162 protein-coding genes, 3 tRNA genes, 4 pseudogenes and 1 riboswitch (1 of these 170 running past the window's edge) are annotated in these 194,243 nt (G+C 71.6%); of the genes and pseudogenes, 106 read left to right on the forward strand and 63 right to left on the reverse strand.

The features are described 5' to 3' along the window. A protein-coding gene (locus IE142_RS17045) for an MFS transporter (RefSeq protein ID WP_191886566.1) crosses the window boundary here: on the reverse strand, positions 1-1,291 show its 5' portion. The gene continues 26 nt to the left of window position 1, outside the view; 1,291 of the gene's 1,317 nt are visible here — the first part of the coding sequence; it begins with the start codon at positions 1,289-1,291; its stop codon lies beyond the left edge, outside the window. Positions 1,292-1,672: 381 nt separating this feature from the next. Continuing rightward, complete coding sequence (locus tag IE142_RS17050) at positions 1,673-3,205, reverse strand: potassium/proton antiporter (protein WP_229830599.1); 1,533 nt, start codon at positions 3,203-3,205, stop codon at positions 1,673-1,675. 365 nt (positions 3,206-3,570) lie between these two features. Here IE142_RS17050 and IE142_RS17055 point away from each other — a divergent pair, with 365 nt between their 5' ends. Further along, entirely contained in the window at positions 3,571-6,396 is a 2,826-nt protein-coding gene (locus IE142_RS17055) for a penicillin acylase family protein (RefSeq protein WP_191886568.1), read from the forward strand. A gap of 85 nt (positions 6,397-6,481) precedes the next feature. Here IE142_RS17055 and IE142_RS17060 read toward each other — a convergent pair whose 3' ends face one another. Then, positions 6,482-7,096, reverse strand: coding sequence for a 5-formyltetrahydrofolate cyclo-ligase (locus IE142_RS17060; RefSeq protein ID WP_191886569.1), 615 nt, complete (start codon positions 7,094-7,096; stop codon positions 6,482-6,484). Between the two features lie 92 nt (positions 7,097-7,188). On the opposite strand from IE142_RS17060, the gene galU reads away from it, so the two are divergent. The 7 genes from galU to IE142_RS17095 all read left to right on the forward strand — a co-directional run bounded on the left by galU (position 7,189) and on the right by IE142_RS17095 (position 12,857). Then, positions 7,189-8,091 (forward strand): UTP--glucose-1-phosphate uridylyltransferase GalU, encoded by a 903-nt coding sequence (galU, locus tag IE142_RS17065; RefSeq protein ID WP_043376962.1) that lies wholly within the window; start codon positions 7,189-7,191, stop codon positions 8,089-8,091. Between the two features lie 5 nt (positions 8,092-8,096). Continuing rightward, positions 8,097-9,446 (forward strand): molybdotransferase-like divisome protein Glp, encoded by a 1,350-nt coding sequence (glp, locus tag IE142_RS17070; RefSeq protein WP_370466364.1) that lies wholly within the window; start codon positions 8,097-8,099, stop codon positions 9,444-9,446. Between the two features lie 86 nt (positions 9,447-9,532). Then, entirely contained in the window at positions 9,533-10,072 is a 540-nt protein-coding gene (gene moaC / locus IE142_RS17075; protein WP_306432563.1) for a cyclic pyranopterin monophosphate synthase MoaC, read from the forward strand. Further along, on the forward strand, positions 10,069-10,608 hold the full coding sequence (locus IE142_RS17080) for a MogA/MoaB family molybdenum cofactor biosynthesis protein (RefSeq protein ID WP_191886570.1): 540 nt from the start codon (positions 10,069-10,071) through the stop codon (positions 10,606-10,608). Before moaC ends, IE142_RS17080 begins: the two co-directional genes overlap by 4 nt. A 26-nt stretch (positions 10,609-10,634) precedes the next feature. Beyond that, positions 10,635-11,237 (forward strand): GNAT family N-acetyltransferase, encoded by a 603-nt coding sequence (locus tag IE142_RS17085; protein WP_043376971.1) that lies wholly within the window; start codon positions 10,635-10,637, stop codon positions 11,235-11,237. A gap of 177 nt (positions 11,238-11,414) precedes the next feature. After that, entirely contained in the window at positions 11,415-12,698 is a 1,284-nt protein-coding gene (gene sepX / locus IE142_RS17090) for a divisome protein SepX/GlpR (RefSeq protein WP_191886571.1), read from the forward strand. Between the two features lie 85 nt (positions 12,699-12,783). Then, a tRNA-Ala gene (locus IE142_RS17095) sits at positions 12,784-12,857 on the forward strand. A gap of 121 nt (positions 12,858-12,978) precedes the next feature. Here the strand turns inward: IE142_RS17095 and IE142_RS17100 are convergent. Then, complete coding sequence (locus IE142_RS17100; protein WP_191886572.1) at positions 12,979-13,464, reverse strand: GNAT family N-acetyltransferase; 486 nt, start codon at positions 13,462-13,464, stop codon at positions 12,979-12,981. Between the two features lie 69 nt (positions 13,465-13,533). Here IE142_RS17100 and IE142_RS17105 point away from each other — a divergent pair, with 69 nt between their 5' ends. Beyond that, positions 13,534-14,337, forward strand: coding sequence for an exodeoxyribonuclease III (locus tag IE142_RS17105; RefSeq protein ID WP_191886573.1), 804 nt, complete (start codon positions 13,534-13,536; stop codon positions 14,335-14,337). An 85-nt stretch (positions 14,338-14,422) separates the two neighbouring features. On the opposite strand, the gene IE142_RS17110 is transcribed toward IE142_RS17105, so the two are convergent. Beyond that, positions 14,423-15,079 (reverse strand): MerR family transcriptional regulator, encoded by a 657-nt coding sequence (locus tag IE142_RS17110; RefSeq protein ID WP_191886574.1) that lies wholly within the window; start codon positions 15,077-15,079, stop codon positions 14,423-14,425. 132 nt (positions 15,080-15,211) lie between these two features. On the opposite strand from IE142_RS17110, the gene IE142_RS17115 reads away from it, so the two are divergent. From IE142_RS17115 to IE142_RS17130, 4 genes are all read left to right on the forward strand, one after another. Continuing rightward, positions 15,212-16,750, forward strand: coding sequence for a flavin-containing monooxygenase (locus tag IE142_RS17115; protein ID WP_191886575.1), 1,539 nt, complete (start codon positions 15,212-15,214; stop codon positions 16,748-16,750). Next, complete coding sequence (locus tag IE142_RS17120) at positions 16,747-17,691, forward strand: alpha/beta fold hydrolase (protein ID WP_191886576.1); 945 nt, start codon at positions 16,747-16,749, stop codon at positions 17,689-17,691. The genes IE142_RS17115 and IE142_RS17120 overlap by 4 nt, the downstream gene beginning before the upstream one ends. Further along, positions 17,688-18,581, forward strand: a complete 894-nt coding sequence (locus IE142_RS17125; RefSeq protein WP_191886577.1) for an SDR family oxidoreductase — start codon at positions 17,688-17,690, stop codon at positions 18,579-18,581. Before IE142_RS17120 ends, IE142_RS17125 begins: the two co-directional genes overlap by 4 nt. An 88-nt stretch (positions 18,582-18,669) precedes the next feature. After that, complete coding sequence (locus IE142_RS17130; RefSeq protein WP_100045047.1) at positions 18,670-18,870, forward strand: hypothetical protein; 201 nt, start codon at positions 18,670-18,672, stop codon at positions 18,868-18,870. A gap of 70 nt (positions 18,871-18,940) precedes the next feature. On the opposite strand, the gene IE142_RS17135 is transcribed toward IE142_RS17130, so the two are convergent. Then, positions 18,941-22,303 (reverse strand): S41 family peptidase, encoded by a 3,363-nt coding sequence (locus IE142_RS17135; protein ID WP_191886578.1) that lies wholly within the window; start codon positions 22,301-22,303, stop codon positions 18,941-18,943. A gap of 164 nt (positions 22,304-22,467) precedes the next feature. On the opposite strand from IE142_RS17135, the gene IE142_RS17140 reads away from it, so the two are divergent. From IE142_RS17140 to IE142_RS17160, 5 genes are all read left to right on the forward strand, one after another. Continuing rightward, a complete protein-coding gene (locus IE142_RS17140) occupies positions 22,468-23,070 on the forward strand; it encodes a TetR/AcrR family transcriptional regulator (RefSeq protein WP_191886700.1) in 603 nt (200 codons plus the stop codon). 104 nt (positions 23,071-23,174) lie between these two features. Beyond that, positions 23,175-25,412 (forward strand): MMPL family transporter, encoded by a 2,238-nt coding sequence (locus tag IE142_RS17145; RefSeq protein WP_191886579.1) that lies wholly within the window; start codon positions 23,175-23,177, stop codon positions 25,410-25,412. Positions 25,413-25,560: 148 nt separating this feature from the next. Then, on the forward strand, positions 25,561-26,073 hold the full coding sequence (locus IE142_RS17150) for a YbaK/EbsC family protein (protein WP_191886580.1): 513 nt from the start codon (positions 25,561-25,563) through the stop codon (positions 26,071-26,073). Then, complete coding sequence (locus IE142_RS17155; protein ID WP_191886581.1) at positions 26,070-26,915, forward strand: EamA family transporter; 846 nt, start codon at positions 26,070-26,072, stop codon at positions 26,913-26,915. Before IE142_RS17150 ends, IE142_RS17155 begins: the two co-directional genes overlap by 4 nt. Before the next feature lie 74 nt (positions 26,916-26,989). Further along, a complete protein-coding gene (locus IE142_RS17160; RefSeq protein WP_191886582.1) occupies positions 26,990-27,265 on the forward strand; it encodes a DUF1876 domain-containing protein in 276 nt (91 codons plus the stop codon). Positions 27,266-27,280: 15 nt separating this feature from the next. Here IE142_RS17160 and IE142_RS17165 read toward each other — a convergent pair whose 3' ends face one another. Beyond that, positions 27,281-28,471 carry a serine hydrolase domain-containing protein gene (locus tag IE142_RS17165; protein WP_191886701.1) on the reverse strand — a complete coding sequence of 397 codons (1,191 nt, stop codon included), beginning with the start codon at positions 28,469-28,471 and terminating at the stop codon, positions 27,281-27,283. Positions 28,472-28,690: 219 nt separating this feature from the next. On the opposite strand from IE142_RS17165, the gene IE142_RS17170 reads away from it, so the two are divergent. Then, positions 28,691-29,068, forward strand: coding sequence for an SsgA family sporulation/cell division regulator (locus IE142_RS17170; RefSeq protein WP_191886583.1), 378 nt, complete (start codon positions 28,691-28,693; stop codon positions 29,066-29,068). Positions 29,069-29,089: 21 nt separating this feature from the next. Here the strand turns inward: IE142_RS17170 and IE142_RS17175 are convergent, their stop codons facing one another. The 3 genes from IE142_RS17175 to IE142_RS17185 form a co-directional block, all read right to left on the reverse strand. After that, positions 29,090-30,757 (reverse strand): penicillin-binding transpeptidase domain-containing protein, encoded by a 1,668-nt coding sequence (locus IE142_RS17175; protein WP_191886584.1) that lies wholly within the window; start codon positions 30,755-30,757, stop codon positions 29,090-29,092. A 198-nt stretch (positions 30,758-30,955) separates the two neighbouring features. After that, the gene (locus tag IE142_RS17180) at positions 30,956-32,587 is read right to left on the reverse strand and encodes a penicillin-binding transpeptidase domain-containing protein (protein WP_191886585.1); all 1,632 of its coding nucleotides are present in this window, start codon (positions 32,585-32,587) and stop codon (positions 30,956-30,958) included. Positions 32,588-33,045: 458 nt separating this feature from the next. Continuing rightward, on the reverse strand, positions 33,046-34,791 hold the full coding sequence (locus tag IE142_RS17185; protein WP_191886586.1) for a dolichyl-phosphate-mannose--protein mannosyltransferase: 1,746 nt from the start codon (positions 34,789-34,791) through the stop codon (positions 33,046-33,048). An 82-nt stretch (positions 34,792-34,873) separates the two neighbouring features. Here IE142_RS17185 and rsmI point away from each other — a divergent pair, with 82 nt between their 5' ends. From rsmI to IE142_RS17235, 10 genes are all read left to right on the forward strand, one after another. Then, positions 34,874-35,719: a 16S rRNA (cytidine(1402)-2'-O)-methyltransferase gene (gene rsmI, locus IE142_RS17190; RefSeq protein WP_043372157.1), complete on the forward strand. Its 846-nt coding sequence runs from the start codon at positions 34,874-34,876 to the stop codon at positions 35,717-35,719. A 171-nt stretch (positions 35,720-35,890) separates the two neighbouring features. Continuing rightward, positions 35,891-36,346, forward strand: a complete 456-nt coding sequence (locus IE142_RS17195; RefSeq protein WP_191886587.1) for a hypothetical protein — start codon at positions 35,891-35,893, stop codon at positions 36,344-36,346. A 49-nt stretch (positions 36,347-36,395) separates the two neighbouring features. Then, a complete protein-coding gene (locus IE142_RS17200; protein ID WP_191886588.1) occupies positions 36,396-37,265 on the forward strand; it encodes a TatD family hydrolase in 870 nt (289 codons plus the stop codon). 108 nt (positions 37,266-37,373) lie between these two features. Then, complete coding sequence (locus IE142_RS17205) at positions 37,374-38,705, forward strand: resuscitation-promoting factor (protein ID WP_229830602.1); 1,332 nt, start codon at positions 37,374-37,376, stop codon at positions 38,703-38,705. An 81-nt stretch (positions 38,706-38,786) separates the two neighbouring features. Beyond that, on the forward strand, positions 38,787-39,647 hold the full coding sequence (gene rsmA, locus IE142_RS17210; RefSeq protein WP_191886589.1) for a 16S rRNA (adenine(1518)-N(6)/adenine(1519)-N(6))-dimethyltransferase RsmA: 861 nt from the start codon (positions 38,787-38,789) through the stop codon (positions 39,645-39,647). Between the two features lie 7 nt (positions 39,648-39,654). Next, positions 39,655-40,551 carry a 4-(cytidine 5'-diphospho)-2-C-methyl-D-erythritol kinase gene (locus tag IE142_RS17215; RefSeq protein WP_191886590.1) on the forward strand — a complete coding sequence of 299 codons (897 nt, stop codon included), beginning with the start codon at positions 39,655-39,657 and terminating at the stop codon, positions 40,549-40,551. A gap of 360 nt (positions 40,552-40,911) precedes the next feature. Beyond that, the gene (locus tag IE142_RS17220; RefSeq protein WP_191886591.1) at positions 40,912-42,726 is read left to right on the forward strand and encodes an ABC-F family ATP-binding cassette domain-containing protein; all 1,815 of its coding nucleotides are present in this window, start codon (positions 40,912-40,914) and stop codon (positions 42,724-42,726) included. 243 nt (positions 42,727-42,969) lie between these two features. Next, positions 42,970-44,790, forward strand: coding sequence for an outer membrane protein assembly factor BamB family protein (locus IE142_RS17225; RefSeq protein WP_191886592.1), 1,821 nt, complete (start codon positions 42,970-42,972; stop codon positions 44,788-44,790). Positions 44,791-44,857: 67 nt separating this feature from the next. Further along, positions 44,858-46,720, forward strand: coding sequence for an outer membrane protein assembly factor BamB family protein (locus IE142_RS17230; RefSeq protein WP_191886593.1), 1,863 nt, complete (start codon positions 44,858-44,860; stop codon positions 46,718-46,720). A 152-nt stretch (positions 46,721-46,872) separates the two neighbouring features. Further along, positions 46,873-47,547: a helix-turn-helix transcriptional regulator gene (locus tag IE142_RS17235; protein ID WP_191886594.1), complete on the forward strand. Its 675-nt coding sequence runs from the start codon at positions 46,873-46,875 to the stop codon at positions 47,545-47,547. A gap of 243 nt (positions 47,548-47,790) precedes the next feature. Here IE142_RS17235 and IE142_RS17240 read toward each other — a convergent pair whose 3' ends face one another. Both IE142_RS17240 and IE142_RS17245 read right to left on the reverse strand, forming a co-directional pair. Then, the gene (locus IE142_RS17240) at positions 47,791-48,099 is read right to left on the reverse strand and encodes a hypothetical protein (protein WP_191886595.1); all 309 of its coding nucleotides are present in this window, start codon (positions 48,097-48,099) and stop codon (positions 47,791-47,793) included. A 21-nt stretch (positions 48,100-48,120) separates the two neighbouring features. Beyond that, positions 48,121-49,800, reverse strand: a complete 1,680-nt coding sequence (locus IE142_RS17245; protein WP_191886596.1) for a sodium:solute symporter family protein — start codon at positions 49,798-49,800, stop codon at positions 48,121-48,123. Positions 49,801-49,978: 178 nt separating this feature from the next. On the opposite strand from IE142_RS17245, the gene galT reads away from it, so the two are divergent. From galT to IE142_RS17290, 9 genes are all read left to right on the forward strand, one after another. Beyond that, positions 49,979-51,040, forward strand: a complete 1,062-nt coding sequence (galT, locus tag IE142_RS17250; RefSeq protein ID WP_191886597.1) for a galactose-1-phosphate uridylyltransferase — start codon at positions 49,979-49,981, stop codon at positions 51,038-51,040. Continuing rightward, positions 51,037-51,999, forward strand: coding sequence for a UDP-glucose 4-epimerase GalE (gene galE / locus IE142_RS17255; protein WP_191886598.1), 963 nt, complete (start codon positions 51,037-51,039; stop codon positions 51,997-51,999). Before galT ends, galE begins: the two co-directional genes overlap by 4 nt. Positions 52,000-52,029: 30 nt before the next feature. Then, the gene (galK, locus tag IE142_RS17260; protein WP_191886599.1) at positions 52,030-53,193 is read left to right on the forward strand and encodes a galactokinase; all 1,164 of its coding nucleotides are present in this window, start codon (positions 52,030-52,032) and stop codon (positions 53,191-53,193) included. A 118-nt stretch (positions 53,194-53,311) separates the two neighbouring features. Then, positions 53,312-53,974 (forward strand): hypothetical protein, encoded by a 663-nt coding sequence (locus IE142_RS17265; RefSeq protein WP_229830605.1) that lies wholly within the window; start codon positions 53,312-53,314, stop codon positions 53,972-53,974. A gap of 95 nt (positions 53,975-54,069) precedes the next feature. Next, a complete protein-coding gene (locus IE142_RS17270; protein WP_229830637.1) occupies positions 54,070-55,002 on the forward strand; it encodes a hypothetical protein in 933 nt (310 codons plus the stop codon). A 19-nt stretch (positions 55,003-55,021) separates the two neighbouring features. Further along, a complete protein-coding gene (locus tag IE142_RS17275; protein WP_306432566.1) occupies positions 55,022-55,327 on the forward strand; it encodes a hypothetical protein in 306 nt (101 codons plus the stop codon). Next, positions 55,324-56,598 (forward strand): putative T7SS-secreted protein, encoded by a 1,275-nt coding sequence (locus tag IE142_RS17280; protein ID WP_191886600.1) that lies wholly within the window; start codon positions 55,324-55,326, stop codon positions 56,596-56,598. The genes IE142_RS17275 and IE142_RS17280 overlap by 4 nt, the downstream gene beginning before the upstream one ends. A gap of 8 nt (positions 56,599-56,606) precedes the next feature. Continuing rightward, positions 56,607-57,251: a hypothetical protein gene (locus tag IE142_RS17285; protein WP_191886601.1), complete on the forward strand. Its 645-nt coding sequence runs from the start codon at positions 56,607-56,609 to the stop codon at positions 57,249-57,251. Further along, a complete protein-coding gene (locus IE142_RS17290; RefSeq protein WP_191886602.1) occupies positions 57,248-57,895 on the forward strand; it encodes a hypothetical protein in 648 nt (215 codons plus the stop codon). Before IE142_RS17285 ends, IE142_RS17290 begins: the two co-directional genes overlap by 4 nt. Before the next feature lie 41 nt (positions 57,896-57,936). On the opposite strand, the gene IE142_RS17295 is transcribed toward IE142_RS17290, so the two are convergent. The 4 genes from IE142_RS17295 to IE142_RS17305 form a co-directional block, all read right to left on the reverse strand. Further along, entirely contained in the window at positions 57,937-58,143 is a 207-nt protein-coding gene (locus IE142_RS17295; protein WP_191886706.1) for a DUF397 domain-containing protein, read from the reverse strand. Between the two features lie 5 nt (positions 58,144-58,148). Then, positions 58,149-58,514: a Scr1 family TA system antitoxin-like transcriptional regulator gene (locus IE142_RS36725; RefSeq protein ID WP_229830608.1), complete on the reverse strand. Its 366-nt coding sequence runs from the start codon at positions 58,512-58,514 to the stop codon at positions 58,149-58,151. A gap of 11 nt (positions 58,515-58,525) precedes the next feature. Next, positions 58,526-58,756 carry a Scr1 family TA system antitoxin-like transcriptional regulator gene (locus tag IE142_RS36730; protein WP_229830612.1) on the reverse strand — a complete coding sequence of 77 codons (231 nt, stop codon included), beginning with the start codon at positions 58,754-58,756 and terminating at the stop codon, positions 58,526-58,528. 516 nt (positions 58,757-59,272) lie between these two features. After that, the gene (locus IE142_RS17305) at positions 59,273-60,301 is read right to left on the reverse strand and encodes an alpha/beta hydrolase (protein WP_268252965.1); all 1,029 of its coding nucleotides are present in this window, start codon (positions 60,299-60,301) and stop codon (positions 59,273-59,275) included. Positions 60,302-60,383: 82 nt separating this feature from the next. Between IE142_RS17305 and IE142_RS17310 the strand changes: the two genes are divergently transcribed. Continuing rightward, entirely contained in the window at positions 60,384-60,818 is a 435-nt protein-coding gene (locus tag IE142_RS17310) for a MarR family winged helix-turn-helix transcriptional regulator (protein ID WP_124278523.1), read from the forward strand. Positions 60,819-60,893: 75 nt separating this feature from the next. Here the strand turns inward: IE142_RS17310 and IE142_RS17315 are convergent. Beyond that, positions 60,894-62,000 (reverse strand): annotated as a pseudogene (locus IE142_RS17315) (IS630 family transposase); the annotation flags it as partial. Between the two features lie 179 nt (positions 62,001-62,179). Between IE142_RS17315 and IE142_RS17320 the strand changes: the two are divergent. The 3 genes from IE142_RS17320 to IE142_RS17330 all read left to right on the forward strand — a co-directional run bounded on the left by IE142_RS17320 (position 62,180) and on the right by IE142_RS17330 (position 63,656). Further along, positions 62,180-62,473, forward strand: a complete 294-nt coding sequence (locus tag IE142_RS17320) for a hypothetical protein (protein WP_229830616.1) — start codon at positions 62,180-62,182, stop codon at positions 62,471-62,473. 27 nt (positions 62,474-62,500) lie between these two features. Then, the gene (locus IE142_RS17325) at positions 62,501-62,866 is read left to right on the forward strand and encodes an ATP-binding protein (protein WP_191886708.1); all 366 of its coding nucleotides are present in this window, start codon (positions 62,501-62,503) and stop codon (positions 62,864-62,866) included. Between the two features lie 112 nt (positions 62,867-62,978). After that, complete coding sequence (locus IE142_RS17330) at positions 62,979-63,656, forward strand: Uma2 family endonuclease (RefSeq protein ID WP_191886604.1); 678 nt, start codon at positions 62,979-62,981, stop codon at positions 63,654-63,656. Here the strand turns inward: IE142_RS17330 and IE142_RS17335 are convergent. Further along, positions 63,608-64,063, reverse strand: coding sequence for a GNAT family N-acetyltransferase (locus IE142_RS17335; protein ID WP_191886605.1), 456 nt, complete (start codon positions 64,061-64,063; stop codon positions 63,608-63,610). The genes IE142_RS17330 and IE142_RS17335 overlap by 49 nt on opposite strands. A 309-nt stretch (positions 64,064-64,372) precedes the next feature. Between IE142_RS17335 and IE142_RS17340 the strand changes: the two genes are divergently transcribed. Beyond that, complete coding sequence (locus IE142_RS17340; protein WP_191886606.1) at positions 64,373-65,140, forward strand: LuxR C-terminal-related transcriptional regulator; 768 nt, start codon at positions 64,373-64,375, stop codon at positions 65,138-65,140. Here the strand turns inward: IE142_RS17340 and tamR are convergent. Beyond that, on the reverse strand, positions 65,099-65,596 hold the full coding sequence (gene tamR / locus IE142_RS17345; protein WP_043372181.1) for a MarR family transcriptional regulator TamR: 498 nt from the start codon (positions 65,594-65,596) through the stop codon (positions 65,099-65,101). The two genes, IE142_RS17340 and tamR, sit on opposite strands and share 42 nt — an antisense overlap. A 117-nt stretch (positions 65,597-65,713) precedes the next feature. Between tamR and IE142_RS17350 the strand changes: the two genes are divergently transcribed. Both IE142_RS17350 and IE142_RS17355 read left to right on the forward strand, forming a co-directional pair. Beyond that, complete coding sequence (locus IE142_RS17350; protein ID WP_191886607.1) at positions 65,714-66,535, forward strand: trans-aconitate 2-methyltransferase; 822 nt, start codon at positions 65,714-65,716, stop codon at positions 66,533-66,535. Then, a pseudogene (locus IE142_RS17355) lies at positions 66,532-66,894 on the forward strand (VOC family protein). Before IE142_RS17350 ends, IE142_RS17355 begins: the two are co-directional and overlap by 4 nt. A 16-nt stretch (positions 66,895-66,910) precedes the next feature. Here the strand turns inward: IE142_RS17355 and IE142_RS17360 are convergent. Genes IE142_RS17360 through IE142_RS17370 form a run of 3 tightly spaced genes read right to left on the reverse strand, consistent with a single transcriptional unit; the run spans position 66,911 to position 69,793 of the window. Next, on the reverse strand, positions 66,911-68,086 hold the full coding sequence (locus tag IE142_RS17360; protein ID WP_191886608.1) for a CaiB/BaiF CoA transferase family protein: 1,176 nt from the start codon (positions 68,084-68,086) through the stop codon (positions 66,911-66,913). A gap of 23 nt (positions 68,087-68,109) precedes the next feature. Further along, positions 68,110-68,802, reverse strand: coding sequence for a TetR/AcrR family transcriptional regulator (locus IE142_RS17365; RefSeq protein ID WP_043372185.1), 693 nt, complete (start codon positions 68,800-68,802; stop codon positions 68,110-68,112). Next, positions 68,783-69,793, reverse strand: coding sequence for an acyl-CoA desaturase (locus IE142_RS17370; protein ID WP_191886609.1), 1,011 nt, complete (start codon positions 69,791-69,793; stop codon positions 68,783-68,785). Before IE142_RS17370 ends, IE142_RS17365 begins: the two co-directional genes overlap by 20 nt. Before the next feature lie 291 nt (positions 69,794-70,084). Between IE142_RS17370 and ppc the strand changes: the two genes are divergently transcribed. Beyond that, positions 70,085-72,820 carry a phosphoenolpyruvate carboxylase gene (gene ppc, locus IE142_RS17375; protein WP_191886610.1) on the forward strand — a complete coding sequence of 912 codons (2,736 nt, stop codon included), beginning with the start codon at positions 70,085-70,087 and terminating at the stop codon, positions 72,818-72,820. A gap of 80 nt (positions 72,821-72,900) precedes the next feature. Here ppc and IE142_RS17380 read toward each other — a convergent pair whose 3' ends face one another. From IE142_RS17380 to IE142_RS38770, 7 genes and pseudogenes are all read right to left on the reverse strand, one after another. Continuing rightward, positions 72,901-73,425: a hypothetical protein gene (locus tag IE142_RS17380; RefSeq protein ID WP_191886611.1), complete on the reverse strand. Its 525-nt coding sequence runs from the start codon at positions 73,423-73,425 to the stop codon at positions 72,901-72,903. Positions 73,426-73,468: 43 nt separating this feature from the next. Beyond that, on the reverse strand, positions 73,469-74,065 hold the full coding sequence (pth, locus tag IE142_RS17385; protein WP_191886612.1) for an aminoacyl-tRNA hydrolase: 597 nt from the start codon (positions 74,063-74,065) through the stop codon (positions 73,469-73,471). A 130-nt stretch (positions 74,066-74,195) separates the two neighbouring features. After that, positions 74,196-74,792, reverse strand: a complete 597-nt coding sequence (locus tag IE142_RS17390) for a 50S ribosomal protein L25/general stress protein Ctc (RefSeq protein WP_191886613.1) — start codon at positions 74,790-74,792, stop codon at positions 74,196-74,198. Positions 74,793-75,005: 213 nt separating this feature from the next. After that, positions 75,006-75,980, reverse strand: a complete 975-nt coding sequence (locus IE142_RS17395) for a ribose-phosphate diphosphokinase (RefSeq protein ID WP_043372194.1) — start codon at positions 75,978-75,980, stop codon at positions 75,006-75,008. Positions 75,981-76,111: 131 nt separating this feature from the next. Further along, positions 76,112-77,560, reverse strand: coding sequence for a bifunctional UDP-N-acetylglucosamine diphosphorylase/glucosamine-1-phosphate N-acetyltransferase GlmU (gene glmU / locus IE142_RS17400; RefSeq protein ID WP_191886614.1), 1,449 nt, complete (start codon positions 77,558-77,560; stop codon positions 76,112-76,114). A gap of 124 nt (positions 77,561-77,684) precedes the next feature. Beyond that, a tRNA-Gln gene (locus tag IE142_RS17405) sits at positions 77,685-77,756 on the reverse strand. 12 nt (positions 77,757-77,768) lie between these two features. Then, a pseudogene (locus IE142_RS38770) lies at positions 77,769-77,948 on the reverse strand (hypothetical protein); the annotation flags it as partial. Between the two features lie 304 nt (positions 77,949-78,252). On the opposite strand from IE142_RS38770, the gene IE142_RS17410 reads away from it, so the two are divergent. Continuing rightward, positions 78,253-79,575, forward strand: a complete 1,323-nt coding sequence (locus tag IE142_RS17410) for a sensor histidine kinase (RefSeq protein ID WP_191886615.1) — start codon at positions 78,253-78,255, stop codon at positions 79,573-79,575. A gap of 21 nt (positions 79,576-79,596) precedes the next feature. Here IE142_RS17410 and IE142_RS17415 read toward each other — a convergent pair whose 3' ends face one another. Next, a complete protein-coding gene (locus IE142_RS17415) occupies positions 79,597-80,091 on the reverse strand; it encodes an SUKH-3 domain-containing protein (RefSeq protein ID WP_191886616.1) in 495 nt (164 codons plus the stop codon). Between the two features lie 61 nt (positions 80,092-80,152). Next, complete coding sequence (locus IE142_RS17420) at positions 80,153-80,680, reverse strand: YwqJ-related putative deaminase (protein ID WP_191886617.1); 528 nt, start codon at positions 80,678-80,680, stop codon at positions 80,153-80,155. A 288-nt stretch (positions 80,681-80,968) separates the two neighbouring features. Here IE142_RS17420 and IE142_RS17425 point away from each other — a divergent pair, with 288 nt between their 5' ends. The 3 genes from IE142_RS17425 (at position 80,969) to IE142_RS17435 (ending at position 85,922) form a co-directional block, all read left to right on the forward strand. Next, entirely contained in the window at positions 80,969-81,961 is a 993-nt protein-coding gene (locus IE142_RS17425; RefSeq protein WP_100045089.1) for an SMI1/KNR4 family protein, read from the forward strand. A 7-nt stretch (positions 81,962-81,968) separates the two neighbouring features. Next, positions 81,969-84,794 carry an SUKH-4 family immunity protein gene (locus IE142_RS17430; RefSeq protein ID WP_191886618.1) on the forward strand — a complete coding sequence of 942 codons (2,826 nt, stop codon included), beginning with the start codon at positions 81,969-81,971 and terminating at the stop codon, positions 84,792-84,794. Positions 84,795-85,031: 237 nt separating this feature from the next. Then, complete coding sequence (locus IE142_RS17435; protein ID WP_191886619.1) at positions 85,032-85,922, forward strand: cellulose-binding protein; 891 nt, start codon at positions 85,032-85,034, stop codon at positions 85,920-85,922. 165 nt (positions 85,923-86,087) lie between these two features. Here the strand turns inward: IE142_RS17435 and IE142_RS17440 are convergent, their stop codons facing one another. Beyond that, complete coding sequence (locus IE142_RS17440; protein ID WP_191886709.1) at positions 86,088-87,599, reverse strand: MFS transporter; 1,512 nt, start codon at positions 87,597-87,599, stop codon at positions 86,088-86,090. Between the two features lie 516 nt (positions 87,600-88,115). Between IE142_RS17440 and IE142_RS17445 the strand changes: the two genes are divergently transcribed. From IE142_RS17445 to mfd, 3 genes are all read left to right on the forward strand, one after another. After that, positions 88,116-88,904: an ABC transporter ATP-binding protein gene (locus tag IE142_RS17445; RefSeq protein ID WP_043372205.1), complete on the forward strand. Its 789-nt coding sequence runs from the start codon at positions 88,116-88,118 to the stop codon at positions 88,902-88,904. Next, complete coding sequence (locus IE142_RS17450; protein ID WP_191886620.1) at positions 88,901-91,468, forward strand: ABC transporter permease; 2,568 nt, start codon at positions 88,901-88,903, stop codon at positions 91,466-91,468. The genes IE142_RS17445 and IE142_RS17450 overlap by 4 nt, the downstream gene beginning before the upstream one ends. A 373-nt stretch (positions 91,469-91,841) precedes the next feature. Continuing rightward, on the forward strand, positions 91,842-95,375 hold the full coding sequence (gene mfd / locus IE142_RS17455) for a transcription-repair coupling factor (RefSeq protein ID WP_191886621.1): 3,534 nt from the start codon (positions 91,842-91,844) through the stop codon (positions 95,373-95,375). 85 nt (positions 95,376-95,460) lie between these two features. Here mfd and IE142_RS17460 read toward each other — a convergent pair whose 3' ends face one another. Further along, a complete protein-coding gene (locus IE142_RS17460) occupies positions 95,461-95,661 on the reverse strand; it encodes an antitoxin (protein WP_043372210.1) in 201 nt (66 codons plus the stop codon). 135 nt (positions 95,662-95,796) lie between these two features. Here IE142_RS17460 and IE142_RS17465 point away from each other — a divergent pair, with 135 nt between their 5' ends. Continuing rightward, a complete protein-coding gene (locus IE142_RS17465; protein WP_191886622.1) occupies positions 95,797-96,567 on the forward strand; it encodes an HNH endonuclease family protein in 771 nt (256 codons plus the stop codon). Positions 96,568-96,634: 67 nt separating this feature from the next. Beyond that, positions 96,635-97,334 (forward strand): annotated as a pseudogene (locus tag IE142_RS17470) (N-acetyltransferase). An 81-nt stretch (positions 97,335-97,415) separates the two neighbouring features. Here the strand turns inward: IE142_RS17470 and IE142_RS17475 are convergent. Both IE142_RS17475 and IE142_RS17480 read right to left on the reverse strand, forming a co-directional pair. Continuing rightward, the gene (locus IE142_RS17475) at positions 97,416-98,231 is read right to left on the reverse strand and encodes a hypothetical protein (protein WP_191886623.1); all 816 of its coding nucleotides are present in this window, start codon (positions 98,229-98,231) and stop codon (positions 97,416-97,418) included. A 199-nt stretch (positions 98,232-98,430) separates the two neighbouring features. Continuing rightward, positions 98,431-98,913: a hypothetical protein gene (locus IE142_RS17480; protein ID WP_191886624.1), complete on the reverse strand. Its 483-nt coding sequence runs from the start codon at positions 98,911-98,913 to the stop codon at positions 98,431-98,433. A 191-nt stretch (positions 98,914-99,104) separates the two neighbouring features. Between IE142_RS17480 and IE142_RS17485 the strand changes: the two genes are divergently transcribed. The 14 genes from IE142_RS17485 to IE142_RS17550 all read left to right on the forward strand — a co-directional run bounded on the left by IE142_RS17485 (position 99,105) and on the right by IE142_RS17550 (position 116,465). Next, positions 99,105-101,294, forward strand: a complete 2,190-nt coding sequence (locus IE142_RS17485; RefSeq protein WP_191886625.1) for an N-6 DNA methylase — start codon at positions 99,105-99,107, stop codon at positions 101,292-101,294. A 154-nt stretch (positions 101,295-101,448) separates the two neighbouring features. Then, the gene (locus IE142_RS17490) at positions 101,449-102,123 is read left to right on the forward strand and encodes a hypothetical protein (protein WP_191886626.1); all 675 of its coding nucleotides are present in this window, start codon (positions 101,449-101,451) and stop codon (positions 102,121-102,123) included. A 38-nt stretch (positions 102,124-102,161) separates the two neighbouring features. Further along, the gene (gene pkaE, locus IE142_RS17495) at positions 102,162-103,652 is read left to right on the forward strand and encodes a serine/threonine protein kinase PkaE (protein WP_268252966.1); all 1,491 of its coding nucleotides are present in this window, start codon (positions 102,162-102,164) and stop codon (positions 103,650-103,652) included. Positions 103,653-103,802: 150 nt separating this feature from the next. Continuing rightward, complete coding sequence (locus tag IE142_RS17500; RefSeq protein ID WP_191886627.1) at positions 103,803-104,450, forward strand: SurA N-terminal domain-containing protein; 648 nt, start codon at positions 103,803-103,805, stop codon at positions 104,448-104,450. Between the two features lie 120 nt (positions 104,451-104,570). Next, a complete protein-coding gene (locus IE142_RS17505; protein ID WP_191886628.1) occupies positions 104,571-105,557 on the forward strand; it encodes a nucleoside triphosphate pyrophosphohydrolase in 987 nt (328 codons plus the stop codon). Continuing rightward, entirely contained in the window at positions 105,554-106,909 is a 1,356-nt protein-coding gene (locus IE142_RS17510) for a cytochrome P450 family protein (RefSeq protein ID WP_229830619.1), read from the forward strand. The genes IE142_RS17505 and IE142_RS17510 overlap by 4 nt, the downstream gene beginning before the upstream one ends. A gap of 147 nt (positions 106,910-107,056) precedes the next feature. Then, entirely contained in the window at positions 107,057-108,118 is a 1,062-nt protein-coding gene (locus IE142_RS17515; protein ID WP_191886629.1) for a LysM peptidoglycan-binding domain-containing protein, read from the forward strand. Between the two features lie 216 nt (positions 108,119-108,334). Then, positions 108,335-108,468, forward strand: a riboswitch (cyclic di-AMP (ydaO/yuaA leader). Between the two features lie 3 nt (positions 108,469-108,471). Then, positions 108,472-109,191 (forward strand): LysM peptidoglycan-binding domain-containing protein, encoded by a 720-nt coding sequence (locus tag IE142_RS17520; protein WP_191886630.1) that lies wholly within the window; start codon positions 108,472-108,474, stop codon positions 109,189-109,191. Positions 109,192-109,452: 261 nt separating this feature from the next. Next, positions 109,453-110,733, forward strand: a complete 1,281-nt coding sequence (gene eno / locus IE142_RS17525; protein WP_191886631.1) for a phosphopyruvate hydratase — start codon at positions 109,453-109,455, stop codon at positions 110,731-110,733. Between the two features lie 98 nt (positions 110,734-110,831). Then, positions 110,832-111,314 carry an FtsB family cell division protein gene (locus IE142_RS17530; protein ID WP_100048362.1) on the forward strand — a complete coding sequence of 161 codons (483 nt, stop codon included), beginning with the start codon at positions 110,832-110,834 and terminating at the stop codon, positions 111,312-111,314. 68 nt (positions 111,315-111,382) lie between these two features. Further along, a complete protein-coding gene (locus IE142_RS17535; protein WP_191886710.1) occupies positions 111,383-111,922 on the forward strand; it encodes a DUF501 domain-containing protein in 540 nt (179 codons plus the stop codon). Further along, a complete protein-coding gene (locus IE142_RS17540; protein ID WP_191886632.1) occupies positions 111,919-112,872 on the forward strand; it encodes a Ppx/GppA phosphatase family protein in 954 nt (317 codons plus the stop codon). The genes IE142_RS17535 and IE142_RS17540 overlap by 4 nt, the downstream gene beginning before the upstream one ends. 595 nt (positions 112,873-113,467) lie before the next feature. Next, a complete protein-coding gene (locus IE142_RS17545; protein WP_191886633.1) occupies positions 113,468-114,868 on the forward strand; it encodes an NAD(P)/FAD-dependent oxidoreductase in 1,401 nt (466 codons plus the stop codon). A 295-nt stretch (positions 114,869-115,163) separates the two neighbouring features. Beyond that, positions 115,164-116,465 (forward strand): SAM-dependent methyltransferase, encoded by a 1,302-nt coding sequence (locus IE142_RS17550; RefSeq protein ID WP_191886634.1) that lies wholly within the window; start codon positions 115,164-115,166, stop codon positions 116,463-116,465. 88 nt (positions 116,466-116,553) lie between these two features. On the opposite strand, the gene IE142_RS17555 is transcribed toward IE142_RS17550, so the two are convergent. Further along, positions 116,554-119,082, reverse strand: coding sequence for an ABC transporter permease (locus tag IE142_RS17555; protein WP_191886635.1), 2,529 nt, complete (start codon positions 119,080-119,082; stop codon positions 116,554-116,556). Positions 119,083-119,126: 44 nt separating this feature from the next. Next, entirely contained in the window at positions 119,127-119,924 is a 798-nt protein-coding gene (locus IE142_RS17560) for an ABC transporter ATP-binding protein (RefSeq protein ID WP_043372245.1), read from the reverse strand. 404 nt (positions 119,925-120,328) lie between these two features. Between IE142_RS17560 and IE142_RS17565 the strand changes: the two genes are divergently transcribed. The 3 genes from IE142_RS17565 to IE142_RS17575 all read left to right on the forward strand — a co-directional run bounded on the left by IE142_RS17565 (position 120,329) and on the right by IE142_RS17575 (position 123,165). Further along, a tRNA-Leu gene (locus IE142_RS17565) sits at positions 120,329-120,412 on the forward strand. A gap of 515 nt (positions 120,413-120,927) precedes the next feature. Further along, the gene (locus tag IE142_RS17570; protein WP_191886636.1) at positions 120,928-122,100 is read left to right on the forward strand and encodes a 4-hydroxybenzoate 3-monooxygenase; all 1,173 of its coding nucleotides are present in this window, start codon (positions 120,928-120,930) and stop codon (positions 122,098-122,100) included. A 168-nt stretch (positions 122,101-122,268) separates the two neighbouring features. Then, a complete protein-coding gene (locus IE142_RS17575) occupies positions 122,269-123,165 on the forward strand; it encodes a Bax inhibitor-1/YccA family protein (protein WP_191886637.1) in 897 nt (298 codons plus the stop codon). Between the two features lie 85 nt (positions 123,166-123,250). Here IE142_RS17575 and IE142_RS17580 read toward each other — a convergent pair whose 3' ends face one another. After that, positions 123,251-123,481, reverse strand: a complete 231-nt coding sequence (locus IE142_RS17580) for a DUF4287 domain-containing protein (RefSeq protein WP_100048370.1) — start codon at positions 123,479-123,481, stop codon at positions 123,251-123,253. A 133-nt stretch (positions 123,482-123,614) separates the two neighbouring features. Here IE142_RS17580 and IE142_RS17585 point away from each other — a divergent pair, with 133 nt between their 5' ends. Then, positions 123,615-123,896, forward strand: coding sequence for a hypothetical protein (locus IE142_RS17585; protein ID WP_043377008.1), 282 nt, complete (start codon positions 123,615-123,617; stop codon positions 123,894-123,896). Positions 123,897-123,916: 20 nt separating this feature from the next. Here IE142_RS17585 and IE142_RS17590 read toward each other — a convergent pair whose 3' ends face one another. The 3 genes from IE142_RS17590 to IE142_RS17600 form a co-directional block, all read right to left on the reverse strand. Beyond that, complete coding sequence (locus tag IE142_RS17590) at positions 123,917-124,717, reverse strand: hypothetical protein (protein ID WP_191886638.1); 801 nt, start codon at positions 124,715-124,717, stop codon at positions 123,917-123,919. A 294-nt stretch (positions 124,718-125,011) separates the two neighbouring features. After that, the gene (locus IE142_RS17595; RefSeq protein WP_191886639.1) at positions 125,012-126,232 is read right to left on the reverse strand and encodes an acetyl-CoA C-acetyltransferase; all 1,221 of its coding nucleotides are present in this window, start codon (positions 126,230-126,232) and stop codon (positions 125,012-125,014) included. 233 nt (positions 126,233-126,465) lie between these two features. Then, complete coding sequence (locus IE142_RS17600; RefSeq protein WP_191886640.1) at positions 126,466-127,491, reverse strand: SGNH/GDSL hydrolase family protein; 1,026 nt, start codon at positions 127,489-127,491, stop codon at positions 126,466-126,468. Between the two features lie 181 nt (positions 127,492-127,672). Between IE142_RS17600 and IE142_RS17605 the strand changes: the two genes are divergently transcribed. After that, positions 127,673-129,058 carry a cystathionine beta-synthase gene (locus tag IE142_RS17605; protein ID WP_191886641.1) on the forward strand — a complete coding sequence of 462 codons (1,386 nt, stop codon included), beginning with the start codon at positions 127,673-127,675 and terminating at the stop codon, positions 129,056-129,058. Positions 129,059-129,751: 693 nt separating this feature from the next. Here IE142_RS17605 and IE142_RS17610 read toward each other — a convergent pair. Then, positions 129,752-130,189, reverse strand: a complete 438-nt coding sequence (locus tag IE142_RS17610) for a hypothetical protein (protein ID WP_191886642.1) — start codon at positions 130,187-130,189, stop codon at positions 129,752-129,754. Between the two features lie 181 nt (positions 130,190-130,370). On the opposite strand from IE142_RS17610, the gene IE142_RS17615 reads away from it, so the two are divergent. Both IE142_RS17615 and IE142_RS17620 read left to right on the forward strand, forming a co-directional pair. Beyond that, entirely contained in the window at positions 130,371-131,237 is an 867-nt protein-coding gene (locus tag IE142_RS17615) for a MurR/RpiR family transcriptional regulator (RefSeq protein ID WP_191886643.1), read from the forward strand. 154 nt (positions 131,238-131,391) lie between these two features. Next, positions 131,392-131,976 (forward strand): hypothetical protein, encoded by a 585-nt coding sequence (locus IE142_RS17620; RefSeq protein WP_191886644.1) that lies wholly within the window; start codon positions 131,392-131,394, stop codon positions 131,974-131,976. A gap of 97 nt (positions 131,977-132,073) precedes the next feature. On the opposite strand, the gene IE142_RS17625 is transcribed toward IE142_RS17620, so the two are convergent. After that, positions 132,074-133,462 (reverse strand): type III PLP-dependent enzyme domain-containing protein, encoded by a 1,389-nt coding sequence (locus IE142_RS17625; RefSeq protein ID WP_191886645.1) that lies wholly within the window; start codon positions 133,460-133,462, stop codon positions 132,074-132,076. A gap of 169 nt (positions 133,463-133,631) precedes the next feature. Between IE142_RS17625 and hutU the strand changes: the two genes are divergently transcribed. The 4 genes from hutU to hutI are packed head-to-tail and all read left to right on the forward strand — an operon-like array spanning position 133,632 to position 139,076. Continuing rightward, entirely contained in the window at positions 133,632-135,296 is a 1,665-nt protein-coding gene (gene hutU / locus IE142_RS17630; RefSeq protein ID WP_191886646.1) for a urocanate hydratase, read from the forward strand. After that, positions 135,293-136,510 carry an allantoate amidohydrolase gene (locus IE142_RS17635; protein ID WP_191886647.1) on the forward strand — a complete coding sequence of 406 codons (1,218 nt, stop codon included), beginning with the start codon at positions 135,293-135,295 and terminating at the stop codon, positions 136,508-136,510. The genes hutU and IE142_RS17635 overlap by 4 nt, the downstream gene beginning before the upstream one ends. Continuing rightward, positions 136,507-137,859 carry a formimidoylglutamate deiminase gene (locus IE142_RS17640; protein WP_191886648.1) on the forward strand — a complete coding sequence of 451 codons (1,353 nt, stop codon included), beginning with the start codon at positions 136,507-136,509 and terminating at the stop codon, positions 137,857-137,859. The genes IE142_RS17635 and IE142_RS17640 overlap by 4 nt, the downstream gene beginning before the upstream one ends. Positions 137,860-137,900: 41 nt before the next feature. Then, on the forward strand, positions 137,901-139,076 hold the full coding sequence (gene hutI, locus IE142_RS17645) for an imidazolonepropionase (RefSeq protein WP_191886649.1): 1,176 nt from the start codon (positions 137,901-137,903) through the stop codon (positions 139,074-139,076). A gap of 226 nt (positions 139,077-139,302) precedes the next feature. Here the strand turns inward: hutI and IE142_RS17650 are convergent, their stop codons facing one another. Then, positions 139,303-140,232 (reverse strand): RNA polymerase sigma factor SigF, encoded by a 930-nt coding sequence (locus IE142_RS17650; RefSeq protein WP_229830623.1) that lies wholly within the window; start codon positions 140,230-140,232, stop codon positions 139,303-139,305. A gap of 240 nt (positions 140,233-140,472) precedes the next feature. Between IE142_RS17650 and IE142_RS17655 the strand changes: the two genes are divergently transcribed. Further along, positions 140,473-140,850: an STAS domain-containing protein gene (locus IE142_RS17655; RefSeq protein WP_191886650.1), complete on the forward strand. Its 378-nt coding sequence runs from the start codon at positions 140,473-140,475 to the stop codon at positions 140,848-140,850. 199 nt (positions 140,851-141,049) lie between these two features. After that, positions 141,050-141,664 carry an ATP-binding protein gene (locus tag IE142_RS17660; protein WP_191886651.1) on the forward strand — a complete coding sequence of 205 codons (615 nt, stop codon included), beginning with the start codon at positions 141,050-141,052 and terminating at the stop codon, positions 141,662-141,664. A gap of 741 nt (positions 141,665-142,405) precedes the next feature. Here the strand turns inward: IE142_RS17660 and IE142_RS17665 are convergent. Further along, positions 142,406-143,902, reverse strand: a complete 1,497-nt coding sequence (locus tag IE142_RS17665; protein WP_191886652.1) for an oligopeptide:H+ symporter — start codon at positions 143,900-143,902, stop codon at positions 142,406-142,408. 539 nt (positions 143,903-144,441) lie between these two features. On the opposite strand from IE142_RS17665, the gene IE142_RS17670 reads away from it, so the two are divergent. Both IE142_RS17670 and draK read left to right on the forward strand, forming a co-directional pair. Beyond that, a complete protein-coding gene (locus IE142_RS17670; protein WP_043372281.1) occupies positions 144,442-145,119 on the forward strand; it encodes a response regulator transcription factor in 678 nt (225 codons plus the stop codon). Positions 145,120-145,159: 40 nt separating this feature from the next. Next, positions 145,160-146,437, forward strand: coding sequence for a two-component system sensor histidine kinase DraK (gene draK / locus IE142_RS17675; RefSeq protein WP_191886653.1), 1,278 nt, complete (start codon positions 145,160-145,162; stop codon positions 146,435-146,437). A gap of 27 nt (positions 146,438-146,464) precedes the next feature. Here the strand turns inward: draK and IE142_RS17680 are convergent, their stop codons facing one another. Then, positions 146,465-147,037 (reverse strand): GtrA family protein, encoded by a 573-nt coding sequence (locus IE142_RS17680; RefSeq protein ID WP_191886654.1) that lies wholly within the window; start codon positions 147,035-147,037, stop codon positions 146,465-146,467. Positions 147,038-147,203: 166 nt separating this feature from the next. On the opposite strand from IE142_RS17680, the gene IE142_RS17685 reads away from it, so the two are divergent. From IE142_RS17685 to IE142_RS17695, 3 genes are read left to right on the forward strand one after another with little or no spacing between them, the layout of a single operon-like run. Then, positions 147,204-148,343 (forward strand): 5-(carboxyamino)imidazole ribonucleotide synthase, encoded by a 1,140-nt coding sequence (locus IE142_RS17685; RefSeq protein WP_191886655.1) that lies wholly within the window; start codon positions 147,204-147,206, stop codon positions 148,341-148,343. Beyond that, a complete protein-coding gene (gene purE, locus IE142_RS17690; protein WP_043372289.1) occupies positions 148,340-148,882 on the forward strand; it encodes a 5-(carboxyamino)imidazole ribonucleotide mutase in 543 nt (180 codons plus the stop codon). The genes IE142_RS17685 and purE overlap by 4 nt, the downstream gene beginning before the upstream one ends. Before the next feature lie 5 nt (positions 148,883-148,887). After that, positions 148,888-150,066, forward strand: coding sequence for a dipeptidase (locus IE142_RS17695; RefSeq protein WP_191886656.1), 1,179 nt, complete (start codon positions 148,888-148,890; stop codon positions 150,064-150,066). Here IE142_RS17695 and IE142_RS17700 read toward each other — a convergent pair. After that, the gene (locus tag IE142_RS17700; protein WP_191886657.1) at positions 150,015-151,166 is read right to left on the reverse strand and encodes an alkene reductase; all 1,152 of its coding nucleotides are present in this window, start codon (positions 151,164-151,166) and stop codon (positions 150,015-150,017) included. The genes IE142_RS17695 and IE142_RS17700 overlap by 52 nt on opposite strands. 67 nt (positions 151,167-151,233) lie before the next feature. Between IE142_RS17700 and IE142_RS17705 the strand changes: the two genes are divergently transcribed. After that, positions 151,234-151,590 (forward strand): MerR family transcriptional regulator, encoded by a 357-nt coding sequence (locus IE142_RS17705; RefSeq protein WP_191886658.1) that lies wholly within the window; start codon positions 151,234-151,236, stop codon positions 151,588-151,590. Between the two features lie 92 nt (positions 151,591-151,682). Beyond that, the gene (locus IE142_RS17710) at positions 151,683-152,813 is read left to right on the forward strand and encodes a dipeptidase (protein ID WP_191886659.1); all 1,131 of its coding nucleotides are present in this window, start codon (positions 151,683-151,685) and stop codon (positions 152,811-152,813) included. Between the two features lie 68 nt (positions 152,814-152,881). On the opposite strand, the gene IE142_RS17715 is transcribed toward IE142_RS17710, so the two are convergent. Beyond that, positions 152,882-153,274, reverse strand: a complete 393-nt coding sequence (locus IE142_RS17715; protein ID WP_043372298.1) for a VOC family protein — start codon at positions 153,272-153,274, stop codon at positions 152,882-152,884. Between the two features lie 29 nt (positions 153,275-153,303). After that, positions 153,304-153,675 (reverse strand): VOC family protein, encoded by a 372-nt coding sequence (locus tag IE142_RS17720; RefSeq protein ID WP_191886660.1) that lies wholly within the window; start codon positions 153,673-153,675, stop codon positions 153,304-153,306. 111 nt (positions 153,676-153,786) lie between these two features. Between IE142_RS17720 and IE142_RS17725 the strand changes: the two genes are divergently transcribed. Continuing rightward, on the forward strand, positions 153,787-154,293 hold the full coding sequence (locus IE142_RS17725; RefSeq protein WP_191886661.1) for a CGNR zinc finger domain-containing protein: 507 nt from the start codon (positions 153,787-153,789) through the stop codon (positions 154,291-154,293). 114 nt (positions 154,294-154,407) lie between these two features. Here IE142_RS17725 and IE142_RS17730 read toward each other — a convergent pair whose 3' ends face one another. Beyond that, complete coding sequence (locus IE142_RS17730) at positions 154,408-155,751, reverse strand: UDP-glucose dehydrogenase family protein (RefSeq protein WP_191886662.1); 1,344 nt, start codon at positions 155,749-155,751, stop codon at positions 154,408-154,410. Between the two features lie 180 nt (positions 155,752-155,931). Here IE142_RS17730 and IE142_RS17735 point away from each other — a divergent pair, with 180 nt between their 5' ends. Continuing rightward, complete coding sequence (locus IE142_RS17735; protein WP_191886663.1) at positions 155,932-157,089, forward strand: acyl-CoA dehydrogenase; 1,158 nt, start codon at positions 155,932-155,934, stop codon at positions 157,087-157,089. A 25-nt stretch (positions 157,090-157,114) separates the two neighbouring features. On the opposite strand, the gene IE142_RS17740 is transcribed toward IE142_RS17735, so the two are convergent. Beyond that, positions 157,115-157,681 (reverse strand): acyl-CoA thioesterase, encoded by a 567-nt coding sequence (locus IE142_RS17740; protein ID WP_043372306.1) that lies wholly within the window; start codon positions 157,679-157,681, stop codon positions 157,115-157,117. A 119-nt stretch (positions 157,682-157,800) separates the two neighbouring features. Between IE142_RS17740 and IE142_RS17745 the strand changes: the two genes are divergently transcribed. Beyond that, positions 157,801-159,084, forward strand: coding sequence for an LCP family protein (locus tag IE142_RS17745; RefSeq protein WP_191886664.1), 1,284 nt, complete (start codon positions 157,801-157,803; stop codon positions 159,082-159,084). A gap of 12 nt (positions 159,085-159,096) precedes the next feature. On the opposite strand, the gene IE142_RS17750 is transcribed toward IE142_RS17745, so the two are convergent. Continuing rightward, entirely contained in the window at positions 159,097-160,599 is a 1,503-nt protein-coding gene (locus IE142_RS17750; protein WP_440862271.1) for an LCP family protein, read from the reverse strand. 139 nt (positions 160,600-160,738) lie between these two features. Between IE142_RS17750 and IE142_RS17755 the strand changes: the two genes are divergently transcribed. Next, positions 160,739-161,779 carry a glycosyltransferase family 2 protein gene (locus IE142_RS17755; protein ID WP_191886665.1) on the forward strand — a complete coding sequence of 347 codons (1,041 nt, stop codon included), beginning with the start codon at positions 160,739-160,741 and terminating at the stop codon, positions 161,777-161,779. A gap of 6 nt (positions 161,780-161,785) precedes the next feature. Here the strand turns inward: IE142_RS17755 and IE142_RS17760 are convergent, their stop codons facing one another. From IE142_RS17760 to IE142_RS17785, 6 genes are all read right to left on the reverse strand, one after another. Then, entirely contained in the window at positions 161,786-163,405 is a 1,620-nt protein-coding gene (locus tag IE142_RS17760) for an LCP family protein (protein ID WP_191886666.1), read from the reverse strand. A gap of 72 nt (positions 163,406-163,477) precedes the next feature. Beyond that, entirely contained in the window at positions 163,478-165,232 is a 1,755-nt protein-coding gene (locus tag IE142_RS17765) for an LCP family protein (protein WP_191886713.1), read from the reverse strand. Positions 165,233-165,438: 206 nt separating this feature from the next. Then, positions 165,439-167,139 carry an LCP family protein gene (locus tag IE142_RS17770; protein ID WP_191886667.1) on the reverse strand — a complete coding sequence of 567 codons (1,701 nt, stop codon included), beginning with the start codon at positions 167,137-167,139 and terminating at the stop codon, positions 165,439-165,441. 200 nt (positions 167,140-167,339) lie between these two features. Next, a complete protein-coding gene (locus IE142_RS17775; protein ID WP_191886668.1) occupies positions 167,340-169,049 on the reverse strand; it encodes an LCP family protein in 1,710 nt (569 codons plus the stop codon). Positions 169,050-169,311: 262 nt separating this feature from the next. Further along, a complete protein-coding gene (locus IE142_RS17780) occupies positions 169,312-170,574 on the reverse strand; it encodes an LCP family protein (protein ID WP_191886669.1) in 1,263 nt (420 codons plus the stop codon). Positions 170,575-170,901: 327 nt separating this feature from the next. Then, positions 170,902-171,666: a TIGR03089 family protein gene (locus IE142_RS17785; protein ID WP_191886670.1), complete on the reverse strand. Its 765-nt coding sequence runs from the start codon at positions 171,664-171,666 to the stop codon at positions 170,902-170,904. A gap of 137 nt (positions 171,667-171,803) precedes the next feature. Between IE142_RS17785 and IE142_RS17790 the strand changes: the two genes are divergently transcribed. Continuing rightward, complete coding sequence (locus IE142_RS17790) at positions 171,804-173,174, forward strand: peptidoglycan recognition protein family protein (protein WP_191886671.1); 1,371 nt, start codon at positions 171,804-171,806, stop codon at positions 173,172-173,174. 113 nt (positions 173,175-173,287) lie between these two features. Then, entirely contained in the window at positions 173,288-174,370 is a 1,083-nt protein-coding gene (manB, locus tag IE142_RS17795) for a mannose-1-phosphate guanylyltransferase (RefSeq protein ID WP_191886672.1), read from the forward strand. A 200-nt stretch (positions 174,371-174,570) separates the two neighbouring features. Here the strand turns inward: manB and IE142_RS17800 are convergent, their stop codons facing one another. From IE142_RS17800 to IE142_RS17815, 4 genes are all read right to left on the reverse strand, one after another. Further along, positions 174,571-175,560: a DNA-3-methyladenine glycosylase family protein gene (locus IE142_RS17800; RefSeq protein ID WP_191886673.1), complete on the reverse strand. Its 990-nt coding sequence runs from the start codon at positions 175,558-175,560 to the stop codon at positions 174,571-174,573. 64 nt (positions 175,561-175,624) lie between these two features. Next, positions 175,625-176,932: a coenzyme F420-0:L-glutamate ligase gene (locus IE142_RS17805; RefSeq protein ID WP_191886674.1), complete on the reverse strand. Its 1,308-nt coding sequence runs from the start codon at positions 176,930-176,932 to the stop codon at positions 175,625-175,627. Further along, a complete protein-coding gene (cofD, locus tag IE142_RS17810) occupies positions 176,929-177,888 on the reverse strand; it encodes a 2-phospho-L-lactate transferase (RefSeq protein ID WP_191886675.1) in 960 nt (319 codons plus the stop codon). Before cofD ends, IE142_RS17805 begins: the two co-directional genes overlap by 4 nt. 33 nt (positions 177,889-177,921) lie before the next feature. Next, on the reverse strand, positions 177,922-178,440 hold the full coding sequence (locus tag IE142_RS17815) for a cysteine dioxygenase (RefSeq protein ID WP_191886676.1): 519 nt from the start codon (positions 178,438-178,440) through the stop codon (positions 177,922-177,924). Between the two features lie 690 nt (positions 178,441-179,130). On the opposite strand from IE142_RS17815, the gene IE142_RS17820 reads away from it, so the two are divergent. From IE142_RS17820 to IE142_RS17830, 3 genes are all read left to right on the forward strand, one after another. Next, a complete protein-coding gene (locus IE142_RS17820; RefSeq protein ID WP_003975777.1) occupies positions 179,131-179,394 on the forward strand; it encodes a WhiB family transcriptional regulator in 264 nt (87 codons plus the stop codon). A 228-nt stretch (positions 179,395-179,622) separates the two neighbouring features. Beyond that, complete coding sequence (locus IE142_RS17825; RefSeq protein WP_191886677.1) at positions 179,623-183,381, forward strand: glycosyltransferase family 2 protein; 3,759 nt, start codon at positions 179,623-179,625, stop codon at positions 183,379-183,381. Next, entirely contained in the window at positions 183,378-184,901 is a 1,524-nt protein-coding gene (locus IE142_RS17830; RefSeq protein ID WP_191886678.1) for a DUF5719 family protein, read from the forward strand. Before IE142_RS17825 ends, IE142_RS17830 begins: the two co-directional genes overlap by 4 nt. 284 nt (positions 184,902-185,185) lie before the next feature. Here the strand turns inward: IE142_RS17830 and IE142_RS17835 are convergent, their stop codons facing one another. After that, entirely contained in the window at positions 185,186-185,572 is a 387-nt protein-coding gene (locus IE142_RS17835; RefSeq protein ID WP_191886714.1) for a metallopeptidase family protein, read from the reverse strand. A 377-nt stretch (positions 185,573-185,949) separates the two neighbouring features. Between IE142_RS17835 and IE142_RS17840 the strand changes: the two genes are divergently transcribed. From IE142_RS17840 to IE142_RS17875, 8 genes are all read left to right on the forward strand, one after another. After that, positions 185,950-186,372: a DUF3499 domain-containing protein gene (locus tag IE142_RS17840; RefSeq protein ID WP_043372338.1), complete on the forward strand. Its 423-nt coding sequence runs from the start codon at positions 185,950-185,952 to the stop codon at positions 186,370-186,372. Positions 186,373-186,512: 140 nt separating this feature from the next. Next, positions 186,513-188,129: an L-lactate permease gene (locus tag IE142_RS17845; RefSeq protein WP_191886715.1), complete on the forward strand. Its 1,617-nt coding sequence runs from the start codon at positions 186,513-186,515 to the stop codon at positions 188,127-188,129. 141 nt (positions 188,130-188,270) lie between these two features. Continuing rightward, positions 188,271-189,635, forward strand: coding sequence for a phosphomannomutase/phosphoglucomutase (locus IE142_RS17850; RefSeq protein WP_191886679.1), 1,365 nt, complete (start codon positions 188,271-188,273; stop codon positions 189,633-189,635). 318 nt (positions 189,636-189,953) lie between these two features. Beyond that, positions 189,954-190,124: a Trm112 family protein gene (locus tag IE142_RS17855; RefSeq protein ID WP_191886680.1), complete on the forward strand. Its 171-nt coding sequence runs from the start codon at positions 189,954-189,956 to the stop codon at positions 190,122-190,124. Positions 190,125-190,190: 66 nt separating this feature from the next. Continuing rightward, positions 190,191-191,318, forward strand: coding sequence for an SIS domain-containing protein (locus IE142_RS17860; protein ID WP_191886681.1), 1,128 nt, complete (start codon positions 190,191-190,193; stop codon positions 191,316-191,318). A 62-nt stretch (positions 191,319-191,380) separates the two neighbouring features. Continuing rightward, on the forward strand, positions 191,381-192,532 hold the full coding sequence (gene manA, locus IE142_RS17865; RefSeq protein ID WP_191886682.1) for a mannose-6-phosphate isomerase, class I: 1,152 nt from the start codon (positions 191,381-191,383) through the stop codon (positions 192,530-192,532). A gap of 174 nt (positions 192,533-192,706) precedes the next feature. Further along, positions 192,707-193,687, forward strand: coding sequence for a cation diffusion facilitator family transporter (locus IE142_RS17870; protein WP_191886683.1), 981 nt, complete (start codon positions 192,707-192,709; stop codon positions 193,685-193,687). Between the two features lie 337 nt (positions 193,688-194,024). Next, positions 194,025-194,243 (forward strand): adenosylhomocysteinase (locus IE142_RS17875; protein ID WP_191886684.1); only part of this gene is annotated, 219 nt, incomplete at its 3' end.

A 194,243-nucleotide genomic window follows, 5' to 3' on the forward strand; every position in this document is an offset into this window, starting at 1 on the left:
GATCCACGCCACGCAGGACCGTACGCCCGCGGGGCGGGGTCGCCAGCCGCGAACGCAGTGCCAGCAGCGTCGCAAGCGCGAGCACTGTGCCACCCATCGGCACCAGGAACCCGGCGCCGCCCCAGAGCCGGTCCTCCAGCTGGCCGGAGACGGTGACGGCCGCCGCCTGGCCGAGCGCGACCGCGCCGGTCAGCCAGGTGAACGCCTCGGTGCGGGCGCCCGCCGGAACCAGGTCCTCGACCAGCGTGTAGCCGGTGACGAGAGCGGGTGCGATGCACATGCCGACCAGGAGGCCGAGACCGGCCAGTACGAGCACGGAGTGAGCGGCCCACAGGCCGGACGCGGTCACGGCGAGGGCGGTGTAGCCGACCAGGAGGCGCCGCTGCGGGGCCACCTTCCAGGCGATCGCGCCGCAGGCCAGGCCCGAGAGCATGTTGCCCGCGGCGAAGACGCCGTACAGGACGCCGTTCAGCCCGGGCTCGCCGATCGACTCGGTGAAGGCGGCCAGCGAGACCTGCATGCCGCCGAACACGGAACCGATGCCCAGGAAGACCACGATGAGAACGCGCACCCCGGGGACACGCAGTGCCGAAACGTGCTGCACGCGTGCGTGCCCGTCGGCGGCGCGGCCGACCGCCGGTTGGGTGCTTCTCTGCGCGGCGAACAGCAGACCGCCCACCAGGGTGAGCGCGGCCTCGGTGACCAGGCCCGCGGCCGGGTCCACGGCCGTGCACAGGGCGGTCGCCAAAAGCGGGCCGAGGACGAAGGTCAGCTCGTCGGTGACGGACTCGAAGGCGGCCGCCGTGCTCATCAGCGGGGAGTCCTTGAGCTTCACGCCCCAGCGGGCCCGCACCATGGGTCCGATCTGCGGCACCGAGGCGCCGGTGGGCACCGCGGCCGCGAACAGTGCCCACAAGGGCGCGTTCGCGAGCGCGAGAACGGTCAGGGTCGCACCGGATGTCGCGTGCACGAGCACGCCGGGGAGCAGGACGGCACGCTGCCCGTAGCGGTCGGCGAGCCGCCCGCTGTAGGGGGCGAACACGGCCATGGAGACGCCGGTGACGGCCGCCGCGGCGCCCGCGACGCCGTAGGAACCGGTGGTGTGCTGCACCAACAGCACGATGGAGAGCGTCAGCATGGCGAACGGCTGGCGTGCCGCGAAGCCGGGCAGCAGGAACGTCCAGGCGCCGCGGGTGCGCAGCAGTCGGCCGTATCCCGGGCGGGCGGAGCGGGACTCGGCGTGCCGCGTCTCCTCCGGCGACTTCTTCGACGAGGTGACCGTGGATGCCACGGCCCGTGCCTTTCTGCCGCCTGGTAGCGCGGTCCGCCTCGCGGCTGTCGCCGTGCGGGAGCGCCGAGAGCTGTCCTCTTGCGCGGACTGCGGTAGATGCCGGAGCCCGCGCGGAAGAGGGGCGATCCGGCCGCCATACGGTCGCGCCAGCTCTGCTTCAGGCAGAGTTGGTTCGATCAGGTGCCGCATTCATCCTACAGGGGGGAAGACGGGCGCAACCTGTGAAAGCGCGCACCCTCCCCACGTTCACCTGCGATCTCGGCACCCGCCGTCCACCTGCGGTTGCCGCATCCGATCACCTGCGATCCCGCGCTCGTCCATGCGATTGCGCACTCGTCCACCCGCGATCCCGCACCATCCAGCTGCGGCTGCCGCACTCGCTCACCCGCGGTTGCCGTTCGCCTCACCCGTGCCCAGCCATCCGGCCAGCTTGCCGCCGTGGCCGACCGCGCGCAGCCGCGCCTCGGCGGTGTCCCGGACGGGGTCGGTGGCGACCACGAGGAGTTCGTCCCCGCGCCGCAGTCCCGTCGTGGGCAGCGGCACGAACGACTTGCCGTCGCGGACGACCAGCGTCACGGCGGACCCGGCCGGCAGCCGCAGCTCGCTGACCTCCACGCCGTGCATCCTCGACCCCTCGGGGATCGTCACGGACAGCAGGTGCCCGCGCAGCCGCTCCAGGGGCGCCGACTCGATGCCGAGGTCGGCGGCCTCGTCCTCCTTGCCCAGGTGCAGCTTGCGGGCCAGCCAGGGCAGCGTCGGCCCCTGGACCAGGGTGTAGACGACGACCAGGACGAAGACGATGTTGAAGATGCGGCGGCTGCCCTCGACGCCCTCCACCATGGGGATCGTGGCCAGGACGATGGGCACGGCGCCGCGCAGCCCGGCCCAGGACATCAGTGCCTTCTCCTGCCAGGGCACCCGGAACGGCAGCAGGCACAGTACGACGCTCAGCGGACGCGCCACCATGGTCAGCACCAGCCCGATGATCAGGGCGGGCAGGATGTCGTCCCCGAGCTCGTGCGGGGTGACCAGCAGGCCGAGCAGCACGAACATGCCGATCTGGGCGAGCCAGCCGAGCCCGTCGGCGAAGCCCCGCGTGGCGGGCCAGTGCGGTAGCCGGGCGTTGCCCATGACCATCGACGCGAGGTAGACGGCCAGGAAGCCGCTGCCGTGGACCATGGCGCCGGCCGCGTAGGCGGTGACGGCGATCGACATGACGGCGATGGGGTAGAGGCCGGAGGCGGGCAGCGCCACGTGCCTGAGTCCGAGGGACCCGAGCCAGCCGACCGCGAGCCCGATGGCGGCGCCGATGGCCAGCTCCAGCGCGATCTCGCCCAGCAGCACGTACCAGTGCTCGATCGGGCCGGCCGTGGAGAAGGCGACCACCAGGATGACCACCGGTGCGTCGTTGAAGCCGGACTCGGCCTCCAGGGTGCCCGTTATGCGTGCGGGCAACGGGATTGTGCGCAGCACCGAGAACACGGCCGCCGCGTCCGTGGAGGAGACCACCGCTCCGACGATCAGTGCCTGCCGCCACTCCAGCCCGGTCAGGTAGTGCGCGCCCGCCGCGGTCACGCCGACGCTCACCGCGACCCCGGCCAGTGCCAGTGCGGAGGCGGCCGGCAGGGCCGGTTTCGCCTCCTTCCACTTCGTACCGAGACCGCCTTCGGCCAGGATCACGACCAGGGCCGCGTATCCGATGACCTGAACCAGTTCGGCGTTGTCGAAGTGGATGTCGCCGATGCCGTCCTGGCCCATGGCGACGCCGATCGCCAGGTAGACGAGCAGGCTGGGGAGCCCGCTGCGTGAGGAGATCCGGACCGCCGCCACGGCGATGAGGAGGACGAGCGAGCAGACGAGCAGGAGCTGGTTGAGGTGGTGGACAGTCAGCGGCCGTTCCCTTCCTTGACGCACAGCACGGACCACACGCGGACCCCACGGGGCACGTACGGGTACGCACGGTTACGTACCAGCGCATACGCCCGCACACGGACCACATGCCGCCCGTGGCGCGGACGAGCGCGCCGCGCGGCGCGCGAACACACACCCCCATGGCACACGAAACCGCAGTGCTCTGCGGGCAACTACTTCGTTACCTTACCTAACTCTTGACGATTTCTTGACCCTCGGCTTGGCAGGATCGAACGCCCGTGCGTGCCAGTACCCGACTCCGCGTCAAGGCGGAGCCGGGCCTGCGCCTACAGTTGCTCCAGCGCTCGGTCGCTCAGTACGAAGCACAGCCCGCCCCTGCCGCTCGTGTTAGGACAGCAAGGACAGCGATGCCCCCCACCACCACCGCCTCCACGGGTCAGCAGCCCGGCACGTCCGGCAGGAAGAAGGGGAAGAAGGGGCGCAAAGGCCGCCTGCTCGTCCTCGTGCTGGTCCTGGCCGTCATCGGCGGCCTCGTCTACGGCGGGTACTGGTCCGTCAGCACGGTCCGCGCGTCCTTCCCGCAGACCGCCGGCTCGCTCACGCTGAAGGGCCTGTCCGGCCCGGTCGACGTCAAGCGCGACGGCTACGGCATCCCGCAGATCTACGCGTCCTCCGAGGAGGACCTGTTCATGGCGCAGGGCTACGTCCAGGCGCAGGACCGGTTCTACGAGATGGACGTGCGCCGTCACATGACCGCAGGGCGCCTGTCGGAGATGTTCGGCAAGAGCCAGGTGGACAACGACGAGTTCCTGCGCACCCTGGGCTGGCACCGGGTGGCGAAGAAGGAGTACGACGAGAAGCTGTCGGACTCCACCAAGAAGTACCTCCAGGCGTACGCGAAGGGCGTCAACGCCTACCTGGAGGGCAAGGACGGCGCGGACATCTCCCTGGAGTACGCCGCCCTCGGCTTCACCAACGACTACAAGCCCCAGGAGTGGACCCCGGTCGACTCGGTGGCCTGGCTGAAGGCGATGGCCTGGGACCTGCGCGGGAACATGCAGGACGAGGTCGACCGCGCCCTGATGACCAGCCGCCTCGGTCCGAAGCAGATCGCCGACCTGTACCCGGCCTACCCCTACGACCGGAACAAGGCGATCGTTCAGGAGGGCCAGTACGACGAGCTCACCGAGACGTTCGAGGGGGGCGGCACGTCCGGCGGCGACGAGGGCACCGGAACCGGCACGGGCACCGGAACCGGTACAGGCGTCGGGGCCGGTACCGGTACCGGAACCGGTACAGGCGTCGGGACCGGGACCGGCACGGGCACCGGCAACGCCTTGCAGAGCCAGCTCTCGGGCCTCCAGAACGTCCTGGACGACCTGCCCACCGCCGTCGGCGTGAACGGCAACGGCATCGGCTCCAACTCCTGGGTCGTCTCCGGCGAGCACACCATCACCGGCAAGCCGCTGCTGGCCAACGACCCGCACCTGTCTCCGTCGCTGCCGTCCGTCTGGTACCAGATGGGCCTGCACTGCCGCACCGTCTCCGACAAGTGCCGCTACGACGTCGCCGGTTACACCTTCGCGGGCATGCCCGGCGTGGTCATCGGCCACAACCAGGAGATCGCCTGGGGCCTGACCAACTCCGGCGTCGACGTCACCGACCTCTACCTGGAGAAGATCACCGCCGACGGCTACCAGTACGACGGCAAGGTGGTCCCCTTCGAGACCCGCGAGGAGACCATCAAGGTCGCCGGCGGCGAGTCCAAGAAGATCGTGGTCCGTGAGACCAACAACGGCCCCCTGCTCTCCGACCGCGACGACGAGCTGGTGAAGGTCGGCAAGAAGGCCACCGTCGAGACCGCCGCCCCCGACCGCGGCGACGGCTACGGCGTCGCACTGCGCTGGACGGCGCTGGAGGCGGGCACCACCATGGACGCCGTCTTCGCTATGGACCGGGCGCAGAACTGGAGCGACTTCAGGGAGGCAGCCGCCCTGTTCGACGTCCCCTCGCAGAACCTGGTCTACGCCGACAGCGAGCACATCGGCTACACGCTGCCCGGCAGGATCCCGGTGCGCGCCAAGGGCCACGACGGCTCGGTCCCGGCGCCGGGCTGGGACCCCGACTACCACTGGACCGGCGAGTACATCGACGACGACGAGCTGCCGTACGAGTACGACCCGGAGCGCGGCTACATCGTGACCGCCAACCAGGCGGTCGTCGACGAGGACTACCCCTACACGCTCACCACGGACTGGGGTTACGGCACCCGCAGCCAGCGCATCACCTCCCTGATCGAGCAGAAGATCAAGGACGGCGGCAAGATCTCCACCGACGACATGCGCCAGATGCAGCTGGACAACAGCAGCGAGATCGCCAAGCTGCTCGTGCCCCAACTGCTGAAGATCGACGTCGAGGACAAGGACGTCCGCGAGGCGCAGAAGCTTCTTGAAGGCTGGGACTACACCCAGGACGCCGACTCGGCGGCCGCCGCCTACTTCAACGCCGTGTGGCGCAACATCCTCAAGCTCGCCTTCGGCAACAAGCTGCCCAAGGAACTGCGCGTCAAGGGCCAGTGCCTGTGGGTCGACCCGGTCAACACCACCGGCCCGGCGGACGAGACGAACAAGGTCCGCGAGTGCGGTCAGCGTGACACCGACCAGGCGCAGCCGGACGGCGGCGACCGCTGGTTCGAGGTCGTGCGGCAGCTGATGGACAAGCCGAAGAGCGACTGGTGGACGACGCCGGCCAACGGCACCCGCAAGGGCGCCGACCACAACCGCGACGACCTGTTCAAGCGCGCCATGGTCGACGCCCGCTGGGAGCTGACCGCCAAGCTCGGCAAGGACATCGACACCTGGAACTGGGGTCGGCTGCACCGCCTGTTCCTGAAGAACCAGACCCTGGGCACCGAGGGCCCCGGCTTCCTGAAGTACGCCCTCAACCGCGGCCCGTGGAAGCTCAGCGGCGGCGAGGCGGCGGTCAACGCCTCCGGCTGGAACGCGGCCGGCGGTTACGGGGTGGTGTGGGTGCCGTCCATGCGGATGGTGGTCAACCTCGGTGACCTCGACAAGTCGCGCTGGATCAACCTCACCGGCGCCTCCGGCCACGCCTACAGCGCCCACTACACCGACCAGACCGACAAGTGGGCCGACGGTGAACTGCTGCCGTGGGCCTTCACGAAGAAGGCGGTCGACGAGAGCACGAGCGACACGCTGGTGCTCAAGCCGTAGCCGGGCCGTACCGGCAGTCGAGAACGGCCTCCACGCGCGCGTGGAGGCCGTTCTCGCGCAGTCGGCACTCGCGTCCCCCGCGCGGTCAGCGGAACCGGCGTACCCCCGACGGCGTCACCACCGCGTCCACCGGCCGGTCGTGCGGCTCCTCGGGGACGTGCGCGACGACCTCCGCGTCGTAGAGCAGCACCAGCAGGGCGGGACGCGCGCCCGCCCGCTCCAGACGCGCCAGGACCCGGTCGTACGATCCGCCGCCGCGTCCCAGCCGCATGCCGCGCCCGTCGACCGCCAGCCCCGGCAGCAGCACCACGTCCGCCTCCGTGACCGCGTCCGGCCCCAGGCGCTCGCCGGCGGGCTCGGACAGGGTCATCCGCCCGTCGTGCCGCACGTGCGTGAGGGATCCCTCACCGGTGTACTCGCCCCAGTCCAGGTCGTTGTCGGGCAGCAGGGCGGGCAGCAGGACGCGCACGCCTCGCGCGCGCAGCGCGTCCAGTAGCGCGCGGGTCCCGGGCTCGGCGCCCACCGAGACGTACGCCGCCACGGCGTGCGCCCCCGCGACCTCCGGCATACCGAGCGCCCGCCCGGCCAGCGCGTGCGCCGCTTTCCGCACGGCATCCGTGGTCAGCGCGTTCCGCGCCGCGAGGAACCCCCGCCGCAGCCTTCGCTTGTCGGGCTCCGCCGCGGGTGCGTTGTGACTCATGGACCGCTCCTGTAACGTCTAGCATGCTCATATGAGCATCCGGGATCCGGAGTCACAGATTCTCCCTATAGGTACCGGATATGGTGGCGCGCATGACTCAGTCCCACCCCAGGATCAGCAAGGCTGTCATCCCAGCAGCCGGACTCGGCACCCGGTTCCTGCCGGCCACCAAAGCCACTCCCAAGGAGATGCTGCCGGTCGTCGACAAGCCGGCGATCCAGTACGTGGTCGAAGAGGCCGTGTCCGCCGGCCTCGGTGACGTCCTCATGGTCACGGGCCGCAACAAGCGCCCCCTGGAGGACCACTTCGACCGCAACTACGAGCTCGAGTCGGCCCTCCAGAAGAAGGGCGACGCGAGCCGGCTGGCCAAGGTCCAGGAATCCAGCGACCTCGCCATGATCCACTACGTCCGCCAGGGCGACCCCAGGGGCCTCGGCCACGCCGTGCTGTGCGCCGCGCCGCACGTCGGCGACGAGCCCTTCGCGGTCCTGCTCGGCGACGACCTGATCGACCCGCGCGACCCCCTGCTCCAGCGGATGATCGACGTCCAGGAGCAGCACGGCGGCAGCGTCATCGCCCTCATGGAGGTCGCCCCCGAGCAGATCCACCTCTACGGCTGCGCGGCCGTGGAGGCCACCGGGGACGACGACGTCGTCAAGGTGAGCGGACTGGTCGAGAAGCCGGACCCGGCCGACGCCCCCTCCAACTACGCCATCATCGGCCGCTACGTCCTCGACCCGCACGTCTTCGACATACTCCGCAAGACCGAGCCCGGCCGCGGCGGCGAGATCCAGCTCACCGACGCCCTCCAGCAGCTCGCCGAGGACGAGAAGGTCGGCGGCCCGGTGCACGGCGTCGTCTTCAAGGGCCGCCGCTATGACACCGGCGACCGCGGCGACTACCTGCGTGCCATTGTCCGACTCGCGTGCGAACGTGAGGACCTGGGCCCGGACTTCCGGACCTGGCTTCGCAGTTACGTAGCCGAGGAGATGTAACGACGTTGAGCAGCGCCGCGCACCGTGACACCGGCCACGAGCACGCCACCGCGGACTTCGGTCCGGACCGGCTGTGGTCGGTGCAGGACCACCTGGACGACATCCTCGCGACCGTCCGCCCCCTGGAACCCATCGAGCTGAACCTGCTCGACGCCCAGGGCTGTGTCCTGGTCGACGACATCACGGTGCCGCTCTCCCTGCCGCCGTTCGACAACAGCTCCATGGACGGGTACGCGGTGCGCGTCGCCGACGTCGCGGGCGCGAGCGAGGAGTTCCCCGCCGTCCTGGAGGTCGTAGGGGACGTCGCCGCAGGCCAGGCCGACCCGCTGTCGGTGGGACCGGGTCAGGCCGCCCGCATCATGACCGGCGCCCCGCTCCCGCCCGGCGCCGAGACGGTCGTCCCCGTCGAGTGGACCGACGGAGGGCTCGGCGCGGGCCCGGTGGCCGGCATGTCCGCCCGCAGCCTGGCCCCCGAGGGCGCCGAGGGGCAGGTGCACGTGTACCGCCCCGCCGAGGCCCGCGCCCACGTCCGCGCGAAGGGCAGCGACGTCGCCGCCGGCGACCGCGCCCTACAGGCCGGTACGGTCCTCGGCCCGCCGCAGATCGCCCTGCTCGCCGCGATCGGCCGCGGCAGGGTCCGGGTGCGCCCGCGCCCGCGCGTGGTGGTGCTCTCCACCGGCAGCGAACTCGTCCAGCCCGACGAGGAACTGGCCGCCGGTCAGATCTACGACTCCAACAGCTTCGCCCTCACCGCCGCCGCCCGCGACGCGGGCGCCATCGCCTACCGCGTGGGCGCCGTCGCCGACGACGCCGAGACCCTGCGGTCCACCATCGAGGACCAGTTGGTGCGCGCCGACCTCATGGTCACCACCGGCGGCGTGAGCGTCGGGGCGTACGACGTGGTCAAGGAGGCGCTGGCGCACGTCGCCGACGAGGACGAGCCGGGCAGCGGCGTCGACTTCCGCAAGCTCGCCATGCAGCCGGGCAAGCCCCAGGGCTTCGGCTCCATCGGCCCCGACCACACCCCGCTCCTCGCCCTGCCGGGCAACCCGGTGTCGTCGTACGTCTCCTTCGAGCTGTTCGTCCGCCCCGCGATCCGCACCCTCATGGGGCTCGCCGACCTCCACCGCCCGACGACCACCGCGTCCCTGACCGCGGACAAGGCGCTGACCTCGCCCAAGGGCCGCCGCCAGTTCCTGCGCGGCACCTACGCCGACGGCACGGTCACCCCGGTCGGCGGCGCGGGCTCCCACCTCGTGGCCGCCCTCGCACACGCCGACGCGCTGATCGTCGTCCCCGAGGACGCCGAGTCCGTGGAGCCCGGCGCCGAGGTCGAGGTGGTCCTGCTCGGCTGACCCCGGCCTGTTGGCGGTACCGTGTCGCGCACAGCAGGCCCGCGCGCCGCACCGCGCCGGGCCCGGACCGGGAGCGCCACACGAGCATGAGTACGCAGGACCGACCCCCGCACGACGGCCAGCCCCCGCACGACGACCCGAGCGCGCAGGGCCCGCAGGACCGGCTGACGCACATCGACGAGGCGGGCGCCGCCCGCATGGTCGACGTCTCCGCCAAGGACGTGACCGCGCGCACCGCCCGCGCCAGCGGACGCGTCCTCGTCGCGCCCCGCGTGATCGAGCTGCTGCGCGGCGAGGGGGTCCCCAAGGGCGACGCCCTGGCCACCGCGCGGATCGCGGGCATCATGGGCGCCAAACGCACCCCCGACCTGATCCCGCTGTGCCACCCGTTGTCGGTCTCCGGTGTGAAACTGGACCTGTCGGTCGCGGACGACGCCGTGGAGATCACCGCCACGGTGAGGACGACGGATCGCACGGGCGTCGAGATGGAGGCGCTCACCGCGGTCTCCGTCGCCGCGCTCACCGTGATCGACATGGTGAAGGCGGTCGACAAGGGAGCGGTCATCACGGACGTGCGGGTGGAGGAGAAGACGGGCGGCAAGTCGGGCGACTGGAGCCGGGCATGACGCTGGACGGGCCGACCGGGAGCACGTTCCCCGCGCCGTACAGCGCCCTGGTGGTCACGGCCTCCAACCGGGCCGCCGCCGGGGTCTACGAGGACAAGGGCGGCCCGCTGATCGCCGAGGGCCTGCGCCGCTTCGGCTTCGCGGTGGACGGCCCGCGGGTCGTGCCCGACGGGGATCCCGTCGAGGCGGCCCTGCGCGCCGGCGCCGAGGCGGGCTACGACGTGATCGTGACCACCGGCGGCACCGGCATCTCGCCCACCGACCGCACCCCCGAGGCGACCCGGGCGGTGATCGACCACGAGGTCCCCGGCATCGCGGAGGCGATCCGGGCGTACGGCCGGGACAAGGTGCCGACCGCGGCGCTCTCCCGGGGCCTGGCCGGAGTGGCGGGCGGCACGCTGATCGTCAACCTGCCGGGCTCCTCCGGTGGGGTGAAGGACGGCCTCGCCGTACTGGAGCCGCTGCTGACCCACGCCGTGGACCAGCTTCGCGGCGGCGACCACCCCAGACCCGCCAGTGGTGGGGGTGCGAGCTGAACAGCCCATCCTGGCCCGTGGAACTGGTGGACGGCGACATCGTCCTCAGGCCGATAAGACTGCGCGACCAGCGGGCCTGGCGCGAGGTCAACCGGCGCAACCGCGACTGGCTGCGGCCCTGGGAGGCGACCATCCCGCCGCCCACGCCCGCCGGCCCGCTCGCGCACCGGCCGACCTACCGCCAGATGGTGCGGCACCTGCGCTCCGAGGCCAACGCGGGCCGGATGATGCCGTTCGTCATCGAGTACCAGGGACGGCTGGCCGGGCAGTTGACGGTGGCCGGCATCACTTGGGGCTCGATGTGCTCCGGGCACGTCGGCTACTGGGTGGACGAGGCGGTGGCGGGCCGGGGGGTGATGCCGACGGCCGTGGCGATGGCGGTGGACCACAGTTTCCGCACCGTCGGACTGCACCGCGTCGAGGTCTGCATTCGCCCCGAGAACGCGCCCAGTCGCCGGGTCGTGGAGAAACTCGGATTCCGCGAGGAGGGTCTCAGGCCGCGTTATCTCCACATCGACGGAGCATGGCGCGACCACCTCGTCTTCGCTCTCACCGCGGAAGAGGTACCCGAGGGCCTGCTGCGACGCTGGCACCGGTCACGGGACCGGAGCCCGCGAAACAACCGGTAATTGAATAAATGTTCGAAATTGGGCGGGCTGCGACCGTGCCGGAACGGTCAAATGCGCAACTCTGGCAGTCAGTTGATCGCATCGATCACAAGAAAAGTTCGAAATATCCGCCAGATCGTGCGACACACCGGCCCAATTGGCGGATGGCCCCACGCAAACCCCTCTACCGTGTGAGGCGTGAGCAGCAGCGGCCTCATCTACGCAGTCATTGTCGGGGCCTGGGCCGCCTACTTGGTGCCGATGTGGCTCCGTAGGCAGGACGAGCTGAACGAGGCCCGTCCGACGGAACGCTTCAGCACCGCCATCCGGCTCCTGTCCGGACGGGCGGGCATGGAGCGCCGGTACGCCAAGGACCTGCGGTCGCGCTCCGCCGACGAGGCGGGGCCCGACACCGACGACCCGGACGCCGTCACCGATTCGGTGGACGTCCGGGCCTTCGCCGTGTCCAGAACCCGCCGGCACACCCGCCCGGCGGCCGACGGGCACGCACCCGGCACCAGACGCGGACAGGCCGCGGAACCCGGACAGTACCCCGAACCCGCGCAGGCCCAGCAAGCGGAGCGGTCCTCGGAACCGGGGCGGAACCCGGATGCCGGGCGGCCCGGCGGGGCCGGCGCGGCAGCCGCGCGCGCGCGAGTTCCGCAGGCTCGGCGCGCCCCCGCCTCGGCCAGCGCAGCGGCTCGCGCCCGGCGCAGCAAGGTACTCGCGCGCCGCCGGCGTACGACCGTGCTCCTCTTCCTGGCCTTCACGCTCGGTTCGGTCGTCGCCGCCGTCGGCGGACTCGCGTTCCTGTGGGCGCCCGGGGTTCCCGCGGTGCTGCTCAGCGCCTACATCGCCTACCTGCGCGCGCAGGAGCGCCGCCGGTTCGCCTTCCAGATGGACCGCCGCCAGGCCGAGGCCGCCGCGCAGCGGCTGCGAAACCGCGACCGCCGCCCGCGCCGGCGCACCCCCGCCGACCCCGCCGACACCGTCGGCGACCCCGACGCGGAGGAGCCGGACGAGGGGCCCGAGTCGGAGCCGGACTCCGGCCTGTCGGCCCTCGCCGCGGACCGGCGAGCCCTGGTCGAGCAGACCGACCACGCCGAGTGGGTCGACCAGCAGCGCGAACGCCGGCGCCGGCCGCAGGGCGACAGCTGGGACCCGGTGCCGGTCCCGCTGCCGACCTACGTCACCGCACCCGTCGCCCCCCGCGCCACCCCCGACGTGGACCTCGGGTCGCCGGACGCGTGGAGCTCGGCACGATCCAGCGCCGTCGACCCCCACCGGGAGGAAGCGGCGGCCGACCCGGCCCCGGACCGCTCCGCCGACCGCGCGGAGGGCCGCGCCGAGGACCGCCCGGAGACCCCCGGCCGTAGTGACGCCCGCCGTGCCGCCTCCGCCCGACGCGCCCGCGAGCGCGGCCGGACACCGCTCTTCGACCAGTACGAGGACGGCGACCGCCCCCGAGCGGCCAACGAGTAGTCCTCGTCGCGGCCGGCCTGCCCGGGTGCCTCGGAAGCGATTTTTGAGCAGGCCGGTCGGGGTGCTAAAGTTTCACTCGTTGCAAGGGCCTGTGGCGCAGTCCGGTAGCGCACCTCGTTCGCATCGAGGGGGCCAGGGGTTCAAATCCCCTCAGGTCCACGCACATTGGCGAAGGTTCCGTTCGATCATCACGATCGAACGGGACCTTCGTCGTTCTCGGAGGCAAGTCCACCCGGCCGCCGCTGTGCCATCGCCGCGGCGGCGGCCGGGTGGCCCGTGTCTACGGCACCCGGAGCGCCTTGGCATAGCAGAGGCTTTCCTCGTGGAACCGGTAGTAGCCGAACTTCTCGCACGGCTCGTAGCCGCTGGACGTGTACAGGGCCACGGCCTCGGGCTGCTTGGTGCCGGTCTCCAGCACCATGCGCGTCCGGCCGGCCGCACGGGCGTCCTCCTCCAGGGCCGCCAGGATGCGGCGGGCCAGCCCCCGGCCACGCATCTGCTCGATGACGAACATCCGCTTGAGCTCGGCGTCCCCGTCGAGGTTGCCCTCGTCGTTGGCGTCCTGGCTGCGCCAGCCGCCGGAGGCGACCGGGACGTCGTTCTCGTCGTACGCGATCAGGTACAGGCCGCTCGGCGGCGCGAAGTCCGACGCGGCCAGCTCCGTGGCGTCACCGCCGTCGCCGTAGCGGACGTCGTACTCCGCCTGGACCTCGTCGTTGAGCTTCACGGCGTCGGGGTGGTCGAAGGGGACCCGGCGAATGTTCATGCTACCTACCGTAATGTGATGCGAGATCCGGGATCGGGGCACCGTCCAGTGTGCCGGTATCGTGCCCTGGTGCTCACCGTGACCTCCGTGAATGTGAACGGTCTGCGCGCCGCCGCGAAGAAGGGCTTCGTGGAATGGCTCGCGGACACCTCCGCCGACGTGCTCTGCCTCCAGGAGGTGCGGGCCGAGCCCCAGCAACTGCCCGAACACGTCCGCACCCCCGACGGCTGGCACGTCACGCACGCCCCCGCCGCCGCCAAGGGCCGCGCCGGCGTCTCCCTCTACACCCGCCGCGAGCCCGACCGCGTCCGGGTCGGCTTCGGTTCGACGGAGTTCGACACCAGCGGCCGCTACGTCGAGGCCGACCTGCCCGGTGTGACGATCGCCTCCCTCTACCTCCCCTCCGGCGAGGTCGGCACCGAGCGCCAGGACGAGAAGGTCCGCTTCATGGGCGAGTTCCTCGCCTACCTCAAGGAACTGCGCGAGCGGGCCGCCGCCTACGGCCGCGAGGTCGTCGTCTGCGGCGACTGGAACATCGCCCACCGCGAGGCCGACCTCAAGAACTGGCGTGCCAACAAGAAGAACTCCGGGTTCCTGCCGGAGGAGCGGGAGTGGCTGAGCAGGGTCCTCGACCCGGCCGAGGGCGGCTACGTCGATGTCGTGCGCGCCCTGCATCCCGACTCGGAGGGGCCGTACTCGTGGTGGTCCTACCGGGGGCGGGCTTTCGACAACGACAGCGGATGGAGGATCGACTACCACCTGTCGACCCCGGGGCTGGCGGCCAAGGCGGTCAAGGGGTACGTCGAGCGGGCCGCCACGCACGCCGAGCGGTGGTCGGACCACGCGCCGGTGACGGTCGTCTACGACCGTTAGCCGGGCCGGCGTCCTTCGCCCGCCGGCCCGGAGCCGGCGTTCTCCGTCCGCTCGTCCTCAGCCGGCGTCCTCCGTCCGCTCGTCCTCAGCCGGCGTTCTCCGTCCGCTTCCGTATCCGCCGGTCCATCGCCAGCGACAGTTCCGCCTCCACCACGCTGCGGGCCAGCGGGCGCAGGCGGTGGAGGTCCCCTTCGGGGGCGTGGCGGAGGATCAGGTCGGCGAAGAGGTCGGCGAGGGCGTCGGCGTGTTCGCGGACGCGGGCGCCGGCCTGGAGGACCTCGCCGAGGGGAATGCCCTCGCGGACCAGGGCGGAGGAGACCTCCAGCAGGCGGTGGCTGATGTGGACGATCTGGTCGCCGTCGGTGCCGACGTATCCGAGGTCCATGGCGGCGGCCAGGTTCTCGGGGGTGACCTGGCCCTCGAAGCGGGCGGCGAGTTCCTCGGGGGTGAGGCGGACCGGGGTCTCCTCGGTGGGTTCGCCGTAGCCGAGCAGGTCGCCGACGTCGCGGCCGTGGTCGAAGGCGTCGGCGAGTTCCGCGATGCCGCTGAGGGTGTGCCCGCGCTCCAGGAGGGCGGCGATGGTGCGCAGGCGGGCCAGGTGGTGGTCGTCGTACCAGGCGATGCGGCCCTCGCGGCGGGGCGGTGGGATCAGTTTGCGTTCGCGGTAGAAGCGCAGGGTGCGCACCGTGATGCCGGCCAGCCGGGCCAGTTCCTCCATGCGGTATTCGCGCTTCTCGGTCACGTCGTCGACCCTACGGCGTACCGTCGGTAACTTTCCTCGCCCGACCCCTACCCATGAGTACGGTGCTGCTCTACTCTCCCATTGCGCCAGTGTTCACTGGCAGAGTTCTAGGCGATGCGTGGAGGCTTCGGGATGGCCGAGCACGAGCAGGTTCAAGAACACGTGCGGGTGGCGGTGATCGGGTCCGGCTTCGGCGGGCTGGGGGCCGCCGTGCGGCTGCGGCGCGAGGGGATCACCGACTTCGTGGTCCTGGAGCGGGCGGGGAGCGTCGGAGGGACCTGGCGTGACAACAGTTACCCAGGGTGCGCCTGTGACGTGCCGTCCCACCTCTACTCGTTCTCCTTCGCACCCAATCCCGACTGGCCCCGCACCTTCTCGGGCCAGGAGCACATCCGCGCCTACCTGGAGCACGTGACCGACACCTTCGGGCTGCGCCCCCACATCCGCTTCGACTCGGAGGTGAAGCGGATGGCGTGGGACACCGAGCGACTGCTGTGGGAGATCGAGACGGTGAGCGGGAACCTCACCGCCGACGTCGTCGTGTCCGCGAGCGGGCCGCTGTCCGACCCGAAGGTGCCGGACATCCCGGGGCTGGATTCCTTCCCCGGCAAGGTCTTCCACTCCGCCCGCTGGGACCACGAGTACGACCTCACCGGCAAGCGCGTCGCCATGATCGGCACCGGCGCCTCCGCGATCCAGATCGTGCCGTCCATCCAGCCGAAGGCCGGGCATCTGACCCTGTTCCAGCGCACCCCGGCCTGGGTGATGCCCCGCATGGACCGGGCGATCAGCGGCGCCGAGCGCGCCCTGCACCGGGCGTTGCCCGTCACCACCAAGCTGCGGCGCGGGCTGCTGTGGGGCATCCGCGAGCTCCAGGTGCAGGCCTTCACCAAGCACCCGAACGAGCTGGGCTTCGTCGAGCAGATCGCCAAGCGCAACATGGCCTCCGCCGTCAAGGACCCGGCCCTGCGCGCCAAGCTGACCCCGGACTACCGCATCGGCTGCAAGCGCATCCTGCTGTCGAGCTCGTACTATCCGGCGCTCGCCCAGCCGAACGTCGACGTGGTCGCCAGCGGGTTGAGCGAGGTGCGCGGCTCGACCCTCGTCGCCGCAGACGGCACCGAGACCGAGGCCGACGTGATCATCTTCGGCACCGGTTTCCACGTCACCGACATGCCCATCGCGGAGCGGGTCGTGGGCGTGGACGGGCGGACCCTCGCCGAGACCTGGAAGGGCGGCATGGAGGCCCTGCGCGGTGCCTCGGCGACCGGCTTCCCCAACTGGATGACGATCATCGGCCCCAACACCGGCCTCGGGAACTCCTCGATGATCCTGATGATCGAGTCGCAGCTGAACTACATGGCGGACTACCTGCGCCAGCTGAAGGTGCTCGGCGGCCGGGTCGCTCTCGACGCCCGCCCCGCAGCCGTCCGCAACTGGAACCACCGGGTGCAGGAGCGCATGAAGCGCACGGTGTGGAACACCGGCGGCTGCACCAGCTGGTACCTGGACGCGAGCGGCCGCAACACCACGGTGTGGCCCGGCACGACCGCCGAGTTCCGGCGGGTGACCCGGCGCGTGGACCTGGCGGAGTACGAGGTGCTGCGCACGGCCGTCGCCGGGGCGGCCCCCGTCGCGGACGCGGACGCGAACGTCGAGGTGAGCGCGTGAGCCGCCTGATGCACGTCGCCGCCGGGCCGTACGCCCCGCCCGTCCCCGCCCGTGAGCTGACCGTCGTCTCCGCGGACGGCGCCCGCATCCACGTCGAGGTGCACGGTCCCGAGGACGCGCCCGCGGTGGTCCTCGCCCACGGCTGGTGCTGCTCGACCGCCTTCTGGGCGGCGCAGGTCCGCGCGCTGGCCGCCGATCACCGGGTCATCGCCTACGACCAGCGCGGCCACGGCCGCAGCCCGGCCAACCCGGTCTGCGGTACCGAGCCCCTCGCCGACGACCTCGAAGCCGTCCTCGCGGCCACGCTCGCGCCGGGCGAACGGGCCGTGATCGCCGGGCACTCCATGGGCGGCATGACGGTGATGGCCGCCGCGTCCCGGCCCGGCGTGCGCGAACACGCCGCGGCGGTCCTGCTGTGCAGCACGGGCAGTTCGCGGCTGGTGGAATCCGCGACGGTGCTGCCGTTCGGCCAGGGCCGGCTGCGGACCTGGCTGACCCGGCGCGTCCTCGGCTCCCGGGCACCGCTCGGGCCGGTCACGCCGCTCGCGCGCAGGATCCTCAAGTACGGGACGATGGGCCCGGGTTCGGCGCCGGACATGGTCGAGGCGTGCGCCCGTATCGTGCACGCCTGCCCGAGCCGGGTGCGGCACGCCTGGTCCGGGGTGCTGGACGCGCTCGACCTCGACCACGGGGTGCGGGAGTTGAGGATGCCGGTCGAGATAGTGGTCGGCACCGCCGACCGGCTGACCCCGCCCGTGCACGCCCGCTCGCTGGCCGCCGCGCTGCCGAACTGCGTGGGCGTGACGGAACTTCCGGGCCTCGGCCACATGACGCCGGTCGAGGCGCCCGATCTGGTCACCGGCAGGATACGCGCCCTGGTCGCCGCCCACGTGTCCACCGACCGCACCGAACCCGCCGTACCCGCCGAGGAGATCGCATGAGCAGGGTGAGCCTGGAAGGGCGCGTCGCCGTCGTCACCGGGGCCGCGCGGGGCGTCGGGGAGCTGCTGGCCCGCAAGCTGTCCGCCCGCGGGGTCAAGGTCGCCCTGGTCGGCCTGGAGCCGGACGCGCTCAAGCAGGTCTCCGCCCGGCTGCACAGCGAGAGCGACCACTGGCACGCCGACGTCACCGACCACGAGGCGATGGCGGAGGTGGCGGCACAGGTCAAGGAGCGGTTCGGCCGGATCGACATCGTGGTCGCCAACGCCGGTGTCGCCACCGGCGGTCCCTTCGTCGAGTCCGACCCGGAGTCCTGGCGCCGGGTGATCGAGGTCAACCTGGTCGGGTCGGCGGTGACGGCCCGCGCCTTCCTGCCCGCCCTGCTGGAGAGCCGCGGCTACCTGCTCCAGATCGCGTCCCTCGCGGCCATCACGCCCGCGCCGATGATGTCGGCCTACTGTGCCTCCAAGTCCGGTGTGGAGGCGTACGCGCACAGTCTGCGCGGCGAGGTCGGCCACCGGGGTGTGAAGGTCGGCGTCGGCTACCTGTCGTGGACCGACACGGACATGGTGCGCGGCGCGGACCAGGAGGACGTGATGCGCGAGCTGCGGCAGCGGCTGCCCTGGCCGGCGAACAAGACCTACCCGCTGGGCCCGGCGGTCGACCGGCTCGTGGAGGGCATCGAGCGTCGCTCGGCCCACGTCTACGGGCAGTGGTGGCTGCGCGGCATGCAGGGCGTGCGCGGATACCTGCCGGCCCTCATCGGCACCGTCGGGCAGCGCGAGATGCGGCGCTTCGGGGACCGGCTGGACGGGGTGCGCGTCGGCCTGGTCGGCGCGGGCGGAGCCGCCGACGAACAGCGGCGATCCAACTCGGCTACGGTCCGTGATTGATCGACATGCGCAGGGTCACCGCCCGTGTGAATCTGATCGAGCGCCCGGCTGATCCGGTCGGGCCCGATCACCACAGGAGTGAACCCACATGGGTATCAAGGACCAGTTCCAGGACAAGGCCGAGCGCATGCAGCAGCAGGGCAAGCAGCGTGCCGACCAGGCCAGGGAGCAGATGCCGAACCGCGACGACCGCGACCGCGACCGCCGCCGCGACGAGGACGAGATGGACCCCTCCTCGCGCCGCCGCCGCGACGAGGACGAGCGCTTCGAGAGCAGCTACGACGCCTGACGCGCTGCCGCTGAGCTGAAGGGGCGCCCCCCTGCCGGGAGGGCGCCCCTTTCGCGTGGCTGGCGGGGCCTCAGGTCCTGGGCGGCAGCGGTGGACGGGACCGGTCGGGTACGGCGTCGTAACCGGGCGGCGTGGCGGGCGGGTTGGTCTCCAGCAGCTCCACTGCCAGCCGGACCGCCTCGTCCAGCACCGGGTACCGGCCCTCGGCCCAGTCCAGCGGGGTGCGCAGCGCCTCGACGTCGGGGGTGACGCCGTAGTTCTCCACGGACCAGCCGTAGGCGTCGAACCAGGCCGCGTTCATCGGCACGGTGATCACCGTGCCGTCGCCGAGGCGGTGCCGGCCGGTCATGCCGACCACGCCGCCCCAGGTGCGCTGCCCGACGACCGGACCGAGCCGCAGCAGTCTGAACGCGGCCGTGATCATGTCGCCGTCGGAGGACGTCGCCTCGTCCGCGACCGCCACCACCGGCCCGCGCGGGGCGTTGGAGGTGTACGACACCGGCTGGGCGTCGCGCGTCAGGTCCCAGCCCAGGATGGTGCGGGTCAGCTTCTCGATGACCAGCTCGCTGATGTGACCGCCCGCGTTGCCGCGCACGTCCACGATCAGCGCGGGCCGGGACACCTCCATGCGCAGGTCCCGGTTGAACTGCGCCCAGCCGGAACCGCCCATGTCGGGGATGTGCAGGTAGCCGCAGCGCCCGCCGCTCAACTCCCGCACCACCTCGCGCCGTTTGGCCACCCAGTCCTGGTAGCGCAGGGGGCGCTCGTCGATCAGCGGCACGACGGCGACCCGGCGGGACGGTCCCGGGCCGCCCACGGCCGGCGTGAAGGTCAGCTCCACCGTCGTACCGCCCGCGCCCGCCAGCAGCGGGTACGGTCCCGTCACCGGGTCCACCGGCCGGCCGTCCACGTGGGTCAGCACCGCCCCCTCGCGGATTCCGGTGCCGGCCAGCGGGGAACGGGCCTTGGAGTCGGAGGAGTCGCCGGGCAGGATGCGCTTGACCACCCAGTGGCCGTCCCGGCACACGAAGTTGGCGCCGAGCAGGCCCTGCCAGCGCTGGTAGTGCGCCGGGCCCTCGTTGCGGCGGGCGGCGGCGACGTAGGCGTGAGAGGTGCCCAGTTCGCCGAGCACCTCGCGCAGCAGGTCGGCGAACTCGTCGGGCGAGGCGACCCGTTCGACCAGCGGGCGGTACTGGTCCAGCACCGCGTCCCAGTCGATGCCGCACATGCCGGGGTCCCAGAAGTAGGCGCGGATCAGCCTGCCCGCCTCGTCGTACGCCTGGCGCCACTCGGCGGCCGGGTCGACCTCGTGCAGGATGCGGCGCAGGTCGATCCAGGTGGTCGAGTCGCTGTCGCCCGCCTCGGTGGCGGGTACGGCGCGCAGGTCGCCCTCGTCGAGCACGACCAGGCGGCTGCCGTCGCCGCTGACCCGGAACCAGTCCAGGTGGTCGACGAGTTCGGACTTCCTCGCCTTGGCGAGGTTGAAGTGCTCCAGGGTGGGCCGCTCGCTCGGGTCGGCCGGGTTCGCGAAGGTCTCGCCGAGTGCGCCCGAGATGGGCCAGCGCAGCCAGACCAGCCCGCCGCCCGCGACCGGGCACAGCGCCGAGTACTTGGAGGCGGTGACCGGGAACGGGGTCACCCGGGACTCCAGCCCCTCGATCTCGACGGTCACCGCGCCGCCCTCACCGGATTCGTCGTCCAGCGGGTCCAGGCCGCCGGCGGCGGGACGGCCTTCCGGGTTCAGCGCGAAGGGGGAGGGGGTCGCGGAGGACAGCGGTGCGAGGTAGGGGCGGCAGCCCAGCGGGAAGGACAGGTCGCCGGTGTGCACGTCGTAGACCGGGTCGAAGCCGCGCCAGGACAGGAAGGCGAGGTAGCGGCCGTCCCGGGTGAAGACCGGGTTCTCGTCCTCGAAGCGTCCGTCGGTGACGTCGACGACGAGCGGACCCTCCTGGCCGTTCTTCCCGTCGATGCGGGCCATCTTGATCTGCCGCAGGGAACGTCCGATGCCCGGGTGGGACCAGGTGAGCCAGCTGCCGTCCGGGGAGAAGGCGAGGTCGCGGACGGGGCCGTTGACGGAGCGGATCAGCTCGGTCGCCTCACCTGCCCGGCCGACGGGCGCCTCGGCCTCCCTCCCCCTCGTCCTTTCCGTCTGCTCCGTCTCTTCCGCGCCCGAGAGCGCCTCGGCGACCTCCGCGTCCTCGTCCGGCACGTCGAGGAGCAGCAGCCGGCCGTCGTGCGAGGCGATGGCCAGCCGCTCGCCCGCCGGGTCGGAGACCAGCTCCAGCACCCGGCCCAGGTTCCCGGAGGCCAGCCGCCGAAGGGCACGGGCGCCGGTCGCCCGGGGCAGGTGGCCGATCTCGACGGCGTCCTCGCCCTCCGCGTCCGTCACGTAGGCGATCCGCCCGCTCGCCCCGAGCATCTCCGGCAGCCGGACCCGTACTCCGGGAGTGTCGGCGAGGGTGCGGGCGGGGCCGTCGCGGTGGGTGAGCCAGTACAGGCTGCCGCGTACGACGACGGCGCTCGCCCGGCCCGTCTCGTCGACGGAGATGCCGCCGACGTGCTGGGCGGCGGGCACCTGGTACGCACGCCGTCCCGCGCGCGGGCCGCTCAGCCTGACGTCGAGCCGGCGCGGCCCGGCGCCCGGCGACAGGTTTTCGACGATCCACAGGTCGCCCGCGCACTGGTACACCACACGGGTGCCGTCGCTCGCCGCGTGCCGGGCGTAGCAGGCGTCGTGGTCGGTGTGGCGGCGCAGGTCGGAGCCGTCGTGGGCGCAGGAGTAGAGGTTGCCGACGCCCTCGTGGTCGGAGAGGAAGGCGATCCGGCCGCCGACGAACATGGGGGAGTGCAGGTGGCCGTGGAGGTCGGGCAGCAGCCGCTCGCCGTGCAGCCAGAGCCGGCCCGTGGCGCCGCCCCGGTAGCGTTTCCAGGAGGCGGGTTCGTGGGGCGGGGTGCCGGTGAGCAGGAGGGTCTTGCGCTCGCCGTCGAGGTCGGCGGCCTGGATGTCGGTGACCGGTCCCCAGGGGAGCTTGCGGCCGGGGTCGCCGTCGGGGGTGATCTTGTAGGCCCAGGTGAGGTGGGAGAAGGGCTCGCCGTGCGAGGCGACGGCGAGGACGGCGGTGGTGCCGTCGGGGTCGGGGGGCGACCAGCCGCAGACCCGGGTGTCGAGCCCGCCCCAGTGGGTGAGCCGCCGCCCCGGACCGCCGTCCACCGACACGAGGTGGACCTCCGGCACCAGGCTCCGCCAGCTGGTGTACGCGATGTGGCGGCCGTCGGGGGAGAAGCGTGGGTGGCCGGTCTTGGCGCGGTCGACGGTGAGCCGCCAGGCGCGGCCGGGGCCGTCGAGGGACGCGAGCCAGAGGTCGTCCTCGGCCACGAAGCACAGCTGGTCGCCGCTGAGGTGCGGAAGGCGCAGATAACTCACCCACCCCATGCTTTGCCGGTGACCGTGGCCCGGCAACTTATGGGTAACCGACGACCGTGACCCACACCACGAACGAAACCGTTTCGTTTCGCTAGGGGTGGGGGTATCCTGGCCGTGTACGAAACGGTGTCGTTCCTGAGTGGAGCGACCGGAGAAGGAGAGGAGTGAGCGAGATGACCGAGGTCACCAGCGCACGTCGCAGCCGGATCACTCCCGAGCGCGAGGCCGAGCTGTACGAGGCCGTGCTCGACCTGCTCCGGGAAGTCGGCTACGACGCCCTCACCATGGACGCCGTGGCCGCCCGCACCCGGTCCAGCAAGGCGACGCTCTACCGCCAGTGGGGCGGCAAGCCCGAGCTGGTCGTCAAGGCCATCCGGCACAACAAGCCCGGCGAGATCAGCGACGTGGACACCGGGTCGCTCCGCGGCGACCTGCACGCCCTGATGGCCCGCGAGGACGACTGCACCATGGAGCAGAACTCCGCGCTGATGCGGGGTGTGGCCATGGCCCTCCACCAGAACCCGGACCTCCGCCAGGCGTTCCGGGACCAGCTCATCGAACCGGAGATGGCGGAGTTCCGGCGCCTGCTGCAACGCGCCGTCGACCGGGGCGAAATCAGACCGGACTGTCCGGCGCTGGACTTCCTCTTGCACATGATGGTCGGCGGGTTCGCCACCCGCACGCTGCTCGACGACCAGCCGCCGACCCGGGCGTTCCTCGTCTCCTACATCGACGCCGTGATCCTCCCCGCCCTCGGCGTCGACACCACCCCCTGACACGTCCCTGTAGCTGAGCCCCACCTGACGTCACCGCTCACGTCGTCGTCGGGCTGATCACCCCTGCCCTGAAGACCCCACGACCTGACCGGGAGTACGCCCCCGTGGCCACGTTCCTCTACAGACTCGGCCGGCTCGCCTTCCGACGGCGGCACTTCGTCGCCCTGATATGGGTGGCCCTGCTGACGCTCGCCGGCGTCGGCGCCGCCAGTGCCCCGCCAGCCGGCACCACCTCCTTCTCCGTCCCCGGCACCGAGGCCCAGAAGGCCTTCGACCTGCTGGAGGAACGCTTCCCCGGCACCAGCGCCGACGGGGCGACCGCACGCGTCGTCTTCAAGGCACCGGCCGGTGAGAAGATGACCGACGCCGGCAACAAGGCGGCCGTCGAGGCGGCCGTCTTCGACCTGGCCGACGGTTCCGAGGTCGCCTCGGTAGCCGACCCGTACGCGGGCAACGCGGTCAGCAAGGACGGCACGATCGCCTACGCCTCGGTGAAGTACGACGTCTCCGGCATGGAGCTGAAGGACTCCACCAAGGACGCCCTGGAGGACGCCGCCCAGCAGGCGCGCGACGCCGGGCTGACCGTGGAGATCGGTGGTGACGCGCTCCAGGCCGTTCCGCACACCGGCGCCACGGAGATCATCGGCATCGCGGTCGCCGCCGTCGTCCTCGTCATCACCTTCGGCTCACTGGTCGCGGCCGGACTGCCGCTCCTGACCGCCCTCATCGGCGTCGGCATCGGTGTCTCCTCGATCACGGCACTGGCCGGCGCGCTGGAACTCGGCTCCACCACCTCCATCCTGGCGATGATGATCGGCCTCGCGGTCGGCATCGACTACGCCCTGTTCATCGTCTCCCGCTACCGCGCGGAACTCGCCGAGGGCCGGGAGCGCGAGGAGGCTGCCGGACGGGCGGTCGGCACCGCGGGCTCGGCGGTCGTCTTCGCCGGCCTCACGGTCGTCATCGCCCTGGTCGGTCTCGCGGTCGTCAACATCCCGATGCTCACCAAGATGGGCATCGCGGCCGCCGGCACCGTCGCCATCGCGGTCGTGATCGCCCTGACGATGGTCCCCGCGCTGCTCGGCTACGCCGGCCGCCGGGTCAAGCCGGCCGGCGCGAAGAGCAAGCTGCTGGGCCGCACTCGCAAGGGCGCGGACGAGGGGGCGGAGCAGCCCGAGGGCGGGCAGCCCAAGGCCAACCTCGGCACCCGCTGGGCGCGCTTCGTCGTCCGCCGCCCGCTCGCTGTGCTCCTGCTGGGCGTCGTCGGCCTCGGCGCGGCGGCCGTCCCCGCGGCCTCCCTCGAACTGGGCCTGCCCGACGACGGCTCCCAGCCGACGTCCACCACCCAGCGCCGGGCCTACGACCTGCTTTCGGAGGGCTTCGGCCCCGGCTTCAACGGCCCGCTGATGGTCGTCGTGGACGCCAAGGGCAGCGACGCGCCGCAGCAGGTGTTCACCGACGTCTCCGACGAGATCGAGGGCCTCGACGACGTCATGGCGGTCACCCCGCCCCAGCCCAACAAGGGCGGCGACACCGCGACGATCACCGTCGTCCCGGACTCCAAGCCGTCCTCCGTGCGGACCGAGGACCTGGTGCACGCCATCCGCGACGCGGGCGGCGACATCGAGGCGGACACCGGCGCGGAGACCCTGGTCACCGGCTCGACGGCGATGAACATCGACGTCAGCCAGAAGCTCAACGACGCGCTGCTGCCCTACCTGGTCCTGGTCGTCGGCCTGGCCTTCCTCCTCCTGATCGTGGTCTTCCGCTCGATCCTGGTCCCGCTGAAGGCGGCCCTCGGCTTCCTGCTCTCCGTCATGGCGGCGCTCGGCGCGGTCGTCGCGGTCTTCCAGTGGGGCTGGCTGTCCGGCCTGATGGGCGTCGAGGAGACCGGCCCGGTCATGTCGATGATGCCGATCTTCATGGTCGGCGTGGTCTTCGGCCTGGCGATGGACTACGAGGTCTTCCTGGTCACCCGCATGAGGGAGGCGTACGTCCACGGCGAGCAGCCCGGTCAGGCCGTCGTCACCGGCTTCAAGCACGGCGCCCGGGTCGTCACGGCCGCGGCGGTCATCATGATGGCGGTCTTCGCCGGCTTCATCGGCTCCAGCGAATCGATGGTCAAGATGATCGGCTTCGGCCTCGCGATCGCCGTCTTCTTCGACGCGTTCGTGGTCCGCATGGCCATCGTCCCGGCGGTCCTCGCCCTGCTCGGCAAGAAGGCCTGGTGGCTGCCGAAGTGGCTGGACCGCGCGCTGCCCGACGTGGACGTCGAGGGCGAGGGCCTGCGCGGCCTCGGCGACGACGACAAGGACGAGGGCCGGGCGCTGGTACGCACCTGACCCGCCACCTCTGACAGGAGGACACAGACCAGCCGGTGAGGGCTCCGTGGGGACGGGGCTGCCCTCACCGGCTTCCTGTCGTGCGGACGTCGCGCGCGGCCCGCAACCCGGTCGCCCGCGGGCCGCACGTACCGCTACGGTGCCGACCATGACGACCAACGACGACACCTCCGGAGCCTTCGTCGCCCACCCCCGTTTCGCCGCGGCCCTGCGCGCACTCGGCCTCGGGGACCTCATCGCCGAGGTGCGGCGCTTCCCGGAGGCCACCCGTACCGCAGCCGAGGCCGCCGCCGCGATCGGCTGCGAGCTGAGCCAGATCTGCAAGTCGCTGATCTTCGCCGCCGACGGCGTGCCCGTGCTGGTCCTCATGGACGGCGCCTCCCGCGTCGACGTCGAGCGGGTCCGCGAGGAGCTGGGCGCGCAGAAGGTGACACGGGCCAAGGCCGACGTCGTACGGGAGACGACCGGATACGCCATCGGGGGCGTGCCGCCCTTCGGGCACCGGGAACGGACCCGGGTACTCGCCGATCGCTCCCTGCTCGCCCACGAGGTCGTCTGGGCCGCCGCGGGCACCCCGAACGCCGTCTTCCCGATGGAGCCCAAGGACCTCGTCGCCACCGCCGGCGCCACCCTCGTGGACGTGCGCGAGCGCTCCGCGTGACCCCGCTGGTAACCGGCGCCGTCCTGCTCGCCGCCGTGACGCACGCCGCCTGGAACGCCATCGCCCACCGGATCACCGACAAGCTGACCGGCTTCGCGCTGATCTCGGGCGGCGGCATGCTCATCGGGCTCGTCCTGCTGCCGTTCACGGCGTTCCCCGCGGCCGGCGCGTGGCCGTACCTCCTCGTCTCCGCCGCGATCCACATCGCGTACTACGCGCTGCTGATGCGGTCCTTCCGGCTGGGCGACTTCGGACAGGCGTATCCCATCGCGCGCGGCAGCGCACCGCTGCTGGTGACCGTCCTCGCCGCCGTCTTCGCCCATGAGGTGCCCGACGGCTGGGCCGCGACCGGCGTCCTGCTGTCCTGCGCGGGCCTGACCGGTGTCGCCCTGTGGGGACTGCGCGGGCGCCGGCCCGACTGGGCGGCGATCGGCGCGGCCCTGGCCACCGGCGTGACCATCGCCGCGTACACGGTCGTCGACGGGCTCGGCGTACGCGCCTCGGGATCCTCCCTCGGGTACATCGCCTGGCTGATGGCCGTGCAGGGGACGGTCCTGCCTGCGTACTTCCTGTACCGCCACCGCGCCGGGGCGTGGACGCTGCTGCGCCCGCACGCCCGGCTCGGACTGCTCGGCGCGGTGCTGTCCGTCGCCGCGTACGCGCTGGTCCTGTGGGCGCAGACCCGCGCCGAACTCGCCCCGATCGCCGCGCTGCGCGAGTCCTCGATCCTGGTCGGCGCGGCGATCGGCGCCCTCTTCTTCAAGGAACGGTTCGGCGCGCCCCGGCTCGCGGCGGCGGGCCTCCTCGTCGTCGGCATCGGGCTGATGCTGCACACGGGATGAACCGGACCGGCGGGATGATGCGTACGGCGCCCGCGAGGAGCACCCTGGAAGGAAGTGTTCCGGAGGTGATCGTCATGATGCACACCGCAGTGGGATGGCATGTCGAGCTGGAGTTCATGGAGGACGACCAGCACACGCGGGCGGTCGCGATGGTGCGGCTCCCCGACGGCACCGAGGTCCGCGCGCAAGGCCACGCCAGCCGCCACCGCGTGGACCCCCAGCAGCCGAGGGTCGGCGAAGAGGTCGCCGGCGCACGCGCGTTGAACGAGCTGGCGATGCAACTGCTCACCAAAGCGCACGACGAGATCGACGCGGCGTCCGGGAGGACGTCCCACCCGATCCACGTGTGAACCGGGGCGGGCTCCTCAGCCGTCCGTGCCGAGCGACGTCCGCACCGCCCGCACCAGTGCCTGCGCCCGCGGGTCCGCGGTCACGGTCTTGCGGAAACCGTTGGTGACGTAGCCGAGGGCGACACCGGCCTCCGGATCGGCGAATCCGAGCGCGCCGCCGCGGCCCGGGTGGCCGAAGGAGCCCGGCGACAGGAACGGCGACGCGCTGCCGTGCAGCATGTAGCCGAGGCCGAAGCGGGTGCCGACGGCCAGGACGCGGTCGGGACCGGACGACTCCTCGGCGCGGGCCCGTGCCGTCGTCGCCGGGTCGAAGAGCCGCGGGTGCCGGGTCACGCCGTCGACCCCGCCGATCAGCGACGCGTAGAAGCGGGCCAGCCCGTCCGCCGTCGCGATGCCGTTGGTCGCCGGGAGGGCCGCCGCTCGGTACGCGGGGTCGTTCTGGTCGGGGAACGGCGTGATCGCGGCGAAGGCGCGGCGGGTGAGGGAATCCGGGTCCGCGTAGGCCTCGGTGACGGCGCGCTTGGGACGCAGGCGCGGGCCGGTGCCCGACGGCTCGGGGTCCTCGACGCGCCCGACCCGTCCGGTCCGGCCCGCCGCCTCCTCCGCGGCCGGCAGACCGAGCCAGAGGTCCAGGCCGAGCGGGCGTGCGATCTCGTCCGCGATCCACTCACCGGTGCTCCGGCCGCCCGTCACCCTGCGCACCAGCTCGTCCAGGAGCCAGCCGTAGGTGAGCGCGTGGTAGCCGTGGTCGGTGCCCGGCTCCCAGACGGGCGCCTGCGCGGCGACCGCCTCGGGGCCCCGCAGCGGGTCCAGCGCCTCCTGGGGTGTGAGCGGGCGATCGAGGACCGGCAGGCCGGCCCGGTGGTTCAGCACGTGCCGGACCAGCACGCGCTCCTTGCCGTGCGCCTTGAACTCGGGCCAGTACTCGGCCACCGGCGCGGCCAGGTCCAGCTCCCCGCGCTGGTGCAGCAGCAGCGGTACGGCGGCGGCGACGCCCTTCGTGGCCGAGCGCACCACCTGCGCGGTGCCCCGGCGCCACGGTTCGGTGCCGTCGACGTCCCTCGTGCCGCCCCACAGGTCGACGACCTTGCGCCCGTCCCGGTAGACGGCGACCGCCGCGCCCCTGTCCCCGAGCGCGGTGAAGTTCCGTGCGAACGCGTCCCTGACCGGCTCGAACCCCTCGGCCACCGTTCCGTGCACGTCCACGTCCGCGCTCACTTCCCCACCCGTCCCTTCGGATCGCCTGCGACAGTGGATGCAACCGTCGCCGGGCACCTGCGATTCCTCACGGCTCGCACGGGCGCCGCCACCAACGGCCAGAAGTGATCTTCGCCCCCAAAAGGCATGAACGGGAAAATATGGGACATTTGAGGAGGGTGGAACGCACGGCTTTCGCATAGGTCACAGAGCGCTAGGGGCGATCCGATGTCCGTGGTCGAACAGTACGTACGAGCCCACATCCTGACCGACGCGGACCTCCCCGACTGGGACGACGGCGGAGCGATACCCGTCGTACTGCGCTACGACCCCGACCACGACCCTCGGTCGGTGTGCGTCGCGCTGCCCGCGCGGGGACGCGCCCCCGCCTCCCGCGAATGGGCCTTCTCCCGTGCGCTGCTGGAGCAGGGCCTGCGCGCGCCCGCCGGGACCGGCGACGTGCGGGTGTGGCCGTGCGGGCGGGTCCAGACGGTCGTCGAGTTCCACTCCCCGCAGGGCTGCTCGGTGGTGCAGTTCGAGACCAAGGCGCTCATGCGGTTCCTGCGCCGCACCTACACGGCGGTGGCCCAGCCGGTGGCCCACTGAGCCACCGGCCGGTCCCGCTCGTCAGCCCGCGTTCTTGAGCAGCGCCGCCACGATCGGGCCGGCGCTCTCGCTCCCGTGGCCGCCCTGCTGGACCACGCCCGCCGCGGCCAGGTCGCCCTTGTACGCGGTGAACCAGCCGTTGGGCTTCTCCTGGTTGTCGACCTCCGCCGAACCGGTCTTCGCCCCGGCGTCACCGCCGACCCCGGCCATCGCCTCCGCCGCGGTGCCGGCGGCCGCGGTGTAGGACATCAGCTCGCGCAGCTGCGCCAGCGTGGACGCCGACATCGTGCGGGAGGCCGTGGCGAGTGCGCGGCCGTCGACCGACGGGGAGACCAGGTACGGCTGGTGGAAGGTGCCCGCCTTCACGGTCGCCGCCACGGACGCCATGTTCAGCGGGTTCATCCGCACCCCGCCCTGGCCGATGAGGGAGGCGGCCATGGGGGCGGCGCTCTGCACCGGCACCGAGCCGTCGAAGGTGGGCACGCCGACCGACCAGTTGTTCATGGACAGGCCGAACACCTCCTTCGCCTGCTTGGTCAGGTCGTCGTTCTCCAGCTTCGGGGCCTGGCTGATGAAGGCGGTGTTGCAGGAGCGGGCGAAACTCGCCTTGAAGGTGCCGTCCTTGATCTCGAACTCGTCGTCGTTCTGGAACTTCCAGCCGCCGTAGCTGAAGTACTTCGGGCACGGGTGCTTCTCGTCCGTCGACGCCAGGTTCTTCTCGATCAGCATCGAGGCGGTGACGACCTTCATCGTGGAGCCCGGCGCCAGCGAGCCCTGGAAGGCGGTGTTGAAGCCGTGGCCGCCGTTGGCGACGGCGAGGATCTCCCCGGTGGAGGCGCGCAGCAGCACCACCGACGCCCGCGCCTTGCCGGCCACCTGCTGCTCGGCGGCGGCCTGGAGGGCGGGGTCCAGGGTGGTCTTCACGGTGCCGGGCGTGCCCTCGCTCAGCTCCAGCAAGGTCTTGTCGGAGGCCTTCGCCGCCTTGGACGCCTTGCCGCGGACCACGCGCAGCTCGATGCCGGGGGTGCCGCCGGCCTTCTCGCCGTACTTCTCGCGCAGGCCGTCCAGGACGGTGCCGAGGGAGGGGTACTTCGCGGCGGTGAGTTCCGCGCCGTCCCGGTCCAGCGCCTTGACCGGCGGGTCTCCGGCCTCCCCGGTGACCAGCTTGTCGCCGTCCTTCAGCTCCGGGTGGACGACGGCGGCGTGCCAGTCGACGCGGGGCTCGCCGTCGCCGGCCCGCCGGACGACGGTCAGCGCGCTGTCGTACGCGAGCGGCTTGCTGGTCTCCTCGTGGGCGACGGTGGCCTTCACGGAGAACGGGACCTTCTCCCCGGCCGGGGTGCCCGGAGTGAGCGTGACGTCCTTGATGCGGGCGTCCTTGCCGTAGCCGGTCAGCAGGGCCTTCGCGGCCTCGGCGTCGTCGGTGGCGGCGGCGGCGCCGGCCACGTCGCCCTTCTGCCACGCGGTGAGGAAGCGTTGGGCCGTAGAGGTGACCTCGGCCGCGGTCAGCGGGCCGGACTTCACTTTCTCCCCGGCCGCAGCGGACGTGGTCCCGTCGGTTTTCCCGCCGCCGGCGTCGTACATCGCGTAGGCGCCGAATCCGGCACCGGCCACGACCACGGCGGCCACACTGCCGATCACGGCGGGTCTCGTCCTGCGCCGCTCGGCGGCGGCCCTTCTGCTGCCCACTGCGTCCCGTTCCTTCGCGCTGCCCGTCGGTGTCCCGGCCGTTGCTGTCGCACTGCCGCACGCCTACAACGACGGTGACCACCCTAAGGTCGGTTCCGGGCCCCCGTCCGTGCCCCGGCGTCGGCACGCACCCTCGCCGCGCGGATGACGGGGGACCCCGAACGTGCCGAGTCCCCGGCGGAGTACCGCCGGTCCGGTTCAGCCGCCGGCGCGCAGCACGTCCGCGACGATCGGGCCGGCCGCGTCACCGCCGTGGCCGCCCTGCTGGACCATGGCCGCCGCCGCGACGTCACCGCGGAAGCCGGTGAACCAGCTGTCGGAGGTGGCGTTGCCGTCGACCTCCGCCGACCCGGTCTTCGCGCCGATGTCGCCGCCGAGCCCGGACATGGCCGCGGCGCCGGTGCCCTGGGTGGCGGTGAGCCGCATCATCTGCTTCAGCTGGGCGGCGGTGCTCTGCGGCAGGCCCTTGGCGGTGGCCAGCTGCCGGCCGTCCAGGTCGGGGGAGACGAGGTAGGGCTGGCGGAACTCGCCGGTGATCGCGGTCGCCGTCACCGAGGCCATGTTCAGGGGGTTCATCTGGACCTGGCCCTGGCCGATGGCGTTGGCCGCGCGGTCGGGGCCGCCGGACGCGGGGACGCTGCCGTCGAAGGAGACGATGCCGGTCTGCCAGTCGTCGCGTCCCAGCCCGAAGCGCTCCTCGGCCTCCGCCGTCAGTGAGGAGTCCGTGAGCGGCTCCTCGTCGATGAGCTTGATGAAGCCCGTGTTGCAGGAGCGCATGAAGGTGTTGGCGAGCGTGGCGCCCTCGTCGGGCGCCATGCCGGTGAGGTTCTTGAAGGTCTGGCTCTGCCAGGTCGCCGTGTCCGGGCAGGGCGCCGGGCCGTTCATCGAGGTCACGCCGTTGTCGATGAGCATGGCGGCGGTGATGATCTTCATGGTGGAGCCGGGTGCGACCCGCCCCTGGAACGCCGCGTTGAAGCCGTCCGCCCGGTTGTTCGCCACGGCCAGCACCTCGCCGGTACTCGGCTCGACCGCGACCACGGAGGACTCGCCGTACCGCTTCACGGCCTTCTCGGCCGCCGCCTGCACGTTCGCGCTGAGCGTCGTCTCCAGCTTGCCCGGCTTGCCCTCGGCCAGGGTCAGCAGCGGGGTGTCGGGGGTGTTCGCGGCCGTGTGCCGGACCACCAGCTCGACGCCGGGAGTGCCGCCCGCCTTGTCGCCGTACTTCTCCCGCAGGGTGGCGAGGACCGGGTCGAGGGAGGGGTACTTCTCCTTGGTCAGCACGGTGCCGTCGCGGCCGATCGCCTGGATCTGCGGGGTCGCCGACTCCTCGGTGACCAGGGTGTCGCCGTCCTTCAGCTCCGGATGGACGACGGACGGCTGCCAGTCGACCAGCGCCCGCCCGGTGGTCTCCCCGCGCACCACCGTCAGCTCGCTCCTGTACGTCAGCGGCTTGCTCGCGCCCTCGTACGACACCTTCGCCTTCACCGTGAACGGCACGCTCGTGCCGGTCGCCGTGCCGGGCGTGACGTCCACGTCGGTGATGTGCGCCGCCTCGCCGTACGCCGTGAGCAGCGTCCCCGCCACCGAGGCGTTGTTCGTGTACGACGCCGCGGTGGCCGCGTCGCCCTTCTCCCAGGCCGTGAAGAACTTCTCGGTCGTCTCCGCGACCTCGTCCTCGCCGGGCGGCCCGCTCTTCTTCGCCGTACCGGTGCTCCCCGAGCCGCCCCCGCCGTCCAGCGCGGACACGATGTTGTAGGTGCCGTACCCGGCCCCGCCCACCATCACGGCGAACACGCCGCCTATGACGGCGACCTTCACCCCCCTGCCCATCGGCAGTCCCCTCCCCGTCGGACCTTCCGCCCGCCTTCTTGAACGCGTTCAGAAGCAGTTGTGGTTGCACTCTAGGCGCACGGAGGTGAGCAACGGTACGAATGTTTCCGTTTGGTGGCCCAAAGGAGATCCGGCGGGACGGGACGGTCAGAGACTGCCGGGGCCGGCCGTCGCCATGGCCTCCGCCGTCGCCTGCCCGACGGCGCGGCCCACCCATTCCGGGGCACCAGCAGGGACAGCTTCCCTTCGTCGACGAGGTGGCGCAGCAGACTCTCCGACCGGAGGGCGTCCACCGCCCGGTACGGGCGCGTGTGCCGATCGAAGCGCAGACGGTCGTTCTCGTACGGATGACGCAGGGTCATCCTCCGTGCGGTGCAGTCCTGGACAGCTCCACCACACCGGAGGTCCTCGCCATGATCAAGCCCCGCCAGCGTTGACAACGCTCGTGATCGATACACCTAGACCCAGGTGTCCAGCCACATCCGCGCCCGCCAGTCCTCCATCGGGATCGCCGTCCCCGTGTAGATCGGCCAGAAGTAGATGAAGTTCCAGGCGATCAGCAGCACCAGCACGCCCGCGCCCGTCGCCCCCGCGACCCGCCGGGCGTCGCCGCAGCCCGGCCGGCCGATGATCGCCCCCAGCAGCATCGCCACCGCCAGGCACAGGAACGGCAGGAAGACGACGGCGTAGAAGAGGAAAATCGTGCGCTCCTGGTACAGGAACCACGGCAGATAGCCGGCCGCGACACCGCATGCGATGGCGCCCGCCCGCCAGTCCCGGCGGAAGGCCCAGCGCCACAGCACGTACAGCAGCGCGAAGCAGCCCACCCACCACAGCAGCGGCGTGCCCAGCGCCAGCACCTCGCGGGCGCACTTCTCGCCGGCGTCGGCCGGGCAGCCGTCCGAGCCGGGTGAGGGCGACTCGTAGAAGTAGGAGACCGGGCGGCCCAGCACGATCCAGCTCCACGGATTGGACTGGTACGTGTGCGGCGAGGTGAGGTGCGTGTGGAACTCCAGCACCTGCGTCTCGTAGTGCCACAGGCTGCGCCACCAGTCCGGGAACAGCCACGACCAGGAGCTGTTCTCGCCGTCGGTCGCGGCCCAGTCCCGGTAGTAGCCGCCGGTGCCGTCGGCGGGGGAGAGGATCCAGCCCAGCCAGGACAGCAGGTAGGTGCCGAGGGCCACCGGCACCGTCGACAGGAACGCCAAGCCGAGGTCGTACTTCAGGACGGACAGGTGCGGCCGGTGCGCGCCCGCGACCCGGCGGGTGCCCACGTCCCACAGCACGGCCATCACGCAGAACGCCGCCATGATGTACAGGCCGTTCCACTTGGTGGCCGCCGCCAGGCCCAGCATCAGCCCCGCGGCCAGCCGCCAGGGCCGCCACCCGAATCGGAACGTCTCGGCGATGTCCGCGTCCGGGCGGACCCGGCCGTCGGCGTCCACGGGCAGCGCGGCGGCGAGTCTCCCGCGCCCCCAGTCGCGGTCGGCGACCAGGCAGCCGAAGGCCGCCAGCACGAAGAACATCAGCACGCTGTCCAGCAGCGCGGTGCGGCTCATCACGAAATGCAGCCCGTCCACCGCCATCAGCGCGCCCGCCAGGCAGCCGAGGAAGGTCGAGCGGAACAGGCGCCGACCGATCCGGCACAGCAGCAGCACCGACAGCGTGCCCAGCAGCGCGGTCATGAACCGCCAGCCGAACGGGTCGAACCCGAACAGCAGTTCGCCGAACCCGATGACGTACTTGCCGACCGGCGGATGCACAACGTACGCCGCGTCTGCGGGGATCGGCACGTCGCCGCCGGAGTTCAGGACCAGGTCGTTGGCGTCCTTGTCCCAGTTGACCTCGAAGCCCCGGTGGATGAGCGCCCACGCGTCCTTGGCGTAGTACGTCTCGTCGAATATCACCGCCTTCGGGCTGCCCAGGTTCCAGAACCGCAGCACGCCCGCCAGCAGCGCCACCAGCAGCGGCCCGCCCCACGCCGACCAGCGCACGATCCGCTCGGCACGCGTCTTCGACAGGCCGAGGAAGACCCACAGGCGCGGACCGGGGCGCGTGTACGGGGGCACCAGCCGGTCGCGGACGTCGTCGGCCGCGGGCGGCGCCGTGTAGCCGAAGCGGCGCAGCCGCTGCTGCCAGGCGGGCCGCTGCTCGTGCGGGGCCTGGTCCTGCCGGGTGTCCGTGGAGGACGCGGTACTGGTCACCGCGCCATCGTAGGGAACCGCGCTGTGCACGTCCCGCGCACGCCCCGGACCGGTCCTGGCGCGTCCCTGGGAGGATGGGGGAGTGACTGGAACCCTTGTACTGGCGGGCACCCCCATCGGCGACGTGCGCGACGCGCCGCCCCGGCTCGCCGAGGAACTGGCCGGCGCCGACGTCGTCGCCGCCGAGGACACCCGGCGGCTGCGCCGGCTCACCCAGGCGCTGGGCGTCACGCCGCGCGGGCGTGTCGTGTCGTACTTCGAGGGCAACGAGTCCGCCCGCACCCCCGAGCTGGTCGAGGAGCTGGCGGGCGGCGCGCGCGTGCTGCTGGTGACCGACGCCGGGATGCCGTCCGTGTCCGACCCCGGCTACCGGCTGGTCGCCGCCGCCGTCGAACGCGACGTCCGGGTCACCGCCGTGCCCGGCCCGTCCGCAGTGCTCACCGCGCTCGCCCTGTCCGGGCTGCCCGTCGACAGGTTCTGCTTCGAGGGCTTCCTGCCCCGCAAGGCCGGCGAACGGCGGGCGCGGCTGCGCGAGGCGGCCGGCGAGCGCCGGACCCTCGTGTACTTCGAGGCCCCGCACCGCCTGGACGACACGCTCGCCGACATGGCCGAGGCGTTCGGCGCCGAGCGGCGGGCCGCCGTCTGCCGGGAGCTGACCAAGACGTACGAGGAGGTCAGGCGCGGCGGGCTGGGCGAGCTGGCCGCGTGGGCCGCCGAGGGCGTGCGCGGCGAGATCACCGTCGTCGTCGAGGGCGCCCCGGACCACGGCCCCGAGGAGGTCGACGCGGCGGAACTGGTGCGCCGGGTGCGGGTGCGCGAAGAGGCGGGGGAGCGGCGCAAGGAGGCCATCGCGGCGGTCGCCGCGCAGGCGGGCCTGCCCAAGCGCGAGGTGTTCGACGCGGTGGTGGCGGCCAAGAACGCGGGGTGACGCGGAGAGGTCCTTTCCGGCCGCGCTTGACTCGTTCCTGACGATTCGGCCTCAGCGCCAAGGGCGGCCCAAATCGGCTCAAACACTTGGCAGATCCCGTGCTTCTGCGCTGGTGGAGGAGTCCACTGGAGGAGGCAGCAGCCAGAACGCCGAGCGAGCGGAGGAGCCGGAATGGGCATCAGGGAGAGCACGGCGCGGACCGGACTGCGCGCGGGCGCCACCGGCGTCGTCCACGAGTCGTACTCGTTCGCGTGCATGCGCTGCGGGCACGGCTGGGAGCAGTCGTTCGAGATCGAGCACCACAAGGACGCCGACGGCCGTGAATTCGTGCTCTACGTCGCGGACGGCCGCGTCGTACCCTCCCCGCTGACCCGGCCGACCTGCGCCAACTGCGACAACCACGTCGTGCGGATCATGCGGCCGGGGCGGGTCGCCTTGGTGCGCGGCGCCTCCGACGGCCTGCACCGGGTGCCGCCCGCCGGACCCCTGGAGGTGCCGCAGGTGCCGGCCGGCCAGGTGGTGCCCGAGGTGCCGGGACCGGGAGCGCCGGGCCTGACCGCAGGGCGCGGGCACCGGCACCTGGGCGGCCTCCTGCACGCCCTCCACCTCCACCGCGGGGCGAGCTGACCCGCCGGAGCCTCGCGGGGCGTTCGCAGGGCTTCCGTAGGATCGAGGCATGCCTTCGAACGCCTCCGGCCGCTCCGACAAGAACGACGCGCCGCCGCTCCCCGAACCCCTACGGGTACCGGTCGCCGACTCCCACACCCACCTCGACATGCAGGCGGGCACGGTGGCGGAGGGCCTCGCCAAGGCCGCGTCGGTCGGCGTCACCACGGTCGTCCAGGTCGGCTGCGACCTCGCCGGCTCCCGCTGGGCGACCGAGACGGCGGCGGCCCACGACGCCGTCCACGCCACCGTCGCCCTGCACCCCAACGAGGCGCCGCGCATCGTCCACGGGGACCCTGGGCGTGAGCCCGGCGGGGACGCGGCGCTCGACGAGGCACTGGCCGAGATCGACCGCCTCGCGGCCCTCCCGCAGGTCAAGGGCGTCGGCGAGACGGGACTGGACCACTTCCGCACTGGCCCCGAGGGCAAGGAGGCCCAGGAGAGGTCCTTCCGCGCCCACATCGAGATCGCCAAGCGGCACGGCAAGACCCTGGTCATCCACGACCGCGACGCCCACGCCGACGTCCTGCGCGTTCTCAAGGAGGAGGGCGCCCCCGAGCGCACCGTCTTCCACTGCTACTCCGGCGACGCCGAGATGGCCGGGATCTGCGCGAGCGCCGGCTACTACATGTCCTTCGCCGGCAACGTCACCTTCAAGAACGCCCAGAACCTCCGCGACGCCCTCGCGGTCGCCCCGCGGGAGCTGATCCTGGTGGAGACCGACGCGCCGTTCCTGACGCCGGCGCCCTACCGGGGCCGGCCCAACGCCCCCTACCTGATCCCGGTCACCGTCCGCGCCATGGCCGCCGTACGGGGCGTCGACGAGGACACGCTGGCGACGGCACTGGCCGTGAACACCGCACGCGCCTTCGGGTACTGAGCCCGCCCGGCACCCGTTCGCCACGCTGGGTGTCCGCGCGACTTTGGAGAGTGACGGGTGCTCCGCTAGGTTCTGGGGGCCCGATCCGGACCCCTGGAGCGTGTCGGCGTGAGCGGAACGAAGACCGAGACCCACGAGAACCGGGTGCCGTACGGCACGAAGGGGACGTACGACGTCCACAGCGCGCCGACCCTGCCGTACGGCGACACCTGCCGCCCCGCGCCGCCCCGGCAGGGCGGCGGTCCGGTACCGGTCCCCGCTCCGCGGGGCGCCCGCCCGGTGCCGGTTCCCGCTCCGCAGGGCGGCCGGGCCGCGCGTCGGCGCCGGGAACGCCGCACCGGGCCCGCGGACGGCTCCCTGCGTCGGCTGGTGCCGCGTGCCCTGGTCCTGGCGTTCCTCGCGGGCGGCACCACCGCCTTCGTCGCCAAGGACAAGGCCGTCGAGCTGACCGTCGACGGCACCCCGCGCACGCTGCACACCTTCGCCGACGACGTGACCGAACTGCTCGCCGACGAGGGCGTCCAGGTGGGTGCCCACGACGTGATCACGCCCGCCCCCGGCACCCGGCTGAGCAGCGGCGAGGAGGTCACCGTCCGCCGCGGACGCCCCGTCCTGCTCACCCTCGACGGTCGGCGGCACCAGGTGTGGACGACCGCCGACACGGTGGAGGGGGCGCTTCGGCAACTCGGCGTGCGCGTCCAGGGCGCGTACCTCTCCGCCCCCGCGTCCCGGCGCATCGGACGCGAGGGCCTGGCCCTGGACGTGCGCACCGAGCGCGTGGTGACCGTCATGGCGGACGGCCGGGCCCGCACCGTCCGCACCATCGCCGCCACCGTGCGCCAGGCCGTCGAGGAGGCCGGGGTCACGCTGCGCGGCGAGGACACCACGTCCGTCCCCGGTACCGGCTTCCCCCGCGACGGGCAGACCGTCACCGTGCTGCGGATCTCCGGCTCCCAGGAGGTCCGCGAGGACCCGGTCCCCTTCGCCGTACGACGCTCCGCGGACCCCTCCCTCTACCGGGGCACGGAGGTCGTCGAGCAGGCCGGACAGCCCGGCCTCCGCCGGACCACGTACGCCGTGCGCACCGTCAACGGCGTCCGGCAGAGACCGCGCATGCTCCGCACCGATCTGGTGCGCGAGCCCCGCCCGCAGATCGTCCGGGTCGGCACCCGCGCCCGGCCCGCGTCCGTGCGGGGCGCCGACCACCTCGACTGGCAGGCCCTCGCCGCCTGCGAGTCGGGCGGCCGCCCGCACGCCGTCGACCCGTCCGGCACCTACGGGGGCCTTTACCAGTTCGACACCGCCACCTGGCGCGGCCTCGGCGGCGAAGGGCGCCCCGAGGACGCGACACCCGCCGAGCAGACGTACCGGGCGAAGAAGCTCTACGTGCGCAGCGGCGCCGACGCTTGGCCGCACTGCGGCGCACGCCTGCGGGGCTGACCGGCGACGGCCCCGCCCGCTCGGGAAGCGCCCCCCATCGGCCCGGACCGGCCCGCGCCCGCCCCCGGCTACCCTTGCGGGGTGAGCAGCCCCACCCCCGACGCCCTCCTGGGTCCCGCCGACGTCCGCGAACTCGCGGCGACCCTCGGCGTACGCCCCACCAAGCAGCGCGGCCAGAACTTCGTCATCGACGCCAACACGGTCCGCCGTATCGTCCGCACCGCCGAGGTACGCCCCGACGACGTGGTGGTCGAGGTGGGACCGGGTCTCGGCTCGCTCACCCTGGCCCTGCTGGAGGTGGCCGACCGGGTCACCGCCGTCGAGATCGACGACGTCCTCGCCGCCGCCCTGCCGGCCACCGTCGCCGCCCGCATGCCCGAGCGCGCCGACCGGTTCGCGCTCGCCCACTCCGACGCGATGCACGTCACCGACCTGCCGGGCCCCGCCCCGACCGCGCTGGTGGCGAACCTGCCCTACAACGTCGCCGTGCCCGTCCTCCTCCACATGCTCGACACCTTCCCGAGCATCGAGCGCACCCTCGTCATGGTCCAGGCCGAGGTCGCCGACCGCCTCGCCGCCGGGCCCGGCTCGAAGGTGTACGGCGTCCCCTCCGTGAAGGCGAACTGGTATGCCGAGGTCAAGCGGGCCGGTTCCATCGGCCGCAACGTCTTCTGGCCCGCGCCCAACGTCGACAGCGGACTCGTGTCCCTCGTCCGGCGTACCGAGCCGCTGCAGACCACCGCCTCCAAGCGCGAGGTATTCGCCGTCGTCGACGCCGCGTTCGCCCAGCGCCGCAAGACCCTGCGGGCCGCCCTGGCCGGGTGGGCCGGTTCGGCCGCCGCCGCCGAGGCCGCCCTCGTCGCCGCGGGCGTGTCGCCGCAGGCGCGCGGAGAGGCGCTGACCGTGGAAGAGTTCGCGCGTATCGCCGAACACAAGGAGTGACGAGCAAGTGAGCGTGACGGTCCGCGTCCCCGCCAAGGTCAACGTCCAGCTCGCGGTCGGCGCCGCCCGCCCCGACGGTTTCCACGACCTGGCCAACGTCTTCCTCGCCGTCTCGCTGTACGACGAGGTCACCGCGACCCCGGCCGCCGGTGGACTCCGCGTCACCTGCGAGGGCCCGGACGCCGACCAGGTCCCCCTGGACCGCACCAACCTCGCCGCCCGCGCGGCACTCGCCCTCGCCGAGCGGTACGGCCGCGAACCCGACGTGCACCTCCACATCGCCAAGGACATCCCCGTCGCCGGCGGCATGGCGGGCGGCAGCGCGGACTGCGCCGGCGCACTCGTCGCCTGCGACGCCCTCTGGGGCACCGGCGCCTCGCGCGAGGAGCTGCTGGAGATCTGCGCCGAGCTGGGCAGCGACGTGCCGTTCAGCCTGGTCGGCGGGGCCGCGCTGGGCACCGGGCGGGGCGAGAGGCTGATGGAGCTGGAGGTCGGCGGCGACTTCCACTGGGTGTTCGCGCTGGCCACGCGGGGGCTGTCCACGCCGGCCGTCTTCCGCGAGTTCGACCGGCTGGGGGAGGGCCTGGACATTCCGGAGCCGGTCGCCGACCAGGCGGTCCTCGACGCCCTCGCCAAGGGCGACCCGGCCGCGCTCGCCGTGGCCGTCTCCAACGACCTCCAGCCGGCCGCGCTCTCCCTCTTCCCCGAACTGGGGGACACCCTCGCGGCCGGGCGTGCGGCGGGAGCGCTGGCGGCGCTGGTCTCGGGCTCGGGGCCGACTACGGCCTTCCTCGCCGCGGACTCCGGGGCCGCGTCCGACATCGCCGGGGTGCTGCGGGCCTCGGGGACGTGCCGGGACGTGCGTACGGCGGTGGGGGCGGCGGCGGGGGCTTCGGTGGTGTGAAAGGCGTCAGCGGGCCCCGAGGGCGCGGTCAGTTCGTGGTGTCATAGGGGACGCTGATCCCCAGGTGGTCGTGCGTTGCGCTTGTCGATGACGGCGGTCATCTCCCGCACCACACTGAGTTCCCGGGCTCTGCAGTCCGTCGAACAGCAGGTTGATCGCAAGGTAGTGGAAACGGCGCTGCAGCCCGACGGACTCGGCGGCCATGGCTCATGCCCATGGACGGGATCCTGTTGCCCACTCACCACGGTAGCCGGGCCTTCGGCATCACCTCACTACAGCGAGTGACGGCACCCGCCCGCCCCACCCCGCCCCCCGGAGGGCCTACGCTTGAAGGCTGATCGTCCCCCAGGCAGGAGAGAAATGGCCGTCAACCTGGTCAATGTCGAGAACGTCAGCAAGGTATACGGCACCCGCGCACTCCTCGACGGCGTGTCCCTCGGCGTCTCCGAAGGGGACCGCATCGGTGTCGTCGGCCGCAACGGCGACGGCAAGACGACCATGATCCGGATGCTGGCCAGGCTGGAGGAGCCCGACACCGGCCGGGTCACCCACTCCGGCGGGCTGCGCCTCGGCGTCCTCACCCAGCACGACTCCCTCGACCCGGAGGCGACCGTCCGCCACGAGGTCATCGGCGACATGGCCGACCACGAGTGGGCGGGCAACGCCAAGGTCCGCGACGTACTGACCGGGCTGTTCGGCGGGCTGGACATGCCGGGCTTCCCGCAGGGACTGGACACCGTCATCGGGCCGCTCTCCGGTGGTGAGCGGCGCCGGATCGCGCTGGCCAAGCTGCTCATCGAGGAGCAGGACCTGATCGTCCTCGACGAGCCCACCAACCACCTCGACGTCGAGGGCATCGCCTGGCTCGCCAAGCACCTGCGCGAGCGGCGCTCCGCGCTCGTGTGCGTGACGCACGACCGCTGGTTCCTCGACCAGGTCTGCACCCGCATGTGGGACGTGCAGCGCGGTGACGTGTACGAGTACGAGGGCGGCTACTCCGACTACGTCTTCGCCCGCGCCGAGCGCGAGCGAATCGCCGCCACCGAGGAGACCAAGCGGCAGAACCTGGTCCGCAAGGAGCTGGCCTGGCTCAGGCGCGGGGCGCCCGCGCGGACGTCCAAGCCGCGCTTCCGCGTCGAGGCCGCCAACGAGCTGATCGCCGACGTGCCGCCGCCCCGGGACAGCAGCGAGCTGATGAAGTTCGCCTCGTCGCGGCTCGGCAAGACCGTGTTCGACCTGGAGGACGTGACCGTCCAGGCCGGCCCCAAGGTGCTGCTCAAGCACGTCACCTGGCAGCTCGGCCCCGGCGACCGCATCGGCCTGGTCGGCGTCAACGGCGCCGGCAAGACCACCTTGCTGCGGGCCATGGCCGAGGCCGCCCGCAGCGAGGGCGAGCAGCAGCCGGCCGGCGGGCAGGTGCGCGTGGGCAGGACCGTCAAGCTGGCGTACCTCTCCCAGGAGGTCGCCGAGCTGGACCCGAACTGGCGGGTGCTGGAGGCCGTGCAGCGCGTCCGCGAGCGCGTCGACCTGGGCAAGGGGCGGGAGATGACCGCCGGGCAGCTGTGCGAGACCTTCGGCTTCGGCAAGGAGAAGCAGTGGACGCCGGTCGGGGATCTCTCCGGCGGTGAGCGGCGGCGGCTCCAGCTGCTGCGGCTCCTCATGGACGAGCCCAACGTCCTCTTCCTCGACGAGCCCACCAACGACCTCGACATCGAGACCCTGACCCAGCTCGAGGACGTGCTCGACGGCTGGCCCGGGTCGATGATCGTCATCTCCCACGACCGGTTCTTCATCGAGCGGACCACCGACCGGGTCTTCGCCCTGCTCGGCGACGGCGCCCTGCGGATGCTGCCGCGCGGTATCGACGAGTACCTGGAGCGGCGGCAGCGGATGGAGGAGTCCGCCGCGGCCAACGCCCCGGCCGCCGCGGCGAAGCCGGCCGCCGCCGTGGCCGAGAAGAGCGCCGCCGACGTGCGTGCCGCCAAGAAGGAACTCCAGAAGATCGAGCGGCAGCTGGACAAGGTCTCCGAGAAGGAGACCAAGCTGCACGCGCGGATCGCCGAGAACGCCACGGACTTCGCGAAGGTGGCCGAACTCGACGCCGAGCTGCGGGAACTGGCCGGTCAGCGCGAGGAACTGGAGATGCGCTGGCTGGAACTGGCCGAGGACGCCTGAGCCCCTGCGCGCAGGGGGCGCAGCGCGCATGGCGTGAAGAAGGCGTGAAGGCGCGTAACGGAGGCATCACGGGCCGGTCCTCCCTTGGGAACAGGGGAGGGCGCGGCCCGGTGTGCGCTTCGGCCCGGGTGATAGAAAGGCCGTCCGAGAACTGTCTGAACGACTGCCGTGAAACGACTCCGAGGCCAGCGCGTACCTCGGGACGTGGCTAGAAATCAGTGAGTCATAAGGGGGAACGCGCTGATGAGCAAGCCGCCCAACCAGCCGCCGCAGGGTGGCTTCGGAGCGCCGCAGGATCCACCGCCGGGAGGCTTCGGGGCGCCGGCCCCGCAAGGCCAGCCGCAGACGCCGCCGCCCCCGCAGGGCGCGCCGTCCGGCCCGCCGCCGCAGCAGCCGGGACACGGATACCCGCAGCAGCAGCCCGGTCAGCCGGGACCGTACGGGCAGCCCGGCCAGCCGGGTCCCTACGGCCAGCCGGGACCGTACAACTCCGGCCCGTACGCCCAGCCGCAGCAGCCCGGCCCGTACGGTCAGCCCCAGCAGCCCGGTCAGCCGGGATACGGCTACCCGCAGGCGCAGTTCCCGGGCGCGCCCGGCACCCCGCCGCCCGGTGGCCCCGGGTCCCGCAACCCGTTCAGGGGCAAGCCGGCCCTGGCGATCGGCGCCGCCGTCGCCGCCCTGCTCGTCATCGGCGGCAGCGTCTGGGCGGTCACGTCGACCGGCGACGACAAGGACAAGAAGCCCGTCGCCGGCAAGAGCGACGACCCCAAGCCCTCCGGCTCCGGCGGCGGCGCCCCGGTCAACCCGGGTGACGGCAGCGGTGACGGCGGCGAGGACCCCGAGAACCTCAACGAGGGCCGCCAGGCGGGCGAGTCCGAGGTCCTGTGGTACAAGGAGGCGCCCGACGCCCCCGGTTCCGGCGCCGACGCCGACGGCATGTGGATCACCGACAAGGCGGCGGTGAAGGCGGCCTACAAGCAGGTCTTCGCCTACGACGTCGGCGACGGCAAGCCCAGCTGGGACCCGATCACCTTCCCGGAGAAGATCTGCGCGGTCACCCCGGAGAAGACGGCCGACGACAAGATCGTCGTCGCGTACATGAGCGGCTCCAGCGACCGCGCCAAGTGCAACAAGCTCCAGGAGGTCGACCTCGCCACCGGCCAGAAGGGCTGGACGGAGGAGGTCGAGGACGGCGAGCTCTTCGACTCCACGCTCTCCGTCGAGCTCACCGTCAGCGGCAAGACCCTGATGGTCGGCCGCTCGCAGTCCGGCACCGCGTACGACGTCACCAGCGGCAAGAAGCTGTACGACAAGAAGAAGTACGGCGACGCCTGTTTCCCCGCCGGGTTCGCGGGCAGCGCGAACAAGCTGGTCCAGGTCGCCTCCTGCGGCGCCGGCGGCAACAACGCGCACGACGAACTCCAGGGGCTCGACCCGAAGACCGGCAAGGTCCTGTGGACCTACGCGTACGAGAAGGGCTGGCGGGTCGGCCGCGCCTACTCCGTCGACCCGCTCGTCGTCTACGCCACCGACGAGGAGAAGAAGGTCTGGAACATCTCCGCCTTCACCTCCGGCGGCAAGGTCCAGGAACAGGTCGGCGTCGACGAGGACTTCGCCCCCGAGTGCGGCTGGGCGATCCTCGAACGCGACCTCCAGGGCTGCGCGGGCGTCGCCGTCGGCGGGGGGACCCTCTACCTGCCGACCGAGGCGACCACCGGTGCCAACGAGATCGTCGCGATCAACCTGGCCACCGGCAAGGAGAAGTGGCGCGCGAAGTCCCCCGCGGACGAGTCGATGATGCCGATGAAGGTCGAGGGCGACCAGCTCATCGCGTACGTCCAGCCGTCCTACGACGCGGGCGGCCAGGTCGTGTCGATCCCGACCGGCGGCAGCAGCCACGAGCCGAGCAAGCTGCTGCAGAACCCGCAGGCCGTCGCGGACATCGAGAACAGCTTCTACTCCAAGGACATCGACTGGGTCGACGGGCGGTTCTTCATCTCCAGCACCCGCCTGACCGGGAACGACGAAGCGAAGGAGAAGTTGATGCTCGCCTTCGGCAAGTGACCTTCTTCTTCCGCTCGTTCCCGACGCCCGCCGTCGTCCCCGTCCCCCCTCCCGAGGTACTCACGCCATGACCCAGCCGCCGCCCCCGCCGCCCAACCAGCCCCCGCAGGGGGGCGGTTTCGGCCCGCCGCAGAACCAGCCACCGCAGCCGCCCACCCCGCCGCCCGGCGGGCCGGACCTCGGCAAGGCGCCCGAGCCGGGCTACGGCTACCCGCAGACGCCCCCGCAGGCTCCTCCGGCGGCCCCGCCGTCCGGGCCGACGCCTCAGCCCGGGTACGGGTATCCGCAGACCCCGCCGCAGCCGCAGCCCGGTTACGGCTACCCCGGGCAGCAGCAGCCGGGCGCGTACGGCCAGCAGCCGACGCCTCCGTACGGGCAGCCGGGGCAGCCCGGGCAGCCGGGTCAGTACGGGTACGGCTACCAGCCGCCGACCATGCCGATGCAGCCCCAGGCCGGCGGGCCGGGCGGCGGCGGCCGGAAGAGCAACGCCCAGATGGCGATCATCGTGTCGGCCGTCGTCGCGATCGCGCTGATCGTCGGCGGAGGTGTCTGGTACGCCAGCTCCTCCGGCGACGACGGAGGCAAGGACGACACCGCGAGCTCCGGCGGCAAGGACGGTACGGACGGGAAGGGCGGCTCCGGCGGCAAGTCCTCCGGCGGCGAGGAGAAGGTGCCCTCGGACCCGGCGTCCAAGGTGCTCTTCCAGGTCCCGGCGCCCGCCGTCCCCAAGGACACCTCGAGCATCCCCACCACCGGCTCCTGGCTCACCGACAAGGTGTACGCCAAAACCGGCATCGCGGAGATCGTCGGCTACGACCGGGACAAGGGCAGCAAGGCCTGGACGATCGACCTGCCCGGCCCGGTGTGCGAGGCCACCCACCGGATCACCGAGGACAACAGGACGGCGATCATCTACAAGCCCGCCATGCCGACCAAGACCGAGCCGCAGTCCTGCTCGGAGATCGCCGTGCTCGACCTGGCGGCGGGCAAGACCGCGTGGACCAAGCCCGTCGAGACGGGCGGCCGGCCGATGTCCCTGGACAACGTGACGCTGAGCGGGGGCACCGTCGCCGCGGGCAGCACCGACGGCGGCATCGCCTGGGACATCGCCACCGGTGACCTGCTCTGGTCCCCCAAGCCCACCGACACCTGCTACGACGCCGGCTACGGCGGCGGCGAGAAGCTGGTCGCGGTGCGCAAGTGCGGTTCGTACGACGCCCGGCAGCTGAACATCCAGACCATCGACCCGAAGAGCGGGAAGGTGATCTCCGAGTACAAGATGGCCAAGGGCATCGAGTACGCCGCCGTCGTCTCCACCGAACCGCTCGTCGTCGCCGCCGACGTCGGCGACTCCGCCGGGGACGGAAGCGGTATCTCGGACTTCTTCTCCATCGACAACAAGACCGGCAAGCTCCTGAACCGCATCTCCGCGCCGGGTGACGACTTCGGAGCCAGCTGCGAATCGATCACCGAGGTCGAGGACTGCCGTGGTCTGGCGGTCGGCAACAACCGGCTCTACATCGCGACCGAGGAGCACGAGAGCGGCGGCGAGTCCTACAGCCGCACCAACGAGGTCGTCGCCTTCGACCTCACCACCGGGAAGCAGACCGGTGAGCGTGCCGACGCCGGCGACGACTACACCATCACCCCGCTGCGCATGGACGGCGGCAACGTGATCGCGTACAAGCGGCCGCCGTACGACAAGGGCGGCCAGGTCGTGAGCATCGACGGCGGGACGTTCAAGCAGACCACCCTGCTGGAGAACCCGGCGACCGAGGCGGTGCGGGAGGTGGAGTCCAGGATGTCGCCGGACTACTCCGAGATCCGGTACTCGCAGGGCCGCCTGTACATGTCGCAGGTGTACGCCGGCGAGCCGACCAGCGCGGACGACAAGGAGTACCTGGCGATCGCGTTCGGCACGAGCGGCTGAGTTCCGCTGCCCGCACGGCCCCGTCCCGGGGGCGGGGCCGTGTTGCATGGATTGCCGGTGATCCGGGACGGTTCTTGCCGGTAGGGGCAGCGCGAGGGAGCCCCAGCGTGTAGCTTCCGGGGGACTGGGGAGGGTGACTGGGGGGTTGCTCGATGGGTGTACGACTCATGGTGGTCGACGATCACCGATTGCTCGCCGAGGCGTTGGCCTCGGCGTTGAAGTTGCGGGGGCACCGGGTGCTCGCGGCGGCGGCGCCGGCGGCGGGGGCGGCGGAGCTGGTGATCAGCCGGGCGCCGGAGGTGTGCCTGCTGGGGACGGCGACACCGGCCGAGCCGGGGATCTTCGATCCGGTGGTGCGGGTCAAGCGGGAGCGTCCGCAGGTGGCGGTGCTGGTGCTGGGCCCGGTCCCGAGCCCCCGCGGGATCGCGGCGGCGTTCGCGGCCGGGGCGTCGGGGTACGTGCGGCACGACGAGCGGATAGAGGGCGTCGAGCGCGCGATCGTGAAGGCGCGGGCCGGGGAGGCGGCGGTGGCGCCGACGCTCCTGCAGGGGGCGTTCGGCGAGCTGCTGAACCCGGCGGCCCAGCCCGACGACGAGGGGCAGCGGCTGCTGCAGATGCTCACGCCGAGGGAGGTGGAGGTGCTGGTGCGGGTCGCGGAGGGGGAGGACACTCGGCTGATCGCGGCGGGGATGGGCATCGCCCCGTCCACGGCCCGGACGCACGTGCAGCGGGTGCTGATGAAGCTGGGCGTGGGGTCGAGGCTGGAGGCGGCGGCGTTGGCGGCCAGAACGGGCTTGCTGGACCGGGCGGGTGCCTCCGGCGGTTGAGCGGGTGCCTACGGCGGTCGGGCGGGGCGCCTGCGGCGCAGCTGCGGGCAGTCGTGCCTTCCCCGGTGCCTTGACGGTCTGGGAGGTGCCCCCCCAAGGGCGGCACGGGTGGGCGCAGCGGCACCCCGCTGCGCCGGGCCGCGCGACGCCCCCGCGCCCACACCCACGCCGGGTGCGGAGGAAACGCCGGGCAGCGCACCCAGCGCCCCCCCCGGCACCCGCATCCCGGTCACGGCACCCGCGTCACTCCCCCGCCCCCTCCTCGGCGGAGGGCGGCGGCGGAGCCGTGGGCCGCAGCTTCAGCCACGCCAGGAAGAACAGCCCCAGCACCAGCATCCCCAGCCCGGTCCACAGGTTGATGTTCACCCCCTGCGCCTTGTCGATCTCGTCGTCGGACGCCACGAAGCCCGCGATCGTCACGATGACGCCGTAGACCACGAACAGCCCGCCGATGATCCGCCGGATGTCGAACAGCCGCGCGGCGGTGACGGACTTGGTCTCCAGCTCGGAGACCTCGTCCTGGACGTTCTTGTCGGAGTGGGAATCAGACATGCTCTCTCAATCCTCCCGCGATCAGAACGAGAACGGGACGTAGCAGGCGGCGGCCAGCACGACCGCTCCCCAGCCCAGCAGCGCCGGCTTGCGGTACCACGCGTCGTCGCCCTTGGCGGGCGCCTCGGACATGCCGGGGGAGGTGGTGCCGTAGACCAGGCCCTGGAGTTCGGCGGTGGGCTTCGGGGCGGTGAACAGGGACACGGCGACCATGACCACCGCGCCGGCCACGAAGCCCGCGATCGCGGAGACGAAGTTGGCGCCCTGGTCGGAGGGGATGTCGATGATGCCCTGCTTGTAGATGACGAAGTAGTTCACCATCGCGGCCGTGGTGCCCGCGATCAGGCCCCAGAAGCCGGACTTCATGGACGCCCGCTTCCAGAACATGCCGATGATGAAGACGACGAACATCGGCACGTTGAAGAAGGAGAAGAGCGTCTGGAGGTAGCTCATGATGTTCGAGAACGACGACGCGAGGAACGCCGTGCCGATGGACGCGAGGACGCCGATCACGGTGATCAGGCGGCCGAAGCGCACGTAGTAGTCGTCCTCCCGGCCCTTCACGACGTACCGCGCCCAGATGTCGGTGGTGAAGACCGTGTTGAAGGACGACACGTTGGCCGCCATGCCGGCCATGAAAGCGGCCAGCAGGCCGGTCACCGCGATGCCGAGGACGCCGTTGGGCAGCAGTTGCTGCATCAGGTACGGGATCGCGTCGTTGTACTGGAGGTCGGAGCCCGGCGTGCCGATCCTGGGGACGAGGACCGCCGCGACCAGGCCCGGGATCATGACGACGAAGACGATGAAGATCTTCGGGAAGGCGGCGATGAGCGGCGTGCGCTGGGCCGCCGAGAGGTTCTTCGCGGACAGGGCGCGCTGCACCTCGGCGAAGTTGGTCGTCCAGTAGCCGAAGGAGAGGACGAAGCCGAGGCCGAGCACGATGGTCAGCCAGTTGGCGCCGAGCGGGTTGTCGCTGCCGATGCCCGTGCCGCCCCACGCGGTCATGAAGTCGCCGCCGCGGCTCTTGGTGAGGGAGTCGGACAGGCCGTCCCAGCCGCCGACCTTCTTCAGGCCCAGGACGGTGATCGGGATGAGGCCGGCCAGGATGACGAAGAACTGGAGGACCTCGTTGTAGATCGCCGACGACAGACCGCCCAGCGTGATGTACGCCAGGACGAAGAAGCCGGCGACCACGATGGCTACCCACTGCGGCCACCCGAGGAGGGCCTCGACGACGATCGCGAGGGCGTAGAGGTTGACGCCGGCGATCAGGATGGCCGCGACCGCGAAGAGGATCGAACTCAGCAGGTGCGACGCCTTGTCGAAGCGCAGGAGCAGGAACTCCGGCACCGAGCGGACCTTGGAGCCGTAGTAGAACGGCATCATCACCAGGCCGAGGAAGACCATCGCCGGGATGGCGCCGATCCAGTACCAGTGGGTCGTGTAGACGCCGTACTGGGCGCTGTTGGCGGCCATGCCGAGGATCTCGGTGGCGCCCAGGTTGGCCGCGACGAAGGCGAGGCCGGTGACCCAGGCGGGCAGCGAGCGGCCGGACAGGAAGAAGTCCAGGCTGGTCTTGACCGAGCGGCGGGCGGCGAAGCCGATGCCGAGCACGACGACGAAGTAGATCCCGAGGATCGTGTAGTCGAGCCAGTTGGTCGGGAGTCGAAGCTCCGCGGCCAGATGTGTGGGGGTATGCATACGAACTCGCTTCGTTGCGCGAACTGATCCGCAGCGGAACCTACGCCTCCGCGTTCAGAAATTGAACACTTTTGGTGATGTTCTTTGTTTGATTGTGATGATCGGGGCGCTGGTTGGTTGTGAAGTGTTATGTTTGATTGTGTTGGATGATTGGGTGTGGGTACGGAGGAGTGCGGCTGTGAAGAAGACCTCGACCCGGCTGGCCGACGGTCGCGAGCTCGTCTACTACGACCTGCACGACGACGCGGTGCGCGACGCCGTGGACCGGCGTCCGCTGGAGCGGACCGTCACCACCTCCGAGGTCCGCCGCGACCCGCTGCGGGGCGACTCGGTCGCCATCGCCTCCCACCGCCAGGGCCGCACCTACCACCCGCCCGCCGACCAGTGCCCGCTGTGCCCGTCCCACGGGGAGCGGCTGAGCGAGATCCCGGACTCGTCGTACGACGTGGTGGTCTTCGAGAACCGCTTCCCCTCGCTGGCCGGCGACTCCGGCCGCTGCGAGGTCGTCTGCTTCACCTCCGACCACAACGCCTCGTTCGCCGACCTGAGCGAGGAGCAGGCCCGCCTGGTGCTCGACGCCTGGACCGATCGCACGTCGGAGCTGTCGCATCTGGCCTCCGTGGAGCAGGTGTTCTGCTTCGAGAACAGGGGTGCCGAGATCGGGGTGACACTGGGTCACCCGCACGGGCAGATCTACGCCTACCCCTTCACCACGCCCCGCACCGCGGAGATGCTCCGTTCGCTCGCCGCGCACAAGGACGCGACCGGTGGGGAGAACCTCTTCGACGCCGTGCTGGAGGAGGAGCTGGCGGGGGAGCGGGTCGTCCTGGAGAGCGAGCACTGGGCGGCCTTCGTGCCGTACGCCGCGCACTGGCCGTACGAGGTGCACCTCTACCCCAAGCGGCGGGTGCCCGACCTGCTCGGACTGGACGAGGCGGCCCGCACAGAGTTCCCCCAGGTCTATCTGGAACTCTTGAGGCGCTTCGACCGGATCTTCGGAGAGGGTGAGCCTCCGACGCCGTACATCGCGGCCTGGCACCAGGCCCCGTTCGGACAGCTGGAGGACTTCGAGGGCGTGGCGCGGGACGACTACGCGCTTCACCTGGAGCTTTTCACTATTCGCCGTACGTCCGGCAAGCTGAAGTTCCTCGCGGGCTCCGAGTCCGGCATGGACGTGTTCATCAACGACGTGCCCCCGGAGCGCGCGGCCGAGCGACTGCGAGAGGTAGCGAGTTCATGAGCGGGAAGTACCTGGTGACGGGCGGGGCCGGCTATGTCGGCAGCGTGGTCGCCCAGCATCTGCTGGAGGCGGGCCACGAGGTCGTCGTCCTCGACAACCTGTCGACGGGCTTCCGTGAGGGCGTCCCGGCGGGCGCCTCCTTCATCGAGGGCGACATCCGCGACGCCGCCAAGTGGCTGGACGCGTCCTTCGACGGCGTCCTGCACTTCGCCGCCTTCTCCCAGGTCGGCGAGTCCGTCGTGAAGCCCGAGAAGTACTGGGACAACAACGTCGGCGGCACCATGGCCCTCCTGGAGGCCATGCGCACGGCCGGCGTCCGCAGGCTCGTCTTCTCCTCCACGGCCGCCACGTACGGCGAGCCGGAGCAGGTCCCGATCGTCGAGATTGCGCCGACGAAGCCCACGAACCCGTACGGCGCCTCCAAGCTCGCCGTCGACCACATGATCAGCGGTGAGGCGGCGGCCCACGGCCTGGGCGCGGTGTCGCTGCGCTACTTCAACGTCGCCGGTGCCTACGGCGAGTACGGCGAGCGCCACGACCCCGAGTCGCACCTGATCCCCCTGGTCCTCCAGGTGGCGCAGGGCCGCCGCGACGCCATCTCCGTCTTCGGCGACGACTACCCGACGCCGGACGGCACCTGCGTGCGCGACTACATCCACGTCGCCGACCTGGCCGAGGCCCACCTGCTGGCCGTCGCGGCCGCTGTCCCCGGCGAGCACCTCATCTGCAACCTGGGCAACGGCAACGGCTTCTCCGTCCGCGAGGTCGTCGAGACCGTCCGCCGCGTGACGGGCCACCCGATCCCCGAGGTCGTGGCCCCGCGCCGGGGCGGCGACCCGGCGGTCCTGGTGGCGTCGGCGGAGACCGCCAAGGAGAAACTGGGCTGGAACCCGTCCCGCGCGGACCTCGCGGGGATCGTGGCGGACGCGTGGGAGTTCGCGCAGCGGCGCGCGGGCTAGAGGACTGGACGAAGGGCGAGGGGTCAGGGCATGGGCGAGGCTGTGGCGGAGGCCGTCGGCGAGCGGTTCCGGGAGCTGTACGGCGCGGAGCCGGAGGGGATCTGGGCCGCACCCGGCCGCGTCAACCTCATCGGCGAACACACCGATTACAACGACGGCTTCGTCATGCCGTTCGCCTTGCCGCACACCGCCGTCGCGGCCGTCTCCCGCCGGGACGACGGCGTCCTGCGCCTGCACTCGGCCGACATCGACGCCGGTGTCGTCGAGCTGCGGGTGGCCGACCTGACCCCGGAGTCGGACAAGTCCTGGACCGCGTACCCCTCGGGCGTGGTCTGGGCGCTGCGCGAGGCCGGCCACGAGCTGACCGGCGCCGACATCCACCTGGCCTCGACGGTCCCCTCCGGCGCGGGCCTGTCCTCCTCGGCGGCCCTGGAGGTCGTCGTCGCCCTCGCCCTGAACGACCTCTACTCCCTCGGCCTGCGCGGCTGGCAGCTGGCCCGCCTGTGCCAGCGCGCGGAGAACGTCTACGTCGGCGCCCCCGTCGGCATCATGGACCAGACCGCCTCCGCCTGCTGCGAAGCGGGTCACGCCCTCTTCCTCGACACCCGCGACCTCTCCCAGCGCCATGTCCCCTTCGACCTCGCGGCCGAGGGCATGCGCCTCCTCGTGGTCGACACGCAGGTCAAGCACTCCCACAGCGAGGGCGAGTACGGCAAGCGCCGCGCCGGCTGCGAGAAGGGCGCGGCGCTCCTGGGTGTGGACGCCCTGCGGGACGTGCCGTACGCCGAACTCGACGCGGCACTGGAACGCCTGGCCGACGACGAGGAGGTGAGCCGCCTGGTCCGGCACGTCGTCACGGAGGACGAGCGCGTGGAGCGGGTGGTGGCGCTCCTCGAATCCGGCGACACCCGCGCCATCGGCCCCGTCCTGGTCGAGGGCCACGCCTCCCTGCGCGACGACTTCCGTATCTCCTGCCCCGAACTGGACCTCGTCGTCGACACCGCCCTCACCTCCGGCGCCCTCGGCGCCCGCATGACCGGCGGCGGCTTCGGCGGCTCGGCGATCGTCCTGGCGGACGCGTCCGACGCCGACGCCATCACCAAGGCGGTGGAGGAGGCCTTCGCGGCGGCCGGCTTCACGGCACCGCGGGTCTTCGAGGCGGTGCCTTCGGCGGGGGCGCGGCGGGTGGGGTGACGCCCTCGGGACGGTTCACGGCAGGGCGGCGCTGACGCAATCCCAACTACCCCCTCATCAGTCCCGGTCGATAGCGTTGTCACACTCGTGAGAACCCTCGCCCCACCGGGAGCCATCCGTGAACCGCCGCCCCACCCTGCTCGCCGCTGCCGCGATGTCCGCCGTCGCGGCTCTGTCGCTGTCCGCCTGCGGGGGCGGTGAGGAAAGCTCCGAGGGCAACGACAAGATCGCGGGGGCGGACACGGGGGGTGACTCGTCGGCCTCGGTTTCGCCGAGTGGCGCTGCATCGGATGCGGCGAACCGACCAGACATCACTCTGCCCAAGGACATGAGGAGCACCTTCGAGGGCTGGAAGACGGGAGATTCCGTCAAGGACGCAGCTCTGGCCGATGCGGAACGGGCACTCGGCGCGGTCGATGACGCGATCGCCCGGGGCGACACCAAGTCGAGGTCGCTTTCCTACTACTTCCAGGGTGATGCGCTCATCAGTGAAGTCAAGTGGGTTCAGGCGTGGCTTGACGAGAACATCTCCTGGACAGGGACGATCCGCTACTTCGATCCGCAGGTGACCCTCCGCGACCAGAAGACGGCAGTTGTCGTCTACTGCGCGGACGACAGCAAGGCTTACAACAAGGATCGAACGACCGGAAAGGTCGACAAGACGCCATCCAGCGACAGCCCCTACGTGCTTTACAACACTCGCCTGGAGAAGAGTGACGAGGGCGTGTGGGTGACAACAGGCCTCTACACCAAGAGGGGACACGAGAAGTGCGGAGGCTGATCACACCACGCCGGTTGGGCATCGTTTCCCTTCTGGCTCTGTTTCCGGCCGTTATTTCGCATGTTGCGGCGGCAACACCAGGGCCTGCTCCCTCTGTGACCGAAGTCGACACTGACACGTCCGCGGGGCTCAACGGCGACACCATCTCGGCGTCAGCTGGGAGCGTCGTTGTCTTCGACCGCTCGAAGAACGGCGTCGGCGAGGCGAGCGGAGCTGTCACATCGTCCGCGTCCTGGACACCACCCGCCTGCTACTACGCGCCGAAGTACACGCCCAAGGGAATCGAGGCGCAGATGCGCCAGGTGTGGGAAAGCAGCGCCCCCAGCCCGGAATGGTCCCTGAAGACGCAGAATCACTTCGTCAACGGCAAGCCCTACAAGGACTTCAACAAGGAAAAGGAAGGCGAGGGTTACTGGTGGGACGCGTACGTCACTGAGGGCCGCGAGGCGGACCCTGCAGCCCAGGACTGCGACGAACTGCCCTTCTGGGTCGACGAGGGAGACGCTCCGCCGGCCAATGTCCCGCAGGCCATCACGGCCGAGACCCTCGCCCAGCTCGCGTACGCGGAGATCCGCGTCCCTTCCACCGAAGTCGAACTCGCCCCCGCGGACACCACAAAGGTCAACCTACCGACCTGGGCCTGGCTGGACACCGCCGAGTTTAAGCCGGTCTTTGCCACCGCCTCCGTGCCGCTTCTCGGCCTCAGCGCGACGACCACGGCAGAGCCCGTTTCTCTGGAGATCACCCCGGGCGCGGACGATGCGGTCACGTACCCCGCCGCCGGACAGTGCGACATCCGTGACGGACGGATCGGTGAGCCCTACGCCAAGGGGAAGGCCGACGAAACCCCGCCCTGCGGAGTCACATACCTGCGGTCCTCCGGCGACGGATCGTACAAGCTCCAGGCCACGGTCACCTGGAAGATCAGCTGGACGAGCACGACCGGTCAGGGAGGAGATCTCCCCGACGGTCAGTTCGGTGCCGACCAGGATGTGGTGGTGCAGGAGATCCAGGCCGTCAACCGCTGAAGCAGAAAAACAACGGGGAATGATGAGCGACATATCCATTGATCTTGGTGTGCTGAAGCGCGTGCGGACCAACATTGAGCAAATCGGCGAAACTATGGAGCGTCCCGGTAAGGAGATGGAAGAGGTCGACGGCGCCTCCATGGGCGTGAGCATGCTCGCCTCGCGCATGAACGACTTCGGTGACGAGTGGTCGTACGGCATCAAGCAGATCAAGAAGTTCTCGGGTGCTGCGGTCAAGACACTGGACGCGATGCAAAAGGCGTTTGAGGACCTCGACGACACGTTGGCGAAGGAGCTGCGGAAAGCCCGGGAGGAGCGGGCGTGAGTGATCCGTTCTCCTGGTTGTCGCCTACACAGACCTCCCCCTTGAAGGACCGGTTTCCGGCTCTTGAGTTCGTCCCCTGCCCCGGTGACCCGCGGGCCTCGAAGCACGTCGCGAACATCGTGCAGCGCACTGCCGAAGCGCTGGACGAGATATCCGATGCCTTGCACGGCACGGACGACGCCGACTGGAAGGGGCGCCATGCCGACGCGTTCCGAGAGCAGTTCGACGACGACTTCCGGCCCAAGGTCGACAAGGCGAAACGATCCTTCGGCAAGGCCGCGAGGGCGCTGACGAACTGGGCCGACGAGATGCCGGCCTGGCAGCGCAAGGCCGAAGCCCTGGAGAAGCAGGCACAGGACGCGAAGGACGCCTTGCGTGCAGCAAAGGGCAAGCTGTCGAGCCTACCACCGAAACCACTCCTTGACCTGCCGCCGAAGGACGACGCCGAAGCCCGCGAGCAGGAGAGGACCGAGAAGGACCGCTCCGCGGCGCAGTTGGCAGCCGGTACGGCGGAATCAGATCTCGACCGGATCCGCGCCCAGGCGCGCAAGCTGGCCACCGACTACGACCTGGAAGGCCGGACCGTCGCACGCCGGCTCGACAAGGCTATGAACATCGCCCCCAACGAGCCCGGCGTGCTGGACAGGATCGGCGACACCCTCGCAGACATCGGCAAGGCTCTCGGTGAACTCGACGACATCGTCGCCGAGGCCGTCAGTGCGGCTGTCTCGGAAGCGATCGAGTGGATCAAAGAGCACGCCAACTCCATCGCCGCGCTCGGGGACGTCATGGCGACCGTGAGCGCGGCACTCGGCCTTGTCTCCCTCACGACGTTGCTCATCGCTCCGTTGTCCGGGCCCGCGGCCCCATTCGTCCTGGCATTCTCTCAGGGCATGGGGGTTGCCTCGGGAGGTGTCGCGCTCGGCGCATTGGCATTGCACGGTACCGCTCGACTCGCGGGCGGAGATTCCGTGGTATCGAATCGCACCCTGGCACAGGACGCACTCGGAGTACTTCCCTTCGGTACTGCGTTCAAGGGGGTCACCAAAGTTGCTGCCGGCAGTCGTGCCGCGGATGCTGCGGGCAACTTCGGGCTCGTGGACAGCGTTGCTTCATTCCTTGGTGACCCCACGGCCCTGGGATACTGGATCCCGCAGGACAATCGTCAGACGGCTCAAATGGTTCTACCGGTTGGTGCTACGTTCGTGGCCTTTGAGAACGCTTGGAAGGCTGGAGCCGAGAAGGATGCGGCCGCCCGGAAGAAGGGGTGATTCAGGGCATGAAAGACGTAGATATCATGGCTAAGTTCGATGGTCGTGGGCGCGCCGAGTTTCTTCTCGGCGGGCTGGAATCCTCGGATGCCAACAAGATCACCGCTTTTGGCTTCGAATTCGGCTATGATCTCCATGCCACCGAAATTCCGAGCAAGAGCTCGATGCGATTGATCTATTTGCGGAATGATTCTCCGACGGCTCGTCAACGCGCCTGGCAGACTCATGCTCGATTGGCTGCCGGAGGGCCTCTCCTGCCGATGTGGATGGCGCCTGGCGCCGAACCGGGGACAGTCAGGCCCATCAGCGCATTCGAAATCGCACAGAAGCGACGTGGTATCGAGGCGTACGAGACCAACGGAGTCAGAGGGCTCGCCGTCTTCTGCGGTTTGCTCAGCCTGGGATGCTTCGTGCTCGTGGGAGTGCTGCGCGACAAGTCCCTGGCTGGCTTGGCGGTGCTGGCGATTCTCGGCATCACGTTGGCGGTGGCGGCAGTACTGGTGCCAAGGCTGCTGCGGCACTGGTACGAGCGGGACCGTCGATTGGTGGATCTGTACGACCGGCAGCGCTCGGGGTGGGTGGCGCCGCCGCCTCCACCTCCGCCCGCCCCTCCGGAAGGCGCAGACCGGTATCGTCCCGAGGGGCTCGAGTGACTATCCGCATTGACTTCGTTGTGCCGACCGAGTTCGAGGAAATGCCACTCGGTATGGACTTTGACACGGCGTGGGCGGAGGTGATGTCCCGTACCGTACGCGATTCGCTGGTCGGTGAACGCGATCAGCGGGCACTGACGGAGATGACTCATTCGCTGCAGCGGATATCGAGCGCTCTCGAAGAGGCTGGTGTGGTCTATACAGCGACCTGCCTCCACGTATTGGAGGGGGAGCTGTCATTGGGTGCGTTGGCCGTTGCGGTCATTGACTTCCCGTATGGGGAGGACGCCCATACGGCAGCCCGTGGGGTGATACACGGCATGCTTGCAGCGCGTGGGCCGGGTTGGGACGGATCAGTTATAGAAGCCCCGTGCGGTCAGGCAGCGGTCCTTACAGGCGTGCAGAACTACGTTCTTCCCGCCGTATTCTCCCCAACCGGAGAGGAAGCCGAGGTGCCCGTAGTCCAGTTCCATGCCCTCGTGCCTGTTCCGCCGTTCCAGACAGGGGCGACCGACCGCCGTATGTGCCTGCTTGCCTTCGCCACGCCGTCCCCCGGACATTGGGGGCCTCATTACGCCCCGGTAGTGGCCGATATTCTCCGTAGTATGCGCTTCGCCGAGGCAGGGCAAGGCTCCGATGCCTAGGCGTTGGCGTCTCCGCGTCAACGAGGTGGGCCACGTCCCTGTCAGTCCTTCAGCGGGTCACCCTTGAGGCCCATGACGAACAGGGTGAACGCGTTGGCACCTACAGTGAACTGACGCGCACCGGGAGCTTTCGAGTCGCGTATGCCCACTCCTGTGGCGGTATCGCTGATTTCAACGCATTCATTGTTGGCTGCGCTGTGACTGCTTCTGTACCAGCCCGCTGCTACGGGATTCTGCGCGGGTTGCATCTCGTTCACGGGGTGAGCTCCTGTCGGGCTGCGGCCAGCAACTCGAGGCTGGTCGCGGTGTCGGCCGCTTGGGATCGCAGGTAGTCAAACATGATTTTGTAGTTGTGCACATCAGTGCTGTCGTCGAGGTACAGGCCTCGTCTGTGCAGTTCCAGATAGACCACGTTCATGCTGCTGAGTGGATCCCTTTCGTCGTCGCGCCCCAAGAGCAGGAAGTGACCGCCTGAGCCGGCCGCGTGCGCGCCTGCCGAGAATCGGAGAACCTGGATGTCCACATTGGGGCGGTCTGTCATGGCGATCAAGTGGTCGATCTGCTCGCGCATGACAGCCACGCCACCGACGTGCCGCCTGAGGACGGCGTCGTCGAGCACCACCCACAGGTTCAGTGCAGGGGAGCGGTCCAGAATCGCCTGGCGCTTGATGCGCGCGCCACCTTGCTTGCGATCACCTTGGCCTCGGTGCGAAAACCTTGTGCTTCGTGCAGGGCCAGCGCGTAACGCGGCGTCTGCAGCAGCCCCGGTACCAGTGTGTTGGCGAAGACGTGCTCGTACTCGGCCACATCTTCGAAGGACATCAGAGGGTCCATGATTTCGGGCACGGCCGGATGCTCCATCCACTAGCCGTCCTCCTGGTTGCGAACCAGGTCGATGAGGGTCTCGAGCTCCCCTGGAGTCGCACCGCAGGAGTCGGCAATCGCCTTCACCGTGGGGATCCTGAGCTTGGCCCGGTCCTGCCATGTCTCGTAGCGGTTGACCCGACGGAGACTCCTGCCCGCTTGGCCACTTCGGACTGCGTCAGGTTGGGGCCGGTGCGGAGTTCCTTCAGGCCCCGGGCGATCTGCATCCGTCCAGCAGGGCCCGCTGATCCTCGCGCGGTCGCCATCTCGTCTCCTAGTCGGTCTCTGCTGCCCCGCGCCTGTCGGTGGGCGCGGCCATGGAGAGCGTACGTATGGCTGACCCGCATGGTGCCGAGGCCCTGAAGTCCATCCGTCGAGGGATGATTGGGTTATTGAGTATCGACAGTTGATATTCAATGACATCGTCTCTGTGAACGCGTGGAGGGCTCCGCGGAGTTCGGCTCCTATGGACGGCAGCCCGTGTGTGCGCCAGGCCTTACTGGACCGGCTTCATCAAGGGAGTTGCGACGACAGATCCCGCAAGTCTCCGCTTGGTTGCGACTGTTTCCTAGTGCTGTGACCGCATAGGTTCGCCGGTTCGTATGCCTTACAGTTGTTCCCATAGAAGCTGACGAGTCGTTCGACGGCGGCGTCGACGTATGCGGGTTCGTCGTACATCTCGTAGTGGCCGGCGCCGTCGATCACCATGAGGTCGACGGGGTTGGGGGCCAGCTTCCACAGCTGCATGCCGGTGTCGTAGGAGCCGGAGTTGCCGATGCGTCCGGCAAGGATGACCTGGAGTGGTTGGGTCATGAGCTGATCGGCCAGGTGGAAGGCGTCGTAGCCCAGCAGGAGGGAGTCGCCGCGCAGGAGGCGCCTGTTCGTGGAGTGTTCGTTGCCGCCGCGCTCGGTGCGGTAGTAGGTGATGGCCTGAGTGGTGTCGATGTCGGTCAGGCCCGCTGCCGCGGCGTCCTCGAGGGTGTCTGGCAGCCAGTTCACGCGGGTCGTCTCGCCGGAGCGGGCCTCTTCGGTCCGTGCGTCCGCGAGGGCGTCGAGTGCTGCGGCCGGACCGTCGGGGGAGAAGCTGCGGAACGCGTTGCCGATGTTGACGGGGACGACCGTGCCGACCGCTTTGATGCGGTGGTCCGTGCGGGCGGTGTGCACGGCGTAGCCGCCACCGGCGCAGATGCCGAGGACGCCGATGCGCTGCGGGTCGATGCCGGGGGTCGTGGTGAGCGCGTCGATGGTGTAGGAGATGTCCTCGCCTCGGCGGTAGGGGTCTTCGAGGTCGCGGGGATCGCCCTCGCTCTGGCCCTGGTGGGCGGGGTCGAGGACAAGGGCGGCGATGCCGTGGGCGGCGAGGCGGGAGGCGTAGTTGGCGCCGATCTGCTCCTTGACGCTGCTGCCTGGGGTGGAGAGCACCACGGCGGGCAGCGGTGCGCTGCTGTCGGCGTTGTCGGGCAGGTGGAGGTTCGCGGCAAGGTTGATGGGGCCGCGCGGGATCGTGAGGTGCTGGATCATGCCTGGTTTCCTTCGTGAGATTGTTGTTCCATAGGAGTCCAGTACAAAACACTATCTTGTACGATCTTAAACTAATATGAAACTGTACATGAATGGAGGGTCGATGTCAGTCGATGGGGCGCAGCTGTGGACGCTGAACCAGCGGCTGCTGGGTGTTGTGATGGATGCCTGCACGGGGGAGCTGGCCGAGCTTGGGTTGGAGACGAAGGAGTTTTTCGTCCTGGCCGAGGTGGAGGTATCGCCGTATCCGGCTGAGATCGCGACTGCGCTGCTGCTGCCCAAGGCGAGCGTGACGGTCTACGTTCGCAACCTCGTCGCCAAGGGCTTTGTCCGCCGCGAGATCGACGAGGCGGACTTGCGGCGTCATCGGCTCGTACTGACCGCTGAGGGCACGCAAGCACGCGATCGAGCACTTGCAGCTCTCGCGGCGGAGTACGACCGCAGGTTGGCGAGGGTCACCCCCCAGGACCGCGTTGAGCTGCAACGCATCCTCAAAGCGATGCTCGCCTCGCCCGCGTCAGGCCGTATGCGCGAGTGATTCGTCTGTCCGGTGCTCTGCTGCACGTCCGGGCCGCGACCGCATGGATTCGTCAGATCGTTCAGGTTGCGACGGCAAGGGACGTCCGCCCCAGCGGATGCCCTTCTCGCTTCGGACGCGGGCACGTTCGCGACGCTGCGCCGCGAGGATGTCGGGGTGGTGGGTGTTGGTGTTTCGCCAGCGCAGGTAGGCGTGCAGGGCCCGGGTTTGCACGCTGTGGTTGCGGTGGTTGGAGTTGGCGATCGTGAACTGCCGCAGTGGCCCGAAATGGGCTTCGATCGGGTTGGCCCACGAGGCGTAGGTCGGGGTGAAGCACAGCTCGACACGGTTCTTCTTCGCCCAGCGACGGATCTTGTCGCCCTTGTGGGCGGACAGGTTGTCCAGGATGACGTAGATCGGGGCGCCGTCCGGGCGCGCGGCCCGGATCGACCTCAGTGCGGCCAGGGTGTTCACCGCACCCTTCTTGCGGCGGTTGACGCCCCACAGCCGGTCGTCGCCGACGGAATAGCAGCCGTGGAAGTACCGCACCCCGTGGGTGCGGTGGTAGGTCGCGGGATGGCGCTCGGGGTGACCGGCGGGAGCCCAGCCGGCCCCGGCGGTGGGGCGGATGCCGAGTGGCCCGAACTCGTCGAACGCGAACACGCGGTCCGCGAAGCGTTCCAGCACCTCCTCGATGCGGTCCAGCTTGGCGTCACGCTCGGGGTCGGGCGACTCCTTCCAGGTTTTGGTGCGCTGGAAGGTGATGCCGCGGCGGGCGAGCAGGCACCGTAATGCCTCGCGGCCGATCCGGATCACACGGCCGTGCACCTTCCGCAGGTAGGCGGCGAGTTTACGGATCGACCAGCGGGTGAAGGGCTGGCCGAGCTTGGTCGGGCGGGTGGTGGCCGTCTGGACGACGAAGTCCTCGTCGTCAGGACTGAGCAGGCGGGGACGGCCTCCCGCCCAGCGAGGGTCCAGGCAGGCCAGGCCGATCTCGTTGAACCGGTGGATCACGTCGCGGACGGTGTCCTCGTCAGCCTGAACCAGCTTCGCGATCACCGGGACCCGGTTTCCGCCGGCCGAGGCCAACAGCATCATCGCGCGCCGGTATCGCACCGAGCTGGTGCTGCCCCGGCGCACGATCTGCTGCAGCTTCTGCCCCTCCTGGTCGGTCAATCTGCGCACACGGACAGGCTCAGCCACCACACCCCCAACGGTTGGGGCGGACGTCTCCGGACATCCAACCGCTGGAACCGCCGACCCGGCGAACCTTCCCGGTCAGAGCACTAGCTGCCTGATCCACAGGCGCCGCCCGCGCTGCAGGTGCCGTATCGCGTCGACCTCGACACCCGTGACATCCACGCCCGCCCGGCGGTGGCATCGTGAGCCACGGAACGGACCGCGTCCGGCTCCTGCCCGGGACCGGCGGCCACGGACGACACGCGCTGCTCATCACGGACGGCGACGGGCCGGTCTCCCGGATCGCAGACCAGGTGGAGGCAGTGCAGCTCGGGCTGGGGGAGCGGTTGCTCGGTCGGGCGCGGGAGCTGCTGGAGGGGCCGCGGCCGGGGGACAGGGAACTCCGCAACCTGGCTGGGCAGTTGGCGGACGCGCTGTTCATCGCCGGGTCCCAGGGGGGCCGTATCGGGGGCACGGGGTGGGATCCGATGGTCTGAGCTTCGCCGGCGCTTCGGGCGTTCGGTCTGCTCACCCTCCCCGGCGCGGACCTCGCCTCCGCCCGGGTCGCGCGGCACTACGTCCGTGACACGTGCCGGTCGTGGGGGCTGCCGTCCGGTACGACGGACGACCTGGTGACCGTCACCGGCGAACTGGTCGCCAACGCCCTGGAGCACAGCGACGGCCGTGCCGTCACGATCGCGTGCGCGCTCACCGCCGAGGCGGTCACGGTCGGCGTGACCGACGGTGGCGGGAGTGGCGGTACGCCGGTGATCTCCCAGTCGGCCACCGCGGCCGAGGCGGAGCGTGAACGCGGGCGAGGCATGTTGATCACCGATGCGCTGGCGGGACGGTGGGGAACGCGGCGGACGGGTGGAGGCCTGACGGTCTGAGCAGAGGTCGCCGTCGGGCCCGAGGCTGACGTCTCGGGCGGTGCGGGGTGAGTGGGACGATTCGTGCCCGCAGCCGAAGGCTGTCGCCTTCATACTGGCGGCCGGGAGGATCATGACTCAGCAGACCCTGTACCGGCGACTGCGCGAGATGCGTGACCGATTCACGCCCCCGCCTGGCCTCGCTTGGTCCGAGATCAGTGACGGGAAGATCGTCATGACGCTGAGTCCGCGTCCGCGCCACCAGTTGACGGCGACGCTCGTACGGGACCGGATCGACCCGCAGCTGCCGGACGGCTGGGGCGTGTTCGAGACGACCGACACCGACGACGAGCTGCTCGGCAAACTCCGGGTCCCCGACCTGCACGTCTGTTCTTACGACGCCATGCAGACCGACGACCCCCTCGACCCCCACGGGATCGTCCTGGCGATCGAGATCCTCTCCCCGTCCGACCCCGACAACGACTACCGCGACAAGAGCCGCGGCTACCCCGCCATGGGCATCCCCCACTACCTGATCCTCGACCCGCGCGACGGCACCTGGACCTACCAGTGGGGCATCGGCCGGAGCGAGGGCCGGTCCGCCTACGAGAACCGGCTGCACCTCCCGTACGGCAAGGCGGTCACCCTCGTCACGGAGAGCTGGGTGCCTGGACCGTCGAGACGGCCGGGCTGCCCCGTTACAGTGCGAAGGACATGGGGCTGGAGTCCGAGTGACACCCAGCCCCACCAGATCCGGCCCGCTCACCCCAACCGCTTCACCAGCGTGTACTCCGTGACCCCGGGCGGATAGTCCGGGATCACGCACACCACCTCGTACCCCCGCCGCCGGTAGAAGTCCGGCGCCTGGAAGTCCCACGTCTCCACGCGGGCCGCCGCGCACGCCCGTTCGTCGCGGGCCGTTCGTTCCGCTTCGGCCAGGAGCGCGGAGCCCAGGCCCGTGCCCCTGCACCGGTCGTCCACCCACAGGTACGTCACGTGCAGCCAGGTCGCCCAGGTGTGGCCGACGAGGCCGCCGGCCAAGGCGCCCCTCTCGTCGAGGACCCAGACGTGCAGCGGAAATTCGCGTTCGTGAGGGGTATCGCGCAGCGAACGCAGGACGGAGGAGGCCGTCGTGTCCGTCTCCCGGATACGGGTGCGCAGCAGATCGCGCCGTGTCCTGTCCACTTCTGTCACGAGACGAAACATGCGGCTCACCATAAACGCGCAGGGCTGTCAGTTCTGCAAATAGCCTTCCGCTCCCGGCGCCCGCCCGTACTCTGATGGACAGCACCGGTGGGGGCCGGTGCCGTTCAGGGGGCGAGACAGCCGGGTACGGCGCCCGGGGCGGGGGTAGCGGTTACTGCACGGCGGCGGCCGTGCGGTTGAGGCGACCTGTCCCGGAGTACCGAGTGCACAGTTGGATACGGGGCTTCGGGCGTCGTACGCGTGCCGGTGTCGTCTTCCGAGGACGGACAGACGATGGGTACCCCTGCTCCTCCGGGAGCTTGGGGGAGGGGGTTTCGTTCCGTGGTGCGTATCCGAGTCCTGGTCGTCGACGACCATCGCATCTTCGCCGAATCGCTCGCCGCCGCCCTGGCGGCCGAGCCCGACGTGGAGGTCTCCGCGGCCGGCAGCGGCCCGGCCGCACTGCGCTGCCTGGAGCGGGCCGCTGCCGAGGAGCGGCGGTACGACGTGCTGCTGGTCGACGCCGACCTGGGAGGGCATGTGCCCGGCGCGCGGCCCGCCGTCCCGGTGCGGGAGGGTGACGAGGACGGGCTGGTGGACGGGATCTCCCTGGTCACCGGGGTGCGCACGGCGCAGCCGGGGGTGCGGATCGTCGTCCTCGCCGAGAAGGACGATCCCCGGCGGGCGGCCCTCGCACTGGGGGCCGGCGCCTCGGGCTGGGTGGCGAAGGACTGCTCGCTGTCGCGGCTGCTCAGCGTGATCCGCGGGGTCCTGCGGGACGAGACACACCTGCCGCCCGCCCTGCTGACCGGCGTGCTGCGCGAACTGACCGCCGTCCGCAAGCACCGCAGCGAGAGCGAGCGGCTGGTGGAGTCGCTGACCCCGCGGGAGCGGGAGGTACTGCGCTGCATGGTCGCCGGGCTCGGGCGCAAGGCCGTCGCCGAGCGGCTGTACCTGTCCCCGCACACCGTGCGGACGCACATGCAGAACGTGCTGGGCAAGCTGGGCGTCCACTCCACCCTCGCGGCCGTGGCACTGGCCAGGCGGGCGGGGGTGGGGCCGGCGGACCTAGCCGGGGATGTTGTCGAACGGGGCGGTCAGCTGGCGTAGCAGGGCGGCCAGTTCGCCGCGCTGGGCGCGGGAGAGCTCGGCCAGGATCGCGCGCTCCTGCGCCAGCAGGCCCGCCAGTGACCGGTCGGCGCGGTCCCGGCCCTCGTCCGTGAGCCGGACCAGCACGCCCCGCCGGTCGCTGGGGTCGGGCAGGCGTTCCACCAGGCCCTTCTTCGCGAGGCGGTCGATGCGGTTGGTCATCGTGCCGGAGGTGACCAGGGTCTGGGTGAGGAGCTGTCCCGGCGAGAGCTGGTACGGGGTGCCCGCGCGGCGCAGCGCCGTCAGGACGTCGAACTCCCACGGCTCGAGATTGTGTTCGGAGAAGGCCAGACGGCGTGCGCGGTCCAGGTGCCGGGCGAGCCTGCTGACCCGGCTCAGCACCTCGAGCGGTTCCACGTCGAGGTCCGGGCGCTCCCGGCGCCACGCTGCGACCAGCCGATCGACCTCGTCCTCCATGACGATCAGTGTAGTGGTTGTGTCGACATGAAGTCTCTTGATGTTGACTGTCTTGACGTCGAGAGAGTGTGGGGTTGACGCTGGGTACCCGGCCCGGAGCGAGCCCCTGGAGGCCCCATGCCCGCCACCGCCCCGACCTGGGACCCCGCCCAGTACCTGCGTCACGCAGGCCCCCGCGCCCGCCCCTTCACCGACCTCCTCGCCCGCGTACCCGACCTCCCCGCACCGGCACCCCGCATCGCCGACCTCGGCTGCGGCCCCGGCAACGTCACCGTCCTCCTCGCCGACCGCTGGCCCACCGCCCGCATCACCGGCTACGACAACTCACTCCACATGCTCGAACGGGCCGGCCGGCACGCCGGCCCCACCCCCGGCGGCGGCCACATCGACTTCGCTCCCGCCGACGCCCGCACCTGGAGCCCCGCCGAACCCCACGACCTCGTCATCAGCAACGCCACCCTCCAGTGGGTCCCCGACCACGTCGAACGCTTCCCCGACTGGACCTCGGGCCTCGCCCCCGGCGGCACCCTCGCCTTCCAGGTCCCCGGCAACTTCGCCGCCCCCAGCCACCGCCTGATGCGCGAACTCGCCCACTCCCCGCGCTGGCGCGGGCGTCTCGCCGGCACCCTCCGCCACGACGACGCCGTCCTCACCCCCCAGGCCTACCTCGCCCACCTCACCGCCGTCGGCTGCACCGCCGACGTGTGGGAGACGACGTACGTCCACCTGCTGCCCGGCGAGGACGCCGTACTGGACTGGGTGAAGGGCACCGGACTGCGACCCGTGCTCACCGCCCTCGACGACGACCCCGAGGCCCGCGACGCGTTCGTCGAGGAGTACCGCACCGTCCTGCGCGCCGCCTACCCGGCCGGACCGCACGGCACCCCCTTCCCCTTCCGCCGGATCTTCGCCGTCGCCCGGAAGGCGGCCGACCGGTGATCACCGCCGTCGACCACCTACAGCTCGCCGCGCCGCCCGGGACGGAGGAGGCGCTGCGCGCCTGCTGCGCCGGCGTCCTCGGCCCGACCGAAATCCCGAGCCGCCCGCGCCGGCTGCTGGTTCGGGGCCGGGAACGTCCGGCTCCACCTGGGCATCGAGACGACCGGCTCCGGCCCGCCCGCAAGGCCCACCCCGGGCCGCGGGTCACCGGAACCGAGGCCTACGCCGCCCGGCCGGAGGTCCGGGCACGCCCGTGACCTGAGGGCGACGAGCTGCCCGGCCACCGCCGCTTCTACTGCGCGGACCCGGTCGGCAACCGCCTGGAGTTCCTGGAATCGGACGGACACGAGCTGCCCTGACCCCGCGCGGGGCCACTCATGCCACCCCCTGCGCGACCAGCACGTCGATCTCCTCACCGGACAGGCCCAGCTCGCCGAGGATCGCGCGGGTGTGCTCGCCCAGCGCCGGCACCGCCTCCATACGGGGCGCCGCCCCCGTCGGACCCGGCGGCGCGAACGCCGGCACCGGACCGGTCGGCGTGGGCACCTCGTGCCGACGCCCCCGCGCCGCCAGCTGCGGGTGCTCCCACACCTCCGCGAGCGTGCTCACCCGCGCGTTGGCCACCGGCACCGCACTGAGCAGCTCGAGCGCCTCGGCACCGGTCAGCTCAGCGAACCGGGCCGCGATCAGCGCGCCCAGCTCCTCCCGGTGCGCGTTGCGATCCGCGTTCGTGGCGTAGTGGGGGTGTCCGGCCAGCTCGGGGCGGTGCAGGAAGCGCGCGCAGAAGCCGTGCCATTCCCGTTCGTTCTGGATCGCCATCATGACGACACTGCCGTCACCCGCCGTGTAGGGGCCGTACGGGTGGATCGTCGCGTGTGCGGCCCCGGCCCGGGGCGGCGGCTCGGCGCCGTCCAAGGCGTAGTACAGCGGGAAGCCCATCCACTCCACGGTGGCCTCCAGCATCGACACGTCCAGATGCGTGCCACGCCCCGTGCGGCCGCGCTCCAGCAGCGCGGCCAGGACCGAGCTGTACGCGTACATACCGGCGGCGATGTCCGACACCGAGACGCCCACCTTCGCCATCTCCTCGGGCGTGCCCGTCACCGACAGCAGCCCCGCCTCGGACTGCACCATCAGGTCGTACGCCTTGCGCCCCTCGTACGGGCCAGGGGCGCCGTAACCGGAGATGTCGCACACGATCAGCGCCGGGTGCCGCTCCCGCAGCTCGTCGGCGCCGAGCCCGGCACGGGCCGCCGCACCGGGCGCCAGGTTCTGCAGGAACACGTCGGCGCCCGCGATCAGGCGGCGCAGCACGTCCATGCCGCGCGGGTCCTTGAAGTCCAGGGTGAGTGATTCCTTGTTGCGGTTCACCCACACGAAGTGCGAGCTCAAGCCGCGCGCCCGGGTGTCGTAGGCGCGGGCGAAGTCACCCGACCCCGGACGCTCCACCTTGATCACCCGCGCACCGAGATCGGCGAGCTGACGACTCGCGTAGGGAGCGGCGACCGCCTGCTCGAGCGAGACGACGGTGATTCCGCGCAGCGGCTGCATACGGAACGACTCCCGGTACGGCGCTAGCTCTTCCGGTGCCCTATCAGGCGCGGCTTCGGCTCCAGGCCGTCCAGCCCGTGCCACGCCAGGTTCACCAGGTGCGCCGCCACCTCCGCCTTCTTCGGCTTGCGCACGTCCAGCCACCACTGCCCCGTCAGCGCCACCATGCCGACCAGCGCCTGCGCGTACAGCGGGGCGAGCTTCGCGTCGAAACCGCGGCTCTTGAACTCGCGGCCCAGGATGTCCTCCACCTGGGTGGCGATGTCCGAGATGAGGGAGGCGAAGGAACCCGTCGACTGCGGGATCGGCGAGTCGCGGACCAGGATGCGGAAGCCGTCCGTGTACTCCTCGATGTAGTCCAGGAGCGCGAAGGCGGCCTGCTCGCACAGCTCACGCGGATGGCCCGCGGTCAGGGAGCTGGTCACCATGTCCAGCAGCCGCCGCATCTCACGGTCCACCACCACCGCGTACAACCCCTCCTTGCCACCGAAGTGCTCGTACACCACCGGCTTGGACACCCCGGCCTTCGCCGCGATCTCCTCCACCGACGTGCCCTCGAAACCTTTCGCCGCGAAGAGCGTGCGACCGATCTCCAGCAGCTGCTGGCGGCGTTCGGCACCGGTCATCCGGGTGCGGCGTGCGCGCCGGGGCTTCTCATTGCTCGGGGTGCTGCTGGAGTCGGTCGCCACGCGACCATCATGCCGCCTCGACGGCATCCTTCCGGCGCCGGGAGGAACCTTGGTCCGCGTTGCGGCGGGAATCGATACGCGAGCGTGACGGCCACCGCACGTCGTACGCCCACCCCAGCTGCTCGAACCAGCGGATCAGCCGCGCCGACGAGTCCAGCTGGCCGCGCATCACACCGTGCCGCGCCGACGTCGGGTCGGCGTGGTGCAGGTTGTGCCAGGACTCGCCGCAGGACAGGACCGCCAGCCACCACACGTTGCCCGAGCGGTCCCGCGACTTGAACGGACGCTTGCCGACGGCGTGGCAGATCGAGTTGATCGACCACGTCACGTGGTGCAGCAGGGCCACCCGGACGAGTGAACCCCAGAAGAAGCCGGTGAACGCGCCCCACCAGGACATCGTGACCAGTCCGCCGATCAGGGCCGGCAGGGCCAGGGACACCGCCGTCCACAGGACGAACTGGCGGGAGATCGCACGCAGCGCCGGGTCCTTGATCAGGTCCGGGGCGTACTTGTCCTGCGGGGTCTGCTCCTCGTCGAACATCCAGGCGATGTGCGCCCACCACAGGCCCTTGATCAGCGCCGGCACCGTCTCGCCGTACCGCCACGGCGAATGCGGGTCACCCTCGTCGTCCGAGAACCGGTGGTGCTTGCGATGGTCCGCCACCCAGCGCACCAGCGGCCCCTCCACGGCCATCGAGCCCGCGATCGCCAGCGCGATCTTCAGCGGACGTCTCGCCTTGAAGGAACCATGGGTGAAGTGCCGGTGGAAACCGATGGTGATGCCGTGGCACCCCAGGAAGTAGAAGAACACCAGCAGGCCCAGGTCCAGCCAGCTCACGCCCCACCCCCACGCCAGCGGCACCGCCGCCACCAGCGCCAGGAAGGGAACGGTGATGAACAACAGCAGCGTGATCTGCTCGATGGACCGCTTCTGCTCACCCCCCAGGGTGGCGGAAGCGGCGGGATCGCCGTCGTGGGGCTCCGGAGAGTCTGCGATCACATCGGAACTCGTGGTCATGCGCGTCCTCTGGGGGTCGAGGGTCGAGTCATGCGCCGTGTTGCGGGAACCGCGCCACACTTTCCTACGGTTCCGTAACCTACGGCGACGTAAGTATTGCAGTGCGTCGCCCCGCGGCAAGAGCCCGACAGCCTGCGCGTCCTCGCCGACACCTATCCTGGGAGTCGGTCGGACAGCGCGGTCCGCTCGGAATACTTCCCGGACGTCCGGCTCCGTAAGCGGCGCCTGCCGCGCGAGACGCCGTCCGGGTGCCCTCCCAGACGAGCTTCAACACTGCAAGGAGCCGCACCTGTGAGCAGTGCCGACGACCAGACCACCACGACGACCAGCAGCGAGCTGCGTGCCGACATCCGCCGGCTGGGTGACCTCCTCGGAGAGACCCTCGTACGGCAGGAAGGCCCCGAGCTGCTGGAACTCGTCGAGAAGGTCCGCCGACTCACCCGAGAGGACGGCGAGGCCGCCGCCGAGCTGCTGCGCGGCACCGAACTGGAGACCGCCGCCAAGCTGGTGCGCGCCTTCTCCACCTACTTCCACCTGGCCAACGTCACCGAGCAGGTTCACCGAGGCCGCGAACTCGGCGCCAAGCGCGCCGCCGAAGGCGGACTGCTCGCCCGAACGGCCGACCGCCTCAAGGACGCCGACCCCGAGCACCTGCGCGAGACGGTCCGCAACCTCAACGTGCGCCCCGTCTTCACCGCCCACCCCACCGAGGCCGCCCGCCGCTCCGTCCTCAACAAGCTGCGCCGCATCGCCGCCCTCCTCGACACCCCGGTCAACGAGGCCGACCGCCGCCGCCTCGACACCCGCCTCGCCGAGAACATCGACCTGGTGTGGCAGACGGACGAACTGCGCGTCGTCCGCCCCGAGCCCGCCGACGAGGCCCGCAACGCCATCTACTACCTGGACGAACTGCACCTCGGCGCCGTCGGCGACGTCCTGGAGGACCTGACCGCCGAACTGGAACGCGCCGGCGTCAAGCTCCCCGACGACACCCGCCCCCTCACCTTCGGCACCTGGATCGGCGGCGACCGTGACGGCAACCCCAACGTCACCCCCCAGGTGACCTGGGACGTCCTCATCCTCCAGCACGAGCACGGCATCAACGACGCCCTGGAGATGATCGACGAACTGCGCGGCTTCCTCTCCAACTCGATCCGCTACGCCGGCGCCACCGAAGAACTCCTCACCTCCCTCCAGACCGACCTGGAGCGGCTCCCGGAGATCAGCCCCCGCTACAAGCGCCTCAACGCCGAGGAGCCCTACCGGCTCAAGGCCACCTGCATCCGGCAGAAGCTCGAGAACACCAAGCAGCGCCTCGCCAAGGGCACCATCCACGAGGACGGCCACGACTACCTCGGCACCGCCGAACTCCTCGCCGACCTGCGCATCATCCAGACTTCCCTCAGGGAGCACCGCGGCGGCCTCTTCGCCGACGGCCGCCTCGCCCGCACCATCCGCACCCTGGCCGCCTTCGGCCTCCAGCTCGCCACCATGGACGTCCGCGAACACGCCGACGCCCACCACCACGCCCTCGGCCAGCTCTTCGACCGGCTCGGCGAGGAATCCTGGCGCTACGCCGACATGCCCCGCGAGTACCGGACCAAGCTCCTCGCCAAGGAGCTCAGGTCCCGGCGTCCGCTGGCCCCCACCCCCGCCCCCGTCGACGCGGCCGGCGAGAAGACCCTCGGCGTCTTCCAGACCGTCAAGCGCGCCCTGGAGGTCTTCGGCCCCGAGGTCATCGAGTCCTACATCATCTCCATGTGCCAGGGCGCCGACGACGTCTTCGCCGCCGCCGTCCTCGCCCGCGAGGCCGGTCTCATCGACCTGCACGCCGGCTGGGCCAAGATCGGCATCGTGCCGCTCCTGGAGACCACCGACGAGCTCAAGGCCGCCGACACCATCCTCGAAGACCTCCTCGCCGACCCCTCCTACCGGCGCCTGGTCGCCCTGCGCGGCGACGTCCAGGAGGTCATGCTCGGCTACTCCGACTCCTCCAAGTTCGGCGGCATCACCACCAGCCAGTGGGAGATCCACCGCGCCCAGCGCCGCCTGCGCGACGTCGCCCACCGCTACGGCGTACGCCTGCGCCTCTTCCACGGCCGCGGCGGCACCGTCGGCCGCGGCGGCGGGCCCACCCACGACGCGATCCTCGCCCAGCCCTGGGGCACCCTCGAAGGCGAGATCAAGGTCACCGAACAGGGCGAGGTCATCTCCGACAAGTACCTCATCCCGACCCTCGCGCGGGAGAACCTGGAACTGACCGTCGCCGCCACCCTCCAGGCCTCCGCCCTGCACACCGCACCCCGCCAGTCCGACGAGGCCCTCGCCCGCTGGGACGCCGCCATGGACGTCGTCTCCGACGCCGCCCACTCCGCCTACCGCGGCCTCGTCGAGGACCCCGACCTGCCCGCCTACTTCTTCGCCTCCACCCCCGTCGACCTCCTCGGCAGCCTCCACCTCGGCTCCCGGCCCTCCCGCCGGCCCGACTCCAACGCCGGACTCGACGGCCTGCGCGCCATCCCCTGGGTCTTCGGCTGGACCCAGTCCCGGCAGATCGTCCCCGGCTGGTACGGCGTCGGCTCCGGCCTCAAGGCCCTGCGCGAAGCCGGCCTGGACACCGTCCTCGACGAGATGCACCAGCAGTGGCACTTCTTCCGCAACTTCATCTCCAACGTCGAGATGACCCTCGCCAAGACCGACCTGCGCATCGCCCAGCACTACGTCGACACCCTCGTCCCCGACGAGCTCAAGCACGTCTTCGACACCATCAAGGCCGAGCACGAACTCACCGTCGCCGAAGTCCTGCGCGTCACCGGCGAGAGCGAACTGCTCGACGCCGACCCGGTCCTCAAGCAGACCTTCACCATCCGCGACGCCTACCTCGACCCCATCTCCTACCTCCAGGTCGCCCTCCTCGGCCGCCAGCGCGAAGCCGCAGCCGCCGGCCAGGAAGCCGACCCGCTCCTCGACCGCGCCCTGCTCCTCACGGTCAACGGAGTCGCCGCCGGCCTGCGCAACACCGGCTGACGACCCCCACAGCCGCACAACGACGGTGCCCCGGGCTCACCACAGCCCGGGGCACCGCCACGTCGTACAGACGGCGACACTCACACCACGAAAAACGCCGCCGTCAGCAACGCCACACCCCCACCCGCCATCCCCCACGCCACCCGAGTCCGCCGCAACCCACCGGCCACCACCACGGACGCCAGCAGCAGCGCCCCGCCCAACGGCACCCACGCGTACAGCACCCCCGCCGGCCCCGAACGCACCACGTCGTCACCGCCGGGCTTCACCACCACCGTGTACGTCCGCTCCTCGGCCACGGCGACCGAATCCTCCAGGACCACCCGATCCCGGGCCTGCGACCCCGCCGAAACCGGCGAATACGGCCCGCTGCACACACCCGCGCCGCACCGGGCCACCTCGACGGTCCCCTGCTCACGCCCCTTCGTCAGCATCACGTGCTGCGCCGTGCCCCACGACGCCCACACTCCGGCGATCAGCAGCAGCACCGCCACCGTGCCCATCAACGCGACCCGGCCGACCCGCAGGACGGCACGCGAGACCCGGCGGGGACGAGCAGCGGCAGCGGAAGCGGCGACGGCTGAGGCAGGCATGGCCGGGATCATTGGCCATGCCTGTGCGGTCGGTCAACTCACCGGAGGGGACAAGTCACGAGTTGTACGCACTCTGCGCCCGCTCCAACCCCTCGATCACCAACGCCTCCACCGCGTCCGCCGCCCGGTCCACGAAGTAGTCCAGCTCCTTGCGCTCCGCCGACGAGAAATCCTTCAGCACGAAATCCGCCACCGGCATCCGCCCCGGCGGACGCCCGATCCCAAAGCGCACCCGGTGATAGTCGGAACCCAGCGACCTCGTGATCGACTTCAGCCCGTTGTGCCCGTTGTCCCCGCCGCCCGACTTCAGGCGCAGCATCCCGTAGTCGATGTCCAACTCGTCGTGCACCGCCACGACATTGCCGACCGGCACCTTGTAGAACTCCCGCAACGCCGTCACCGGACCGCCCGACACGTTCATGAAGGACATCGGCTTCGCCAGGATCACCCGCCGATTCGCCGGCCCGGGCGGCCCGATCCGCCCCTCCACCACCTGCGCATGCGCCTTGCCGTGCCGCTTGAACCGCGCCCCCATCCGCTCCGCCAGCAGATCCGCCACCATGAAACCGACGTTGTGCCGGTTAGCGGCGTACTCGGGGCCCGGATTACCGAGACCCGCCACCAGCCAGGGCGCACCCGCGTCCGTCGTCACGTCCCTGTCTCCTTCGCGTCCTTCAAGACCGTCCGCCACGAATCCCTCATGGCCGTCCACACATACGCGTCGGCCGCTGCCCCCGCACGGGAACAGCGGCCGACCACACGATTGACCGTAAAGGGCAGGATCAGGCCTCGGCGGCCTCTTCGCCCTCACCCGCGCCCTCGGCCGCGGGCTCCTCGGCCTGCGCGGACAGAACCTGCAGCACCACGGCGTCGTCCTCGACGGCCAGCTTCACACCGGACGGCAGCTCGATGTCCTTGGCGTGGATCGAGGCACCGGCCTCCAGACCCGCGACGGACACGGTGACCTGCTCCGGGATGTGCGTGGCCTCGGCCTCGACCGGCAGTGCGTCCAGGACGTACTCCAGCAGGTAACCGCCCGGGGCCAGCTCGCCCTCGGCCTGAACCGGGATCTCGACGGTCACGGTCTCGCCGCGCGTCACCAGCTGCAGGTCGACGTGCTCCAGGAAGCCCTTGATCGGGTCACGCTGGACCGACTTCGGGATCGCCAGCTCGTTCGTCTTGCCGTCGATGTCCAGCGCGATCAGGACGTTCGGCGTACGCAGTGCCAGCAGCAGGTCGTGCCCCGGAAGGGTCAGGTGCAGCGGGTCGGAGCCGTGGCCGTACAGGACACCGGGAACCTTGTCGTCACGACGGATACGGCGGGCGGCACCCTTGCCGAACTCGGTGCGCGTCGCGGCGGCGATCTTCACCTCGGACATGATCACTCCTCGTAGAGAGAGAAACGGACGTGGTCACCCGGCCACGAACGGCCTGCTACGAAGAGCGCGTCGATAACGGACCGCCGTACACACGCCTTGGAAAAGACGAGTACGGCCTCCCTCGCCGAGCAACTTCAGCAGTCTACTCGGAGAGGAAGGCCGCACCCAAAACGATCAGCGACCACACCTTGCAGAACGGTTACTGCAAGACGCTCACTGCTCGTCGAACAGGCTCGTCACCGAACCGTCCTCGAACACCTCGCGCACCGCACGCGCGATCGTCGGCGCGATCGACAGCACCGTGATCTTGTCCAACTCCAGCTCGTTCGGCGTCGGCAGCGTGTTCGTGAACACGAACTCACTCACCTTCGAGTTCTTCAACCGGTCCGCCGCCGGACCCGACAGCACACCGTGCGTCGCCGTCACGATGACGTCCTCCGCACCGTGCGCGAACAACGCGTCCGCCGCCGCGCAGATCGTGCCACCCGTGTCGATCATGTCATCCACCAGGACACAGATCCGGCCCTCCACATCACCGACGACCTCGTGCACCGTGACCTGGTTCGCCACGTCCTTGTCCCGACGCTTGTGCACGATCGCCAGCGGCGCGCCCAGACGGTCGCACCAACGGTCCGCCACCCGCACCCGGCCCGCGTCCGGCGACACCACCGTCAGCTTCGAACGGTCCACCTTCGCACCCACGTAGTCCGCCAGCAACGGCAGCGCGAACAGGTGGTCCACCGGCCCGTCGAAGAAGCCCTGGATCTGATCCGTGTGCAGGTCGACGGCCAGGATCCGGTCGGCACCCGCGGTCTTCATCAGATCCGCGATCAGACGCGCCGAAATCGGTTCACGTCCCCGGTGCTTCTTGTCCTGCCGCGCGTAACCGTAGAACGGCACGATGACGGTGATGGAGCGAGCCGACGCACGCTTCAACGCGTCGATCATGATCAACTGCTCCATGACCCACTTGTTGATCGGAGCGGTGTGGCTCTGGATCAGGAAACAGTCCGCACCTCGCGCCGACTCCTGATACCGCACGTAGATCTCGCCGTTGGCGAAGTCGAAGGCCTTCGTCGGGACGACCCCGACACCCAACTGCTGGGCGACCTCCTCGGCAAGCTCGGGGTGGGCGCGGCCGGAGAAGAACATCAACTTCTTCTCGCCGGTCGTCTTGATCCCGGTCACAGCACTTTCTCCTCAGAGGTTCGCAGCTGAGCGTCACGCGCGCTCTCCCGCTGGCCGCGGGGGCGTATCAGCTGGTGGGGTGCGGATGTGCACTTATCACGGTACGCCCAGTTCGACGCACCGGTTTCCGGTCAGCCCTCGCCACCGGCCTTCGGAGTCACCGCCTCGGCCGCCTTCGCCGCCGCGCTCCCCGGACGCTTACGAGCCACCCAACCCTCGATATTCCGCTGCTGGCCACGGGCCACGGCCAACGAACCGGGCGGCACGTCCTTCGTGATCACCGAGCCGGCGGCGGTGTAAGCACCGTCCCCGACCGTGACAGGAGCCACAAACATGTTGTCCGAACCGGTACGGCAATGAGAGCCGACGGTCGTGTGGTGCTTGTCCTGCCCGTCGTAGTTCACGAACACGCTCGCCGCACCGATGTTGGTGTACTCACCGATCGTCGCGTCACCCACGTAGGAGAGGTGCGGAACCTTCGTACCCTCGCCGATCGACGCGTTCTTCGTCTCCACGTACGTCCCGACCTTCGACTTCGGACCGAGACGCGTGCCCGGGCGCAGATACGCGAACGGACCCACGGACGCCTCGGGGCCGACATCGGCACCCAGCGATACGGTGTTGTCGACGCGGGCACCCGCGCCCACGCGCGTGTCGGTGAGCCGGCTGTTCGGCCCGACCTCGCAGCCCTCGGCCAGGTGCGTGGACCCCTGCAGCTGCGTACCCGGGTGCACGACGACGTCCTGCTCGAACGTCACGGTCACATCAACCCACGTCGTCGCCGGGTCGACCACCGTCACGCCGGCCAGCATCGCCCGCGTCAGCAGCCGGTCGTTGAGAATACGGCGGGCCTCGGCCAGCTGCACCCGGTTGTTGATCCCCGCGATCTCCCGGTGATCACCGGCAACCGACGCGCCCACGCGGTGACCGGCCTCGCGCAGAATGCCGAGCACGTCCGTGAGGTACTCCTCACCCTGACTGTTGTCCGTCCGCACCTTGCCCAGCGCGTCGGCGAGCAACTGCCCGTCGAACGCGAACACCCCGGAATTGATCTCACGGATCGCCCGCTGCGACTCCGACGCGTCCTTGTGCTCCACGATCGCCGTGACGGCGCCCGAAGCCCCGTCCCGCACGATCCGCCCGTACCCCGTCGCGTCCGGCACCTCCGCCGTCAGCACGGTCACGGCGTTCCCGTCCGCGGAGTGCGTCGCCGCCAGGGCCTGCAGCGTCCCACCGGTGAGGAGCGGAGTGTCACCGCAGACGACCACGACCGTGCCGTCCACGGCACCGCCCAGCGCCTCCAGCCCCATCCGCACCGCGTGACCGGTGCCGTTCTGCTGCTCCTGGACGGCGGTACGGACGTCGGGGGCGACCTCGGCGAGGTGCGCGGTGACCTTCTCGCGGGCGTGCCCGACGACGGCGACCAGGTTCTCGGGGTCCAGCTCACCGGCGGCGGCGAGTACGTGCCCGACGAGGGAACGGCCGCACAGCTCGTGGAGGACCTTGGGTGTGGCCGACTTCATACGGGTGCCCTCACCCGCTGCGAGAACGACGACGGCTGCCGGGCGAATGGCGCTCACGGGATGCCCTTCGGCTTTGAGGGGGTGGGGGTGGACATCCGCAGGATACCGGGGTGGTTCGTGGGGGACGTGAGTGCGGGCCCTGACAGTGGCATTCGCCGGTCAGGACCCGAACTGGCATGTGCTCCCCTGCCAGGACTCGAACCTGAAATGATCCATCCAAAGTGGATAGTGTTGCCGATTACACCACAGGGGATAGCAAGCTCGACTAAACGGACATCTCGCCCGACGGTCGAGTGGCTCCCAACACTATGCCGTACCAACAGCCCTCGATGCGACGGTACAAGTCGGCGCTTCTGAGGACTTTGATCACGAGGCGTCTTCGGTAGGAATCACCCACGTTCTTGCGCACGGTTCCGGAGTTGTGCTTTTTGAGCGTCGTCTTGTTCGCTTCGTCCATCTCCGGGCGCGGCGCCCTCCAGGAGTCGGTTGAGGATGTCGTTGTCGTCGACTGGAGCCGGTCGCGGATCTGGCGGCGGCTCAGCCTTCGCGCCGCGGCGCCACCGCCCGGTCCCGCCGCCCCTCGAAGTCCGTGTTCTTGCTCTGTGAACGTGCCAAGGGCGTACCGTCCGGCCGGAATCCTCGCCCCCGGCATCGAACGGCGCAGGGTTCACCAGTTCGAGGGATATCGCGTCCTATCGTTTGTCGAAAGTCACCGGAAATGGGGCGCCTCGCGCCCGTAGGCTGGAGACATGACCACGACGGGGGAAGACCACGCACCGGCCCGGGGCGGGCCTTGGTGGTGGGGCAGGCGGCGCGGTGCGGTGCTCGATGTGAGCCTCGGGGCCGTGTCCGCGCTGGAGTGTGCGGCGGAGGGGGTTCCGTTCGCGCGTGATGCGGGGATCCCGTTGGCGGCGGGGGTCGTCTTCGGGGCGTTGGCCGGTTCGGTGCTGGTGCTGCGGCGGAGGTATCCGATCGCGGTGGTGCTGGTGGCGATCGCCGTGACGCCGGCGCAGATGGGGATGCTGATGAGCATCGTCGGTCTGTACACGCTGGCGGCGTCGGAGCTGCCGCGGCGGATCATCGGTGCGCTGGCCGGGATGTCGTTGCTGGGGACGTTGATCGTGACGTTCGTGCGGCTGGGGCAGGACGCGTCGCAGAAGGATCTGCAGTTCGGGGAGTGGTTCCTGCCGTTCGCGTCGATCACGATGTCTTTGGGGGCGACGGCGCCTCCGTTGCTGCTGGGTCTGTATGTGGGGCAGCGGCGGCGGTTGATGGAGAGTCTGCGGGAGCGGGCGGACAGTCTGGAGCGGGAGCTCCAGTTGCTGGCGGAGCGTGCGGAGGAGCGCGCTCAGTGGGCGCGTAATGAGGAGCGGACCCGGATCGCGCGGGAGATGCATGACGTGGTGGCGCACCGGGTGAGTCTGATGGTGGTGCATGCGGCGGCGTTGCAGGCGGTGGCGCGGAAGGATCCGGAGAAGGCGGTGAAGAATGCCGCGCTGGTGGGGGACATGGGGCGGCAGGCGCTGACGGAGTTGCGGGAGATGCTCGGGGTGCTGCGCAGTGGTGGGGAGGGAGCGCGGGCGGAGCGTGCGGCGGTGCCGTTGGCGGCGGTGGGGGTTGCCGCGGCGGTGGCGGCTTCGCGGGCGGTGGATGACGGTGAGCGGTCGGGTGAGGGGCCGTGTCTGTCGGAGCTGGACGAGTTGATCGGGCAGTCGGAGGCGGCCGGGATGGTCGTGGACCTGTCGGTGGAGGGGGAGACGCGGTCGTATGCGGCGGCGGTGGAGTCGACGGCGTTCCGGGTGGTGCAGGAGGCGTTGACGAACGTGCACAAGCACGCGGCGGGTGCGAAGACGTACGTGCGGTTGGCGCATCGGGTGTCGGAGATCGCGATGCAGGTGGAGAACGAGCCGCCGCCGGCGGTGTCGTCGGAGGAGTCGGGGGCGCGGTTGCCGTCGGGTGGTAACGGGTTGGTGGGGATGAAGGAGCGGGTGGCTGCTCTGGGGGGTGTGTTCGTGTCGGGGCCGACGGATGCGGGGGGTTTCCGGGTGTCGGCGGTGATTCCGGCGTCGTAGCCGGGGTGTGGTCGGTGCCGGTCAGCCTGTGGTGAGGCGGGTGGGTTGGGTGCCGGCGACGAGGGTGGCGAGGGCTTGGTCGATGTCGGGTCCGAGGTACCAGTCGCCGGTGTGGTCGAGGGCGTAGACGCGGCCTTCGGTGTCGATGGCGAGGAGGCCCCGGCTGTCGGTTTCGGTGCCGAGGGGGCAGGTCTGGGTGTCGAGGGCGCGGCCGAGGTCGCCGAGGGTGCGGGCCATGTGGAGGCCGTGGAGGGGGTCCAGGTGGAGCGTGGCGGGGGCGATGTGGCGGCCGGGGCCGGTGGGGGTGATGTGGAGGCCGCCGAATTCGGCCCAGGCTTCGACGGCGGCGGGGAAGACGGTGTGACGGTGCCCTGCGGGTGAGGTGTGCTCGCGCAGGGTGTCGGCCCAGATCTCGGCCTGTTTGATGTCCCAGCGTCCAGGTCGCCAGCCGGCGTCGCGGAGGGCGGCGTCGACGGGGACGGGGAAGCGGGTGGTGGAGGTGCGGTCGGCTTGCATCTGCCCTTGGTTCGTTTCGGTCGGCTCTGGTGGCTCGGTCGTCGGTGTGGGGGCCGGTGGGTCAGCCGTCGGCGCCGGGGTCGACGATGCGGATGCCGAAGTGGGCGCTGAGGGCGGTGCAGGCGCGGCAGGGGGTGGCGAAGCTGCCGTGGAGGGGGTCGCCGTCCTCGCGGATGCGGCGGGTGGTGAGTTTGGCGTGTTTGAGTGCTTTGCGGGCTTCGCCGTTGGTCATGGGTTTGCGTGAGGCGCGTTTGCTGCGGGCGGCGTCGGCGGTGGCGAGGTGGCGTGAGATGAGGATGGTTTCGGCGCAGCGGCCGGTGTAGCGGTCGCGTTGGCCGCTGGTGAGGGTGTCGAGGAAGTCCTGTACGAGGTGGTGCAGGGCGGGAGGCGTGTCGGCGCGGGTGGCGGTGCCGGTGAGGGTGGTGCCGCGGACGGAGAGGGCGGCGGCGACCGTGGGGAGGATGCCGTCGCGGCGGTGCAGGAGGGTGGGGGTGCGGTGGGCGTCGGCGCTGCTCCAGCCGATGCGGGGGTCGCCGCCGCGGGGGTCGTCGGACCGCCTGGTGTGAGGTCCCGCTTGTGTCGCACTCATGATCGTTTTCCCCTCCTGAGCATCCCCCCGGAGGTCACAGAGTGCCAAATCGGGTGGCTGCTGCGGAAGCTGGGGCGTGGTGACACGCCCGGTCATGGGCTTACCCGTCACGGTGGGGTGACGTCTGGTCACGGAAGCGGAAGGGGGTGTGTCGGGTGCGGGGTCCTGGGTCGGTGACCGGTGTCGGCGTACCGCATAGGCTGTCGGCACCGCGATCGCGTGCGGTGACCGAACAGTGCAGACAGACAGATCAGGCAGATCAGACAGACGCCGCAGGGGGCAACCGCCATGACGACAGGTCGGCTCGGGCAAGCGGCCGCGCCGCCGAACGCGGCCTACGCCGGGCAGGTCGTACATTTCCCGGATCCGGTGCGGGCGGCCCGTCACCCGAGAGGAGTACGGGTGGACGAGGGTGGTTACCCGGTCTTCTCGCCGTATGCCCGTGCGGTGGCGGAGATCGCTGATCCGCCGGAGGGTTTCGGTGTCGACGAATTGCGGTTGACGGACTACGTGTCGGCGAATGCGGCGTTGTCGGCGTCGGGGCACGAGTTGTGGGACACGGTGCCGGCGGTGGCGACGCCGCACGGCTGGACGTGGCATCACGTGGCGGGGTCGCGGCGGATGGAGCTGGTGCCGGTCGAGGTGAAGGCGCTGCTCAGGCATCACGGCGGTATCGCGACGGCGGCGGTGGATCAGGGCAAGCGTGGTACGCGGCCGTTGCAGGAGACGCGTCCTGCGCATTTCGGGCTGCCGAAGTCGGGTGTGGCGGTGACGGAGCAGCAGGTGCAGGGGGTCGAGGAGGACCTCGGTTACCGGCTGCCGGGTGCGTACCGGTCGTTCCTGAAGGCGGCGGGTGGCTGTGCGCCGGTGGGTACGGCGCTGGACGCGGAGTTGGGGCTGCTGGTGGATCAGCCGTTCTTCACGGTGCGTGAGGAGGCGGCGGTCAACGATCTGGTCTATGTGAACAAGTGTCTGCGGGACCACCTGACCAAGGACTACCTGGGCGTCGCGTTCGTGCAGGGCGGTCTGCTCGCGGTGAAGGTGAAGGGCGAGCGGATCGGTTCGGTGTGGTTCTGCGCGTACGACGACGTGCGGGACGTGGATCCGTCGTTGGCGCCGGCGGAGCGGGTGGAGCGGTTGCTGCTGCCGTGCGGTGAGGATTTCGACGCGTTCCTGTCGCGGCTGGCGGGTTCTCCGCCGGAGTTGGAGACGGTGGCGAACCTGATGGTGGACGGCGGTTTCGCGCGTGCGGTGCCCGCGTCGGCGTCGGTAGGGGAGTGAGCTGGCGATGGTGACGTTCGCGCAGGCGCAGGAGCGCGCGGAGGAGTGGGTCAACGGCGAGCTGCCGGCTTATCAGCACCGTGAGGTGCGGGTGCGGGAGTTCGGGCTCGGGTTCGTGGTGTGGGCCGAGGACCGTGCGGAGGGGCCGCGTTCGGACGGGGGTGCGCAGCGGCTGGTGATCGCGCGGGACAGTGGTGAGGCGACGTTGTGGCCTTCGCTGCCGGTGGGTGAGGTGATCCGTCGGTACGAGGAGGAGTACGGCCGTCCGGAGGAGGACGCGGTGCCGGTGCCGGCGCCTGCGGCTCGGGTGGATCTGAATCAGACGTCGTTCCTGTTGAGTCCGCCGGAGTGGTTGCAGGAGGCGGCGGACAAGCTGGGGATTCCGGATCGGCGGGGGGATCGCGACGGTGCCGGTGCGGGTTCGGGTGCCGGGGCGGGGGGTGCGGCTGGGGGATTGGCCGACACGCAGGCCGGGGTTCCGTCGGATCCCGCGGCTCCGGCTGCCCCTGCGGCTCCCGCCGCTCCGGGCGGTCGCGGGAGCGGCGCGGGGTGGCCGGCCGCCGGGGCGAGCGGTGCCGGTGGCCCGGGTGCGGGCGAGGGTGCCTCCGGTGCGCCGGGCGCGCCCGCGGGGGCGACGCCGTGGGCGGGGACGGACACCAACGCGGACGCCGGTGAGGACCGTTCCGTACCGCTGCCCCAGACGGTTTTCGCGCCGCCGCTGGGCAGTGCCGACGACGGCACGCCACCGCCCTCGGCGACGCCGGAGGCCAAGACGGCGCTGATGTCGGGCGGTAGCCGGCTTCCACCGACGGCGCTCGCGCCTGCGATCGGCGACCCGAACGCGCCGGTGGCGTCCGCGGGGGCGGGTGCGCCGCCGCCCGTGCCGCCGACGCAGGCCGGTCCGGAGGGTTCCGATCCCGGCGCGCCTGCCCGGCCGCTCGCGCCGAACGCCGGGGACATCGCGGACGCCGCGACCAGCAAGGCGACGCCTCCGCCGCGCCGTGGCGATGGTTCCCCGACGCCACCTCCGCCGGGTGCCGCGGGTGCCCCGGGTACGAGGCCGGGCGCCACGCCTCCGCCGTCGGGGCCGGCCGGTCCGGGTGGGCCGGGGACTCCGGCGGGTGGCTATGTGCCGACGCAGTTGGTGTCGTCGCTCGGGCCCGAGGGGCCGGGCGGTGCTCCCGGTACGCCGCCTCCGCCGAGCGTGCCGCAGGTGCCGGCCGGTCGGGGGGCGCCCGGTGCTCCGGGTACGCCGCCTCCGCCGAGTGCTCCCGGTACGCCGCCTCCCCCCAGCGCTCCGGGCACGCCGCCTGCGCCGAGTGCTCCTGGGGGGACGCCTCCCCCCAGCGCTCCGGGCACGCCGCCTGCGCCGAGTGCTCCTGGGGGGACGCCTCCGGGCGGGGTGCACCATGCCGCCACGATGCTGGCCGATCCGGGCCGGACGGGCGGCGGGGTGCCCCAGCCGCCCGGTCGGCCCGCGCCTCCCGGTCCTCCCGCGCCTCCCGGCCCTCCGGGTGCTCCGGGGGCCCCTGGAGCGTCCGGTGGGCCCGGTACGCCGCCCCCCGCCGCTCCGGGTATGCCGGGTGCTCCGGGTGCGCCGCCGCCTCCCGCCGCTCCGGGTGTGCCCGGTGCGCAGGGCTCCTCGGGCGGTGCGGGCGGTGCCGTGCACCACGCGCAGACCATGCTGGCCGCCCCCCCGGTGGGCGGTCCCGGCACGCCTCCGCCGCCTCCGGGTGCTCCGGGTGTCCCCGGCGCCCCGGGCACCGCGCAGCCCATGCCGCCCGGTGCCGTGCCGCCGCCCGGCGGACCGGTGCCCGGTGCGCCGCCGGCGTACGGCTATCCGCAGCCGCCCGCCGGACTGCCGACCGTCGGCCCGGGCTACCAGGCCGTGCTGCGCTACCGCGCGCAGGACGGTTCCGAGCAGCAGCTGATCCGGCGTTCGGCACCGGGCACGCCGCACCCGGAGTGGCAGATCTTCCACGAGCTGCGGGCCTTGAACGTGCCGCCGGACCAGGTGCTGGAGCTGCACACCGAGTTGGAGTCGTGCGAACTGCCGGGCGCGTACTGCGCGCGGATGATCCGGGAGCAGTGGCCGCAGGCGCGGATCACCTCCATCGCGCCGTACGGCACGGATCACGCGAGCCGGCAGCAGGGCATGCGGCAGCTGCTGGAGCATCAGGGCGAGCTGCACCAGGTGGCCGACGGGCCGGCCCGTCCGGCTCCGGTGCGTGCTCCGTTGCCGCAGGTGCAGCCGGTGCCACCCGCTCCGCCGGAGGCGATCGGGCAGGAACTGGCCGGGGCCTTCGGGCCGGGTGTGTTCCGGTTCGAGCAGGCCGCGGTGTCCCGGCAGGGCGTGCCGCCGGTGGTGGCGCACACGCTGGTGGCGGCGGGTCTGCCGATGGACATGGGCCCGTTCTTCTGGGCACAGGCCCAGCCGGGGCGTCCGGTGCCGACGCTGGCGGAGCTGGCGGCGGAGCGCGGGGTGCAGCCGGCGTCGGACGCGGGTTCGTACCTCGTCGTGGGCAGTGACTTCGGCCGGGCGATCTGTGTGCAGTACGGCACGGCGAACATCGTGGCCGTGCCGGTGGAGGCGGGGCCGGGCGGTGCGCCGGTGCCGCCGCAGTTCGTGAACACCGGCCTGCCGGAGTTCGCGCGCTGCCTGGCGCTGCTGGGCCGGATGTGGCGGCTCAGGTTCGGTCTGAACCAGGAGCAGGCGGGCCGCTGGACGGTGGACTTCCAGGCGCAGCTCGCCGCGTTGGACCCGGCCGCGCTCGGGTCGCCGGAGAGCTGGTGGTCGGTGCTGCTGGAGCAGATGTGGGACGGGCTGCTGTGACGGGCCCGGTGGGGCCGTCGGCTGTGGACAGGCGGCGGCCGTGATGGGGTCGCTGTGAGGCGTCAGCGCGGCTGAGGTACGCGACGGGCGGGGCCCGGTCGGCCGATGAGGCGACCGGGCCCCGCCCTTTTGGGTGCGGCGGGTGGTGCGGTGTGTCGCATTATGAGGGCTTACGTCTGATCCATAAAGTCGGTTAAGTCCATTTACTGCGGCAGGTTCCCCACAGGGGTGATGAGCATGACCAGCGCATCGGCGTCCCCCCACGGCTTCGTGACCGTACGCGGGCGCGAGCGCGGCTACCGTCCGGAACAGGTGGAGGAGTTGGCCGCGGCCCTCTCCGAGGAGCGGGACGCGGCCTGGGAACGGGCCGCCCGGCTCACCGTGCTCGCCCGCGAGATGGGCGCGGAACTGGCGCGGCTGCGGGAGGTGGTGGCGCGGCTCGCTCCGCAGGACTACGAGGCGCTCGGGCAGCGTGCGCGGACCCTGTTCCGGCTCGGCGGGGAGGAGGCGGAGGCCGTACGGGCGCGGGCGCGGGCCGAGGCGGACGGGCTGCTGGAGGAGGCGCGGGCGTACGCGGCCGGTGTGCGCGAGGCGGCGCAGGCGCACGCCGACGACGTACGCGCGGAGGCCGACGAGCGGGCCCGGCAGCGGCTGCTCGCGGCGCGGGCGGAGGCCGACGAGGCGCGGATCGAGGCGCGGCGCGAGGTGAGGGCCGGGCGCGGGGAGGCGCTGGCCGCGCTGCGCGAGATGCGCAGGAGGACCGCCGGGATGCTCGCCGAGCAGAGCAGGGAGCACGCCGAGCGGTGGGCCGCTCAGGAGCGTACGGAGGAGGAGGCGTCGCGGGCGGTGGACGCGCACCACGCCGAGCTGGTGGCGCGTGCCGAGCAGGAGCTGTGCGAGGCGAAGGCAGCCCTGGCCGAGGCGGAGGAGGCGGCGGTGCGGTGGCAGGAGGAGGCCCGGGCCAGGGCGGCCGAGGTGGTCGCCGCGGCCCGGGGCCGTCAGGAGCGGATCGCCCGCGAGACGGAGCGGGTGCTGCGCGAGCACGGGGAGCGGTGGGACGAACTCCAGGCCCACGTGGCGTCCGTGCGCAGCAACCTCAGCTCGCTGACGGGCCGGGCGGTGGAGTGACGCCGCGCCGCCGGCATCGTCGTCACTCGCCTCTGCGTACCGCCCCCGCCAGGATCCAGCTCTCCACTTGGCCGGACTGATCGGTCGGGTTCGCGCTTGCTGTGTCGCATCCGGGGTGTTACCCGCGTTGACCAGGATCTTCGCCGGGCGCGGCGGCCCACGAGTTCAGTCCCGGAGTACCGGGAACCGGCGCGGTGCCACCAGCAGCAGTACCAGGAACGCCAGTGCCGCCGCCCCCGCCGCGCCCAGATAGACGGCGTGCACGGCGTCGGCGATCGCCCGCCGTACGGGCTCCCCGGCGGTGTTCGGATCCAGCGCCCGGGTCACGGAGTCGAGTCCCCCGGCGCCGTGGCCGCCCCTGCCGCCGAGCCGTGCGGCCAGCACTCCGTTGGCGATCGCGCCGAAGGCCGCCGCGCCGACGGTCTGCCCGGTCTGACGGCAGAAGAGCACGGACGCCGTCGCCGTGCCCCGCTCCGACCAGTCCACCGTGGACTGGACGCCGACGATGAGCGGAAGCTGGAACAGGCCCAGCGCGCCGCCGAGCAGCAGCATCAGCAGGGTCGGCTGCCAGGCTTCGCCGGGGTAGGGGAGGAAGGGGAAGGCGAACAGGAGCAGGGACGCGGCGCCGATGCCGAGCATCGCCGTGTTGCGGAAGCCGATCCTGCGGTACACGTGCTGACTCAGGGCCGCCGACACCGGCCAACTCAGCGTCCACACCGAGAGCACGAAACCGGCGGCCACGGGCGCCAGGCCCAGCACCGACTGGGCGTAGGTGGGCAGGAAGACGGTCGGCGCCACCATGAGTACGCCCAGGGCGCCGAGGGCGAGGTTCACCGCGGCGATCGTGCGGCGGCGCCACACCCAGCCGGGGATGATCGGCTCCACCGCGCGGCGCTCGATCACCACCACGGCCGCCAGCAGGACGAGGCCGGCGGCGAACAGGGCGAGCGAGGGCGCCGACAGCCACGGCCAGGCCACCCCGCCCTGCACCAGGGCGGTGAGCAGCACGCCGCCACAGGCGAACACGGCCACCGCGCCCGCCCAGTCGACACGCGCGCGCGTGCCGCTCGCCTTCCGCGGCGGCTCATGCAGGTGACGGACGATCAGCCACAGGGCGAGCGCGCCGACCGGCAGGTTGATGAGGAAGATCCAGCGCCAGTCGGCGTACGAGGCCAGCACGCCCCCCAGACCGGGGCCCGCGACGGCGGACACCGCCCACACCGTGGAGAGCCGGGCCTGGATCCTGGGCCGTTCCTCGAGCGGGTAAAGGTCGGCGGCGAGGGTCTGCACCGTGCCCTGCAGGGCGCCGCCGCCCAGGCCCTGGAGGACGCGGAAGGCGATGAGCGCGGCCATGTTCCAGGCCAGTGCGCACAGCAGCGAACCGAGGAGGAACAGCGCGGCGCCCACCACCAGGACCGGCTTGCGGCCGAAGGTGTCGGAGAGCTTGCCGTACACGGGCAGCGTGACGGTGACGGCCAGCAGGTAGCCGGAGAAGAGCCAGGAGAAGAGGGAGAACCCGCCGAGGTCGCCGACGATCTGCGGGACGGCGGTGGAGACGATGGTGGCGTCCAGCGCCGCCAGTGCCATCGCGAGCATCAGGGCGGCGACGACGGCACCACGCCGGTCCGGGCCCGCGCCGGGTGCGGGTTCGCCCACCGCGGGCCTGGTGCCGTCCACGCCCTCCACGCCGTCCACCCGGGTGCCCCCTCTTTTTGTGTTCCCTCTGCATCCATCCGCCGGGATCAGCTTCCCACTTGACCCTGACGCCGCGGGAGGGTGGACGCTCGGTGCGTCACGGGGCGGAGGGCCACCCTGAGGTCGGCTCCACCCATGGGTGGACTGCCCCTAGGGGTACCTCCGTACTACGGGTCGGGGTGGGTTCGTACCGACGGAGGACGAGAGGGGCCCGGCGATGTCCTTAACCTGGCTTCACGCCGCTGGGGGGCGGCGAACCGGACCCGTGGGGGTGGGGTTTTCCCCAGCAGAAGAGTGCGCTGTACCTCAGCGCGCTCGGCACCTGCTTCCGGCCAGACTTCTCGGTAGCAGCGACACGTTCCAGCGCACGACCAGTCGCGGAGCGACTGCGGGCCGGTCGCGGACCGACTGCGGACCAGTTGCACGGCCAAGCGGTACCACTCAGCGTTCACCGCCGGCACCGGCGGCTCAGGTGATGACCGACATAGGAGAATTGACATGACATCGGCCGTAAGTATTCCCGCACACGGGAGCACTGGAGGGCGTACGGCCGTTGCCGCGCGGGCGCGGCAGGTCGTGAAGGCGTACGGGGCGGGGGAGACCCGGGTGGTCGCCCTGGACCACGTGGACGTGGACATCGCCCGGGGCCAGTTCACCGCGATCATGGGGCCTTCGGGCTCCGGCAAGTCCACGCTGATGCACTGCCTGGCGGGCCTGGACACCGTCACGGGCGGGCAGATCTACCTCGACGAGACCGAGATAACCGGCCTGAAGGACAAGAAGCTCACACAACTGCGCCGGGACCGGATCGGGTTCATCTTCCAGGCGTTCAACCTGCTCCCGACGCTGAACGCGATCGAGAACATCACGCTGCCCATGGACATCGCCGGGCGCAAGTACGACCGGGCCTGGCTGGACCGCGTGGTGGAGACCGTCGGGCTCGCCGGGCGGCTCAAGCACCGGCCGACCCAGCTCTCCGGTGGTCAGCAGCAGCGTGTCGCCGTGGCGCGGGCGCTGGCCGCCCGGCCCGAGATCATCTTCGGTGACGAGCCGACCGGAAACCTCGACTCGCGCGCCGGCGCCGAGGTCCTGGGCTTCCTGCGCCGGTCGGTGGACGAGCTGGGCCAGACCATCGTGATGGTCACCCACGACCCGGTGGCCGCCGGCTACGCGGACCGGGTGCTGTACCTCGCCGACGGCCGGATCGTCGACGAGATGCACAGGCCGACCGCGGAAGCCGTCCTCGACCGCATGAAGGACTTCGACGCCCGGGGGCGCACGTCATGACCGTCGTCAAGACCTCGATGCGCAACTTCCTCGCGCACAAGGGCCGAATGGCGCTCTCGGCGGTGGCGGTGCTGCTGTCGGTCGCGTTCGTGTGCGGGACCTTGGTGTTCACGGACACCATGAACACCACCTTCGACAAGCTCTTCGCGGTCACCTCGTCGGACGTGACGGTCGCCCCCAAGGACGCCGAGGCCGAGGACACGCCCCAGAACGGGGTGCCCGAGTCGCTGCCGGCGTCCACGCTGGAGCAGATCCGCTCGGCCGACGGCGTGGCATCGGTCGAGGGCGCGGTCGTCTCGATGAACGTGACGGTCGTCGACGCCGACAACGACAACGTGGGAGCCACCAACGGCGCCCCGACCCTCGCCGGGAACTGGACCGATAACGACCTGCGGTCCATGGAGATCACCTCGGGGCACGCGCCGCGCGGCCCGACCGAGACGATGGTCGACTCCGACACCGCCGACAAGCACGACCTGAAGATCGGCGACGAGCTGCGCACCATCGCGCAGACCGGCGACTTCAAGGCGAAGATCGTCGGCATCGCCTCCTTCACCGTCACCAACCCCGGTGCCGCGGTCGTCTACTTCGACACCCCCACCGCCCAGCGCCAACTGCTCGGCGGCGAGGACCGCTTCAGCCAGTTCAACGTCACCGCCGCGTCCGGCGTCACCGACGCGCAGCTCAAGCGATACGTCTCCGAGGCCCTGGACGGCGGCCCCTTCAAGGTCCAGACGGCCAAGGAGGCGTCCGACGAAGGCCGCGCGGACGTCGGCGAGTTCATGAACGTCATCAAGTACGCCATGCTCGGCTTCGCCGGGATCGCGTTCCTGGTCGGCATCTTCCTGATCATCAACACCTTCTCCATGCTGGTCGCCCAGCGCACCCGCGAGATCGGCCTGATGCGGGCCATCGGCTCCTCCCGCCGGCAGGTCAACCGCTCGGTGCTGGTCGAGGCGCTGCTCCTCGGCATCGTCGGTTCCGTCCTCGGCGTCGCGGCCGGTGTCGGAATCGCCGTCGGCCTGATGAAGCTGATGTCGGCGGCGGGCATGAACCTGTCCACCGACGACCTGACCATCAAGACGACGACCCCCGTGGTCGGTCTGGTCCTCGGCATCGTGGTCACCGTCCTGGCCGCCTACCTCCCGGCCCGTCGCGCCGGCAAGATCTCCCCGATGGCCGCCCTGCGCGACGCCGGTACGCCGGCCGACGGCAAGGCCGGCTGGATACGCGGCCTGATCGGCCTGGTCCTCACCGGCGCCGGCGCCGCGGCCCTGTTCACGGCCGCCGCCGCCGACAAGGCGAGCGAGGGCTCGATGATGCTCGGCGCGGGCATCGTGCTGACCCTCATCGGCTTCGTCGTCATCGGCCCGCTGCTCGCAGGCTTCGTGGTACGGGTGATCAGCGCGGTGCTGCTGCGGGCCTTCGGCCCGGTGGGACGCCTGGCCGAGCGCAACGCCCTGCGCAACCCGCGCCGCACCGGCGCCACGGGTGCCGCCCTGATGATCGGCCTCGCGCTGGTGGCCTGCCTGTCCGTCGTCGGTTCCTCCATGGTCGCCTCGGCCACGAGCGAGCTGGACAAGACGGTCGGCGCGGACTTCATCGTCCAGGGCAACCAGCGGATCGTGCCGCAGGCCGAGGAGGCGATGCAGGACACGCCCGGCCTGGAGCACGTCACCAGCTACAAGATGCTCGACGCCACGCTGACCTCGCCCGACGGCAAGACCGACGACGACGGGGTCACGGCCGCCGACCCGACCTACGCCGAGGACGTGCGCCGCGCGACGACGGAGGGCGAGCTCTCCGCCGCCTACGGCACCGACGCCATGTCGGTCGGCTCGCACTACGCGAAGAAGCACGGCGTGCACGTCGGCGACACGATCTCCGTCGCCTTCGAGGGCGGCGAGACCGCGAAGCTGAAGGTCGCCGCGATCACGAGCGACGACGTCGCCATCGACCAGGGCGCGCGGTACATCAGCATCGAGACGATGCGGAAGTACCTGCCGGCCGAGAACGTCCCGCCGAACACGATCATGTTCGCCAAGGCCGAGGAGGGCCAGGCGGACCAGGCCTACGCGGCGCTGAAGAAGTCCCTGGACGCCTACCCGCAGTACCAGGTGGCCGACCAGACCGACTACAAGCAGGAGCTGAAGGACCAGGTCGGCCAGCTGCTGAACATGGTCTACGGTCTGCTCGCCCTGGCGATCATCGTCGCGGTCCTCGGTGTGGTGAACACGCTGGCCCTGTCGGTGGTCGAGCGGACCCGCGAGATCGGCCTGATGCGGGCGATCGGCCTCTCCCGCCGCCAGCTGCGCCGGATGATCCGCCTGGAATCCGTCGTCATCGCCCTCTTCGGTGCCCTGCTGGGCCTGGGGCTGGGCATGGGCTGGGGCACCACGGCACAGAAGCTGCTCGCCCTGGAGGGACTGAACGTCCTCGACATCCCCTGGCCGACGATCATCGGCGTCTTCATCGGCTCGGCGTTCGTGGGGCTGTTCGCGGCCCTGGTCCCGGCCTTCCGGGCCGGCCGCATGAACGTCCTGAACGCGATCGCGACGGAGTAGCACCCGACCCGACAGCCACCGCACACGGGGGTTGCGGGGGAAAGGGCCCGGCGCCGAGTCCACATCGACTCGGCGCCGGGCCTTTCGTGACGGTGACACGTGCTGCTGCCGCGTCCCGCCGCCGAGTCGTCCGTCACCCCGGGCGTTCACCCTTTCCACCCACCGAGTCGGGCAGTGGGTGGGCCCAGGCCCCGGGGCCCAGGGGGCGGGGCCCCGGGGACGGCCACCGTGGCACCCGCCACCACACACCCCGCGCCGTCCACAGCCCCCGGCGCACGCGAGCGCAGCGTCGTACGCTGGACACCCCCGGCCCTCACCCCGCCGGGCTACTCGTGTTGTCCACCCCAGCACCCAGGACGGAAGCGCCCCCTCCATGAGCCTGCACGGTCTGCTCGACGCCGTCGTCAAGGACACCGCCCTCGCGGAAGCGATCACGGCGGCCGCAGACGGCAACCGCATGCACGTCGACCTGGTCGGCCCGCCCGCCGCCCGAGCCTTCTCGGTCGCCGCGCTGGCCCGGGAGACCGGCCGCACCGTGCTGGCGGTGACCGCGACGGGCCGCGAGGCGGAGGACCTGGCCGCCGCCCTGCGCTCCCTGCTGCCCCCCGAGGGCGTCGTGGAGTACCCCTCCTGGGAGACCCTCCCGCACGAACGGCTCAGCCCCCGCAGCGACACCGTCGGCCGCCGCCTCGCCGTCCTGCGCCGCCTGGCCCACCCCCGCCCCGACGACCCCGAGACCGGCCCGGTCTCCGTCGTCGTCGCGCCCGTACGCTCCGTGCTCCAGCCGCAGGTCAAGGGCCTCGGCGACCTGGAGCCGGTCGCCCTGCGCACCGGCTCCACCGCCGACCTGAACGAGGTCGTCGAAGCCCTCGCGGCCGCTGCGTACGCACGCGTGGAGCTGGTGGAGAAGCGCGGCGAGTTCGCCGTACGCGGCGGGATCCTGGACGTCTTCCCGCCGACGGAGGAGCATCCCCTCCGCGTCGAGTTCTGGGGCGACGACGTCGAGGAGATCCGCTACTTCAAGGTCGCCGACCAGCGTTCCCTGGAGGTCGCCGAGCACGGCCTGTGGGCCCCGCCCTGCCGCGAGCTGCTGCTGACGCCGGACGTGCGGGAGCGGGCCGCCGCCCTCGCCGAGGACCACCCGGAGCTGGGCGAGCTGCTCGGCAAGATCGCCGAGGGCATCGCGGTGGAGGGCATGGAGTCCCTGGCCCCCGTTCTCGTCGACGACATGGAACTGCTCCTCGACGTGCTGCCCAAGGGCGCCATGGCCGTGGTCTGCGACCCGGAGCGGGTGCGCACCCGCGCAGCCGACCTGGTCGCCACCTCGCAGGAGTTCCTCCAGGCCTCCTGGGCGGCCACCGCCGGCGGCGGCGAGGCGCCGATCGACGTAGACGCGGCCTCCCTGTGGTCCATCGCGGACGTCCGGGACCGGGCCCGTGAACTGGACATGATGTGGTGGTCGGTCTCCCCCTTCGCCGCCGACGACGCGCTGGAGGAGGCCGACACCCTCAAGCTCGGCATGCACGCCCCCGAGACCTACCGCGGCGACACCGCGAAGGCGCTGGCGGACACCAAGGGCTGGCTCGCCGACGGCTGGCGCGCGGTCTACCTCACCGAGGGGCACGGCCCGGCCGCCCGCACCGTCGAGGTCCTCGGCGGCGAGGGCATCGCGGCCCGGCTCGACAACGACCTGGACACGCTCAGCCCCTCCGTCGTCCACGTCTCCTGCGGCTCGATCGACCACGGTTTCGTCGACCGGGCGCTCAAGCTCGCCGTCCTCACCGAGACCGACCTGACCGGGCAGAAGGCCGCCGGCCGCGAGGGCGCCCGGATGCCGGCCCGGCGCCGCAAGACCATCGACCCGCTCACCCTGGAGGCGGGCGACTACATCGTCCACGAGCAGCACGGCGTCGGCCGCTACATCGAGATGGTCCAGCGCACCGTGCAGGGCGCCACCCGCGAGTACCTGGTCGTCGAGTACGCCCCCGCCAAGCGCGGCCAGCCCGGCGACCGCCTCTACATCCCCACCGACCAGCTGGAGCAGATCACCAAGTACGTCGGCGGCGAGGCCCCCACCCTGCACCGCCTGGGCGGCGCGGACTGGACGAAGACCAAGGCCCGCGCGAAGAAGGCGGTCAAGGAGATCGCCGCCGACCTGATCAAGCTCTACAGCGCGCGGATGGCGGCGCCCGGCCACGCGTTCGGTGCGGACACCCCTTGGCAGCGCGAACTGGAGGACGCGTTCCCCTACGCGGAGACGCCCGACCAGCTGACCACCATCGCCGAGGTCAAGGAGGACATGGAGAAGACGGTCCCCATGGACCGCCTGATCTGCGGCGACGTCGGCTACGGCAAGACGGAGATCGCGGTCCGCGCCGCCTTCAAGGCGGTCCAGGACGGCAAGCAGGTCGCCGTTCTCGTCCCGACCACCCTGCTGGTGCAGCAGCACTTCGGTACGTTCAGCGAGCGGTACGCGCAGTTCCCGGTGAGCGTGAAGGCGCTGTCCCGCTTCCAGAGCGACACCGAGGCGAAGGCGACCCTGGAGGGCCTGCGCGAGGGCTCGGTGGACATCGTCATCGGCACCCACCGCCTGTTCTCGTCCGAGACCAAGTTCAAGGACCTGGGCCTGGTCATCGTCGACGAGGAGCAGCGCTTCGGCGTCGAGCACAAGGAGCAGCTGAAGAAGCTCCGCGCCAACGTCGACGTCCTGACCATGTCCGCCACCCCGATCCCGCGCACCCTGGAGATGGCGGTCACCGGCATCCGAGAGATGTCGACGATCACCACCCCGCCGGAGGAGCGCCACCCGGTGCTGACCTTCGTCGGCCCCTACGAGCACAAGCAGATCGGCGCCGCCATCCGCCGCGAGCTGCTGCGCGAGGGCCAGGTCTTCTACATCCACAACCGTGTCGAGTCCATCGACCGCGCGGCGGCCAAACTCCGCGAGATCGTCCCCGAGGCGCGGATCGCCACCGCCCACGGCCAGATGTCGGAGCAGGCGCTGGAGCAGGTCGTCGTCGACTTCTGGGAGAAGAAGTTCGACGTGCTGGTCTCCACGACCATCGTCGAGTCCGGCATCGACATCTCCAACGCCAACACCCTCATCGTCGAGCGCGGCGACAACTTCGGCCTCAGCCAGCTCCACCAGCTGCGCGGCCGCGTAGGCCGTGGCCGTGAGCGCGGCTACGCCTACTTCCTCTACCCGCCGGAGAAGCCGCTGACGGAGACGGCGCACGAGCGCCTGGCGACCATCGCCCAGCACACCGAGATGGGCGCGGGCATGTACGTGGCGATGAAGGACCTGGAGATCCGCGGCGCGGGCAACCTGCTGGGCGGCGAGCAGTCCGGCCACATCGCGGGCGTCGGCTTCGACCTGTACGTGCGGATGGTCGGCGAGGCGGTCGCCGACTACCGGGCCTCCCTGGAGGGCGGCGTGGAGGAGGAGCCGCCGCTCGAGGTCAAGATCGAGCTGCCCGTCGACGCGCACGTCCCGCACGACTACGCTCCCGGCGAGCGGCTGCGGCTCCAGGCGTACCGGTCCATCGCGTCCGCCAACAGCGAGGAGGACATCAAGGCCGTACGCGAGGAACTCGTCGACCGGTACGGCAAGCTGCCGGAGCCGGTGGAGAACCTGCTCCTGGTCGCGGGCCTGCGCATGCTCGCGCGGGCGTGCGCCGTCGGCGAGATCGTGCTCCAGGGCAACAACATCCGCTTCGCGCCGGTGGAGTTGCGCGAGTCCCAGGAGCTGCGGCTCAAGCGGCTCTACCCCGGTTCCGTCATCAAGTCGGGCACCCACCAGGTCCTCGTGCCGCGTCCGAAGACCGCGAAGGTGGGCGGCAAGCCACTGGTCGGGCGCGAACTGCTCGGCTGGGTGGGGGAGTTCCTGACCTCGATCCTGGGGTCCTGAGCCGGGGCGCGGCCGCCGGGAAACCGAGGAAGCCGTCCACGGGGGACAGGTCCCGTGGACGGCTTCACTGTGTGCTGGGGAGAGACTACTGCTGGTCCGGCCGGTTGCCTCCACCCTCACGCCCGAAGCCGAGCCTGTCCTCGGCCCGCTTCTGCGCGGCGTCGACCTGCTTCTCGTGCTTGCCGCCGGTCCTCTGGTTGACCTGGCGTTCGGCCGTGTCGGACATCTTCCTGGACCTGTCCTTGTCCTTGCCGGCCATGCTCTTCATCTTGTCGAGGATGCCCATGCAGAGCTCCTTCCGGGACGTGACTCACTGTCGACCGTACGACAGGAATGTCCGGCATGCCCGCCGAGGCCCCCTATGGTCTGAACCTCTTCCTGGCTACCGTGGTCCCTGCGGACGGCAAGGGGAGGGGTGCTCATGAGGCGGCACGGCAGGATCCGTAACGGCTGGGCCGCGGGCGCGGCCCTCGCGCTGGCTTTGGTCACCGGATGCGAAGGCATGGAGGGCGACGGAGCCGCACCGCCGGGCGACGGGGGCGCGGCACCGGCCGCGGGCCGGGCCGTCAGCCCGCTGCGCAACCCGGACGGCACCGCACCCGGCCTCGCCCCCGTCACGGGCGACGCCGGCGAGGCGAGCGCCCGCGAGCTCATCGAGGGACTGAAGACCAAGGGGCGCGGTCCCAGGACGGGGTACGACCGCGACGAGTTCGGCTACGCCTGGATGGACACGGCCGACGGCGTGCCGCTCGCGAGGAACGGGTGCGACACCCGGAACGATCTCCTGCGTCGTGATGGCCAGGATCTCCGTTTCCGAGCGGGCTCGGACTGCGTCGTCATCGCCATGACGCTGGACGACCCGTACACCGGGACGACCATCGAGTGGCGCAAGCAGGAGGCCGCCGAGGTCCAGATCGACCACGTGGTGCCACTGTCGTACAGCTGGCAGATGGGTTCGTCGCGCTGGCCGCAGAGCAAGCGCGAGCAGATCGCCAACGACGTGCTCAACCTGCTCCCCGTCCAGGGGCGGGCCAACTCGGCCAAGGGCGACTCCGGACCCGCGGCCTGGCTGCCGCCCGACAAGCGGATCAGGTGCGCCTACGCGGTCCGCTTCGCCCAGGTCGCCGTCAAGTACGAACTGCCGGTGACGGCCCCCGACAAGGCAATGATGCTGAAGCAGTGCGGCGGCTGACGAGGCCGAGGCGACCGCTACCGGCCGCGGGCCGACGCCCGTGGAGGGGCGGGACAAGCGTTCGGAGATGCTGGACCGGGTCCGGGAGATGGCCGACAGCTGGCCCGCGTTCGCCGTCGAGGACCTCTCGGCCAACGCCCACTGCCCGCGCATCGCCGTCGAGCTGCCGCAGTACGGGCAGTTCGCCGAGGACGAGCACGGCGAGGTCGTCGCCCACGGGCACAGCGTGCCGTTCGCCCTGCACACCGAGGGGCGCGGCACGCTGCCCGCCCGGGGTTGGGCCGAAGTGCTCGTCTGGGCCTTCAGCGACCTGCGCCGCGGGGTGCGCCCCGACACCGTCAGCGCCGTCACCGTCGCCCCGCACGACCAGGGGCTCGGGCTGTCCGGCAGGATGCTCGCCGCGATGCGCGACAACGCCCGCGCCCTCGGCTTCCGCGAGGTCGTCGCCCCCGTCCGCCCCAGCGCCAAGCACCTCGAACCCCACGCCCCCATCGAGGAGTACGCCCGCCGCCTGCGCCCGGACGGCCTGCCCCACGACCCCTGGCTGCGCGTCCACGCGCGGGCCGGTGCCACCGTCGACTCCGTGGCCCCGGCCTCCATGACCGTCTGGCGGCTCGCTGGACCAGTGGCGGAACTGGACGGGCCTGCCCTTCGACACCGCCGGGGACGTCGAGGTCCCGGGCGCCCTGGTGCCGGTGCGCTGCGAACCGGAAGGCGGGTACGCGGTGTACGTCGAGCCCAACGTGTGGATGCGGCACCCGCTGTGACCGCCCGGGGCGAGGGCGTTCAGGACGGGTGCCGCACGTGCCGTCACAGGCGGGCGGCTCGTCGCGCGCCGGCACCGGTGCTCAGGCGTCGAGTCCGTTCATCGCGTCCAGGTCGATGACGTCCCCGGTGGGGGCGTCGGCGGGCACCGGCTCGTCGTAGTCGCCGAAGGTGAGGGCGCCCGCGCCGGTCTCGGACTCGTCCTCGTAGCGCAGCAGGTAGGGCTCGCCCTCGGAGGCGATGTAGAGCGTGCTGCGGTCCGGGCCGTCCGTCTCCCGCAGGGTGATCGCCGGTGTGCCGTCGACGGTGGTGGCCTTGCCGCGGGTCACCGTCGGTTCACCGTCCCCGCCGCCGTCGTCGTCGGCGCCGTCCAGCATCGTGTCCAGGTCGCAGAAGGTCGTCATGTCCTTCGCGTCCGGGCCGGTCGCCGACATCTTGGTCCACCGGCCGGCCAGCAGCGACACGAGGGCCTCCGTGTCCGCCTGCGGCTGTCCCTCGCTCTGCGCCCTCAGGAACCGCTCGTCGTACTTCAGGTAGACGGTGTCGCCGGTCTTGATGAGCTCGGCCTCGCCCTGGCCGTCCATGCTCATCGTGCCGGCGCACTCGCCCTTCCGGTCCAGGGCGAGGTCGATCCGTATGGTGCCGCCGCTCTCCTCGTCCGGGACGTCGCCCGTCATGCGCAGTGAGCGGGCTCCGGTGGTGGCCTCGAAGGCGCGCTCGGAGATCTCCGCGGCGCTCAGGCCGGCGAACGGTTCCGCCGACGGGGGTGCCGAACCCGTCGACGCGGCGTCGGTCCCGCCGGTGTCGTCCTGGCCGGACTGGCATCCGGTCAGGCTCGCGGTGGCCACGGCGGCGAGGAAGAGAGCGGTGAACGTGGTGTGGCGCGCGGGCCGGCGCATGGCGGAGTCCCCCCAGGAATTCCAGCGGATGGTGAGTGATGAGTGGTGAGTGGTGAGTGATGAATGGTGATCGGTGGCGCGTTTCGTGGTGCGTGCACGGAGTGATGACCGCAGCGATTGCGCCGCTTGCGTGACGGAGCCGGAAACGGTGGTCGACGGCGGCGGCCGCCGACGATGACGTGAAGGAGCCGCCGTACGCTCAGAAGTTGCCGTTGCCGAGCAGTTCGCCGTCGGCATCGTAGACGGTCACGAGGCCGTTCTCGCTCTGCTTCCAGTCGGCGAACGCGGAGGCGATGAGCTTGGCGGGGCCCGTGCCCTCGCCCATGATGCCGCCGGTGAAGTCGGTGTAGACGTCGGCGGCGTCGAGGATGTCGTTCTGCTCCTCGGCGCCCTGCACCTTGGTGACGTGGGCGACGGCCTCCCTCTCCGACGGCGTTCCGTTCTTCTCCACGAACGCCTTGAACCGGTCGGCCTGGGACGCCTTCTCGGCGGCCTCCTCCTCGGCCGGCTTCGCGGCGGGCGCGCCGTCGCCCTTCGTGCCGCCGGGTTTCTCCTCGGCACCGGCGGAGGTCCGGTTGTCGCTCTTGTCCTCGCCGCCCCCGTCGCCGGAGTTCGCCGACACCGCGCCGATGACGACGATCCCCACCACGGCGCCCAGCGCGATCCTGGACTTCATGCCCATGACTGTCTCCCCTCCCGGTGCGGCAACCGCCAGCCGATCGGCGGTTGCTCGTTGGCGGGGTCAATAAGACCAGAGTCCGTGAACCGAGTCAACCAAGTTCACGTCGGGCAGTGTGTACACGGGCGTGAATCGGGTTCGGCGAGTACGTCGGTATGCTCGGCGTCACACATGTGACGAGGGGAGCCGCGCCGGTGCAGGACAACGCGACTGAAGTGACCGCCGCCGGGATCGCGCGGCTCGCCGGCGTCGGCCGGGCCGCCGTGAGCAACTGGCGCCGCCGCCACGCTGACTTCCCCAAGCCGGTCGGCGGCACCGAGACCAGCCCCTCCTTCGCCCTCGCCGAAGTGGAGGGCTGGCTGCGCACCCACAGCAAACTCGCCGAGGTGCCTCTGAGGGAGCGGGTCTGGCAACAGGTCGTCGGCCACCCCGAGGGGCCGGTCACCGCACTCACCCACGCCGGCTGCGCCCTGCTGCTCATCAACGACCGCCCCACGCTCTGGCTGGAGGTGAGCGCCGGCTCCGACGAACGGCTCGCCGCGATGCTCCCCGAAGCGCTGGACCAGGTGCTGACCCCGCGTTTCGGGACGGTGCGCCCGGGGCGCCGCAGTCGGGGAGGGCGGACGGACGCGGCTCCCCGCGCCGGAACACCGACCGGTACGTCAGCCGCTGTGAACCCACCCGCCGGTGACCGCGCGACCTCCACTGTTCACACGGAACCCGCCGTCAACACGCCCGCCCTCCAGAACCTCACCGGCCCCGCCGCCCTCGTCTCCGCCCCCCTCCTGCGCGGCACCGCCGAACTCGCCGCCGAACTCGGCGCCCGGCAGGCCTTCGAGTTCCTGCTCGGCCGCCACCTCGACGCCAATCCGCGCCAGTACACGCTCACCCCCGCCGACCTGGCCGACCTCATGGCCGACCTGGCCGGCCCCGCCCGCACCGTCCTCGACCCCGCCTGTGGCACCGGCGCCCTCCTGCGCGCCGGCGCGCCCGACGGTCCGGCCCCCCGCCCCGGGCAGGACGGCCTGCGCCTCCACGCCCAGGACGGCGCCCCCGACCTCGCCGCCCTCACCGCGCTCCGGCTCGCCCTGCACACCCGCGCCACCGTCCGGGCCGCCGCCGGCGACACCCTGCGCGCCGACGCCTTCCCCGACCTGCGCGCCGACGCCGTCCTGTGCCATCCGCCGTTCAACGAACGCAACTGGGGGCACGACGAACTCGCCTACGACGCACGCTGGGAGTACGGGTTTCCGGCCCGCACCGAGTCCGAGCTGGCCTGGGTGCAGCACGCCCTCGCCCGCCTGCGCGACGACGGCACCGCCGTCCTCCTCATGCCGCCCGCCGCCGCCTCCCGCCGCTCCGGCCGCCGCATCCGCGCCGACCTGCTGCGCCGAGGAGCCCTGCGGGCCGTGATCGCGCTGCCGGCCGGCGCCGCACCGCCGTACAGCATCCCGCTCCACCTGTGGGTACTGCGCCGCCCCGGCAAGGCGCCCGCACAGCCCGAGGTACTGCTCGCCGACGCGGGGCAGTTCACCGGCGAGGGGCGCGGCGGGCCGGACTGGCGGGCCGTGCGGGAGGCCGTACTCGGCGCCTGGCGGGACTTCGACCGGGCCGGCCACCTCGACGAACGGCCCGGCCTGGCCCGCTCCCTGCCCGTCATCGAACTCCTCGACGACGACGTCGACCTGGCCCCCGCCCGCCACCTGCCGCCCCCCGCCGCAGACGGCCCCGGACGGCTCACGGACGTACGCGAACGCCTCGGCGAGACGCTGCGCCTGACCGTCGACCTCACCCCCGCGGCGGCCGACTCCGCGCAGACCGCGCCCCGCTGGCCGCTCACCACCGTCGGTGAACTCGCCCGCGGCGGCGCCCTGCTGCTGCGCTCCGGCGGGAACGGCGGCCGCGCGCGCGTGCCGGTACTCACCGACCACGACGTGCTCGCCGGCACCACCCCCTCGGGCACCCTCCCCGAGAGCGACGAGGAGCCCGTGCTCACCGAACCCGGTGACGTCGTCGTCCCGGTCCTCGGCGGCGGCTCGGTGGCCCGCGTCATCGACGACGCCACCGCCGGCGCCGCCCTGGGGCGCAACCTCGCCCTCCTGCGCCCCGACCCCGCCGCGCTCGACCCCTGGTTCCTCGCCGGGTTCCTGCGCGGCACCGCCAACAACCGCCAGGCCAGCAGCTACGCCTCCACCGCCACCCGCCTCGACGTCCGCCGCCTCCAACTGCCCCGGCTCCCGCTCGACGCCCAGCACCGCTACGGCGACCGGTTCCGCGCCCTCGACGAGTTCGAGCGCGCGCTCAGGCTCGCGGGCCGCCTCGGCGAACAGCTCGTACGGGGCATGTACGACGGGCTCACGGACGGCTCCGTGGCTCCGGACTGAGGGACCGCGCGTCGCCGAGCGATCGGTACGACAACGGTTCGGTACAACCCGTGACCCGTTGTCCGTGTCGGCCTATACGCTCGGACTTCGAATCGGACTTCGTATCGGGCTTCGCGGTCGTCCGACCCGTCTCGACAGGCATCCGGGAGCAGCCATGCACGGCCAGGGTTATTGGCCGCCTCCACCGTCACCAAGTCGGCCCTCGACCGCGGTGCTGGTCGTGCTGCGCGTCGTCTTCGTGGCCCTGCCGCTGCTCAGCATCGGATTCCTCGCGTGGGTCTCCACCCTGTGGGCGGCCATCGTGACCCGCAGGGCGCGCGAGTGGTGGGTCTTCGCGGCGACGGTCGCCGCCCTGGTGACCAGCTTCAGCTTCCTCGCCCAGGACAACACGGACGACCTAAGCACCCCGGCCGGCACCACCGGCATGATCATCCTGCTGCTCAACGCCTGCGTCTGCGCCGGCTGGTTCCTGTACGCGGACGTCCGGCACTACCAGAGGCCGTACTACCCGACCTCCATGGCGCCCTACCCCCCGGCGGCCGGGTACGCCTACCCGCAGCCCGCGCAGCCCCCGCGCCCGTACGGCCCGGTTCCCCCGCAGGCCCCGGCGCCCCAGCCTCAGACAGCGCCGATGCCGCAGACCCCGCAGTCCCCGCAAATGCCGCAGACCCCGCAGGCTCCCCTCCCGCAGACTCCCGTTCCGCCGCCCCCGCAGCATCCCGCCCCCGCCCGCATCGACCAGGTCCGCGCCGAACTCGACGAGCTCAGCGACTACCTGCGCCGGCACGGCGGCAGCAGCGGCAGCGGCACCCCTGAGGGCGGAAGGTGACCGTGGCGACGGGGCGCGTCGTCGCCGGCCGGTACGAACTGGCCACGCTCATCGGGCAGGGCGGCATGGGACAGGTCTGGACGGCCTACGACGGGCGCCTCGACCGGCGCGTGGCGGTGAAGCTGCTGCGCCCCGACAAGGTGGCCGGCCAGGAGGCCGACGAACTGCGCCGCCGCTTCGTGCGCGAGTGCCGGGTGACCGCACAGGTCGATCACCCCGGCCTGGTCACCGTGCACGACGCGGGCAGCGAGGGCGAGGAGCTGTTCCTCGTCATGCAGTACGTCGACGGCGCCGACCTCTCCGACCACCTCGCCGAGAACGACCCCTACCCCTGGCAGTGGGCGGTCGCCGTGGCCGCGCAGCTGTGCGCCGTACTGAGCGCCGTGCACGCCGTGCCGATCGTCCACCGCGACCTCAAGCCGCGCAACGTGATGGTGAAGCAGGACGGCACCGTCACCGTCCTCGACCTCGGCGTCGCCTCCGTCATGGACGCCGACACCACCCGCCTCACCCACACCGGCACCCCCATCGGCTCGCCCGCCTACATGGCGCCCGAGCAGGCCATGGGCGGCGCGGTCGGCCCGTACACCGACCTGTACGCACTCGGCGTACTCCTGCACGAACTGCTCAGCGGTGACGTCCCGTTCGCGGGTTCGACGGCCCTCGGTGTGCTCCACCGTCACCTGTACGAACCGCCGCTGCCCGTACGCCGCATCCGCCCAGAGGTCCCCGAGGCACTCGAGAACCTGGTCCTGCGCCTGCTCGCCAAGGACCCGCAGCACCGCCCCGCCTCCGCCCAGGAGGTCTACGAGCACCTGGCACTCCTGCTCCCCGCGCGCGGCATGCCCACCGGCGGCCCCCTCGACCCCACCCGCCCCTTCGTACGCCCGCACGCCCCCTGGCCCGACCGCGCCCGCACCCCCGCGCCCCAGCCCGCACCCGTGCCGCCCGCCGCAGAGGCCGAGAAGCCCGACGTCGCCCGCGCCGTCGACGACGTCAAGCGCCTCCTCGGCGAGGGCCGTATCACCCAGGCCGTCGACATCCTCGGCGCCATCCTGCCCGCGGCCGCCGAACAGCACGGCGAGCGTTCCCCGGTCGTGCGCACCCTGCGCAAGCAGTACGCGGCCACCCTCATGGACGACGGCCAGTACCGGCGCGCCCTGCCCGAACTGCGCCGCCTCGCCGACGAACGCGCCGCCGAGGCCGGCCGGGCCGATCCCCAGTCCCTGCGCCACCGCTACGACGCCGCCCAGTGCCTGGAGCAGCTCGGCGAACCGGCCGCCGCCCTCGCCGAGTACCGCGCGCTGCTGCCGTACTACGAGAACCAGTACGTCGACCCCGACCCCGACCTCGCCCACGACGTCCGTCGCCGCATCGGCCACCTGCTCCTCGCCCTCGGCGACCGCGCGGCGGCCCACGAGACGCTGGCCCGGCTGCTGCACGACGTGGAGCGCCTGCACGGCCCCGGCCATCCACTCGCGGCGGAGATCCGGCGCACCCTGACGTGGCTCGGACAGGTGCGCGGCTGACGCACGCCACCTCCCGCCAGGACGGCGCGGCGGTGCCCGAAGTCCCGGTGAATCGTTGGTCGAATGGGTTGGCCAGAGCCGCGCCACTGCCTACCATCGATCATCGCAAGACCTTGTGCACCGTCGCACAATCTCCAACGGGAGGTTCACTTGCACCGCCGCCGTCGCACCGCGCTCCTGTTCACCGCCGCGATCGCCGCCGCGGCGCCCCTGCTCACCGCGTGCGGCAACGACGCGCACCCGGGAGCCGCCGCCGTGGTGGGCGACCAGCGGATCACCGTCGCCCAGCTGGAGAACCGCGTCGACGAGGTGCGCGACGCACAGCGGGCCGCCGTCCCCGACGACACCCAGTACCAGCAGGTCCTCGCCAGGACCGGCAGCCTCACCCGCGACACCCTGCACGGCATGGTCCTCGACCGGGTGCTGCACCGGGCCGCCCGGGACGCGGGCGTGACCGTCAGCCGCAAGGAGGTCCAGGAACTGCGCGCGGGCCTGGAGGAGCAGGCCGGAGGCCCCGAGCAGCTCGAGACGGCCTGGCTGCAGCAGTACGGTGTGGCCCCCGACCGCCTGGACGACAACCTCCGCCTCCAGCTGGAGGCCCAGAAGCTCGCCGAGAGCCTCGGCACCGACACCAGCCGACCCGAGTTCTGGCAGGCCCTGGCCAAGGCCTCCGACCGGCTCGACATCGACCTGAACCCGCGCTACGGCGACTGGGACGTCCAGAAGAGCAGCCGCGTCGACACCAAGACCCCGTGGGTTCGGGAGATCACCGCGGCACAGACCCAGCAGACGGCGTAACGGCCCTGCGGGGCGTGCGGGACCCGCCGGACCGCGGCTCGCCCCCTGTGGACAAGTCGACCGCACAGCCCCCTGTGGACAACTCGGGGGGCTGTCCGTCGCGTGCGTTACGTTCTGAAGGTGAACGCAACCACCGCCGACACCACCCCCGGCACCACCCACCACCCGGGCCGCATCGTCCTGCTCACCACCAGCCACCGCGTCGCCCCCGGCCTGCTGTCCTGGCCCGCCTGGCAGGCCCTGCGCACCGCCGACCGCGTGCTGTGCGCCGACGGCGCCCACCCGCAGCTGCCGTACCTGCGCGAGGCCGGCATACGGGTCGACGAGGCCGCCCCGACCGCCGAGGAGCTGGTCGCCGCCTGCGCCGGGGGTCGCACGGTGGTGGTCGTGGCCACGGGGGAGGGCGATCCCCGCCTGACCGACGGACTGGCCCGCCTCGCCGGCTCCGGCCGCGTCTCCATGCCGGACCTGGAGCTGCTCCCCGCCTCCTACGACCTCCCCGGCGCCCGCCTGCTCGACCTCGTCCAGGTCATGGACCGCATCCGCGTCGAATGCCCGTGGTCCTCGCAGCGCACCCACAAGGGCCTGGCCAAGTACGCCATCGAGGAGGCGTACGAACTCGTCGAGGCGATCGAGGACGGCGACCGCGACGAGCTCCGCGAGGAACTGGGCGACGTCCTCCTCCAGGTCGTCTTCCACGCCCGCATCGCCGAGGAGGCCCTCGACGCCCCGTTCTCCGTCGACGACGTGGCCGCCACCATCGTCACCAAGCTCATCCACCGCCACCCGCACGTCTTCGGCGACGAGACGGCGACCACCCCCGAGGAGGTCAGGGAGCACTGGCTGCGCACCAAGGCGGCCGAGAAGCAGCGCGCCTCGGTCACCGACGGCGTCCCCCTCGGCCAGCCCGGCCTGGCCCTCGCCGCCAAGCTCGCCTCCCGGGTCCGCACGGCGGGCCTCCCGGTCCCCCTGCCCTCCGGTGAGGGCATCGGCTACGAACTGCTCGCCCTCGCCGCCCGCGCCGAATCCGAGGGCACGGACCCCGAGGCGGCCCTGAGAGCGGCGGCCCGCGCCTACCGGGACGCGATCAGGCAGGTCGAGGGATGACCGGCCACTCACCCGGCACCGGCCACTCACCCGGCACCGGCCACCCATCCGGCACCGGCCACCCCCTGCCCGCCGTTCCCGCCCCCGAGCTGTTCACCTGGGAGTTCGCGGCCGACCCGTACCCCGCCTACGCCTGGCTGCGCGAGCACGCCCCCGTGCACCGCACCCGGCTGCCCAGCGGAGTGGAGGCCTGGCTGGTCACCCGGTACGCGGACGCCCGGCAGGCCCTCGCCGACCCGCGGCTGTCCAAGAACCCGGCCCACCACGACGAGCCCGCGCACGCCAAGGGCAAGACCGGCATTCCGGGGGAGCGGAAGGCCGAGCTGATGACCCACCTGCTGAACATCGACCCGCCGGACCACACCCGGTTGCGCCGGCTGGTGAGCAAGGCGTTCACTCCCCGCAGGGTCGCCGAGTTCGCGCCCCGGGTGCAGGAGCTGGCCGACGACCTCATCGACCGGTTCGCGGCCACCGGCAGCGCCGACCTGATCCACGAGTTCGCCTTCCCCCTGCCCATCTACGCCATCTGCGACCTGCTCGGCGTCCCCCGCGAGGACCAGGACGACTTCCGGGACTGGGCGGGCATGATGATCCGTCACGGTGGAGGACCGCGGGGCGGCGTCGCGCGGTCGGTGAAGAAGATGCGGGGCTACCTCGCCGACCTCATCCACCGCAAGCGCGCCGCGCTGCCGCCCGAGCCCGGCCCCGGCGAGGACCTCATCTCCGGGCTCATCCGCGCCTCGGACCACGGCGAGCACCTCACCGAGAACGAGGCCGCGGCGATGGCCTTCATCCTGCTCTTCGCAGGATTCGAGACCACCGTCAATCTCATCGGCAACGGCACGTACGCCCTGCTCACCCACCCCGATCAGCGGACCCGTCTGCAGACGTCCCTCGCCGTCGGCGAGCGCGCCCTGCTGGAGACCGGCGTGGAGGAACTCCTGCGCTACGACGGCCCGGTGGAGATGGCCACCTGGCGCTTCGCCACCCGCCCGCTCACCATCGGCGGGCAGGACATCGCGCCGGGCGACCCCGTCCTCGTCGTCCTGGCCGCCGCCGACCGGGACCCGGAGCGCTTCACGGAACCGGACACCCTGGACCTCGCCCGCCGGGACAGCCAGCACCTGGGCTACGGCCACGGCATCCACTACTGCCTCGGCGCCCCGCTCGCCCGGCTGGAGGGACAGACCGCTCTCGCCACGCTCCTCACCCGCCTCCCGGACCTGCGCCTCGCCGCGGAACCGGACGAACTGCGCTGGCGCGGCGGCCTCATCATGCGAGGTCTGCGCACCCTGCCCGTCTCCTTCACACCCGTTGCGCGGTCCGCCGGTAATGGGCCGTCCTTGAAGTAAACGTGACACGCCCTCAAGTCTGTGATCTTCACGTGATCTGCGCGGCATGAACTTGTGACAAGCGATCATCTGCCTATACGTTCACGGATCAGCGTGGCCTGAGCATCACCGCCGCGCGGTCCCCGCTGTCTCGTGAAAGGTCGACGCATGCTCTCCGGGAACGGTCGTCACCGCCGCCCCCGCCAGGCTCCCGCCCTGGTCGTCGCCGCCGGAGTGACCGGCTCCGCCATCGCGATCCCTCTCCTCGGCGCCACCGGCGCCCACGCGGCCGACGGTGCGAACTGGGACCAGGTCGCCGAGTGCGAGACCGGCGGCGCCTGGAGCCAGAACAGCGGCAACGGGTACTACGGCGGCCTTCAGCTGTCCCAGGATGCCTGGGAGCAGTACGGCGGTCTCGCGTACGCGCCGAGCGCCGATGAGGCGAGCCGCTCCCAGCAGATAAGAGTCGCCGAGAAGATGCATGCGGACCAGGGCATCGCCGCCTGGCCGACCTGCGGTCTGCTGGCGGGACTGGGCAACGACTCGGGAATCGTGGGCGGCGGTACGGGTTCGTCCGGTGACGGGGCGTCGGAGAGCGGGGAGCCCTCGCCGGCGCCCACCGCTCCGGGGGCGACCGACTCATCCGGCTCCACCGACTCGACCGGCTCCGCGGACCCGTCCGACTCGACCGGTTCGGGTGAGGGGTCCGAGTCGGCTTCCGGGGCGTCGCCTTCGACGTCTCCGTCGCCGACTTCTGACCCCTCGTCGGCCAATGAGGACGAAACCTCCAAGTCGGGCACTTCACCTGAATCCGACTCTTCGGCGAGCGTCGACCCGCAGGAATCCGGCAGCCCGTCCACAGGCGCCACCAGGGCCGATGAATCGGACAAGGTGGGGCAGAGTGACGGTTCGTCGGAGGCCGCCGGAAGCGGCGAGTCCGGTGCGGGGCGGCATCGCGGCGACAGTGCCGACGAGAGCGTGACGGGCGGCCGTACGGACGCCTCTTCGGGGCGGCACGCCTCGCGCGACGAGAGTGGGGTGCGGGAGGTCGTGGACGGCTCGTACACGGTCCGTTCCGGTGACAGCCTCTGGGGCATCGCCGACTCCCTTGACCTCGATGGCGGGTGGCGTTCGCTCTACGCCGGCAACGAGGGGGTCGTCGGGGCCGACCCGGACCACATCCTCCCCGGTCAGACGCTCACGGTCACGGGCGAATCGGGCGAAAAGTAGGGGGAGTTCACGTCATAGTTAGAGGCTGTATGTCCGTTTTGGATCTCGTGAGAGATAGGTCTCAGAAGCCGTGATCGTCTTTGAAAAACCGCGGAGCGCGTGTCTACGGTCATGACCGCTCGCCATCGCGGGCCCCGGTCGCCGCAACGCCGAATCCTGCCAGCGGCCGTCCGGGAACAGTCGTCGCTTCGAGCGCCGCAGGCAGGAGCGGGGGACCCAAGGTAAGTGCCGAACCGGGCAGTTGAGCCGGGGAGGCTAGGGGTGAAGCCGAGTTCCGCGAGGAACCCGGCCGGGCAACTCAACCGGCCCGAACCCGACAGCTCACCTCGCAGGCGTCGGTGAGGGGATCAACCATGCTGTTTTCCGGCAAGGGCAAGCACCGTCGTCCGTCCAAGGCCACCCGTGTCATCGCCGTCGCCGGCGTCACCGGTGCCGCCGTCGCCGCCCCGCTGATGGCGGCCGGCAACGCCTCCGCCGCCACCGCGTCCGAGTGGGACGCCGTCGCCCAGTGCGAGTCCGGCGGCAACTGGTCCATCAACACCGGCAACGGCTACTACGGCGGCCTGCAGTTCTCCGCCTCCACCTGGGCCGGCTACGGCGGCACGCAGTACGCCGCGACCGCCGACCAGGCGACCAAGGCGCAGCAGATCGAGATCGCCGAGAAGGTGCTCGCGGGTCAGGGCAAGGGTGCCTGGCCGGTCTGCGGCACCGGCCTGTCGAACGCCGCGTACACCGGCGGCTCCGAGAGCCAGGACGGCGGCTCCTCGCAGTCCGGCAGCTCCGAGAGCTCGCAGAGCCAGAGCGGCGGCTCCACCGCCGACCGCTCCACCGAGCAGAAGGCCTCCCGCTCCGACGAGCGCCCGGCCGCCAAGAAGGAGACCGTCACCACCCCGACCGGCAAGAAGGTCGAGAAGGGTGACGGCGAGTACAAGGTCGTCAAGGGTGACACCCTCAGTTCGATCGCCGAGGAGCACGACGTCAAGGGCGGCTGGGCGGAGCTGTTCAAGCTGAACGACGACATCGTCGACGACGCCGACCTGATCTACCCGGGCCAGCAGCTGCACCTCAAGTAAGCGGCGGCGGCCCCCGCGACTCCCGCCCCGGTGCGTGTTCCCCCGTACGCACCGGGGCGGGTTTTTCCATGCCTCAGCCCCGAACGGATTTTCGGAAACGTCTTTGTTCCGTTCGGAAACAATTTACTCTCGGTTCTGTCCACCGGGTGGGCGATCGGCTGGCCGATCGCCCGGAGCCGGTTAGGCTCGGACCCGCAGAGCCGCCGCGGTCCTCGGACCCGCGCGTCACACCGAAGCGTCACATTGAAGAAGGAGATGCTCGTGCCGTCCATCGACGTCGTCGTAGCCCGGGAAATCCTGGACTCCCGAGGCAACCCCACGGTCGAGGTCGAGGTCGGCCTCGACGACGGCAGCACGGGTCGTGCCGCCGTCCCCTCCGGTGCCTCCACCGGCGCCTTCGAGGCCGTCGAACTCCGTGACGGCGATGCGGGCCGTTACCTGGGCAAGGGCGTGGAGAAGGCCGTCCTCGCCGTCATCGAGCAGATCGGCCCGGAGCTCGTCGGCTACGACGCCACCGAGCAGCGCCTGATCGACCAGGCGATGTTCGACCTGGACGCCACCGACAACAAGGGCTCGCTGGGCGCCAACGCCATCCTCGGCGTCTCCCTCGCCGTCGCCCACGCCGCCTCCGAGGCGTCCGACCTGCCGCTCTTCCGCTACCTCGGCGGCCCCAACGCGCACCTGCTGCCGGTGCCGATGATGAACATCCTGAACGGCGGCTCGCACGCCGACTCCAACGTGGACATCCAGGAGTTCATGATCGCCCCGATCGGCGCGGAGTCCTTCTCCGAGGCCCTGCGCTGGGGCGCCGAGGTCTACCACACGCTGAAGAAGGTCCTGAAGAGCAAGGGCCTGGCCACCGGCCTCGGCGACGAGGGCGGCTTCGCCCCGAACCTCGGCTCCAACCGCGAGGCCCTCGACCTCATCCTCGAGGCCGTCAAGGAAGCCGGCTACACCCCCGGCGAGCAGATCGCCCTCGCCCTCGACGTGGCCGCGTCCGAGTTCTACAAGGACGGCGCCTACACCTTCGAGGGCAAGACGCGCTCCGCCGCCGAGATGACCGAGTACTACGCCGAGCTGGTCGACGCGTACCCGCTGGTCTCCATCGAGGACCCGCTGTTCGAGGACGACTGGGAGGGCTGGAAGACCATCACCGACAAGCTCGGTGACAAGGTCCAGCTCGTCGGCGACGACCTGTTCGTCACCAACCCCGAGCGTCTGGCCCGCGGCATCGACGAGGGTGCCGCCAACGCGCTTCTCGTCAAGGTGAACCAGATCGGCTCGCTGACCGAGACCCTGGACGCCGTCGAGCTGGCCCAGCGCAACGGCTTCAAGTGCATGATGTCCCACCGCTCCGGCGAGACCGAGGACGTCACCATCGCCGACCTGGCCGTCGCCACCAACTGCGGCCAGATCAAGACCGGTGCCCCGGCCCGTTCCGAGCGCGTCGCCAAGTACAACCAGCTGCTGCGCATCGAGGAGATCCTCGACGACGCCGCGGTGTACGCCGGCCGCAGCGCCTTCCCGCGCTTCAAGGGCTGACCGCACCCCTGTAGGCAGCGTCGTACGTACGTCCCCGTACTCGGTCCCGTACCGTGTGCGGGGACGTACGCACGTGTGGACGGGAGGCGGGGACAGACATGGCGGTGAAGGACCGGGACCGTTTCTCCACCGCGACCAGGATCCGGATCATCGGGGAACAGACCGCGGCCCGGGTCTACCGCTCGCAGACCAAGCGCCAGGCCCGCCGCTCCCGGCTGACCGGCCGGGCCGCGTTGCTGGCGATGGTGCTCTGCTCGCTCGTCGTGGCGCTCGCCTACCCGATACGGCAGTACGTCGCCCAGCGTGCCGAGATCGCAGACCTCCGGCGGGAGCAGCAGGAGACCCGGGACCGGGTCGAGGAACTGCGCGACCTCAAGGCACGCTGGCAGGACGACGCCTACGCCGAACAGCAGATCCGGCTGCGGCTGCACTACGTGATGCCGGGGGAGACGGGCTTCATCGTCGTCGACCCGGACGCGGCCCGGCAGGCCCGCGCCGAGGCGGGTGCCGCCGACCGTCCCTGGTACCGGAACGTCTGGGACGGGATCGACAAGGCCGACGCCGCCGCCGGCCGGCAGTGACCGGTGGCGCCGGCCGTGAACCGACCGTGCCGGCAGTGACTCAACAGGAAGACCAGCAGAAGACAGTCATGCAGACACCCCCGCCGACCACCGCGCGCACCGAGCCCACCGACGCGGACGTCGAGGCCTTCAAACAGCAGCTCGGGCGTCCCCCGCGCGGCCTGCGCGCCATCGCCCACCGCTGCCCCTGCGGACAGCCGGACGTCGTGGAGACGGCACCGCGGCTGCCCGACGGCACGCCCTTCCCCACGCTGTACTACCTGACGTGCCCGAAGGCGGCCTCCGCTATCGGCACGCTGGAGGCGAACGGCGTGATGAAGGAGATGACCGAGCGCCTCGCCACCGACCCGGTGCTCGCCGCCGCCTACCGGGCCGCGCACGAGGACTACATCCGGCGCCGCGACGAGATCGAGGAGCTGACCGGCTTCCCGAGCGCGGGCGGCATGCCCGACCGCGTGAAGTGCCTGCACGTCCTGGTCGCCCACTCGCTGGCCGCCGGTCCCGGCGTCAACCCGCTGGGCGACGAGGCGATCGCGATGCTGCCCGAGTGGTGGCGCAAGGGGCCGTGCGTGACGCTCGGCGAGACCTGTGGGGAGGACGCCAAGTGACCCGTGTCGCCGCCGTCGACTGCGGTACGAACTCGATCCGGCTGCTGGTCGCCGACGCCGACCCGGCCACCGGTGAGCTGACCGACCTGGACCGCCGCATGACCATCGTGCGGCTCGGGCAGGGCGTCGACCGCACCGGACGGCTGGCGCCCGAGGCGCTGGAGCGGACCTTCGCCGCCTGCCGCGAGTACGCCGCCGTCATCGAGGAGCACGGCGCCGAGCGGCTGCGCTTCGTGGCCACCTCCGCCTCCCGGGACGCGGAGAACCGGGACGTGTTCGTGCGCGGGGTGCTGGACATCCTCGGCGTGGAGCCGGAGGTCATCACCGGCGACCAGGAGGCCGAGTTCTCCTTCATCGGGGCCACCAGGGAGCTGGCGGGACGGGACCACCTCGACAAGCCCTACCTGGTCGTCGACATCGGCGGCGGCTCGACCGAGTTCGTCGTCGGCGAGGACCACGTGCGCGCCGCCCGCTCCGTGGACGTCGGCTGCGTGCGGTTGACGGAGCGGCACCTGGTGCACGACGGCACGGTGACCGATCCGCCGACCGGGGCGCAGGTCGCGGCGATGCGGGCCGACATCGAGGCGGCCCTCGACCTCGCCGAGGAGACGGTGCCGCTGCGCGAGGCGCGCACGCTGGTGGGGCTGGCCGGTTCGGTGACGACGGTGTCCGCGATCGCGCAGGACCTGCCGGAGTACGACTCGGCCGCCATCCACCACTCCCGCGTCTCCCGTGACCGGGTCCGGGAGATCAGCGACTGGCTGCTGCGCTCCACCCACGCCGAGCGCGCGGCCGTCCCCTCCATGCACCCGGGCCGCGTCGACGTGATCGGGGCGGGCGCGCTGGTCCTGCTGGCGATCATGGAGCGGACGGGTGCGGAGGAGGTCGTGGTGAGCGAGCACGACATCCTCGACGGCATGGCTCACAGTTGCGCCGCCGAGGCGCGCTGAGGCGGTGCCGGTGCCGGTGCCGGGCGGGGCGTCACACGTTGCGGTGGACGTCCCGCCGGTCGCCCACCGGTGTTCTCGGTCATGAACCCAGCACGCACCTGCGTGTACACGGTGCATCCGAAGGGGGAAGCGCCTTCGTGCGCGATGCTCGACCGCATGGCGTGGTCGCCGGCACAGGCGTCCGTGGTCGCGGTCTGAGCAGTACGGACGACGATTGAGCGGCTCCCTGGAGCGTCTGCGGGACCCGCCGGTGACGTCCTGTCGGAAACTTCGTGAAGTTCTTCACAAGGAATTGGGCCCGGTCGGACGGCGAAGGCGCGCAGGTTGACCCTTTTGGGGGTTCAACTGCCCTTTGAACGTGTTCAGGACGGTGTCCCGCAGGGGTGTCGACGGAGGTGTCCGGTGGACTGGTTCAGCGTTCCCGACGGGGCGGAGGGCCAGCTCACGCGGCATTGACAACGGGGTCCGGTACGCGGTGGTTCCGCTGTGCGTCATGATCTCCGTCACTTGGGCGGCGGATGGTAACACAGCCCTCACATGAGCTTGTGAAGGGGCGCACGATCGACCCCCCTCGGGCGGGTGGATACTCGATGGCATGAGCACCACGGAGCGTCCCAGGATCCTCGTAGTAGGCGGTGGGTACGTAGGCCTGTACGCAGCTCGACGCATCCAGAAGAAGATGCGTTACGGCGAGGCGACCGTCACCGTCGTCGACCCGCGGTCGTACATGACCTACCAGCCCTTCCTCCCCGAAGCCGCCGCCGGCAACATCTCCCCGCGGCACGTCGTCGTCCCCCTGCGGCGTGTGCTTCCCAAGGCGGAGGTCCTCACCGGCCGGGTCACCACCATCGACCAGGACCGCAAGGTCGCCACGATCGCCCCGCTGGTGGGCGAGGCGTACGAGCTGCCCTTCGACTATCTGGTCATCGCCATGGGCGCGGTCTCCCGCACCTTCCCGATTCCCGGCCTCGCCGAGCAGGGCATCGGCATGAAGGGCATCGAGGAGTCCATCGGCCTGCGCAACCACGTGCTGGAGCAGCTGGACAAGGCCGACTCCACCACCGACGAGGAGATCCGCCGCAAGGCGCTCACCTTCGTCTTCATCGGCGGCGGCTTCGCCGGCGCGGAGACCATCGGTGAGGTCGAGGACATGGCCCGCGACGCGGCCAAGTACTACCGGAACGTCTCCCGCGAGGACATGCGGTTCATCCTCGTCGACGCCGCCGACAAGATCCTCCCCGAGGTCGGTCCCAAGCTCGGCCAGTACGGCAAGGAACACCTCGAGGGCCGCGGTGTCGAGGTCTACCTGTCCACCTCCATGGACTCCTGCGTCGACGGCCACGTGGTGCTGAAGAACGGCCTGGAGGTCGACTCCAACACCATCGTGTGGACGGCCGGTGTCAAGCCGAACCCGGCCCTGTCCCGCTTCGGTCTGCCGCTCGGACCCCGCGGCCACGTCGACTGCGAGCCGACCCTCCAGGTCAAGGGCACCGACTACATCTGGGCCGCGGGCGACAACGCCCAGGTCCCGGACCTCGTCGGCCGCAAGGCGGGCAACGAGAACGCCTGGTGCCCGCCGAACGCCCAGCACGCGCTGCGCCAGGCCAAGGTCCTCGGCGACAACGTCGTCTCCGGCATGCGGGGCTTCCCGCAGAAGGAGTACAGCCACGCCAACAAGGGCGCGGTGGCGGGCCTCGGCCTGCACAAGGGCGTCGCGATGATCGTCATGGGCAAGATGAAGATCAAGCTCAAGGGACGTCTCGCCTGGTACATGCACCGCGGCTACCACGGTCTCGCGATGCCGACCTGGAACCGCAAGATCCGCGTCTTCGCGGACTGGACGCTCGGCATGTTCCTCAAGCGCGAGGTCGTCTCCCTCGGCGCGATGGAGACCCCGCGCGAGGAGTTCTACGAGGCCGCCAAGCCGGCGCCGGCCGCCGCGCCGAAGGCCGCCGACAAGGGCGAGGTCAAGTCGGAGAAGGCCAAGGCCTCCTGACCTCCGGTCGCCCGCGCCTGGAGTACTTCTGTAGTACCTGCAGTACCCCGAAGGGGCCGCCTGCCATCCGTGGTGCGGGCGGCCCCTTCGCGCTGCCCTCCGCACCGTCCTTCGCGGTCCGCCCCGCGGGGCGCACCGGGCACTGCCCGGCCGGTTGCGCCGACAGGGCGACAAGGCCCGTGGTGTGTACAAGTATTTTGCCCAGTCGTAACGCGCGCCGGGGACTGTGCGGAGGGCTCCCAGGTGTTTACGTGGTGTCGGACATTTCCGGGATCGCTCGTCACGGAGGTACGCCATGGCTGATGCCGCGCTGCGGCTGCAGAACCTCTTCGAACAGTTGCTGGGAGAGCCCCTACCGGTGCGTATCCGCGCCTGGGACGGTTCGCAGGCGGGTCCGCCGGGCGCCCCGACCCTCGTCGTCCACAACCGCCGGGCCCTGCGCCGGCTGCTGTTCAAGCCGGGCGAACTGGGCCTGGCCCGCGCCTGGGTGGCCGGTGACCTCGACATCGACGGAGACCTCTACACCGCGCTCGACCTGATGTCCGGCCTCGTCTGGGAGCGCGGCGAGGACGCCCGCACGCCCGCCGGGGCGCTGCGCGACCCCGAGGTGCGGGCCGCAGTACGCGGCCTGGTCAAGCTCGCCGGCCCGCCACTGCCGCCCGCCCCGCCGCCGGAGGAGGTCCGCCGGACCCGCGGCCACCTGCACACCAAGCGCAGCGACCGGCGGGCCATCAGCCACCACTACGACGTCAGCAACGACTTCTACGAAATCGTCCTCGGCCCCTCCATGGTCTACTCCTGCGCCTACTGGCAGGCCCCCGAGGCCGAGGGCGGCACCCTGGAGGACGCCCAGCGGGACAAGCTCGAACTGGTCAGCCGCAAGCTCGGCCTGAGCGCCGGCCGGCGCCTGCTCGACGTGGGCTGCGGCTGGGGCTCCATGGCGATCCACGCGGCCCGCGAGCACGGCGTGAGCGTCGTAGGCGTCACCCTCTCCCAGGAGCAGGCCGCCTACGCCCGCAAGCGTGTCGCCGACGAGGGCCTCACCGACCGGGTGGAGATCCGTGTCCAGGACTACCGGGACGTCGCCGACGGGCCGTACGACGCCATCTCCTCGATCGGCATGGCCGAACACGTCGGTGCCGAACGCTACCTGGAGTACGCGGGCGACCTGTTCCGGCTCCTCAAGCCCGGCGGACGGCTGCTGAACCACCAGATCGCGCGTCGCCCCCGGCGGGACGAGTCCGCCTACAGCGTGGACGAGTTCATCGACGCCTACGTCTTCCCCGACGGCGAACTCGCCCCCGTCGGCACCACCGTGACCCAACTGGAGCGCGCCGGGTTCGAGGTGCGCGACGTGGAGTCGATCCGCGAACACTACGCGCTCACCCTGCGCCGCTGGGTCGCCAACCTGGAGTCCGACTGGGCGACGGCGCTCCGGCTGGTCAGCCCCGGCCGGGCCCGGGTCTGGCGGTTGTACATGGCCGCCTCGGCGCTCGCCTTCGAGCACAACCGCATCGGCGTCAACCAGGTCCTGGCGGTGAGGACCCCGGACTCGGGCGACTCCGGACTGCCACTGCGCACCCGCACCTGGAACTGACCTCCGCCCACTACCCGAAGGGCCCCGCTCCGGACGCGGACGGAACGGGGCCCTGCTCGTGCGTACCGGCTGCTGCGCCGCGTGCCGGTTACTCGGCCTTGATGGCCTGGAGCATGTTCAGCCGCGCCGCCCGACGGGCCGGCCACAGCGCCGCCAGGACGCCCACGGCGGCGGCCAGCAGCAGGAACACGCCCATCCGGGCCCAGGGCAGGACCAGCTCGTACGTCGCGACCGTCGAGCCCATCAGCTCACCGGCGGCCCAGCCGAAGAACACGCCCAGGCCGATGCCGAGCACCCCGCCGAACAGGGAGATCACCAGGGACTCCAGGCGGACCATCCGCTTGATGCCCTTGCGGTCCAGGCCGATGGCCCGCAGCATCCCGATCTCCTGAGAGCGCTCGAAGACCGACATGGCCAGGGTGTTGATGACACCGAGGACGGCCACGATCACCGCCATGGCCAGCAGGCCGTAGAGCATGTTCAGCATCAGGGTGAACATCGTGGCGACCTCGGCGGAGATGTCCTTCTTGTCCTGGATCTTGATCGCCGGGTTGGTGTCGAGTGCCTGCTGGAGGCTGTCCTTGGCGGCCGAGGAGGCCCCGTCGGACATCTTCACCATGACCTGCATGTCGACCGGGTCCGTCATGTGCGGGGTGAGGACGGAGTTGTCGAGCATGATGCCGCTGAGCATGTCGTTGCCCTCGTAGACACCCGCGACGGTGAGCCGCTGCTTCTCGCCGTCCTCGTAGGCGACGGTGAAGTCCGAACCGGCCTTCCAGCCGTTCTCCTTCGCGGTGCCGCCGTCCACGACGACCTTGGTGCCGCCGACATCGAAGGTGCCCTGCTCGACCTTCAGGTCGGTCAGCTCGGTGATCGTGGAGCCGTTGACGCCGGTGAGGTACTCCGTGTCGCCGTCGATGCGGGCGGCGGAGTTGCGCAGCGGGCTGATGGCGGTGACGCCGTCGGTCTCGCCCAGCTTCTCGCCCACGTCGGGGGAGAGGTAGGTGCCGTTGGCCATGGAGACGACGTAGTCGGCCTCGATCGCCGCCGACGCCATCTTGTCGATCGCCTTCTGCAGGCTGCCCGCCATCACCGTCATGCCGGTGATCAGGGTCAGGCCGATCATCAGCGCGGAGGCGGTGGCGGCGGTGCGGCGCGGATTGCGCACCGAGTTCTGCCGGGCGAGCTTGCCGGAGACGCCGAACACGCGCAGTACGGGAGCGGCGGCCGCGATCAGCGGGCGGGAGAGCAGCGGCGTCAGGACGAACACGCCGATGATCAGCAGGCCCGCGCCCAGACCCATCGGGGCCTGCCCGTCCGTGCCGCCCATCGTCGTCGCCGCGAGGACGACCGCGATGCCGGCGGCCGAGACCAGCGCGCCCAGCGTGTTGCGCAGCACCAGCGACTTGGTCGTGGCCGTGGCGTGCACGCTGCTCATCGCCGCGACCGGCGGGATCTTCGCCGCCCGGCGGCCGGGCAGCCACGCCGCCAGCATGGTGACCAGGACGCCGACGGCGAGGGCCGCGACGATCGTGCCGGTCGAGACCACCAGCGGCCCGTCGGGCACGACCTCGCCCATCGAGCTCATGAGGGCGCGCATCCCGGCACCGATGCCGATGCCGGCGAGCAGACCGGTCACCGCGGCGACGACGCCGACCACGAACGCCTCGATCAGCACCGACCGCGTGACCTGCCGACGGGAGGCGCCGACCGCCCGCATCAGGGCCAGCTCCTTGGTGCGCTGGGCGACCAGCATCGTGAAGGTGTTGGCGATGATGAAGGTGCCGACGAAGAGCGCGATGCCGGCGAAGACCAGCAGGCCCTGCTTCATGCCGCTCATCGACGCGGCGATCGCCTCCGCCTGGTCGTCGGCGAGCTTCTCGCCGGTGGTGGTCTCGACCAGGCCCTTCGGCAGCGCCTTGTCCAGCTCGGCCTTCAGCGCGGCCTGCGTGACGCCGGCCTTCGCCTCGACGTCGATCTCGTCGTACGTGCCCGCCTTGCCGAACACCTTCTGCGCGGTCGCCGTGTCGAACAGGGTGAGGCTGCCGCCGGCCGCGACACCGCCGTCGTCGGTGGTGAAGACGCCGACGACCTTCGGGCTGATGACCGGACCGTCGACGGACATCCGCACGGTGTCACCGACGCCGTACCCGGTGCGCTCGGCGGTCCTGGAGTCGATGAGGATCTCGCCCTCGCCCTTGGGAGCGCGCCCGTCGGTCAGCGGGTACCGGGGGTCCTTCTCCCCCCAGTAGTTGCCGCCCTTGGTGCTCCAGCCGTCGCCGATCAGGTCGCCGTTCTTGTCGGCGACGGCGGTGAAGCCGGAGACCACGCCGACGGCGGAGGCCGCGCCTGGCACCCGGGCGCTGTCGTCGACGAGGGCCTGCGTCAGTTCGGGCTCCTCGCCGACCTTGTCGCCCTCGGCCGACTGGAACTCGGGCGTCACCGCCACGTCGACGTGGTCGAACCCCTTGGCGGAGCTGTTCTGCAAGGCGTCGGAGATGGTGTTGGTGAAGACCAGGGTGCCCGACACGAACGCCACGCCGAGCATCACGGCGAGCACGGTCATCAAAAGCCTGGCCTTGTGCGCGAGAACGTTGCGCAAGGCGGTACGGAACATGGGTCTTCTTAGTCCAGACGTACGGGGGAGGGGCGGGCGGGACGTCAGCTGGTGCGGCCCTTGGCGTCGAACCGCTTCATGCGGTCCAGCACCGAGTCGGCCGTCGGCCCGTACACCTCGTCGACGATGCGTCCGTCCGCGAGGAAGACCACCCGGTCCGCGTAGGCCGCGGCCACCGGGTCGTGGGTCACCATCACCACCGTCTGCCCGAGCTCCCGCACCGAGTTGCGCAGGAAGCCCAGCACCTCGGCGCCCGAGCGGGAGTCGAGGTTTCCGGTCGGCTCGTCACCGAAGATGATCTCCGGCCGGGAGGCCAGCGCCCTGGCCACGGCCACCCGCTGCTGCTGGCCGCCGGAGAGCTGCGAGGGCCGGTGGCCGAGGCGCCCCGACAGCCCGACCATCTGGATCACGGAGTCCAGCCACTGCTTGTCCGGCTTGCGGCCCGCGATGTCCATCGGGAGGGTGATGTTCTCCAGGGCGGTGAGCGTCGGCAGCAGGTTGAACGCCTGGAAGATGAAACCGATCTTGTCCCGGCGCAGCTTGGTGAGCTGCTTGTCCTTGAGGGAGCCCAGTTCGGTGTCGCCGATGCGCACCGAGCCGGAGGAGAAGGTGTCCAGCCCGGCGACGCAGTGCATCAGCGTGGACTTGCCGGAGCCGGAGGGGCCCATGATCGCGGTGAACTCGGCCTGCCGGAAGTCGACGGAGACCCGGTCCAGGGCGACCACCTGGGTTTCACCCTGGCCGTAGATCTTGGACAGCTCCGTGGCGCGCGCGGCCACGGTGGTGGACCGGTCGGCTGGGGGTCCCCCCGGGCGGAGCCTGGGGGAGGGTGCGGTGGTCACGGGAAGGGCGCTCCTGTCGCTACGGCGTGTGTGCGGGGACGTTCTCCATACTTCCGGCCGTGGGACGCCGTGTAGTCAGCCGCTGTTCCGGTTCCGAGGGGCGACTTCGGTCGGACGGCGAGGGCGGGTGTACTACCTGAGGATGACGGTCGACCCTGACCCGCCGGGCGGCGCGGACGGGTACCGGAACGGGGCGGGCACCCTTGTAGGGACGGTGAAATTCCGTCATTCCGCATGCGCGGCCGAGCGTCACGGGCAAGGCTGTTGGCAAGTGAGGATGGCCCGGCCCCGGAGCTGATGACCCCTCAGGCGCCAATAAAATAAGACAACATCGGGCCACCCGCCCCTTTTTCGGGGGACGTGCGCCGATAGGCTCGAGGGGCTCGACGCGGAGCCCATGGCCTGCCCGGATGGTGGAATGCAGACACGGCGAGCTTAAACCTCGCTGCCCCTTCGCGGGCGTGCCGGTTCAAGTCCGGCTCCGGGCACTCTCCCGTATCCCGCGCCGACCAGTGAGACGGCTGGTCGGCGTCGGCGCGTGGGCACCATTGCCGCGCCCTACCCCGAGCAGACCCGGGTTCCGAGGTTCCTCCACAGGCCGGCCCCACGTTCGTCACCGCATGTCGCCACCGGATGCCGTCACCGAGCGACGTCATCGGACGACGTCACCGAGGCGAGGAACCGCCATGTCCCCCATGCCTTCCGCAAGTGCGCGCTCCGCGTGCCGGTCCCCGCTCGGGATCGGCTGACCGTCGGCGGCGAGGTCGCCGCCGTCCTGCTGGGCCGGCTCGACCGGTGGGAGGCGGACGCTGCGCGAGGGGCCTGCGGCCCGGCCGTGCGACGGCTGACCGGCGGTCCACCCGCCCCCGGTGGTCTGCGGCGACTTCGCCGCAGACCGTTGACAGCGGCGTCCTGCGGTCGGAGACTCAGCCGAGCACTTGGTGAAGGAAAGTTCACTACGCGAACAACACTCGGCGACGACGCCAATCGAAGGGAACGACCGATGCGCACCACCGTCGGCATCATCGGGGCCGGCCCCGCGGGACTCCTCCTCGCCCGCCTGCTCCACAACGCGGGGATCGAATCGGTCGTCCTGGAGAGCCGCGACCGCGCCTACGTCGAGCGGCGGCAGCGCGCCGGGATCCTGGAGCAGGGCACCGTGGAAGTCCTGCGCGCGGCCGGGGCGGAGCGGATGGACCGCGAGGGGCTGCGTCACGACGGCATCGAGCTGCGGTTCGACCGGCGCCGCCACCGCGTCGACTTCCCCGCGCTCACCGGCGGCAAGTCCGTCATGGTCTACGCCCAGACCGAGGTGTGCAAGGACCTCATCGCCCTCCAGCTCAAGGAGGGCGGCCCGCTCCTCTTCGAGGCCGAGGCGCTGGCCGTGGAGGGCGCCGAGACGGACCACCCGCGCGTCCGTTTCCGGCACAAGGGTGTCGAGGACGTGCTGGAGTGCGACTACGTCGTCGGCTGTGACGGCTTCTGGGGTGTGGCCCGGGCAGCGGTCCCGGCCGGACGGAGCAGCACCTTCGAGCGGACGTACCCGTTCGGCTGGCTCGGCATCCTCGCCGACGTCCCGCCCTCGCACGACGAGCTGGTCTACGCCCGCCACGACCGCGGTTTCGCCCTGCTCTCCATGCGCTCCCCGTCCGTCTCCCGCCTCTACCTCCAGGTGCCCGCGGACACGGACGCCGACGGCTGGAGCGACGAGGAGATCTGGACCGAGCTGGAGCGCCGCTTCGAGACGGACGACGACTGGACCCTCCGGCGCGGGCCGATCACCCAGAAGTCGGTCACCCCGATGCGCTCCTACGTCCACGAGCCCATGCGGCACGGCCGCCTCTTCCTGGCCGGCGACGCCGCGCACATCGTGCCGCCCACCGGCGCCAAGGGCCTCAATCTCGCCGTCGGGGACGTCGTCACCTTCGTGCGCGCCCTGACCCACCGGCGGGAGACGGGATCCGCCGAACTGCTCGACGCCTACTCCGCCACCTGCCTGCGCCGCGTCTGGCAGGCCGAGCGGTTCTCGTACGACATGACGACGCTCCTGCACCGCGCCCCCGACGCCACTCCCTTCGAGGACCGGCTCCAGCTGGCCCGCCTGGAGCGGATCGCCTCCTCCCGCGCCGCCGAGACCGACCTCGCCGAGGCCTACACCGGATTCCCGATCGGGTGAGCGGCGCGGGGCCGCCCGACCGACCCCGGCCGTGAGGGGAATCACTGATCCGCGTAGCGTGTTGACCCGCAGGAGCAGGGAAAGATCCTCCCCAAGCAGTAGGGTCATTCCTTTGCCGTTCCATTACTCTTGAGCCAAGGCTGCGCAGTGTGGCCATGGAGGAGTGAAATGAGGAGCAGAAACCCGGTCTTCTCGCGACGGGGGTTCAGCCGCGACAACGGCTACGCGGGCTTCAATACCGCGCCGCAGGCCGGGGGCCCCGCTGTCGCCACCCAGGGCAACCCGTACGCCCAGCCCACGGGCGCCAACCCGTACGCGCAGAACCCGTACGCCCAGCAGGACCTGCAGCACGGCGCGCCGCCGCAGGCGCCTGCCGGCGCCGGCCGGATGACGATGGACGACGTCGTCATCCGCACGGCGAGCACGCTCGGCACGCTCATCGTGACGGCCGCGCTCGCGTGGGCGCTGCTGCCCGTGGACGACGCCAACATCGGCCGGTCCTACGGCATCGGTATCGGCGCCGCGCTGATCGGCATGGTCCTGGCGCTCGTCCAGTCCTTCAAGCGCAAGGCGTCGCCCGCGCTGATCCTGACGTACGCGGCGTTCGAGGGTGTCTTCCTCGGCGTCGTCTCCAGCGTCGTGGACAACCGCATCGCCGACGGCGCGGCCATGCAGGCGGTGATCGGCACGATGGCGGTCTTCGCCGGTGTGCTGATCGCGTACAAGGCCGGCTGGATCCGCGTCAACCGCCGCTTCTACGGCTTCGTCATGGCGGCCGCGCTCGGCTTCGTCTTCCTGATGATGGTGAACCTGCTGTTCGCCGTCTTCGGCGGCGGTGACGGCCTCGGCTTCCGCAGCGGTGCGCTCGGTGTCGTCTTCGGCATCGTCGGCATCATCCTGGGCGCCTGCTTCCTGGCCATGGACTTCAAGCAGGTCGAGGACGGCCTCGCCTACGGCGCCCCGCGCGAGGAGGCCTGGCTCGCCGCTTTCGGCCTCACGCTGACGCTGGTGTGGCTGTACCTGGAGTTCCTGCGGCTGATCGCGATCCTGAACAGCAACGATTAGCGGTCGGTCCGCGTCGGCGGACGCAGGTTGAAGGGCCCCGGGCTTGACGCCCGGGGCCCTTCGTCGTCGTGGTGGCGGCGCGCGCTCAGCCGAGCCTGCGCGCGGCCCTTCTCAGGTCGTACTCGTGGATGATCGCCTTCGCGTGGCCGTACGCGAGGTTGTGTTCGTGGCGGAGCCAGCTGACCTTCTCCTCGAATCGGAGGAGGGCGGGGCCGTCGTCGACGGCGCGCAGCCAGTCGGAGATCTCACGACCGGTGCAGTGGGGGATGCGGGCGAGCATGTTGCGATGGGTCTCCTCGGAGAAGACTTGGGACATCGGCGCCTCCGGGCGAAAGGGGATGTAAGCCGGTCCTTCAGGTCACCGTGCCCGAGCGTTCGCCCGTTGGCAACAGTCCCGGAGGGGCGCGTACGCTCGCGCCGTGGTTGATACGACGCCTTTGACCCGTGCCGTGGACGACTTCGCCGACCGCTTGCGGGCCGCCCCGCAGAGCCGGCTGCAACGCGGGGCCGCCGCCGAGGCGCTGGAGCTGGCCAGGGAGTTGGCCCGGCGCGCCCAGCTCGTGGAGGAACCGGGGGCGGAGCCGAGGGAGATGCCGGACGCGGGCATGTTCGCCGCCGCTGACCAGATCGCCGTCGCCGCACACGACTTGGCCCTCGTACTGACGGACGAGGGTCAGGTGGAGGAGGCGGTGCGGCTGGTGGAGGAGGCCCGCAAACGGGCCGGGGTCTGACGCCCGGGCGCACGGAGCGGCTAGAGGGACGCGATGACCCGGTCCGCCAGGATGTAGACGTTCTCCTCGCCGCAGGCGAAGGTGAGCGTGTAGGCGCCGGAGATCCCCGAGCCGCCCAGCAGGTACGGCGTCTTGCCCGCGCCCAGCGCCGCGGCCAGGCGCTCCGCGGTCTCGCGGTGGCCCGGGGTCATGCACAGCGTGGTCCCGTCGGCGAAGACGTACACGTCCAGCGTGCCCAGCGGGCCCGGGCGGACGTCGGCCAGCGCGACACTCGACTCGGCCAGTTCCTCGAGGGTGGCGACAGTGCTCTCGTGGTCGCCCACGGCCGGAGACGGGTTCGGTACGAAGTGTGGGTGCGAGGGGTGCCGACGGCGGGCGGCGGCCAGCTCGGCGGACTCCAGCGGCCCCGCGTCCTGCGTGGCCGCCTCGTCGCTGTCCGCGCCCGGCTCCACCACCGGCTCCAGGCCCACGAGGTCGGCCTGGCGGGGCAGGAACAGCTCGCTGTCGGCCAGGCCGAGCAGCAGCGGCGCGTCGGAGGCGTCCCGGGACTCCTGGGCGGCCCAGAAGGCCCGCGCCTCGGCGAGCTCCCGCTCCCGCTCCTCGGCGAGCGCATCCGCGACGGCGGCGCGTATCTCCTCGGCGTCGGCGGTGGTGCGGGCGGCGGGCAGGCGGCCCCGCGTGGCGGCGGCGCGGCTCTCGGCCAGCTCGGTGCGCAGGGCCGTCACCTGTCGGCGCAGCACCAGAATGCTGCGCAGCACGGCGACGCCCACGGCGCCGGTGGCGGCCGTGGTGAGCAGCAGGGCGATCGGCATGGCGCTCACTGACGTACTCCTGGTTCAAAGTCGACCCCCGACTTCCTACATCAGCTTGAAGGGAGGACTAACCGTCTGTCAGTGCGTAACGTCACGAAACGGACAGGACTTTGGACCCGGAGGCAGGGGGTGTGGCTGGTCTGACCTGCGTGAATCAAGGGGGCGGGAGAGGTAGGTCACATCCTGAGGGAGATTGGGTCACAAAACGGCCCAGAACCCCGGTCGAACAGGGTTCCGGGCCGCCGTGTCACGCTGGGTCCCCCGGGTGCTACTGACGGTGCCTCAGCCGGCGCGGTGGGACGGTCAGCTCAGGCGCTCGATGACCATGGCCATGCCCTGGCCGCCACCGACGCACATGGTCTCCAGGCCGAACTGCTTGTCGTGCGTCTGGAGGGAGTTGATCAGCGTGCCGGTGATGCGGGCGCCGGTCATCCCGAAGGGATGGCCGACGGCGATGGCGCCGCCGTTGACGTTCAGCTTCTCCAGCGGGATGCCGAGGTCGCGGTAGGAGGGGATGACCTGTGCGGCGAACGCCTCGTTGATCTCGACCAGGTCGATGTCGTCGATGGTCAGCCCGGCGCGGGACAGGGCCTGCCTGCTCGCCTCGACCGGGCCCAGGCCCATGATCTCGGGGGAGAGGCCGGAGACGCCGGTGGAGACGATGCGGGCGAGCGGGGTCAGGCCCAGCTCGCGGGCCTTGGTGTCGCTCATGATCACGAGGGCGGCGGCGCCGTCGTTGAGCGGGCAGCAGTTGCCGGCGGTGACCAGGCCGTCGGGGCGGAAGACGGGCTTCAGGCCCTGCACGCCCTCCAGGGTCACGCCGGCGCGGGGGCCGTCGTCCTTGGTGACGACCGTGCCGTCCGGCAGCGTGACCGGGGTGATCTCGCGCTCCCAGAAGCCGTTCTTGATGGCCTCCTCCGCGAGGTTCTGGGAGCGGACGCCGAACTCGTCCATGTCCTGCCGGGTGACGCCCTTGGCGCGGGCGAGGTTCTCGGCGGTCTGGCCCATCGCGATGTACGGGTCGGGGACCAGGCCGTCCTCGCGCGGGTCGTGCCAGGTGGTGCCCTCCTGCTCGGCGACGGCGGCGGTACGGGCCTCCGCCTCGGCGAAGATCGGGTTGCGCGTGTCCGGCAGGCTGTCGGAGTTGCCCTTGGCGAACCGGGAGACCATCTCGACACCGGCCGAGATGAAGACGTCGCCCTCGCCGGCCTTGATGGCGTGCAGGGCCATGCGGGAGGTCTGCAGGGACGAGGAGCAGTACCGGGTGATGGTGCAGCCGGGCAGGTGGTCCATGCCCATCTCGACGGCGACGATCCGGCCGAGGTTGTTGCCCTGCTCGCCCCCGGGCAGGCCACAGCCGAGCATCAGGTCGTCGATGTCCCGGGGGTCCAGCTCGGGGACCTTGGCGAGGGCGGCCTGGATGATCGTGGCGGCGAGGTCGTCGGCGCGCAGATCCTTCAGGGAGCCCTTGAAGGCGCGGCCGATGGGGGAGCGGGCGGCAGAGACGATCACGGCTTCGGGCATCACGGCTCCAGTGGCGAGGGGTTGTGGCGGCTGCTGGGGAAGTTACCCGGACGTATGGCTTGGGTCACGGGTGCGGCGGTGTGACATGGACCGCAACTTTCTAAGCGCTTGCTTGGCTTCCGGCTCGGATGCTGGCTGTCGTGCCTCCCCCAGTGGCAGAACGCCTCGGGGGTACCCCCGAGGCGGCACGGGCGGGCGTAGCGGCCCCGGCAGCGCCGGGCGGCGCCACGGCCCTACCTCGGCTGGGCCGACGGCGCCGGCTCGGCCTCCGAAACCCTCCGGCGCCTCCGGCGCTTCAACAGCGCCCAGGGCCCCCGCGGCCCCGACGGCATCGCGGCCGCGACCTCCGTGCCGGCCTCCGACGCCGCCTCCGCCGCCGCACGCGCCACCGGCAGGAAGCCCTCGCGGCGCAGCGCGTCGGGGCGCTCCTCCTCGGCCGGCCACAGGCCGAGCGCGGCGCATACCGACGGCAGTACCGCCATCGCGGCGGTGGCGTACCCCTCGGCGGAGGGGTGGTAGTTGTCCGGTCCGAACAGCTCGCGGGGGTTCTCGGCGAACTCCGGGCCCAGCAGGTCGCCCAGCGACACCGTGCGCCCGCCCTGCTCCACGACGCCGATCGTCTGCGCCGCCGCCAGCTGCCGCGAGGCCCGCCGGGCCAGCCAGCGCAGCGGCTGCCGTACCCGCTCGATGGTCCCCAGGTCGGGGCAGGTGCCGACCACCACCTCCGCACCGGCCGTGCGCAGCCGCCGTACCGCGGCCGACAGGTGACGGACCGAGCGGGTGGGCGGCATCCGGTTGGTGACGTCGTTCGCCCCGATCATGATCACGCAGATGTCGGGGGCGCGGCCCGGATCGGCCAGTACCAGGGCCACCTGCCGCTCCAGGTCGTCCGAGCAGGCGCCCGGCAGCGCGACCGAGCCCAGCTCCACCGGCCGCTCCGCCACCGCCGCGAGCCCCGAGGCGAGCAGCGCGCCCGGGGTCTGCCCGGCCCGGCGCACGCCCTGGCCCGCGGCCGTGGAGTCGCCCAGCATCATCAGCCGCAGGGGCGGCTCACCGGCCGTCGGCAGGCCACCGCCGTACAGGCCCCGCGCGTTCGGCACCCGGTCGGGTCCCCCGATGCCCAAGCGGCGCCTGGCCAGCTGAACCTCCGCCAGCAGCAGACCGACCGTGGCCGCACCGGCCAGCCCGATGCCGCCGCCGCCGTACGCCGCGCCGGCCGCGATCCGCCGGGCCACCCGCGCCCTCGACATGCTCGTCATGCGTCGCCACCACCTCCTCCAACCCGTACACCCACTCCTTGCCCCGTACGGACGGTCGCCCAATCTCAACAGGGAGTGAACGGGGGAGTGGGAGACCGTCACGGGGCGCGGGCGGCCGGGCAGGCCATAGGCTGGCCGGACCGATAAACGACCACATCCTTTGCAGCATCCGGAGACCACGGTGCAATTCCACGACTCGATGATCAGCCTCGTCGGCAACACCCCGCTGGTGCGGCTCAACAGCGTGACCAAGGGCATCAGGGCCACCGTCCTGGCCAAGGTCGAGTACTTCAATCCGGGCGGCTCGGTGAAGGACCGCATCGCCCTGCGCATGATCGAGGCCGCGGAGCGGAGCGGAGAGCTGAAGCCCGGCGGCACGATCGTCGAGCCGACCAGCGGCAACACGGGCGTGGGCCTGGCGATCGTGGCCCAGCAGAAGGGCTACAAGTGCATCTTCGTCTGCCCTGACAAGGTGTCCACCGACAAGATCAACGTGCTGCGCGCGTACGGCGCCGAGGTCGTCGTCTGCCCCACGGCGGTCGACCCCGAGCACCCGGACTCCTACTACAACGTCTCCGACCGCCTGGTCCGCGAGACGCCGGGTGCCTGGAAGCCGGACCAGTACTCCAACCCGCACAACCCGCTCTCCCACTACCACTCCACCGGTCCAGAGCTGTGGGAGCAGACGGAGGGGGAGATCACTCACTTCGTCGCGGGCGTCGGCACCGGCGGCACCATCTCCGGCACCGGCCGGTACCTGAAGGAGGTCAGCGACGGCGCGGTCAAGGTGATCGGCGCGGACCCCGAGGGCTCGGTCTACTCGGGCGGATCCGGACGCCCGTACCTCGTCGAGGGCGTCGGTGAGGACTTCTGGCCGACGGCGTACGACCGTGACGTCGCGGACGAGATCGTTGCCGTCTCCGACAAGGACTCCTTCCAGATGACCCGCCGTCTCGCCAAGGAGGAGGGCCTGCTGGTGGGCGGCTCCTGCGGCATGGCGGTCGTCGCGGCGCTGGAGGTGGCCGAGCGGCTCGGCGAGGACGACGTGGTGGTCGTACTCCTGCCGGACAGCGGGCGCGGCTACCTCAGCAAGATCTTCAACGACGAGTGGATGGCCGACTACGGCTTCCTGGAGGACGCCGGCCCGAGCGCCCGCGTCGCCGACGTCCTGAACCACAAGGAGGGCGGTCACATCCCCTCCCTGGTCCACATGCACCCGGACGAGACCGTCGGCCAGGCCATCGAGGTGCTGCGCGAGTACGGCGTCTCGCAGATGCCGATCGTCAAGCCCGGCGCCGGCCACCCGGACGTGATGGCCGCCGAGGTCGTCGGCTCGGTAGTGGAACGCGAACTGCTGGACGCCCTGTTCGCCAAGCGGGCCTCACTGGAGGACCCGCTGGAGAAGCACATGTCCTCCCCGCTGCCGCAGGTCGGCTCCGGCGAGCCCGTCGCCGACCTGATGTCGGTGCTCGGCGCGGCCGACGCGGCGATCGTGCTCGTCGAGGGCAAGCCGACCGGTGTGGTGAGCCGTCAGGACCTGCTGTCCTTCCTGGCCAAGGGGAACTGAGAACCGGTGGTGGCCGCACGGTGAACGGTCGGTTCCGGGTGTCGGCCCGGCCTGTTCGGTGATCTTCGTGGACTTCGCGGAAGTGGTACGTGCGCGACATGTTCACGCAGCAGTGGCTTAACACGGGACCGGCACAGTAGTGGGTGTCGGCAGGGAACGGGAGCGGCTCCCCGGTCCCGCCGGCGCCGTACGGCGTCACGGACCTTCCGGAGCGGCTCCCGGACCTCCAAGGACGCCACGGACGCGCCGCCCGGCCGCGAGGCCCGACACCGCGCGCGTCCACCGCGGGGACCGCCGTCGTCCCGCCCCCCAGTGATGGGGGTGCGGCGGTCCCCGCGCAGTCTTCTCCGGGCACTCGGGCCCCTCGGCCCGTTTCAGGTCCTCGGGCCTCTACCTGCGGTCTCGGTCAGTGCTCCGGCCTTCGGGCCGGATGGTGAAGGCCATCCCGAAATGGGCGTGACCCGCACTGAAGCGCGGGTCAGCACTGTTCGCGTGCAAGAAACCGGACTGCGGATGGACCGGAAACGCCGGGTGGAACGCGGCCCGGAACACTGCACCTGTACCGATCGGCAACGTCATCGTGGAGGTCCCGGCCCCGGAAGGCGCGGTCGCAGGGCGGGTGGAACCGTCAAGCCTGTCGCCGCAAGGTGGTCGGGGATTCCCTCCCTGAGCGCGCGAAGGAAGCGGAGGACCTCAGTCGTCCCAGGTGTCGCCCTTGCTGTCGGCGCGGCGGCGGCCCGAGAACATACCCGGGTTGGTCCGTGCGGCCTGGACGACGTTGACCCCGACGATGCCGGCCCAGGCGACCAGCAGCCCGGGGAGGTCGGCGACGCCGCCGCCGATCGCGGACAGCGGGACCGCGAGCACCAGCGAGACGATGCCGAAGCCGAAACGCTCCCCGAAGGAGTCCGTCGGCCTCGGCGACCGGCTGTCGCGGGCCGTCGCCATCTGCTGCTCGGCCAACTGCCGCCGCACCCGGCGTTCGACCGCTCCGTCGATGCGCTGGTCGACCTTCTCCAGGAACGAGTCGACCAGCGCGGACTCGTACTCCTCCCCGAGCTCCCTGCGGGTGCGCAGGGTGGCGTCGAGTTCCTTCTTGAGGTCGGTGTCCCGCCCGTCGAATCCGGTCATGCCCCCACGGTAGGGAGCCGGGGCGCCGGCGGCAGTGGGGTTAGCCCCCGTTTTCCGGCGGGGGCGGGCAGGAGGGGGCGCCGCACGTCGGGCCGGACGCCGCCTCGCTGTATAGCTGTATAACGGTATGCAGGAATCGGGGCACCTGAATAGGATGAAATAGGGCGAGGGGGAGCACCTCATGAGCGGGACCAGCGGCACCGGTGGCAACGGCACCGACAGCCCGGCCGTGCGGCTGCAGGCGCTGTTCGAGGGGCACCGGCTGACGCCGACCCAGCGACGCATCGCGCACAGCATGGTGCGCCGCGCCTCCGAGGTGCCCTTCCTGTCCAGCGTGGAGCTGGCCGAGCTGGCAGGGGTCAGCCAGCCGTCCGTGACCCGTTTCGCCGTCGCCCTCGGCTTCGACGGCTACCCGGCTCTGCGCCGCCACCTTCGGGAGGTGGCCCCTGCCGAACCGGTGGCGGAGTCCGGCTCCTGCAACGAGTACCAGCAGGCCGTCGAGGCCGAGATCGAGAACCTGCGTCATCTGGCGGAGGCGCTCGCCGACCCCGGGCCGGTGCGGGAGGCGGGCCGGACCCTCGCCGCGAGCCGGCCTCTGCCGGTGCTCGGGCTGCGGGCGGCGGCGGCTCAGGCGCGCGGATTCGCCTACTTCGCCGCCAAGGTCCACGCGGACGTCCGGCTCCTTGACGAGGGCGGCACGATGCTCCACGACCGCATCGACGCCGCCGTCCGGGCCGGGGCGAGCGCCCTCCTCTGTTTCGCCCTGCCACGTCACCCGCGCGAGGTCGTCGACGCGCTGGCCCACGCGAGGGGGGCGGGGCTGACGGTGGTGACCGTCGCCGACTCGGCCTTCGCGCCGGTCGCCAAGGTGTCCGACCTGCTGCTGCCCGCCGCTGTCGGCACCGGGCTCGCCTTCGACACCGCCTGCGCGCCGATGCTGCTCGGCCGGGTGCTGCTGGAGAGCATGTGCGACGACCTGCCGGACGCCCAGGCGCGGTTGGAGGAGTTCGACGCGAAGGCGGCGGCGCGGGGGCTCTTCGTCGACTGAGCCACATGGAGGCGTGAGGCGCGGGGGTGTGGAGGCGCGGAGCCCGCGCCGGCGGCCGTGTTCTCAGACTCGTCTCAGCTTTCGCCGCTAATCTGCGTCGCCGCACACCCCTTCAGACGCATCGCAGACAGCAGAACGGGACAGGAGGCCGGACGTGGCGCGCGGAGGACAAGGGCTGGCTCGGGTCGCCGTCGTCGTACGGGCGGGAGCGGCGCCGTTGTGGTGGCTGGGCGTGTTCGCGGCGGGCATCGGGGTGCTGGTGCCGGGGCTGACCGGACGTCGGATCGGTGTCCTCGCCGGCGCCGCGCTGTTCGTCGTCGCGGCGGCCGTCGTCGCCACCGCACGCCGCAAGCGGTACACCGCCCTGGCCGGCTCGGCCGCCCGCGCGGGCAGGCACGACGTGCTCCAGGACCGCGCGGTGACCGTGCGCAACTGGCGCCGGGGACATCGCTGGTGGCTGCTCCTCGCCTTCCTCGCCGCCCTGGGCAGCGGCTTCGCCGTCCCCGCCGCCGCCGGACTGCTGATGGCCGGCTGCGGCGTGGGCCTGTGGCTGAAGTCCGCCTGGATCGGCCGCCGCGAACAGGCCGGGGAGGCCCTCCTGTGGGTCCGCGTCGACTGGCTCGTCCGGGGCGCCGGCCGCCCGGCGGGGAAGGCGGTCAGGGCCTACCGCAGCACGGGCATCGCGGCGGGCGACGCGGCCCCGGGCGGGGCGCGGCGGAAGGCGGCGGCGCTGGTCTGACCGGGCGGCCGGCACGGCGCCCCGCGAGGGGCGCGGGGCGGTGTCCCTCGGGGAACGTGCGGGTGAGCGCGGCCTGCCGCGACGTGCCGGCGGGCGGCTACCGGGCCGCCCGCCGCGCCGACGTCAGCGCGTCGACGTGGGCTCCTCCCGCCTCGGCCACGATCTCCTCCACCGCCTGGGGCTCCCGCACGGTCGCGAAGCCGACACCCTCGGGGCCGCCGGTCACGAACCCGTACACCCCGGGACGCGCCAGCGAGTTGTACGCGTAGTGGTGCGCGAAGTAGTACGCCCCCGTGTCCAGCGCCGCCGCGTAGTCCCCCTGCTCCAGCAGCGGCAGCGCACGCCCCGTCGCCAGGAGGTCGCCCGCGAAGCACGCCGGCCCCGCCACGTCCTGCACCACGTCCGCCCCCGCCTTCGGCAGCCCCTTGCCGTCGTACGCGGCGATCCGCAGCGGCCACGCCCCGGGCGCGTACACCGTCCGCGTGGCGACCTGGACGCCCGCGTGCGTCACCGCGACCGGCCGGCCCCCCGCGCTCTTGGCGTACTCGACGCGTGCCACCACCGTGCCGTGCTTGGCCAGCAGCGACCGCCCGAACTCGGTGACCAGCCCGTACCGCCCGTCGAAGAGTCCAGGCACCGCGTCGCGCAGCGCGCGCGCGTACTCGGCGTAGGTCGGGGTCGTCTCGTCCGAGGAGAAGTTCACCGGCAGTCCGCCGCCGATGTCGAGGGTGTCGACCTGCCTGCGCCCGGCCCGCTCGTTGATCTCTTCGGCGAGCGCGTACGTCTCGGCCACGCCCTCGGCCATCAGCGTCAGCGGAATGCCCTGGGAGCCGGTGTGCGCGTGCAGCCGGGTCAGCCAGGGCCGGTCCAGGTACGCCCGCACCACCCACTCGCGGGCGCCCTCGTCGCGCAGCGCCACCCCGAACTTCGAGGTCGCCGTCGCCGTCGACAGCGCCTCGATGGAACCGCCGCCGACCTGCGGGTTGACCCGGATGCCCAGCGGGGAGCCACTCGTCCGCCCGGCCATCAGCGCGTCGATGCGCGCCAGCTCCTGCGGGTTGTCCGCGTTGACCGCGATGCCCAGCGCCAACGCCTCGCGCAGCTCGCCCGGCGTCTTGGCGGGCGAGTCCAGCACCGTCCGCTCCGGGGGCACCCCGGCCGCCCGGGCCAGGGCCAGCTCGCCCGGGCTCGCGACCTCGGCGCCGACACCCTCCTCGTGCAGCAGCCGCAGCACCGGGACCAGGGGCGTCGCCTTCACCGCGAAGGCGTGCAGCACCGGCGTCCCGGGCGCCGTCACCGCGTCGAACGCCGACCGCAGCGCCGCCGCCGACTCCCGGATGCCCGCGACGTCCAGCAACCCGACGATCGGGGTGTCGGGCCCCAGCAGGCCCTGCTCCACGGCCGCCCGTACCGCATCGTCCCGCCGCGCGGCCCGCTGCTCCTCGGTGCCGCCGACATCCCCGCTCCTGTCCGTGCCGTCGCCCACGTGATCCTCCGTCCCCTCGCTGCTCGCACACACATCCAGTACATCCAGCCAAACACCCGCGACGCGCCCGTGCCGGGACACGAACGTATTGACTAGTTCTATTCACAAGGCGAGGATGTGAATATCCGAAGTAACAATCCGCCGGGAGCAAGCCACCAGGAGGCAGAACATGTCCGGACCCCGCCCTGTCCGCGCGCCACGCGGTACGACGCCGAGCGCCCTGGGCTGGCAGCAGGAGGCCGCCCTGCGGATGCTCCAGAACAACCTGGACCCGGAGGTCGCCGAGCACCCGGACAAACTCGTCGTCTACGGCGGCACCGGCAAGGCCGCCCGCGACTGGCGCTCGTTCGACGCGATGGTCCGCACCCTGGAGACCCTCAAGCAGGACGAGACGATGCTCGTCCAGTCCGGCCGCCCCGTCGGCGTCATGCAGACCCATGAGTGGGCCCCGCGCGTCCTCATCGCCAACTCCAACCTGGTCGGCGACTGGGCCAACTGGGAGGAGTTCCGCCGCCTGGAGGCCCTCGGCCTCACCATGTACGGCCAGATGACGGCCGGCTCCTGGATCTACATCGGCACCCAGGGCATCCTCCAGGGCACCTACGAGACCTTCGCCGCCGTCGCCGCCAAGAAGTTCGGCGGCACCCTCGCCGGGACCATCACCCTCACCGCCGGCCTCGGCGGCATGGGCGGCGCCCAGCCACTGGCCGTGACGATGAACGACGGCGTCGCCATCTGCGTCGACTGCGACCCGCGCGCCATCGACCGCCGCATCGAGCACCGCTACCTCGACGTCAAGGCCGACTCCCTCGACCACGCCCTCCAGCTCGCCACCGAGGCCCGCGACCGGCGCAAGCCGCTGTCCATCGGCGTCCTCGGCAACGCCGCCGAGCTGGTCCCGCAGTTGCTCGCCATGGGCGCCCCCATCGACATCGTCACCGACCAGACCTCGGCCCACGACCCCCTGGCCTACCTGCCCACCGGGATCGCCTTCGCGGACATGGCCGACGCCGCCGCCAAGGACCCGGCCGGCTTCACCACCCGCGCCCGCGAGTCCATGGCCCGGCACGTCGAGGCCATGGTCGGCTTCCAGGACGCCGGCGCCGAGGTCTTCGACTACGGCAACTCCATCCGGGGCGAGGCCCAGCTCGCCGGATACGACCGCGCCTTCGCCTTCCCGGGCTTCGTACCGGCGTACATCCGCCCGCTCTTCTGCGAGGGCAAGGGGCCCTTCCGCTGGGCCGCCCTCTCCGGCGACCCCGCCGACATCGCCAGGACCGACAAGGCGATCCTCGACCTCTTCCCGGAGAACGAGTCGCTGGCCCGCTGGATCAAGATGGCCGGTGAGCGCGTCCACTTCCAGGGCCTGCCCGCCCGCATCTGCTGGCTCGGTTACGGCGAGCGCGACAGGGCCGGCGAGCGGTTCAACGACATGGTCGCGAGCGGAGAGCTGGCCGCGCCGATCGTCATCGGCCGCGACCACCTCGACTGCGGCTCCGTCGCCTCCCCCTACCGCGAGACCGAGGCGATGCTCGACGGCTCCGACGCCATCGCCGACTGGCCGCTGCTCAACGCCATGGTCAACGTCGCCTCCGGCGCCTCCTGGGTCTCCCTCCACCACGGCGGCGGCGTCGGCATGGGCCGCTCCATCCACGCCGGGCAGGTCACCGTCGCCGACGGCACCGCGCTCGCCGGCGAGAAGATCCGCCGGGTCCTCACCAACGACCCCGGCATGGGCGTCATCCGGCACGTCGACGCCGGCTACGACATCGCGGAGTCCGTCGCCGGGGAGCGGGGCGTGCGGGTGCCGATGCGCGAGGGCGGCGACGCGTGAGCTTCCACAGCATGTGGGCGGAGCTGCTGCCGGTGGGCCGCAGCTCCGCCTCGGGCGGCTACCGGCGCTACGCCTGGACGGGGGCCGACGCCGACTGCCGGGCCTGGTTCCGGCAGCAGGCCGAGGCCCGCGGGCTGGCCTACGAGGTCGACCGCAACGGCAACCAGTGGGCCTGGCTCGGCGACCCGGCCGCCGGGAACGCCGTCGTCACCGGCTCCCATCTGGACTCCGTGCCCGACGGCGGCGCCTTCGACGGCCCCCTCGGCGTCGTCTCCGCCTTCGCGGCCCTGGACGAACTTCGCGGCAGGGGAGCGCGGCTCACCAGGCCGCTGGGCATCGTCAACTTCGGAGACGAGGAGGGCGCCCGCTTCGGCCTCGCCTGCGTCGGCTCCCGGCTCACCGCGGGCGCGCTCACCGTCGAACAGGCCCACCGCCTGACCGACGGCGACGGCGTCACGCTCCCGCAGGCCATGGAGGCCGCCGGGTACGACCCGGAGGGCATCGGTCCCGACCCCGAACGGCTCGCCCGCATCGGCGCCTTCGTCGAACTCCACGTCGAACAGGGCCGGGCCCTCGACCTGTCCGGCGACCGCGTCGGCATCGCGTCCGCCATCTGGCCGCACGGACGCTGGCGCTTCGACTTCCGCGGCGAGGCCAACCACGCCGGGACCACCCGCCTCGCCGACCGCCGCGACCCCATGCCGTCCTACGCCGAAACCGTCCTCGCCGCCCGCCGCGAGGCCGAACTCGCCGGTGCCGTGGCCACCTTCGGCAAGATCGCGGTCGAGCCCAACGGCGTCAACGCCATCCCGTCCCTCGTCCGGGGCTGGCTCGACTCCCGAGCCGCCGACCAGGCGAGCCTGGACACCGTGGTGACCGCCATCGAGAAGGCGGCCCGCGAGTACGCCGCCGCCCACGGCGTCGACCTCACCGTCGAGCGCGAGTCCTTCACTCCCGTCGTCGAGTTCGACCACGCCCTGCGCGACGAACTCGCCCTCATCCTGAGCAGCGACACGGAGCTGAGGGTCCCCGTCCTCGGCACCGGCGCCGGACACGACGCCGGGATCCTCTCCGGACGCGTCCCGACCGCCATGCTGTTCGTACGCAACCCCACCGGCGTCTCGCACTCACCGGCCGAGCACGCCACCGAGGACGACTGCGTGGCCGGGGTGAGCGCGCTCGCCGACGTACTGGAAGGGCTGGCCCGCACATGACGACCACCGACCGGACCCGGACGTACTGGCTGGAGCACGCCTGGCTCGGCACCCATGTCGAGCCGGGCGTCGCCGTGGACGTGGGCGACGGCCGCATCGCCGCCGTCCGCACGGACGTCCCCGCCCCGCCCCCGGGCGCCGAGATCCTGCGCGGACTGACCCTCCCCGGGCTGGCCAACGCCCACAGTCACGCCTTCCACCGCGCCCTGCGCGGCACCGTCCAGGTCGGCAGCGGCACCTTCTGGACCTGGCGCGAGGTCATGTACTCCGTCGCCGACCGGCTGACCCCGGAGACCTACCTCGACCTCGCCCGCGCGGTGTACGCCGAGATGGCCCTGGCCGGCATCACCACCGTCGGCGAGTTCCACTACGTCCACCACACCCCCGGCGGCACCCCCTACGCCCACCCCAACGCCATGGGGGAGGCCCTGATCCAGGCCGCCGCCGACGCCGGCATCCGCATCACCCTCCTCGACACCTGCTACCTGTCCTCCGGCTTCGGACAGCCCCCGAACCCCCACCAGCTCCGCTTCTCCGACGGGACGGCGGACGCCTGGGCGCAACGCTGTTCAGTTCTCAAGGAACGGGATCACGCACGGATCGGGGCGGCGATCCACTCCGTACGGGCCGTGCCCGCCGACCAGTTGGCGACCGTCGCGCACTGGGCCGAGGCGCGGCGGGCCCCGCTTCACGTGCACCTGTCCGAGCAGACCGCCGAGAACGACGCCTGCCGCGACGCCCACGGCTGCACCCCCACCCGGCTCCTCGCCGACCACGGAGTCCTCGGACCCCGCACCACCGGCGTCCACAACACCCACCTCACCGACGAGGACATCGCCCTGCTCGGCGGCAGCCGCACCGGCACCTGCATGTGCCCGACCACGGAACGGGACCTGGCCGACGGCATCGGCTCGGCGGGCGCCCTCCAGCGGGCGGGCTCCCCGCTCTCCCTCGGCTCCGACAGCCACGCCGTCGTCGACCTGCTGGAAGAGGCGCGCGCCATGGAGCTGAACGAGCGCCTGCGCACCCGCACCCGCGGCCACTGGACCGCCGCGGCCTTGCTGCGCGCCGCGTGCGCCGACGGCCACGCCGCCCTCGGCTGGGAGGACGCCGGCACCATCGAGCCCGGCGCCCGCGCCGATCTCGCGACCGTCGCCCTCGACTCGGTCAGAACAGCGGGGCCATTGCCCAGACTCGGCGCCGAGACGGCCGTATTCGCGGCGACCGCAGCGGACGTACGGCACACGGTCGTGGGCGGACGGCACGTCGTGCGCGACGGGGTCCACACCCTCGTACCCGATGTGCCCCAGGCCCTCGCGCGGGCCGTGGCAGCCCTGCGCGCCCAGTAACGAACGCCCGCTCCCGCCCCCACGAGGACGTCACGGACACCATGAGCAGCAGCACCGTCATCACCAACATCGCCGCACTCGTCACCAGCGACCCCTCCCTCGGTGACAACTCCCCCCTCGGACTGGTCCGGGACGCGGCCGTCGTCATCGACGGCGACCGCGTCGCGTGGACCGGTGAATCAAGCAAAGCACCCGCCACTGACAATCGGGTCGACGCCGGCGGCCGGGCTGTCCTCCCCGGCTTCGTCGACTCCCACTCCCACCTCCTCTTCGGCGGCGACCGCACCGAGGAGTTCAACGCCCGCATGTCCGGCCGCCCCTACAGCGCCGGCGGCATCCGCACCACCGTGGCCGCCACCCGCGCCGCGAGCGACGCGGAACTGGAGGCGGGCCTCACCCGTTACCTCGAGGAGGCTCTGCGCCAGGGCACCACGACCTTCGAGACGAAGTCCGGTTACGGACTGACCACCGCGGACGAGTCGCGCGCCCTGCGCGTCGCCGCCCGCCACACCGACGAGGTGACGTTCCTCGGCGCCCACATCGTCGCGCCCGAGCTGGCCGACGACCCCGCCGCCTACGTCGCGCTCGTCACCGGCGAGATGCTCGACGCCTGCGCCCCGCACGCCCGCTGGATCGACGTCTTCTGCGAGAAGGGCGCCTTCGACGGCGACCAGGCCCGCGCGATCCTCACCGCGGGCAGGGCGAGGGGCCTGCACCCCCGCATCCACGCCAACCAGCTCTCCTACGGCCCCGGGGTGCAGCTCGCCGTCGAACTCGACGCCGCCAGCGCCGACCACTGCACCCACCTCACCGACGCCGACGTCGACGCCCTCGCGAACAGCCGCACCGTCGCCACGCTGCTGCCCGGCGCGGAGTTCTCCACCCGCGCCCGGTGGCCCGATGCCCGCCGCCTGCTCGACGCGGGCGCCACCGTCGCCCTGTCCACCGATTGCAACCCGGGTTCCTCCTTCACGTCCTCCGTGCCCTTCTGCATCGCCCTCGCGGTGCGGGACATGGGGATGACGCCGGACGAGGCGGTCTGGTCGGCCACCGCGGGCGGCGCCGCGGCCCTGCGCCGCGACGACATCGGCCGCCTGACCCCGGGCGCCCACGCCGACCTGACCCTCCTCGACGCCCCGAGCCACGTCCACCTGGCCTACCGGCCGGGTGTCCCGCTGGTCCGAGGGGTGTGGCGACGAGGCGTACGGGTCGTCTGAGCCCCTGAACCCCTCGGCGTACCACGCCGCACCGCTGCGCCGGTGCTGACGTACCGGCCAGTTCGGAGGGTGCTCACAGTGGTGGAGCGGGACCCGGGAGGGAAGAGTTGCCCCCGGGTGACAGGTGGCTGTTCCGGGCCGTGAGCCGGATCCGCGCCGACAACCCGAAGGCGGGCGGCCCGACTTCGGACCGCCCCCCTGGAGGGCAAGCGTCACCCGGTGAGGACTACTCCTCGACCGTGAGCCCCTTGCGCAGCTTGACGAGTGTCCGCGACAGCAGGCGCGAGACGTGCATCTGGGAGATGCCGAGTTCCTCGCCGATCTCCGACTGGGTCATGCCCGCGACGAAGCGGAGGGAGAGGATCTTCCGGTCCCGGGAGGGGAGTTCGGCGATCAGCGGCTTCAGGGACTCGACGTACTCGATGCCCTCGAGGCCGTGGTCCTCGTAACCGATCCGGTCGGCCAGCGCGCCCTCGGCGTCGTCCTCCTCGGGCTGGGCGTCCAGGGAGGAGGCGGTGTAGGCGTTGGAGGCGGCCATGCCCTCGACGACCTCGTCCTTGGACAGGCCGAGGTGCTCGGCCAGCTCGGACACCGTGGGGGCGCGGTCGAGGCGCTGTGCCAGCTCGTCACCGGCCTTGGCCAGGTCGAGGCGCAGCTCCTGGAGGCGGCGCGGGACGCGCACGGACCACGAGGTGTCCCGGAAGAAGCGCTTGATCTCGCCGATGATGGTCGGCATCGCGAACGTGGGGAACTCCACACCGCGCGACAGCTCGAAGCGGTCGATCGCCTTGATCAGGCCGATGGTGCCGACCTGGATGATGTCCTCCATGGGCTCGCTGCGCGAGCGGAAACGGGAGGCGGCGAACTTGACCAGGGCGAGGTTGAGCTCGACGAGCGTGTTGCGTACGTACGCGTACTCGTGGGTGCCTTCCTCCAGCGACTCGAATCGCTCGAAGAGGGTCTTGGACAGGGCCCGGGCGTCCGCCGGAGCAACCTCGTCGTACGCGGGGATGTTTGGAAGCCCGGCGAGTGCGTCGTCGTCGTGTTCGACGACCGCGTCGTGGTGCTCGATGGGATCCAGATGTTCCGGAGGGAGTGTCGACGTCGCTTCTTGGGTACGCGATCCGTCGAGCCGGGGTGACATGATGTCCTCCATCGTTCTCGGCATACGGCTGCCGAAGCCAAATACGTGCACTGCGGTGTGCGGCGCCTCCAAAGCCGGCCGTGTCGGTTGACGTGTCCTACTAGCCCTACCGGGTTTACCGAGCCAACCGCAAGTGTGTTCTGTGTGGGTATGTCCGTTTATGCGCGGTTGTTCGGGTGTCGGAGTGCGATGAGAAGGCGTAGTGTTCGAGGGCGTCAGCAAGCAGTCACGACCTCGGGAGAGAGAAACGGCATGGACCGCGGGACGGTCGGCAGTGCCCAGTCGGGCCGGCTACTGGTGGAGGTGCGGGAAGAGGGCCCCAGTGCCGTCGTGACTCCGGCGGGTGAGTTGGATCACCACACCGCCGATCTGTTGCGCGAGCCGCTGGAGGACTGTCTCGCCAAGGGATTCAACCGGCTCGTCGTCGACTGCTCGCGCCTGGAGTTCTGCGACTCCACGGGACTCAACGTCCTGCTCGGCGCACGGTTGAAGGCGGAGGCCGCGGGGGGCGGTGTGCATCTGGTGGCCATGCAGCCGGTAGTGGCTCGCGTGTTCGAGATCACGGGGGCCGATGCGGTCTTCACCCTCCATGGCACGCTCGAGGCCGCGCTGGCCGACCCGTCCGACTGACCCGCTCCTTGTCCGGCCGGCGGCGGGTTTCGTGCGCTCTCAGGGACGGGTGGGGACGGGCGTTCGCGCCTCGTCACGAGTTCCGTGTCGAATACGGGGGTGTTCGAACGGCCCGGTCGGGCAGGAGACTCCCTGAACTGACTGTGTACGACGAACGATGTTGAAACGTGAACTGGTGAATCGGTGAGGTGAAGCGCTGATGAGCACCACCCGGCCCTACTCGCCGGGCGACCGCGGTCCGGAGCCCAGCGGCGCTTCCGGGGTGTCCGAGGGGGGCGCGCCCGGGTCCGGGGGGCCCGAGGAGGGCGTGTCCGCGGGGCAGGCCGCCGTGATCGGCGCGTCCGGGGGGGCCTCGCCGTCCCCGTCCGCCGGGGCCGTCGCGGGTGCCGCCGCGGGCGGCGGTGGCCGGCAGGTACGCCGGCTGAGCTTCGACGACCAGAGCGGGGTGGTCCCGCTCGCTCGTGACTTCACCCGCCAGGCGCTGTACGCCTGGGGTTGGCTGCCCTCCGCCACCGCGGACCAGCGGGCCGCCGCCGAGGACGTACTGCTCGTGGTGTCCGAGCTGGTCACCAACGCGTGCCTCCACGCGGAGGGACCGGACGAGCTGTGGATCGCCTGCGAGAAGAAGGTGATCCGGCTGGAGGTCTCCGACCGGGGGACCGGCCAGCCGGCGCCGCGCACGCCGCACCGGGCCGGGCGACCCGGCGGCCACGGCATGTTCATCGTGCAACGGTTGTGCCTCGACTGGGGTGTGGTGCGCACGCCGGGGGTCGCCGGGAAGCGCGTGTGGGCGGAGTTGGCGGCGCCGGGGTAGCGGGCGTCGGGGTCCGGCTTCTTCGCCTGCCCGTCCACCCGCCGGGACAGCCGGAGCCGAGCGCCTGTCGGCCCGCCCGCCTGCCCGTCCACCCGCCTCGGTCGGCCGAGTGATGACCGCCGCCGGGGCTCCGCCCTTCGATCCCGGGGTTTTCCCACGCCCGCCTCGGCCGCACCGGCCGTGCCCGTCGCCGGGCTCAGCCCCGCCTCGATCCGCCGGTGATCTCTCTCCCGCGGCCGTCCGTCCCTTCCCCGGCCTCGTCGGGCCCGCTCGTTGCTCCGGCTCCATCAGCCCTGCCCAGCCTCGGCGTCGGCTCCCTCGCACCGGAACCAGCGGCCCTGCTCCTGTGTCTGGCTCTGTCGCTCCATGGTGTCGGTGGCATTGCTCGTGTGCGTAGCTCTGTCGCTCCGGTTTCAGTGGCCCTGTCCCTGTCCCCGGCCCCGCCGCTCCGCTCGCCAGCGACCCTGCACCCGCCCCGGCCCCGCCGGGCCCCGTCCCTGCCCCCGCATGGCCGCAGCCAGCCAGTGAGCCGCGCCCCGGCCCGCCCGCCCCATCCCCGCGCCTCTCGCGCCCGCCCCGGCCCTCCGGGCTGCCCACGACCTGCTCGCTGCGCCTCACGGCCCACCGTCCCCCTCCGCTCGGACCCGCCCCGAACGGCGCCCCCGGAAACGCCCGAAGGGCCACCGCACCCACCAGGGATGCGATGACCCTTCTCAAGCGATGACGCCAGGCCGGCAGGCCTCAGCGGACGTCGCCCATGAGTTCCTTGACGCGCTTGCGGTACATCCAGATCGCGACACCGGCGAGGACGGCCAGGGCGGCCTCCGCGGCGACGATGCCCGTCTTGTTGAGGTCGACGCCGGCGATGGAGAGCAGGCCGGTCGTGGCGTCACCGGCGGTGACGGCCAGGAACCAGACGCCCATCATCTGCGAGGCGTACTTCACCGGCGCCATCTTCGTGGTGACCGACAGGCCGACCGGGGAGAGCATCAGCTCACCGCAGGTCTGGACGAAGTAGATCGCCACCAGCCACAGCGCGGCCGCCTTGTGGCCGCCGTCCGCGATGGCCAGCGGGGCCAGGAAGAGGAAGAAGGACGCGCCGACCAGCACCAGGCCGAACGAGAACTTCACGATCGTGCTCGGTTCCTTGCCGCGACGGGCGAGCGCCAGCCACACCGTGGCGAAGACCGGGGCGAGGGCCATGATGATGACCGGGTTCACCGACTGGAACCAGGAGACCGGGAAGTCCCACCCGAGAACGCTGGTGTTCGTCGAGGAGTCGGCGAAGATCGCCAGGGTCGAACCGCCCTGGTCGTAGATCATCCAGAAGATGGCCGCGGCGACGAAGAACCAGATGTACGCCGACATCTTGGACTGCTCGGCGCGGTCCAGCGACTTGTCGCGCTTGATGCGGGTCAGCACCAGTACCGGGATGATCACGCCGAGCAGCGTCAGCGGGACCAGGATCCAGTTCAGGGTGTAGGCGCCGGAGAAGCCGACGATCGCGTAGAAGACGACGGCGAGCGCGGCCCAGAACGCGGCCTTGCGCAGCGTGGAGGTCTTCTCCTCGGCCGACAGCGGCTTCGGGACGACGCTGGAGTGCGGGGCCAGGTGGCGGCTGCCGATCAGGAACTGGATGACGCCCAGGCCCATGCCGACCGCGGCGAGTGCGAAGCCCAGGTGCCAGTTGACGTTCTCACCGATGGTGCCGATGATCAGCGGCGCCGCGAAGGCACCGAGGTTGATGCCCATGTAGAAGACGGTGAAGCCACCGTCGCGGCGCGGGTCGTCGGGGCCGCTGTAGAGCTGGCCGACCATCGTCGAGATGTTGGCCTTCAGCAGACCCGAGCCGATGGCGACCAGGCCGAGGCCCGCGAAGAACGTGCCGGAGGACGGCAGCGCCAGCGTCAGGTGGCCGAGCATGATCACGCCGCCGGCGACGGCGACGGTCTTGCGGGGACCCCAGACGCGGTCACCGAACCAGCCGCCCGGCATCGTCAGCAGGTACACCAGCGACAGGTACACCGAGTAGATCGCGGTGGCGGTGCCGGCGTTCATGCCGAGACCGCCGGGAGCCACCAGGTACAGCGGGAGCAGAGCCCTCATGCCGTAGTAGGAGAAACGCTCCCACATCTCGGTCATGAAGAGAGTGGCCAGTCCGCGGGGGTGGCCGAAGAAGGTCTTCTCGGACCCGGGGGTGCCCGGGGTGACCGAGTCCTTCGTCAGGCTGGACGCCATGGTCGATCCTTGCTGGTCGGGACGCGCTCATGAGGCGATGCGCGCCCGGTGGGGGGGCGGCCGGCACCGGCGGCCTTCCCCGCCCGTCCCACGCCTGAGGGATTCCGCTCCGGATTACGAAGCGCTGGGCGGCGGCCACCGGGATCCACGCCTCGCGTACGTCACTGCACGCGGTGAGGCCCGGCCACAGGTCATTCCTTTCGAGGCCGACCGTGGGGGCCGGCCCGCACACGAAAGAGACCTTCAGCGTCGAACTGTCGCCAAAGGTCCTCTGGGTGCTACAGGCGCTGATTCACCATACGGCAGGACACCGCCCGGTATGGAAGGACTTGAGACGCGGATCACAGGTGAACCTGGAACCGCGAACGACCATTCGAAGGTCCATCACAGGATGGCACCCCGCACCCACAGGTCGCGCAACGGGGTCGGCCGGCCCGTCCGCCGGGCGGGTGTCCGGCTTGTCCACAGGCGGGGCGGGGCGCGGGAGCCTTGGGAGGATCACGGCCCGGGCCCTGCTCCGGGCGGACTACCATCAGTTCATGACCCGTGTACTGCTCGCCGAGGACGACGCGTCCATCTCGGAGCCGCTGGCCCGCGCACTGCGCCGGGAAGGGTACGAGGTCGAGGTGCGTGAGGACGGACCCACCGCACTCGACGCCGGGCTGCGGGGCGGCATCGACCTGGTCGTGCTGGACCTGGGCCTGCCGGACATGGACGGGCTGGAGGTCGCCCGCCGGCTGCGCTCGGAGGGGCATGCCGTGCCGATCCTCATCCTGACCGCGCGCGCCGACGAGGTGGACACCGTCGTCGGCCTCGACGCGGGCGCCGACGACTACGTCACCAAGCCCTTCCGCCTCGCCGAGCTGCTCGCCCGGGTCCGCGCCCTGCTGCGGCGCGGTGCCGTCGAGCCGCCGCAGCCGCCCGCCACGCACGGCGTGCGCATCGACGTCGAGTCGCACCGGGCCTGGATGGGCGAGGAAGAGCTCCAGCTCACCGCCAAGGAGTTCGACCTGCTGCGGGTACTGGTGCGCGACGCCGGCCGGGTCGTCACGCGCGACCAGCTGATGCGCGAGGTCTGGGACACCACCTGGTGGTCGTCCACCAAGACCCTCGACATGCACATCTCCTGGCTGCGCAAGAAGCTGGGGGACGACGCGGCGAACCCGCGCTACATCGCCACCGTGCGCGGCGTGGGCTTCCGCTTCGAGAAGAACTGACCCGCCGACAACGACCCAAGGCCTGGCCGGGTAAGAGGACATGCGCCGTCGACTGATCCAGTCCACGCTCGCCGTGGTGCTCATCGTGATCGCCGTCTTCGGCGTCTCGCTCGTCATCGTCGAGACCCGCACGATCAGCAGCAGCGCCCAGGAGCGGGTCGACCTGGAGGCCGTGCGGCTGGCCAGCATCGTCGACAGCCGGCTGCTCGGCACCGGGTCGGTCGACGCCAAGTTCCTGCGCGAGCAGATCCGGGACGCCCGGTACGCCGAGATCCGGATTCCCGGCAAGCCGGTCATCGAGGTCGGCAGCCGGCCGACCGGTGAGGTCATCCGCGGCAATGCCACCGGCGAGGAAGGGGAGACGGTCCTCGTCGAGGAGCCCAGCTCCTCGGTGACCCGCGAGGTCGGCCGGACCCTGCTGATCATCGGGCTGGTGGCGCTGCTCGCGGTGGTCGCGGCCGTGCTGCTGGCGATCCGGCAGGCCAACCGCCTCGCCTCCCCGCTCACCGACCTCGCCGAGACCGCCGAACGCCTCGGCTCCGGCGATCCGCGCCCCCGCCACAAGCGCTACGGCGTCCCCGAACTGGACCGGGTCGCGGACGTGCTGGACTCCTCCGCCGAGCGCATCGCGCGGATGCTCACCGCCGAACGGCGACTGGCCGCCGACGCCTCCCACCAGTTGCGCACGCCCCTGACCGCGCTGTCGATGCGGCTGGAGGAGATCACCCTCACCGACGAGCCGGAGACGGTGAAGGAGGAGGCGACGATCGCGCTGTCGCAGGTGGAGCGGCTGACGGACGTCGTGGACCGGCTGCTGACCAACAGCCGCGACCCGCGCAGCGGCTCCGCCGTCACCTTCGAACTGGACGACGTCATCCAGCAGCAGATCGCCGAGTGGCGCCCCGCCTACCGCAGCGAGGGACGGGCGATCGTCAGCTCCGGCAAACGGCACCTGACGGCCGTGGGCACCCCGGGCGCGGTGGCGCAGGTGCTGGCCGCGCTGATCGAGAACTCCCTGATGCACGGCGGCGGCACGGTGGCCCTCAGGACCCGGGTGACCGGCAACCAGGTGGTGGTCGAGGTCACCGACGAGGGCGCCGGTGTGCCCGGCGATCTGGGGGCACGGATCTTCGAGCGGGCGATCAGCGGGCGGAACTCGACGGGCATCGGCCTGGCCGTGGCCCGCGACCTGGCCGAGGCGGACGGCGGCCGGCTGGAGCTCCTCCAGGGTCGGCCCCCGGTCTTCGGCCTGTTCCTCTCCCGTACGCCGCCGCCGAAGAAGTCGTCCGGGGACTCGGGCCAAACGACGGTACGCTAGCCGCCCCCTCGGAGGTCGGAGCGCAGGTCAGCGACGGGCCGCCGGGGCGCCGTCCGTGGTGCGCACCGCCGTCGGGTGCTCGTGCTCCAGGAGGGTCTCCGCCCGCGTCACCGGCTCCCGGCCCGGCAGCGTGCGGAAGACCCAGGTGCGGTACGACCAGAAACGGAACAGCGTTCCGATGCCGATGCCGAGGAACTTGAAGATGTTGCTCTGCAGCGGGCTGTCCCAGCCGAAGCCGTACGTCGCCGTGTAGAGCACGCCGTTCTCGATCACCAGCCCGACCGCGCTGAACAGCAGGAACAGCGACATCTCACGGGTGCGGTGGCCCTTGTCGCGGTCCCGGTAGGTGAAGTAGCGGAAGCCCAGGTAGTTGAAGACGATCGCGACGACGGTCGCGATGATGCTGGCCCGCACCACCGCGAGGTCGGTCACGTGCCGCACCAGGTTGAAGACCAGCAGGTTGACCAGCACTCCCGCGCCGCCCACCGCGCCGAACTTCACGACCTCACGGACCAGCCGGCCGATCCGCTCCCGCAGCGTGCCGCGGGGCGCGGGGGCAGCCGGGGGAGCCGTATGAGCACCCGAGGAACCATGTCCCATGGTCGTGCAGGCCCCCGTCCGTCGGTTGGCGTCAATCCGTTCATGCTAACCACCCGGACGCGCGATCTTCCTGCGGACGACCTCGGGGCGACGGCGGCGGACCCCGGGACGGGCGGGGAAACGGCCGGTAAACATGTGGGCCCCGCGCGGCCGATACGCTAGGGGTGTGACGTTCCCGGTAGTCGGCATGGTCGGCGGTGGCCAGCTCGCTCGTATGACACACGAGGCGGGCATCCCGCTGGGCATCAGGTTCAAGCTTCTCAGTGACACTCCCCAGGACTCTGCGGCGCAGGTCGTGAACGAAGTCGTCGTCGGCGACTATCGCGATCTGGACACGCTGCGCGAGTTCGCGCGCGGCTGTGACGTGATCACCTTCGATCACGAGCACGTGCCGACCGAGCACCTCAAGGCCCTGGAGGCGGACGGCATCCCCGTGCGCCCCGGCCCCGAGGCGCTCGTGCACGCCCAGGACAAGGGCGTGATGCGCGCGAAGCTCGTCGCGATCGGCGTGCCCTGCCCGCGGCACCGGATCGTGCGCGATCCGGCCGACGTGGCCGCCTTCGCCGCCGAGGGCGACGGATTCCCCGTCGTCCTCAAGACGGTCCGCGGCGGGTACGACGGCAAGGGCGTGTGGGTCGTGGACTCCGCGGAGGAGGCCGCCGAGCCCTTCCGGGCCGGGGTCCCCGTGCTGGCGGAGGAGAAGGTGGACTTCGTCCGCGAACTCGCCGCCAACGTGGTCCGCTCCCCGCACGGCCAGGCGGTGGCCTACCCCGTCGTCGAGTCGCAGCAGGTCAAGGGCGTCTGCGACACGGTGATCGCGCCCGCCCCCGACCTCGATGAGGACCTCGCCCTGCGGGCCGAGGAGATGGCGCTCAGCATCGCCAAGGAACTGGACGTCGTCGGCCACCTGGCCGTCGAGCTGTTCCAGACCCGCGACGGTCGCATCCTCGTCAACGAGCTCGCGATGCGCCCGCACAACTCCGGCCACTGGTCGATGGACGGCGCGATCACCTCGCAGTTCGCCAACCACGTCCGCGCCGTCCTCGACCTCCCGCTCGGCGACCCGCGCCCGCGCGCCAAGTGGACGGTCATGGTCAACGTCCTCGGCGGCGACTTCCCCGACATGTACTCCGCGTACCTGCACTGCATGGCCCGCGACCCGCAGCTCAAGATCCACATGTACGGCAAGGACGTGAAGCCCGGCCGCAAGGTCGGCCACGTCAACACCTACGGCGACGACCTCGACGACGTGCTGGAGCGCGCGCGTCACGCTGCCGGCTATCTGAGAGGGACGATCACCGAATGAGCCAGGCCAGCCCGGTCAGTCCGGTCGTGGGCATCGTCATGGGGTCGGACTCCGACTGGCCCGTCATGGAGGCCGCCGCCAAGGCCCTCGACGAGTTCGAGATCCCCTACGAGGTCGACGTCGTCTCCGCGCACCGCATGCCGCACGAGATGATCGCGTACGGCGAGCAGGCCGCCGGACGCGGACTGAAGGCGGTCATCGCGGGCGCGGGCGGTGCCGCCCACCTGCCCGGCATGCTCGCCTCCGTCACCCCGCTGCCGGTCATCGGCGTGCCGGTGCCGCTGAAGTACCTGGACGGCATGGACAGCCTCCTGTCCATCGTGCAGATGCCGGCCGGCGTGCCGGTCGCCACCGTCTCGGTCGGCGGCGCCCGCAACGCCGGGCTGCTGGCCGCCCGCATCCTCGCCGCGCACGACGAGGAGCTGCTGGGCCGGATGCGCGAGTTCCAGCAGGAGCTGAACGACCAGGCCACCGAGAAGGGCAAGCGGCTGCGCAACAAGGTCGCGGGCTCGGCGGCCGGCTTCGGCTTCGGGAAGTGACCCGGATGACCTCTCTCGACCGGGCCCGGGAGCTGCTGCGCGAGTTCCCCGTCGTCGACGGCCACAACGACCTGCCCTGGGCGCTGCGCGAGCAGGTCCGCTACGACCTCGACGCCCGGGACATCGCCGCCGACCAGTCCGCCCACCTGCACACCGACCTGGCCCGACTGCGGGCCGGCGGCGTCGGCGCGCAGTACTGGTCGGTGTACGTCCGCTCGGACCTGCCCGGCGCGGTGACGGCGACGCTGGAGCAGATCGACTGCGTACGGCGGCTGATCGACCGGCACCCGGGGGAGCTGCGGGCCGCGCTGACCGCCGCCGACATGGAGGCCGCCCGCGCCGAGGGCCGTATCGCCTCCCTCATGGGCGCCGAGGGCGGCCACTCCATCGACAACTCGCTGGCCACCCTGCGCGCCCTGTACGCGCTGGGCGTGCGCTACATGACCCTCACCCACAACGACAACGTCGCGTGGGCGGATTCGGCGACCGACGAGCCCGGCGTCGGCGGCCTGTCGGCCTTCGGCCGCGAGGTCGTGCGGGAGATGAACCGCGAGGGCATGCTCGTCGACCTCTCGCACGTCGCGGCGACGACTATGCGCGACGCGCTGGACACCTCCACCGCGCCGGTGATCTTCTCCCACTCCTCCTCCCGGGCCGTCTGCGACCACCCCCGCAACATCCCGGACGACGTGCTGGAGCGGCTGCCCGCGAACGGCGGGGTGGCGATGGTGACGTTCGTGCCGAAGTTCGTGCTCCAGGCCGCCGTGGACTGGACGGCCGCCGCCGACGAGAACATGCGGGCACACGGCTTCCACCACCTCGACAGCAGCCCCGAGGCGATGAAGGTCCACGCCGCCTTCGAGGAGCGCGTCCCCCGCCCGGTCGCCACCGTCTCCACGGTCGCCGACCACCTCGTCCACATGCGCGAGGTCGCCGGCGTCGACCACCTCGGCATCGGCGGCGACTACGACGGCACGCCCTTCACCCCCGACGGCCTCGGCGACGTCTCGGGCTACCCGAACCTCATCGCCGAACTCCTCGACCGCGGCTGGTCCCGGGCCGACCTGGCCAAGCTGACCTGGAAGAACGCGGTCCGGGTGCTGGGCGACGCGGAGGACGTGGCCCGCGGGCTTCAGGCCACGCGGGGGCCGTCCAACGCGTCGTTGGAGGAGCTGGACGGCTGAGCCGTCTCCTCCACGGGAGCTTCGAGGGCGGGGTAGTCGGTGTAGCCGGTCGCCCCGCCCACGTACATCAGGTACCGGTCCCGCACCTGGTTCAGCGGCGCGCCCAGCCGCAGCCGCTCCACCAGGTCCGGGTTGGCGAGGAAGGGCCGTCCGAGGGCGATCAGGTCGGCTCCGGCCGCCAGCAGCCGCTCGGAGGCGCGGCGCACGCCGTCCGCGGTGAGCTCCTCGCCCAGCACCGGGTTGGCGATCAGCACGCCGGGCCACCCGGCGCGGATCTCCCCGAAGACCGAGGCGTCCGGGTCGGCGAAGACCAGGTGCAGGTACGCGAGCCCGAGCCCGCCGAGCCGTGCCGCGAGCGCCGGGTAGATCTCCTCCGTCGCGCCCTCCGCGATCCCGTTGACGGTGTTGCCGGGGGAGACGCGCAGGCCCACCCGCTCGGCGCCGATCTCCGCGGCCACCGCCTCGACCACCTCGGCCGTGAACCGGATGCGCGCGGCGATCGAGCCGCCGTAGCCGTCGGTGCGGCGGTTGGTGTTGGCGGCCAGGAACTGGTGCAGGAGGTGGCCGTTGGCGGAGTGCACCTCCACCCCCTCGAACCCGGCGTCGAGCGCGTTCCGCGCGGCCCGCGCGAAGTCGGCGACAGTGGTGCGGATGTCCTGCTCGGTCATCTCCCTCGGGACGACGGCCGGACGGTGCCCCCCGGGCGTGAAGATCGTCTCGGGCAGCGGCACCGGCGAGGGCGCGAGGGGCGTCAGCCCGCTGGTCGCCGGATGACCGACCCGGCCGCCGTGCTGGAGCTGGAGGAACATCCGCCCGCCCGCCTCCCGCACGGCGTCGGTGACCTGCCGCCAGCCCGCCACGTGCCGGGCACTGTGGACGGCGGTGATGTTCGGGTACGTCTGCCCGACCGCGTTCGGGGTCGCGGCCTCGGCGATGATCAGCCCGGCCGAGGCGCGCTGGGCGTAGTACGTGGCCATGAGCGGGGTCGGGGTGCCGTCGGCCTCGGCGCGGTTGCGCGTCAGCGGGGCCATCACGAGCCGGTTGGGGAGGGCGAGCGGTCCGAGCGGGGCGGACGCGAAGAGCTCAGTTGTGTTCGACATGCCCGTACGCTAGAACCTGACACGGGTGTCAGAATCAAGTCCCCGAGTCGAGCCCCGAGGTGACGGCATGCGGATCGGCGAACTGGCCCGGCGCACGGGCGTCAGCGAGCGCTCGCTGCGCTACTACGAGAAGCAGGGGCTGCTCGCGGCCGAGCGTACGCCCGGCGGGCACCGCGAGTACGCGGAGGCGGCCGTCGACCGGGTCGTCCGCATCCAGGAACTGTTCGCGGCCGGGCTGTGCAGCAGCAAGATCGTCGAACTGCTGCCGTGCATGCGGGACGGGGACGGCGGCCCCTCGGCCGTCGCCACGCCGAAGCTGGTCGCCGACCTCACCGCCGAACGCGCCCGCATCGACCGGATGGTCACCGACCTGCTCCGTTCCCGGGACACCCTGGACGAGGTGATCGACGCGGCCCGGGGCTGAGCCGCATACCCCCGAACGCTCCACCCAGCAGGAAGCACCTTCCGCTCCGTGCCACCGTGGCCTCAACGCACGACGACCGTACGGAGCCCGTCATGGCAGACCTCCAGGACGACCTGCACACCGGTACCGAGGCCGCCGGGCTCGACGACCCGCCCGTGTCGTCCGTGGCCGAGGTCTTCCCGCCGGAGCCCTACGCGCCCGTGTCCGACCCCGGCGACGAGCCGTCGGCCCGGGCCCACGCCGTGCTCGCCGCCCACCCCGTGGCCGACGGCTACAGCGGCCTGCCCTGGGCGCTCAAGCACCTGCCCTGGTACGACCTGGAGCTCGGCGAGAGCGCCGTCGACACCGACGTGCCGCGGCTGCGCGAAGGGCACGTGGGCGCGCTGTTCTGGTCGCTGCACCTGCCCGACGCCGTCGACGGGGACCGGGCCGTCGGCGCGACCCTGGAGCAGCTGGACCTGATCAAGACGGTGGTGCGCGCCCACCCGGAGGGCCTGCGCCTCGCCCACGACGCCGGGGAGGCCATCGACGCCCGCAACTGCGGCCGGGTCGCCGTGCTGCCGGGCCCCGCCGGCGCCGCCGCCATCGGCGACTGCCTCGGCATCCTGCGCTCCCTGTACGTTCTCGGCCTGCGCGTGCTCACCCTGGCCGGCGCGTCCTGGGCGAGCGAGGCGGGGCTGACCCGGTTCGGCGAGGAGACCGTCCGGGAGATGAACCGGCTCGGCGTCATCGCCGACCTCTCCGGCGCCTCGGCGGAGACCGTCCGCCGCACCTTCGCCGTCTCCAAAGCGCCCGCGCTGTGCACCCGCTCCGCCGCCCGCGCCCTGCGTCCCCACCCCGCCAACCTCCCCGACGACCTGCTCGTGGAGCTGGGCGCCGCCGGCGGCCTGTGCATGGTGCCGCTGACCGCCGAGCAGACCGGCCCGACCGTCCGGGACGTCGCCGACCACCTCGACCACGTCCGCTCGGTGGCCGGCCCGCAGAGCGTCGGCCTGTCCGGCACCTACGACTCAGGCACGGCACACCCGCTGGAACTCGGCGACGCCTCCTGCTACCCGCGGCTCATCGCCGAACTGCTGCGCCGCGGCTGGGACGAGGCGGACGTGGCCATGCTGACCTGGGGCAACGTCCAACGCGTGCTGCGCGGCGCAGCCTTCACCGCCCGCGCGGCCCAGCTGCGCCGGGGGCCGTCGACCGCGACCATCGCGGACCTGGACGGATGACCGACGGCCGACCTCGACGGATGGCCGTCAGCCACCCCCGACGGATGACGGCCGTCCGTCGAGGTCGGTCACCCGTGCTCGATCCGGCACAGGCAGAACGGATGCCCCGCCGGATCGGCGTACACCATGAAGCCCTTCTTCTCCCGGTCCTCCAGGTCCAGCGGCCGGGCTCCCAGCGCGAGCACCCTGTCGTGCGCCGCGTCCATCTCCGCCCAGGTCGCCCCGCCGTCGAAGTCCAGGTGGAACTGCTGGGCGTCACGGTCGGAGCGCGGCCACCGGGGCGGGGTGAGCTCCGGCACCCGCTGGAAGGACAGCCGTGGCCCGCCGGGCATCTCGAGCACCACCCAGTCGGGATCCCGTTCGTCAGGGGTGCCGCCCCCGACCTGCGCGTAGAAGCGGGCCAGTTCGGCCGGCTCGGGACAGTCGACGACGACGGAACGGAAACGTGCCACGGGTGCCATCAGGTTCCTCCCGGTGTTGTCGGCCGGCTTCAGCAGGCACAGAGGCAGAACGGGTGCCCGGCCGGGTCCGCGTAAACCCGGAAGGAACGCGCGCGGTCCTCCGCGTCCAGCGGCTTCGCGCCCAGCTCCAGCACCGCCTTCTCAGCCGCGTCCAGGTCCTTCACGTCCAGGTCGAGGTGGAACTGCTGCGCCCCGTCGGGACCGGGCCACTTCGGCGGTACGTACCCGGGGGCGCCCTGGAAGGCCAGCGTCCGCCCGCCGGGCAGATAGAGGACGACCCACTCGTCCTGGCCGTCGCTCTTGTCCTCGACGGTGCCGCCGAGCACGTCGGCGTAGAAACGGGCCAGTGCGTGGGGATCGGGACAGTCCAGGACGACGACACCCAGTTCGGCGACAGCCATGACTTCCTCCTTGAAGTCCGCGGTCTGAGCAACCGTTGTCGGTTACCTGCAAAGCCCGGGTAACCGGTAACGGTTACTCCATGCTCCCGTATCGGCGGTAACGTCGCAAGCATGAGTGACAGATCGCCCGCGCCGGGAGGCCTGGAGCTGGTCGAGAAACTGGTGAACACGATCGACCTCGAAACCGGCGCCGACTCGCTGGACACGGCCGAGGGACGGGCGCGTCTCGGACTCACGAAGGACGACGTGCCCGGCGCCCGGGAGCTGCGTGAGTCCCTGCGCGCGGTCCTGCTCGCCCACGCCGGCCACCCGCCGCACCGCACGGTGACCCCACTGGACGAGCTGCTGGCCACCGCTCCGCTGGTGGTGACCGTCGACCCGGCCGACGGCGCCGCCGCCCTCTCCCCGGCCGGGGGCGGCACGCTGGCCGCCCGCATCGCCGCCGCCGTCGCCGAGGCGCTGGTGGCGGGCACGTGGACCAGGCTCAAGGCCTGCGAGGCCGTCGACTGCCACTGGGCGTACTACGACCGCAGCCCGGCCGGACGCGGCCGCTGGTGCTCGATGCGGGTGTGCGGGGCCCGCGCCAAGATGCGCCGTTACCGGGCCAAGGAGACGTGACACACAGGGGATTCACCGGCCGCGGGACCGGCCCCTGGTGCAGAATGCGGACGACGCCGGTTCGGCCGACTGAGCCTCGGCCGAACCGGCGTCACCCCTTTCGTCGCGTGCTCGCTAGGCCGTCGGACGGCCCATCGCCCGGTACGTCCAACCGGCCTTCCGCCAGACCACCGGGTCCAGGGCGTTGCGCCCGTCCAGGATCACCCGGGCCGACACGGCCTCGCCCAGCGCCTCCGGGTCCAGCTCGCGGAACTCCCGCCACTCCGTCAGGTGCAGCACCACGTCGGCGCCCCGCACCGCCTCCAGCGCGGACTCGGCGTACCCGAGCGTCGGGAACAGCCGCCGGGCGTTCCTCATCCCCTTGGGGTCGTACACCGTCACCTGGGCGCCTTGGAGGTGCACCTGCCCGGCGACGTTCAGCGCGGGGGAGTCCCGTACGTCGTCCGAGTCGGGCTTGAAGGTGGCACCGAGCACCGCGACCCGCTTGCCGAGGAACGGGCCGCCGCCCAGCGCCTGCCGGGTCAGCTCCACCATCTGCCCGCGCTGGCGCATGTTGATCGAGTCGATCTCGCGCAGGAAGGTCAGCGCCTGGTCGGCGCCCAGCTCACCGGCGCGCGCCATGAACGCGCGGATGTCCTTCGGCAGACAGCCGCCGCCGAACCCGATCCCGGCCCGCAGGAACTTCTTCCCGATCCGGTCGTCGTACCCGATCGCCTCCGCCAGCTTGGCCACGTCGCCGTCGGCCGCCTCGCACACCTCCGCCATCGCGTTGATGAAGGAGATCTTGGTGGCGAGGAAGGAGTTCGCGGAGGTCTTCACCAGCTCGGCGGTCGGGAAGTCGGTGACGACGAAAGGGGATCCCTCCCCGATCGGCGTCGCGTACACCTCGCGCAGCAGCTTCTCCGCCCGCTCGCTGCGCACGCCGACCACGATCCGGTCGGGGTGCAGCGTGTCCTTCACGGCGAAGCCCTCGCGCAGGAACTCCGGGTTCCAGGCCAGCTCCGCCGCGTCCCCGGCCGGCGCGTGCTCGGCGAGGTAGCCGGCCAGCCGGTCGGCGGAGCCCACGGGCACGGTCGACTTGCCGACGACCAGCGCCGGCCCCGTCAGGTGCGGAGCCAGCGAGGCCAGCGCGGATTCGACGTACGACATGTCGCAGGCGTACTCGCCGTGCTTCTGCGGCGTGTTCACGCACAGGAAGTGCACGTCCCCGAAGGCCGCGACCTCGGCGAAGTCGGTGGTGAAGCGCAGCCGGCCGCTGGACCCCTCGATCCCCGCGACGTGCTTGCCCAGCAACTCCTCCAGCCCCGGCTCGTACATCGGGACCTCGCCCCGCTGGAGCATCTCGATCTTCTCGGGCACCACGTCCAGGCCCAGCACCTCGAAACCGAGCTCGGCCATGGCCGCCGCATGGGTCGCGCCGAGATAACCGGTGCCGATCACGGTGATCTTGAGGGCCATGGGTGCTCCAGACGTACGGCGTGGGGTGCGCGCCCGAGCATATCCGGGGCGCGGGGAAAGCCTCCCGACCGGCTGTCGTCAAGCTCACCTATCCACGAACGTGGACGACGCTCTAAAATTTCGGTTACTTAACGGTAGTTAGCGTGCCCAGCATCACAGCGTTTTGGAGCGTGAGAGACCTTGGCCGGATCGGCTGACTTCGACCTGTACCGCCCGTCCGAGGAGCACGACATGCTCCGCGACGCCGTCCGCTCCCTGGCCGACGCGAAGATCGCGCCGTACGCCGCCGCGGTGGACGAGGAGGCCCGTTTCCCGCAGGAGGCGCTGGACGCGCTGACCGCGAACGACCTGCACGCGGTCCACGTCCCCGAGGAGTACGGCGGCGCGGGCGCCGACGCCCTCGCCACGGTGATCGTCATCGAGGAGGTCGCCCGCGCCTGCGCCAGCTCCTCCCTCATCCCCGCGGTGAACAAGCTCGGCTCGCTCCCGGTGATCCTCTCCGGCTCCGAGGAGCTGAAGAAGAAGTACATGACCCCGCTCGCCAAGGGCGACGGCATGTTCTCCTACTGCCTCTCCGAGCCCGACGCGGGCTCCGACGCGGCCGGCATGAAGACCAAGGCCGTCCGCGACGGCGACCACTGGATCCTCAACGGCGTCAAGCGCTGGATCACCAACGCCGGCGTCAGCGAGTACTACACGGTGATGGCCGTCACCGACCCCACCAAGCGCTCCAAGGGCATCTCCGCCTTCGTCGTGGAGAAGTCCGACGAGGGCGTCTCCTTCGGCGCCCCGGAGAAGAAGCTCGGCATCAAGGGCTCCCCGACCCGCGAGGTCTACCTCGACAACGTCCGCATCCCCGCCGACCGCATGATCGGCGAGGAGGGCACCGGCTTCGCCACCGCGATGAAGACGCTGGACCACACCCGCATCACCATCGCCGCCCAGGCCCTCGGCATCGCCCAGGGCGCCCTCGACTACGCCAAGGGCTACGTGAAGGAGCGCAAGCAGTTCGGCAAGCCGATCGCCGACTTCCAGGGCATCCAGTTCATGCTCGCCGACATGGCCATGAAGATCGAGGCCGCCCGCCAGCTCACCTACGCGGCGGCCGCCAAGTCGGAGCGCGGCGACAGCGACCTCACCTTCCAGGGCGCCGCCGCCAAGTGCTTCGCCTCCGACGTGGCCATGGAGGTCACCACGGACGCGGTCCAGCTCCTCGGCGGATACGGCTACACGCGGGACTACCCGGTGGAGCGCATGATGCGTGACGCGAAGATCACGCAGATTTATGAAGGCACGAATCAGGTCCAGCGCATCGTCATGGCGCGCAACCTGCCGTAACGGCGCGCGCTCGTGAGTTCGGGGCTCAGTCCTCGTACCCCTCCGCCACCCGCCGCTCCCGCAGTTCCATGATCGCGCGGCGGCGGGCCAGGCGGTGGGTGCGGCGGATCTGGGCCTCCTGGTAGCGGCGCTTGTCCTTCTCGGTCTCGGGGATGACCGGCGGGACCGTGCGGGGCTTGCCGTCCGCGTCCACCGCGGCGAAGACCAGGTAGGCCGAGCCGACCTGGGTGGCGGGGGCTGACTCGTTCCAGCGCTCGGCCATGACCCGCACGCCGACCTCCATGGAGCTGCGGCCGGTCCAGTTGACCTGGGCCTTCACATGGACGAGGTCGCCGACGCGGACCGGTTCGAGGAACGCCATCTCGTCCATGGACGCGGTGACGGCGGGGCCGCCGGAGTGCCGTCCGGCCACGGCGCCCGCCGCGTCGTCGACGAGCTTCATGATCACTCCGCCGTGCACCGTGCCCAGCAGGTTGGTGTCGCTGTGGGTCATGATGTGGCTGAGGGTGGTACGGGACGCCGAGGTCGGCTTGCCCGGGATCTCCGGAGCCGCCGACTGTGCGGCCGAGGCCTGTTCTGCCTGGTCTGTCATGGCCTCCACCTTATGCCGGGACGACAGGCGCGTGATTTGTGTCGGCTTCGCAACAGCGCCGCCCCTATTTTCCGACGACCCTTGTATGGCCGTCGGGGCGGACCTGCACACTGGTGCCCATGAATGATTGGCCCGAGGGATGGTCCGGTGACAACCGCGGCGGCGGGTACGGGCGCGGCAGCGCGAGCGCGCGGCCCGAGAGCGCGCGGGTGATGCGTCAGGTCCGTCGCGGCGCGCCGCCGCCCGGCCAGGGCCCGTCGGCCCCGCCGCACGGCGCCGGGGTGCCGCAGCAGCCGTCGTACGTGGACGGCCAGGGCCACGGCGGTCACGACGGCTATGACAGCGGCTACAACACCGGCCAGGTCTACGGCAGCCCCGGCGGCCGTGGCCCCGCGGGTCCGGGCCCGCGTCCGGGGCGGCCCGCGCCCGACTGGCGGCGCCGGATCAAGTGGACCGCGATCACGGTGGTGACCGCGCTGGTCGTGACCACCGTCGGCACGTACTTCTGGGCCGACTCCAAGCTGAACCGCGAGGTCGACCTCTCGAAGGTCATCGAGCGGCCCGAGGCCGGCGAGGGCACGAACTACCTGATCGTCGGCTCCGACAGCCGCGAGGGCATGACCGACGAGCAGAAGAAGGACCTGCACACCGGCTCCGCCGAGGGCAAGCGCACCGACTCGATGATGATCCTGCACACCGGGGACAACGGGTCGACGCTGATCTCCCTGCCCCGTGACTCGGACGTGGAGATCCCGAGCTTCGTCGGCTCCGAGTCGGGAAAGACGTACAAGGGCACCGGCCGGCACGTGAAGCTGAACGCCGCGTACGCGGAGGACGGCCCGGAGCTGCTGGTGCGGACCATCGAGTACAACACCGGTCTGCGCCTGGACCACTACGTCGAGATCGGTTTCGCCGGTTTCGCGAACATCGTGGACGCGGTCGGCGGCGTCGAGATGGACATCCCGCAGGACATCAAGGACCCGAAGTCCGGCGCCGACTTCCAGAAGGGCAAGCAGACCCTGAACGGGCAGGACGCCCTGGCCTTCGTCCGTACCCGGTACGCGCTGGCCGGCTCCGACCTGGACCGCACCAAGAACCAGCAGAAGTTCCTGTCGGCGCTGGCGAACCAGGTGGCCACCCCGTCGACGGTCCTCAACCCCTTCAAGCTGTACCCGACCATGGGCGCGGGCCTGGACTCCCTGATCGTCGACAAGGAGATGGGCCTGTTCGACCTGGCGAGCATGTTCTGGGCGATGAAGAGCGTCAGCGGCGGCGACGGCACGTCGATGAACATGCCGGTCTCGGGCAGCGTGGGTGGCAACCTGAAGTGGGACGACGCCAAGGTGAAGAAGCTGGTCGAGCAGTTGAAGAACGACGAGAAGGTCACCGTCTCCGGCGACTGACGCGGCACCGCGTCACTGCTCCCCGCAGACCACACGGTCGCCCCGCACCACCGTGCCCGACTCCTGCGGTGGGTCGGCAGGCTTCACCTCCACGACCTTCTCGAAGCCGGCGCCCGCGATCACCTTCAGCGTCGGGCCCTGGTCCTTGACCGGCCGCAGTTCACTGCCGGGCAGCGCGGCGGCCAGCGACTTCGCCGAGCGGTCCCAGCGGGGGTCGAAGGCGACCACGGTCCGCTCGACCGTGCGGTCGGTGGCGTTCCTGGGCGCCTCGGTGGTGCGGAAGCCGGTCGCGGCCAGCGCGTCGTCCACCCGCTTGCCGAGGCCGGGGGTGCGCGTGCCGTTCTCCACCTCGACCCGGATCAGCTTCGGGTCGACCGGGACCCGTACCGGTGCCGGGCCCTTCGGTTCCGGCGTGGGCCTGGCCAGCGGCTCGTCCTCGCGCAGGGCGTCGAAGATCCGCTCGGACTCGGCGGGGTCCCACTTGAGGGTCGAGCCGACGCCCTTGACGGCGTAGCGCATCTGCCCGATCGGCACGGTGGCGAACTCGGACGAGGACGGCGAGAAGTTCCGCATCGCCCGCCCGAGCGCCAGCATCTCGTCGGTGCCGAAGCCCTTGTCGGCCCGTACCGAGCCCAGCACCGCCAGGGTGACGTCGCGGAACTTGAGCGGGTTCAGCAGCAGCCCCGAGGACGTCGCCCGGTCGATCAGGGCGGCCAGGAAGCGCTGCTGGCGTTTCATCCGGCTCAGGTCGGAGGCCCCGTCCAGGTGCCGGGCGCGGACGTACTGCAGCGCCTGCCCGCCCATCAGCGTGTGCGTGCCGGCCGGCAGGTCGAGCCCGGTGTGGCTGTCCTCGAGCGGCTCGGCGGTGCAGATCTCCACGCCGCCGAGCACGTCGACGGTCCTCATGAAGCTGGTGAAGTCGATCTCCAGGTAGTGGTCGATCTTCACGCGGGTCATGTTCTCGACCGTGCGGATGGTCAGCTGCGGGCCGCCTTCGGCGTAGGCCGCGTTCAGCTTGAGCGGGTGCCCCTCGTGGTGCTCGCCCGTGGTGCGGTCGGTGTGGTCGGGCGTCTCGGCGTAGGAGTCGCGCGGCAGGCTGACCACGCTGGCGCGCTCCCGGTCCTCCGAGATGTGCACGATCATGATCGTGTCGGTGCAGTGGCAGGGGGCGCCGCCGAGCCGGTACTTCTCGCGCTCCTCCTCGCTGATCCGGTCGCGGCCGTCGGTGCCGACCAGCAGGACGTTCATGCCGTCGCCCGCGCGGGGCCGGTTCTTCATGTCCTTGAAGGCGTCGACCCGCGTGATGTCCGAGTCCAGGCCGGAGAGCACCGCGTGCCCGATTCCGGCGGAGGCGAGCACCACCACCGACAGGGCGGTGACCGCCCGCATGGCCCAGCGCGGGCGCTTCCGCCGTACGGGGGGCCGGGGCGGGCGCCTGAAGGCTCCGCGCTGCGGGGGCGGGACGCCCCGGGACGTGGCGGTCGGGACCCGGGGGGAGCGGGGCGGCGTGGGCAAGGTGACACCTCCGCGGGGTACGGGCCGTGCGGCCGGACGTGCGATCCGTGAGCACCGTAGGCCCATACGATCTGCGACCCGGGGCTGTGACCCCCGCGGCGCGCACCCGTGTCCCCCGTTCGCGGTAACGTGAGCACCGATGAACGCCAAGTCCGACGTGCGGCCGCCCGCCGTTTCCGTGATCATGCCCGTCCTCAATGAGGAACGGCATCTGCGCGGCTCCGTCCGCGCCATCCTCGCCCAGGAGTACGCCGGCGAGATGGAGGTCGTGATCGCCCTCGGTCCCTCGACGGACCGCACGGACGAGATCGCCGCCGAACTCGTCGCCGAGGACCCCCGCGTCCACACCGTGCCGAACCCCACCGGCCGTACGCCCGCCGCGCTGAACGCCGCGATCAAGGCGTCCCGCCATCCGGTCGTCGTGCGCGTCGACGGCCACGGCATGCTGTCGCCGAACTACATCGCCACGGCCGTACGGCTCCTGGAGGAGACCGGCGCGCAGAACGTGGGCGGCATCATGCACGCCGAGGGCGAGAACGCCTGGGAGGACGCCGTCGCCGCCGCGATGACGTCGAAGATCGGCGTGGGCAACGCCGCCTTCCACACGGGCGGCGAGGCCGCCCCGGCCGAGACGGTGTACCTGGGTGTGTTCCGCCGCGAGGCGCTGGAGCAGCAGGGCGGGTACAACGAGGAGTTCATCCGCGCCCAGGACTGGGAGCTGAACTTCCGTATCCGCGAGGCCGGCGGTCTGATCTGGTTCTCGCCCGAACTGCGGGTCTCCTACCGGCCCCGCCCGTCCGTGCGGGCGCTGGCCAAGCAGTACAAGGACTACGGCCGCTGGCGGCACGTCGTCGCCCGGTACCACGCCGGCTCCATCAACCTGCGCTACCTCGCCCCGCCGACCGCCGTGTGCGCCATCGCCGCCGGTGTCGTGGTGGGTGCGTTGTTGACCCCGTGGGGCTTCGTCGTACCCGGTGGTTACCTGGCGGCCATCGTCGCCGGGTCCCTCCCGGCCGGGAAGGGGCTCGGGCTGAAGGCGCGGGCGCAGATCCCGGTGGCGCTGGCGACCATGCACATGTCCTGGGGCTGGGGCTTCCTGACCAGCCCGCGGTCGCTGGCCGAGCGGGTCATCGCCTCGCGGCGTCCGGCGGTGCAGCCGGACGCCGTCGGCACCGAGTAGCGGCCGTCACGACCAGCTGAACGCCGGGTTCACGTGCATGCAGGCGCTGTCGTCGGCGCCGTTGAGGGCCTCGGCGGACTCAGGGGTCGTGTCGTCGGACTCGGGCGCCCGGTAGGCCGTGCCCTCGCGCCAGTCCGCGCCCACGATGAGCGTGACACCCGAGACGTCGGTCGACCGCTGCACCGAACTCGGGGGAATGCCGAGGGCCTCGGCGACCCGTCGTGCGTCGCCCTCCAGGTCGGCGCTCGGGTAGCGGATGACCGTGCGGTCCTCGCTCGGCAGCACGGCGGGGTCGGCGACGGCCCTGTCGAAGCCCTGCTCCACCAGTAGCCCGGCGACCGTGTTCGCGCGTCCGCGGGCCGCGGCCGTACTGTCCGTGCGGGTGCCGTTGCGTACCTGGACCGCGATCTCCTCGTCGGGGGCCGCCGGGTCGGTCGGGGCCGTCGTGTCCTGCGCGGGCTCCTTCTTCTTCGCGTCCTTGCCGTCCAGTGCGATGTCCTCGCGCACCAGCCGGAACAGCTGCTCCGCGTCCTCGGTCGGCTCCACGCGGGCGCCCACGTAGCGGTTGGGCATCGTGGTCATGGTGATGCGCTCCGGCTCCACCTTGCGCAGCTGGTTGCTGAGGTCGTACAGCTTCTTGACGGTGTCGAGGCCGGGGTCGACGGTGAGCGCCCGGGTGGCCTCCTCGGCGAGCCTGCGCAGCCTGTTCGGGTTGCTCAGGGTGGCGTTCTCGCGCAGCGTGCGGACCAGCGAGTTCAGGTACATGTGCTGGGCCTTGGCCCGGGCGAGGTCGCTGCCGTCCTCGAAGCCGTAGCGGGTGCGCAGCCACTGCAGGGCCTGCTCGCCCTTGACCGGGTGGGTGCCCTTCTCCAGCTTCAGGCCGGAGCCGTGGCCCTCGGCGTCGCGCGAGTGGATGTTGGCGTCCACGCAGACCGGGACGCCGCCGACGGCGTCCGCCATCGCCACCACGCCCGCGAAGTCGACCATGACGAAGTGGTCGATGTGGATGCCGGTGAGCTCCTGCCAGGTGGCGACCGTGCAGCCGGGGCCACCGTGCCCGAGGCTCCGGTTGGTCATCGTCCGGCCCTCGCTGGCCGGGTAGACCTTCCCGTCGTCCGGGTCGGTGCACTTGGGGATCTGTACGAGGGTGTCGCGGGGCATGCTGACGACCGACATGTTGCTGCGGTCGGCGGACAGGTGCACCAGCATCTGCACGTCCGCCAGCGGCGTCGCGCCGAACGTCTCGCGGGCGCCGCCCAGTTGCTGGTTCTCCTCGCTGTCCCGGGCGTCGGAGCCGATGACGAGGATGTTCAGCGGTGTCTGTCCGGCGGCGTTCGGTGTCGGCGCGGCGACCTTGTTGTCGCCCAGGTTGAGGGCGTCCTTCTTGATGTTGTCGTTGAGGTGCTCGTAGTAGAGGTACCCGGCGGCTGCCGTGCCGGTCATCAGCACGGCGAGTGTCACCGCCGTCCAGCGGAGCGCACGGCGGCCCCTGCGGGAGCGGCGTCTGCCGGGCGCCTCGCCGCCGCCGTCCGCGTCACCGGTCCCGTCGACGGCGGACCCGGCCCCCTCGGGGACGTCCGGTGCGCCCTGCCGAGTGTCCTCCCTCTGCACACTGCTTCGCGTCATCTACGCGTCACCTCCACCCCCGCGCCACGACGCGGGCCCGTCGTCGCTGAGACGCACGACGGACCCGTCAGGTCAACTGGCGCACAACTTCTGGTCGGCCGTGGTCTTGTCCACCTCGGGCGGCTTCGCGGACGCGGCGTCGAGCTTGACCCCGGCGCCCTTGAAGTCCTTGCCGAGGGTGAGGGTCATGGTGGGCATGCCCTGGGCGTTGGTGACGCTCTCGCCGGGCTTCATGGCGGCGCCGGACAGGCCGAGGATCTCGGCGAGGGCGCGGGCCTGGTCGGCCTGGTCGGGGGCGTACTCCAGGGTGGTCTTGGCGACCTCGGCGTCCGCGTTGCCCGCGTTCTCGGACTTGGTGACCCCGGCCTGGGTCTGGAGGTAGTTCAGCTCCAGCTGGGCGCTGCCGTCGGGGGCCCCGCCGTTGAGGACGCGGACGCGGACCTCGGAGGGGTCCGACTTCTCGCCCTTGAGGCGGGCGGCGACGGCGGCGGCCTCCTTCTTCTCCTTCTGCTTGACCTCGGTGAAGGAGACGTCGTTGATGATCATGTCGAAGATCTGGGGGGCCTTCGCCTCGTTGGCGACGACCGTCGCCTTGACCTTCTCGGTGGGGTTGTCGACCACCGGCACCGTGAGGAACGTGATGTTCTTCGGCGGCACCTTCTTCAGCTCCAGGGCGACGTCCTTGAGCGTGCCCACGTTGCCGATGGCGCTGTCCACGGTCAGCGCCTCGGTGGCGGCCTCGGCCAGCTTCACCAGCTTGGTGGGGCTGGTCAGGGTGTCGCTGGACGACATCTTCCGCATGAGCGAGCCCAGGAACTGCTGCTGGACCTTGATGCGGTCCAGGTCGCCCTCGTTGCCGAAGGCGTGCCGGGTGCGGACGAAGGCGAGGGCCTGCTCCCCCTCGACCTTGGACTCGCCGGCGGGCAGTTTCAGGTGGGACTTCGGGTCGTCGACGGCGTGCTCCACGCAGACGTCGACGCCGTCGACGGCGGTGGTGAGCGTCTTGACCGCGTTGAAGTCGGCCATCATGAAGTGGTGGGGCTGGATGCCGGTCGCTTCCTTCACCGTGCGCATGGCGCAGCCCGCGTCCCGGCCGTTCTCGCCGAGGCTCCGGTTGAAGCGGACGTCCTGCTCCCCGGGGACGATCTCCGTCGAGCCGTCCTCCTGCTTGGTCTCGCAGTCGGGGATGTCGACGATCATGTCGCGGGGGATGCTGAGCGCGGTGGCGTTGGAGCGGTCCTTGGAGACGTGCAGCAGGATCGTGGTGTCGGCGTGGCCGACGCTGCCCGCGTCGCCGTAGCCCTCGTTGCCGGCGCCGGTGCGCTTGTCGGTGCCGATGATGAGGATGTTGAAGGCCTCGTCCTTCTTGAAGCTGCTGCTTCCGGCGCTGCCCACGTCCGTCGTCGTGACGTTGCCCTCGAGGTGCTTGAGGTAGAGGTAGCCGCCGACACCGGCCACCAGGACGGCGAACGCGGTGCCGCCGCCGGTCCACAGCAGGGCCTTCTTGCCCTTGGACTTCTTCTTCGCCGGACGACGCCCGCGCCGCCCCGGCGCCGGTTCCTCGGGGGCCGAACGGCGCTGCCGCTGGGGCGGGACCGCCCGGCCGGACGTGCCCGTGCGGCCCGCCGCGCCGGCGGTGCCGGTGGTCCGGCCGTCGTCGGGGGAGGGGGTGCCGCTGTCGCGGGGGGTCGGCCTGCGGGGACCCGGCACGGGTGACTGCGGTGCGGAAGCGGGCAGTCGCAGTTCGTATTCACCGGTGCGTGGATTCAATACCCACTGGTCTGCGGGATCGACGTCGTCTGCCCGCCCACGTCCTTGCGCGTCCACGGTCTCCCAATCCTCCGTCGGGGCCACGCGGCACCTTCTGCCGGAAGGCGCACGATAAAGGGTCAACATGTGCACGACGCCAGGGCGGACCTCGCGGCGGGGGCACCGGAGCGCTCACACTATCCGCCCGGTTCGGCGTCGAACTACTCCGGTGGCATGGCCGACATCCCTACAAGCGGGCAAATCCCTCGTATTTTCCTGAGTTCCTACCATCGGTAGGGCTCGTACACGTCCATGCACGTGCCGGCGTCCGAGCCGTTGAGGGCGTCGCTGTTGTCCGGCAGGTCTCCGGCCTCCGGCTTCTCCTGTTGCGGGTACGACGTGCCGGAGCGCCAGTCGGCTCCGACCACGAGCGTGATCCCGGACACGTCCGCGGACTTCCGCACGGAACTCGCCGGGATCCCCAGCGCCGCGGCCACGCGCCGGGCGTCCGCCGCGGTCTCCGCGCTCGGGTAGCGGACGACGGTCCGCTCCTCGGCGAGGGCGTCCGAGGTGTCCTTGGCCGCCCTCGCGAACCCCTTACGCGCCAATGCCTCGGCGACCGCGCCCGCGCGTCCGGTGACCGGGCCGAGGGCGGCGGTGCGGGTGGCGTTCCGCACGAGGACGCCGATCTCGGCGTCGGGGGCCGCCCGGTCCCCTTCGGTTGAGTCCTTGCCCGCGCTCTCGCCCTCGTCCTTTTCGTCCTCGGATCCGGCGTCCTTGCCGCCCTTGTCGTCGAAGGACACGTCGTCGCGGAGCATCGCCCACATCTTGTCCGCGTCACCGGCCGGGAGCAGGTGGTTCCTGTCCTGGGGGTCCTCGACGGTGGGCATCGTCGTCATGGTGATGCGGTCCGTGGGGACCGTCTTGAGCTGCATGCCCAGGTCGTAGAGCTCCTTGACCGTGCCGATCTCCTCCGAGACCGTCAGGGACTTCGTGGCCGCCTCGGCCAGGCCCATCAGCCGGCCGGTGTCGGTGAAGACGTTCTGCCCCTTCAGGGTGCGGATCATCGAGTTCATGTACATGTGCTGTGCCCGCGCGCGCAGCAGGTCGCTGCCCCAGGCGTGCCGGGTGCGCAGCCACTGCAGTGCCTGTTCGCCCCGTACCTTCTTCCGGCCGGCCTCCATCTTGAGGCCCGAGCCGCCGGGCACGGCGGGCAGCGGCCGGTCCCACACGTTCTGGTTCACGCACACCTCGACCCCGCCGACGGCGTCCGCCATCGCCACGACGCCCGCGAAGTCGATCGTCATCCAGTGGTCGACGTACACACCGGTGAGGTTCTCCCAGGTGGCCAGGGTGCAGCCGGCGCCGCCGCGGCCCAGTGACTCGTTGATGATCGAGTTGGTCGCCGGGTACTTCTCGCCGGTCTTCGGGTCCGTGCACTCGGGGATGTCCACCCGGGTGTCCCGGGGGATGCTCACCACGGCCGCGCTCTTGCGGTCCGCGGCCAGGTGGACGAGCATCTGCACGTCGCCGAGGGGCGGATTGTCGCGGTGGTTCCTGCCCCCGCCCAGCGCCACGTTCGCGTCTGAGGCGCGGCTGTCGGAGCCGACCAGCAGGATGTTCAGGGGCCTCTGTCCGGCCGCGTTCGGCTCGGGTTGGTTCGCCTTGGAGTCGCCGCTGCTGCGCTCGCCCTTCTCGATGTTGCCGTTCAGGTGCTCGTAATAGAGGTATCCGGCACCGGCCGTGCCGAGTATCAGCACCGAGAGGACAGTCGCGGACCACCGCAGTGCGCGGTGCCGGCGCCCGGCGCGGCGCCTTGCGGACCGGCTGTCGTTGCCGCCCGGTGGTCCGCCTCCCGACCTGCCCGGGCCGGACCCGTCCCCGCCCTGAGCGCCGTTCCCGCCGCCCCCGCCGCCCCCGCCGCCCCGGGCGCGCCGGGCGGCACCCGGCCGTGTTCCCTCCCCGTGCACACTGCTCTGCGTCATGTCCCTCTTCCCACCCTCGCACCCGCGAACGCTCTGCGGCGCGCTAGCCGTTCGCACAGTTGGACGTACGGGGGGCCTCGTTGGCTGTACGGCCGCGCCGACGGATCAATCCCGTCACGGAAGCCCGCTCCCGTCCGGGCCGTCACCCGGGCGCGCCGATGGACTTGTCGTACTGTCAGACGCGCGCGGGGCCCGTCGGGTCACTTCGCGCACTCGACCTTGTCCGCCGTGGACTTCTGGACCTCCTCGGGAGCCTTGGACGGCGCGTTGAGCTTTGCTCCGGCTTCCTTGAAGTCCTTGCCGAGGGTGAGGGTCATGGTGGGCATGCCCTGGGCGTTGGTGACGCTCTCGCCGGGCTTCATGGCGGCGCCGGACAGGCCGAGGATCTCGGCGAGGGCGCGGGCCTGGGCGGCCTGGTCGGGGGCGTACTCCAGGGTGGTCTTGGCGACCTCGGCGTCGGCGTCGCCCGCGTTCTCGGACTTGGTGACGCCGGCTTCGTTCTGCAGGTACAGGAGTTCCCGCTGGGCGCTGCCGTCGGGGGCGCCGCCGTTGAGGATGCGGACGCGTACTTCGGAGGGGTCGGACTTCTCGCCCTCGAGGCGGGCGGCGACGGCGGCCTTCTCCTTCTTCTCCTTCTCCGACTCCTTCTTCTTGACCTCGGTGAAGGAGACGTCGTTCCTGATCATGTCGAAGACCTGCTGGGCGGGTTCCTCCTGGAGCACGACGGTGACCGGAGTCTCCTCGGCCGGGTTGTCCTTCACCGGCACCGTGGCGAAGGTCAGGTTCTTGGTGTTGAGCTTGCCCAGCTCCAGTCCGAGGTCCTTCAGCTTGCCGATGTCGTCCAGCTTCGAGTCGACGGTCAGCGCCTCGGTCCCCGCCTCGGCCAGCTTCAGCATCTTCGAGGGGCTGGTCAGCGTGTCGTTGGACTTGAGCTTGCGCATCAGCGCGCTGAGGAACTGCTGCTGGATCTCGATGCGGCTCAGGTCGCCGCCGAAGCCGACGGAGTGCCGCGTGCGGACGAAGGCCAGGGCGTCCTCGCCCTCGATGGTGTGCTTGCCCGCCGGTAGGTTCAGGTGCGAGTCGGGGTCGTTGATGTCCTTCGCCAGGCAGACCTCGACCCCGCCGACCGCCGAGGTGAGGGTCTTGACCGCGTTGAAGTCGGCCACCATGAAGTTGTCGGGCGTCACCCCGGTCAGCTCGGTGACGGTGCGCATGGTGCAGCTGGGCGTACGGCCGCTCTGTCCGAGGCTGTTGTTGAAGCGGACGCCGGTGGAGCCGGGAATGACTTCGGTCGTCCCGTCCTCCTGCGCGGTCGGGCAGTCGGGGATGTCGACGATCAGGTCGCGGGGGATGCTGAGCGCGGTGGCGTTGGAGCGGTCCTTGGAGACGTGCAGCAGGATCGTGGTGTCGGCGTGTCCGGCGCTTCCCGTGTCGCCGTAGCCCTCGTTGCCCGCGCCCGTGCGCTTGTCGGTGCCGATCAGCAGGATGTTGATCGCCTTGTCCTTCTGGAAGCCACCGGTGCTCGCGCCGTCGTCGGGGAAGGACTGGATGTTGTCGTTCAGGTGCTCCAGGTACAGGTACCCGGCCGTGCAGGCGGCCAGGACGACGAACGCCATGGTGCCGCCGGTCCACAACAGGACCTTCTTGCCCTTCGACTTCTTCTGCGCCGGCCGTCGCCGTCCCCTCCGCCCGGGCGGCGGCTCCTCGGGTGCCGAACGGCGCCTGCGGGGAGGGGCGACCTCTCTGCCCGGCGCGGGCGAGTCAGCGGGGGCGGCGCTGCGGGGGGCCGGGATCCTCGACTGCGGTGCGGAAGGGGGCGGTCGCAGTTCGTATTCACCGGTGCGCGGATTGAGTACCCACTGGTCTGCGGGGTCGATGCTTTCCGCCCGCCCACGGCCTTGCGCGTCCACGGTTGTCCGAATCCTCCGTCAGGGCCACGCGGCGCCCTCCCCTCGAGGCGCCCGGTCCGGCTCACTGAGTGCGCGGCCCCGGGCACAACCTCGTGGCCGGGCACACCGGCCCGCTCACACTAACCTCACCGTTCCTCACCGGGCGACGCCCGTGACACATTCCACGAACCTTACAACTGGGCATTCCGGCGCAATTATTGGACAACTGTCCGTGCTTCCGCTCCCGTTCCGCGTACCGCTCGGCCCGTCTTCGGAATGCGCTTTACTCGCAGGTGTCCTCGGCGGCGGTGTTCCCGCTGAACGTCGGGGCCGGGGAATCGCCGGTTCCGGGGTCTCCGGATTTCCCGGGTCCGGTCGGTTCGCCGGGCTCTACGCCACCGGGTGACGCGTCCTCGCCGGTCCCTGCCGCGATCGCCACGGGTTCGTCCGTCCGCAGGCGGGTGAACAGCTGCTCCGCGTCGGGCTGCACGAGTTGGTCGCGATTGGCGTCACCCGTGTACGACTCCCGCGGCACGGTCAGGAATTGCACGCGTTCGGTGGGAATGTCGCGCAGTCCTCGTACGAGGTCGTACAAACCGCGCAGGCTCGCCAGATCCGGATCCGTGGTGAGAGAAGACGTGGCCGCGTCCAGAACGGGATACAGCTTCACGGGATTCAGCAGTACGTCATTGCTCTGGACCTTGTTGACGAGCGCACCCAGGAATCGCTGCTGTCGGTCCATCCGGTCGGTGTCGCTGCCGTCGCCGAGCGACTTGCGGGCCCGGACGTAACCGAGGGCCTGCTCCCCGTCGAGTGTCACCCGGCCCGCGGGCAGCCTCAGTTCGGCGTCCTCGTCGTTCACCGGCTCGCGCAGGCACACCTCTACGCCGTCGAGCGCGTCGACCATGTCCTTGAAGCCCTGGAAGTCGACGACCACGTGGTGGTCGATCCGGATGCCGGTGAGCTTTTCGACCGTCCGGATCGAGCACGCCGAACCGCCCACCTCGTAGGCGTAATTGAACTGGGCGAACACGGGATCCGAACGCCTCCCGTCCGGGTGGCGGCAGCCGGGCACGTCCACCATCAGGTCGCGGGGGAGGGAGACGGCGGTGGCGCTGTCCCGGCCCGCGGCCAGGTGCAGCAGGATCGTGGTGTCCGACCGCTCGGTCCCGTCGTTGCGGCCGTAACGGGCGTTGCCGTCACCGGAGCGGGTGTCCGACCCGATCACCAGGACGTTCTGCGCGCCGCGGACCAGCGCGGTGGGCCGCTCCTTCTCGTACCGGGCGAGCTCGGCGGCCGCCGCCTCGTCGGCGGTGATGTTGCCGTTCAGCTCGGCGTAGAGGGCCCATCCGCCCCCTACGGCACCGGCGGCAAGCGCGGCGACCCCGACCCCGGCCCATCCGAGCCGTCGCCTCCGACGGCGCCACCGCAGCCCGTCCCCGGTCGCGGACGCCCCCGCCCCGGGCCCGGGGTCGCCGAGGGGCGTGCCCGCGTCGTCGTCGCTCACGTCTCCCTCCGTCCCGCACACGTGCGCTCCTACGACCATGACCCGAGCGAGCGCCGGGGGCGGAACGGGGCTGCTCCGAACGGGGCACGACGCACAGGGTCCGCACACGCCGGCACCGAACCGACCGGCCTGCGGGCGGGCTGCCGTCCGCACCCGGCTCCACCCAGCCCGCGGGCTTTCGTGCCGTGCAGGGCGGCAGGGGTGGGCGCAGGCGGCACCCCGTCAGCGCCGGGCCGCGCGCCCCGCCCGGCACCCGCGCCAGCGCCGGTGCTCGCTCAACGCCGGTGTCCGCTCAGCCCCTCACTTCGACGCCGGCCTGCCCCCGCACGCGATCACCTCGACGCCGGCCCGCTCCCCGCAGGAATCTCACCGCGCCGTGGCCGAGACCCGCTCCGCCTCGATCCGCTGATCCAGCACCCCGTCCGCCGCCCGCTCCAGGTGCCGGCACAACACCACCGACCCGCCACTCGCCAACGGCCCGTACAACCCCGCGCTCAGCCCCTCCCACGTGTCGTACGGCAACCCCGACAGAATCCGCGCCCCCGGGCCCGTGAGCCCCAGCCCCGACGCCTCCGCCCGAGCCCGCTCCACGACCTCCGCCCCGCTGAACTCCCGCCCGGCCACGATCAGCGCGGGTGCCTCCGGGTCCACCGGCACGTACGGCACGAACCGGTCGCCCTGCCCCGGCACCTCCACCGCGTAATCGGCGAACCCCTCCGGCGCCGCCGGCACGAACCGCCCCCCGAGCGGTCGCAGCGCCAGCGCGACCCGCGGCCCCGAGCACGCCCGCGCCGCCTCCAGCGACTCCGGCTCCGGCCCGCTCACCACCACGTCCGCCGCCGAGGGGTCACCGGCCACGTCGGCGACCACACCGACCGACGCGCACGCCAGGAGCCACACCGCCGTCTGCCAGTGCGCGGGCAGCAGCAGTGCGACCCGGTCGCCGGGTTCGACGGACAGTTCGTCCTGGAGCAGGTTGGCTGTCTTGGCCACCCAATTGGCGAGGGTGGCCACGGACAGTTCGACGCGTTCGCCGGTGGCGTCGTCGTAGAAGGTCACCAGGGGGCGTCCCGGGTCCGCGGCGAGCGCGGAACTCAGCAGGTCGGCAGGGGTGCGGTCGGTCGCGTTCATCCGCGCAAGCCTACGCGGGCCCACGGGCGGGCACCGGGCGTACGGCGTACCGCGCCGCCACCGGATCGGACGAAAACGTCCTACGGGACGTCAGTTCACAAATGGACACTTGCGTGACCGGATGTCCACGATCCCTTATGCGTGGATTCCTTGCTTCCTCGATCGGTGTCACGTGCGCGGCGGCCCTGGCCCTCCCGCTTACCCCGCCCGCGTCGGCGGCAACCACCTCCGCGGCCCGGCCCCCGGCCTCGCGGGTGGTCTCGCCCACGGCCCAGGGGACGGCGCGGAGCGAGGCGCACGTCCCCGGCAGCACCCAGTCGCTGCCCCTCGTCCCCCTCGGCCCGGACCGCGCGCCCGGCGCCGAACCGGGCGTCCCCCGCCGGGACGTGCAGCGCTTCTCACTGGTCGGCGTCGTCTGGGACGACCCGGCCACCGAACTGCACGGCCAGGTCCAGGTCCGCACCCGCGCCGCCGCCACCGGCGCCTGGTCCGCCTGGCAGGAACTGGAGACCCACAACGCCGACCACGCCGCCGACCCGGACACCCCCGAGAGCGCCTCGGGCCGCGTCCGTGGCGCCACCGCACCGCTGTGGGTGGGCGAGTCCGACGGCGTGGAGGTCCGCGTGCGGGCCCGGAGCGCGCCGGACTCCGCCCGAACCGCCCCGGATGCCCACGGCCCCGCCGGGCACACGGACTTCGCGCTGCCCACCGGCATGCGCCTCGAACTCGTAGACCCCGGCGAGGGCGCCCCGCCCGCGGCCGCCCCGGCACCAGGGGACGGCCCCCGCACCACCGCCCTGACCGGCCGGTCCACGGAGGCCGTCACCGCCTCCGCCGCCGACGCCCACCTCGCCCCGCTCGGCGCCGCCCGGATCCCCGCGGAGCGGCAGCGGGCCAAGCCGTACGTCGGCCCCCGCCCGAGCATCACCACGCGCCGCGGCTGGAGCGCCGACGAGAAGCTGCGCGACAAGAAGTTCGTCTACACGAAGAAGGTGAAGGCGGCTTTCGTGCACCACTCGGCCACCGGGAACAACTACCGGTGCTCGCAGGCTCCCTCAGTCATTCGCGGTATCTACCGCTACCACGTCAAGAGCATGGGCTGGCGCGACCTCGGCTACAACTTCCTCGTCGACAAGTGCGGAAAGATCTACGAGGGGCGGGCCGGCGGTGTGAGCAAGGCCGTCCTCGGAGCGCACACCTACGGCTTCAACTCCAACAGCATGGGCATCGCCGTACTCGGCACCTACAGCTCCAAGAAGCCGTCGTCGGCCGCCGTGAAGGCGATCGCCCGGCTCACCGCCTGGAAGCTCGGTCTCCACGGCATGAATCCGCGGGGGAAGACATACCTGACGTCCGGTGGTGGCAATCTCCACCCAAAAGGTAAGAACGTACGACTGAACGTCATCTCCGGGCACCGCGACGGCTTCGTCACGAGCTGCCCCGGCAAGAAGCTCTACGGCCAGCTCGGCACGGCCCGCTCGACGGCGGCGAAGTACCAGGGCCGCTGAGGTCGGCACACCGCACGACCACGCACGACCACCGAAGGCGTCAGGGAACGGTCTGCATACACTGGCCGGCCGGAAGACAGTTCGGCCGGTCCCGGCAGGAAGCAGAGACGACGGTGACAGAAGCGATCCTCCTGGTCGGCGGCAAGGGCACGCGGCTGCGTCCGCTGACGGTGCACACGCCCAAGCCCATGGTCAGGGCGGCTGGGGTGCCGTTCCTCACGCACCAGTTGGCGAGGGCCAAGGCCGCGGGCGTCGAGCACATCGTCCTCGCGACGAGCTATCTGGCCGAGGTCTTCGAGCCGTACTTCGGCGACGGCTCGGCACTGGGGCTCCACATCGAGTACGTCACGGAGGAGGAGCCGCTCGGCACCGGCGGCGCGATCCGCAACGTGGCGTCCCGGCTGCACTCCGGCCCCGAGGACCCGGTCCTGATCTTCAACGGCGACATCCTGACGGGCCTGGACATCGGGGCGCTGGTCCGTACGCACGAGACGACTGGCGCGGACGTCTCCCTGCACCTGACGCAGGTGACCGACCCGCGGGCGTACGGGCTGGTCCCGACGGACGACACGGGGCGGGTGCTGGCCTTCCTGGAGAAGCCCCAGACTCCGGAGGAGATCGTCACCGACCAGATCAACGCGGGCGCGTACGTCTTCCGCCGCTCGGTCATCGACACGATCCCGGTGGGCCGCCCCGTCTCGGTCGAACGGGAGACCTTCCCGGAACTCCTCGCCACCGGAGCGCACCTCCAGGGCATGGTCGACTCCACGTACTGGCTGGACCTGGGCACCCCGGCGGCCTTCGTGCGCGGCTCGGCCGACCTGGTCCTCGGCCGCGCCCCGTCCCCGGCGATACCGGGGCGCTGCGGCGACCGTCTGGTCCTGCCCACGGCCCGGGTGGCACCCGACGCCAAGCTGGCCGGCGGCACGGTGGTCGGCGAGGGCGCCTTCGTGGCGGAGGGCGCACGGGTGTTCGGCAGCACGATCCTCCCGGGCGCGGTCATCGAACCCGGCGCGGTGATCACCGACTCCCTCATCGGCACGCGTGCGCGCGTCGGCACCCGCTCGGTCCTCTCGGACACGGTCATCGGGGACGGCGCGGTCATCGGCGCCGACAACGAACTCCGCTCCGGCGCCCGCATCTGGTGCGACGCCCACATCCCGCCCGCAGCCCTGCGCTTCTCTTCCGACGCGTAGGCCCCCGGCGGTGGGGCGGGGTGCCCTGCGGCGGCCCGTGCGGGTGTGCGGCTGGGGTGCCTGCGGCACCGCTGCGGGCAGTCGTGCCGCTGGGGCGGCACAGCGGCACCCCGCTACGCCGGGCCGCGACACCCACTCCCGCGCCCAGACCCACGCCGGGTGCCATGGAGCCGCCGGGTGACGCCAGTCCCCCGGCCGTGTCAGAGCCGCTCGATCCCCCGCGGAGCCATCCGCGGCGCCCGCCTCCCCGGCACCCGCCCGCTCAGCAACACCAACCGAGCCGCCCGATGCCGCTGCCCCGCATACGGGTCCAGCAGCCGCAGCATGACGGAGTCGTCCGCGTACCGGTCCCCGCCCAGCGCGAACCCCACGATCCCCGGCAGATGCAGATCCCCCACCGTCACCGCGTCCGGCGCACCGTGACTGCGCTGCACGGTCTCCGCGGACGTCCACGGCCCGATCCCGGACACGACCTCCAGCCGCTCCTGCGCAGCCGCCGGCTCCATCCCGGCCGCCTCCTCGAGCCGCGCGGCGACCCGCACCGCCCGCAGGATCGTCGACGCCCGCTTGTCGTCGACGCCGGCCAGATGCCATTCCCAGGACGGGATCATCGCCCAGGTCCGCGCCGTCGGCATGACGTACATCCGCCCGGGCGCGGGCCCCGGCGCCGGCTCCCCGAACTTCCGTACGAGCAGTCGCCATGCCTGGTACGCCTCCAGCGTCGTGACCTTCTGCTCCAGGATCGAGGGGATCAGCGACTCCATCACCAGCCCGGTCCGCGTCAGCCGCAGGCCCGGCCGCCGATGCGCCGTGAAGGCCAGCAGCCTGTGCCGCGGCACGAACGCGGACGGGTCGTCGTCGGCGCCCAGCAGCCGCGGCAGCTGATCCAGCAGCCACTCCGCCCCCGGCCCCCAGGCTTCGCCCCGTACCGCACCGCCGCGCGCGGTGATCCGCAGCGTGCCCGGACCGGCGGGCGTCCGGCTGGCCCGCCACACCGATCCGTCCGGCATCGTCCGGAACGTCGGGTCGCCCGGCCCGCGCCGCAGCGGACCGAGGACCAGCCCCAGCTCCAGTGGCCCGTCCGGCACCCACACGCGCACCCTGCCCGGTGCGGCGGCCTGCCGGGGCACGACCGTCTCCCCGCCGCGCACCGTGGTGCGCGTGGGGCGGGGAGCGAAACGTCCTGCCACTGGTGAGGTCCTTGAGAGGAGTGAGAAGGGAGCCCCTACGAGGGTAGAGGCTCGGCCGGCCGCGTCACCGCACCTCGATGAACGACCCCGCGTCCCGCTCCGGCCGCGCCTTCGGCTCCTCGGCGGGATGACCGACCGCGACCGCGCCCATCGGGTCCCAGTCGTCCGGCAGCCCCAGCACCTCCCGCACGACGTCCCGGCAGAACATCGTCGAGGAGACCCATGCGGAGCCCAGCCGCTCCCCGGCGAGCGCGACGAGCAGGTTCTGCACGCCCGCGCCGGTGGCGACCACGAACATCTCCCGCTCGGCCCCGTCGCGTCGCTCGTCGCCGTAGGTGTGCGAGCCGTCCATGACCAGGCACGGAACGACCAGATACGGCGCGTTGCGCAGGACGTCGCCCCGCCTGATCCGCTTGCCGATGGATTCCTCGGTCTTGCCGTCCCGTCTGAGATCGTCGATCCACGCGTCCCGCATGGCGTCCAGCAGACGGGCGCGGGAGTCGGCCGACTCCAGCAGGACGAAACGCCACGGCGTCGTGTGGTGCGGCGCCGGCGCGGTCACGGCCGCCGCCACCGCCCGGCGCACGGCGCCGGGGTCGACCGGCTCGTTGGTGAAGGACCGCACCGTACGGCGCTGGGTGACCGCCTGCCGCACCGCCTCGGAGGTGCCCAGCCGGAACATGTCGTCGCGCGCGCCGCGGACCATCGCGCGGGCGCCCTCTCCGCCGTCCTCGGACACCACCTGCGGGAGTCCGCGGACGACGGCCACCGGCAGTCCCGCGGCCTTGCCCTTGACCAGGTCGCCCGCGGCGGCCAGCTCGTCGGCGGTGGCCACGACGGTGGCGCCGAGCGGATTGCCGTGCGCGTCCGTGCCGCCGCGCAGGTCGTCCAGGACCCGCACACCGGCGGCGCCGATCGCCACGTCCGTGAGGCCGGCCCGCCAGGGGCGCCCGAAGGTGTCCGTGACGACCACGCCGACGTCGACGCCCAGTGCGTCGCGCAGGCCCTCGCGGACGGCACGGGCGGAGGCGTCCGGGTCCTCGGGGAGCAGCAGCACCGTCCCGGAGGGGGTGTTGGAGGCGTCCACCCCGGCCGCCGCCATGACCAGGCCCTGACGGTTCTCCACGATGCGCAGGGCGCCGCGCCGGGCCACCACCCGTACCGTCTCCGCGTCGATGGCGGCCTCCCGGTCGGCGGCCTGGACGACGCGGCCCTCGGCCTTGGACACGATCTTGGACGTGACGAGCAGGACGTCTCCGTCGGCGAGGGTGGGCTCGGCCGCCGCGATCAGCTTGGCCAGGTCGTCGCCCGGCCCCACCTCGGGCAGGCCGGGGACGGCCCACACTCGGTAGCCGGGGGCTGCGTCGGTCATGCCTCGCGCACCTCCTCCGCCAGCGTCAGCGCCTCCCGGGCCATCCGCGCGGTCGCGTCGAGGTCGGTCATCATCAGCGGGACGGCACGGCAGAGGATGCCGGCCGCCTTCACGCGCGTGACGGACTCCGCGTCGACCGTGTCGACCAGCCAGCCGTCGAGCAGCCCCGAGCCGTAGTGCTCGGCGACCGCGGCGGCGGTGGACTCCACGCCGACCGCCGCGAGGACCTTGTCGGCCATCCCGCGCACGGGGGCGTCGCCGACGATCGGGGAGAGGCCGACCACCGGTACGCCGGCGTCGGCGATCGCCTCCCGGATGCCGGGCACGGCGAGGATCGTGCCGATCGAGACGACCGGGTTGGAGGGCGGGAAGAGGATCACGTCCGCCTCCGCGATGGCCTCCAGCACACCGGGTGCCGGCTTGGACTGCGCGGCACCCACCGGCACGACCGCTTCGGCGGGGACCGACGCCCGCAGCCGCACCCAGTACTCCTGGAAGTGGACCGCCTTGCGCTCGCCGTCGAGCTCGACCGCCACGTGGGTCTCCACGCGGTCGTCGGTCATCGGGATCAGGCGCACCCCGGGCTTCCAGCGGTCGCACAGCGCCTCGGTCACCGCGCTCAGCGGATATCCGGCGGTGATCATCTGCGTCCGCACGATGTGCGTGGCGAAGTCACGGTCGCCCAGGCCGAACCACTCGGGCCCGATGCCGTACGCCGCGAGTTCCTCCTTGAGGTGGAAGGTCTCGTCGGCCCGGCCCCAGCCCTGCTCCTCGTTGATGCCGCCGCCGAGCGTGTACATCACCGTGTCGAGGTCCGGGCAGACCTTCAGCCCGAAGAGGTGGATGTCGTCCCCGGTGTTGCCGATGACCGTGATGTCCGCGTCCGGCGCGGCCTGCTTCAGACCACGCAGGAACCGGGCACCGCCGATGCCGCCTGCCAGAACCACAATGCGCATGGCCCCAGTCTTGCAGGCGGGCACGACAGGGCGTCAGGCAGTCGTCAACGCGCCGGTGTCCGGCCCGCGCGCGGTCGTGGCCGAGCACCGCGGGGAGTGCATGGGCATGTCGGTGAGGCCGGGGAAGTAGACGTGCAGGCTGACCGCCGGCTCCAGCGCGTCGTTGACCACCTCGTGCGCGTGCCCCGGGGCGAACACCTTCTGCGTCCCCGGCCGCAACGCGCGCGTGCCGCGCTCGGTGTGCTCGGTCAGGGTGCCCTCCAGGACGGTCCACACGCCAAAGGAGGGTCCGTGGTCGTGGCGTCCGCTGCCCTGACCGGGCAGCCAGGACAGGAGCCAGACCTCGTAGCCGGGGCCGGTGCGCAGCCGGTGGTACCAGCGCGTCGTCGCGTCGTACCGGACGAGGTGCCGCCAGGCGGAGACGTCGGCGGCCAGGGAACGGACCAGGCCGGCGAACTCGGCGACGGTGGTCGGGTGCTCGCGCGGCGCCCGGAGGAGGTGGGGGACTTCGAGGATGTCGCCGGCGATCTGGAGGTCGCTGTCGCTGTTCATGGGTGCGGTGGTTCCTCGGCGGAAGAGTGCGGGGAGAAGCGGGATGGCGAGGAGCGCCCTGGTGGGGCGGGAAGAGACAGGCGTCCGGGTCGCGTCGACCCGGGAAAACGGCTGGAGCGCGGTGGGCTCAACAGCCGGAACAGCAACAACAGCTGCGGCGAACGTGGGCAGCACCGTGGGACCCGGCGGTGCGGGTCGCGGTGAGTGCCAAGTTCGCGAGCATGCCCACAAGGACAGCGGTTCACACCGGCACTGTCAACTCGATGCCCGTTATGCGGGACATGGTTCACCTCATCCGGTTCATCTGGCAGGTGAAAGGTTTGCTCATGCGGCTTCCAGGACACATGGCGCACAAGCTGGGCGCACAACCCCCGTTGCGATCCCGTGATCCGAATGTGATCAGCTTCGCTTCGGCGTGTGTATCGGAACGGGATCGAACGCCTGGACGTCCTTCCTGATGCGGGCTCCGCGCGGGGTGGGTGCCTCAGCGGGCTTCGTCGGTATGCCGAGGTTTATGCCGATTTGAACACTTTCTGCATGGCCTTGGTTCCGCAGAGTGAATAAGGGGCTCAATAGCAGATCCCGGCTTGACTCGCCCGGAGCAGCACACTTGTAATTTCACTCGTGTCGTTCAGCCGAAATCGATAACGGCTGGATCACGGGGACGCGAAAGACAGACGAGGGGCGCACATGACCGAGCTGGTGCAGCAACTGCTGGTCGACGACGCGGACGAGGAGCTCGGCTGGCAGGAGCGCGCACTGTGCGCCCAGACCGACCCCGAGTCCTTCTTTCCCGAGAAGGGCGGCTCCACCCGGGAGGCCAAGAAGGTCTGCCTCGCCTGTGAGGTCCGCTCCGAGTGCCTCGAGTACGCCCTTGCCAACGACGAGCGCTTCGGCATCTGGGGCGGCCTGTCCGAGCGGGAACGCCGGCGGCTGAAGAAGGCCGCGGTCTGACCCGACGGCAGGGACGGCGGGCAGAGCCGGAAGAGCGGGAAAGCGGGCTCAGCAGGTCCGCCGGAGCGGCGACGATCTGCGATGACGGCCCCTCACGGGTGGGTTGTCCACAGGCGGCGGGCCCTCCGTGTGCCCAGCCGATAGTGTGGGCGCTCGTCCGAGACGCCCCGCCACCCCCAACAGGCACGGGCGTCCACCGCAGTCCACCGAACCGGGGCCCGTACCTCGATGTCCGTGCACAGCCACACGGCAGCCCAGCAAGACCTCGCTGCCACACCTGAGTTCCCGCGTCACGTCGTGACCGCGGTCCTCGTCGCCCACGACGGAGCCCGCTGGCTGCCCGACGCGCTCGCCGGGCTGCTCGGCCAGGAGCGCCCCGTCCAGTACGCCGTCGCCGCCGACACCGGCAGCGCCGACGACTCCGCCCGGCTCGTCATCGACGCCCTCGGCGACGACCACGTGCTCCACCTCGCCCGCCGCACCGGCTTCGGCCAGGCCGTCGAGGAGGCCGTCCGCATCGCGCCCGTCCTCACTCCCGAGGACCTGCCCTACCTGAAGCGGCCCAGCGGCTGGGACCCCGTCACGCGCACCTGGCGCGACGACGCCTACGACATGCCGGAACTTCCCCACGGAGAACCGGTGCAGTGGCTGTGGCTGCTGCACGACGACTGCGCCCCCGAACCCGACGCCCTGGCCCAACTGCTGCGCGTCGTGGACAACGAGTACGAACTCGGCCGTGACGACGTCGCCGTCGTCGGCCCCAAGCTCCGCGGCTGGTACGACCGCCGGCAGCTGCTGGAGGTCGGCGTCTCCATCGCCAACTCCGGCCGCCGCTGGACCGGCCTGGACCGCCGCGAACAGGACCAGGGCCAGCACGACCACGTGCGATCCGTTCTGTCGGTGTCCTCCGCCGGCATGCTGATCCGGCGTGACGTCTTCGACCGGCTCGGCGGGTTCGACCGCCGGCTGCCGCTGATGCGCGACGACGCCGACCTGTGCTGGCGCGCGAACGCCGCCGGAATGCGCGTCCTCGTCGCCCCCGAGGCGGTCGTACGCCACGCCGAGGCGGCCTCCCGCGAGCGCCGCACCGTCGACTGCGCCGGCCGCACCACCGCCTCCCCGCACAAGGTGGACAAGGCAGGCGCCGTCCACACCCTCCTCGTCAACAGCCGTACCGCCGCGCTGCCCTGGGTGCTGCTGCGCATCGTCCTCGGCACCCTGCTGCGGACCCTCGCCTACCTCGTCGGCAAGGTTCCCGGCCAGGCCCTCGACGAGATCCGCGGCCTGCTGGGCGTCCTGCTGCGACCCGAGCGCATCCTCGCCGCCCGGCGCGAACGCGGGCGCCCGCAGGTCGAGAAGGACGAACTGCGCCCCCTGTTCCCGCCGCCCGGCGCGACCATCCGCGTCACCGTCGAACAGGTCGCCGGCAACCTCGTCGGCGCCTCCGACGCCGAGGCGGCCGCGGGCGCCGGACGGCACGGCGGCGCCATCGAGTCCGGGCCGGGCGGCGACGACGCCGACTTCCTCGAGGTCGAGCAGTTCTCCCGCCTCAAGCGCGTCGCCCGCAAGCCCGGGCCGGTGCTCTTCCTGTTGCTGCTGTTCGTCTCCCTGTTCGCCTGCCGCGCCCTGTTCGGCGGCGGTGCCCTGGCGGGCGGCGCCCTGCTGCCCGCCCCGGCCGGCGCCGGCGAGCTGTGGTCGCGGTACGCGGACGCGTGGCACACCGTGGGCACCGGCGGCACCGCCTCCGCGCCGCCCTACCTCGCGATCGTCGCCGCGCTCGCCTCGGTGCTGCTCGGCTCCGCCGGGCTCGCGGTCACCCTGCTGCTGGTCTGCTCGGTGCCCCTGGCCGGTGCCACCGCGTACTTCGCCTCCCGCCCGCTCGTCCCCTCCCGGCTGCTGCGCGCGTGGGCGGCCGTCGCCTACGCCTTTCTGCCCGCCGCCACCGGCGCCCTCGCCGGTGGACGCATCGGCACCGCCGTCCTCGCCGTGCTCCTCCCGCTCGTCGCCCGCGCGGGCGCCGCGGCGGCCGGCCTGACGGGCTCCTCCGCCACCCGCGGCAGCTGGCGCGCCACTTGGGCGTACGCCCTGCTGCTGACGATCACCACCGCCTTCACGCCCGTCGTGTGGCCCATCGCGCTGCTCCTCGGGGCCGGCGTCCTGGTGCTGCGCCGCGGCGACATCGCGGCGTACGGGCTGCGCTTCCTCGCCCAGCTCGGCACGCCCCTGCTGCTCCTCGCGCCCTGGTCCCTGTCGCTGCTCCCGTTCGGCTTCTTCGATGAAGCGGGCCTCGACCAGGGCACCTCGGCCGCCTCCGCCATCGACCTGCTCGGCGCGAGTCCCGGCGGTCCGGGCACCGTCGGCGGGCTGGTCCTCATCGGCATCGTGCTGGCCGCACTCGCCGCCCTGCTGCGCTCGGAACGGCAACTGGGCGTCCGCACGGCCTGGGCCGTCGCCCTGGTCGCCCTGGTCTTCGCGGTCCTCTCCAACCGCTCCGCCTGGGCCGGACCCGCCACCCTCGTCTACGGCATCGCCCTCCTGGCCGCAGCGACCCTCGGCGCCGACGGGGCCCGCTCGCGCGTGGCGGAGCAGAGCTTCGGCTGGCGCCAGCCGGTCGCCGCACTGATCGCCCTCGCCTCGGCCGTCGGCCCGCTGATCGCCGCCGCCGGCTGGATGATCGGGGGCGCCGACGGCCCCCTGGAGCGACGCGACCCCGTCCAGGTGCCGGCGTTCGTCGCCGAGGAGAGCCACACCCGCGACCAGGCCCGCACCCTGGTCCTCGACAGCGACTCCGCGGCCCACGTGAGCTACATGCTGGTCCGCGGCTCCGGTGCCCGACTCGGCGACGGTGAACTGGCCGCCGGTGACGGCGGGAACAGCCGCCTCGACAAGATCGTCGCCAACCTGGTGGCCGGCTCCGGCGCCGACCAGGCCGACCAGCTCGGCGGCTTCGCCGTGCGTTACGTCCTCGTCCACAAGGGTGCGCCCCGCGAGGTCACCCGCGTCCTGGACGCCACGCCCGGTCTGAGCCGGCTCAGCCAGCAGGACGGCAGCGGGCTGTGGCGGGTGGACCAGGAGGTGGCGCGCGCGACCATCGTGTCCGGCGCGGGTTCCGCGGACGGCGCCGACGGCGGTGACGGCGAGCCGCAACCCGTGGCGGCCGGCCCCGTCGAGATCCACACCGAGGTCCCGTCCGGCTCCGAGGGCCGCGTGCTGCGCCTCGCCGACACCGCCGCCGAGGGCTGGACGGCCACCCTGGACGGCAAGCCGCTCACCCGCACCACGGTCGACGGCTGGGCCCAGGGCTTCGAACTCCCCGCCGCGGGCGGGAAGCTGGACGTCACCTACGACGCCCCCTTCACCCACACCGTCTGGCTGTGGGTCCAGGGCCTCCTCGCCGTCGTCCTGGTCGTCCTCGCCCTGCCCGGCAGGCGCCGTGACGTCGACGACGACCTGCCCGAGGAACCGCTCGTCCCGGAGCTGGCCGTCGAGGGCGAAGGACGCCGGGCCCGGCGACTGCGGGCCCAGGCCGAGGCGGCGGCCGAGACCGACGCGGCGGACGGTGAAGGCGCCGTCCCGCCCGTGCAGGCCCCGGCGCCCGTCCCGCAGCAGCAGAGCTACGGCGACTGGGACCAGGGGGCGTACGCCCCAGCCGAGTACCACGCCTACGGCGCGTACGGTGGCGAGCAACACCAAGGCGCCCCGCAGCACTACGACGCGGGCGCCTACGGACAGCAGCCGTACCAGGGGGACCCGTACCAGGCCAATGCCTACCCGGGCGGTCAGGGCGGTCAGGGCGGCGGATTCGAGGCGGGTCAGTACGACCCGTACGCCTACGGCGATCCGTCCGACCCGTCGCGGGCCGGCGCGTACGACGCCGCCTACGGCCAGGCGTACGGCCAGGGCGGGTACGACGCGTCGTACGACCCCTCCCAGCCCCGACACCCCCACGGCACCGGCAGTGAGCGTCCCGACGGGAGCCAGCAGTGAAGCGCACCACCCTGTCCCTGTTCGCGGGCGCCACGGCGCTCGCCGCCGTCACCGGATTCGCGGCCGTCTCCGCACCCGGCAACACCGGCTCGGACACCACCGAGCCGGCCGCCACACTGCCCGTGGAGCGCACCGGCCTGCTCTGCCCTGCGCCCAGCAACTCCGACCTGGCCGAGACGTCGTACACGTCCTTCACGCCCGTCACCGAGGGCGCCGACGAGAAGGGCACGGCCGCACTCGAGGCGGCGACGGCCGAGTCGGAGGGCGAGAAGGACGACAAGGGGGAGGAGAAGGACGACAAGGGGGAGGAGTCCGGGGACAAGGCCGACGAGCCCGTCGTACAGCCCAAGGAGCCCGGCACGCCCGCCACCGGCAAGACCTCCGGCGCCGACACGCCCGCGCTGATCGGCACCGCCACCGGAAGTCACGCCCCCGGCTGGACCGTTCAGCAGACCACCGAGGTCGCCGCCGGGACGGGCCGCGGACTGCTGGGCCTCAACTGCACGGCACCGGACACGGAGTTCTGGTTCCCGGGCGCCAGCACGGCGGCCGGCCGTACCGACTACGTGCACCTCACCAACCCCGACGACTCCGCGGCCGTCGTCGACATCGAGCTCTACGGCAAGGACGGCGCCCTGAAGTCCACGGTGGGGGAGGGCATCACCGTTCCGCCCAACTCCAGTGAGGCCCTCCTGCTGTCCACGCTCAGCGACGTAAACGAGGCCGACGTGACCGTGCACGTCGGCGTGCGCAGCGGCCGGCTCGGGGCCGCGGTGCAGGCCCTGGACGACAAGACCGGCGGCGACTGGCTGACCGCAGCCGCGGATCCGGCGAGCGAACTGGTGCTGCCGGGCATCCCCGAGGACGCCACATCCGTGCGCCTGGTGCTGTTCACGCCCGGTGGCAGCGACGCCGACCTGAAGGTGCGGCTCGCCTCGCCGTCCGGGCTGATCACGCCCGCCGGGCACGAGACGGTGCACGTCAAGGCGGGCATGACGACCGGCGTCGACCTCGGCGAGATCACGCGCGGCGAGGCGGGGTCGCTGGTACTGACGCCGACGAGCGGTTCGGTGCCGGTCGTGGCCGCGGTCCGGGTGGTCCGGGGCAAGGGCGGCGAGCAGGAGTCGGCGTTCATCCCGGCCTCCGACCCGGTCGCCGCCCGCGCGACGTCCGCGGACAACCGGGCCAAGAGCACGACACTGTCCATCGCCGCGCCGGACCGGGCCGCGAAGGTCAAGGTCACGGCGTCGTCGGGCACCGAGGGCGGGACGACGGCGACCAAGACGTTCACGATCAAGGGCGGCACGACCCAGAACGTCGAGGCACCGGTCCCCGCCGGACTCGAGGGCACCTACGCCCTTACGGTCGAGACGGTCTCGGGCGGCCCGGCGTACGCCTCCCGCACCCTCACCGGCGAGGACGACGACGTGGCGTCCTTCACGGTCCAGACCCTTCCGGACGACCGGGGCATGGTCTCGGTACCGAAGGCGGAGGAGGACCTGTCGGTCCTGCAACAGTAGGGCGAGTCCTCACGCAGCCTCAGCTGTCCGCCGCCCCCTGGTTGCGGGCGGCCGCCGCCCCCCAGCTGCGGGCAGTCGTGCCTCCCCCAGTGCCTGAACGGCCTGGGAGGTGCCCCCGGGGGCGGCGCGGGTGGGCGGTGGGCGTCCTTCCGCTCGGGCGAAGCCGGGAGTGGGGGAGGCACCCCGCAGCGCCGGGCTGCGCACCCTGGCCCATCGGACCAGCGGGCAGCACGAGCGAAAACGCCGGACCACTGCACCCGCCCCCACCCGCCGCCGGCCCCCGCTCAATCCTCCCCGTACCGCGGATCCACCGTCTCCGGCGTGAGCCCCAACAAGTCCGCCACCTGCTCAACGACGACCTCGTGCACCAGCGCCGCCCGCTCGTCCCGCCCCTTGGTCCGGATCTCGACCGGCCGCCGGTACACGACGACCCGCCCGCGCCGCCCGTCCCGCGAGGGCACCGCCCCGCCGAGTGGCACGGCCTCGTCGCTCCACGCGTCTGCGCCACCGCCGCCGTCCAGGCGCGGCACATCGAGGACGAGGAAGTCGATGTCGGCGAGCTGCGGCCACCGCCGTTCCAGGCGCTCCACGGAGTCCTGTACGAGGTCCGCGAACACCTCGCCGCGGCTCGCTGCGAGCGGTACCTGAGGGGGCGCGATCGGGCCGCGCATGCCCCGGCCGTGGCGATCACGGCGGCGGGGCCCTGGCCGGTCGGCGTCACGGGGCGTCACGGGGTTCTCCATCACTGGTGAAGGGTAGTCCTCGCCGGTTCGGCGTGCCGGACCGCACACGCACACCTGGGCGCGCCGTGGCCCACCGCGCGGTCTTCCGCAGCGTGTGTCGCCGAATGACCATTCCAGCCAAGCTTGGGCTCGATTCCGTATCTCTCCGCGACCGCCGAACTCAAGCCATATGTCACTGTTCGCATCGTTTAGTGACCGCTCATGAACCCGTCCGGTTTCCCGTACCAGGTCGTCCGTGCAGGTCAATGAGGGGTGCCCGAGAGCCATGTGTGCCGTTTCACACCACGACACGGTGGTGTGACCTGGTGGAGAGTCGTCGCGGCCCGCTCAAGAGTGCGGTACCGTCCAACATCGTGAGCCCTGTACGTCGCTGTTCGCGCACCGCCTGCGGCCGTCCCGCCGTCGCGACGCTGACGTACGTCTACGCCGACTCGACCGCGGTCCTCGGCCCGCTCGCCACCTACGCCGAACCCCACTGCTACGACCTGTGCGCCGAGCACTCCGAGCGCCTCACCGCCCCGCGCGGCTGGGAGGTCGTCCGTCTCCTCGACGGCTCGGCCCCGGCCCGCCCCAGCGGTGACGACCTGGAAGCGCTCGCCAACGCGGTCCGCGAGGCGGCCCGCCCCCAGGAGCGCGCGGCGGAGGCCGGCGGCGGTCGCCGCACGGCCGACCCGATGGAGGTCGCGCGCCGCGGCCACCTGCGCGTGCTGCGCTCGCCGGACAACTGACTTCACCCGGTCTCTTACGCGCCGAACCGTTGCTGCAGATCCGTTTACCGCACACCCATTGACGCGACCTTGTCGCGGACACGACCATTCCGGGAGCCGCGAGAAATCGCTTTCGCATGGCGGAATCCGGGGAGGCGCCCGTGTACGTCCAGGAACTGGAACCCGTCGCCGGCTCGCTCGGCCTGTCGGCGTTGGTGGCGGCCCTGCCCCTGGTGACCGTCCTGGTCCTGCTGGGCGGCTTCCGCATGAAGGCGCACCTGGCGGGCCTCACCGGCCTCCTGGTGGCCGTGCTCGTCGCCTGGCTCGCCTACGGCATGCCACTGGACCAGACGGCCTCCAGCGCCGTACAGGGCGCCGCGTTCGGCATCTTCCCCATCCTGTGGATCGTCGTGAACGCCCTGTGGGTCTACCGGATGACCGTCCGCACCCGGCACTTCGACATCCTGCGCCGCTCCTTCGGGCGGCTTTCCGACGACCCGCGCATCCAGGCCCTGGTCGTCGCCTTCTGCTTCGGCGCCCTCCTGGAGGCCCTCGCCGGCTTCGGGGCTCCTGTCGCGATCTGCTCCGTCATGCTCGTCGCGCTCGGCTTCGACCCCGCGCGCGCGGCGGTCGTCTCGCTCGTCGCCAACACCGCCCCGGTCGCCTTCGGAGCGATGGGCACCCCCGTGGTGACACTGGCCCAGGTCACCGGGCTGCCGCTGGACGATGTCGCCTCCGTGGTGGGCCGGCAGACGCCGCTGCTGGCCCTCGTCGTCCCGCTGCTGCTGGTCGCCCTGGTGGACGGGCGGCGCGGGCTGCGCGAGACCTGGGTGCCCGCGCTGGCCTGCGGCGTGGCCTTCGCCATCGCCCAGTTCGTCGCCGCCAACTACGTCTCCGCCCAGCTCGCCGACATCGGCGCCGCGCTCCTGGGAGCCGGCGCCCTGGTCGCCGTGCCGCAGGCCCGCCGACCCGCGGCCGAGCCCGTACGCGCGGCCGTCCTCACCGGCGTACGCAGCGAGGAACTGGACGAGCAGGACCCGGGCCGGGAGATCGTACGCGCCTACGCGCCCTACGCGCTGATCGTCGCCGTCTTCTCCGTCGCGCAGATCCCGGTGGTCAAGGACTGGCTGGCGAAGGCGACCCAGACGTACGACTGGCCGTTCCTGGACGTCGCCGACCCCGAGGGGAATCCGGTCGGCGGCAACGTCTTCTCCCTGCCGGTCGTCTCCACCGGCGGCACGCTCGTGCTGTTCGCCGGCCTCGCCACGGCCGTCGTCCTGGGCGTGCAGGCGCGCGTGGCGGTCAGGGAGTGGCTCGCGACCGTGCACGAGCTGCGGTTCGCGATCCTCACCGTGACCTCCGTACTGGCCCTCGCCTATGTCATGAACCTCTCCGGGCAGGCCGCCACCATCGGCCACTTCGTCGCGGCGGCCGGTGCCGGCCTCGCCTTCCTGTCGCCGGTGCTGGGCTGGTTCGGTGTCGCCGTCTCCGGCTCCGACACCTCCGCCAACGCGCTCTTCGGCGCCCTCCAGGTGACCGCCGCGCGGGAGTCGGGTCTGTCCCCGGAGCTGCTTGCCGCCGCGAACAGTTCGGGCGGTGTCCTCGGCAAGATGATCTCCCCGCAGAACCTCACCATCGCCTGCGCGGCCGTCGGCCTGGCGGGCCGGGAAGGGGACCTGCTGCGCAAGGTGCTGCCGTGGAGCCTCGGCCTGCTTCTGGTCATGTGCCTGATCGTGGTCGGGCAGTCCACGCCGGTCCTGGGCTGGATGCTGCCCTGACCTCGCCCTGGACCTGCCCCGATCTTGCCCTGCCCCTGCCCCTGTCCCCGGCCTTGCCCTGACCTTCGGGAACCGCCCGGCGCCCTGTCGGTGGTTGCGGGTAGCTTGTGGGCACTGACAGGACTTTCAGGAAGGTTGGCCGTGGCTGCTGATCTGTCGCAGATCGTGAAGGCGTACGACGTACGCGGTGTGGTCCCGGACCAGTGGGACGAGTCGCTGGCCGAGCTGTTCGGCGCGGCCTTCGTCGAGCTGACCGGCGCGAGCGCCGTCGTGGTCGGCCACGACATGCGGCCCTCCTCGCCCGGCCTGACCGGCGCCTTCGCGCGCGGGGCGGCGGCCCGCGGCGCCGACGTCACCGAGATCGGCCTGTGCTCCACCGACCAGCTCTACTACGCGTCCGGCGCGCTGGACCTGCCGGGCGCCATGTTCACGGCCTCGCACAACCCGGCACAGTACAACGGCATCAAGCTCTGCCGCGCGGGCGCCGCACCCGTCGGCCAGGACACCGGTCTCGCCGAGATCCGCACGCTGGTGGAGCGCTGGAGCGAAACCGGCGCCCCGGAGCCGGCCGCACGACCGGGCACGGTCACCCGCCGCGACACCCTTGCCGACTACGCGGCGCACCTGCGCTCCCTCGTCGACCTCACCACCATCCGCCCCCTGAAGGTGGTCGTCGACGCGGGCAACGGCATGGGCGGCCACACCGTCCCCTCCGTCTTCGCCGGACTGCCCCTCGACCTCGTGCCGATGTACTTCGAGCTGGACGGCACCTTCCCCAACCACGAGGCCAACCCGCTCGACCCGGCCAACCTCGTCGACCTCCAGGAGCGCGTCCGCGAGGAGGGCGCCGACCTCGGCCTCGCCTTCGACGGCGACGCCGACCGCTGCTTCGTCGTCGACCAGAACGGCGACCCGGTCTCCCCGTCCGCAGTGACCGCCCTCGTGGCCGCCCGCGAGCTCGCCCGCAACGGCGGCAAGGGCACCGTCATCCACAACCTGATCACCTCCTGGTCGGTGCCGGAGGTGGTGCGGGAGAACGGCGGCACGCCCGAACGCACACGCGTGGGCCACTCCTTCATCAAGGCCGAGATGGCCAGGACCGGCGCCATCTTCGGCGGCGAGCACTCCGCGCACTACTACTTCCGCGACTTCTGGAACGCCGACACGGGCATGCTGGCCGCCCTCCACGTCCTCGCCGCCCTCGGCGGCCAGCCGGGCACCCTGTCCGCCCTGGTCGCCCAGTACGACCGCTACGCGGGCTCCGGCGAGATCAACTCCACCGTCGCCGACCAGACCGACCGCCTCACCGCGATCAGGGCCGCCTACGAGGGCCGCGACGACGTCACCCTGGACGACCTCGACGGCCTCACCGTGTCGTCGGCCGACTGGTGGTTCAACGTCCGTCCTTCCAACACGGAACCGCTGCTCCGCCTGAACGCGGAGGCCCGCGACGAGGCGACGATGACGAAGGTCCGCGACGAGGCCCTGACCATCATCCGCTCCTGACGCCCCAGCCACGGGCAGCCGCCGTCCCGCCGTAGCTGCGGGCCGTCGTGCCGCTGGGGCGGCACGGGTGGGCGCAGCGGCACCCCGCAGCGCCGGGCCGCGCGACCCACCCCCGGCCCGCGCCTACCCCGGGCACCCGGCCCACCCCGGGCACCCGGCCCACCCCGGGCACCCGGCCGGCCCCGGGCCGCGTACCCCACCCGGCCCCACCGACGCCGGCGCCCGCCGACTCGCCGAGCGCCAGGCACCCGCCCCCACACCGGCGGTACCCTGACCAGCACATCCACACAAGCCCGACCGCCCCCGAAGGGAACCCCCATGCCGCTCGAAGCCGGCCTCCTGGAGATCCTCGCCTGCCCGGCCTGCCACTCCCCCCTCAAGGAGCAGGACGCCGAGCTGATCTGCACCGGCCAGGACTGCGGCCTGGCCTACCCGGTGCGCGACGGCATCCCCGTCCTCCTCGTCGACGAGGCCCGCCGCCCCGAGTAACCGACGGTTCGCCGCCGCCCCGCCGCGCACCCCGACGAACGCTCCCGGCGATCGGAGACAGCCGCCATGCTCGACGAAACGCTCCTCGACTCCCCGGAGCGCCTCACGGACGCCGACCGCCGCGGCCTCCTGCGCGGCGCCGCCGAGGCCGGTGCCCGTGTACGCACCGCCGCCCGGCACGCCGCCGAGGCCGGCGTGGGCAACCTCAAGCCGGACGGCCGCCCCCGCGCCGTCCTCATCGCCGGACCCGGCGCCGCCGCCACCCACGCCGCCGACCTCCTCGGCACCCTGGCGGGCGCCGGCAGCCCCGTCACCCGCCTCGCCCCCACCGGCGTCGCCCCCGCCGCGGGCGCCCTGCGCTGGGAACTGCCCGGGTGGACCGGCTCCGTCGACCTCCTGCTCATCGCCACCCCCGACGGCGCCGAGCCGGGCCTCGCCCTGCTCGCCGAACAGGCCTACCGGCGGGGCTGCACGGTCGTCGCCGTAGCCCCCGCCCGCTCCCCGCTCAGCGAGTCGGTGAGCGCCTCGCACGGCCTGTTCATCCCCATGGCGACCGCGCCCTACGACCACGACGAACCCCTCGCCGGCGCCGCTCCCGGAGTGCTGTGGGCGCTGCTCACCCCGCTCCTCGCGCTCCTCGACCGCACCGGCCTGCTCGAAGCGCCCCCCGAAGCCGTCGAGAAGGTCGCCGACCGACTCGACCGCATCGCCGAGCGCTGCGGCCCGGCCATCGTGACCTACAGCAACCCCGCCAAGACCCTGGCGGCCGAGCTGGCCGACTCCCTTCCGGTCATCTGGACCGAGGGCACCTCCGCCGGACCGGCCGGCCGCCGCTTCGCCGCCGCACTGGCCGAGCTGTCCGGCACCCCCGCCGTCGTGTCCGAACTCCCCGAGGCGCTCGACGCGCACAGCACCCTGCTCGCCGGCCGGCTCGCCGCCGGCGCCGACCCCGACGACTTCTTCCGCGACCGCGTCGAGGAGACACCGGCCCTGCACGCGCGCGTGGTGCTCCTGCGCGACCGCCCCATCGGCGGCCTCACCGCCGCCCCCACCGCCCGTGACCTGGCTCTCGGTCACGACACGCCGATCAGTGAGCTGGAACCCGAAGCGGGCGGCGAACTGGAGACCCTCGCCGAACTGATCGCCATCACGGATTTCGCCGCCGTTTACCTGGCGCTCGCCTCGGGCGCCTGATCTCGTACGCACCACCGCGTACACCCCCGTACGCACAGGACACGCACCGGCAGAGAGAGCCCATGGACCGCCTCGACAACACCGTCCGCCCCTACGCCTGGGGCTCCACCACCGCGATCCCGGCCCTGCTCGGGACCGAGCCGACCGGCGAACCGCAGGCGGAGATGTGGATGGGCGCCCACCCCGGCGCCCCCTCCCGCACCGACCGGGGCACCCTCGCCGACGTCGTCGACGCCGATCCCGAGAAGGAACTGGGCGTCGCCTCCACGGCCAAGTTCGGCCCCCGGCTGCCCTTCCTCCTCAAGCTCCTCGCCGCCGGCGCCCCGCTCTCCCTCCAGGTCCACCCCGACCTGGCGCAGGCCCAGGCCGGCTACGAGGACGAGGAGCGCCGCGGCGTCCCCCTGGACGCCCCGCACCGCAACTACAAGGACGCCAACCACAAGCCCGAACTGATCTGCGCCCTCACCGAGTTCGACGGCCTGTGCGGCTTCCGCCCGCCCGCCGAGACCGCCGACCTCCTCGACGGCCTGGGCATCGCCTCCCTCAAGCCCTACGTCGACCTGCTGCGCGCCCACCCCGAGGACGCCGCCCTGCGCGAGGTCCTCACCGCGATCCTCACCGCCGACCCCGAGGACATGGCCAGCACGGTGACCGAGACCGCGGCCGCCTGCGACCGCCTCGGCGGCCCCTACGCCCCCTACGCCGACATCGCCCACCACTACCCGGGCGACCCCGGCGTCCTGGCCGCCATGCTCCTCAATCACGTCCGGCTCCAGCCCGGCGAGGCCCTGTACCTCGGCGCCGGCATCCCGCACGCCTACCTCGACGGCCTCGGCGTCGAGATCATGGCCAACTCCGACAACGTCCTGCGCTGCGGCCTCACCCCCAAGCACGTCGACGTTCCCGAACTGCTGCGCATCGTCCGCTTCGAGGCCGGCGACCCCGGAGTCCTGCGCCCGGAGGCGTCCCCGGACGGCGAAGAGGTCTACGACACCCCGATCGACGAGTTCCGTCTGTCCCGGTACGTCCTCCCCGAGGGCACCGCCACCCACGACCTCACCCTGCCCACCCCGCAGATCCTGCTCTGCACGGCGGGCACCGTACGGGCAGGCGAACACGGACTGCTGCCCGGCCGTTCCGTCTTCGTCCCGGCAGGTGAAAAGGCCGACGTGTCCGGAACCGGCACGCTCTTCCGGGCGACCGTGCGCGTCTGACACACAGTCCCTGCGTGTCTGAGGGGCGTTCGACGGGGCATTCGGCACGTCGGGGCCCGCGCGGGCTGCAACAATGGCGCACCGCAAAGGTGGGGCAAAGCCGATCACCGGCCGCGCCCCCACCGGCGTACGGACGCAAACGAAGCAGATGAAGGCGAAGGGACAACGCGACACATGAGCGCGTCAGGCGGAACCAAGGCGATCGTGGCGGCACTGCTCGCCAACCTCTCGATCGCGGTAGCGAAATTCGTGGCGTTCCTCTTCAGCGGATCGTCGTCGATGCTCGCCGAGTCCGTGCACTCCCTCGCCGACTCCGGCAACCAGGGACTCCTGCTCGTCGGCGGCAAGCGCGCCCAGCGCGCCGCCACCCCGCAACACCCTTTCGGTTACGGCCGAGAGCGCTACATCTACGCCTTCCTCGTCTCCATCGTCCTCTTCTCGGTCGGCGGCATGTTCGCCCTCTACGAGGGCTACGAGAAGATCAAGCACCCGCACGAGATCGAGCACTGGTACTGGCCGGTGGGCGTCCTGGTCTTCGCGATCATCGCCGAGACCTTCTCCTTCCGGACCGCCATCAAGGAGTCCAACGCCGTGCGCGGGAAGAAGTCCTGGAAGGAGTTCGTCCGCCACGCCAAGGCCCCCGAGCTGCCGGTCGTCCTCCTGGAGGACCTCGGCGCCCTCGTCGGCCTGATCCTCGCCCTGGGCGGCGTCGGCATGGCCCTGCTCACCGGTGACGGCGTCTGGGACGGCATCGGCACCCTCTGCATCGGCGTGCTGCTCATCCTCATCGCGCTGGTCCTGGCCGCCGAGACCAAGTCCCTGCTGCTCGGCGAGGCCGCGGGCACCGAAGCCGTCCAGCAGATCGAGGCGGCGATCGTCGCGGGCGACACCGTCACCGGCGTCATCCACATGCGCACGCTCCACATCGGCCCCGAGGAACTGCTCGTCGCCGCCAAGATCGCCGTCCGTCACGACGGCACGGCCACCGAGATCGCCTCCGCCATCGACGCCGCCGAATCCCGCATCCGAGAGGCCGTCCCGATCGCCCGCGTCATCTACCTGGAACCGGACATCTACAGCGCGACCGAGGCCGCCAAGGGCCCGGACCGCGAGGCCACCCCCGGCGGGCCGAGCACGCCTCCCGCCGCCCACTGACCTCGCGCCTCCCGTACCACCGGGCCCGCCTATCCACTCGGCGGGCCCGTCGGCTTTCCTCCCCCGCGCCGCCCGTCACCCTTCGTGAACGTCCGGAAGTCTTCGGAGGCGGACTGGGGACGGCGGGCGCCACCGGTGTAGCTTGGGACGGAGCCAGACGTCGCTGCTGATGGCGGTCGGGCGGTCCGGACACGGACCGGCCGAGGGAGAGAGGGCCTCCGACGGACTGCGCTGCGCGTACGCGGGCATGCCTGTGTCCTCTTCGGGGCACCCCTGTGTCCGCCGCCGCGCAGGTCAGCCGTACCCACCTCGACCCAACCCCGAGGAGCAGCTCGCAATGACGACTGTCGACTTCAAGGTCGCCGACCTCTCCCTGGCCGCCTTCGGCCGCAAGGAGATCACCCTCGCCGAGCACGAGATGCCCGGCCTGATGGCGATCCGCAAGGAATACGCCGAGGCCCAGCCCCTCGCCGGCGCCCGCATCACCGGCTCCCTGCACATGACCGTGCAGACCGCCGTGCTCATCGAGACCCTGGTCGCCCTGGGCGCCGAGGTC

Origin of the sequence: Streptomyces mutabilis, from assembly GCF_014649815.1 — a bacterium.
Taxonomy (GTDB): domain Bacteria; phylum Actinomycetota; class Actinomycetes; order Streptomycetales; family Streptomycetaceae; genus Streptomyces; species Streptomyces mutabilis.

Excerpts from the sequence above, each read along its gene's own strand:
- galE (WP_191886598.1), top strand. The coding sequence starts at position 51,037 with ATGAGCGGGAAGTACCTGGTGACGGGCGGGGCCGGCTATGTCGGCAGC.
- IE142_RS17390 (WP_191886613.1), bottom strand. The coding sequence starts at position 74,792 with ATGTCCGAGGTGAAGATCGCCGCCGCGACGCGCACCGAGTTCGGCAAG.
- purE (WP_043372289.1), top strand. The coding sequence starts at position 148,340 with ATGAGCCAGGCCAGCCCGGTCAGTCCGGTCGTGGGCATCGTCATGGGG.
- IE142_RS17615 (WP_191886643.1), top strand. The coding sequence starts at position 130,371 with ATGAGCGGGACCAGCGGCACCGGTGGCAACGGCACCGACAGCCCGGCC.
- IE142_RS17570 (WP_191886636.1), top strand. The coding sequence starts at position 120,928 with ATGCGCACCACCGTCGGCATCATCGGGGCCGGCCCCGCGGGACTCCTC.
- IE142_RS17220 (WP_191886591.1), top strand. The coding sequence starts at position 40,912 with ATGGCCGTCAACCTGGTCAATGTCGAGAACGTCAGCAAGGTATACGGC.
- IE142_RS17700 (WP_191886657.1), bottom strand. The coding sequence starts at position 151,166 with ATGTCGAACACAACTGAGCTCTTCGCGTCCGCCCCGCTCGGACCGCTC.
- IE142_RS17430 (WP_191886618.1), top strand. The coding sequence starts at position 81,969 with ATGGTGACGTTCGCGCAGGCGCAGGAGCGCGCGGAGGAGTGGGTCAAC.
- galU (WP_043376962.1), top strand. The coding sequence starts at position 7,189 with ATGACTCAGTCCCACCCCAGGATCAGCAAGGCTGTCATCCCAGCAGCC.
- IE142_RS17195 (WP_191886587.1), top strand. The coding sequence starts at position 35,891 with ATGGGCATCAGGGAGAGCACGGCGCGGACCGGACTGCGCGCGGGCGCC.
- moaC (WP_306432563.1), top strand. The coding sequence starts at position 9,533 with ATGAGTACGCAGGACCGACCCCCGCACGACGGCCAGCCCCCGCACGAC.
- IE142_RS17710 (WP_191886659.1), top strand. The coding sequence starts at position 151,683 with ATGGCAGACCTCCAGGACGACCTGCACACCGGTACCGAGGCCGCCGGG.
- IE142_RS17360 (WP_191886608.1), bottom strand. The coding sequence starts at position 68,086 with ATGCAGCCGCTGCGCGGAATCACCGTCGTCTCGCTCGAGCAGGCGGTC.
- IE142_RS17730 (WP_191886662.1), bottom strand. The coding sequence starts at position 155,751 with ATGGCCCTCAAGATCACCGTGATCGGCACCGGTTATCTCGGCGCGACC.
- IE142_RS17760 (WP_191886666.1), bottom strand. The coding sequence starts at position 163,405 with ATGACGCGAAGCAGTGTGCAGAGGGAGGACACTCGGCAGGGCGCACCG.
- IE142_RS17415 (WP_191886616.1), bottom strand. The coding sequence starts at position 80,091 with ATGCAAGCCGACCGCACCTCCACCACCCGCTTCCCCGTCCCCGTCGAC.
- IE142_RS17555 (WP_191886635.1), bottom strand. The coding sequence starts at position 119,082 with ATGTTCCGTACCGCCTTGCGCAACGTTCTCGCGCACAAGGCCAGGCTT.
- IE142_RS17450 (WP_191886620.1), top strand. The coding sequence starts at position 88,901 with ATGACCGTCGTCAAGACCTCGATGCGCAACTTCCTCGCGCACAAGGGC.
- IE142_RS17310 (WP_124278523.1), top strand. The coding sequence starts at position 60,384 with ATGTCAGTCGATGGGGCGCAGCTGTGGACGCTGAACCAGCGGCTGCTG.
- IE142_RS17465 (WP_191886622.1), top strand. The coding sequence starts at position 95,797 with ATGAGGCGGCACGGCAGGATCCGTAACGGCTGGGCCGCGGGCGCGGCC.
- IE142_RS17545 (WP_191886633.1), top strand. The coding sequence starts at position 113,468 with ATGAGCACCACGGAGCGTCCCAGGATCCTCGTAGTAGGCGGTGGGTAC.
- IE142_RS17130 (WP_100045047.1), top strand. The coding sequence starts at position 18,670 with ATGGGTATCAAGGACCAGTTCCAGGACAAGGCCGAGCGCATGCAGCAG.
- IE142_RS17650 (WP_229830623.1), bottom strand. The coding sequence starts at position 140,232 with ATGGAGGACATCATGTCACCCCGGCTCGACGGATCGCGTACCCAAGAA.
- IE142_RS17820 (WP_003975777.1), top strand. The coding sequence starts at position 179,131 with ATGACCGAGCTGGTGCAGCAACTGCTGGTCGACGACGCGGACGAGGAG.
- IE142_RS17770 (WP_191886667.1), bottom strand. The coding sequence starts at position 167,139 with ATGACGCAGAGCAGTGTGCACGGGGAGGGAACACGGCCGGGTGCCGCC.
- IE142_RS17680 (WP_191886654.1), bottom strand. The coding sequence starts at position 147,037 with ATGGGACATGGTTCCTCGGGTGCTCATACGGCTCCCCCGGCTGCCCCC.
- IE142_RS17425 (WP_100045089.1), top strand. The coding sequence starts at position 80,969 with ATGACGACAGGTCGGCTCGGGCAAGCGGCCGCGCCGCCGAACGCGGCC.
- IE142_RS17790 (WP_191886671.1), top strand. The coding sequence starts at position 171,804 with ATGCGTGGATTCCTTGCTTCCTCGATCGGTGTCACGTGCGCGGCGGCC.
- IE142_RS17530 (WP_100048362.1), top strand. The coding sequence starts at position 110,832 with ATGGCGGTGAAGGACCGGGACCGTTTCTCCACCGCGACCAGGATCCGG.
- IE142_RS17240 (WP_191886595.1), bottom strand. The coding sequence starts at position 48,099 with ATGTCTGATTCCCACTCCGACAAGAACGTCCAGGACGAGGTCTCCGAG.
- IE142_RS17670 (WP_043372281.1), top strand. The coding sequence starts at position 144,442 with ATGACCCGTGTACTGCTCGCCGAGGACGACGCGTCCATCTCGGAGCCG.
- IE142_RS17160 (WP_191886582.1), top strand. The coding sequence starts at position 26,990 with ATGATGCACACCGCAGTGGGATGGCATGTCGAGCTGGAGTTCATGGAG.
- IE142_RS17660 (WP_191886651.1), top strand. The coding sequence starts at position 141,050 with ATGAGCACCACCCGGCCCTACTCGCCGGGCGACCGCGGTCCGGAGCCC.
- tamR (WP_043372181.1), bottom strand. The coding sequence starts at position 65,596 with ATGGAGGACGAGGTCGATCGGCTGGTCGCAGCGTGGCGCCGGGAGCGC.
- IE142_RS17805 (WP_191886674.1), bottom strand. The coding sequence starts at position 176,932 with ATGACCGACGCAGCCCCCGGCTACCGAGTGTGGGCCGTCCCCGGCCTG.
- IE142_RS17135 (WP_191886578.1), bottom strand. The coding sequence starts at position 22,303 with ATGGGGTGGGTGAGTTATCTGCGCCTTCCGCACCTCAGCGGCGACCAG.
- IE142_RS17695 (WP_191886656.1), top strand. The coding sequence starts at position 148,888 with ATGACCTCTCTCGACCGGGCCCGGGAGCTGCTGCGCGAGTTCCCCGTC.
- IE142_RS17225 (WP_191886592.1), top strand. The coding sequence starts at position 42,970 with ATGAGCAAGCCGCCCAACCAGCCGCCGCAGGGTGGCTTCGGAGCGCCG.
- IE142_RS17380 (WP_191886611.1), bottom strand. The coding sequence starts at position 73,425 with ATGATCCCGGCCATGCCTGCCTCAGCCGTCGCCGCTTCCGCTGCCGCT.
- IE142_RS17715 (WP_043372298.1), bottom strand. The coding sequence starts at position 153,274 with ATGGCACCCGTGGCACGTTTCCGTTCCGTCGTCGTCGACTGTCCCGAG.
- galK (WP_191886599.1), top strand. The coding sequence starts at position 52,030 with ATGGGCGAGGCTGTGGCGGAGGCCGTCGGCGAGCGGTTCCGGGAGCTG.
- IE142_RS17275 (WP_306432566.1), top strand. The coding sequence starts at position 55,022 with ATGATGAGCGACATATCCATTGATCTTGGTGTGCTGAAGCGCGTGCGG.
- IE142_RS17740 (WP_043372306.1), bottom strand. The coding sequence starts at position 157,681 with ATGACAGACCAGGCAGAACAGGCCTCGGCCGCACAGTCGGCGGCTCCG.
- IE142_RS17420 (WP_191886617.1), bottom strand. The coding sequence starts at position 80,680 with ATGAGTGCGACACAAGCGGGACCTCACACCAGGCGGTCCGACGACCCC.
- draK (WP_191886653.1), top strand. The coding sequence starts at position 145,160 with ATGCGCCGTCGACTGATCCAGTCCACGCTCGCCGTGGTGCTCATCGTG.
- IE142_RS17480 (WP_191886624.1), bottom strand. The coding sequence starts at position 98,913 with ATGGGCATGAAGTCCAGGATCGCGCTGGGCGCCGTGGTGGGGATCGTC.
- IE142_RS17230 (WP_191886593.1), top strand. The coding sequence starts at position 44,858 with ATGACCCAGCCGCCGCCCCCGCCGCCCAACCAGCCCCCGCAGGGGGGC.
- IE142_RS17825 (WP_191886677.1), top strand. The coding sequence starts at position 179,623 with ATGTCCGTGCACAGCCACACGGCAGCCCAGCAAGACCTCGCTGCCACA.
- IE142_RS17100 (WP_191886572.1), bottom strand. The coding sequence starts at position 13,464 with ATGAACATTCGCCGGGTCCCCTTCGACCACCCCGACGCCGTGAAGCTC.
- hutI (WP_191886649.1), top strand. The coding sequence starts at position 137,901 with ATGAGCAGCAGCACCGTCATCACCAACATCGCCGCACTCGTCACCAGC.
- IE142_RS17595 (WP_191886639.1), bottom strand. The coding sequence starts at position 126,232 with ATGCCCGAAGCCGTGATCGTCTCTGCCGCCCGCTCCCCCATCGGCCGC.
- IE142_RS17575 (WP_191886637.1), top strand. The coding sequence starts at position 122,269 with ATGAGGAGCAGAAACCCGGTCTTCTCGCGACGGGGGTTCAGCCGCGAC.
- IE142_RS17080 (WP_191886570.1), top strand. The coding sequence starts at position 10,069 with ATGACGCTGGACGGGCCGACCGGGAGCACGTTCCCCGCGCCGTACAGC.
- IE142_RS17510 (WP_229830619.1), top strand. The coding sequence starts at position 105,554 with ATGACCGGCCACTCACCCGGCACCGGCCACTCACCCGGCACCGGCCAC.
- IE142_RS17335 (WP_191886605.1), bottom strand. The coding sequence starts at position 64,063 with ATGGTGAGCCGCATGTTTCGTCTCGTGACAGAAGTGGACAGGACACGG.
- IE142_RS17170 (WP_191886583.1), top strand. The coding sequence starts at position 28,691 with ATGTCCGTGGTCGAACAGTACGTACGAGCCCACATCCTGACCGACGCG.
- IE142_RS17350 (WP_191886607.1), top strand. The coding sequence starts at position 65,714 with ATGCCCGCCACCGCCCCGACCTGGGACCCCGCCCAGTACCTGCGTCAC.
- IE142_RS17870 (WP_191886683.1), top strand. The coding sequence starts at position 192,707 with ATGAGCGCGTCAGGCGGAACCAAGGCGATCGTGGCGGCACTGCTCGCC.
- IE142_RS17435 (WP_191886619.1), top strand. The coding sequence starts at position 85,032 with ATGACCAGCGCATCGGCGTCCCCCCACGGCTTCGTGACCGTACGCGGG.
- mfd (WP_191886621.1), top strand. The coding sequence starts at position 91,842 with ATGAGCCTGCACGGTCTGCTCGACGCCGTCGTCAAGGACACCGCCCTC.
- IE142_RS17140 (WP_191886700.1), top strand. The coding sequence starts at position 22,468 with ATGACCGAGGTCACCAGCGCACGTCGCAGCCGGATCACTCCCGAGCGC.
- IE142_RS17330 (WP_191886604.1), top strand. The coding sequence starts at position 62,979 with ATGACTCAGCAGACCCTGTACCGGCGACTGCGCGAGATGCGTGACCGA.
- IE142_RS17460 (WP_043372210.1), bottom strand. The coding sequence starts at position 95,661 with ATGGGCATCCTCGACAAGATGAAGAGCATGGCCGGCAAGGACAAGGAC.
- IE142_RS17180 (WP_191886585.1), bottom strand. The coding sequence starts at position 32,587 with ATGGGCAGGGGGGTGAAGGTCGCCGTCATAGGCGGCGTGTTCGCCGTG.
- cofD (WP_191886675.1), bottom strand. The coding sequence starts at position 177,888 with ATGCGCATTGTGGTTCTGGCAGGCGGCATCGGCGGTGCCCGGTTCCTG.
- IE142_RS17445 (WP_043372205.1), top strand. The coding sequence starts at position 88,116 with ATGACATCGGCCGTAAGTATTCCCGCACACGGGAGCACTGGAGGGCGT.
- IE142_RS17855 (WP_191886680.1), top strand. The coding sequence starts at position 189,954 with ATGCCGCTCGAAGCCGGCCTCCTGGAGATCCTCGCCTGCCCGGCCTGC.
- IE142_RS17235 (WP_191886594.1), top strand. The coding sequence starts at position 46,873 with ATGGGTGTACGACTCATGGTGGTCGACGATCACCGATTGCTCGCCGAG.
- IE142_RS17720 (WP_191886660.1), bottom strand. The coding sequence starts at position 153,675 with ATGGCTGTCGCCGAACTGGGTGTCGTCGTCCTGGACTGTCCCGATCCC.
- IE142_RS17520 (WP_191886630.1), top strand. The coding sequence starts at position 108,472 with ATGCTGTTTTCCGGCAAGGGCAAGCACCGTCGTCCGTCCAAGGCCACC.
- IE142_RS17550 (WP_191886634.1), top strand. The coding sequence starts at position 115,164 with ATGGCTGATGCCGCGCTGCGGCTGCAGAACCTCTTCGAACAGTTGCTG.
- IE142_RS17060 (WP_191886569.1), bottom strand. The coding sequence starts at position 7,096 with ATGAGTCACAACGCACCCGCGGCGGAGCCCGACAAGCGAAGGCTGCGG.
- IE142_RS17655 (WP_191886650.1), top strand. The coding sequence starts at position 140,473 with ATGGACCGCGGGACGGTCGGCAGTGCCCAGTCGGGCCGGCTACTGGTG.
- IE142_RS17835 (WP_191886714.1), bottom strand. The coding sequence starts at position 185,572 with ATGCGCGGCCCGATCGCGCCCCCTCAGGTACCGCTCGCAGCGAGCCGC.
- IE142_RS17475 (WP_191886623.1), bottom strand. The coding sequence starts at position 98,231 with ATGCGCCGGCCCGCGCGCCACACCACGTTCACCGCTCTCTTCCTCGCC.
- IE142_RS17490 (WP_191886626.1), top strand. The coding sequence starts at position 101,449 with ATGCACGGCCAGGGTTATTGGCCGCCTCCACCGTCACCAAGTCGGCCC.
- IE142_RS17725 (WP_191886661.1), top strand. The coding sequence starts at position 153,787 with ATGAGTGACAGATCGCCCGCGCCGGGAGGCCTGGAGCTGGTCGAGAAA.
- hutU (WP_191886646.1), top strand. The coding sequence starts at position 133,632 with ATGTCCGGACCCCGCCCTGTCCGCGCGCCACGCGGTACGACGCCGAGC.
- IE142_RS17295 (WP_191886706.1), bottom strand. The coding sequence starts at position 58,143 with ATGCAACCCGCGCAGAATCCCGTAGCAGCGGGCTGGTACAGAAGCAGT.
- IE142_RS36730 (WP_229830612.1), bottom strand. The coding sequence starts at position 58,756 with ATGGAGCATCCGGCCGTGCCCGAAATCATGGACCCTCTGATGTCCTTC.
- IE142_RS17640 (WP_191886648.1), top strand. The coding sequence starts at position 136,507 with ATGACGACCACCGACCGGACCCGGACGTACTGGCTGGAGCACGCCTGG.
- IE142_RS17055 (WP_191886568.1), top strand. The coding sequence starts at position 3,571 with ATGCCCCCCACCACCACCGCCTCCACGGGTCAGCAGCCCGGCACGTCC.
- IE142_RS17705 (WP_191886658.1), top strand. The coding sequence starts at position 151,234 with ATGCGGATCGGCGAACTGGCCCGGCGCACGGGCGTCAGCGAGCGCTCG.
- IE142_RS17745 (WP_191886664.1), top strand. The coding sequence starts at position 157,801 with ATGAATGATTGGCCCGAGGGATGGTCCGGTGACAACCGCGGCGGCGGG.
- IE142_RS17580 (WP_100048370.1), bottom strand. The coding sequence starts at position 123,481 with ATGTCCCAAGTCTTCTCCGAGGAGACCCATCGCAACATGCTCGCCCGC.
- IE142_RS17365 (WP_043372185.1), bottom strand. The coding sequence starts at position 68,802 with ATGCCGTCGAGGCGGCATGATGGTCGCGTGGCGACCGACTCCAGCAGC.
- IE142_RS17515 (WP_191886629.1), top strand. The coding sequence starts at position 107,057 with ATGCTCTCCGGGAACGGTCGTCACCGCCGCCCCCGCCAGGCTCCCGCC.
- IE142_RS17125 (WP_191886577.1), top strand. The coding sequence starts at position 17,688 with ATGAGCAGGGTGAGCCTGGAAGGGCGCGTCGCCGTCGTCACCGGGGCC.
- IE142_RS17860 (WP_191886681.1), top strand. The coding sequence starts at position 190,191 with ATGCTCGACGAAACGCTCCTCGACTCCCCGGAGCGCCTCACGGACGCC.
- manA (WP_191886682.1), top strand. The coding sequence starts at position 191,381 with ATGGACCGCCTCGACAACACCGTCCGCCCCTACGCCTGGGGCTCCACC.
- IE142_RS17755 (WP_191886665.1), top strand. The coding sequence starts at position 160,739 with ATGAACGCCAAGTCCGACGTGCGGCCGCCCGCCGTTTCCGTGATCATG.
- IE142_RS17610 (WP_191886642.1), bottom strand. The coding sequence starts at position 130,189 with ATGACCGGATTCGACGGGCGGGACACCGACCTCAAGAAGGAACTCGAC.
- IE142_RS17780 (WP_191886669.1), bottom strand. The coding sequence starts at position 170,574 with ATGGTCGTAGGAGCGCACGTGTGCGGGACGGAGGGAGACGTGAGCGAC.
- IE142_RS17115 (WP_191886575.1), top strand. The coding sequence starts at position 15,212 with ATGGCCGAGCACGAGCAGGTTCAAGAACACGTGCGGGTGGCGGTGATC.
- IE142_RS17245 (WP_191886596.1), bottom strand. The coding sequence starts at position 49,800 with ATGCATACCCCCACACATCTGGCCGCGGAGCTTCGACTCCCGACCAAC.
- IE142_RS17285 (WP_191886601.1), top strand. The coding sequence starts at position 56,607 with ATGAAAGACGTAGATATCATGGCTAAGTTCGATGGTCGTGGGCGCGCC.
- IE142_RS17200 (WP_191886588.1), top strand. The coding sequence starts at position 36,396 with ATGCCTTCGAACGCCTCCGGCCGCTCCGACAAGAACGACGCGCCGCCG.
- IE142_RS17535 (WP_191886710.1), top strand. The coding sequence starts at position 111,383 with ATGCAGACACCCCCGCCGACCACCGCGCGCACCGAGCCCACCGACGCG.
- IE142_RS17410 (WP_191886615.1), top strand. The coding sequence starts at position 78,253 with ATGACCACGACGGGGGAAGACCACGCACCGGCCCGGGGCGGGCCTTGG.
- IE142_RS17370 (WP_191886609.1), bottom strand. The coding sequence starts at position 69,793 with ATGACCACGAGTTCCGATGTGATCGCAGACTCTCCGGAGCCCCACGAC.
- IE142_RS17150 (WP_191886580.1), top strand. The coding sequence starts at position 25,561 with ATGACGACCAACGACGACACCTCCGGAGCCTTCGTCGCCCACCCCCGT.
- IE142_RS17600 (WP_191886640.1), bottom strand. The coding sequence starts at position 127,491 with ATGACGAGCATGTCGAGGGCGCGGGTGGCCCGGCGGATCGCGGCCGGC.
- IE142_RS17785 (WP_191886670.1), bottom strand. The coding sequence starts at position 171,666 with ATGAACGCGACCGACCGCACCCCTGCCGACCTGCTGAGTTCCGCGCTC.
- IE142_RS17665 (WP_191886652.1), bottom strand. The coding sequence starts at position 143,902 with ATGGCGTCCAGCCTGACGAAGGACTCGGTCACCCCGGGCACCCCCGGG.
- IE142_RS17815 (WP_191886676.1), bottom strand. The coding sequence starts at position 178,440 with ATGAACAGCGACAGCGACCTCCAGATCGCCGGCGACATCCTCGAAGTC.